222 protein-coding genes, 1 pseudogene and 1 riboswitch (2 of these 224 only partly in view) are annotated in these 226,699 nt (G+C 73.9%); of the genes and pseudogenes, 78 read left to right on the forward strand and 145 right to left on the reverse strand.

All coding sequences use genetic code 11. From position 1 onward, the window contains the following. On the reverse strand, positions 1–443 hold the 5' portion of the coding sequence (tyrS, locus tag O7607_RS01130) for a tyrosine--tRNA ligase (protein ID WP_262015738.1). Its footprint begins 841 nt before the window's first position; 443 of the gene's 1,284 nt are visible here — the first part of the coding sequence; the start codon lies at positions 441–443; its stop codon lies beyond the left edge, outside the window. Between the two features lie 107 nt (positions 444–550). On the opposite strand from tyrS, the gene O7607_RS01135 reads away from it, so the two are divergent. The 4 genes from O7607_RS01135 to O7607_RS01150 all read left to right on the forward strand — a co-directional run bounded on the left by O7607_RS01135 (position 551) and on the right by O7607_RS01150 (position 2,913). Further along, positions 551–934 carry a PaaI family thioesterase gene (locus O7607_RS01135; protein WP_262015739.1) on the forward strand — a complete coding sequence of 128 codons (384 nt, stop codon included), beginning with the start codon at positions 551–553 and terminating at the stop codon, positions 932–934. A gap of 71 nt (positions 935–1,005) precedes the next feature. After that, positions 1,006–2,232, forward strand: coding sequence for an NRAMP family divalent metal transporter (locus O7607_RS01140; protein ID WP_269700405.1), 1,227 nt, complete (start codon positions 1,006–1,008; stop codon positions 2,230–2,232). Next, entirely contained in the window at positions 2,229–2,609 is a 381-nt protein-coding gene (locus tag O7607_RS01145) for a hypothetical protein (RefSeq protein WP_269700406.1), read from the forward strand. Before O7607_RS01140 ends, O7607_RS01145 begins: the two co-directional genes overlap by 4 nt. Next, entirely contained in the window at positions 2,596–2,913 is a 318-nt protein-coding gene (locus O7607_RS01150) for a PRC-barrel domain containing protein (protein ID WP_269700408.1), read from the forward strand. The genes O7607_RS01145 and O7607_RS01150 overlap by 14 nt, the downstream gene beginning before the upstream one ends. A gap of 27 nt (positions 2,914–2,940) precedes the next feature. Here O7607_RS01150 and O7607_RS01155 read toward each other — a convergent pair whose 3' ends face one another. From O7607_RS01155 to O7607_RS01165, 3 genes are all read right to left on the reverse strand, one after another. Continuing rightward, entirely contained in the window at positions 2,941–4,296 is a 1,356-nt protein-coding gene (locus O7607_RS01155; RefSeq protein WP_269700410.1) for a hemolysin family protein, read from the reverse strand. A gap of 144 nt (positions 4,297–4,440) precedes the next feature. Then, positions 4,441–5,067 (reverse strand): hypothetical protein, encoded by a 627-nt coding sequence (locus tag O7607_RS01160; RefSeq protein ID WP_269700411.1) that lies wholly within the window; start codon positions 5,065–5,067, stop codon positions 4,441–4,443. A gap of 9 nt (positions 5,068–5,076) precedes the next feature. After that, positions 5,077–5,580, reverse strand: a complete 504-nt coding sequence (locus O7607_RS01165) for a GNAT family N-acetyltransferase (RefSeq protein ID WP_269700412.1) — start codon at positions 5,578–5,580, stop codon at positions 5,077–5,079. Between the two features lie 133 nt (positions 5,581–5,713). On the opposite strand from O7607_RS01165, the gene ppdK reads away from it, so the two are divergent. The 6 genes from ppdK (at position 5,714) to O7607_RS01195 (ending at position 13,405) form a co-directional block, all read left to right on the forward strand. Continuing rightward, positions 5,714–8,374, forward strand: coding sequence for a pyruvate, phosphate dikinase (ppdK, locus tag O7607_RS01170; RefSeq protein ID WP_269700414.1), 2,661 nt, complete (start codon positions 5,714–5,716; stop codon positions 8,372–8,374). Between the two features lie 12 nt (positions 8,375–8,386). Continuing rightward, a complete protein-coding gene (locus O7607_RS01175) occupies positions 8,387–8,842 on the forward strand; it encodes a hypothetical protein (RefSeq protein ID WP_269700416.1) in 456 nt (151 codons plus the stop codon). Between the two features lie 162 nt (positions 8,843–9,004). Further along, positions 9,005–10,015 carry a zinc-dependent alcohol dehydrogenase gene (locus O7607_RS01180; RefSeq protein WP_269700417.1) on the forward strand — a complete coding sequence of 337 codons (1,011 nt, stop codon included), beginning with the start codon at positions 9,005–9,007 and terminating at the stop codon, positions 10,013–10,015. Between the two features lie 65 nt (positions 10,016–10,080). Further along, complete coding sequence (gene pflB, locus O7607_RS01185) at positions 10,081–12,324, forward strand: formate C-acetyltransferase (protein WP_269700418.1); 2,244 nt, start codon at positions 10,081–10,083, stop codon at positions 12,322–12,324. Then, positions 12,321–13,103: a pyruvate formate-lyase-activating protein gene (pflA, locus tag O7607_RS01190; RefSeq protein ID WP_269700419.1), complete on the forward strand. Its 783-nt coding sequence runs from the start codon at positions 12,321–12,323 to the stop codon at positions 13,101–13,103. Before pflB ends, pflA begins: the two co-directional genes overlap by 4 nt. A 32-nt stretch (positions 13,104–13,135) precedes the next feature. Continuing rightward, the gene (locus O7607_RS01195; RefSeq protein WP_269700422.1) at positions 13,136–13,405 is read left to right on the forward strand and encodes a hypothetical protein; all 270 of its coding nucleotides are present in this window, start codon (positions 13,136–13,138) and stop codon (positions 13,403–13,405) included. Here O7607_RS01195 and O7607_RS01200 read toward each other — a convergent pair. Further along, a complete protein-coding gene (locus tag O7607_RS01200) occupies positions 13,402–13,872 on the reverse strand; it encodes a cyclic nucleotide-binding domain-containing protein (RefSeq protein WP_030502451.1) in 471 nt (156 codons plus the stop codon). The two genes, O7607_RS01195 and O7607_RS01200, sit on opposite strands and share 4 nt — an antisense overlap. A 159-nt stretch (positions 13,873–14,031) precedes the next feature. Between O7607_RS01200 and O7607_RS01205 the strand changes: the two genes are divergently transcribed. Together O7607_RS01205 and O7607_RS01210 are read left to right on the forward strand one after the other, a co-directional pair. Further along, positions 14,032–14,940 (forward strand): universal stress protein, encoded by a 909-nt coding sequence (locus O7607_RS01205; RefSeq protein ID WP_269700424.1) that lies wholly within the window; start codon positions 14,032–14,034, stop codon positions 14,938–14,940. A gap of 70 nt (positions 14,941–15,010) precedes the next feature. Continuing rightward, positions 15,011–15,895 (forward strand): universal stress protein, encoded by an 885-nt coding sequence (locus O7607_RS01210; RefSeq protein WP_269700426.1) that lies wholly within the window; start codon positions 15,011–15,013, stop codon positions 15,893–15,895. Between the two features lie 66 nt (positions 15,896–15,961). On the opposite strand, the gene O7607_RS01215 is transcribed toward O7607_RS01210, so the two are convergent. Further along, positions 15,962–16,588, reverse strand: a complete 627-nt coding sequence (locus O7607_RS01215; protein ID WP_269700428.1) for an FMN reductase — start codon at positions 16,586–16,588, stop codon at positions 15,962–15,964. After that, positions 16,585–17,685 carry an LLM class flavin-dependent oxidoreductase gene (locus O7607_RS01220; protein ID WP_269700429.1) on the reverse strand — a complete coding sequence of 367 codons (1,101 nt, stop codon included), beginning with the start codon at positions 17,683–17,685 and terminating at the stop codon, positions 16,585–16,587. The genes O7607_RS01215 and O7607_RS01220 overlap by 4 nt, the downstream gene beginning before the upstream one ends. A 138-nt stretch (positions 17,686–17,823) precedes the next feature. Between O7607_RS01220 and O7607_RS01225 the strand changes: the two genes are divergently transcribed. From O7607_RS01225 to O7607_RS01235, 3 genes are all read left to right on the forward strand, one after another. Continuing rightward, positions 17,824–18,462, forward strand: a complete 639-nt coding sequence (locus O7607_RS01225) for a DNA-3-methyladenine glycosylase (RefSeq protein WP_269700430.1) — start codon at positions 17,824–17,826, stop codon at positions 18,460–18,462. Between the two features lie 154 nt (positions 18,463–18,616). Then, positions 18,617–19,042, forward strand: coding sequence for a hypothetical protein (locus O7607_RS01230; protein ID WP_013285554.1), 426 nt, complete (start codon positions 18,617–18,619; stop codon positions 19,040–19,042). 64 nt (positions 19,043–19,106) lie between these two features. Beyond that, positions 19,107–19,460, forward strand: coding sequence for an MmcQ/YjbR family DNA-binding protein (locus O7607_RS01235; protein ID WP_269700433.1), 354 nt, complete (start codon positions 19,107–19,109; stop codon positions 19,458–19,460). 233 nt (positions 19,461–19,693) lie between these two features. Here O7607_RS01235 and argH read toward each other — a convergent pair whose 3' ends face one another. The 26 genes from argH to rpe form a co-directional block, all read right to left on the reverse strand. Continuing rightward, positions 19,694–21,157, reverse strand: a complete 1,464-nt coding sequence (gene argH / locus O7607_RS01240) for an argininosuccinate lyase (protein WP_030271078.1) — start codon at positions 21,155–21,157, stop codon at positions 19,694–19,696. A 14-nt stretch (positions 21,158–21,171) separates the two neighbouring features. Next, complete coding sequence (locus O7607_RS01245) at positions 21,172–22,377, reverse strand: argininosuccinate synthase (protein ID WP_269700434.1); 1,206 nt, start codon at positions 22,375–22,377, stop codon at positions 21,172–21,174. Beyond that, positions 22,374–22,886 carry an arginine repressor gene (locus tag O7607_RS01250; protein WP_269700435.1) on the reverse strand — a complete coding sequence of 171 codons (513 nt, stop codon included), beginning with the start codon at positions 22,884–22,886 and terminating at the stop codon, positions 22,374–22,376. The genes O7607_RS01245 and O7607_RS01250 overlap by 4 nt, the downstream gene beginning before the upstream one ends. After that, positions 22,883–23,809, reverse strand: a complete 927-nt coding sequence (argF, locus tag O7607_RS01255; RefSeq protein WP_269700436.1) for an ornithine carbamoyltransferase — start codon at positions 23,807–23,809, stop codon at positions 22,883–22,885. The genes O7607_RS01250 and argF overlap by 4 nt, the downstream gene beginning before the upstream one ends. Continuing rightward, a complete protein-coding gene (locus O7607_RS01260; protein WP_269700438.1) occupies positions 23,806–25,044 on the reverse strand; it encodes an acetylornithine transaminase in 1,239 nt (412 codons plus the stop codon). Before O7607_RS01260 ends, argF begins: the two co-directional genes overlap by 4 nt. Continuing rightward, positions 25,041–25,928 (reverse strand): acetylglutamate kinase, encoded by an 888-nt coding sequence (argB, locus tag O7607_RS01265; protein ID WP_269700440.1) that lies wholly within the window; start codon positions 25,926–25,928, stop codon positions 25,041–25,043. The genes O7607_RS01260 and argB overlap by 4 nt, the downstream gene beginning before the upstream one ends. Then, positions 25,925–27,097 (reverse strand): bifunctional glutamate N-acetyltransferase/amino-acid acetyltransferase ArgJ, encoded by a 1,173-nt coding sequence (argJ, locus tag O7607_RS01270; protein WP_269700442.1) that lies wholly within the window; start codon positions 27,095–27,097, stop codon positions 25,925–25,927. Before argJ ends, argB begins: the two co-directional genes overlap by 4 nt. After that, a complete protein-coding gene (gene argC, locus O7607_RS01275; RefSeq protein ID WP_269700444.1) occupies positions 27,094–28,095 on the reverse strand; it encodes an N-acetyl-gamma-glutamyl-phosphate reductase in 1,002 nt (333 codons plus the stop codon). The genes argJ and argC overlap by 4 nt, the downstream gene beginning before the upstream one ends. A 184-nt stretch (positions 28,096–28,279) precedes the next feature. Further along, positions 28,280–30,877 (reverse strand): phenylalanine--tRNA ligase subunit beta, encoded by a 2,598-nt coding sequence (locus tag O7607_RS01280; protein ID WP_269700446.1) that lies wholly within the window; start codon positions 30,875–30,877, stop codon positions 28,280–28,282. 26 nt (positions 30,878–30,903) lie between these two features. Further along, positions 30,904–31,965 carry a phenylalanine--tRNA ligase subunit alpha gene (gene pheS, locus O7607_RS01285; RefSeq protein ID WP_047892351.1) on the reverse strand — a complete coding sequence of 354 codons (1,062 nt, stop codon included), beginning with the start codon at positions 31,963–31,965 and terminating at the stop codon, positions 30,904–30,906. Positions 31,966–32,133: 168 nt separating this feature from the next. Next, positions 32,134–33,018, reverse strand: a complete 885-nt coding sequence (locus O7607_RS01290) for a TrmH family RNA methyltransferase (RefSeq protein WP_269700448.1) — start codon at positions 33,016–33,018, stop codon at positions 32,134–32,136. A gap of 32 nt (positions 33,019–33,050) precedes the next feature. Continuing rightward, a complete protein-coding gene (gene rplT / locus O7607_RS01295) occupies positions 33,051–33,443 on the reverse strand; it encodes a 50S ribosomal protein L20 (RefSeq protein WP_043324928.1) in 393 nt (130 codons plus the stop codon). Positions 33,444–33,475: 32 nt separating this feature from the next. Continuing rightward, complete coding sequence (rpmI, locus tag O7607_RS01300; RefSeq protein WP_026267805.1) at positions 33,476–33,670, reverse strand: 50S ribosomal protein L35; 195 nt, start codon at positions 33,668–33,670, stop codon at positions 33,476–33,478. A 19-nt stretch (positions 33,671–33,689) separates the two neighbouring features. Beyond that, entirely contained in the window at positions 33,690–34,337 is a 648-nt protein-coding gene (infC, locus tag O7607_RS01305; RefSeq protein ID WP_013285540.1) for a translation initiation factor IF-3, read from the reverse strand. Positions 34,338–34,662: 325 nt separating this feature from the next. Further along, positions 34,663–35,136, reverse strand: coding sequence for a PH domain-containing protein (locus O7607_RS01310; protein WP_269700450.1), 474 nt, complete (start codon positions 35,134–35,136; stop codon positions 34,663–34,665). Beyond that, positions 35,133–36,095, reverse strand: coding sequence for a DMT family transporter (locus O7607_RS01315; RefSeq protein ID WP_269700452.1), 963 nt, complete (start codon positions 36,093–36,095; stop codon positions 35,133–35,135). The genes O7607_RS01310 and O7607_RS01315 overlap by 4 nt, the downstream gene beginning before the upstream one ends. Continuing rightward, a complete protein-coding gene (gene hisG, locus O7607_RS01320; RefSeq protein WP_269700453.1) occupies positions 36,092–36,937 on the reverse strand; it encodes an ATP phosphoribosyltransferase in 846 nt (281 codons plus the stop codon). Before hisG ends, O7607_RS01315 begins: the two co-directional genes overlap by 4 nt. A gap of 43 nt (positions 36,938–36,980) precedes the next feature. Then, positions 36,981–37,244, reverse strand: a complete 264-nt coding sequence (locus O7607_RS01325) for a phosphoribosyl-ATP diphosphatase (protein ID WP_013285536.1) — start codon at positions 37,242–37,244, stop codon at positions 36,981–36,983. Between the two features lie 64 nt (positions 37,245–37,308). Then, on the reverse strand, positions 37,309–38,001 hold the full coding sequence (locus O7607_RS01330; RefSeq protein ID WP_269700454.1) for an alpha/beta fold hydrolase: 693 nt from the start codon (positions 37,999–38,001) through the stop codon (positions 37,309–37,311). 25 nt (positions 38,002–38,026) lie between these two features. After that, a complete protein-coding gene (gene ribH / locus O7607_RS01335) occupies positions 38,027–38,524 on the reverse strand; it encodes a 6,7-dimethyl-8-ribityllumazine synthase (RefSeq protein ID WP_269700455.1) in 498 nt (165 codons plus the stop codon). A gap of 4 nt (positions 38,525–38,528) precedes the next feature. Continuing rightward, entirely contained in the window at positions 38,529–39,794 is a 1,266-nt protein-coding gene (locus O7607_RS01340; protein ID WP_216933127.1) for a bifunctional 3,4-dihydroxy-2-butanone-4-phosphate synthase/GTP cyclohydrolase II, read from the reverse strand. Beyond that, positions 39,791–40,486: a nicotinamide riboside transporter PnuC gene (pnuC, locus tag O7607_RS01345; protein WP_269700456.1), complete on the reverse strand. Its 696-nt coding sequence runs from the start codon at positions 40,484–40,486 to the stop codon at positions 39,791–39,793. The genes O7607_RS01340 and pnuC overlap by 4 nt, the downstream gene beginning before the upstream one ends. Beyond that, positions 40,486–41,097 carry a riboflavin synthase gene (locus tag O7607_RS01350; RefSeq protein WP_269700458.1) on the reverse strand — a complete coding sequence of 204 codons (612 nt, stop codon included), beginning with the start codon at positions 41,095–41,097 and terminating at the stop codon, positions 40,486–40,488. The genes pnuC and O7607_RS01350 overlap by 1 nt, the downstream gene beginning before the upstream one ends. A gap of 1 nt (position 41,098) precedes the next feature. Further along, positions 41,099–42,160, reverse strand: a complete 1,062-nt coding sequence (ribD, locus tag O7607_RS01355) for a bifunctional diaminohydroxyphosphoribosylaminopyrimidine deaminase/5-amino-6-(5-phosphoribosylamino)uracil reductase RibD (RefSeq protein WP_269700460.1) — start codon at positions 42,158–42,160, stop codon at positions 41,099–41,101. A 166-nt stretch (positions 42,161–42,326) separates the two neighbouring features. Then, positions 42,327–42,499, reverse strand: a riboswitch (FMN riboswitch). 73 nt (positions 42,500–42,572) lie between these two features. Beyond that, entirely contained in the window at positions 42,573–43,529 is a 957-nt protein-coding gene (locus tag O7607_RS01360) for a response regulator (RefSeq protein ID WP_269700461.1), read from the reverse strand. A gap of 1 nt (position 43,530) precedes the next feature. Continuing rightward, complete coding sequence (rpe, locus tag O7607_RS01365; protein WP_174534484.1) at positions 43,531–44,211, reverse strand: ribulose-phosphate 3-epimerase; 681 nt, start codon at positions 44,209–44,211, stop codon at positions 43,531–43,533. Positions 44,212–44,472: 261 nt separating this feature from the next. On the opposite strand from rpe, the gene O7607_RS01370 reads away from it, so the two are divergent. Together O7607_RS01370 and O7607_RS01375 are read left to right on the forward strand one after the other, a co-directional pair. After that, complete coding sequence (locus O7607_RS01370; RefSeq protein ID WP_269700463.1) at positions 44,473–45,360, forward strand: septum formation family protein; 888 nt, start codon at positions 44,473–44,475, stop codon at positions 45,358–45,360. Between the two features lie 76 nt (positions 45,361–45,436). Beyond that, positions 45,437–46,327 (forward strand): septum formation family protein, encoded by an 891-nt coding sequence (locus O7607_RS01375; protein WP_269700465.1) that lies wholly within the window; start codon positions 45,437–45,439, stop codon positions 46,325–46,327. 43 nt (positions 46,328–46,370) lie between these two features. On the opposite strand, the gene O7607_RS01380 is transcribed toward O7607_RS01375, so the two are convergent. The 20 genes from O7607_RS01380 to pyrR all read right to left on the reverse strand — a co-directional run bounded on the left by O7607_RS01380 (position 46,371) and on the right by pyrR (position 70,857). After that, positions 46,371–48,119 carry a M28 family peptidase gene (locus O7607_RS01380; protein ID WP_269700466.1) on the reverse strand — a complete coding sequence of 583 codons (1,749 nt, stop codon included), beginning with the start codon at positions 48,117–48,119 and terminating at the stop codon, positions 46,371–46,373. Between the two features lie 234 nt (positions 48,120–48,353). After that, entirely contained in the window at positions 48,354–49,892 is a 1,539-nt protein-coding gene (locus O7607_RS01385) for an RsmB/NOP family class I SAM-dependent RNA methyltransferase (protein WP_269700467.1), read from the reverse strand. Beyond that, complete coding sequence (fmt, locus tag O7607_RS01390; RefSeq protein ID WP_269700468.1) at positions 49,889–50,815, reverse strand: methionyl-tRNA formyltransferase; 927 nt, start codon at positions 50,813–50,815, stop codon at positions 49,889–49,891. Before fmt ends, O7607_RS01385 begins: the two co-directional genes overlap by 4 nt. Positions 50,816–50,820: 5 nt before the next feature. Then, positions 50,821–51,381: a peptide deformylase gene (def, locus tag O7607_RS01395; protein ID WP_269700469.1), complete on the reverse strand. Its 561-nt coding sequence runs from the start codon at positions 51,379–51,381 to the stop codon at positions 50,821–50,823. A gap of 42 nt (positions 51,382–51,423) precedes the next feature. Beyond that, positions 51,424–52,686, reverse strand: coding sequence for a cytochrome P450 (locus tag O7607_RS01400; RefSeq protein ID WP_269700470.1), 1,263 nt, complete (start codon positions 52,684–52,686; stop codon positions 51,424–51,426). A 94-nt stretch (positions 52,687–52,780) separates the two neighbouring features. Next, positions 52,781–53,761: an AAA family ATPase gene (locus tag O7607_RS01405; protein WP_269700471.1), complete on the reverse strand. Its 981-nt coding sequence runs from the start codon at positions 53,759–53,761 to the stop codon at positions 52,781–52,783. Positions 53,762–53,987: 226 nt separating this feature from the next. Then, complete coding sequence (locus O7607_RS01410; protein WP_269700472.1) at positions 53,988–55,985, reverse strand: primosomal protein N'; 1,998 nt, start codon at positions 55,983–55,985, stop codon at positions 53,988–53,990. A gap of 59 nt (positions 55,986–56,044) precedes the next feature. Then, a complete protein-coding gene (gene metK, locus O7607_RS01415) occupies positions 56,045–57,235 on the reverse strand; it encodes a methionine adenosyltransferase (RefSeq protein WP_269700473.1) in 1,191 nt (396 codons plus the stop codon). A gap of 97 nt (positions 57,236–57,332) precedes the next feature. After that, a complete protein-coding gene (gene coaBC, locus O7607_RS01420) occupies positions 57,333–58,541 on the reverse strand; it encodes a bifunctional phosphopantothenoylcysteine decarboxylase/phosphopantothenate--cysteine ligase CoaBC (protein WP_269700474.1) in 1,209 nt (402 codons plus the stop codon). Positions 58,542–58,555: 14 nt separating this feature from the next. Further along, on the reverse strand, positions 58,556–58,822 hold the full coding sequence (gene rpoZ, locus O7607_RS01425) for a DNA-directed RNA polymerase subunit omega (protein ID WP_013285517.1): 267 nt from the start codon (positions 58,820–58,822) through the stop codon (positions 58,556–58,558). Between the two features lie 3 nt (positions 58,823–58,825). Further along, positions 58,826–59,377 carry a guanylate kinase gene (locus tag O7607_RS01430; protein ID WP_269700475.1) on the reverse strand — a complete coding sequence of 184 codons (552 nt, stop codon included), beginning with the start codon at positions 59,375–59,377 and terminating at the stop codon, positions 58,826–58,828. 25 nt (positions 59,378–59,402) lie between these two features. Further along, positions 59,403–59,720, reverse strand: coding sequence for an integration host factor, actinobacterial type (gene mihF / locus O7607_RS01435; protein WP_013285515.1), 318 nt, complete (start codon positions 59,718–59,720; stop codon positions 59,403–59,405). Positions 59,721–59,895: 175 nt separating this feature from the next. Beyond that, positions 59,896–60,735 carry an orotidine-5'-phosphate decarboxylase gene (gene pyrF, locus O7607_RS01440; RefSeq protein ID WP_269700476.1) on the reverse strand — a complete coding sequence of 280 codons (840 nt, stop codon included), beginning with the start codon at positions 60,733–60,735 and terminating at the stop codon, positions 59,896–59,898. An 87-nt stretch (positions 60,736–60,822) separates the two neighbouring features. Next, complete coding sequence (locus O7607_RS01445) at positions 60,823–62,097, reverse strand: adenosylmethionine--8-amino-7-oxononanoate transaminase (protein ID WP_269700477.1); 1,275 nt, start codon at positions 62,095–62,097, stop codon at positions 60,823–60,825. Positions 62,098–62,286: 189 nt separating this feature from the next. After that, positions 62,287–63,300: a quinone-dependent dihydroorotate dehydrogenase gene (locus tag O7607_RS01450; protein ID WP_269700478.1), complete on the reverse strand. Its 1,014-nt coding sequence runs from the start codon at positions 63,298–63,300 to the stop codon at positions 62,287–62,289. Between the two features lie 103 nt (positions 63,301–63,403). Continuing rightward, positions 63,404–66,796, reverse strand: a complete 3,393-nt coding sequence (carB, locus tag O7607_RS01455; RefSeq protein WP_269700479.1) for a carbamoyl-phosphate synthase large subunit — start codon at positions 66,794–66,796, stop codon at positions 63,404–63,406. Continuing rightward, positions 66,789–67,961, reverse strand: a complete 1,173-nt coding sequence (gene carA, locus O7607_RS01460; protein WP_269700480.1) for a glutamine-hydrolyzing carbamoyl-phosphate synthase small subunit — start codon at positions 67,959–67,961, stop codon at positions 66,789–66,791. The genes carB and carA overlap by 8 nt, the downstream gene beginning before the upstream one ends. Positions 67,962–68,075: 114 nt before the next feature. After that, complete coding sequence (locus O7607_RS01465; RefSeq protein WP_269700481.1) at positions 68,076–69,353, reverse strand: dihydroorotase; 1,278 nt, start codon at positions 69,351–69,353, stop codon at positions 68,076–68,078. Then, positions 69,350–70,276, reverse strand: coding sequence for an aspartate carbamoyltransferase catalytic subunit (locus O7607_RS01470; protein ID WP_120570510.1), 927 nt, complete (start codon positions 70,274–70,276; stop codon positions 69,350–69,352). The genes O7607_RS01465 and O7607_RS01470 overlap by 4 nt, the downstream gene beginning before the upstream one ends. Then, positions 70,273–70,857, reverse strand: a complete 585-nt coding sequence (pyrR, locus tag O7607_RS01475) for a bifunctional pyr operon transcriptional regulator/uracil phosphoribosyltransferase PyrR (protein WP_269700482.1) — start codon at positions 70,855–70,857, stop codon at positions 70,273–70,275. The genes O7607_RS01470 and pyrR overlap by 4 nt, the downstream gene beginning before the upstream one ends. Before the next feature lie 286 nt (positions 70,858–71,143). Here pyrR and bldD point away from each other — a divergent pair, with 286 nt between their 5' ends. Continuing rightward, positions 71,144–71,632, forward strand: coding sequence for a transcriptional regulator BldD (bldD, locus tag O7607_RS01480; protein WP_013285505.1), 489 nt, complete (start codon positions 71,144–71,146; stop codon positions 71,630–71,632). 61 nt (positions 71,633–71,693) lie between these two features. On the opposite strand, the gene nusB is transcribed toward bldD, so the two are convergent. The 4 genes from nusB to aroB all read right to left on the reverse strand — a co-directional run bounded on the left by nusB (position 71,694) and on the right by aroB (position 74,285). Continuing rightward, positions 71,694–72,104, reverse strand: a complete 411-nt coding sequence (gene nusB / locus O7607_RS01485) for a transcription antitermination factor NusB (protein ID WP_174361785.1) — start codon at positions 72,102–72,104, stop codon at positions 71,694–71,696. Between the two features lie 23 nt (positions 72,105–72,127). Next, complete coding sequence (efp, locus tag O7607_RS01490; RefSeq protein WP_013285503.1) at positions 72,128–72,685, reverse strand: elongation factor P; 558 nt, start codon at positions 72,683–72,685, stop codon at positions 72,128–72,130. A gap of 86 nt (positions 72,686–72,771) precedes the next feature. Continuing rightward, positions 72,772–73,212, reverse strand: coding sequence for a type II 3-dehydroquinate dehydratase (gene aroQ / locus O7607_RS01495; protein ID WP_269700483.1), 441 nt, complete (start codon positions 73,210–73,212; stop codon positions 72,772–72,774). After that, a complete protein-coding gene (gene aroB, locus O7607_RS01500) occupies positions 73,209–74,285 on the reverse strand; it encodes a 3-dehydroquinate synthase (RefSeq protein ID WP_269700485.1) in 1,077 nt (358 codons plus the stop codon). Before aroB ends, aroQ begins: the two co-directional genes overlap by 4 nt. A 92-nt stretch (positions 74,286–74,377) precedes the next feature. On the opposite strand from aroB, the gene O7607_RS01505 reads away from it, so the two are divergent. Together O7607_RS01505 and O7607_RS01510 are read left to right on the forward strand one after the other, a co-directional pair. Then, on the forward strand, positions 74,378–74,920 hold the full coding sequence (locus O7607_RS01505) for a DUF2243 domain-containing protein (RefSeq protein WP_269700487.1): 543 nt from the start codon (positions 74,378–74,380) through the stop codon (positions 74,918–74,920). Further along, positions 74,917–75,705 (forward strand): cytochrome c oxidase assembly protein, encoded by a 789-nt coding sequence (locus O7607_RS01510; protein WP_269700489.1) that lies wholly within the window; start codon positions 74,917–74,919, stop codon positions 75,703–75,705. Before O7607_RS01505 ends, O7607_RS01510 begins: the two co-directional genes overlap by 4 nt. 217 nt (positions 75,706–75,922) lie before the next feature. On the opposite strand, the gene O7607_RS01515 is transcribed toward O7607_RS01510, so the two are convergent. From O7607_RS01515 to O7607_RS01565, 11 genes are all read right to left on the reverse strand, one after another. Continuing rightward, entirely contained in the window at positions 75,923–76,432 is a 510-nt protein-coding gene (locus tag O7607_RS01515; RefSeq protein WP_269700491.1) for a shikimate kinase, read from the reverse strand. A 55-nt stretch (positions 76,433–76,487) separates the two neighbouring features. Then, positions 76,488–77,666 carry a chorismate synthase gene (gene aroC, locus O7607_RS01520; RefSeq protein ID WP_269700492.1) on the reverse strand — a complete coding sequence of 393 codons (1,179 nt, stop codon included), beginning with the start codon at positions 77,664–77,666 and terminating at the stop codon, positions 76,488–76,490. A 158-nt stretch (positions 77,667–77,824) separates the two neighbouring features. Continuing rightward, the gene (locus tag O7607_RS01525) at positions 77,825–78,637 is read right to left on the reverse strand and encodes a shikimate dehydrogenase (RefSeq protein ID WP_269700493.1); all 813 of its coding nucleotides are present in this window, start codon (positions 78,635–78,637) and stop codon (positions 77,825–77,827) included. After that, positions 78,637–79,836: an endolytic transglycosylase MltG gene (gene mltG, locus O7607_RS01530; RefSeq protein ID WP_269700494.1), complete on the reverse strand. Its 1,200-nt coding sequence runs from the start codon at positions 79,834–79,836 to the stop codon at positions 78,637–78,639. The genes O7607_RS01525 and mltG overlap by 1 nt, the downstream gene beginning before the upstream one ends. Further along, positions 79,833–80,294, reverse strand: coding sequence for a Holliday junction resolvase RuvX (ruvX, locus tag O7607_RS01535; RefSeq protein ID WP_269700495.1), 462 nt, complete (start codon positions 80,292–80,294; stop codon positions 79,833–79,835). The genes mltG and ruvX overlap by 4 nt, the downstream gene beginning before the upstream one ends. Positions 80,295–80,420: 126 nt before the next feature. After that, positions 80,421–83,102, reverse strand: a complete 2,682-nt coding sequence (gene alaS / locus O7607_RS01540; protein WP_269700496.1) for an alanine--tRNA ligase — start codon at positions 83,100–83,102, stop codon at positions 80,421–80,423. Continuing rightward, positions 83,099–83,404: a hypothetical protein gene (locus O7607_RS01545; RefSeq protein WP_013285491.1), complete on the reverse strand. Its 306-nt coding sequence runs from the start codon at positions 83,402–83,404 to the stop codon at positions 83,099–83,101. Before O7607_RS01545 ends, alaS begins: the two co-directional genes overlap by 4 nt. Before the next feature lie 32 nt (positions 83,405–83,436). After that, on the reverse strand, positions 83,437–83,898 hold the full coding sequence (locus O7607_RS01550) for a DUF948 domain-containing protein (protein WP_013285490.1): 462 nt from the start codon (positions 83,896–83,898) through the stop codon (positions 83,437–83,439). 145 nt (positions 83,899–84,043) lie between these two features. Next, positions 84,044–84,775 carry a hypothetical protein gene (locus tag O7607_RS01555; RefSeq protein WP_442929511.1) on the reverse strand — a complete coding sequence of 244 codons (732 nt, stop codon included), beginning with the start codon at positions 84,773–84,775 and terminating at the stop codon, positions 84,044–84,046. Positions 84,776–87,270: 2,495 nt separating this feature from the next. Beyond that, positions 87,271–88,764 (reverse strand): replication-associated recombination protein A, encoded by a 1,494-nt coding sequence (locus O7607_RS01560; protein ID WP_269700497.1) that lies wholly within the window; start codon positions 88,762–88,764, stop codon positions 87,271–87,273. Positions 88,765–88,838: 74 nt separating this feature from the next. Continuing rightward, positions 88,839–89,051 carry a hypothetical protein gene (locus O7607_RS01565; protein ID WP_013285485.1) on the reverse strand — a complete coding sequence of 71 codons (213 nt, stop codon included), beginning with the start codon at positions 89,049–89,051 and terminating at the stop codon, positions 88,839–88,841. Between the two features lie 132 nt (positions 89,052–89,183). On the opposite strand from O7607_RS01565, the gene O7607_RS01570 reads away from it, so the two are divergent. Next, positions 89,184–89,924, forward strand: coding sequence for a GNAT family N-acetyltransferase (locus O7607_RS01570; RefSeq protein ID WP_269700498.1), 741 nt, complete (start codon positions 89,184–89,186; stop codon positions 89,922–89,924). A 252-nt stretch (positions 89,925–90,176) separates the two neighbouring features. On the opposite strand, the gene O7607_RS01575 is transcribed toward O7607_RS01570, so the two are convergent. The 4 genes from O7607_RS01575 to aspS all read right to left on the reverse strand — a co-directional run bounded on the left by O7607_RS01575 (position 90,177) and on the right by aspS (position 94,913). Next, a complete protein-coding gene (locus O7607_RS01575) occupies positions 90,177–91,562 on the reverse strand; it encodes an MFS transporter (RefSeq protein WP_269700499.1) in 1,386 nt (461 codons plus the stop codon). Continuing rightward, on the reverse strand, positions 91,559–92,173 hold the full coding sequence (locus O7607_RS01580; protein ID WP_269700500.1) for a winged helix-turn-helix domain-containing protein: 615 nt from the start codon (positions 92,171–92,173) through the stop codon (positions 91,559–91,561). The genes O7607_RS01575 and O7607_RS01580 overlap by 4 nt, the downstream gene beginning before the upstream one ends. 61 nt (positions 92,174–92,234) lie before the next feature. Next, positions 92,235–93,044, reverse strand: coding sequence for an SDR family oxidoreductase (locus O7607_RS01585; protein WP_269700501.1), 810 nt, complete (start codon positions 93,042–93,044; stop codon positions 92,235–92,237). A 63-nt stretch (positions 93,045–93,107) separates the two neighbouring features. Continuing rightward, on the reverse strand, positions 93,108–94,913 hold the full coding sequence (gene aspS / locus O7607_RS01590; protein WP_269706866.1) for an aspartate--tRNA ligase: 1,806 nt from the start codon (positions 94,911–94,913) through the stop codon (positions 93,108–93,110). Positions 94,914–95,061: 148 nt separating this feature from the next. On the opposite strand from aspS, the gene O7607_RS01595 reads away from it, so the two are divergent. Next, the gene (locus O7607_RS01595) at positions 95,062–95,760 is read left to right on the forward strand and encodes a DUF998 domain-containing protein (protein WP_269700502.1); all 699 of its coding nucleotides are present in this window, start codon (positions 95,062–95,064) and stop codon (positions 95,758–95,760) included. A 59-nt stretch (positions 95,761–95,819) separates the two neighbouring features. On the opposite strand, the gene O7607_RS01600 is transcribed toward O7607_RS01595, so the two are convergent. Further along, positions 95,820–96,869 (reverse strand): S1 family peptidase, encoded by a 1,050-nt coding sequence (locus O7607_RS01600; protein ID WP_269700503.1) that lies wholly within the window; start codon positions 96,867–96,869, stop codon positions 95,820–95,822. Between the two features lie 213 nt (positions 96,870–97,082). Here O7607_RS01600 and O7607_RS01605 point away from each other — a divergent pair. Further along, a pseudogene (locus O7607_RS01605) lies at positions 97,083–97,226 on the forward strand (PaaI family thioesterase); the annotation flags it as partial. A 109-nt stretch (positions 97,227–97,335) separates the two neighbouring features. Here O7607_RS01605 and O7607_RS01610 read toward each other — a convergent pair. The 4 genes from O7607_RS01610 to O7607_RS01625 form a co-directional block, all read right to left on the reverse strand. Beyond that, positions 97,336–98,466, reverse strand: a complete 1,131-nt coding sequence (locus tag O7607_RS01610) for an IS110 family transposase (RefSeq protein ID WP_442929443.1) — start codon at positions 98,464–98,466, stop codon at positions 97,336–97,338. A gap of 306 nt (positions 98,467–98,772) precedes the next feature. Beyond that, entirely contained in the window at positions 98,773–99,708 is a 936-nt protein-coding gene (locus O7607_RS01615; protein ID WP_269700505.1) for an acyl-ACP desaturase, read from the reverse strand. A gap of 51 nt (positions 99,709–99,759) precedes the next feature. Next, complete coding sequence (gene hisS / locus O7607_RS01620; protein ID WP_269700507.1) at positions 99,760–101,100, reverse strand: histidine--tRNA ligase; 1,341 nt, start codon at positions 101,098–101,100, stop codon at positions 99,760–99,762. A gap of 40 nt (positions 101,101–101,140) precedes the next feature. After that, positions 101,141–101,860, reverse strand: a complete 720-nt coding sequence (locus O7607_RS01625; protein ID WP_269700510.1) for an MBL fold metallo-hydrolase — start codon at positions 101,858–101,860, stop codon at positions 101,141–101,143. 236 nt (positions 101,861–102,096) lie between these two features. Between O7607_RS01625 and O7607_RS01630 the strand changes: the two genes are divergently transcribed. Together O7607_RS01630 and O7607_RS01635 are read left to right on the forward strand one after the other, a co-directional pair. Further along, on the forward strand, positions 102,097–102,966 hold the full coding sequence (locus O7607_RS01630) for a peptidylprolyl isomerase (RefSeq protein WP_269700512.1): 870 nt from the start codon (positions 102,097–102,099) through the stop codon (positions 102,964–102,966). A gap of 91 nt (positions 102,967–103,057) precedes the next feature. Beyond that, positions 103,058–103,900 (forward strand): peptidylprolyl isomerase, encoded by an 843-nt coding sequence (locus O7607_RS01635; protein ID WP_269700514.1) that lies wholly within the window; start codon positions 103,058–103,060, stop codon positions 103,898–103,900. Positions 103,901–103,972: 72 nt separating this feature from the next. On the opposite strand, the gene O7607_RS01640 is transcribed toward O7607_RS01635, so the two are convergent. From O7607_RS01640 to ruvC, 8 genes are all read right to left on the reverse strand, one after another. Continuing rightward, a complete protein-coding gene (locus tag O7607_RS01640) occupies positions 103,973–106,420 on the reverse strand; it encodes a RelA/SpoT family protein (protein ID WP_269706867.1) in 2,448 nt (815 codons plus the stop codon). Positions 106,421–106,672: 252 nt separating this feature from the next. Next, a complete protein-coding gene (locus O7607_RS01645; RefSeq protein WP_120573853.1) occupies positions 106,673–107,239 on the reverse strand; it encodes an adenine phosphoribosyltransferase in 567 nt (188 codons plus the stop codon). A 97-nt stretch (positions 107,240–107,336) separates the two neighbouring features. Then, positions 107,337–108,524, reverse strand: a complete 1,188-nt coding sequence (gene secF, locus O7607_RS01650; RefSeq protein ID WP_269700516.1) for a protein translocase subunit SecF — start codon at positions 108,522–108,524, stop codon at positions 107,337–107,339. 1 nt (position 108,525) lies between these two features. Beyond that, entirely contained in the window at positions 108,526–110,421 is a 1,896-nt protein-coding gene (secD, locus tag O7607_RS01655) for a protein translocase subunit SecD (RefSeq protein WP_269700517.1), read from the reverse strand. 223 nt (positions 110,422–110,644) lie between these two features. Further along, the gene (gene yajC, locus O7607_RS01660; RefSeq protein WP_036345294.1) at positions 110,645–110,989 is read right to left on the reverse strand and encodes a preprotein translocase subunit YajC; all 345 of its coding nucleotides are present in this window, start codon (positions 110,987–110,989) and stop codon (positions 110,645–110,647) included. Positions 110,990–111,129: 140 nt separating this feature from the next. Further along, a complete protein-coding gene (ruvB, locus tag O7607_RS01665; protein WP_269700518.1) occupies positions 111,130–112,194 on the reverse strand; it encodes a Holliday junction branch migration DNA helicase RuvB in 1,065 nt (354 codons plus the stop codon). Then, entirely contained in the window at positions 112,191–112,793 is a 603-nt protein-coding gene (gene ruvA, locus O7607_RS01670; protein WP_269700519.1) for a Holliday junction branch migration protein RuvA, read from the reverse strand. The genes ruvB and ruvA overlap by 4 nt, the downstream gene beginning before the upstream one ends. Next, entirely contained in the window at positions 112,790–113,317 is a 528-nt protein-coding gene (gene ruvC / locus O7607_RS01675) for a crossover junction endodeoxyribonuclease RuvC (protein WP_269700520.1), read from the reverse strand. Before ruvC ends, ruvA begins: the two co-directional genes overlap by 4 nt. 184 nt (positions 113,318–113,501) lie before the next feature. On the opposite strand from ruvC, the gene O7607_RS01680 reads away from it, so the two are divergent. Together O7607_RS01680 and O7607_RS01685 are read left to right on the forward strand one after the other, a co-directional pair. Continuing rightward, positions 113,502–114,284: a 3-hydroxybutyrate dehydrogenase gene (locus tag O7607_RS01680; protein WP_269700521.1), complete on the forward strand. Its 783-nt coding sequence runs from the start codon at positions 113,502–113,504 to the stop codon at positions 114,282–114,284. A 14-nt stretch (positions 114,285–114,298) separates the two neighbouring features. Then, positions 114,299–116,218, forward strand: a complete 1,920-nt coding sequence (locus O7607_RS01685; protein ID WP_269706868.1) for a helix-turn-helix domain-containing protein — start codon at positions 114,299–114,301, stop codon at positions 116,216–116,218. A 33-nt stretch (positions 116,219–116,251) separates the two neighbouring features. Here the strand turns inward: O7607_RS01685 and O7607_RS01690 are convergent, their stop codons facing one another. From O7607_RS01690 to O7607_RS01700, 3 genes are all read right to left on the reverse strand, one after another. Next, a complete protein-coding gene (locus O7607_RS01690; RefSeq protein WP_269700522.1) occupies positions 116,252–116,860 on the reverse strand; it encodes a TetR/AcrR family transcriptional regulator in 609 nt (202 codons plus the stop codon). An 11-nt stretch (positions 116,861–116,871) separates the two neighbouring features. Next, positions 116,872–118,437: an MFS transporter gene (locus tag O7607_RS01695; protein WP_269700523.1), complete on the reverse strand. Its 1,566-nt coding sequence runs from the start codon at positions 118,435–118,437 to the stop codon at positions 116,872–116,874. Between the two features lie 119 nt (positions 118,438–118,556). Beyond that, a complete protein-coding gene (locus O7607_RS01700) occupies positions 118,557–119,618 on the reverse strand; it encodes an FAD-dependent monooxygenase (protein WP_269700524.1) in 1,062 nt (353 codons plus the stop codon). A gap of 54 nt (positions 119,619–119,672) precedes the next feature. Here O7607_RS01700 and O7607_RS01705 point away from each other — a divergent pair, with 54 nt between their 5' ends. Beyond that, entirely contained in the window at positions 119,673–120,239 is a 567-nt protein-coding gene (locus tag O7607_RS01705) for a TetR/AcrR family transcriptional regulator (RefSeq protein WP_269700525.1), read from the forward strand. Here the strand turns inward: O7607_RS01705 and O7607_RS01710 are convergent. The 5 genes from O7607_RS01710 to O7607_RS01730 form a co-directional block, all read right to left on the reverse strand. After that, the gene (locus O7607_RS01710) at positions 120,236–120,871 is read right to left on the reverse strand and encodes a transcriptional regulator (RefSeq protein WP_269700526.1); all 636 of its coding nucleotides are present in this window, start codon (positions 120,869–120,871) and stop codon (positions 120,236–120,238) included. The genes O7607_RS01705 and O7607_RS01710 overlap by 4 nt on opposite strands. 122 nt (positions 120,872–120,993) lie before the next feature. Beyond that, the gene (locus O7607_RS01715) at positions 120,994–122,316 is read right to left on the reverse strand and encodes a glycosyltransferase 87 family protein (protein WP_269700527.1); all 1,323 of its coding nucleotides are present in this window, start codon (positions 122,314–122,316) and stop codon (positions 120,994–120,996) included. Between the two features lie 84 nt (positions 122,317–122,400). After that, positions 122,401–123,477, reverse strand: coding sequence for an alcohol dehydrogenase catalytic domain-containing protein (locus O7607_RS01720; RefSeq protein ID WP_269700528.1), 1,077 nt, complete (start codon positions 123,475–123,477; stop codon positions 122,401–122,403). Beyond that, a complete protein-coding gene (locus O7607_RS01725; protein ID WP_269700529.1) occupies positions 123,474–124,916 on the reverse strand; it encodes an aldehyde dehydrogenase family protein in 1,443 nt (480 codons plus the stop codon). Before O7607_RS01725 ends, O7607_RS01720 begins: the two co-directional genes overlap by 4 nt. A gap of 45 nt (positions 124,917–124,961) precedes the next feature. Beyond that, a complete protein-coding gene (locus tag O7607_RS01730) occupies positions 124,962–125,615 on the reverse strand; it encodes a TetR/AcrR family transcriptional regulator (RefSeq protein WP_128138684.1) in 654 nt (217 codons plus the stop codon). Positions 125,616–125,702: 87 nt separating this feature from the next. On the opposite strand from O7607_RS01730, the gene O7607_RS01735 reads away from it, so the two are divergent. Next, positions 125,703–126,875, forward strand: coding sequence for an acyl-CoA dehydrogenase family protein (locus O7607_RS01735; protein ID WP_269700530.1), 1,173 nt, complete (start codon positions 125,703–125,705; stop codon positions 126,873–126,875). Between the two features lie 21 nt (positions 126,876–126,896). Here the strand turns inward: O7607_RS01735 and O7607_RS01740 are convergent, their stop codons facing one another. Further along, complete coding sequence (locus O7607_RS01740; RefSeq protein ID WP_269700531.1) at positions 126,897–127,934, reverse strand: aminotransferase class V-fold PLP-dependent enzyme; 1,038 nt, start codon at positions 127,932–127,934, stop codon at positions 126,897–126,899. Between the two features lie 1,145 nt (positions 127,935–129,079). Here O7607_RS01740 and O7607_RS30535 point away from each other — a divergent pair. Continuing rightward, complete coding sequence (locus O7607_RS30535; protein WP_442929512.1) at positions 129,080–130,030, forward strand: golvesin C-terminal-like domain-containing protein; 951 nt, start codon at positions 129,080–129,082, stop codon at positions 130,028–130,030. A gap of 24 nt (positions 130,031–130,054) precedes the next feature. Here O7607_RS30535 and dnaE read toward each other — a convergent pair whose 3' ends face one another. Next, positions 130,055–133,588 carry a DNA polymerase III subunit alpha gene (gene dnaE, locus O7607_RS01750; RefSeq protein WP_269700533.1) on the reverse strand — a complete coding sequence of 1,178 codons (3,534 nt, stop codon included), beginning with the start codon at positions 133,586–133,588 and terminating at the stop codon, positions 130,055–130,057. Between the two features lie 184 nt (positions 133,589–133,772). On the opposite strand from dnaE, the gene O7607_RS01755 reads away from it, so the two are divergent. The 4 genes from O7607_RS01755 (at position 133,773) to O7607_RS01770 (ending at position 136,285) form a co-directional block, all read left to right on the forward strand. Then, positions 133,773–134,114 carry a PadR family transcriptional regulator gene (locus tag O7607_RS01755; RefSeq protein WP_269700534.1) on the forward strand — a complete coding sequence of 114 codons (342 nt, stop codon included), beginning with the start codon at positions 133,773–133,775 and terminating at the stop codon, positions 134,112–134,114. After that, positions 134,111–135,055, forward strand: a complete 945-nt coding sequence (locus O7607_RS01760) for a permease prefix domain 1-containing protein (protein WP_269700535.1) — start codon at positions 134,111–134,113, stop codon at positions 135,053–135,055. The genes O7607_RS01755 and O7607_RS01760 overlap by 4 nt, the downstream gene beginning before the upstream one ends. Positions 135,056–135,198: 143 nt before the next feature. After that, positions 135,199–135,738 carry an RNA polymerase sigma factor gene (locus O7607_RS01765; RefSeq protein ID WP_269700536.1) on the forward strand — a complete coding sequence of 180 codons (540 nt, stop codon included), beginning with the start codon at positions 135,199–135,201 and terminating at the stop codon, positions 135,736–135,738. Continuing rightward, positions 135,731–136,285 carry a hypothetical protein gene (locus tag O7607_RS01770; RefSeq protein WP_269700537.1) on the forward strand — a complete coding sequence of 185 codons (555 nt, stop codon included), beginning with the start codon at positions 135,731–135,733 and terminating at the stop codon, positions 136,283–136,285. The genes O7607_RS01765 and O7607_RS01770 overlap by 8 nt, the downstream gene beginning before the upstream one ends. Positions 136,286–136,294: 9 nt before the next feature. Here O7607_RS01770 and O7607_RS01775 read toward each other — a convergent pair whose 3' ends face one another. Further along, complete coding sequence (locus tag O7607_RS01775) at positions 136,295–137,647, reverse strand: serine/threonine-protein kinase (RefSeq protein ID WP_269700538.1); 1,353 nt, start codon at positions 137,645–137,647, stop codon at positions 136,295–136,297. Between the two features lie 121 nt (positions 137,648–137,768). Here O7607_RS01775 and O7607_RS01780 point away from each other — a divergent pair, with 121 nt between their 5' ends. Further along, a complete protein-coding gene (locus O7607_RS01780; RefSeq protein ID WP_269700539.1) occupies positions 137,769–138,374 on the forward strand; it encodes a hypothetical protein in 606 nt (201 codons plus the stop codon). 46 nt (positions 138,375–138,420) lie between these two features. Here O7607_RS01780 and O7607_RS01785 read toward each other — a convergent pair whose 3' ends face one another. Beyond that, complete coding sequence (locus O7607_RS01785; RefSeq protein ID WP_269700540.1) at positions 138,421–138,981, reverse strand: GNAT family N-acetyltransferase; 561 nt, start codon at positions 138,979–138,981, stop codon at positions 138,421–138,423. Positions 138,982–139,068: 87 nt separating this feature from the next. Here O7607_RS01785 and O7607_RS01790 point away from each other — a divergent pair, with 87 nt between their 5' ends. The 4 genes from O7607_RS01790 (at position 139,069) to O7607_RS01805 (ending at position 143,061) form a co-directional block, all read left to right on the forward strand. After that, positions 139,069–140,358 (forward strand): sensor histidine kinase, encoded by a 1,290-nt coding sequence (locus O7607_RS01790; protein WP_269700541.1) that lies wholly within the window; start codon positions 139,069–139,071, stop codon positions 140,356–140,358. Then, positions 140,355–141,032 carry a response regulator gene (locus O7607_RS01795; protein WP_269700542.1) on the forward strand — a complete coding sequence of 226 codons (678 nt, stop codon included), beginning with the start codon at positions 140,355–140,357 and terminating at the stop codon, positions 141,030–141,032. The genes O7607_RS01790 and O7607_RS01795 overlap by 4 nt, the downstream gene beginning before the upstream one ends. 77 nt (positions 141,033–141,109) lie before the next feature. Beyond that, on the forward strand, positions 141,110–142,003 hold the full coding sequence (locus tag O7607_RS01800; protein ID WP_269700543.1) for an ABC transporter ATP-binding protein: 894 nt from the start codon (positions 141,110–141,112) through the stop codon (positions 142,001–142,003). Continuing rightward, positions 142,000–143,061 carry an ABC transporter permease gene (locus tag O7607_RS01805; RefSeq protein WP_269700544.1) on the forward strand — a complete coding sequence of 354 codons (1,062 nt, stop codon included), beginning with the start codon at positions 142,000–142,002 and terminating at the stop codon, positions 143,059–143,061. The genes O7607_RS01800 and O7607_RS01805 overlap by 4 nt, the downstream gene beginning before the upstream one ends. A 67-nt stretch (positions 143,062–143,128) precedes the next feature. Here the strand turns inward: O7607_RS01805 and O7607_RS01810 are convergent, their stop codons facing one another. From O7607_RS01810 to pgsA, 7 genes are all read right to left on the reverse strand, one after another. Next, positions 143,129–143,878 carry a YebC/PmpR family DNA-binding transcriptional regulator gene (locus O7607_RS01810; protein WP_043324998.1) on the reverse strand — a complete coding sequence of 250 codons (750 nt, stop codon included), beginning with the start codon at positions 143,876–143,878 and terminating at the stop codon, positions 143,129–143,131. Positions 143,879–144,108: 230 nt separating this feature from the next. Continuing rightward, positions 144,109–144,714 (reverse strand): pyridoxal 5'-phosphate synthase glutaminase subunit PdxT, encoded by a 606-nt coding sequence (gene pdxT, locus O7607_RS01815; RefSeq protein ID WP_269700545.1) that lies wholly within the window; start codon positions 144,712–144,714, stop codon positions 144,109–144,111. 7 nt (positions 144,715–144,721) lie between these two features. Continuing rightward, entirely contained in the window at positions 144,722–145,633 is a 912-nt protein-coding gene (gene pdxS / locus O7607_RS01820; RefSeq protein ID WP_269700546.1) for a pyridoxal 5'-phosphate synthase lyase subunit PdxS, read from the reverse strand. Positions 145,634–145,761: 128 nt separating this feature from the next. Continuing rightward, the gene (locus O7607_RS01825) at positions 145,762–146,265 is read right to left on the reverse strand and encodes a hypothetical protein (protein ID WP_135239369.1); all 504 of its coding nucleotides are present in this window, start codon (positions 146,263–146,265) and stop codon (positions 145,762–145,764) included. 83 nt (positions 146,266–146,348) lie between these two features. Next, positions 146,349–147,509, reverse strand: a complete 1,161-nt coding sequence (locus O7607_RS01830) for a glycosyltransferase family 4 protein (RefSeq protein ID WP_269700547.1) — start codon at positions 147,507–147,509, stop codon at positions 146,349–146,351. A gap of 12 nt (positions 147,510–147,521) precedes the next feature. Continuing rightward, entirely contained in the window at positions 147,522–148,454 is a 933-nt protein-coding gene (locus O7607_RS01835) for a phosphatidylinositol mannoside acyltransferase (protein ID WP_269700548.1), read from the reverse strand. Further along, on the reverse strand, positions 148,451–149,071 hold the full coding sequence (pgsA, locus tag O7607_RS01840; RefSeq protein ID WP_269700549.1) for a phosphatidylinositol phosphate synthase: 621 nt from the start codon (positions 149,069–149,071) through the stop codon (positions 148,451–148,453). The genes O7607_RS01835 and pgsA overlap by 4 nt, the downstream gene beginning before the upstream one ends. Positions 149,072–149,323: 252 nt before the next feature. On the opposite strand from pgsA, the gene O7607_RS01845 reads away from it, so the two are divergent. Next, positions 149,324–151,480 carry an elongation factor G-like protein EF-G2 gene (locus tag O7607_RS01845; RefSeq protein ID WP_269700550.1) on the forward strand — a complete coding sequence of 719 codons (2,157 nt, stop codon included), beginning with the start codon at positions 149,324–149,326 and terminating at the stop codon, positions 151,478–151,480. A gap of 579 nt (positions 151,481–152,059) precedes the next feature. Here O7607_RS01845 and O7607_RS01850 read toward each other — a convergent pair. From O7607_RS01850 to thrS, 4 genes are all read right to left on the reverse strand, one after another. Beyond that, entirely contained in the window at positions 152,060–153,118 is a 1,059-nt protein-coding gene (locus O7607_RS01850; protein WP_269700551.1) for an aldo/keto reductase, read from the reverse strand. A 206-nt stretch (positions 153,119–153,324) separates the two neighbouring features. Next, positions 153,325–153,948: a CG0192-related protein gene (locus tag O7607_RS01855; protein ID WP_269700552.1), complete on the reverse strand. Its 624-nt coding sequence runs from the start codon at positions 153,946–153,948 to the stop codon at positions 153,325–153,327. A 32-nt stretch (positions 153,949–153,980) separates the two neighbouring features. Further along, on the reverse strand, positions 153,981–154,541 hold the full coding sequence (locus tag O7607_RS01860) for an HIT family protein (protein ID WP_433495683.1): 561 nt from the start codon (positions 154,539–154,541) through the stop codon (positions 153,981–153,983). Positions 154,542–154,551: 10 nt separating this feature from the next. Beyond that, the gene (gene thrS, locus O7607_RS01865; RefSeq protein WP_269700553.1) at positions 154,552–156,573 is read right to left on the reverse strand and encodes a threonine--tRNA ligase; all 2,022 of its coding nucleotides are present in this window, start codon (positions 156,571–156,573) and stop codon (positions 154,552–154,554) included. A 204-nt stretch (positions 156,574–156,777) separates the two neighbouring features. On the opposite strand from thrS, the gene O7607_RS01870 reads away from it, so the two are divergent. After that, entirely contained in the window at positions 156,778–157,737 is a 960-nt protein-coding gene (locus tag O7607_RS01870; protein ID WP_269700554.1) for a DUF1775 domain-containing protein, read from the forward strand. A gap of 166 nt (positions 157,738–157,903) precedes the next feature. Here O7607_RS01870 and O7607_RS01875 read toward each other — a convergent pair whose 3' ends face one another. Then, the gene (locus tag O7607_RS01875) at positions 157,904–158,833 is read right to left on the reverse strand and encodes an ADP-ribosylglycohydrolase family protein (protein WP_269700555.1); all 930 of its coding nucleotides are present in this window, start codon (positions 158,831–158,833) and stop codon (positions 157,904–157,906) included. Positions 158,834–158,906: 73 nt separating this feature from the next. Between O7607_RS01875 and O7607_RS01880 the strand changes: the two genes are divergently transcribed. The 3 genes from O7607_RS01880 to O7607_RS01890 all read left to right on the forward strand — a co-directional run bounded on the left by O7607_RS01880 (position 158,907) and on the right by O7607_RS01890 (position 161,521). Continuing rightward, a complete protein-coding gene (locus O7607_RS01880) occupies positions 158,907–159,596 on the forward strand; it encodes a response regulator transcription factor (protein WP_013285422.1) in 690 nt (229 codons plus the stop codon). Between the two features lie 29 nt (positions 159,597–159,625). Continuing rightward, on the forward strand, positions 159,626–161,017 hold the full coding sequence (locus tag O7607_RS01885) for a HAMP domain-containing sensor histidine kinase (protein ID WP_269706871.1): 1,392 nt from the start codon (positions 159,626–159,628) through the stop codon (positions 161,015–161,017). Between the two features lie 228 nt (positions 161,018–161,245). Continuing rightward, positions 161,246–161,521, forward strand: coding sequence for a hypothetical protein (locus O7607_RS01890; RefSeq protein ID WP_269700556.1), 276 nt, complete (start codon positions 161,246–161,248; stop codon positions 161,519–161,521). Here the strand turns inward: O7607_RS01890 and O7607_RS01895 are convergent. Both O7607_RS01895 and O7607_RS01900 read right to left on the reverse strand, forming a co-directional pair. After that, positions 161,478–162,503 carry an adenosine deaminase gene (locus tag O7607_RS01895; RefSeq protein WP_269700557.1) on the reverse strand — a complete coding sequence of 342 codons (1,026 nt, stop codon included), beginning with the start codon at positions 162,501–162,503 and terminating at the stop codon, positions 161,478–161,480. The genes O7607_RS01890 and O7607_RS01895 overlap by 44 nt on opposite strands. Further along, positions 162,500–163,291, reverse strand: a complete 792-nt coding sequence (locus O7607_RS01900; protein ID WP_269700558.1) for a trans-aconitate 2-methyltransferase — start codon at positions 163,289–163,291, stop codon at positions 162,500–162,502. The genes O7607_RS01895 and O7607_RS01900 overlap by 4 nt, the downstream gene beginning before the upstream one ends. Before the next feature lie 84 nt (positions 163,292–163,375). Here O7607_RS01900 and O7607_RS01905 point away from each other — a divergent pair, with 84 nt between their 5' ends. Continuing rightward, entirely contained in the window at positions 163,376–164,359 is a 984-nt protein-coding gene (locus O7607_RS01905) for an aldo/keto reductase (RefSeq protein ID WP_269700559.1), read from the forward strand. 82 nt (positions 164,360–164,441) lie between these two features. Continuing rightward, positions 164,442–164,633, forward strand: coding sequence for a hypothetical protein (locus O7607_RS01910; protein ID WP_269700560.1), 192 nt, complete (start codon positions 164,442–164,444; stop codon positions 164,631–164,633). A gap of 81 nt (positions 164,634–164,714) precedes the next feature. On the opposite strand, the gene O7607_RS01915 is transcribed toward O7607_RS01910, so the two are convergent. The 7 genes from O7607_RS01915 to O7607_RS01945 all read right to left on the reverse strand — a co-directional run bounded on the left by O7607_RS01915 (position 164,715) and on the right by O7607_RS01945 (position 169,028). Further along, positions 164,715–164,918 (reverse strand): cold-shock protein, encoded by a 204-nt coding sequence (locus O7607_RS01915; protein ID WP_007075740.1) that lies wholly within the window; start codon positions 164,916–164,918, stop codon positions 164,715–164,717. Positions 164,919–165,207: 289 nt separating this feature from the next. After that, a complete protein-coding gene (locus O7607_RS01920) occupies positions 165,208–165,480 on the reverse strand; it encodes a DUF4235 domain-containing protein (RefSeq protein ID WP_013285416.1) in 273 nt (90 codons plus the stop codon). Continuing rightward, positions 165,477–165,818 (reverse strand): DUF3618 domain-containing protein, encoded by a 342-nt coding sequence (locus O7607_RS01925; protein WP_013285415.1) that lies wholly within the window; start codon positions 165,816–165,818, stop codon positions 165,477–165,479. Before O7607_RS01925 ends, O7607_RS01920 begins: the two co-directional genes overlap by 4 nt. Then, complete coding sequence (locus O7607_RS01930; protein WP_013474843.1) at positions 165,815–166,249, reverse strand: phage holin family protein; 435 nt, start codon at positions 166,247–166,249, stop codon at positions 165,815–165,817. Before O7607_RS01930 ends, O7607_RS01925 begins: the two co-directional genes overlap by 4 nt. Positions 166,250–166,505: 256 nt before the next feature. Continuing rightward, complete coding sequence (locus O7607_RS01935; RefSeq protein WP_269700561.1) at positions 166,506–167,705, reverse strand: mechanosensitive ion channel family protein; 1,200 nt, start codon at positions 167,703–167,705, stop codon at positions 166,506–166,508. Between the two features lie 77 nt (positions 167,706–167,782). After that, the gene (locus O7607_RS01940; RefSeq protein ID WP_269700562.1) at positions 167,783–168,604 is read right to left on the reverse strand and encodes a DUF1206 domain-containing protein; all 822 of its coding nucleotides are present in this window, start codon (positions 168,602–168,604) and stop codon (positions 167,783–167,785) included. A 64-nt stretch (positions 168,605–168,668) separates the two neighbouring features. Continuing rightward, positions 168,669–169,028, reverse strand: coding sequence for a hypothetical protein (locus O7607_RS01945; RefSeq protein ID WP_269700563.1), 360 nt, complete (start codon positions 169,026–169,028; stop codon positions 168,669–168,671). A gap of 98 nt (positions 169,029–169,126) precedes the next feature. Between O7607_RS01945 and O7607_RS01950 the strand changes: the two genes are divergently transcribed. Both O7607_RS01950 and O7607_RS01955 read left to right on the forward strand, forming a co-directional pair. Beyond that, positions 169,127–170,353 carry a cysteine desulfurase-like protein gene (locus O7607_RS01950; protein ID WP_269700565.1) on the forward strand — a complete coding sequence of 409 codons (1,227 nt, stop codon included), beginning with the start codon at positions 169,127–169,129 and terminating at the stop codon, positions 170,351–170,353. Next, positions 170,350–170,637 carry a GNAT family N-acetyltransferase gene (locus O7607_RS01955; RefSeq protein ID WP_269700566.1) on the forward strand — a complete coding sequence of 96 codons (288 nt, stop codon included), beginning with the start codon at positions 170,350–170,352 and terminating at the stop codon, positions 170,635–170,637. The genes O7607_RS01950 and O7607_RS01955 overlap by 4 nt, the downstream gene beginning before the upstream one ends. A 45-nt stretch (positions 170,638–170,682) precedes the next feature. On the opposite strand, the gene O7607_RS01960 is transcribed toward O7607_RS01955, so the two are convergent. Next, positions 170,683–172,182: a glycoside hydrolase family 3 protein gene (locus O7607_RS01960; RefSeq protein ID WP_269700568.1), complete on the reverse strand. Its 1,500-nt coding sequence runs from the start codon at positions 172,180–172,182 to the stop codon at positions 170,683–170,685. Positions 172,183–172,319: 137 nt separating this feature from the next. On the opposite strand from O7607_RS01960, the gene O7607_RS01965 reads away from it, so the two are divergent. From O7607_RS01965 to O7607_RS01980, 4 genes are all read left to right on the forward strand, one after another. Continuing rightward, a complete protein-coding gene (locus O7607_RS01965; protein WP_013285408.1) occupies positions 172,320–172,442 on the forward strand; it encodes a hypothetical protein in 123 nt (40 codons plus the stop codon). 67 nt (positions 172,443–172,509) lie between these two features. Next, positions 172,510–174,141 (forward strand): RecQ family ATP-dependent DNA helicase, encoded by a 1,632-nt coding sequence (locus O7607_RS01970; protein ID WP_269700570.1) that lies wholly within the window; start codon positions 172,510–172,512, stop codon positions 174,139–174,141. A gap of 63 nt (positions 174,142–174,204) precedes the next feature. Beyond that, on the forward strand, positions 174,205–174,708 hold the full coding sequence (locus O7607_RS01975) for a hypothetical protein (protein WP_269700572.1): 504 nt from the start codon (positions 174,205–174,207) through the stop codon (positions 174,706–174,708). A 124-nt stretch (positions 174,709–174,832) separates the two neighbouring features. Beyond that, entirely contained in the window at positions 174,833–175,876 is a 1,044-nt protein-coding gene (locus O7607_RS01980; protein ID WP_269700574.1) for a helix-turn-helix domain-containing protein, read from the forward strand. Between the two features lie 173 nt (positions 175,877–176,049). Here the strand turns inward: O7607_RS01980 and O7607_RS01985 are convergent, their stop codons facing one another. From O7607_RS01985 to O7607_RS02020, 8 genes are read right to left on the reverse strand one after another with little or no spacing between them, the layout of a single operon-like run. Next, entirely contained in the window at positions 176,050–177,039 is a 990-nt protein-coding gene (locus O7607_RS01985; RefSeq protein ID WP_269700576.1) for a DNA topoisomerase IB, read from the reverse strand. After that, on the reverse strand, positions 177,023–177,982 hold the full coding sequence (locus tag O7607_RS01990) for a glycosyltransferase family 9 protein (RefSeq protein ID WP_269700578.1): 960 nt from the start codon (positions 177,980–177,982) through the stop codon (positions 177,023–177,025). Before O7607_RS01990 ends, O7607_RS01985 begins: the two co-directional genes overlap by 17 nt. After that, on the reverse strand, positions 177,979–178,680 hold the full coding sequence (locus O7607_RS01995; protein WP_269700579.1) for an SDR family oxidoreductase: 702 nt from the start codon (positions 178,678–178,680) through the stop codon (positions 177,979–177,981). Before O7607_RS01995 ends, O7607_RS01990 begins: the two co-directional genes overlap by 4 nt. A gap of 55 nt (positions 178,681–178,735) precedes the next feature. Beyond that, positions 178,736–180,202 carry a PfkB family carbohydrate kinase gene (locus tag O7607_RS02000; protein WP_442929513.1) on the reverse strand — a complete coding sequence of 489 codons (1,467 nt, stop codon included), beginning with the start codon at positions 180,200–180,202 and terminating at the stop codon, positions 178,736–178,738. Positions 180,203–180,213: 11 nt separating this feature from the next. Continuing rightward, a complete protein-coding gene (locus O7607_RS02005; RefSeq protein WP_269700581.1) occupies positions 180,214–180,906 on the reverse strand; it encodes a D-sedoheptulose-7-phosphate isomerase in 693 nt (230 codons plus the stop codon). Further along, on the reverse strand, positions 180,906–182,123 hold the full coding sequence (locus O7607_RS02010) for a glycosyltransferase (protein WP_269700582.1): 1,218 nt from the start codon (positions 182,121–182,123) through the stop codon (positions 180,906–180,908). The genes O7607_RS02005 and O7607_RS02010 overlap by 1 nt, the downstream gene beginning before the upstream one ends. Next, positions 182,108–183,082: a glycosyltransferase gene (locus tag O7607_RS02015; RefSeq protein WP_269700584.1), complete on the reverse strand. Its 975-nt coding sequence runs from the start codon at positions 183,080–183,082 to the stop codon at positions 182,108–182,110. The genes O7607_RS02010 and O7607_RS02015 overlap by 16 nt, the downstream gene beginning before the upstream one ends. Further along, the gene (locus O7607_RS02020; protein ID WP_433495668.1) at positions 183,079–184,743 is read right to left on the reverse strand and encodes an HAD-IIIA family hydrolase; all 1,665 of its coding nucleotides are present in this window, start codon (positions 184,741–184,743) and stop codon (positions 183,079–183,081) included. The genes O7607_RS02015 and O7607_RS02020 overlap by 4 nt, the downstream gene beginning before the upstream one ends. Before the next feature lie 180 nt (positions 184,744–184,923). On the opposite strand from O7607_RS02020, the gene O7607_RS02025 reads away from it, so the two are divergent. Next, positions 184,924–185,370 carry an SRPBCC family protein gene (locus O7607_RS02025; protein WP_269700586.1) on the forward strand — a complete coding sequence of 149 codons (447 nt, stop codon included), beginning with the start codon at positions 184,924–184,926 and terminating at the stop codon, positions 185,368–185,370. A 90-nt stretch (positions 185,371–185,460) separates the two neighbouring features. Continuing rightward, positions 185,461–186,228 carry a polyprenol monophosphomannose synthase gene (locus tag O7607_RS02030; RefSeq protein ID WP_194801004.1) on the forward strand — a complete coding sequence of 256 codons (768 nt, stop codon included), beginning with the start codon at positions 185,461–185,463 and terminating at the stop codon, positions 186,226–186,228. Between the two features lie 386 nt (positions 186,229–186,614). Here O7607_RS02030 and O7607_RS02035 read toward each other — a convergent pair whose 3' ends face one another. After that, positions 186,615–188,207, reverse strand: coding sequence for a phytoene desaturase family protein (locus O7607_RS02035; protein ID WP_269700588.1), 1,593 nt, complete (start codon positions 188,205–188,207; stop codon positions 186,615–186,617). Positions 188,208–188,279: 72 nt separating this feature from the next. Between O7607_RS02035 and O7607_RS02040 the strand changes: the two genes are divergently transcribed. After that, entirely contained in the window at positions 188,280–189,713 is a 1,434-nt protein-coding gene (locus O7607_RS02040) for an aldehyde dehydrogenase family protein (RefSeq protein ID WP_269700589.1), read from the forward strand. A gap of 60 nt (positions 189,714–189,773) precedes the next feature. Here O7607_RS02040 and O7607_RS02045 read toward each other — a convergent pair whose 3' ends face one another. Then, entirely contained in the window at positions 189,774–190,178 is a 405-nt protein-coding gene (locus O7607_RS02045; RefSeq protein WP_194801001.1) for a ChaB family protein, read from the reverse strand. 138 nt (positions 190,179–190,316) lie between these two features. Here O7607_RS02045 and O7607_RS02050 point away from each other — a divergent pair, with 138 nt between their 5' ends. The 5 genes from O7607_RS02050 (at position 190,317) to O7607_RS02070 (ending at position 193,099) form a co-directional block, all read left to right on the forward strand. Continuing rightward, positions 190,317–191,363 (forward strand): YihY/virulence factor BrkB family protein, encoded by a 1,047-nt coding sequence (locus O7607_RS02050; protein WP_269700590.1) that lies wholly within the window; start codon positions 190,317–190,319, stop codon positions 191,361–191,363. A gap of 57 nt (positions 191,364–191,420) precedes the next feature. Beyond that, the gene (locus tag O7607_RS02055; protein ID WP_269700591.1) at positions 191,421–191,837 is read left to right on the forward strand and encodes a DUF2795 domain-containing protein; all 417 of its coding nucleotides are present in this window, start codon (positions 191,421–191,423) and stop codon (positions 191,835–191,837) included. A gap of 59 nt (positions 191,838–191,896) precedes the next feature. Further along, entirely contained in the window at positions 191,897–192,358 is a 462-nt protein-coding gene (locus O7607_RS02060) for an SRPBCC family protein (protein ID WP_013285389.1), read from the forward strand. Between the two features lie 102 nt (positions 192,359–192,460). Then, on the forward strand, positions 192,461–192,721 hold the full coding sequence (locus O7607_RS02065) for a hypothetical protein (protein ID WP_269700592.1): 261 nt from the start codon (positions 192,461–192,463) through the stop codon (positions 192,719–192,721). Positions 192,722–192,886: 165 nt separating this feature from the next. Then, positions 192,887–193,099 (forward strand): hypothetical protein, encoded by a 213-nt coding sequence (locus O7607_RS02070; RefSeq protein WP_018784964.1) that lies wholly within the window; start codon positions 192,887–192,889, stop codon positions 193,097–193,099. Position 193,100: 1 nt separating this feature from the next. On the opposite strand, the gene O7607_RS02075 is transcribed toward O7607_RS02070, so the two are convergent. Next, positions 193,101–193,547, reverse strand: a complete 447-nt coding sequence (locus O7607_RS02075; protein ID WP_269700594.1) for a hypothetical protein — start codon at positions 193,545–193,547, stop codon at positions 193,101–193,103. Between the two features lie 163 nt (positions 193,548–193,710). Between O7607_RS02075 and O7607_RS02080 the strand changes: the two genes are divergently transcribed. Then, on the forward strand, positions 193,711–194,070 hold the full coding sequence (locus tag O7607_RS02080) for a DUF6401 family natural product biosynthesis protein (RefSeq protein ID WP_269700596.1): 360 nt from the start codon (positions 193,711–193,713) through the stop codon (positions 194,068–194,070). A gap of 60 nt (positions 194,071–194,130) precedes the next feature. Here O7607_RS02080 and O7607_RS02085 read toward each other — a convergent pair whose 3' ends face one another. After that, complete coding sequence (locus tag O7607_RS02085; RefSeq protein ID WP_128138840.1) at positions 194,131–194,991, reverse strand: mechanosensitive ion channel family protein; 861 nt, start codon at positions 194,989–194,991, stop codon at positions 194,131–194,133. Between the two features lie 200 nt (positions 194,992–195,191). Between O7607_RS02085 and O7607_RS02090 the strand changes: the two genes are divergently transcribed. The 3 genes from O7607_RS02090 (at position 195,192) to O7607_RS02100 (ending at position 199,423) form a co-directional block, all read left to right on the forward strand. Next, a complete protein-coding gene (locus O7607_RS02090; protein WP_269700600.1) occupies positions 195,192–197,345 on the forward strand; it encodes a SpoIIE family protein phosphatase in 2,154 nt (717 codons plus the stop codon). Between the two features lie 9 nt (positions 197,346–197,354). Beyond that, positions 197,355–198,032 (forward strand): HAD family hydrolase, encoded by a 678-nt coding sequence (locus O7607_RS02095; RefSeq protein WP_269700603.1) that lies wholly within the window; start codon positions 197,355–197,357, stop codon positions 198,030–198,032. A gap of 101 nt (positions 198,033–198,133) precedes the next feature. Beyond that, complete coding sequence (locus tag O7607_RS02100; protein WP_269700605.1) at positions 198,134–199,423, forward strand: cation:proton antiporter; 1,290 nt, start codon at positions 198,134–198,136, stop codon at positions 199,421–199,423. A 53-nt stretch (positions 199,424–199,476) separates the two neighbouring features. Here O7607_RS02100 and O7607_RS02105 read toward each other — a convergent pair whose 3' ends face one another. After that, positions 199,477–200,415, reverse strand: a complete 939-nt coding sequence (locus tag O7607_RS02105; RefSeq protein ID WP_269706873.1) for an NAD(P)/FAD-dependent oxidoreductase — start codon at positions 200,413–200,415, stop codon at positions 199,477–199,479. A gap of 101 nt (positions 200,416–200,516) precedes the next feature. Here O7607_RS02105 and O7607_RS02110 point away from each other — a divergent pair, with 101 nt between their 5' ends. Further along, positions 200,517–200,741, forward strand: a complete 225-nt coding sequence (locus O7607_RS02110; protein ID WP_269700607.1) for a DUF3072 domain-containing protein — start codon at positions 200,517–200,519, stop codon at positions 200,739–200,741. Positions 200,742–200,743: 2 nt separating this feature from the next. On the opposite strand, the gene O7607_RS02115 is transcribed toward O7607_RS02110, so the two are convergent. Then, positions 200,744–201,244, reverse strand: coding sequence for a metallophosphoesterase family protein (locus O7607_RS02115; RefSeq protein WP_269700609.1), 501 nt, complete (start codon positions 201,242–201,244; stop codon positions 200,744–200,746). Positions 201,245–201,327: 83 nt separating this feature from the next. Continuing rightward, on the reverse strand, positions 201,328–203,172 hold the full coding sequence (locus tag O7607_RS02120) for a glycoside hydrolase family 15 protein (RefSeq protein WP_269700610.1): 1,845 nt from the start codon (positions 203,170–203,172) through the stop codon (positions 201,328–201,330). Between the two features lie 112 nt (positions 203,173–203,284). On the opposite strand from O7607_RS02120, the gene O7607_RS02125 reads away from it, so the two are divergent. After that, positions 203,285–203,872: a general stress protein gene (locus tag O7607_RS02125; RefSeq protein WP_269700612.1), complete on the forward strand. Its 588-nt coding sequence runs from the start codon at positions 203,285–203,287 to the stop codon at positions 203,870–203,872. Positions 203,873–203,925: 53 nt separating this feature from the next. Here the strand turns inward: O7607_RS02125 and O7607_RS02130 are convergent, their stop codons facing one another. After that, entirely contained in the window at positions 203,926–204,510 is a 585-nt protein-coding gene (locus tag O7607_RS02130; RefSeq protein WP_269700613.1) for a DUF1684 domain-containing protein, read from the reverse strand. Positions 204,511–204,624: 114 nt separating this feature from the next. On the opposite strand from O7607_RS02130, the gene O7607_RS02135 reads away from it, so the two are divergent. Further along, entirely contained in the window at positions 204,625–205,107 is a 483-nt protein-coding gene (locus O7607_RS02135) for a MarR family winged helix-turn-helix transcriptional regulator (protein WP_269700614.1), read from the forward strand. Positions 205,108–205,118: 11 nt separating this feature from the next. After that, a complete protein-coding gene (locus O7607_RS02140; protein ID WP_269700615.1) occupies positions 205,119–206,105 on the forward strand; it encodes a pirin family protein in 987 nt (328 codons plus the stop codon). A gap of 41 nt (positions 206,106–206,146) precedes the next feature. On the opposite strand, the gene O7607_RS02145 is transcribed toward O7607_RS02140, so the two are convergent. Further along, on the reverse strand, positions 206,147–206,275 hold the full coding sequence (locus O7607_RS02145) for a hypothetical protein (RefSeq protein ID WP_255292629.1): 129 nt from the start codon (positions 206,273–206,275) through the stop codon (positions 206,147–206,149). Between the two features lie 140 nt (positions 206,276–206,415). Between O7607_RS02145 and O7607_RS02150 the strand changes: the two genes are divergently transcribed. After that, positions 206,416–208,005 carry a phospholipase D family protein gene (locus tag O7607_RS02150; protein WP_269700617.1) on the forward strand — a complete coding sequence of 530 codons (1,590 nt, stop codon included), beginning with the start codon at positions 206,416–206,418 and terminating at the stop codon, positions 208,003–208,005. On the opposite strand, the gene O7607_RS02155 is transcribed toward O7607_RS02150, so the two are convergent. Beyond that, positions 207,954–208,691, reverse strand: a complete 738-nt coding sequence (locus tag O7607_RS02155; RefSeq protein ID WP_269700619.1) for a hypothetical protein — start codon at positions 208,689–208,691, stop codon at positions 207,954–207,956. The genes O7607_RS02150 and O7607_RS02155 overlap by 52 nt on opposite strands. A 333-nt stretch (positions 208,692–209,024) precedes the next feature. Here O7607_RS02155 and O7607_RS02160 point away from each other — a divergent pair, with 333 nt between their 5' ends. Together O7607_RS02160 and hrpB are read left to right on the forward strand one after the other, a co-directional pair. Continuing rightward, positions 209,025–209,846, forward strand: coding sequence for a SigB/SigF/SigG family RNA polymerase sigma factor (locus O7607_RS02160; RefSeq protein ID WP_269700621.1), 822 nt, complete (start codon positions 209,025–209,027; stop codon positions 209,844–209,846). Positions 209,847–209,975: 129 nt separating this feature from the next. Beyond that, positions 209,976–212,480: an ATP-dependent helicase HrpB gene (gene hrpB / locus O7607_RS02165; protein WP_269700623.1), complete on the forward strand. Its 2,505-nt coding sequence runs from the start codon at positions 209,976–209,978 to the stop codon at positions 212,478–212,480. A gap of 3 nt (positions 212,481–212,483) precedes the next feature. On the opposite strand, the gene O7607_RS02170 is transcribed toward hrpB, so the two are convergent. Then, the gene (locus tag O7607_RS02170; protein ID WP_269700625.1) at positions 212,484–213,209 is read right to left on the reverse strand and encodes a PP2C family protein-serine/threonine phosphatase; all 726 of its coding nucleotides are present in this window, start codon (positions 213,207–213,209) and stop codon (positions 212,484–212,486) included. 213 nt (positions 213,210–213,422) lie between these two features. On the opposite strand from O7607_RS02170, the gene O7607_RS02175 reads away from it, so the two are divergent. After that, positions 213,423–216,029, forward strand: a complete 2,607-nt coding sequence (locus O7607_RS02175) for a glycoside hydrolase family 9 protein (protein WP_269700627.1) — start codon at positions 213,423–213,425, stop codon at positions 216,027–216,029. A gap of 44 nt (positions 216,030–216,073) precedes the next feature. Beyond that, entirely contained in the window at positions 216,074–216,394 is a 321-nt protein-coding gene (locus O7607_RS02180; RefSeq protein WP_120570628.1) for a DMT family transporter, read from the forward strand. 12 nt (positions 216,395–216,406) lie between these two features. On the opposite strand, the gene O7607_RS02185 is transcribed toward O7607_RS02180, so the two are convergent. Continuing rightward, positions 216,407–216,937 (reverse strand): DinB family protein, encoded by a 531-nt coding sequence (locus tag O7607_RS02185; RefSeq protein WP_269700630.1) that lies wholly within the window; start codon positions 216,935–216,937, stop codon positions 216,407–216,409. A gap of 227 nt (positions 216,938–217,164) precedes the next feature. Here O7607_RS02185 and O7607_RS02190 point away from each other — a divergent pair, with 227 nt between their 5' ends. Beyond that, on the forward strand, positions 217,165–218,085 hold the full coding sequence (locus tag O7607_RS02190; protein ID WP_269700631.1) for a hypothetical protein: 921 nt from the start codon (positions 217,165–217,167) through the stop codon (positions 218,083–218,085). A 240-nt stretch (positions 218,086–218,325) separates the two neighbouring features. Here O7607_RS02190 and O7607_RS02195 read toward each other — a convergent pair whose 3' ends face one another. Further along, positions 218,326–218,853 carry a GNAT family N-acetyltransferase gene (locus O7607_RS02195; protein WP_231915570.1) on the reverse strand — a complete coding sequence of 176 codons (528 nt, stop codon included), beginning with the start codon at positions 218,851–218,853 and terminating at the stop codon, positions 218,326–218,328. Between the two features lie 196 nt (positions 218,854–219,049). Here O7607_RS02195 and O7607_RS02200 point away from each other — a divergent pair, with 196 nt between their 5' ends. Next, positions 219,050–220,369: an MFS transporter gene (locus O7607_RS02200; RefSeq protein WP_269700632.1), complete on the forward strand. Its 1,320-nt coding sequence runs from the start codon at positions 219,050–219,052 to the stop codon at positions 220,367–220,369. Positions 220,370–220,392: 23 nt separating this feature from the next. Then, positions 220,393–220,926, forward strand: coding sequence for a GNAT family N-acetyltransferase (locus O7607_RS02205; protein WP_269700633.1), 534 nt, complete (start codon positions 220,393–220,395; stop codon positions 220,924–220,926). Between the two features lies 1 nt (position 220,927). On the opposite strand, the gene O7607_RS02210 is transcribed toward O7607_RS02205, so the two are convergent. The 5 genes from O7607_RS02210 to O7607_RS02230 all read right to left on the reverse strand — a co-directional run bounded on the left by O7607_RS02210 (position 220,928) and on the right by O7607_RS02230 (position 225,542). Next, a complete protein-coding gene (locus O7607_RS02210; protein WP_135239305.1) occupies positions 220,928–221,185 on the reverse strand; it encodes a UBP-type zinc finger domain-containing protein in 258 nt (85 codons plus the stop codon). Next, a complete protein-coding gene (locus O7607_RS02215; RefSeq protein WP_269700634.1) occupies positions 221,182–222,762 on the reverse strand; it encodes a Na+/H+ antiporter in 1,581 nt (526 codons plus the stop codon). Before O7607_RS02215 ends, O7607_RS02210 begins: the two co-directional genes overlap by 4 nt. 37 nt (positions 222,763–222,799) lie before the next feature. After that, the gene (locus O7607_RS02220) at positions 222,800–223,765 is read right to left on the reverse strand and encodes a TIGR03885 family FMN-dependent LLM class oxidoreductase (protein ID WP_269700636.1); all 966 of its coding nucleotides are present in this window, start codon (positions 223,763–223,765) and stop codon (positions 222,800–222,802) included. Positions 223,766–223,853: 88 nt separating this feature from the next. Continuing rightward, entirely contained in the window at positions 223,854–225,266 is a 1,413-nt protein-coding gene (locus O7607_RS02225; RefSeq protein ID WP_269700638.1) for an NADP-dependent succinic semialdehyde dehydrogenase, read from the reverse strand. A 12-nt stretch (positions 225,267–225,278) separates the two neighbouring features. Beyond that, positions 225,279–225,542, reverse strand: a complete 264-nt coding sequence (locus tag O7607_RS02230) for a DUF6343 family protein (RefSeq protein WP_269700639.1) — start codon at positions 225,540–225,542, stop codon at positions 225,279–225,281. A gap of 163 nt (positions 225,543–225,705) precedes the next feature. Here O7607_RS02230 and O7607_RS02235 point away from each other — a divergent pair, with 163 nt between their 5' ends. Both O7607_RS02235 and O7607_RS02240 read left to right on the forward strand, forming a co-directional pair. Next, positions 225,706–226,299, forward strand: a complete 594-nt coding sequence (locus O7607_RS02235) for an antibiotic biosynthesis monooxygenase (RefSeq protein WP_269700641.1) — start codon at positions 225,706–225,708, stop codon at positions 226,297–226,299. Positions 226,300–226,398: 99 nt separating this feature from the next. Next, positions 226,399–226,699 carry the 5' end (the start) of a GDSL-type esterase/lipase family protein gene (locus O7607_RS02240; protein ID WP_269700643.1) on the forward strand. 554 nt of this gene lie beyond the right edge of the window, so only the first 301 of its 855 coding nucleotides appear in the window; its start codon is at positions 226,399–226,401; its stop codon lies off the right edge, out of view.

Consider the following 226,699-nt stretch of genomic DNA (forward strand, 5'->3'; position numbering starts at 1 on the left):
CCGACGTCCCGGAGGAACTCGACCACCGACATCTCGCCGGTCCAGTCCAGGTTGTTGACGAGTTGCGCCGCGTTCTCCCCGGTGTACGTGACGAACGGCGAGAGCTGCTCGCGGATGCGCTCGACCCAGCCGGCGATCACCTCGGGCGGGTTCAGCGTCCGCTCCGCGCTCTCCTTCGGGTCGCCGATCTGCCCGGTGGCGCCACCGACGAGCAGCAGCGGCCGGTGCCCGGCCTGCTGGAGCCGGCGGGCCATCACGACCTGCATCAGGTTGCCGATGTGCAGGCTCGGCGCGGTGGGGTCGAAGCCCACGTAGAAGGTGGTGCTCCCGCCGTCGAGCAGCTCGCGCAGTTCGTCGAGGCCGGTCGAGTCCTGGATCAGGCCCCGCCACAGCAGGTCGTCGGTCAGGGAGTCCCGCCCCTGCGGGAGGTTGCTGTCGGTCACGGTCACCGATTCTCCCCCATTGCCGGGCCCGGCCCGTACCGGGTTTGCCGAGGTGCGGCCGACTAGGCTGGCGGCGCCGTCGAACGCGAGGAGGAACCGCGGTGGACATGCCGAACCTGACCGGTGGCTTCGTGGCCCTGCTGGGTCTGACGTTCGACGAGGTCAGCGGGGACCGGGTGGTGATCCGGTGGAAGGTGCGCCCGGAGCTGCACCAGCCGTACGGGATCCAGCACGGCGGCGTCTACTGCTCGGTGGTGGAGACGGCGGCCAGCATCGGCGGCGCGCTCTGGCTGGGCGACAAGGGCAACGTGGTCGGGGTGTCGAACCAGACCGACTTCCTGCGTGCGGTGCGCGACGGCGAGCTGACCGCCGTCGGCACGCCGGTGCACCGGGGCCGCAGCCAGCAGTTGTGGCTCGTGGAGATCACCGACGCCGACAGCCGGCTGGTGGCCCGCGGCCAGGTGCGGCTGCAGAACCTCACCGCCTCCTGACGCATTCGCCCGAAACCGGGCACTGACGGCGATATCGTCGCCTCGGTGAGGACGTCCGCTCCCGGCCCGACGTGAGGAAGCTGTTCGCCGCCACGCTCGGCGTGCTGTCGGCCGTCGGCGGCTTCGTCGACATCGGTGACCTGGTGGCGGCCAGTCAGGCCGGCGCGCTGTTCGGCATGGCCCACACCTGGGTGCTGCTGGTCGGAGTGGTCGGCATCTGCGCGTACGCGGAAATGGCCGGCCGGATCGCGGCGGTGAGCGGACGGGCGGTGTTCGACCTGGTCCGGGAGCGGCTCGGGCCGCGGGTGGCGCTGCTCAACCTGGTCGCGTCGTGGCTGGTCACCGTCGTCACGCTCGCCGCGGAGCTGGGCGGGGTGGCGCTGGCGCTGCAACTGGCGACCCGGCTGAGCCACCTGTTCTGGGTGCCGCTCGCAGCGCTGGCGGTCTGGCTGGTGCTGTGGCGGCTGCGCTTCGAGCTGATGGAGCGGATCTTCGGCCTGGCCGGGCTGGCGCTGCTGGTGTTCGCGGTCGCGCTGGTGGCGCTGCCGACCGACTGGCCGGCACTCGGGCAGGGCGTGTGGCAGGTCAGCGCGTCCGGGCACGGCTGGCCGCTGTACTGGTTCGTGGCGGTGGCGCTGTTCGCCTCGACTGTGAGCCCGTACGAGGTGTTCTTCTTCTCCTCCGGCGGCGTGGAGGAGCGGTGGGGCGCGGCGGACCTGGCGCGGGCCCGCTCGAACGTGCTGATCGGCTTCCCGGTGGGCGGGTTTTTGGCGTTGTCGCTGGTCGCCGTGGCGACGGTGGCCTACCACCCGTCGGAGGCGTCGTTGAGCACGCTCGACGAGGTGGCGCGGCCGGTGGCGACGGCGCTCGGCGGCGCCGGCCTGGCCGCCGCGGTGCTCGCGTTCTTCGCGGTGACGTTCGGCGCGGCGCTGGAGACCGGGCTGTCGGCGGCGTACGCGGCGGCGCAGTACTTCGGGTGGCAGTGGGGCAAGCGGGTCCGCCCCCGGGAGGCGGCCCGGTTCCACAGCGTGCTGCTCGTCGGGCTGCTGCTCGGTGTGGTGATGCTGATGACGACGGTGGACCCGGTGCGGCTGACCGAGTACATGCTGGTGCTGAGCGCTGTGGTGCTGCCGCTGACGTACCTGCCGATCCTGGTGGTCGCCAACGACCGCGGGTATCTCGGCGACCGGGTCAACGGGCGGTGGATGAACCTGCTCGGCGCGGTGTTCCTGCTGCTCATCGTCGCGGCGTCGGTGGCGGCGATCCCACTGGCGATCATGACGGGGATGGGGCGATGAGGGTCCAGCTCGCCAAGCGGCTGCTCGACCGGCAGATCGTCGACGTGGACGGGCGGCTGGTCGGGCGGGTCGACGACATCGCGTTCGCCGTCGACGACGAGGGTTTCCCGTACGTCGACTGCCTGCTCACCGGGCAGGGCGCCCTCGGGGAGCGGATCGGCGGGCGGGTCGGGCGGCTGCTGGTGGCGGTGGCGGACCGGTTCACCGACGACCCGCCGGTGCCGCCGTTACGCGTACCGCTGTCCCAGGTGGCCCGCGTGGACAGCGCGGTGCGGCTGCGCTGCCCGGCTTCGGACCTGCCGCCGTCACCGGTGGAGGCGTGGCTGCGCCGGCACCTGATCGAGCGCATCCCGGGGTCCGGCCGTGCGAGCGGGTGAGCTGCTCGGCCGCACCGCGTACGACCTGCACGGGCGGAGGCTGGGCCGGGTGGTGGACGTGGTGGTGCGTGGCGGGTGGCCACCGGACCGGCTGCTGATCACCGACGTGATCGTCGCCGGGCACTGGTGGACCCGGGTGATCAGCCGGCTGATCGGCCCCGAGCTGCACCCGTCCGGGCCGTGGCTGCTGCGGGTGATCGCCCGGCTGGTCGGGCGGAGCACCCGTCAGCTGCCCGCCGACGCGGTGCAGCTGCTCCCGCCGGTGCCCGGTTTCCCGTTCGGCCCGCCGGCCGGAGGCCGCTGAACCGGGCACCGGGAGAACCGGCGCCGGTCAGCGGCGGGCGTCGTCGAGTTCCGGCGCGTCGGCCGGGTCGGCCGCGTCGCCTGTGGTGTCGTCGTCCGGGGAGCCGTCGTGGCGGCTGCGGCGGCGTACGTGCACCTCGGTGATGGCCCGCTGGTCGACGTCGGCCACGGACAGCTCCCAGCCGTCCACGGTGACCTGCTCCCCCGCCACCGTCGGGATGTGCCCGAGGCAGATCAGCACCAGCCCGGCGACGGTGGTGTAGTCGCCGGCCGGCCGGTTCGGCAGCTCCACGCCGAGGTCGGTCAGGTCGTGCACCGGGAACGTGCCGGGCAGCACCAGCGTGCCGTCGGCCTCGGTCCGCACGGCGCGCAGGTCCCGGTCGGTCTCGTCGTAGATCTCGCCGACGATCTCCTCCAGGATGTCCTCCAGCGTCACGATCCCGTCGACCGCGCCGCGCTCGTCGACCACGAGCGCGATGTGCTGGCGTTCGGCCTTGAACTGGCGCAGCGCGTCGACCACCGGCAGCGAGTCGGGCAGCAGCATCGGCGGGCGGGCGATCTCGTCGACCGGCCGGTCGTCGGAGACGCCGACCAGGTCCCGCAGGTGGATCACGCCCACCGCCTCGTCCAGGCCGCCGTGGCGGACCACCGGCGCCCGGGAGTGGCCGGTCGCCGCCAGGACGAGCCGGGCGGCCTCCGCGGTGGTGCCGCTGTCGAGCGTGAAGACCTGCAACCGGGGTACGAGCACCGCCCGCAACTGCCGGTCGGCGATCTCCACCGCGCCGGCGATGATCGTGCGCTGTTCCTTGGTGAAGCCGTGGTTGCCGGCCACGATGTCGCGCAGTTCGTCCGGGCCGATCTCGTCCGGCTCGGCCTTCGGGTCCAGACCGAACAGGCGTACCACCAGGTCGGTGGTGGCGCCCAGCAGCCAGACGGCGGGCCGGGTGATGCTGGACAGCACGTCCAGCGGGCGGGCCACCAGCAGCGCCCACCGCTCGGCCGACTGCATCGCGATCCGCTTCGGCGCCAGCTCACCGAAGACCAGCGTGACGAACGTGAGCACCAGCGTGACAGCGACGATGGCGACGGTCTCGGCGGCGTTGCCGAAGACGCTGAGCAGCGGCACGAGCGGCCGGGCCAGCGACACCGCGGCGGCGGCGGAGGCCAGGAACCCGGCGAGCGTGATGCCGATCTGGATCGTGGCCAGGAACCGGTTCGGATCCTTCGCGAGGCGGGCCAGGGTCCGTCCGCCGCGGCTGCTGCGCTCCAGCCGCTGCACCTGGCTGTCGCGCAGGGACACCAGTGCCATCTCGCTGCCGGCGAACGCCGCGTTGAGGATCACCAGCACACCGACCAGGGCAAGCTGGCTCCAGTAGCTCTGCACGACCGGTTATCTCCCTCGGCCCGATCCGGGTCGGCCGATGGCCGACTCGCCGGCCGGCAGATCCGGTCGGCGTGGCCCTCTGTTGCCCCGCGGGCCCGCCGCTGAATCATGACCGGCTCCGGCGTGGACCGGCGGGGCCGGGTCTCAGGCCGGTACGGGCAGGTCGAGCACGTACGCGCCGCCCTCGGAGCGGAACCCGAGCCGGTGGTAGTAGGGGGCGACCATGCCGGGCGGGCTGACCACCCGGCGGAAACCCCGGTCGGTGAACAGCCGGCTGCGCCGGTAGACGAACTCCCCGGGCGTGAAGTCGCGGAACGGCGGGGTCACGTAGTCCAGGTCGATCTGGGCCACCCCGCCCGGTTCGGCGTGCGAGAGCATCACGCCGACCACCTCGTCGGCGCGTACCACCAGGAAGGCCGAGCGGTCCGGGGCGGCCGGGTCCCAGTGGAAGCCGGGATTGAACCGGGCGATGTCGGCGGCGTGCACCCGCAGCGTGTGCGCCAGGAACGCGTCGCCGGTGCCCACCTCGACCACCTGGTAGGTCTGCTCGTCGTGCCGGGTCGCCAGCAGCTTGCGCAGGTACCAGACGTTGATCACGGCGAGCACCACGTTCAGCCCGACCATCGGCCAGACCTGCACCGCGGCGTTGTAGCCGATCAGGATGAGGCAGCCGACGAGGTTGAGCGCGCGCAGCCGCAGGATCCGGGTCTGCAGCAGGGACCAGACCAGCAGCGCGGAGCCGGCCCAGCCGACGAGTTCCAGCCAGTTCACCCGGGGAGACTAGCGGTCTGCCTGGTCAGACCCCTCGGCGGGCAGCTCCAGCACGTACTCCTCGACCTCGGTGCCGCGTGACGGGGCGTACCCGGAGTCCTCGCCGACCACGACGAAGCCGCACTTGCGCAGCACCGCGAGCGAGGCGGCGTTGTCCTTCGCGGCGCGGGCGTGCAGCGGCCGGTGCGGCACCTCGCGCAGCAGCGCGCGCAGCGCAGCGGTGGCGTGGCCGCGCCCCCAGTGCGCCGCGTCGATCCAGTAGCTGACCTCGGTCTGCTCGCCGACCGGGAACGCGGCGACCCGGCCGATCACCTGGCCGTCGACGGTGACGGCGCGGTTGACGATGCGCGCGTCGGCGCGGATGCGCGCCCAGTGCGCGTCGAACGCGGCCCGGTCGGACGGGTCCTTCGGGCCGAACGCGGCCATCCAGTTCGCCTGCGGGTCCTGCTCGTGGGCGAAGAAGGCGGGCAGGTCGTCGTCGCGCACCGGGCGGAGCAGCACCTCGTTGGTCACGGCCGGGACGATACGTGGCCCCACCGACACTCTCGGGACCTCCGGCCCGGTGTGTGTCCCGTCCGGCCCTGCCGCGCCGCCGCCCGCCCCGGTTACCAAGGAGGTGGAACGACGCAGTCGAGGAGGCCGGACCATGTCGAAGTACGTCTACGACTTCATCGAGGGTGACCGCAGCCGGGCCGACCTGCTCGGCGGCAAGGGCGCGAACCTCGCCGAGATGACCCGGCTCGGGTTGCCGGTGCCGCCCGGGTTCACCGTCACCACCGACGCGTGCCGGGCGTACCTGGCCACCGGCGCGCCGCCGGACGGCCTGTACGAGGAGATCAACGCGCACCTGCGGGAGGTGGAGGCGCGGCTGGACCGGTGGCTGGGCGACCCGAGTGACCCGCTGCTGCTGGCGGTGCGCTCCGGCGGGCGGTACTCGATGCCGGGGATGATGGAGACGATCCTCGACATCGGGCTCAACGACACCACGGTGGCCGGTCTGGCCGCACGCACCGGCGACGAGCGGTTCGCCTGGGACTCGTACCGGCGGCTGATCCAGATGTTCGGCCGGACCGTCCACGGCATCCCGGCCGACGAGTTCGAGCACGAGCTGGCCGCCCTGCGCGCCACCGCCGGGCCGGACGGGCCGGGCGCCGGGCAGCTGCGCGACCTGGTCGAGACGTACAAGAAGATCTTCGTCCGGCACGTCGGGCACGACTTCCCGCAGGCCCCGCACGAGCAGCTGTTCCTGGCCGTCCGCGCGGTGTTCGAGTCCTGGCACTCGGAGCGGGCCCGGATCTACCGGCGGCAGGAGCGCATCCCGGACGACCTGGGCACCGCCGTCAACGTGATGGCGATGGTGTTCGGCAACCTCGGCCCGGACTCCGGCACCGGGGTGGCGTTCACCCGCGACCCGGCCACCGGCGCCCCCGGCGTGTACGGCGACTACCTGACCGACGCGCAGGGCGAGGACGTGGTGGCGGGCATCCGCAACACGGTGCCGCTGACCGAGCTGGCCCGGCTGGACCCGGTCAGCTTCCACCGGCTGCGGGAGATCATGGCGACGCTGGAGCGGCACTACCGCGACCTGTGCGACGTCGAGTTCACCATCGAGCGCGGGAAGCTGTGGATGCTCCAGACCCGGGTCGGCAAGCGCACCGCGGCGGCGGCGTTCGTGATCGCCGCGCAGCTGGCCGAGGAGGGCCTGATCACCGCGGACGAGGCGCTGACCCGGGTCAGCGGGGCGCAGCTCGCCCAGCTGATGTTCCCGGCCTTCGACGCCGCCGGCGCGCCCGAGCCGCTCGCGGTCGGCGTCGGCGCGTCGCCCGGCGCCGCGGTCGGGCGGGTGGTGTTCGACTCGGCCGCCGCGGCGGCGGCCGACGGACCGGTGATCCTGGTCCGCCCGGAGACCAACCCGGACGACCTGCCCGGCATGATCGCCGCGACCGGGGTGCTCACCTCGCGCGGCGGGAAGACCTCGCACGCCGCGGTGGTGGCCCGGGGCATGGGCCGGACCTGCGTGTGCGGGGCCGAGGCGCTGGGCATCGACGTCGAGCGCGGCGAGTTCGCCGTGGGCGATCAGGTGGTCCGCGCCGGCGACCTGATCTCGATCGACGGCACCAGCGGGCGGATCTGGCTCGGCGAGGTGCCGGTGCAGCCGTCGCCGGTGGCCCGGTACCTGACCGGTGAGCTGCGGCCCGAGGCCGACCCGCTGGTCGCCGCCGTGCACCGGCTGCTCGGGCACGCCGACGCGGTGCGCACGCTCGGCGTCCACGCCAACGCGGACACGCCCGACGACGCCCGCCGGGCCCGTGAACTCGGCGCCGCCGGGATCGGGCTGTGCCGCACCGAGCACATGTTCCTCGGCGAGCGCCGGGAACTGGTCGAGCGGCTGATCCTCGCCGACGGCCCGGCCGAGGTGGGCGCGGTGCTGGACGAGCTGCTGCCGTTGCAGCGGGCCGACTTCCTCGGGCTGCTCACCGCGATGGACGGGCTGCCGGTCACCGTCCGGCTGCTCGACCCGCCGCTGCACGAGTTCCTGCCTCCGCTCGCCGAGCTGACCGCCCGGGTGGCGGGCGCGCAGGCGCGCGGCGAGGAACCGGGCCACGACGGCGTGCTGCTGGCCGCGGTGCGGCGGATGCACGAGACGAACCCGATGCTGGGGCTGCGGGGCGTACGGCTCGGCCTGGTGGTGCCGGGACTGTTCGCCATGCAGGTGCGGGCGCTGGCCGAGGCGGCCGCGCAGCGGATCCGGGCCGGCGCCGACCCGCGCCCGGAGATCATGGTGCCGCTCGTCGGGGACGTGCGGGAACTCGCCGCCGTGGCGGACGAGGCACGGCGGGTGCTGGCCGAGGTGCCCGACGCACCGGACATCCCGATCGGCACCATGATCGAAACGCCCCGGGCGGCGCTGACCGCCGGGGAGATCGCCGCCGAGGCGCGGTTCTTCTCCTTCGGCACCAACGACCTGACGCAGATGACCTGGGCGTTCTCCCGCGACGACGTGGAGGGGGCGTTCTTCTCCACGTACCTGGAACGGGGGATCTTCCCGGTCTCGCCGTTCGAGAGCATCGACGCCACCGGCGTGGGCCGGCTGGTCCGCCTCGCCGTCGCCGAGGGGCGGGCGGCCCGGCCGGACCTGACCGTCGGCGTCTGCGGTGAGCACGGCGGCGACCCGGACTCGATCGGGTTCTTCGCCGACGCCGGGCTCGACTACGTCTCCTGCTCGCCGTACCGGGTGCCGGTGGCGCGGCTGGCCGCCGGCCGCGCCGCCGTCGAGGCCCGTACCGAGAAGTCCGACTCCCGCTAGGAGGGCAGCGCCATGACCGCCATCTTCAACCCGACCGGACCGGCGCTCACGCCGCTCCCCCGGCCCGCGCCGCCGCAGGCCGCGACGCCCGCCCCCGCCCCGGCCGCGACGCCGGACGGGCCGGTCGGCCCGGTGCTGGAGCTGCCCGGGGACGCCGCGCTGGTGCCGGTGAACCGCGACGGCCGCCCGGTCGGCGTGTTCGTCGCGGCGGGCGGCCGGGTCCGCTACCGGCGCGTGGTCGAACCGGATCAGCTCGTCGCCGCCGCCACCGGGGCGTTCGCGGTCGCCGCGCTCACCGCCGCCGTGGCGCTGTGGTCGCGGCGCCGGCCGCCGTCGGTCGGCACCGTCACCATGGGCCCGGGCGGATGGGTCAGCCTGCGCGGAGTGCCGGCGCCGCGGCTGCGCCCGGACCACAGGCCCTGGTGGGCGCGCGTGCTGCGGGCCCGCCGCCTGGTCGTCGATCGCTGACCACCCCAGGGGTACGGCCGCCGGTACGTCACCGGCGGCCGTACCGCCGTTCCCGGCCGGGAAGGGGCCGTTGGTCCCGGGTCACCGCGGTCCTGCGCCCCTGCCCGGCAGCGCCCGGACCGACGACGCTGAGGGTGAGAACGAGACCGAGGGAGGCCCCCGATGCGCGCCAGTGTCGTCACCGCGTTCGACCGTCCGATGGAGATCACCGAGCGTCCCGTGCCGGAGGCCGGCCCGGGCGAGATCCTGGTCCGCATCGAAGCCAGCGGACTCTGCCACACCGACATCCACGCCGCCCGCGGCGAGTGGCCGGTCAAGCCTGCCCCGCCGTTCGTACCCGGTCACGAAGGCGTCGGCCTGGTCGAGCAGGTCGGCCCCGGCGTCACCGAACACGCCGTCGGCGACCGCGTCGCGCTGCCCTGGCTCGGCTGGGCCTGCGGCACCTGCTCGTACTGCGTGACCGGCTGGGAGACGCTGTGCGAGTCGCAGCGCAACACCGGCTACAGCATCGACGGCGCGCACGCCGAGTACGCGGTGGCCTCGGCCCGCTACGCGGTCCGCGTACCCGACGGCGTGGACCCCCTCGAAGCCGCGCCGCTGACCTGCGCGGGCGTCACCACGTACAAGGCCGTCAAGGTCGCCGGAGTACGGCCGGGCGAGCGGGTCGCGATCTTCGGCATCGGCGGCCTGGGCCACCTCGCGCAGCAGTACGCGCAGATCTTCGGCGCCGAGACTGTGGCGGTGGACGTGACCGCCGAGAAGCTGGACCTGGCCACCTCGCTGGGCGCGGCGCACACGGTCGACGCCGCCACCACCGACCCGGTCGAGCGGATCACCGCGCTGGGCGGCGTGGACGTGGCGATCGTGCTGGCCGCGAGCCCCCGGGTGATCGAGCAGGCCCACCTCTCGCTGCGCCGCGGCGGCCGGCTGGTGCTGGTGTCGCTGCCGGCCGACAACGCGATCACCCTGCCCGTCTTCGAGACGGTGCTCAAGGGCATCACGGTGCTCGGCTCGATCGTCGGCACCCGCGCCGACCTGGCCGAGGTCTTCGCGCTGCACGCCGCCGGCCGTACCCGGGTCGTCTACGAGACCCGCAAGCTGGACGACATCAACGACGCGGTGGACGACGTCCTCGCCGGCCGGGTCGCCGCCCGGCTCGTGCTCCAGCCCTGACCCCGCCCCCGGTCCCCGCAACCGGCGGGGACCGGGCCACCGCCGACGCCCGGAGAGGGACCGACATGACCGCCACCGAACCCCTGGCCCCCTGGCGCGGATTCCACGCCGGAGCGTGGCAGGAGACAGTCGACGTGGCCGACTTCGTCCGCCACAACCACGAGCCGTACACCGGGGACGCGTCGTTCCTCACCGGGCCGACGCCGCGCACGCTCGCGGTGTGGGACCGGCTGCGGGAGATGTTCCCGGAGGAGCGTCGGCGCGGCGTGTACGACGTCGACGCGGCCACGCCGTCGTCGATCACCTCGCACGCACCCGGGTACATCGACCGGGAGCGGGAACTGATCGTCGGGTTGCAGACCGACGCGCCGCTGCGGCGGGCGATCATGCCGGCCGGCGGGCTGCGGATGGTGGAGACGGCGCTGCGCGCGTACGGGCGTGAGCCGGACCCGCGCGTGCACAAGATCTTCACCCGGTACCGCCGCACGCACAACGACGCGGTCTTCGACGCGTACCCGGAGACCGTGCTCGCGGCGCGGCGGTCGCACGTCATCACCGGGCTGCCCGACGCGTACGGGCGCGGGCGGATCATCGGCGACTACCGCCGGGTGGCGCTGTACGGCGTGGACCGGCTGGTCGAGGAGCGCCGCGCGCTCAAGGCGGCGCTGGACGACCGGCGCAGCACCGACGACGTGATCCGCGACCGGGAGGAACTGGCCGAGCAGATCCGTGCGCTCGGTGAGCTGAAGGAGATGGCCGCCTCGTACGGCTTCGACACCTCCCGCCCGGCCGCCACCGGCGCGCAGGCGATCCAGTGGCTCTACTTCGCCTACCTGGCCGCCACGAAGGAGCAGAACGGCGCCGCGATGTCGCTGGGGCGCACCGCCGGGTTCGTCGACGCGTACCTGCGGCGGGACATCGCCGAGGGGCGGCTGGACGAGAGCGGCGCGCAGGAGCTGATCGACGATTTCGTGATCAAGCTGCGGATCATCCGCTTCCTGCGTACCCCCGAGTACGACCAGTTGTTCTCCGGCGACCCGACCTGGGTCACCGAGTCGCTCGGCGGGATGGGCGCGGACGGACGGCCGCTGGTCACCCGCACCACGTTCCGCTACCTCCAGACGCTCTACAACCTCGGCCCGGCGCCCGAGCCGAACCTGACGGTGCTGTGGTCGCCGCGGCTGCCGGAGGGGTTCAAGCGGTTCTGCGCCCAGGTGTCGCTGGACACCAGCGCCATCCAGTACGAGAACGACGAGCTGATCCGCCCGGCGTACGACGACGACACCGCGATCGCCTGCTGCGTGTCGGCCATGCGGGTCGGCCGGGACATGCAGTTCTTCGGCGCTCGGGCGAACCTGGCGAAGGCGCTGCTGTACGCGATCAACGGCGGCCGGGACGAGCTGACCGGCACGCAGGTCGCCCCGCCGGCCGCGCCGGTCGGCGGCGAGACGCTCGACTACGACGAGGTGCTGGCCGCGTACGACCGGACGCTGGACTGGCTCGCGGAGACGTACGTGGACGCGCTGAACGTGATCCACCACCAGCACGACAGGTACGCCTACGAGCGGCTGGAGATGGCGCTGCACGACCACCCGGTGCGCCGGTTCATGGCCACCGGCATCGCCGGCCTGTCGGTCGCCGTGGACAGCCTGTCGGCCATCCGGTACGGCCGGGTGAAGGTGCTGCGCGACGACACCGGCCTGGCCGTCGACTACGCGGTCGAGGGCGAGTTCCCGACGTACGGCAACGACGACGACCGGGCCGACGAGATCGCGGTGTGGCTGGTCGAGACGTTCGCGGAGAAGCTGCGCCGGCAGCGCACCTACCGCGACGCGGAGCTGACCATGTCGGTGCTCACCATCACCTCGAACGTGGTGTACGGCAAGCACACCGGCAACACGCCGGACGGCCGGCGCGCCGGTGAGCCGTTCGCGCCCGGGGCGAACCCGATGAACGGGCGCGACACGCACGGCCTGGTCGCCTCGGCGCTGTCGGTGGCGAAGCTGCCGTACGACGCGGCCCGCGACGGCATCTCGCTGACCGGCACCGTCACGCCGGACGGCCTGGGCCACACCCGCGACGAGCGGATCGCGAACCTGGCCGGGGTGCTCGACGGCTACGCCGACGCCGGCGGGTTCCACCTCAACGTCAACGTGCTGGACCGGGCCACATTGCTGGACGCGATGGCGCACCCGGAGCGGTACCCGCAGCTCACCGTCCGGGTCTCCGGTTACGCGGTGAACTTCGTCCGGCTCACGCCGGAGCAGCAGCGCGACGTGGTGTCGCGGACCTTCCACGGGTCGCTGTGACCGGCCGCCCGCCCGCGCCGCCGGAGGTGACTCCGGCGGCGCCGGGTGCCGTCACCGGCGCGGTGCACTCGTGGGACACCTCGGTCGGGGTGGACGGGCCGGGCACCCGGTTCGTCGTGTTCCTGGCGGGCTGCCCGCTGCGCTGCCGCTACTGCCACAGCCCCGACACCTGGTACGGCCGCAGCGGCCGGCGCCGCAGCGTGGACGAGATGGTCGCGCTCGCCGGCCGGTACCGCCGGTTCATCCAGGTGGCCGGCGGCGGTGTCACGGTGAGCGGCGGGGAGCCGCTGCTGCAACCGGCGTTCACCGGCGAGCTGCTGCGCCGCTTCCACGACCTCGGCCTGCACACCGCGCTGGACACCTCCGGCTTCCTCGGCGTCCGCGCCGACGACGCGCTGCTGGACGCCACCGACCTGGTGCTGCTCGACGTCAAGGCGGGCAACCCGCAGACGTACCGCCAGGTCACCGGCACCGGCCGGCTCGCGCCGACGTTGCGGTTCGCGCAACGGCTGGCCGACCGGGGTACGCCGATCTGGATCCGGTACGTGCTCGTGCCCGGCCTGACCGACGCGGTCGACGAGGTGGAGCGGGTGGCCGACGTGGCCGCCGGGTTGGCCACCGTGCAACGCGTCGAGGTGCTGCCGTTCCACCGGCTCGGCGCGCACAAGTACGCCGAGCTGGGGCTGACCTTCCCGCTGGCGGACACCGAGCCGCCGGATGCCGACCTGCTGGCCCGGGTACGCGGGCAGTTCGCCGCCCGCGGTCTCACCGTCACCTGACCGGTTCCCCGCTGCGCCACTAGGATCGGGGCATGTCTCGTCTACGCCCGATCGCCCGTGTCCGCCCGCTGGCCGTCACCGGGGCGCGGGCCGTCGGGGCGCAGGCCACCGGCGCGGGCGCGACAGGTGCACGAGCCCTGGGTGCGACGGCGATCGGCGCACTGGCCTTCGGCGCGTTCGCGCTCGGCGCCGTGGCGGTCGGGTCACTCGTGGTCGGCCGCCTGGCCGTGCGCCGCGCGGTGATCCGCGAGCTGCGCATCGGCCGGCTCGAGGTGGACGAGCTGGTCGTCCGCGACCGTTAGCTCGCCGCGGCGGTCGGATAGCCGTACAGGTCGAGCAGCCGGACCCGGGACGCCTGGAGCCGGTCCACCACCACGCTCATGAACCGGCTGGTGAGCTGACGGCCCAGCGTGTCGTCGGACTCCATCAGCCGGCGTACCCCGTCGGCGTCGAGTTCGACGGCGGTGCTGCGCTGGGTGGCGACCGCGCCGAACTGCCAGCGGTACGGCGGGAACAGCCAGGACCAGCCGAGCACCCCGCCCGGCCCGATCGTCTCGATGCCCACGTCACCGCGGCCCGGCACCGGGAAGTCCAGCGCCACCTGGCCGCCGCGGACGAGCCAGAACCGGTCGGCCGGCTGGCCGGCGCGGAACAGCCGGTGCCCGGGGTGCCAGACCACCGGGCGGGCGTAACCGGTGAGCCGGGGCAGCCACTCGTCGGGCAGCCCGGCCAGGAAGGGGTGGACGCGGAGCATCTCCAGCGGGGTCATCGCGCCTCCAGGGTCGACAGGAGGGGAGCACTGGCTTCCATTCCACCCCGCCACCGCCCCGGCCGGTAGGGGCCGATGGTCCCGGCCGTGCCGGGCGGATCGACTCTGCCCAGGTGGGAGCCGTCGGCGCAGGCTGAGGGGGAACCGAAGGAGGACGTGATGACCGACAGAACCGGTGCCCCCGTCGTGGTGGGCGTGGACGGCTCCCCGTCCGCGCTGGACGCGGTACGGCTGGCCGCACGCGAGGCGGTGCTGCGGCACCGGCCGCTGCGGGTGGTGAACGCGTTCCTGTGGCCGCTGGTCGGCACGCCGCTGGGCATGGTCGCCCCGGTGCTGCCCGACATCGAGCTGCGCCAGGAAGCCGAGAAGCTGGTCGAGGAGGCGGTGGACGAGGCCCGCAAGGTCGACGCGGAGCTGGCGGTGACCGGCGCTGTCGTCGACGGCGGGCCGGTGGCGGTCCTGTTGCGGGAGAGCCGCGACGCCGCGCTGCTCGTGCTGGGTCACCGGGGACTGGGCGGCTTCGCCGAACTGCTCGTCGGCTCCGCCGCGGTGCAGCTGTCCGCCCGCGCGGACTGCCCGGTGCTCGTCGCCCGGGGTGAGGCCCGCGCCGACGGCCCGGTCGTGGTCGGCGTGGACGGCTCCGCGCTGTCCGACGAGGCGGTCGGCTTCGCGTTCGCCGAGGCCGCGGCGCGCGGCGCCGAACTGGTCGTGGTGCACACCTGGCTGTACCCGCAGCCGGTGACCTACCGGGAGGCGTTCGGTGACGTCGTGCCGCTGGCGTACGACCCGCAGGAGCTGCGCGCCGACGAGCAGCGGGTGCTGGCCGAAGCCGTTGCCGGCTGGGCCGAGCGCTACCCGGAGGTCACGGTACGGCCGAAGCTGGTCGCCGCCGCCACCCCGTCCCGGGTGCTGGTCGAGGAGTCCGTCGGCGCACAGCTGACGGTGGTCGGCGCGCACGGGCGCGGTAGCCTCGGTGCGCTGCTGCTCGGCTCGGTCAGCCACGCCGTGCTGCACCACTGCCACAGCCCGCTGGCCGTCGTTCGGCGCCGGGGGAACCGCGCCCACTGAGCCGGTTCCCCGGCCCGGACCGGGCCGGCACCGCCACAATGGCCTGAGCCGACCGGAGGGAAAGCACCAGATGAACCGACCCGTCGTGGCGGGAGTGGACGGATCACCGTCCAGCCTGGCCGCCGCCGACCTGGCCGCCGCGACCGCCGTCGCCCGTTCCCGGCCGCTGCTGCTCGTGCACGGCTACCTGCACCCGCTCGGCTACGGCGTGCCGCTCAACCCGTACGACCTGGGGGTGCCGGCGCCCACCGCGGAGTCGGAGAAGATGCTGGAGTCGGTCGCCGCCGACCTGGCTGAGCGGCACCCGGGCCTGCGGGTGCAGGTGCGTCAGGTGGCCGGCGGTCCGGGCGCGACGATGGTCGAGGAGTCCCGCCGCGCGGAGCTGGTGGTGGTGGGCAGCCGGGGCGTGGGCGGCTTCGCCGGCCTGCTGCTCGGCTCGGTCAGCGGGCAGCTCGCGCAGCACGGGCACTGCCCGGTGCTGATCGTCCGGCCCGAGGAGCAGCCGATCCCGGTGGACGGCCCGGTACTGGTCGGCGTGGACGGCTCCGACCCGGCCGCGTACGCGATCGAGCTGGCCGCGGACGAGGCCGAGCGGCGCGACGCGGAGCTGGTGCTGATGCACGTCCGGTCGCCGGAGCGCGGCGCGGTGGCGCCGGAGGTCGCGGCGGAGGCGTCCACCGCCGAGCGGGCCGAGGCGGCGGGACTGCTGGTGGAGGCCGCGGACCGGGTCCGGGCCGCGCACCCGGGCCTGCGCGTGACGGAGCGGGCCGTGACCGCCGCCTCGCCGGAGACCGCGCTCGTGGAGGCCAGCGGCGAGGCGTCGCTCGTGGTGGTCGGCTCCCGGGGCCGGGGCGGCTTCGTCGGGCTGCTGCTCGGCTCGGTCAGCCAGGCGCTGGTGCAGCACGCCCACTGCCCGGTGCTCGTCGCCCACCGGCCCGAGCCGGCCGACGACTGACGCGCCACGCGGCTGGCAGGGTCCGCTCCGGTCCGGCGCGCCGATCCGCCCGGCGGCAGGACGGCGTCAGGACGGGTCGCGGCCGGCGAGCAGGTCGGCGAAGTCGGTGGTAAGCGCGAACGGGTCGGCCGGGCCGGTCGCGGGCGGGCGGCGGTCCACCTGCTCGGCCAGTTCGGCTCCGGCCCGGCGGATCCGGGACCGCAGCGCGCTGTCGCCGTCGTCGCCGGCCCAGTCCTCCGGCGCGGCGAACACCGCCGTGGGCAGCGTCGCCGCCCGCAGGTACGTGAACATCGGCCGGACCGCGTGCTCCAGCGCCAGCGAGTGCCGGGCGGTGCCACCGGTCGCCCCGAGCAGCACCGGCTTGCCGGCCAGCGCGTCCCGGTCGACCACGTCGAAGAACGACTTGAACAGCCCGTTGTACGACGCGTTGAAGATCGGCGTCACCGCGATCAGCCCGTCGGCGGCGGCCACCTCGTCGAGCGTGCGCCGCAGCGCGGCCGGCGGAAAGCCGGTGAGCAGGTGGTTCACCACGTCGTGGGCGTGCTCGCGCAGCTCCACCACGCGCAGCTCGACAGTGGCGCCGCGGCCGGCCAGCTCGTCGCGGGCGGCCGTGGCGAGCTGGTCGGCGAGCAGGCGGGTGGACGACGGCTGGGCGAGACCGGCCGAGACCACCGCCAGGGTACGGCTGGTCATCGCTGCTCCCCGTCGGCCGGCGCGGCGTCGCGGGCGGCCAGCAGGCCGGCGTGGGTGGGCGCCTCGGGCACGTGCGCCGGACGCAGCGAGTCGAACTCCTTGCGCAGCACCGGCACCACCTCCTCGCCCAGCAGGTCGAGCTGCTCCAGCACCGTCTTCAGCGGCAGGCCGGCGTGGTCGATCAGGAACAGCTGCCGCTGGTAGTCGCCGACGTACTCGCGGAAGCCCAGCGTGCGGTCGATGACCTGCTGCGGGCTGCCCACCGTCAGCGGCGTCTCGCGGGTGAACTCCTCCAGCGACGGGCCGTGCCCGTAGACCGGGGCGTTGTCGAAGTAGGGGCGGAACTCGCGTACCGCGTCCTGGGAGTTGCGGCGCATGAAGACCTGCCCGCCGAGGCCGACGATGGCCTGGTCGGGCGAGCCGTGGCCGTAGTGCGCGAACCGCTCCCGGTAGAGGCCGACCATCCGCTGGGTGTGCTCCTTGGGCCAGAAGATGTGGTTGGCGAAGAAGCCGTCGCCGTAGTACGCGGCCTGCTCGGCGATCTCCGGGCTGCGGATCGAGCCGTGCCAGACGAACGGCGGTACGCCGTCGAGCGGGCGCGGGGTCGAGGTGAACGACTGCAGGGGCGTCCGGAACCGGCCCTTCCAGTCGACCACGTCCTCGCGCCACAGCCGGCGCAGCAGGTCGTAGTTCTCGATCGCGAGGGGGATGCCGTTGCGGATGTCCTGCCCGAACCACGGGTACACCGGGCCGGTGTTGCCGCGCCCCATCATCAGGTCCACCCGGCCGTCGGCGAGATGCTGCAGCATCGCGTAGTCCTCGGCGATCTTCACCGGGTCGTTCGTGGTGATCAGCGTGGTCGCTGTCGACAGCAGCAGCCGTTCGGTGCGCGCGGCGATCCAGCCGAGCATGGTGGTCGGCGACGACGGCACGAACGGCGGGTTGTGGTGCTCGCCGGTGGCGAACACGTCCAGGCCGACCTCCTCGGCCTTGAGCGCGATGGCGGTCATGGCCTTGATCCGCTCACGCTCGGACGGCATCCGCCCGGTCGTGGGGTCGACGGTGACGTCACCGACGGTGAAGACTCCGAACTGCATGACCAGCTCCTCGCGTGGGGTCCGGACCGGTCGCCCGGGATCGCTCCTCACAACATATTTGACGAGTCAACTATTCCGGCCACCGCCCGCCCCGGCATGGCCCGGATCACGTGCCACCCACCGACTACCCTTGCCGCGATGACGTACCCCTGGCTCGAGGCACCGGCCGCGCAGGTCGCCGACACCGCGCGGACCCTGCTCGGGTGGACCGTGTCGGCCGGCGGCGTCACCGTCAGGCTCACCGAGGTCGAGGCGTACGCGGGCACCGGCGAGGACCCGGCGTCGCACGCCCACCGTGGGCCGACGCCACGCAACAAGGTCATGTTCGGGCCCGCCGGGCACGTGTACGTGTACTTCGTGTTCGGCATGCACTGGTGCGCGAACATCGTCTGCGGTCGCGACGGCGAGGCGGCGGCCGTGCTGCTGCGCGCCGGCGAGGTGGTCGACGGCGTCGAGATCGCCCGCGAGCGCCGGCCGCGCGCCGCCGACCGGGAACTGGCCCGGGGCCCGGCCCGGCTGGTCACCGCGCTCGGCATCGGGCGGGACGCCAACGGCACCTCGGCGATCGACGGCAGCGGCCCGCTGCTGCTGACGCCACCGGCAAGCCCGGTCGACCCGGCGCGGATCGTCGCCGGGCCACGCGTCGGGGTCGCCGCCGCGCACGACCTGCCGTGGCGGTTCTGGCTGGCGGACGAGCCGAGCGTGAGCGTCTACCGGCGGCACACCCCGCGCCGCCGGCCCGCCTCGGCCGCCTCGGCGCGCAACTCACCGGCCTGAACCGGCCGTTCCGGGCAACCCGGAACACCCCGCACCGCGTCTGTGGTGCATGACGCGCCGCCTTGTCACCACACCCTGAGGGCGCGACGTTGCGCACGAATGACTTTCAACAGGGTGTTGACAACAGGTCATTCTTGGGTGTGGGATGGACGGCATGGTCACCGTGGACAACGACCCGTTCACCGCTCCGGATGCTGCCCAGGCCCGGGCGCACCGCAACTACGCGGCGCTGCTGCGGATCGCCGAGCGGCACGCCGGCACGAACTCCCGTCGCCGGCGGTACGCCCACCCCGACGTGCCCGACGCCTACGAGGCGGCCACGCTGGTGATGGCGCTCGCCGGGGGCGCCGAGCTGGACGAGGGTGAGGAGCCCGTCGACCAGGCCGACCTGATGGCCGCGCTGACGCTGATCCCGCACGTACGCGCCGAGGTGGACGCGCTGGAGGCCGGGCTGCTGCAGGTGGCCCGGGGCCGGGGCATGACCTGGCAGGCGATCGCCTTCGGGCTGGGGCTGGGCAGCGCTCAGGCGGCCCGGCAGCGCTACGAGCGGCTCACCGTCCGCACCGGCACCGGCGACTGACCGGCGGCGCGCACTGTCACAGGGGCGGGCGAGACTGTGCCGCACGACGGCACGGGAGGACGCGATGACGCGCGAGGAGATGCTGGCCTACTGCCTGGCCAAGCCGGGAGCCTGGCTCGACCGGCCGTGGGAGGGCGACGAGGTGGTGAAGGTGGGCAGCCGGATCTTCGCGTTCCTCGGCTCGCCCGAGGGTGAGGCGCGGGTCGGGGTGAAGTGCGGAGCGTCCCGGGAGGTGGCCGACGAGTGGCTGCACCGGTTCCCGGCCGACGCGCGCCCCTCCCCCTACATCGGCCGGTCGGGCTGGAACACGCTGCGGCTCTCCGCCGGCATCCCGGACGACGAGCTGATCGAGGCGGTCGACGGGTCGTACGACGCGGTGGTGGCCAAGCTCCCGAAACGCGAGCGCCCCACCGGCTGATCGGAGAACGCGGACGGTGCGCCGTGCGCCCGAGTCCGAAGTCCGAGGCCGCGGCCCGAGGTCCCGCAAAGCAGGATCGGCGTTCCACAAAGCAGGACTTCCTGTAGATCTTGGAAGCTTTGCGCCCCTATGGGGGCCATTTCGTACCAAGATCTCAGCGCGGCGGGGCGCGGGGCGCGGGGCGCGGGCTGGTCCGGGACGGGGCTCGCCCTGCCCCGGACCAGCAGCGCAGGTCAGCGGGGGACGACCCGCTCGGCGGCCCACTCGCGCCAGCCGGTCAGCTTGTCCGCCGCGGCGGCGAGCTGGTCGGCCACCGGGCCGGGGCCGGTGGAGCCGGGCGTGATGCGGGCGGCCAGCGCCGAGCGCACCGACAGCACGTCGCGCACCGACGGGTCCAGGTGCTCGCTCACCGCGGCCAGGTCGGCGTCGGACACCTCGTCCAGCGCGCAGTCGCGGGCGGCGCAGAGCGCCACCAGCTTGCCGGTGATCTCGTGCGCGTCGCGGAACGGCACGTTGCGCCGCACCAGCCAGTCGGCGACCTCGGTGGCCAGCGAGAAGCCCGACGGCGCGCTGGCCACCAGGCGGTCCACCCGGACCGTCATCGTGGAGATCATCCCGGCCAGCGCGGGCAGCAGCAGTTCCAGCGTGTCGACCGCGTCGAAAGCCGGCTCCTTGTCCTCCTGCATGTCCCGGTCGTACGTCATGGGCAGGCCCTTGAGCATGGTGAGCACGCTCATCAGGCCGCCGACCAGCCGGCCGGACTTGCCCCGGGCAAGCTCGGCGATGTCCGCGTTCTTCTTCTGCGGCATGATCGACGAGCCGGTGGCGAAGGCGTCGTCCAGCTCGACCCAGCCGAACTCCTGCGACGTCCAGAGCACCACCTCCTCGCCGAGGCGGGACAGGTGCACGCCGATCATCGCGGTGACGAACAGGAACTCGGCCACGAAGTCGCGGTCCGCGACCGCGTCCATCGAGTTGGCGAACGAGGTGCGGAAACCCAGCTCCTTGGCGACCGCGACCGGGTCCAGCGGCAGCCCCGAGCCGGCCAGCGCACCAGCGCCGAGCGGGCTGATCGCGGTCCGCTCGTCCCAGTCGCGCATCCGCTCCAGGTCGCGCAGCAGCGGCTGCACGTGGGCCAGCAGCCAGTGCCCGAACGTCACCGGCTGGGCGTGCTGCAGGTGCGTCATGCCCGGCGCGGCGGTGTCCACGTGCCGCTCCGCCTGCTCGACGAGGGCCTCGGCCAGCTCGACCAGCCGGGCGGCCACGCCGCGGGCGTGGTCGCGCAGGTAGAGCCGCAGGTCGGTGGCGACCTGGTCGTTGCGGGACCGGCCGGCGCGCAGCTTGCCGCCGAGGCTGCCGAGCCGCTCCAGCAGGCCACGCTCCAGCGCGGTGTGCACGTCCTCGTCGTCCACGGTCGGGCGGAACGCGCCGGAGGCGCACGCCGCTTCCAGGTCGTCCAGCGCCGCGAGCATCCGGCCCAGTTCGTCCGGGTCGAGCAGGCCGGCGCCGGCGAGGACCCGGGCGTGCGCGCGGGAACCGGCGATGTCGTACGGGGCGAGACGCCAGTCGAACTGGACGCTCACCGACAGCCGCGCGAGCGCCTCGGCGGGACCGCCGGCGAACCGGCCACCCCAGAGGCTCGTCCGGTTGGCGGGGGCGCTGTTCTCGGTCAGGCTCTTGTCGTCCACCCCACCCATTGTGGTGCCCCCCATCAGGCCCCTCCCATCCGGGCGTCCCGTTGCGCGGCCATCATGCTGGGCAGTCCCCACAGTCGTACGAATCCCTTCGCCAGCGACTGGTCGAACGTGTCGCCGGTGTCGTAGGTGGCGAGACCGAAGTCGTAGAGGCTCGCCTCGGAGCGCCGGCCGGTGACCACCGCCCGGCCGCCGTGCAGCCGCAGCCGCACCTCGCCGCTGACGTGCCGCTGCGCGTCGTCGATGAACGCGTCCAGCGACCGCTTCAGCGGCGAGAACCAAAGCCCGTCGTAGACGAGTTCACCCCAGCGCTGGTCGACGCCGCGCTTGAACCGGGCGAGATCCCGCTCGACTGTGACCGCCTCCAGCTCCTGGTGGGCGGTGATCAGGGCGAGGGCGCCGGGTGCCTCGTACACCTCGCGGCTCTTGATGCCGACCAGCCGGTCCTCGACCATGTCGAGCCGGCCCACGCCGTGCGCCCCGGCGCGCCGGTTCAGCTCCCGGATCGCCTCGTAAGGCGTGACCGTCTCGCCGTCGATCGCGACCGGGACGCCGCCGTCGAACGTGATCACCACGTCGTCCGGGTCGCGTTCCGCCGCCGGGTCCTCGGTGTACGCGTAGAGGTCCTCGACCGGGGCGTTCCAGATGTCCTCCAGGAAGCCGGTCTCCACGGCCCGGCCCCACAGGTTCTGGTCGATCGAGTACGGCGACTTCGCCGACACGTCGATCGGCAGCCCCTTCTCCTGCGCGTACGCGATCGCCTTGTCCCGGGTCCAGGCGAAGTCCCGGGCCGGCGCGACGACCGTCAGGTCCGGCGCGAGCGCGGCCAGGCCGACCTCGAACCGGACCTGGTCGTTGCCCTTGCCGGTGCAGCCGTGCGACACGATCGTGCCGCCGTGGGCGCGCGCCGCCGCGACCAGGTGCTTGACGATCAGCGGCCGGGACAGCGCGGACACCAGCGGGTAGCGGTCCATGTAGAGGGCGTTGGCCCGGATCGCCGGCAGGCAGTAGTCGGCGGCGAACTCGTCGCGGGCGTCGAGCACCTCGGACTCGACGGCGCCGCAGTCGAGCGCGCGCTGCCGGATCACGGCCATGTCCTCGCCGCCCTGGCCGACGTCGACAGCTACCGCGATCACCTCCGCGCCGGTCCGCTCGGCCAGGTACGGGATGGCGACCGAGGTGTCCAGGCCCCCGGAGTACGCCAGCACGACCCGCTCGGTCACGAGGTGCCCCCTTCGGCTGTGTCGTCGCGGCGGGCCCAGGCGGCGAGCCGCTCACCCAGCGCGGCGCCGCCGTCGGACTCGCGGGCCACGACGAGGATGGTGTCGTCGCCGGCGATGGTGCCGACGATCTCGGTCAGACCGGCCCGGTCCAGCGCGCTGGCCAGGTACTGGGCGGCGCCCGGCGGCGTGCGCAGCACCGCGATGTTGCCACTGGAGTCGACGCCGTTCAGCAGCTCACGCAGCAGCCGGACCAGCCGGGCCGGTGCGCCCTCGGCGTCGCGCAGCGGCCGGTGCCCGTCCTCCGGGATCAGGTAGACGCCGCGCCCGTCGCCGCCCCGCGCGGTCACCGCTCCCAGTTCCTTCAGGTCCCGCGACAGCGTGGCCTGGGTGACCTGGATGCCGTCCCCGGCGAGCAGGTCGGCCAGCTCGGTCTGCGAGTGGATGGGGGTGTCGCGGATCAGCTCGACGATGCGGGCGTGCCGCGCGGCGCGGGTCAGCGGAGCGGTCATGCGGATTCCTCCAGGAGAAACGTCAGCAGCGCCTTCTGGGCGTGCAGCCGATTCTCCGCCTGGTCGAACACCGCGCTGTGCGGGCCGTCGAGCGCCTCGTCGGTGATCTCCTCGCCCCGGTGGGCGGGCAGGCAGTGCAGCACGATCACGTCGGCGTCGGCGTGGCCGAGCAGCGCGGCGTTGACCTGGTACGGCAGGAACGGGGTGATCCGGTCCAGCCCGTCGGACTCCTGCCCCATCGACGTCCAGGTGTCGGTGGCGACGACGTGCGCGCCGCGTACCGCCTTCGCCGGGTCGGTGAGCACCTGGACCGAGCCGCCGGTGGTGGCGGCGATCTTCTCGGCGCGGGCCACGATCTCCGGGTCCGGCTGAAAACCGGCCGGCCCGGCGATCCGCACGTGCATCCCGGCGGTCGCACCGGCCAGCAGGTACGAGTGGGCCATGTTGTTCGCCGCGTCGCCCACGTACGTGAGGATCCGCCCGGCGGTGCCGCCGAAGCGCTCCCGCACGGTGAGCAGGTCGGCCAGCAGCTGGCAGGGGTGGTACGTGTCGGTGAGCGCGTTGACGACCGGCACCGTGGCGTGCGCGGCGACCTCGGCGATCCGGTCGTCGCCGTGGGTGCGCAGGACGATCGCGGCGACGTAGCGGGACAGCACCCGGCCGGCGTCGGCGAGCGTCTCGCCCCGCCCGAAGTGGGTGACCTGGGTGTCCACCACGAGCGGGTGCCCGCCCAGTTCGGCGATGCCCACGTCGAACGAGATCCGGGTGCGCAGGCTCTGCTTGTCGAACAGCACCGCCACCGACTTCGGCCCGGCCAGCGGCTGGTGCCCGTACCGGTCGGCCTTCATCCGGGCGGCGAGGTCGAGCACGGCGGCCTGCTCGGCGGGCGTGAGGTCGTCGTCGCGCAGGAAGTGGCGGATCATGCGGGAGCCTCCGTCGGGGTCGTGGCGTCGGACGCGGCGACGGTCGCTGCGGCGTCGGTGGAAGGGGGCGGCGCGGCGGCGGACAGCGCGGCCGGCAGGGCGGCGAGGAACGCGTCGGCCTGGGCGGCGGTGAGGATCAGCGGCGGCGCGAGCCGGACCACGTCCGGCTGCACCGGGTTGACCAGGAAACCCGCCTCGCGCAGCGCGGCCGCGGCAGCACCGGAGACCGGCTGGTCGAGCACGACGCCCAGCAGCAGCCCGGCGCCGCGTACCTCGCGGACCAGCGGATGCCCGAGCGCCTCGACGCCGCGCCGCAGCCGCTCGCCGATCCGCTTGACGTGGTCGAGCAGGCCCTCGTGGGCGATCGTGGAGACGACGGCGAGCGCGGCGGCGCAGCTGACCGGGTTGCCGCCGAACGTGGTGCCGTGCGAGCCGGGGGTGAGCAGGTCGGCGGCCCGCCCGAAGGCCAGGCAGGCGCCCAGCGGCAGCCCGCCGCCGAGACCCTTGGCGAGGGTGATGACGTCCGGCTCGACGCCCTCGGCCTGGTGGGCGAACCAGTGGCCGGTCCGGCCGACGCCGGTCTGCACCTCGTCGAGCACCAGGAGCGCGCCGTGCGCGGCGGTGATCCGCCGGGCCGCGGCCAGGTAGCCGGGCGGCGGGACGACCACGCCGTTCTCGCCCTGGATCGGCTCGATGATCAGCATGGCGGTGTCGTCGGTGACCGCCTCGGCCAGCGCGTCGGCGTCGCCGAACGGCACGTGTGTGACGTCGCCGGGCAGCGGGCGGAACGGGTCGGCCTTCGCCGGCTGCCCCGTCAGCGCCAGCGCGCCCATGGTCCGGCCGTGGAAACCGCCGTGGGTGGCGACCACGTGCCGGCGGCCGGTGAGCCGGGACAGCTTGAACGCCGCCTCGTTGGCCTCCGCGCCGGAGTTGGCGAAGAACACCCGGCCCGGGCGGCCGGCCAGCGCGAGCAGCAGCTCGGCCAGCGCCACCGGTGGCTCGGCGACGAACAGGTTCGACACGTGCCCGAGCGTCGCGACCTGCTTGCTGACGGCGGCCACCACCGCCGGGTGGGCGTGGCCGAGCGCGTTGACGGCGATGCCGCCGAGCAGGTCGACGTACTCGCGGCCGGTCTCGTCGACCACGACGGCGCCGGAGCCGGAGACGAGCGCCAGCGGCGGCGTGCCGTAGTTGTCCATCATGGTGGCGTTCCACCGCTGCAGAAGCGTGCTCATGAGTCGATCACCATGGTTCCGAAGCCTTCCGACGTGAACACTTCCAGCAGCGTGGAGTGGGCGACCCGGCCGTCGACGACGTGCGCGGCGGGCACTCCCCCGCGCACCGCCCGCAGGCAGGCCTCCATCTTCGGGACCATGCCCGACTCCAGGGACGGCAGCAGCTTCGCCAGGTCGTCCGCAGTGATCTCGCTGATCAGGCTGGACGTGTCGGGCCAGTTCGCGTACAGGCCCGGCACGTCGGTCAGCACGACCAGTTTGCGGGCGTCCAGCGCCACCGCGAGCGCGGCGGCGGCGGTGTCCGCGTTGAGGTTGTGCAGCACCCCGTCGGCATCAGGCGCGACGGTCGAGATGACCGGGATCCGGCCGGCGGCGATCAGGTCGGTGACCGCCGAGACGTTCACCGACTCCACGTCGCCCACCTGGCCCACGTCGACCGCTTCCCCGTCCACGTACGCGGGGCGGCGCACCGCGGTGAACAGCCCGGCGTCCTCACCGGAGAGGCCGACCGCGTACGGGCCGTGCGCGTTGATCAGCCCGACCAGTTCCCGGCCGACCTGACCGACCAGGACCATCCGGACCACGTCCATCGCCTCCGGGGTGGTGACCCGCAGGCCGCCCCGGAACTCGCTGGCGATGCCCAGGCGGCCGAGCATGGCGGAGATCTGCGGACCGCCGCCGTGCACCACGACCGGCTTGAGGCCGGCGTAGCGCAGGAACACCATGTCGGCGGCGAAGGCGCGCTGGAGTTCGGGGTCGACCATGGCGTTGCCGCCGTACTTGACCACGACGGTGGCGCCGGAGAAACGGGCCAGCCAGGGCAGCGCCTCGATCAGCGTGGCGGCCTTGGCCTGGGCCCGGGTGAGGTCAGCACTCAAGTTCATGTGGAATAGGCCGAGTTCTCGTGGACGTACGCGTGGGACAGGTCGTTGGTCCAGATGGTGGCGGCGTCGGCGCCGGCGTGCAGGTCGATCCGGACCGTGACGCCGCGGCCGGTGAGGTCCACCTTGGCGCGGTCCTCGGCGGCGGCGCCGCCCCGGCACACCCAGATGCCGTTCACCGCGACGTCCACGGCGTCCGGCTCGAACACGGCGGCGGTGGTGCCGACCGCGGCGAGGATCCGGCCCCAGTTCGGGTCGTTGCCGAACAGCGCGGTCTTCACCAGGTTGTTGCGGGCCACCGTGCGGCCCACCTCGACCGCGTCGTCCTCGCTCGCCGCGCCGACCACCTCGATCGCGACCTCCTTGGTCGCGCCCTCGGCGTCGGCCAGGAGCTGCTGGGCCAGGTCGTGGCAGGCGGTGGTGACCGCGGCGGTCAGCTCGGCCTCGGTCGGCTCGATGCCGGAGGCGCCGCTGGACAGCAGCAGCACCGTGTCGTTCGTGGACATGCAGCCGTCGGAGTCGATCCGGTCGAACGTGATCCGGGTGGCGGCGCGTAGCGCGGCGTCCAGGGCGTCCGGCCCGGCCACCGCGTCGGTGGTGAGCACGCAGAGCATGGTGGCCATGGCCGGGGCGAGCATGCCCGCGCCCTTGGCCATGCCGCCGACGGTCCAGCCCGTACCCTGCGCCACTGTCGTCTTCGGCCGGGTGTCGGTGGTCATGATCGCCTCGGCTGCCGCCGGGCCGCCGTCGCGGGACAGGCCGCGCACCGCCTCGCGTACGCCGGGAAGAAGCTTGTCCATCGGCAGCCGCTCGCCGATCAGGCCGGTCGAGCAGACCGCCACCTCGCCGGCGCCGACGATCAGCCGCGCGTTCGCCGCGGTGATCGCGGCGGCGGTGTGCTCGGCGGTGGCGTGGGTGTCCTGGAAGCCGGCCGGGCCGGTGCAGGCGTTCGCGCCGCCGGAGTTGAGCACCACGGCGCGCACGACACCGCCGTGCACGACCTGCTGGCTCCAGAGCACCGGCGCGGCCTTGACCCGGTTGGCGGTGAAGACCCCCGCCACACCGGCGTCCGGGCCGTCGTTGATCACGAGGGCGACGTCGGCGGCGCCGGAGGACTTCAGTCCGGCCGCTACACCTGCGGCGCGGAACCCACGGGGGACGGTGACGCTCACGGGGCCACTCCAAACACGGACAGTCCGGTGGTCTCCGGGAGACCCACCATCAGGTTGGCGTTCTGCACGGCCTGACCGGCCGCGCCCTTGCCCAGGTTGTCGATCGCGCTGACCACGATCACCCGGCCCGAGTCGACGTCCACCGTCGCCTGGAGGTGGCAGGAGTTCGAGCCGGCGGTGGCGGCGGTGTGCGGCCAGGCATTCTCGGGCAGCACGTGCACGAACGGTTCGTCGGCGTACGCGGCGGTCAGCACCGCGCGCGGGTCGGCGTCGCCGGTGGGCACCGCGGTGACGGTGGCCAGGATGCCCCGGGGCATCGGCGCGAGCACCGGAGTGAAGGACAGGCCGGTCGCGCCGGTGGCCTGCTTGATCTCCGGCACGTGCTGGTGCGCGCCCACCTTGTAGGGGGTCAGGTCGCCCATCACCTCGCTGCCGAGCAGGTGGGCCTTGGCGGCCCGGCCCGCGCCGGAGGTGCCGGAGGCGGCGACCACCACCACGTCGTCGGGGCGTACCGCGCCGGCCGCGATCAGCGGGGCCAGCGCCAGCGTGGTCGCCACGGCGTAGCAGCCGGTGCTGGCGACCCGCGTCGCGGCGGCGATCCCGGCCCGCTGTCCGGGCAGCTCGGGCAGCCCGTAGGTCCAGGTACCGGCGTGCTCGCCGCCGTAGTAGCGGGACCAGGCGGCGGCGTCGCGCAGCCGGTGGTCCGCGCCGAGGTCGACCACCTTGACCGAATCGGGCAGCGTCGCGGCGAGCGCCGCGGACTGCCCGTGCGGCAGGGCCAGGAAGACCAGGTCCGCGTCGGCGAGGGTCGCCGGATCGGTCGCGGCGAACACCAGGTCGAGGCCCGCGAGGTGCGGGTGTACGGCGGCGACCGGTTGACCGGCCTGGCTGTGCGCGGTGGCGGCGATCAGCTCGAACTCGGGGTGACCGGCGAGCAGGCGCAGCAGTTCGCCTCCGGCGTACCCGCTCGCCCCGGCCACGGCAACCCGAATGCCCATACCCACCTCCGCATGACTATGCAGAGAAGGGTACCGGTCGGGGCAGCGCCGCCGCAAGGTCATACGGCGCGTTGCATAGCCATGAGATGGCGTTCACCCGCGGTTCGGGCGCCACTCGCGCGCGCCGGTGTTGTTAAAAGGGGCCCCCTCCTCTACCGGAGGCGTTAAGAGGGGGCCCCTCCTTTCACGCGCCGCGCAGGGTGGCGCCGAAACGCTCGGCGGCGACAGCGACCGCCGCGTCGCGCGCGGCCACCGCCTCCTCGCCCGCGAGGGTCCGGTCCGGGGCGCGGAACGTCAGCTTGTACGCCAGCGACTTGCGTCCCGCACCGAGCTGCTCGGAGGTGTAGACGTCGAACAGCCGGACGTCCTCCAGCAGCGCGCCGGCGCCCTCGACCAGTGCCGCCCGCACGTCGGCCGCCGGCACCGAGTCGTCCACCACCAGCGCCACGTCGATCAGGGCCGGCGGGAACGTGGAGATGGTCGGTCCGGTCGCCAGCGGCGCGGCGGGCAGCGCGTCCAGGTCCAGTTCCATGGCGCTGGTACGCCGGGGCAGCTCCAGCGCGGCCAGCACGGCCGGGTGCAGCTCGCCGGCGTGGCCGACGACCACGTCGTCCACCACCAGTTCGGCGCAGCGGCCCGGGTGCCAGGGCGCGCGCTCCCCGGCCCGTACCGTCACCCGGTCGGCGGGGATCCCGGCGGCGTCGAGCACCGCCCGGCCCGCCTCGATCGCGTCCGCCCAGCCGGCCGTGCGGCCCGCGCCCCACCAGCCGGCCGGTTCGATCTCACCGGTGAGCGCCACCGCGACGTGCCGCGGCTGAGCGGGCACCACCGCGTCGGCGGCGGCGAACTCCTCGTCGGTGGGCCGCCGGTCCACGCCCATGGCGGGCGGGGCGCCGGCGCCGGGACGCGGGTGGAAGACGGTGCCGATCTCGTAGATCGCCACGTCCCGCTGGCCCCGGCCGACGTTGCGCTTGACGATGCCGAGCAGCGGGCCGAGCAGCGTGGTGCGCAGCAGCGGCTCCTCCTCCGACAGCGGGTTCGCCAGCCGTACCGCGGGGCGGCGCGGGTCGTCGGCGGGCAGGCCGAGCTGGTCGACCAGTTCCGGCGCGACGAACGGCTGCGCCAGCACCTCGACGTAGCCGCGCTCGGCGAGGGAACGGGCGACGGCCCGGCGGCGCTGCTGCTGCCAGGTCAGGCCCCGGCCCGGCGGCGCGGTGGGCAGCACCGACGGCACCCGGTCGTAGCCGTCGAGGCGTACCACCTCCTCCACCAGGTCGGCCGGGTCGGTCAGGTCGGGCCGCCAGCTCGGCGGCGTCACGGTCAGCACCTCGCCACCCCCGGCGGCGGAACCGCCACCGGTGGTCGTGCCGACGCTGCCCGGGTCCTCGGCGAGCCGGTCGGCGCCGCGGGTGACGGTGCAGCCGACCTGCTCCAGCAGCTCCACCACCCGGTCCGGCGAGTAGGTCACGCCGACCCGGCGCGACGGCAGGTCCACCGGCAGCGTCACCGGCGTACGCGGCGCGACGTGGTCGATGTCGAGCACCTCGGCGCCCGCGGTGCCGCCGGCGAGGTCGGTGAGCAGCCGGACCGCCTTCTCCAGCGCGACGAGCGGCAGCGCCGGGTCCACGCCCCGTTCCCACCGCTTCGCGGCCTCGCTGAACAGCTTGTGCCGCCGCGCGGTACGGCCGACGGTGGCCGGATCCCAGTGCGCCGCCTCGAACAGCACGTTCGTGGTGGAGGAGAGCACCTCGCTGGTCTCGCCGCCCATCACCGCGGCGAGCGAGATCGGAACGCCGGCGTCCTCGCCTGCGAGGGCGTTGGGCAGCCCAGCGTCGCAGATGACCAGGTCCTCGGCGGACAGCGTGCGGTTCACCCCGTCCAGCGTGGTCAGCTTCTCCCCCGCCTCGGCGCGGCGCACCACGAGCGTCCCGGCGATCCGGTCCGCGTCGAAGGCGTGCATCGGCTGGCCGAGTTCGAGCATCAGGTAGTTGGTGATGTCGACGGCGAGCGAGATGCTGCGCACCCCGGCCACGGTGAGGCGCTGCCGCATCCAGCCGGGCGTCTCCACGGTCGGGTCGACGCCGCGCACCATCCGCGCCGCGAACCGGTCGCAGCCGACCGGGTCGCGGACCTCCACCGGGTACGCCGGCTCGGCGGTCGCGCCGGGCGCGGGCGCGTCGGCCGGGTCGCGGAACGGCACGCCGAGCGCGTGCGACAGCTCCCGGGCGATGCCGCGCACGCTCAACGCGTACCCGCGGTCCGGGGTGATCTCCATCTCGACCACGACGTCGTCCAGGCCGACGACGGGCCGGGCGTCGTCGCCGGGCTGGGCCTTGACGTCCTCGGGCAGCACGACGATGCCCGAGTGGTCGTCGCCGAGGCCCAGCTCCTGCGCGGAGCAGATCATGCCGTGGGAGTTGCGCCCGTACGTCTTGCGCGCGCCGATGGCGAACCCGCCGGGCAGCACCCCGCCGGGGAGGATCACCACGACCTTGTCGCCCACGGCGAAGTTGCGCGCCCCGCAGACGATCTCCTGCGGCTCGCCGGTGCCGTTCGCGGCGCCGACGTCCACCCGGCAGAAGCGGATCGGCTTCTTGAAGCCGGTCAGCTCCTCGATCTCCAGGACCTCGCCGACGACGAGCGGGCCGGTGACCGACTCGCGCAGGTCCACGACGGACTCGACCTCGATGCCGAGGTCGACCAGCGCCTGCTCCAGGTCACCGGTGGGCAGGTCGACCGGGAGGTCCACGTACTCCCGCAGCCAACTGACAGAGACTCGCATGACTGTTAAACCACCGTTCCCGTAGCTCAGGCGCCGAACGCGCGGGTGAACCGCACGTCGCCCTCGGCCATGTCCCGCATGTCACTGACGCCGTGCCGGACCATCACGGTCCGGTCGATGCCCATGCCGAACGCGAATCCGGAGTAGACCTCCGGGTCGATGCCGCAGGCGCGCAGCACCCGCGGGTTGACCATGCCGCAGCCGCCCCACTCGACCCACTGCGGACCGTCCCGGTGCTCCGGGAACCAGACGTCGAACTCCGCCGACGGCTCGGTGAACGGGAAGTAGTGCGGCCGCCAGCGCGTCTTCGCGCCCTCGCCGAACATGGCCCGGGCGAAGTGGTCGAGCGTGCCGCGCAGGTGCGCCATGGTGATGCCCTTGTCCACCACCAGACCCTCGACCTGGTGGAAGACCGGCGCGTGGGTGGCGTCCAGCTCGTCGGTGCGGTAGACCCGGCCCGGCACCACCACGTAGATCGGCGGCTTGCGGCTGAGCATGGTGCGCGCCTGCACCGGCGACGTGTGCGTGCGCAGCACCAGGCCACTGCCCTCAGGTGCGATGTGGAACGTGTCCATCAGACCGCGCGCCGGGTGGTCGGCCGGGATGTTCAGCGCGTCGAAGTTGGTCCACTCCAGCTCGACCTCGGGGCCCTCGGCCACCTCGTAGCCCATGCCGATGAACAGATCGCTGATCTGCTCCATCAGCACACTGAGCGGGTGGCGGGCGCCGCGCGGCCGGCGGTCGTACGGCAGGGTCACGTCGACCCGCTCCTCGACCAGCACCCGCGCGGCCCGTTCCCGGTCCAGGATCTCCTGCCGGGCGGCGTACGCGGACTCGATCGCCCGGCGGGCCTCGTTGACCCGCTTGCCGGCGTCGGCCTTCGCGGCCGGCGGCAGCGCGCCGATCTCCCGGCGGGCCAGCGACACCGGGGACCGGTCACCGAGGTGCGCGGGGCGCAGCGCGGTGAGCGCGTCCGGGTCGGCGGCCCCGGCGAACGCCTTCTCGGCGTCGGCCACGGCCCCGGCCAGGGCGTCCGGGTCGAGCAGGGCGACCTGCTTCGGGTCGTACGGATCGTTGCGGTAGCTCATGGTGAACGGGCACTCCCTCACGGCGGCGCCGACCCTCACGGGTGGCTAGGCGAGTCTACGGACGCGCGGCTTCGCCGCAGCCCGCCGGTGGGGAGTCGTGCAGGGGGAAGGGTCAGGCCCGCCGCCCGCCGACACCGGCGGGCTGGCTAAACGAACGCCGTGGCGCGTTCATGACGAGGCGGACTCCCCTGCTGTGTCGTGCGTGACCGTGGGCCGACGCAGTGCTCTCGCGGAAGAATACAGGCAGACCGCCGCCGCCGCAGCCAGATTGAGACTCTCCGCGCGCCCGTGCAGCGGCACCCGGACCCGGGCGTCGGCGGCGTCGGTCAGCTCCTCGGGCAGGCCGTGCGCCTCCGAGCCGAACAGCCACGCGGTGGGTGCGGCCAGCCGTCCGGCGTCGGCGAGGTCGTCCAGGTCGCTGTCGCCGTACCCGGTGGTGGCGAAGACGGTGAGGCCGGCGGCCCGCAGCGCCTCGACTGCGGCGAGCGGGTCGGCGGCGCGCACCACGTCGACGTGGAAGAGGCTGCCGGCGGAGGCCCGCACGCACTTGCCGTTGTAGGGGTCGACCGCCTCGCCCGCGAAGACCACGGCGCCCGCGCCCGCCGCGTCGGCGGTGCGCAGCACCGTACCGGCGTTGCCCGGGTCGCGGATCCCGGCGAGCACCGCGACCAGTCGCGGCCCGCGCGCCACGGCCTGCTCCAGGGGTACGTCGAGGTGGCGGCACACCGCCACCAGGCCCTGCGGGGCGACGGTCTCGGCCAGCGCGGCCAGCGCGTCGTCGGTCACCTCGGAGACCGGCACGTCGGCCCGGGCGGCGGCGGCCGCGAGGTCGGCGTACCTGTCGAGTGCCGCCGGGGTGCCGAACAGCTCGACCACGGTGCCGGTGCGGGCGAGCGCCTCCCGGACCGCCTGCGGCCCTTCGGCCAGGAACCGGCCGGCCTGGTCGCGGTCGCGACGGCGCTGCAGCCGCCGTGCGGCCACGATCCTCGGGGTACGCGGGGTGAACGGTCCGGGAACGGCGTCGAGGCGCCTCCCCTGCGAATGTGACTGCATGGGAGACGCCTCGATCTGCCGTACGGGGTGGGTCAGGCGGCCTGAGCCGCGGCGCCACCGGTGCCCTCGGCCGCCACGGCGGCGCGGGCCAGCTCGACGATCGCCGCGAACGAGGCGGCGTCGTTGACGGCCATGTCGGCCAGGATCTTCCGGTCGACCTCGATGCCGGCCAGGCGCAGGCCCTGGATCAGCCGGTTGTAGGTCAGGCCGTTGGCCCGGGCGCCGGCGTTGATCCGCTGGATCCAGAGCTGCCGGAAGTCGCCCTTGCGGTCGCGACGGTCCCGGTAGGAGTACTGCATCGAGTGCAGCACCTGCTCCTTGGCCTTGCGGTACAGCCGGGAGCGCTGACCGCGGTAGCCGCTCGCGGTCTCCAGCAGGGTACGACGCTTCTTCTGGGCGTTCACAGCCCGCTTGACGCGTGCCATCTCAACTCCTTCTTCGGTTCAGGTGGCTCGCGTCAGCGGCCGAGCAGCTTCTTGATGCGCTTGACGTCGGCCTTGGCCAGCTCGACGGTGCCGGTCAGCCGACGGGTCTGGGTGCTGGGCTTCTTCTCCAGGTTGTGGCGAAGGCCGGCCTGCTGGGCAACGATCTTGCCCTTGCCGGTCACCTTGACCCGCTTGCCCATACCCGTGTGGCTCTTCATCTTCGGCATTGGAACGTCTTCTCCCCTGTTACTGGCCGCTGGTCTCAGCGGTCGTGCCGGTCTCACCGGCTGCTGCGGTCTCGCCGGCCGCCGGGGTCTCGCCGGCCGGAGCGGCCGGTTCCTCCGCTGCCCGGTCACGCGGTCCACCGCGGGACGCCGTGGCGGCGACCGCGGAGGCCTTGACGGCCCGGTGCGGAGCGAGAACCATGATCATGTTTCGGCCGTCCTGCTTCGGCGCGGCCTCGACGTATCCCAGGTCCGTGATCTCGGACTCGAGCCGGCGCAGGAGCCGGTAACCCAGCTCCGGGCGGCTCTGCTCCCGACCGCGGAACATGATCGTCACCTTGACCTTGTCGCCGGCCTTGAGGAACCGCACCACGTGACCCTTCTTGGTCTCGTAGTCGTGCGGGTCGATCTTCGGCCGGAGCTTCATCTCCTTGATGACGGTCTGCTGCTGGTTACGCCGCGCTTCGCGCGCCTTCAGTGCGCTCTCGTACTTGAACTTGCCGAAGTCCATGAGCTTGCACACCGGCGGGCGCGCCATCGGCGCAACCTCGACCAGGTCCAGGTCGACGTCCGCGGCCAGCTGCAGGGCGCGCTCCAGCGGGACGATGCCCACCTGCTCACCCTCAGGACCGACCAGTCGGACCTCACGTGCCCGGATCTGCTCGTTCACGCGTGGTTCGACGCTGATGGGGCCTCCTCGAGTCGAGTCTCCTACGGTGCCGACTCCGTGGGCTCCCGGGTGGGAGCCGACCCGGAAAGCAGAAGGCCCCGGCGTATGCCAGGGCCCACTCGACCGGTCGGCACGATCACAGGATCGCGCATCCGGCGTCGGGACATGCCCGAAACCGGGGACCGGACCCGGCCACCGTGGCGGCGACTCGGGTGGGAGCGGGCGCTCCGCTTCACGACCGCCCGCGCGTCAGGGACGGGGGCAGTCTGGTCGACTCCGCAACACTACACCCTCGGCCCAGGCCCGCCCAAACCGGGCTCCCTGGTCAGCGGGGTGCCGACTGGCCGGCGGACAGCGCCGCCAGGTGCGCCTGGTGCAGGCGGCGCAGGGCGCGGACCGCCTCGACCGCGCTCTCCTTGTCGGCGGCCTGCAACGCGACCATCGGCAGCAGGTCGTCGTCGTGCAGCTCCAGGCTGGCCCACGGGGCGCCCCGGTCGAACCGGACCCCCCGGATCACCTCCCAGGGCAGCTCGTACGAGCTGATCACGTTGCGCACCCGGACGCCCTTGGCGTCGGCGATCACGCGCGGGCGGGTGAACAGCAGGAAGCCGAGCGCGCCGAAGACGCCCAGGCCGATCATGGCGAACTGGTCGCCGCGCTGGAACGTGCCGTAGCCGTTGCCGGTGGCGCCGGTCAGCGACGTCGCGACGAGGCTGAACACCACGACCAGCGTGACGGCCGACACCCAGCAGACGACCCGGATGCGGCGGGGTCGCACGGTCACCACGGAATCGCTCACCCGACCAGTCTGCCATCCGGTTCGCGCGCGCCTTCGGCCGCCACACGGTCCGGGCCGCGCCGGCCCAGCCCGGTGACCACCACGGCGAGCAGCGTGAGCAGGGCGCCGGCCAGCACCGGCAGCCGGACACCGGGCCCGCCGGGCAGGACCAGGTCCAGCAGCAGCGCGCCACCGAGCTGCCCGGCCACCAGCGCCAGGCCGGTGCGCAGCACCCCGGCGGCGCGTACCCCGACCAGCAGCGAGAGCACGATGCCGACGCCGAGCAGGCCGCCGACGTAGAGCCACCACTGGCCGGGCCAGCGGGGCTGGCTCGCGAGCGCGCCGGTCAGCGCCGCCACCGCGCCGATCACCACGGTGCTGACCGCGAAGTTGACGGCGAGCCCGGCGGCCGGGCCCACGGTGGCGGCGACGCGGCCGTTGAGCGCGGACTGCGTCGCCACCGCCAGCCCGCCCAGGACGCAGAGCAGCACCAGCCCGACCGCCAGGTCACCGACCGGGCGGCCGAGCTGCGCGAGCGCGACAGCGCCGACGCCGAGCACCGCACCGCCGACCCGGGGCACTGTGAGCGGCATCCGCCCGGTCGCGGCCAGCCCGGCCCGGTCCACCGCCAGGCCGCCGAGGCTGCCGCCGGCCACCTGGGCGATCGTGAACACCGCCACCCCGAGCACCGGCACCACCACCGGCGCGACCAGCACGATCACCGCGCCGCCCACCCCGCCCAGGTACGCCCACCAGGGCAGCCCGGAGCGGCGCAGCCCGGCCAGCCCGGCACGCATCGACGGCAGCGCCACGACTCCGGCCAGCACCAGCAGGCAGCCGCCGAGGTTGTTGACGACCGCGCCGAGGACCGGGGCGCCGGTCCGCTCCCCCATCTCGGCGTTGACCGCGCCCTGGGCGGCCGAGGCCACGCCACCGGCCACGACCACGGCGAGCGCGGCCGGAAGCGGCAGCGGCCTCACAGCCGGCAGGCGTGGATGTTGGTGACCAGGATCGCGCGGGCGCCGAGCTCGTACAGCTCGTCCATGATCCGGTGCACGTCGTCGCGGAGCACCATCGCCTGCACCGCGACCCAGCCCTCCCGGTGCAGCGGCGAGACGGTCGGCGACTCGATGCCGGGGGTCAGCGAGCTGGCCCGGTCCAGCAGGCCGGCCGGTACGTCGTAGGCGAGCATCACGTACCGGCGGGCGACGAGCACGCCGTGCAGGCGGCGCAGCAACTGCTCCTGCTGGGGGCCGCCGGGCGCGGCGGCGCGGCGGACCAGCACCGCCGAGGAGCGCAGCAGCGGCTCGCCGAAGACCACCAGGCCGGCCTGGCGCAGCGTCGCGCCGGTCTCCACCACGTCGGCGATCACATCGGCCACGCCGAGGCGGATGGCGTTCTCCACCGCGCCGTCCAGGCGGATCACGTCGGCCTTGACTCCCGTCTCGGCCAGGTGCCGCTCGACCAGACCGGGGTACGCGGTGGCGATCCGGTGCCCGCCGAGCTGCTGGACCGTGGCCACGTCGTCGGGCCGGGCGGCGAACCGGAACGTGGCCCGCGCGAAGTCGAGGTCGAGGATCTCCTCGGCCGGCGCGCCGGAGTCGATCAGCAGGTCGCGGCCGGTGATGCCGACGTCCAGGTCGCCGGAGCCGACGTAGGTGGCGATGTCCTTGGGGCGCAGGTAGAAGAACTCGATGTCGTTGGGCTCGTCCCGGCAGACCAGGTCCTTCGGGTCGGTGCGCTGGCGGTAGCCCGCCTCGCGCAGCATCCCGGCGGCCTTCTCGGCCAGGGCGCCCTTGTTGGGTACTGCGACACGCAGCATGGGAGTGCTCCTTCGTTCGATCGGATGATCAGCGGACGGGCACTCAGAGATGTCGGTAGACGTCCTTCAGTTCCAGGCCGGTGGCGAGCATCAGCACCTGCGCCTGGTAGAGCAGCTGGGAGATCTCCTCGGCGGCCCGCTCCGGGCCCTCGTGCTCGGCGGCCATCCACGACTCGGCCGCCTCCTCGACGACCTTCTTGCCGATGAAGTGCACGCCCTTGGCGAGCGCCTCGACGGTGCCCGAGCCCGGGGTGCCGGCGGCGGCCTTGGCCTGCAGCTCGGCGAACAACTCCTCGAACGTCTTCACGGAAGGCGATTCTTCCAGCCGCCCCGGGTGAGCACGCCCACCGGGTCCACCCGCGTCGTCCGGCTCACCCGGGCAGCGCGGCGAGGAAGTCCCGTACCGCGGTGGCGAGCCCGGCGGGGCGCGCGGCCGGCACCGCGTGACCGGCCTCGACTGTCACCAGGCGGGCGGCGGGGATCCGGGCCGCCATCCGCGCCAGCTCGTGCTGCGGCAGGTGGCTGGCGGGACCGCCGGCCACCACCAGAGTCGGCGCGGTGATCTCCGCCAACCCCTCCCACCAGGTGGGCGGCGGGGCGTTGAGTTCGGCGACGACCGCTTCGCGGGCGGCCCAGTCGTAGGGCAGCGGTCCGTCCGGCCGAGGGGGCAGCCGCAGGCCGAGCGGCACCGGCGGCGGAGGTTCGACGAGCACCAGCGCCGCCACCCGGTCCGGACACGCGCGGGCGAGCAGGTGGGCGGCCACCGCGCCGGAGGAGTGGCCCAGCACCGCGACCCGGGTCAGCGCCAGCGCGTCGAGCAGACCTCGCACGTCGTCGCGGACCAGCTCCAGCGAGTACGCCGAGGCCGGCCCGGTGGCGCCGTAGCCGCGCAGGTCGGGGGCGTACGTGCGGGTGGTCGAGCCGAGCGCCGCCGCGAGCGGGGCCCAGGTCTCCCCCGATCCGGCGCCGCCGTGCAGCGCCACGAGTGGACGGCCGTCGGCCCGGCCCCAGGCCCGGTACGCCATCCGCAGCCCCGGCAGGTCCGCGTACCCGATCTCCGTCATCGCGGCAGTCAACCACAGCGGTGGGTCAGGCGAAGCCGACCCGGTGGGCGGACTGGGCGTCGAGCGCGCGCACGGCAAGGGCGGCGTCCAGCGCGGCGACCGTCGCCGACCAGCCCTTGTCCTCGGCCGAGCCGGGCAGCCCGGCCCGGTCCCGGGCCTGCTCGATGGTGTCCACGGTGAGCACCCCGTGCGCCACCGGCTTGCCCTCGTCCAGCGCCACCCGGGTCAGCCCCTCGGTGACGGACTGGCACACGTAGTCGAAGTGCGCCGTCGCGCCGCGTACCACCACGCCGAGCGCGACGACCACGTCGAAGCGGCGTGCCATCGCCTGGGCCACCACCGGCAGCTCCACCGAGCCCGCCACCCGGGCCACCACGGCCCGCGCCCCGCACGCCTGCGCGGCGGCCACGGCCCGCTCGGTCATGTGGTCGGTCAGGTCGCCGTGCCACCGGGCGGCCACCACGCCGACAGTCATGCCGGCGGCGTCCACCGCGCTCACGCCCGGCTCACCGAAACCCGCCATCGCCCTACGCTCCGATCTCGTCACCGGCGACCGGGCGGCCCATCGGCGCCTCGGTCACCTCGTCCAGTCCGTCCAGCAGGTGACCCATCCGGTCCCGCTTGGTGCGCAGGTAGCGCACGTTCTCCGGGTTGGACCGCACGGGCAGCCCCTCCCGCCCGGTCACGGTGAGGCCGTATCCCTCCAGCCCGGCCCGTTTGGCCGGGTTGTTGGTCAGCAGCCGCATCGACCGCACGCCCAGGTCGTAGAGGATCTGCGCGCCGGTGCCGTAGTCGCGGGCGTCGGCCGGCAGGCCCAGGTCGAGGTTCGCGTCCACGGTGTCGCGGCCCTGGTCCTGGAGCTGGTACGCCTGGAGCTTGTGCAGCAGGCCGATGCCCCGGCCCTCGTGCCCGCGCACGTAGAGGACCACACCGCGTCCCTCCGCGGCGACCCGGGCCAGCGCGGCCTGCAACTGCGGCCCGCAGTCGCAGCGCAGCGAGCCGAACACGTCGCCGGTGAGGCACTCGGAGTGCACCCGCACCAGCACGTCCCGCCCGTCGCCCAGGTCGCCCATGACCAGCGCGACGTGCTCGGCCGGGTCGTGCTCGGCGCGGTAGCCGAGCGCCCGGAACACGCCGTACGGGGTGGGCATCCGCGCCTCGGCGGCCAGCTCGACCTGCTTCTCGGTACGCCGCCGGTAGGCGATCAGGTCCGCGATGGTGACCAGCGTCAGCCCGTGCTCGGCGCAGAACTTCTCCAGGTCCGGCAGGCGCATCATGGTGCCGTCGTCGTTCACCAGCTCGCAGAGCACGCCGGCCGGGCGCAGCCCGGCCAGCCGGGTCAGGTCCACCGCCGCCTCGGTGTGCCCGGGCCGGCGCAGCACCCCGCCGGCGCGGGCGCGCAGCGGCACCACGTGACCGGGCCGGGCCAGGTCGGTGGGGCCGGTGGCGGCGTCGGCGAGCAGCCGGATGGTGTGCGACCGGTCGGCGGCCGAGATGCCGGTGCTGACGCCCTCCCGGGCGTCCACCGTGACCGTGTACGCGGTGCCCCGCCGGTCCTGGTTCGTGTGGTGCATCGGCGGGAGGTCGAGCCGGTCGCACTCGTCCTCGGTCAGCGGCACGCAGATGTAGCCGGAGGTGTAGCGGACCATGAACGCGACCAGCTCCGGGGTGGCCAGCTCGGCCGCGAAGATCAGGTCGCCCTCGTTCTCGCGGTCCTCGTCGTCGACCACCACCACCGGACGCCCGGCGGCGATGTCCGCCACCGCCTGCTCGATCGAACCGAACGTGCTCATGCCACGGCCTCCGAGTACGTCGCCGGGATCGGGGCGGGCGCGGTCGCGACGGCCCGGGAGGTGCGCCACCAGCTGTACAGGCCGGCGGCGCAGAACGCGCCGTAGACCAGGTACATGGCGGCCGACGGGTAGAAGCCGCCGCGCAGCAGCAGCGGTACGCCGACCGCGTCGACGGCGATCCAGATCAGCCAGAACTCGACCCAGCCGCGGGCCATGCCGTAGGTGGCGAGCAGGCTGCCGACCAGGATCCAGGCGTCCGGCAGCGGCCCCCACGAGCCGAGCGCGGCGAGCACCGGGTACGCGGCGGCGGTGCCGACGACGGCGGCGACGAGCAGGCCGAGCCGCTCCGGCCAGGTGGCCCAGCGCGGCACCACGGCCGGCTGGTCCCCGCCACCGCCGCGCCGGTTGCGCGACCAGCGCCACCAGCCGTACACGCTGACGCTGAAGAAGAAGACCTGCCGGCCGGCCTGGCCGTAGAGGTCGTGCGCCTGCGGGGTGACGAAGACGCCGCCGAGGAACACGGTGAGCAGCAGCGCGTTGCCGATCATGCCGACCGGCCAGGCCCAGACCACCCGGCGCAGCCCGAGCAGCGCCGAGGCGAGCCCGAAGCCGTTGCCGACGATCTCCCGGACCAGCACCGGCGAACCGGCCACGTGCACCTGGGCGTCGAGCAGCCAGCCGAGCGGGCCCATCACCGCGCACCCCCCGCGCTCCGGTCGCCGAGCAGCCGCTCGACGTACTTGGCCAGCACGTCCACCTCGAGGTTGACCGGGTCACCGACCTGCTTGCTGCCGAGCACCGTCAGTTTGAGCGTGGTGGGGATCAGACCGACCGAGAACCAGTCGTCGCCGGCCTCGGCGACGGTCAGGGACACGCCGTCGACGGTGATCGAGCCCTTCTCCACCACGTACCGGGCCAGCCCGGCGGGCAGCCGGAACCGCACGGTCTCCCACTGCGCGGCCGGCTCCCGGACGACGATCTCGCCGACGCCGTCGACGTGACCCTGCACCAGATGCCCGCCGAGGCGGCTGTTGAGCGCGGCGGCCCGTTCCAGGTTGACCGGGTCGCCGGGGCGCAGCGCGCCCAGCGCGGTGCGGCGCAGCGTCTCGCCCATCACGTCGGCGGTGAAGACGCCGCCGTCGACGTCGACCACGGTGAGGCAGACGCCGTTGACCGCGATCGAGTCGCCGTGCCGGGCGTCCGAGGTGACGAGCGGGCCGCGGATGGCGACCAGCGCGGAGTCGTCCCCGGTCTCGGTGCTCCGGACGATCTCGCCCAGTTCCTCGACGATGCCGGTGAACATGTCAGGCCTCCCTCTTCCGGGGCAGCGCGGTGATCCGCAGGTCGGGACCGACCCGCGTAACGTCGGTGATCTCCAGGTCGATGGCGTCGGCGATGGTCGTCACGCCGGCGTCGCGCAGCGCGGTCGGGCCGGCGCCGAGCAGCTTCGGCGCGACGTACCCGACGATCTTGTCGACCAGGCCGGCGGCGAGGAACGCGCCGGCCAGCGTGGGCCCGCCCTCCAGCAGCGCGGCCCGCACACCCCGGTGGTGCAGCTCCGCGAGCAGCGCCGCCAGGTCGACCCGGCCGTCCGGGCCGGCGCCGACCTCCGCGGCGGTGGCCACCCAGGTGCGGGCGGCGCCGTCGCGGACCCGGGCGTCGGCCGGGGTACGCCCCGAGCTGTCCACCACCACCCGCAGCGGCTGCCGGATGGCGAGCGTGCCGTCGCGCAGGTTGCGCGCGGTGAGGCGGGGGTCGTCGGTGAGGACGGTGCCCACCCCGGCGAGCACCGCGTCGACGGTCCCGCGCAGCGCGTGCACGTCGATCCGGGCCGCCTCGGAGGTGATCCACATGCTGGTGCCGTCGGCGGCGGCGGAGCGCCCGTCGAGCGTGGCCGCGTACTTCCAGATCACGTACGGCCAGCCCCGGCGCATCGAGGTGAGCCAGGCCACGTTGCCGGCCTCGGCCTCCTGGCCGCGTACCCCCAGATCGACCTGGACCCCGGCGGCGCGCAGCGTGGCCGCGCCGCCGGAGGCGACCGGGTTGGGGTCGGGGACGGCGATCACCACGCGGGACACCCCGGCGGCGATGAGCGCGTGGCTGCAGGGGCCGGTGCGGCCGGTGTGGTCGCAGGGTTCGAGGGTGACCACAGCGGTGCCGCCGCGGGCGCGCGTGCCGGCCTGTGCCAGCGCGACGATCTCCGCGTGCGGGCCGCCGGCGTACGCGTGGAAGCCCTCGCCGACGACCTCGCCGTCGGCGCCGAGCAGCACGCAGCCGACCACCGGATTGGGGCTCGTGGCGCCGAGGCCGCGCGCGGCCAGTTCGATGGCACGACGCATCGCCTCGTCGACGGAGACGCTCGCCATGGCCGCCTGTCCTCCCGCTCGCCGGTCACGCGCGGGCGGTTCGGGAGCAGCGGCACGAAAGCCGCGGACACGCGGCGGCGGGAAACCCGGGGACGGCAGTGCCGACCCCGGGGAGCCCACGCGGCGGCTGAGGGTGCTCAGCGGCCGGCAGGGCCTCCCCCGTTCCGCGCGCTGTCTCCCATCCGGACTTTCTGGGGGCGGACGAGCCGCACCCCAACCGTCGGCCCCGGATTCTCACCAGGTCCACCGTCCGGCCGAAGCCGTCCGGGTCGCGGGCTTACCACGGTCGGACCGTGGATCACCGCCGGTTCGGAATTTCACCGAGCCCCGCCAGCGCGTGGTGGGTACACGGGAAGTCTTACACGTTCCGCCCGGCCGTGCGCCACAGAGGCGAGCTACCTCACAGGGCCGGTCAGGTGACGCCGCGACGGCGGTCCACCGCCACGTACGAGCCGGGCTGGCTCTTGGCCACTGTCTTCATCTCCGAGGCCACCGCGATCGCCTCCAGCGGGTCGGTGAACCGCTTGCCGGAATCGGACAGCGACACGCCGATGGAGAGCGTGACGAGCGCGGCGCGGCGAATGTTCCCGCGCCGGTCCTTCAGCTCGACGAAGCCGCGTTCCCGGTCGGTGGCGTCGTAGAGCGCGTCCGCGGCCTTCTCGAAGTCGACCACGGCCCGGCTGGTCAGCGGCCGGACCTGGTTGGGGGCGCAGACGATGACGAAGTCGTCGCCGCCGACGTGGCCGAGGAACGCCGGTGGCAGCCCGATCGACACCACCGCCCGGTGCAGGCTGCGGGCCAGGGCGGAGATGAACTCGTCGCCGCGCACGAAGCCGTACCGGTCGTTGACGCTCTTGAACCGGTCGATGTCGATGTAGCCGACGGCGTAGTCGACGCCGTTGCGCACCCGGTCGCTGATCTCCCGCCGGATCCGGCTGTTGCCGGGCAGGCCGGTCAGCGGCGAAACCTCCCGGAACTCCTTGTTGCGCCGCAGCGTGGAGTTGACCCGGGCCACCAGTTCCAGCGTGTCGAACGGCTTGACCAGGTAGTCGTCCGCGCCGACGCTGAGCCCGTTGACCTTGTCCTGGGTCATCCCCTTGGCGGTGAGCATGATCACTGGCAGGGCCGAGGTCATCGGGTCGGCGCGCAGCCGCCGGGTCAGTTCCAGCCCGTCGATGCGCGGCATCATCAGGTCGACCACGGCGAGGTCGGGCCGCTGCCGCTCGATGATCTCCAGCGCCTCCTGGCCGTCGGCGGCGTGCAGCACCTCGAAGCCGTGCAGGCGCAGGTTGAACTCGACGAAGCGGGCGATGTCCTCGTCGTCGTCGACGACGAGGATCACGTCGGGTCGCTCGCCGGCCGGGTCCATCTCAGGCCCCGGTCATCGCGCGTTCCGCCAGGCCCCGCAGGCGGCGCACCGCCTCCGCGGGATCGTCGGCGCCGTAGACGGCGGTGCCCGCGACGAACGCGTCGGCGCCGGCCGCGGCGGCCTGCTCGATGGTGTCCGCGGCGATGCCGCCGTCGACCTCGATGCGCAGCTCCAGGTGCCCGCTGTCGACGTGCCGGCGGGCCGCGCGCACCTTGTCCAGCAGTTGCGGCAGGAAACGCTGGCCGCCGAAGCCGGCCTTGATCGTCATGATCAGCAGCGTGTCGAAGCTCGGCAGCAACTCCAGGTACGGCTCGATCGGGGTGTCCCGGTCGATCGCCAGCCCCGCCTTCGCCCCGGCCGAGCGCAGGTCCTTCGCGAGCGCCACCGGGTCGTCGCACGCCTCGGCGTGGAACGTGACGTTGTACGCGCCCGCGTCGGCGTACCCGGGCGCCCAGCGGCGCGGATCTTCGATCATCAGGTGCACGTCGAAGGGGATCTCCGTGACGGCACGCAGGCTCTGCACCACCGGCAGCCCGATGGTCAGGTTGGGCACGAAGTGGTTGTCCATGACGTCCACGTGCAGCCAGTCGGCGGCGGGCTCCACGGCACGGACCTCGTCGGCGAGGCGGGCGAAATCGGCGGCCAGGATGCTGGGCGCGACGATCGGCGGCGGTACTGTCACCGGGCCAGTGTACGAACGCGGTGATCCGGAGGTAGCGGCACGGCTCCCGGAGCGACAGCTGGTGATCCTTCCGTGACCGATGGTGCATCATCGGGCCGTCCGGCGAGAAATTCGGCACGAATAGTCGCCGGTGACTGGCCGATCGATTGAAAGGTGACGAAACTCCTACAGGGACGGTCACGTATGCTGCACGCCCGGGCGCGGGGGACGCCGGTCGGGCCTATGACGACCGGCTGCCATCTCTCCCGGAAGGGGCGGACGATGCGACGGTGGCTCCACGTGCTCGCGCTGGCCGGCGCCGCGACGGTGGTGCTCGCGGGATGCGCACAGGCGCACCGGGCCGACGGCGACCTGATCGACGACTGGGCGGCACTGCCGGTGCCGCAACTGTTCGTCCCGGCGACCGAGGCGTGCCTGCCCCGGCTGAGCACCGTGGTGTCCGCCGCCACGTACGAGACGGTGAACTGCGCGGGCAGCCACCTGGCCGAGACCGTGCACGTCGGCCGGTTCACCGGGCCGGAGGCGCAGGGCGTACGCCCGGAACCGGGCTCACCGGCGCTGCGGACCGCGCGCGCCGAGTGCGACCAGCGGGCGCGGGAGATGATCGGCGGGGACTGGCACGCCGCCCGGCTCACGCTGAACATCGCGCTGCCGACGGTGACCGCCTGGACGTCCGGCGCCCGCTGGTTCCGGTGCGACCTGGCCGAGACCGACAGCATCGACAACACCCGCCCGGTCAACCGGGTCGGCAGCCTGCGGGGCGCGCTCGTCGGCGACAACCCGCTGGTGCACAGGTGCTTCGACCCGAAGCTGATCGGCCAGAACCTCAACTACATGGCCCCGGTGCTGTGCACCGAACCGCACCGGGCGGAGTTCGTCGGCGTCTACGAGGAACGCGACATGAGCTGGGCGGAGTTCACCCGCGGCGCGCCCACCACGCACCGGCGCTGCATGACGCTGATCGCCGCGTTCGCCGAGGTGCCGGACAACGCCGAGCTGCCGTACCGGGCCGGGTCCATCTTCTACCCGCCGTCGGAGCGGGAGTGGGAGGAGGGCGACCGGGGCGTGCGCTGTTTCCTGTGGAGCGACGACCGCAAGCTGAACCGCTCGGTGCGCGGAGCCGGGCCCGAGGGACTCCCGGTGACCTGAGCGACTGCCGTATGCTGCACCGCCGAGGCGTACCGGTCGGCCGGACGGCTCCGGACGACGGGGGAGGTCGGTCGGGATGCGGCGATGGTGGACGGCGGTCACCGTGGGCGCGGTGATGGCGCTGGCGCTCGGCGGCTGCGCCGCGCCGGCCGGGGTCGACAGGGACCTGACCGACGACTGGCCCGCGTTCGCCGCGCCCGTCGGTTTCGTGCCGCAGTCCGGCGCCTGCCATCCCACCGTCGCCGACGTCGGATACCTCAGCGGCTACCAGCCGGTCGACTGCGCCGCCCCGCACCGCACTGAGACGCTGCACGTGGGCACGATGACCGGGGCGGAGGCGGAGCGTTCCGCGCCGCCGCGCACCGGATCGGCCGGGATGCGCGCCGCGCACGCCGACTGCGGCCGGCAGGTCACCCGCGCCGTCGGCGCGGACTGGCGCTCCGGGCGGCTGCGGCTGGCGGTGGTCTTCCCGTCGACGCTGGCGTGGTCCGGCGGGGCCCGCTGGTACCGCTGCGACGTCGCCGAGGTGACCGATCTGGACGAGGGCGCCGTGGCCCAGCGCACCGGAAGCCTGCGCGGGGCGCTCAAGCCCGGCTCGAAGCTCGCGCTCGGCTGCTTCAACCCGAAGCTGCGCAAGGACGAGGTGGAGTCGATGCGGCCGGTGGCCTGCACCAGCAAGCACCACGCCGAGTTCGTCGGTGTCTACCAGGCGCCGGACATCAGCTACGCGGAGTTCGACCGCACGCCGCTGCGCACGCACAAGGCCTGCCGGGGCCTGATCGCCAAGTACGCCGGGCTGCCGAACGACGGCAACATGCAGTACCGGGCCGGGACCATCATCTACCACCCGTACGAGGAGCAGTGGCGCGACGGGGACCGGGGCGTGCAGTGCTTCCTGTGGGTCTCCGGGCGGACGCTGACCAAGTCGGTCAAGGGCGCGGGCGCCAAGGCGCTGCCGATCAACTGAGACCCGGGCGGGGCGGGCCGGCACCCACCCCGCCCGGGGCCGCTCAGCCGACCTGCAGCGTCACGTCGTCCACGACGAAGCTGGTCTGCAACGAGGAGTCCTCGACCCCGGTCCACTTCAGCGTGACCGTCTGACCGGCGTACGCGGCCAGGTTGAAGGTGCGCTGGGTGTAGCCGGTGGCCTTGTTCAGGTTCGAGTACGTGGCCAGCGTGGTCGAGCCGACCTGCACGGTGAGCTTGTCGTACGCGACCGAGCTGGTCGTCTCGGCCGTGTCGATGTGCAGCCAGAACGAGAACGTGTAGCTGCTGCACCCGGCCGGCAGCGTGACCGACTGGGACAGCGTGTCGGTCCGCGAGGAGCCGTACCCGTTCATCCACGCCTTGTACGACCCGGTGCGGGCCGCCTGGCTGGAGCTGTTGGTGATCACGCCGGAGCTGGCGGTCCACGGCGTGGTGCCGGACTCGAAGCTGCTGTTGCCGATGAGCTGCCCGCCGGTGCAGCCGCCGCTGCCGCCGGTCACGGTGATCGTGTAGCTGGCGGTGCGGGTGGCCGAACCGGTGCCGGTCACGGTGAGCGTGAACGTGCCGGTGGTGGCCGACGACGAGGCGCCGACCGTCATGGTGGACGAGCCGCCCGACGTGACCGACGACGGGCTGAAGCTCACCGAGACCCCGCTCGGGGCGCCGCTGGCGGACAACGAGACGGTCTGCGCGCTGCCGGCGGTGGTGGCGGTGCTGACCGTGGCGGTGGTGGAGCCACCCCGGGCGACGCTGCCGGAGGTGGGGCTCACCGAGACGGAGAAGTCGTTGGTGGGCGTGCCGCCGCCGACCGCGAGCGCCCAGATCGCGTACGCCACGCCGTCCGCGGCCCGGTTCAGGATGGTCGTGTTGATGTTGCTGGTGTTGTCGCAGGAGCGGTGGTAGCAGCCGTCGTACGCCGCGCCCGCGGTGCCGCCCCACTTGCTGGCCTGCGCCGAGGACTTGGTGTAGCTGGCGCCCGCCGCGTAGCCGGAGGTCTGGATGCCGGCGTTGGCGAACGAGTAGTCGTCGGAGCGGCCCTGCCCCTCGGTGTTCTCCTCCGGCGAGATGCCGAACGAGTCCCAGTACGCCTTCAGCGGCGCGGCGGTGGCCGAGGTGATCCGGTTGATGAAGTAGCCGCCGTTGGGCGAACCCACCATGTCGAAGTTGTAGTAGCCCTTGATGTAGCCGCGCTGGGTGGAGCTGAGCTGGTTGACGTAGTGCTTGGAGCCCTGCAGCCCCTGCTCCTCGCCGTTCCACCAGGCGAACCGGACCCGCTTGGTCATGGTCGGGTTCTGCGCGGCCAGTACCAGCGCGTTCTCCAGCAGCACCGACGAACCGGAGGCGTTGTCGTTGATGCCGGGGCCGGCGGCGACGCCGTCCAGGTGCGCGCCGAACATGACGACCTGGTCCGAGGGGCCCTGCGGCCACTCGGCGATCAGGTTGTTGCCCGGGTAGGTGCAGGTGGAGCAGTTCTGCTCGGTGACCGTGTAGCCGGCGGCCTGGAGCTTGCCCTTGACGTAGTTGACCGACGCCGTGTAGCCGGCCGAGCCGGAGCGCCGGTTGCCCCCGTTGCTGGTGGCGATGGAGTTGAACTGGCTGAGGTGGGCCTGGATGTTGCTGAGGGAGACGTCCGGCGCGGCGAGCGCGGCGACGGCCGGGGCGGGGGCGGAGGCCGGAGCGGGCGCGGCGGAGGCGGTGCCGGCCAGGCTCGCCGTCGTCAGGGTGGCGACGAGGGCGAGCGCGAGGCTCGTGGTCGGCGTTCTGCGTCTCATGGAGACTCCTCGTGGGGGTTCGGCGGGCGGGGTGCCGGGACCGGTGATCGGAACAGTTACATGTATCGATCGCACAGTCAACGGGCTGTCACATCCCACCGACCCCCTCCCCCCACCGGGATGCCGCACACGCTCCATCCCTCCCCATTTCGCCGCACGACGATCAAGGAGTTCGCGCCCGGGCACGACGGACCCGGAGGCACGAACTCCTCGATCGACTGCGGGAGGGGTGGGTCAGGTCCGGCGGAGAACCGCCAGAAACATGGCGTCGGTGCCGTGGCGGTGCGGCCACAGCTGCACCGTGGGCCCGTCACCCAGGCCCGGCATGCCCGCCGGCAGCAGCGGCCGCGCGTCGACGAAGTCGACGCCGAAACCGCACCGCCGGGCCGCCTCGGTCACCGTCACGTGCGTCTCCACCACGTGCGGCGAGCAGGTCACGTACGCGACCAGGCCACCCGGCCGGGCCGCCCGCAGCGCGGCGGTGAGCAGTTCGCGCTGCAACCGGGTCAGCGGCGGCAGGTCCGACGGCTGGCGGCGCCACCGCGCCTCCGGGCGGCGGCGCAGCGCGCCCAGCCCGGTGCACGGCGCGTCCACGAGCACCCGGTCGAAGTGCCCCTCCGGCAGCTTCGGGTCGCTGCCCACGCTGCGCCCGTCGGTGTGCAGCACCGTCACCGGCAGCCCACGGGTGGCCTGCTCCACCAGCCGCGCCCGGTGCTCGGCCACCTCGACCGCCGTCAGCCGTGCGCCACGGGTCGCGGCGAGCGCGCCGAGCAGGCCGGACTTGCCGCCCGGGCCGGCGCACAGGTCCAGCCACCGGCCGTCCGGGCCGTCCAGCGGGGCCGCCGCCAGCGCGTCCGCCACCAGCTGGGACCCCTCGTCCTGCACGTGCGCGCGGCCGTCGGCCACCGCCGCCAGCTCACCCGGCGCCCCGCCGGGCAGGTAGACCGCGTACGGCGAGAACGCGCCGGGCGCGCCGCCCACCTCGTCGGCCAGCGCCACCGGGTCGGCCAGGCCCGGCCGGGCGCACAGGTGCACCGGCGGGCGCTCGTTGTCCTCGATGAGCAGCCGGGTCGTCTCACCCATGTCGCCGCCGAGCGCCTCCGCGAACGACCGCGCGATCCACTGGGGATGGCTGTACGCCAGCGCGAGATGCCCGATCGGGTCGGTCTCCTCGGACGGGGCGAGCTTGGCCACCCAGGCGTCGGCGTCCCGGCTGGTGATCTCCCGCAGCACCGCGTTGGCGAACCCGGTGGCGCCCGGTCCCACCGACCGGACCAGGTCGACGGTGGACGACACCGCGGCGTGCGCGGGCACCCGGGTGTGCAGGATCTGGTACGCCCCGAGCCGCAGCGCGTCGCGCACCGGCGGGTCGATGCGCTGCACGTCCCGCCCGGCCGCGTCGGTGACGATCGCGTCGAGCGTGCCGGTGTGCCGCAGCGTGCCGTAGGTCAGCTCGGTGGCGAACGCGGCGTCCCGGCCGGTCAGCCCGGCCTCGCGCAGCATCGCCGGGAGCACCAGGTTGGCGTACGCGTCGTCGCGGTGCACCGCCGCGATCGCCTCGTACGCGACCTGCCGGGGCAGGTCGACGGCCGGACGGGCCGGACGCCCGCCCCGCCGGTCCCCGCCGAACCGGTCCCCGCCACGCCGGTCGCCGCGCTCACGGTCACCGCCGGACCGGTCGCCGGCACGCCGGTCCGCGGCGGGCCGGTCGGCGCGCTGCCGGGTACCGCGCTCACGGTCGCCGAACCGGTCCGGACGCGACGGCCCCGTCACGCGAACACCTCGCCGGCGGTGACCCGGGCGCCGCGCGCCCAGTCGCCGGCGGGCATGGCCTTCTTGCCGGCGGCGCGCACCTCGCCGAGGCGCACCGGCGTGGTGGCGGTGCCGACGAGCACGCCCGACTTCTCCACGTGCAGCTCCCCCGGCTTCAGCTCCGGGCCGTCGGCCACCGGTGTGACCGGGCCGAGCTTGACCCGGTCGTCGCGGAACGTGGTCCACGGGCCGGGCGCGGGCGTGCAGGCGCGGATGCGCCGGTCCACCGCGAACGCGGGGTCGCCCCAGCGGACCCGGGCGTCCTCCACCGTCAGCTTCGGGGCGAGCGAGACGCCGTCGGCGGGCTGCGGCACGGCGCGGGCGGTGCCGGCGCCGATCGCGTCCAGGACGGCGACCAGCAGCCCGGCGCCGGAGTGCGCGAGCCGTTCCAGCAGGTCACCGGAGGTGTCGGCGGGGCGGATCTCGTCGGTGACGGTGCCGTAGACCGGGCCGGTGTCCAGCCCCGCCTCCAGCTCGAAGACGCTGGCCCCGGTCAGCTCGTCGCCGTGCAGCACGGCGTGCTGCACCGGCGCGGCGCCACGCCAGGCGGGCAGCAGTGAGAAGTGCAGGTTGATCCAGCCGTGCCGGGGGATCTCGAGCGCCACCGGCGGCACCAGCGCCCCGTAGGCGACCACCGGTACGCAGTCCGGCGCCAGCTCGCGCAGCCGGTCGAGGAACTCCGGCTCGCGCGGGCGGGCCGGGGTGAGCACCTCGACGCCGTGCGCGTCGGCCCACGCGCCGACCGGTGAGCGGACCAGTCCCCGGCCACGACCGGCCGGGGCGTCGGGGCGGGTGACCACGGCGAGCAACTCGTGCCCGGAAGCGGCGATCGCGTCCAGGGCCGGTACGGCGACCGCCGGGGTGCCGGCGAAGACCAGGCGCATCCGGGTCACCGCCCCAGGCCGAACGGGTTGCCGGCGGCGTGCGGGCTCAGCTTGACGGTGGGCGGCGCGGCCTGGTCATACCACTCGGCCTGGCGGATCGCCTTCATGGCCTCCTTGCGGCCGGCCGGGTCGAGCCGGTCGACGAAGAGGACCCCGTCGAGGTGGTCGGTCTCGTGCTGCACGCAGCGGGCCATCAGGCCGGTGCCGACGATCTGCAGCGGGTCGCCGTAGCCGTTGAAGCCCTTGGCGATCACGTTCTGCCGGCGCTTGGTGTCGAAGTAGAGCCCGGGGATGGACAGGCAGCCCTCCGGGCCGTCCTGCTCCTCCTCGTCAGGGAACTCCAGCACCGGGTTGACCAGGTGGCCGAGGACGTCGTCGACGTCGAAGGTGAACACCCGCAGGCCCACCCCGAGCTGCGGCGCGGCCAGGCCGGCGCCGCTCTGCTCGCGCATCGTGTCGGTCAGGTCGGCGATCAGCTTGCGCAGCTCGACGTCGAAGTCGACGACCGGGTCGGCCGGCGTGCGCAGCACCGGATCGCCGAACAGACGGATGGGCTGGACGGTCACTCGGCGTGGCTCCTTGTCTGGGTCGAACGATGCGCGTCCAGTCTACGGAGTCGGCCCGGCCGCCCCGGGTCGCGTACCGGGAACGGTGACCGGGGCCGCCTCCCGCCCCACCCGCACCGGCAGCGTGGCGTGACCACGCAGGGTGAGCCGCACCCGCCGCTCGGGCCGGCCCGCGAGGGCCATCTCCGGCAGCCGGCGCAGCAGCAGCGGGAACGCCACCTGCGCCTCCAGCCGGGCCAGCGCCGCGCCGAGGCAGTAGTGCGGCCCGGCACCGAAGGACAGCGGCGCGATCTGCGCCCGCCACGGGTCGAAGCGGGCCGGATCCGGGTAGCGGCGCGGATCGCGGTTGGCCGCGCCAAGCAGCACGATGACCCAGCTCGCCGGCGGCAGGTCGACCTCGCCGTACCGGGCGGGCGCCGTGCTCATCCGCGAGGTGAGCTGCACCGGCGAGTCGTAGCGCAGCAGCTCGTCGACGTAGGCGGGGGCGAGGTCGGGCCGCTCGCGCAGCGCCGCCGCGGCGCCCGGATGCGCCAGCAGCGCCACCAGGCCGTTGCCGAGCAGATTCGTGGTGGTCTCGAAGCCGGCCACCAGCAGCACGATCAGGTTCGCCAGCAGCTCGTCGCCGGAGAGCCGGTCGCCGCCGTCGTGGGCCTGGACCAGCGCGGTGGTGAGGTCGTCGGCCGGCGCCCGGCGGCGGGCCGCCACCAGCTCGGTGAAGTAGGCGCGCAGCTCCGCCGCTCCCCGGTCGGCCACGGCGAGCTCGTCGGCGGTGATCTCCGGTTCGAGCGCGCCGGTCAGGTCGGCGGCCCAGCGCCGGAACAGCGGCCGGTCCGCCGACGGGACGCCGAGCAGCGCGCAGATCACCCCGACCGGAAGCGGGTACGCGAACGCGCCCATGAAGTCGACCGGCTCGTCGGCGGTGAGCATCGCGTCGACCAGCTCGTCGGCCTGCGCCCGCACCACGTCGCGCATGGCGGCGATCCGGCGCGGGGTGAACGCGCCCGCGGCCAGCCGTCGCATCCGGCTGTGGTCGGGCGGGTTGGTGCGCAGCATCGACCGGGAGATCGACAGCATCGCCGGGCTGTCCCGCCAGCCGGGCAGGAACTGGTCGCGCAGCGCGTCGTCCATCACCCCGAACTGGGCGTCGCGCAGGATCGCGTCGGCCTCCGCGTACCCGGTGACCACGTAGAAGACCGGCCCGGCCTGGACCACCGGGCCGTGCGCGCGCAGCCGCTCGTACGTCGGGTAGGGGTCGAGGCGCCCCTCGGGGGACATCAGCAGCGCGAGCGCGTCGGTGGGATCCACGATTCCGCCTCCCCAGGCATCGGAGGCCTTCATCATGCTCCCGCCCGCCGGATCGGGTGAACCCGTGACGGCGAGGTGGCGGTGTCCCCCGCGGTCAGGCGCCGGCGCCCGGCTCCCCGGCGAGCACCGGGCCGCTGCCGAGCAGCGCGTGCTCCGGCAGCGGCAGCGTGATGCCGTGCGCGTCCTCCCAGTCGTGGATCAGGCCCGGCCGGGCCTGCGCGGTGAAGAACTCGACGGCGCTGATCCCGCCGACCACCGGCTCCTCCACCTCGGCGACCAGCCGGGCCGCGACCATCGGCAGGCCGGCGCGCACGGCGGCGCTGAGCCGCCGGTGCCCGTCGACGACGAAGAAGTACTCGCCGGTGTAGCCGATGCTCAGCGGCTCCGGCTCCCCGTCGCCGCCGGCCGCCTCGGCCGCGACGTCGGAGTCCCAGAGACCGCGCAGCGTCGACACGTCCTCGGTGGGGTACACCCGGGCCGGGTCGAGCAGCAGCAGCGGCTGGCCGGCGCGCAGCACGTCGGCGCCGAGACGGCCCTCGTAGACGTCGATGACGTGCGCGATGACCTGCTCCGGGTTGGCCCGGGTGGTGTCGCAGACCAGGTCGTAGTTGCGCAGGCGGGCCTTGTCGACGCCGTACCGCACGATGAACCGGCCGCGCTCGCTCTCGCTGCGCTCGCGCAGCTTGGCCCGCGCCTCCTCCAGCGAGGTGTAGCTCTCGGCCGGGCCGGACGGGCGGGCCAGCACGCGCCGGGCCGCCTCGGTCGGCTCGGTGATCATGTGCACCTTGAGCGCGTCGGTGAAGAAGTGCCACGCCAGGCGGGAGTCCATGACCAGGGACTCGCCGGAGGCGGCGATGTCGCGCTGGAGCTGGTCGACGTAGCCGTCGACGGCCTGGTCCAGCTCGGCGTGCAGGTTGAGCTGGAGGGCGGTCATCTGCCGCTCCTGGGCCATCTGGCGGTAGAGGTCGCCGACGCTGACCCGGCGCAGCCCCAGCCGCTTGGCGATCTCGACCGAGACGGTGCTCTTGCCACTGCCGAGGTCACCGTTGAAGACGATCGACTGACGAACGGTCACGACTGGTCCACCCCTGCTCACCGGCTGACTGACGACATCGAGTGTCGGCCCGACGTGCTCTGGCACCCGCCGCGCCGCGTCCCGCGCGGGGAAAGCGCGCGGCTGGGCATGACGGGCGATGCTATCACCGTGCGCTACCCGATTGCCGGACCAGGTGTGCGGCAAACCCCAGCTCACGACCGTCCGCGAGGGCCCGCGTGCGCAGTGTCACGCCGATCGGGTCCGGTCAGAACAGGGTGAGCGGATCGACCTGCAGCCGCACCGGATCGGCCGCCTTGCGGGCGCTGCGCTGCCCGGCGGCGGAGTGCAGCGCCTCGGCCATCGCGGCGGCCCGGGACCGGGGCACGCGGACCAGCATCCGCTCCCGGCCCTCGTCCGCCGGCACCGGGCCGAGCACCTCGGCGTCATCGGGCAGCCGGGCGCCGGCGAGCAGGTCGGCCACCGCCTCGGCCGCGCCGGTGACGCTCGCCATCCGTACCGCGGGCGGGAAACCCAGCTCCCGCCGCTCGGCCAGCTCCCGGGCGGCGAACCAGGCGGAGTCCCAGCGCAGCAGCGCCTGCACCGGCGCGAGCGCGCCGTCGGCGACCACCACCACCCGGCCACCGGCCGGGCCGGGCCGGGCCAGCGCGGCGGCGGCCATCCAGCGCCGCAGCGCCTCCTCGCCGGCCCGCAGGTCGGCCCGGGTCAGCAGCGCCCACGAGTCGAGCAGCAGCACCGCGCCGTAGCCGCCGTCGGCGACCGGCTCGGCGCCCGGCGTGGCGATCACCAGTCCGGCACCGCCCGGCACCGTCGCCAGCACCTCCTCCCGCCCGGAGGTGCGCACCGGCACGCCGGGGAACGCCCGGCCCAGCTCCTCGGCGGTCCGCCGGGCGCCGGTCACCGAGGCGCGCAGCCGCCGCCCACCGCACTCCGGGCAGGCGTACGCGGCGGCCACCCGGCCGCACCAGCGGCAGGCGGGCGTGCCCTGCGCCGAGGGCAGCGCGAGCGGTCCGGCGCAGTGCGGGCAGCGGGCCGGGGCGCGGCAGTCCGCGCAGGCCACCGACGGCACGTAGCCCCGGCGCGGCACCTGCACCAGCACCGGCAGGTCCGCGCGCAGCGCGTCCCGGGCGGTGGTCCAGGCCAGGCTCGGCAGCCGCGCCGAGGCCGCGCCGGGATCGCGGGCCAGTTGCGGGTCGTCGCCGGTGGGCGCCATGGCCGGGGTACGCGCGCGCACCACCGCCCGGTCGGCCACCACCTCGCGCGCCCAGCCGGTCTCCACGAGCAACTGCGCCTCGGCGGTACGGGCGTACCCGCCGACCAGTGCGGCGACGTCGCCGAGCTGCGCCCGGGTGAGCAGCACGTCCCGGGCGTGCGGGTACGGCGCGCGAGGCTCGGCGTGCAGGTCGTCGCCGTCGTCCCAGATCGCCACCAGGCCGAGGCGGGCCACCGGGGCGAACATCGCCGCCCGGGTGCCGATCACCACGTCGGCGTCCCCCGTCCGGGCGGCGAGGAAGGCCCGGTAGCGGCGGGACGGGCCGTCGGCGGCGGTCAGCCGGACGTGCCGGCCCGCGCCGAGCACGGCGGTCACTGCCGCGTCGAGGCGGTCCAGGTCACGGGTGTCGGCCACCACGACCACGGCGCCCCGGCCGCCGGCCACGGTGGCGGCGACCGCGTCGGCGTACCGGTCGGCCCAGTCCTCCCCCGGCAGCGCGGACCAGACCGCGCGGGCGGGCCTGCCGTCGGTGAGCGCGCGCAGCAGCGCCGGCCCGGCCGGGTAGTCCCGCCAGCCGCGCGGGTCCACCTCCGCCGGGCCGCCCGGCCGGGCGTCGGCGGCCTCGGCCGGCAGGCCGTGGGGCGCGGTGCCGTCGGCGGTGGCGATGCTGCCGTCGGGCGTGGCCGAGGCGGTGGGTGGCGCGTCCGCGGCGGTGGCGGCCTTCTCGGCGCGGGCGTGCCGGGGCGGCACGGCGAGGCGGAGCACGTCGGCGAGGCTGCCGGCGTACCGGTCGGCGACCGCGCGGGCCAGCCGGGCCACCTCCGGGGAGAGCACCGGCACCGGGGAGACGACCTTCTCCAGGTACGCCAGCTTCGGGTGCTCGGACGACTCGGCGCGCTCCAGCAGCCAGCCGTCGACGAGTTGCCCGGCGAACCGCACCTTCACCCGTACCCCGGGCCGGGCGTCGGCGTCGAGCGCCTCCGGCACCAGGTAGTCGAACGGGCGGTCGAGGTGCGGCAGCGGCACGTCCACGCAGACGCGCGCGACCGGCGACCCCGGTGCGGGTCGCCGGTCGCGGCGCGTGGTGGCGGTCAGGCTCCCGCGGCCGACTTGAGGTCGGCGGCCCGGTCGGTGCCCTCCCAGGTCAGCTCCGGCAGCTCCCGGCCGAAGTGGCCGTACGCGGCGGTCTGCTGGTAGATCGGGCGGAGCAGGTTCAGGTCCCGGATGATGGCGGCCGGGCGCAGGTCGAACACCTCGGCCACGGCCTTCTCGATCGAGGCGACCGGCACGGTCTCGGTGCCGAACGTCTCGATGAACAGGCTCACTGGATGTGCCTTGCCGATCGCGTACGCCACCTGCGCCTCGCACCGCTCGGCCAGACCGGCGGCTACGACGTTCTTCGCCACCCACCGCATCGCGTACGCCGCCGACCGGTCGACCTTCGACGGGTCCTTGCCGGAGAACGCGCCGCCACCGTGCCGGGCGTACCCGCCGTAGGTGTCCACGATGATCTTCCGGCCGGTCAGACCGGCGTCACCCATCGGCCCACCGATCTCGAACCGGCCCGTCGGGTTCACCAGCAGCCGGTAGCCCTCGGTCTGAAGGCCGAGGCCCTCCAGCTCCGGCGCGATCACGTGGTCCCTGATGTCCGGGGTGAGCAGCGACTCCAGCGAGATGTCCGCCGCGTGCTGGCTGGACACGACCACGGTGTCGAGCCGGACCGGCCGCAGCCCGTCGTACTCGATGGTCACCTGCGTCTTGCCGTCCGGCCGCAGGTACGGGATCGTGCCGTCCTTGCGCACCGCGGCGAGCCGGCGCGAGAGCCGGTGCGCCAGCGCGATCGGCAGCGGCATCAGCTCGGGCGTCTCGGAGCAGGCGAAGCCGAACATCATGCCCTGATCGCCCGCGCCCTGGGCGTCCAGCGCGCTCTCCGACCCGCCGGTACGCAGCTCGAAGGCGTTGTCGACGCCCTGGGCGATGTCCGGCGACTGGGCACCGATGGACACGCTGACGCCGCAGGACGCGCCGTCGAAGCCCTTCTTCGACGAGTCGTACCCGATCCCGAGGATGGTCTCCCGGACGATCGTCGGAATGTCGGCGTACGCCTTGGTGGTCACCTCGCCGGCCACGTGCACCTGGCCAGTGGTGATCAACGTCTCCACCGCGACCCGGCTGTGCGGGTCCTGGGCGAGCAGCGCGTCGAGAATGCCGTCACTGATCTGGTCGGCGATCTTGTCCGGGTGGCCCTCCGTGACCGATTCGGACGTGAAGAGACGTGTCACGGCACTCCTAAGCATGTGAAGACTTTTAAAGGTCGCTCGGCGGCAGTTTAGTCACCGTCGTTCCGCCGTGACCCGATGAACGCGGGTCGACCAACCGTCAGGAACGTGACGGCAACCGCGGACAGACGAGGTCCCAGACGGCGTCGGCCAGGGCCTCCTTGGGCTGCTCGGACAGCCGGTGCACGGCGCCATCGGCCCCGATCACGGTGGCCGCGTTGGTGTCGGCGCCGAAGACCTTGTCCACGCCGACCTCGTTGATCACGATCATGTCGGCCCCCTTGCGGGCCAGTTTGGCCCGGCCGTTGGCCTCCGCGTCGTCGGTCTCGGCGGCGAAGATCACCAGCACCTGGCCGGGACGGCGGACGCGCCCCAGCTCGGCGGCGATGTCCGGGTTGGTGACCAGCTCGATGACCGGCGCGACGCCGTCGTCGGACTTCTTGATCTTCGTGGTGGCGTAGCCGGCCGGCCGGAAGTCGGCGGGCGCGGCGGCCATCACCACGGCGTCCGCGTCGGCGGCCGCCGTGAGCGTGGCGGCGCGCAGTTCCTCGGTGGTGCCCACCCGGACCAGATCCACCCCGGCCGGGTCGGGCAGCGCCACGTTCGCCGCGACGAGCGTGACCCGGGCGCCCCGGGCGACGGCGGCGCGGGCGAACGCGTACCCCTGCTTGCCGGAGGACCTGTTGCCCAGGAACCGGACCGGGTCCAGCGGCTCCCGGGTGCCCCCGGCGGTGACCACCACGTGCCGGCCCGCCAGGTCGGCCTCGGCCTCGGCACCGCGGGCCAGCGCCCGGCGGGCCACCGCGAAGATCTCCGCCGGGTCGGGCAGCCGGCCCTTGCCGGTGTCCCGCCCGGTGAGCCGGCCCACTGCGGGCTCGATCACGCGGACGCCCCGCGAGCGCAGCGTGGCCACGTTCGCGACGGTGGCCGGGTGCTCCCACATCTCGGTGTGCATGGCGGGCGCCAGCAGCACCGGGCAGCGTGCGGTCAGCAGCGTGTTGGTGAGCAGGTCGTCGGCGAGGCCGTGGGCGGCCTTGGCGAGCAGGTCGGCGGTGGCCGGTGCGACGACGACCAGGTCGGCGTGCTGCCCGAGCCGCACGTGCGGCACCTCGTGCACGTCGGACCAGACGTCGTCGGCGACCGGCTGACCGGACAGGGCCGCCCAGGTCGGCGCCCCGACGAAGCGGAGCGCCGAGGCGGTCGGCACCACCCGGACCCGGTGACCCGACTCGGTGAAGAGCCGGAGCAGCTCACACGCCTTGTAGGCGGCGATGCCGCCGCCGACCCCGAGGACGATCTCGGCGGGCATCGGCGCGGGCGCGGTTACGGCTGGTCGGTCGGCTCGGCGGTGAGCAGGCCCGCGTTGATCTCGCGCATGGCGATGGAGAGCGGCTTCTCCTGCGGGGTGGTCTCCACCAGCGGGCCGACGTACTCCAGGAGGCCCTCACCGAGCTGGCTATAGTAGGCGTTCACCTGACGGGCGCGCTTGGCGGCGAAGATGACCAGCGCGTACTTCGAGGTGGTCTTCTCGAGCAGCTCGTCGATCGGCGGGTTGGTGATGCCCTCGGGGTTGGTGGCGATGGATCCCACGAATTAAACCTCTGCGTCTCGTGCGCCGCCCGCGGGCGGTCGGGCCGGAGCCAGGAAGGACGAACCGAGCAATCCTACCAGCTCCGCCGCGGCGCGCTCGGTGTGGTCGTGTGCCACCGCGTGGGCGAAGACGGCCGCCACGTCCGGGTCGGCGCGGTACGCCGGCGGCGCGAGGAGCACCAGCCGGACGCCGGGCGCCGCCGCCCGTACCGCGAGCGCGCCGGCCAGGTCCAGCGGCAGCAGCACCGGCCGTCCCTCGGCGAGCCGCGTCCGCACCGGGGCGCGGGGCACCCCCCTGCGGTACGGCCCGATCCGGCACCACTCGAGCAGCTCCCCGGCGGCGATCAGCCGGTCGAAGCCGGGCGCGTCGAGGAAGACGCGGTCGACGCCGTCGCGCTCGTCCGGACGCGGTGGGCGGGTGGTGGCCACCACCGGCACCCAGACAGACGCAAGGCGCGCCCGGACCGCCTCGACGACACTGCTCCGGCCGGCCCCGGAGGGACCGGACAGAACAGTGAGCCGAGCCGCCGAGCGCGCCTCGTCATCCGTGCTCACCGCTTGTTTCTACACGGCGGGCCGTTCAGTTGGCGGCGAACTCTCCGAGCAGAGCCTTGCGCTGCTGCTCGCCGAGGCCGCGCAGGCGACGGCTGTCCGCGATCTTGAGCTTCTCCATGATCTGGGTGGCCCGGATCTTGCCGATGCCCGGCATCGCCTGGAGCACGGCCGAAACCTTCAGCTTGCCCACGACGTCGTCGGACTCGGCCCGCTCGAGGACGGTGGCGAGGGTGGTCTTGCCCTGCTTGAGCTGCTCCTTCAGCTCAGCGCGGGCCTTGCGGATCTCCGCGGCCTTCTCCAGCGCGGCAGCGCGCTGTTCGGGGGTCAGTGACGGGAGCGGCACCAGTTCTCCTCAGGTCCCTAGTACGGCGGGCGGAGCGCCCCACCGCATCTGTGAAACGTGGTGTCGCTGGCAACCAAAGGGGTCCGTGGTTCCCAGCGCGGGGAAAACTAGCGGTCAACGGAGATTTCGGCAACGTGGGCGCGCGATGATCAACGGAAAGTGACCGAGCCGTCAGTCAGTCCGCCGCGCCCAGGGCGGCCCGGCAGTCGGCCAGCACCCGCTCGGTGGCGGCCCGCAGGTCGGCCGGGTCGGGGCCCGCGCCGAGCACCTCCCGGGAGTACGACGGGAGCACCGACGGCAGCGCGGCGCCGAACACGGTACGCAACCCGGCGGGCGTTCCGCCCTGCGCGCCCAGCCCCGGCGCGAGCAGCGGACCGTTGACCGAGTCCAGATCGTGACCCGTCTCACCGACCGTCGCGCCGACCACCAGACCGAAGCTGCCGAGCGGCTCCGCACCCCGGTTGAGCTGGGAAATCTCGTCGATCACGGTCTGCGCGACGGTGCGCCCGTCGGCACCCACGGCGCGCTGCACGGAGGCACCCTCCGGGTTGGACGTGAGCGCCAGGACGAAGACCCCGCCGCCGTGCTCGGCGGCGGTGGAGAACATCGGGGCGAGCGAACCTACTCCCAGGTAGGGGCTCGCGGTGACCGCATCGACATACAGAGGGCTGGATGGATCGAGGTACGCCGACGCGTACGCGGCGACCGTCGAGCCGATGTCGCCACGCTTCACGTCAAGCAGAGTGAGCGCTCCCAAATCTCGCAACTGTCGGATAGTTGACTCAAGCACGCCGACACCCCGCGCGCCGAAGCGCTCGAAGAACGCCGACTGCGGCTTGACCACGGCGACCCGGTCACCGATGGCCTCCACCACCGTCGCGCAGAACCGCTCCAGGCCCGCCACGTCGTCGGACAGGCCCCAGGCGGTCAGCAACCCGGGGTGCGGGTCGATCCCCACGCAGAGCGGCCCTCGTTCCGCCACGGCCCGGTGCAGACGGGTGCCGAACGTCTCCATCGCGTCTCTCCCTCTTCCGGCGGCTCCGGGCCGCCTGGCGTGTCGGGCGACGGGAGCCCCGTCGCGCCCTGTCGAACCCGGCCGGGCTCAGTCGGCCTTCACCGCCGCGGCCACTCCGGCCGCGATCCGCGCCACGTCCGCGGCGTCGCAGACGTACGGCGGCATCGTGTAGACGAGATCCCGGAACGGGCGCAGCCACACCCCCTCGGCCGCCGCGGCGGCCGTCGCCCGGGGCAGATCCACCTCGTGGTCGAGCTGCACCACCCCGATGGCGCCGAGCACGCGGACGTCGGCCACGCCGGGGGCGTCCCGCAGCGGCTCCAGGCCGGCCCGCAGCCCCTCGGCGATGCCCGCCACGCGTCCCGCCCAGTCCCCGGCGCGCAGCAGGTCCAGGGAGGCGTTGGCGACGGCGCAGGCGAGCGGGTTGCCCATGAACGTCGGCCCGTGCGCCAGCACCCCGTCGGCGGAGATGGCCGCCGCCACCTCGGTCGTGCACAGCGCCGCCGCCAGCGTCAGGTAGCCGCCGGTGAGCGCCTTGCCGACGCACAGCACGTCCGGGGCGACACCGGCGTGCTCGGCGGCGAACATCCGGCCGGTCCGGCCGAAGCCGGTGGCGATCTCGTCGAAGACCAGCAGGATGCCGTGCCGCCGGGTCACCTCGCGCAGCACGCGCAGGTAGTGCGGGTGGTGGAACCGCATCCCGCCAGCCCCCTGGACCACCGGCTCGACGATCACCGCGGCCAGCTCGTCCGCGTGCCGTTCCACCGCCTCCACCAGCGCCGCCTCGTACGCCGGGTCCGGCGCCACGTCGAAGCCGGGCGGCGGCACCGGCGCGAACACCTGCCGGGGCAGCACGTCGCCCCAGAGGTGGTGCATGCCGCCCTCCGGGTCGCAGACGCTCATCGGGTGGAACGTGTCGCCGTGGTAGCCGCCCCGCCAGGTGCCCAGCCGGCGGCGCTGCGGGCGTCCCCGCGCCCGCTGGTACTGCAGGCACATCTTCACCGCGACCTCGACGCTGACCGAGCCGGAGTCGGCCAGGAAGACGTGTTCCAGGCCGTCCGGGGTCAGCTCGACGAGCGTGCGCGCCAGGCGTACCGCGGGCTCGTGGGTGAGCCCGCCGAACATCACGTGGCTCATCCGCCCGAGCTGGTCTGTCACCGCGGCGTCGAGCACCGGGTGCCGGTAGCCGTGGATCGCCGCCCACCACGACGACATGCCGTCGACCAGCTCCCGCCCGTCGGCGAGCCGCAGCCGCACCCCTTCGGCGCTGTCGACCACGTACGGCGCGCTGGCGGGCGGGACGGCGGCGTACGGGTGCCACACGTGCCGCCGGTCGGCTTCCAGAATCTCCTCAGGCGTCACGTCTCCTCCTCCTCCACCCCGCCCCCTCCCCGCCCTCCCCGCCTTCCCCGCCCTCCTCGCTGATCTTGCGGTTGCCGCCCCCGCCGCGCCCGCGATGAGGCGGTATGCCGGGGCCGGAAGTGCAAGATCGGCGGGGTGCAGGGGGGCGGGGGCGGGGGGCGGGGGTGCAGGGGGCGGGGTGGGTCGGGGTCAGGGTCGGGTGGTTCGGGTGATGGCTCGGGTCAGGGACGGGCCCCGGTAGATGAAGCCGGTGTAGAGCTGGAGCAGGGCGGCGCCGGCGTCGAACATGCGTGTCGCGTCGTCCGGGTCGAGGATGCCGCCCACGCCGATCACCGGTAGCCGCCCGCCGGTCTCGCGGTGTACGAAGGCGACCATCTCCCGGGCCCGGGCGGTCAGCGGCCGGCCGGACAGACCGCCGGCCTCGGCGGCCCGCGCCCGGTCGGCCGGGGCGAGTCCGTCGCGGGCGAGCGTGGTGTTCGTGGCGATGACCCCGGCCGCACCCCGGTCGAGGCACACCTCCAGCAGCTCGGCCACGGCCGGCTCGGTCAGGTCGGGGGCGATCTTCACCAGCACCGGCTTCTCCCCCACCAGCGCGGCGAGCAACGCGTCCAGGTGGGACCGGTCCTGAAGCGACCGCAGTCCGGGGGTGTTCGGTGAGGACACGTTCACCGCGAAGTAGTCGCCGTGCTCCTTGAGCGCCCGGTAGGACGCGAGGTAGTCCTCGACCGCCTCGTCCAGCGGGGTGACCTTGGACTTGCCGAGCGAGATGCCCAGCGGCACGCCGAGCGGGCGCGGCAGGGCGGCCAGCCGGTCCGCGAGCGCCGCCGCGCCCGCGTTGTTGAAGCCCATCCGGTTGATCACGGCTTCGCTGTCGCGCAGCCGGAACAGCCGGGGCCGGGGGTTGCCCGGCTGGGGGTGCGCGGTGACGGTCCCGACCTCGACGAAACCGAAGCCGAGTGCCGGCCAGGCGGGCAACGCGAGTCCGTTCTTGTCCATGCCGGCCGCCAGCCCGACCGGGTTGGGGAAGCGCACCCCGAACACCGTCCGCGGCGCCGCCCGGAAGTACGCCCGCCGCAGCGCCGCGAGGACCGCCGGCCGCCGCGACACCGCCGCGAGCCGTTCCAGCGTCCACTCGTGCGCGCCCTCGGCGTCCCCGCCCGCGAGCGAGAACAACCGGGGCCGCACCACCTTCTCGAAGATCACGCCCCGGCCCCCTGCCCGGCCGGCCCGTTGATCATGAGGTTGGCGGCGATGTGGATCTCGATATCCGCCGCCAACCTCATGATCGGCGCGTGGAGGCGCGCTGTCACTCGCCCGCCCGCAGGGCGGCGTGCAGGTCCTGCAGCGGACGGACCTTCAGGTCGCCGTTGATGCGGGCCTCGATGCCCATGACGGCCGCCGCCGCGCCCGGGACGGTGGTGATGCAGGGGATGTCCACGCTCACCGCCGCGCTGCGGATCTCGTACCCGTCGGACCGGGCGCTCGCCCCGGAGCCCTGCGGCGTGTTCACCACCAGCGCCACGTCGCCGCCGAGGATCAGCGAGACCGCGTCCGCGCCCTCCCCCGACTCGTAGTGCTTGCGGATCTGCTCGCAGGCGATGCCGTGCCGGCGCAGCACCTCGGCCGTACCGGTGGTGGCCACGATCTCGAAGCCCAGGTCGGCCAGGCGCTTGATCGGGAAGATCATGCCGCGCTTGTCCCGGTTGGCGACCGAGACGAAGATCTTCCCGGCGGTCGGCAGCGACCCGTACGCGGCCGCCTGCGACTTGGCGAACGCCTGCCCGAAGCCGGTGTCGATACCCATCACCTCGCCGGTGGACTTCATCTCCGGGCCGAGCAGCACGTCGATGCCCTTGCCGGACGGGGTGCGGAACCGCTTGAACGGCAGCACCGCCTCCTTGACCGCGATCGGCGCGTCGGCCGGCATGGTGCCGCCGTCGCCGGTCGGCGGCAGCATCCCCTCGGCCCGCAGCTGCGCGACGGTGGCGCCGAGCGCGATCCGGGCCGCCGCCTTCGCCAGCGGCACCGCCGTGGCCTTCGAGACGAACGGTACGGTCCGGGAGGCGCGCGGGTTGGCCTCCAGCACGTAGAGCATGTCGCCCTGCAGCGCGTACTGGACGTTGAGCAGGCCGCGCACACCGATGCCGCGGGCGATCTGCTCGGTGTAGTGCCGCACCTGGGCCAGGTGCGAGCCGGCCAGGGTGATCGGCGGCAGCGCGCACGACGAGTCGCCGGAGTGGATGCCGGCCTCCTCGATGTGCTCCATCACGCCGCCCAGGTAGACGTCGCCGTCGGCGTCCACGAGCGCGTCCACGTCGATCTCGATGGCGTCGTCCAGGAACCGGTCCACCAGCACCGGACGGTCCGGCGAGATGGCGGTGGCCCGGCCGATGTAGTCGCGCAGCGTGGCGTCGTCGTAGACGATCTCCATGCCGCGCCCGCCGAGCACGTACGACGGTCGGACCAGCACCGGGTACCCGATCTCGTCGGCGATCGCCTTCGCCTCGTCGTACGAGGTGGCCATGCCGTGCGCGGGCGCGCGCAGTCCGGCCCGGGCCAGCACCGCGCCGAACGCGCCGCGCTCCTCGGCCAGGTGGATCGACTCCGGGGAGGTGCCGACGATCGGCACCCCGGCGTTCTTGAGCCGCTGCGCCAGGCCGAGCGGGGTCTGGCCGCCCAGCTGCACGATCACCCCGATGACACCGGGTCCGTCGGCCTCCCGGCCGGAGGAGTCCTCCGCGTGCCAGACCTCCAGCACGTCCTCGAACGTCAGCGGCTCGAAGTAGAGCCGGTCGGCGGTGTCGTAGTCGGTGGAGACGGTCTCCGGGTTGCAGTTGACCATGACCGTCTCGTAACCGACGCCTTCGGCGCCGGAACCGGACGCAGAGGCTGTGCCGATCGGCGCGCTTCGCAGCGCTTGTACGGCGTGCACGCACGAGTAGTCGAACTCGATGCCCTGCCCGATCCGGTTCGGCCCGGAGCCCAGGATGAGCACCTTGGGCCGGGCCGAGGGCGCCACCTCGGTCTCCGAGTCGTAGGTCGAGTAGTGGTACGGCGTGGTCGCCTCGAACTCGGCCGCGCAGGTGTCCACCGTCTTGTAGACCGGGCGGACGCCGAGCCGGTGCCGCAGCGTGCGGACGCCGTCCTCGGCGGCCAGCTCGGGACGCAGCGCGGCGAGCTGCCGGTCGGACAGCCCGGCCCGCTTGGCCCGGCGCAGCAGACCGGCGTCGAGCACCGGCGCGTCCACGATCTCGGCGCGCAGCTCGACCAGCGCGGCGATCTGGTCCAGGAACCACGGGTCGATGCCGCCGGACGCCTCGGACACCTCGGCGATCGACGCGCCCAGGCGCAGCGCCCGCTCGACGGTGTAGAGCCGGCCGTCGTGCGGCGTGCGCAGCGCGGCGAGGGTGTTCTCCTTCGTGGCGCCGTCCGGGTCCGGAGTGGTCCAGAAACCCGATGCCTTGGTTTCCATCGAGCGCATCGCCTTGTTCAGCGCCTCGGTGAAGTTGCGGCCCAGGCTCATCGCCTCGCCCACCGACTTCATGGTGGTGGTCAGCTCCGGGTCGGCGCCGGGGAACTTCTCGAACGCGAACCGGGGGATCTTCACCACCACGTAGTCGAGCGTCGGCTCGAACGCCGCCGGCGTCTTGAGCGTGATGTCGTTCGGGATCTCGTCGAGCGTGTAGCCGATGGCCAGCTTCGCGGCGATCTTCGCGATCGGGAAGCCGGTGGCCTTCGACGCCAGCGCCGAGGAACGCGACACGCGCGGGTTCATCTCGATCACGACGATCCGGCCGTCGGCGGGGTTGACCGCGAACTGGATGTTGCAGCCGCCGGTGTCCACCCCGACCTCGCGCAGCACGGCGATGCCAAGGTCACGCAGCCGCTGGTACTCCCGGTCGGTGAGCGTCATCGACGGCGCGACGGTGACGCTGTCGCCGGTGTGCACGCCCATCGGGTCGACGTTCTCGATCGAGCAGACCACCACCACGTTGTCGTGGCGGTCGCGCATCAGTTCGAGCTCGTACTCCTTCCAGCCGAGCACGCTCTCCTCGATGAGCACCTCGTGCACCGGGCTGGCCGCCAGGCCCGCCCCGGCGATGCGCTCCAGGTCCTCGTCGGTGTGCGCCATGCCGGAACCGAGGCCGCCCATGGTGAACGACGGCCGGATGACCACCGGCAGGCCCAGGTCGGCGACCGTCTCGCGGACCTCGTCCATCGAGTGGCAGACCCGCGAGCGCGGCACCAGCGCGGACGGATCCTCCAGGCCCAGCCGTACGCCGGCCTTCGCGACGATCTCCTTGAACAGCTGCCGGTCCTCGCCCCGGTTGATCGCCTCGATGTTCGCGCCGATCAGCTCGACGCCGTACTTCTCCAGCACGCCCGCCTCGTGCAGGGCGACAGCGGTGTTCAGCGCGGTCTGCCCGCCGAGCGTCGGCAGCAGCGCGTCCGGGCGCTCCTTGGCGATGACCAGCTCGACGAACTCCGGGGTGATCGGCTCGACGTACGTGGCGTCGGCGAACTCCGGATCCGTCATGATCGTCGCCGGGTTGGAGTTGACCAGGCTGACCCGGATCCCCTCGCTGCGCAGCACCCGGCAGGCCTGGGTGCCGGAGTAGTCGAACTCGCAGGCCTGTCCGATCACGATCGGCCCGGAGCCGATCACCAGGACGTGCTTGAGGTCGGTCCGCTTAGGCATTGTCGCGCCCCTCAGTCTGCTTCCGGTCGGGGCCGCCGCCCTCGATCAGTTCGGCGAAACGGTCGAAGAGGTAGTCCGCGTCGTGCGGGCCGGCCGCCGCCTCGGGGTGGTACTGGACGGTGAAGGCGGGCACGTCCACGGCCCGCAGCCCCTCGACCACGTTGTCATTGAGGCAGACGTGGGACACCTGGACACCGCCGAACTCGGTCTGGATCACCTGATCCGGCACCACCGCGCCGTCCCCGGCGCCCGGCACCTGCACCGCGAAGCCGTGGTTGTGGCTCGTCACCTCGACCTTGCCGGTGGCCCGGTCGAGCACCGGCTGGTTGATGCCGCGGTGGCCGTACCCCAGCTTGTAGGTGCCGAAGCCGAGCGCCCGGCCGAGGATCTGGCTGCCGAAGCAGATGCCGAACAGCGGGATCCGCCGGGTCAGCACCTCCCGGGCCAGCGCCACCGGGCCGTCGGCGGTCGCCGGGTCGCCCGGGCCGGGCGAGAAGAAGACAGCGTCCGCGCCGGTGGCGAGGAGGTCCTCGATGGTCGACCCGGCGGGGAGCACGTGGGTGGTGACGCCGCGGGCGGCGAGCCGGCGGGGCACGTTGCGCTTGATGCCCAGGTCCACCGCGGCCACCGTGAACCGGTGCTCGCCCTGCGCCTCGACGACGTACGGCTTGGCGGTGGTCACCTCGTCGGACAGGTTCGCGCCGACCATCTGCGGCGAGCGGCGTACCCGCTCCAGCAGCGCGGCCGGGTCGTCCTCGACGCTGGAGATGCCGACCCGCATCGCGCCGCGCTCACGCAGGTGCCGGGTCAGCGCCCGGGTGTCCACGCCGCTGATGCCGACCACGCCCTCGGCGGCGAGCCGGTCCTCCAGGCCGCCGGTGGCCCGCCAGTTGGAGCTGATCCGGGCCGGGTCGCGCACCACGTACCCGGCCACCCAGATCCGGTCGGACTCGTCGTCGGAGCCGTTGACGCCGGTGTTGCCGATGTGCGGCGCGGTCTGCACCACCACCTGCCGGTGGTACGAGGGGTCGGTGAGCGTCTCCTGGTAGCCGGTCATGCCGGTGTTGAAGACCGCCTCGCCGAAGGTCTCCCCGACGCTGCCGTACGCCTCGCCGTGGAACGTGCGCCCGTCCTCGAGGACGAGAATTGCAGGCCGTCGCTTCACTGTGCCCGCCTTTCGTTCGCGACTGCGGGACTCCGCTCCGCTGCGTTCCTCGCGCTCACCGGGCCCGCCTTTCGTTCGCGACTGCGGGACTCCGCTCCGCTGCGTTCCTCGCGCTCACTTAACAGCCTTTCCGTCCAGGACCGTCGGCTCGCCGCGCAGGAAGGTCGCCACGATGCGACCCGGCAGCGTCATGCGGGCGTACGGGGCGTTGCGACTGCGACTGGCCAACTCCGCCGGTTCGATGACGCGACGGACGGCCGGGTCGACAAGGGTCAGGTTGGCCGGTACGCCGGGCGCCGGGTCGAGGCCGTGCCCGGTCAGTCCGGCGATCCGGGCCGGCGTGCGGGACATCCGCTCGGCGATCAGGTCCCAGCGGGGGCCGAACACGTCGAGCGCGATGGACAGAGCGGTCTCCAGGCCGAGCATGCCCGGCCGGGCGTACGCCCACTCGCACTCCTTGTCCTCCACGGCGTGCGGCGCGTGGTCGGTGGCGATGATGTCGATCACGCCCTCGGCCAGCGCATCCCGCAGCGCGGCGATGTCGGCGGCGGTGCGCAGCGGCGGGTTGACCTTGAAGACCGGGTCGTAGCTCTCCGCCTTGGCATCGGTCAGCAGCAGGTGGTGCGGCGTCACCTCGGCGGTGACCCGTACCCCGCGGGCCTTGGCCTGGCGCAGCACCTCGACGCTGCCGGCGGTGGAGACGTGGCAGACGTGCAGGCGGCTGCCCACGTGCTCGGCGAGCAGCACGTCCCGGGCGATGATCGCCTCCTCGGCGACGGCCGGCCAGCCGGTCAGGCCGAGGCGGGTGGACACCTCGCCCTCGTGCATCTGCGCGCCCTCGGTCAGCCGGGGCTCCTCGGCGTGCTGGGCGATCACGCCGTCGAACGCCTTGACGTACTCCAGCGCCCGGCGCATCAGCCGCGGGTCGGACACGCAGTGCCCGTCGTCGGAGAAGATCCGCACCCCGGCGGCCGAGTCGGCCATCGCGCCCAGTTCGGCCAGGCGCTCGCCGGCCAGCCCGACGGTGACCGCGCCGATCGGCTGCACGTCGACCAGGCCGGCCTCCCGGCCGAGCCGCCAGACCTGCTCGACCACGCCCGCGGTGTCCGCGACCGGCGAGGTGTTCGCCATCGCGCACACCGCCGTGTAGCCGCCGAGCGCCGCCGCCCGGGAACCGGACTCGACGGTCTCGGCGTCCTCCCGGCCGGGCTCGCGCAGGTGGGTGTGCAGGTCGACCAGGCCGGGCAGCGCGACCAGGCCGCTCCCGTCGATGACAGTGGCGTCGTCCGCGGCGAGCCCGCGGCCCGTCTCGGCCACCACGCCGTCGCGGATGAGCAGGTCCGTCGGCTCGCCGCCGACGATGCTGACGCTTCTGATGAGGTACGCGGTCACCGGTTGTTCCCTCCGAGCAGCAGGTAGAGCACGGCCATCCGCACGGAGACCCCGTTGGCGACCTGTTCGACGATGGTGGAGCGGGGCGAGTCGGCCACCTCGGGCGTGATCTCCATCCCCCGGTTCATCGGGCCGGGGTGCATGACGATCGCGTGCTCGGGCAGCCGGCGCATGCGCGGCCCGTCGAGCCCGTAGCGGCGGGCGTACTCGCGGGCCGACGGGAAGTAGGAGTCACCCATCCGCTCGCGCTGCACCCGCAGCATCATCACCACGTCCACATCTGGGAGAACGGCGTCGAGGTCGTAACAGACGTCGGTGCCGGGTGCCAGAGCGGCGGCGATGTCGACCGGGATGAGCGTGGGCGGGCCGACCAGTGTGACCTTCGCGCCGAGCGTGGACAGCAGCAGCACGTTCGAGCGGGCCACCCGGGAGTGCAGCACGTCGCCGACGATCGCCACGTGCAGGCCGTCGAGCCGGCCCAGCCGGGACCGCATCGTGTACGCGTCGAGCAGCGCCTGGGTGGGGTGCTCGTGGGTGCCGTCACCGGCGTTTACGACCGACCCGTCCACCCACTCGGCGAGCCGGTGCGGGGCACCGGAGGCGGGGTGCCGGACGACCACCGCGTCCGCGCCCATGGCCTGGAGCGTGAGCGCGGTGTCCTTCAGGCTCTCCCCCTTGGCCACGCTGGAGCCCTTGGCGGAGAAGTTGATCACGTCGGCGCTGAGCCGCTTGGCAGCCGCCTCGAACGAGATCCGGGTCCGGGTGGAGTCCTCGTAGAAGAGGTTGACCACGGTGCGCCCGCGCAGCGCGGGCAGCTTCTTGACCTCGCGCCCGGCCACCGTCGCCATCTCCGCGGCGGTGTCCAGGACCAGGGTGGCGGTGCCGGCGTCCAGATCGGCGCCGGAGAGCAGGTGCCGGATCATGCGGATGTACCCCCGTACAACTTGACCTCGTCCGTGCCGTCGGTCTCGGCGAGGGTGACCTTGACGTTCTCGGCCAGCGCGGTGGGGATGTTCTTGCCGACGTAGTCGGCGCGGATCGGCAGCTGGCGGTGGCCGCGGTCGACCAGGACCGCGAGCTGCACGGACGCCGGGCGGCCGACGTCGCTGAGCGCGTCCAGCGCGGCCCGCACGGTGCGGCCGGAGAACAGCACGTCGTCGACGAGGATCACCCGCTTGCCGTCGATACCGCCGGGCGGCAGGTCGGTCGGGCCGACCGCGCGGGTGGCGTGCCGGCGCAGGTCGTCGCGGTAGAGCGTGATGTCGAGCACGCCGACCGGGACGGTGACGTCCTCGAAGGTGCTGATCCGGGCCGCCAGGCGGTGCGCCAGCGGCACGCCCCGGGTGGGGATGCCCAGCAGCACGGTGTCGGCGGCGCCCTGGGTCTTCTCCAGGATCTGGTGAGCGATGCGGTCGACCACCCGCGACACGTCCGCTGCGGTGAGGATCACCTTCACCGAGGGTTGTCGCGGCGGCGACGAGTGGGCAGCCGGTGGGTAGGCCACGGCGGACCTCCTTCCCCGCCTCACGGGACGGGTCGTTAAAGGACGTCTGGTCTGCTCCGGCAGGCCCGCGCGGGGCCCGGACCGGGGCTTCACGCCACGTTACCAGCGGTCACCGGGCCACCCGCCGCGGGTCCTGACCTGCTGGTCAGCCCGGAGAAATGCGGACAAGCCACACGTGGGTGCCGGACCTCGTGGACGGCAACACTTGACCACTTGTCGCAATCCCCGTACCGTCACGCTCCGTAGCGATAGCTCGGAGAACCCGAACAGCACTGGGAGTGTCCGAATGCCCTCTGAATACGCCAAGTCGCTGGGCGCCCGCCTGCGCTCCATCCGCCAGCAGCAGGGCCTGTCCCTGCAGGGGGTGGAGGAGAAGTCGAACGGGCGGTGGAAGGCCGTGGTGGTCGGCTCGTACGAGCGCGGCGACCGCGCCGTCACCGTGTCCCGCCTGGCGGAGCTGGCCGACTTCTACCGCGTTCCCGTCTCGGAGCTGCTGCCCGACGGCAGCGGGGTGCGTCACGAGCCCACCAGCAAGATCGTGCTGGACCTGGAGCGGCTCTACGACGAGGCCTCCGAGGACCTCGCGTACGTGGCCCGCTACGCGCGCGCCATCCAGCAGCAGCGCGGCGACTACAACGGCCGGGTGCTCTCCATCCGCGCCGACGACCTGCGCGCTCTCGCGATCGTGTACGACGCCTCGCCGTCGGGCCTGATCGAGCGGCTGACCGAGCACGGCGTGCTGGTCGCCGACCCGCGGGCGTTCTTCGCGTCCTGACACCCCGTACGACAGAAAGGGCCCGTGCCTACCGGCACGGGCCCTTCGTCGTCGCGGCGCGTCAGCGCGTGGCGTACTCGGCGATCCGGCCGAGGATGCCGTTGAGGAAGCGGGGCGAGTCGTCGGTCGACATCTGCCGGGCCAGCTCCACGGCCTCGCTGATCGCCACCGCGTCGTCGATCTCATCGACGTAGAGCAGCTCGTACACGGCGATCCGGGCCAGGTTGCGGTCGACCACGGGCATCCGCTCCAGCGTCCACCCCTCGGCGTAGCTGGCGATCGTCTCGTCGATCCGGTCGAGGTGCGCCGCCACGCCCTCGACCAGCCCGACCGCGTAGCCGAGGTGGTCGGGGCGCGGCTGCTCGATCCGTTCCAGGTAACCGGCGAGCACCTCGACCGGCGGGCGGTCCCGCAGATCGGCCTCGAAGAGCACGTCCAGCGCCCGCTTGCGCGCCTTGCGGCGCGCCGGCATCTGCTGCTTGGGGCCCTCGGCCATCAGGCTCGGCCGAGGTAACGGCCGTCGCGGGTGTCGACCTTGATCTTCTCACCGGTGGTGATGAACAGCGGCACCTGCACTGTGGCGCCGGTCTCGACGGTGGCCGGCTTGTTGCCGCCGGTCGACCGGTCGCCCTGCAGGCCCGGCTCGGTGTAGGTGACCTCGAGCACGACCGAGGTCGGCAGCTCGATGTACAGCGGCACGCTCTCGTGGGTGGCGACTGTCGCCTCGGCCTCGGGGAGGAGGTAGTTGGCGGCCTCGCCGACGGTGCCGCCGGGGACGGTGATCTGGTCGAACGTCTCCAGATCCATGAAGACGTAGTCCTCGCCGTCGGCGTACAGGTACTGCATGGTGCGCTTGTCCACGGTCGCGGTCTCGACCTTGGTGCCCGCGTTGAAGGTCTTGTCGACCACCTTGCCGGACAGCACGTTCTTCAGCGTGGTGCGCACAAAGGCACCACCCTTACCGGGCTTGACGTGCTGGAACTCGACGACGGCCCACAGCTCGCCGTCCAGGTTGAGTACCAGGCCGTTCTTCAGGTCGTTGGTGGTGGCCATTTCCTGCCTTGATCATCAATTGGCGGACAGACCGTCCAAGTCTACTCGCTCTGTCGAATCGGACTCGCGCCGCGCGACGGACCGGCTCAGGCGCCCGCGGCGAGCCGGGCGGCCAGATGCTGCAGCGCCAGCCGGTAGCCGTCCACGCCCAGGCCGCAGATCACCCCGGTGGCCACCGCGGACACCACCGAGTGGTGCCGGAACTCCTCCCGGGCGTGGATGTTCGAGATGTGCACCTCGACCAGCGGGCCGCGCAGCATGGCGCAGGCGTCCCGCACCGCGATCGAGTAGTGCGACCAGGCGGCCGGGTTGAGCACCACCGCCGCCGCCTCGTCGGCCGCCTCGTGCAGCCAGGCGAGCATCTCGTGCTCGGCGTCGGTCTGCCGGACCACCACGTCCAGGCCCAGCTCCCGGCCGTGCCGCTCGCAGTCGGCCACGAGCTGGGCGTAGCTGGTCACCCCGTACACGTCGACCTGGCGGGTGCCGAGGCGGCCCAGGTTCGGCCCGTTGAGCACGTACACCCTCACGAGCTGATCTCCGCGTACGCGGCGGCGAGCAGGTCGTCCGACGGCGCCTCCAGGATCGCCGGGCGGGCGAGCCCGTCGAGCACCACGAACCGCAGCCGGCTGCCACGGGCCTTCTTGTCCACCCGCATCGCGGCCAGCAGTTCCGGCCAGGCGTCGGCCCGGTAGCCGGTGGGCAGGTCGAGCGCGGTCAGCACCCGGCGGTGCCGCTGCGCGTCGGCCGCGTCGAGGCGGCCGGCGAGCCGCGCGAGTGTGGCCGCGTACACCAGGCCCACCGACACGGCGTGGCCGTGCCGCCAGCGGTAGCCCTCCACCTTCTCGATCGCGTGGGCCAGGGTGTGCCCGTAGTTGAGCACCTCCCGTACCCCGGATTCGCGCAGGTCCCCGGCGACCACGTCGGCCTTCACGCGGACCGCGCGCTCGACGAGTTCCCGCAGCACCGGCCCGGCCGGGTCGAGCGCGGCGGCCGGGTCCCGCTCGACCAGGTCGAGGATGACCGGGTCGGCGATGAACCCGCACTTGACCACCTCGGCCATCCCGGCGGCCAGGTCGGCCGGGGGCAGGCTGTCCAGCGTCGCCAGGTCGGCCAGCACGCCGGCCGGCGGGTGGAACGCGCCGACCAGGTTCTTGCCGGCGGCGGTGTTGATGCCGGTCTTGCCGCCCACGGCGGCGTCGACCATGCCGAGCAGCGACGTGGCGACCGGCACCCAGCGCACGCCGCGCAGCCAGGTCGCGGCGACGAAGCCGGCCAGGTCGGTGACCGCGCCGCCGCCCACGCCGACCACCGCGTCGGTACGGGTGAACCCGGCGTCGCCGAGCCGGTCCCAGCAGGCCGCCGCCACGTCGACGTGTTTGCCCGCCTCGGCGTCCGGCACCTCGATCAGCAGCGGCGTCACGCCGCCCTCGCGGACCGCGTCGGCGAGCCGGTCGGCGAGCGCCTTGAGCGGCGGCGCGTGCAGGAAGGCCACCCGCTCGGCGCCCGGCAGCAGCACCGGCGGCGGGTCCAGCAGGTCACGTCCCACCAGCACGTCGTACGGCCGCTCGCCGCCGACCGGGATCCGGGTCACCTCGTCCATCGCGGGCAGCCTAGTCCAGCGCGCCGCCCTCGCGCGGCCGTTGTCCACTGGCTGGGTGTTTGCCCGGCCGCACCGCGGGTAGGGCGGCCGGAATGAGCGAGACGACGGCACAGGAGACCCGACAAGAGTCCGCGACGAGCATCCGGCTGCCCGCCACGATCCTCGGTGTCGGGCTGGGCGGCTTCGTCGACGGCATCGTCCTGCACCAGGTGCTCCAGTGGCACCACCTGCTCAGCAGCACCGGCAGTGACCGGGTCGGCATCCGCGAGTACCCGGTGGACACCGTGCCCGGGTTGCAGATGAACACGCTCTGGGACGGCCTGTTCCACGTGGTCACCTGGGTGGCGGTGCTGACCGGCCTGGCCCTGCTCTACTCCCGGGTGACCGGTTCCCGGGGCCGGCTGTGGCGCTCGCCGATGCTGTGGGGCTGGGCGCTGATCGGCTGGGGCCTGTTCAACCTGGTCGAGGGCGTCATCGACCACCACCTGCTCGGCATCCACCACGTGCGCAGCGGCCCGAACCAGCTCTGGTGGGACCTCGGCTTCCTCGCCCTCGGCGTGGTGCTGATCGCTGTCGGCTGGGCGATCCAGCGCCGGGCCAGGGGCGTCGACCTCTGCGCGCCGGAGCGCCGGTGACGCTCGCCCACGCCGGGCACGCCGACGGCGGCTTCCCGGCGACCGCGCTGGTCCCGGCGGCGCTGTTCTGGGCGTACCTGGCCGCCGCGCTGCGGCTGCGCGACCCGGGCGGGGCGGGCTGGCCGCACGCCCGGACGGCGAGCTTCGGGCTGGGCGCGCTGCTGCTGGCGGCGGGGCTGCTGTGGCCCGCCGGCGACTTCGTCGGGCACATGTGGCAGCACCTGCTGATCGGCATGCTCGCGCCGCTCGCGCTGGTGCTCGGCGCCCCGGTCACGCTGCTGCTGCGCACGCTGGACCGGCGTACCGGCCGGGCCCTGGTCCACCTGCTGCGGCATCCCGTCGCGCGGGTGTTCGGCCACCCGGTGACCGGCCTGCTGCTCACCGCGGGCGGGCTGTGGCTGCTCTACCTCACCCCGCTGTACCGGGCCACCCTGGACAACCCGGCCCTGCACACGCTGGTGAACCTGCACTTCCTGCTCAGCGGCTGCCTGTTCGCCTGGTCGATCGCCGGTCCCGATCCGGGGCCGCACCGCCCGCGCGTACCGGTGCGGCTCGTGGTGATCGGATTCGGGGTGGCCGCGCACGCCACCATCGCCCAGTTGCTCTACGCCGGGCTGTTCGTCGACGTGCCGGCCACCGCCGCCGAGCTGCGGGCCGGGGCCACGCTCATGTACTACCTGGGTGACCTGGCCGAGATCGCGCTGGCGCTCGCGCTGCTGGCCACCTGGCGACCGGAACCGGCCCGGCGCCGCCGCGCGGCCGGGACCGTCGCGGCCAACGCCTGACCGGCGCGCCTTCCCACCCCGGCCCATGGCGTTCCACCCACCGACGTCATGCGCGCCGACTGGAACGCCACGGGTGCCATAACGCTCCGGAGGCACCCACCGCGTTCCACCCACCCACGTCATCCACGCCGAGTGGAACGCCATGGGTGCCACAACGCCCGCGAGACACCCACCGCGTTCCACGGAGGGAGCCCGGAGCCGGCGGAGCGGGGCGGGCTCAGGGCTTGAGCAGGGCGGCGATCTCCGCGGCCAGATCCTCCGGCGTACGCCCGTCGGTGACCACCGTCGCGGTCGCCACCTCGGCGTAGAGCGGGCGGCGCTGATCCATCAGGTGCTTGAGCGTGGCGCGCGGGTTCAGCGCGAGCAGCGGACGGCCCGCGCCCAAGCCAACCCGCTTGACCGCGTCTGGCAGCTCCACCGACAGGTGCACGACGGTGTGGCCGATCAGCGCGGCCCGGTTCTCCTCGGCCAGGACCGCGCCGCCGCCGAGCGCGAGCACGCCCGCGTGCGACGCGAGCGCCGCCGCCACGGCGGCCCGTTCGAGGGTACGGAAGTGCTCCTCGCCCTCGTCCACGAAGATCTCCGGGATGGGCTTGCCGGCGAGGTTCTCGATGTCGGCGTCGGTGTCCCGGAAGTCGACGCCGAGCGCCTCGGCGAGCGCCGTACCGACAGTGGTCTTGCCGGACCCGGGCGCACCGACCAGCACGCAGACCGGCCGGGTGCTCATCGTTGCCACCTTTCGTTCGCGACTGCGGGACTCCGCTGCGCTGCCTTCCTCGCGCTCACCGAACCACCAGGCTGTCGAGGTAGCCCGTCAGGTTACGGCGCATCTCGGCGACCGAGTCGCCGCCGAACTTCTCCACCGCCGCCTCGGCCAGCACCAGCGCAACCATCGCCTCGGCCACCACCGCCGCGGCCGGGACCGCGCACACGTCGGAGCGCTGGTTGATCGCGGTGGCCGGCTCGCCTGTGGTCACGTCGATCGTGGCGAGAGCCCGGTTCAGCGAGGAGATCGGCTTCATGGCCGCCTTCACCCGCAGCGGCTCACCGGTGGTGATGCCGCCCTCCAGGCCACCGGCCCGGTCGGTGATCCGCCGCACGCCGGTGGCGGTGGGCACGATCTCGTCGTGCGCCTCCGAGCCACGCGAGCGGGCCTGCTGCCAGCCGTCGCCGATCTCCACACCCTTGATCGCCTGGATCGACATGAGTGCGGTCGCGAGGCGGGCGTCGAGCTTGCGGTCCCACTGGACGTGGCTGCCCAGGCCCGGCGGCACCCCGTACGCGAGCACCTCGACCACGCCGCCGAGCGTGTCGGCGGCCTTCTTCGCGGCGTCGACCTCGGCGACCATCCGGGCGCTGGCCTCGGCGTCGAGGCAGCGCAGCGGGTCGGCGTCGATGCGCGCGGCGTCCTCCGGTGTGGGCCGCAGGCCCGGCTTGACCGCCACCGGGCCCAGCTCGACCACGTGGGAGACGATCTCGACGCCGAGCGCCTGGCGGACGAGTGCCTTGGCGACGGTGCCCACCGCGACCCGGGCGGCGGTCTCCCGGGCGCTGGCACGCTCCAGGATCGGCCGGGCGTCGGTGTGCCCGTACTTCTGCATGCCGGCCAGGTCGGCGTGCCCCGGGCGGGGACGGGTCAGCGGCGCGTTGCGGGCCTGGTTCGCCAGTTCCTCCGGGTCGACCGGGTCGGCGGCCATCACGGTGCGCCACTTGGGCCACTCGGAGTTGCCGACCCGGATCGCCACCGGGCTGCCGAGCGTCACCCCGTGCCGGAGCCCGCCAATGATCTCGATCTCGTCCTGCTCGAACGACATCCGGGCACCCCGGCCGTAGCCGAGCCGGCGCCGGGCCAGCTCGCCGGAGATCTCCCCGGTGGTCACCTCAATGCCGGCGGGTACGCCCTCCAGCATCGCGACGAGGGCGGGTCCGTGCGATTCACCTGCAGTCAGCCAGCGCAACACGACGGTCAGTGTGTCACGCCCGGTGGTCACCGGCGTACGCCGCCCGCCGCATCCCGCCCACCGGACAGGCCACCTCCGCGTGCTGGTCTGCCGCCCGGCGGGTGAGGTGTTAACAGGGGGCCCTTCCTCTACCGGAGGCGTTAAGAAGGGGCCCTTCCTTACACCGGCAGCGCGGCGCGCATCGCGGCGCGCGGGGCGGCTACGCCGGTGAACTGCTCGAACTGGCCGTACGCCTGGGCCAGCAGCAGGTCCAGCCCGGAGACCACCCGGCATCCCGCGGCGAGCGCCGCCGCCGCGAGCGGCGTCGGCCACGGGTCGTAGACCACGTCGAAGAAGACCGACTCGGGCCGCCAGTCGAAGTTGTCGGCGAGCGGGTCGGCCACGCCCTTCGGCACCGTGGAGATCACCAGGTCGGCGCGGGCGTGCGTGGGCGCGCCGTCCCACTCGGCCCCGGCCAGCGGCACCCCGGCGGCCGCCGCGACCGGGCGCAGCTCGTCGACCGCCTCCGGGCGGCGGGCCACCACAGTCACCTCGGCCGCCCCGATCCGGGCCGCCGCCGCGATCGCGGCCCGGGCGGTGCCACCCGCGCCGAGCACGGTGACCACCGCCCCGGCCACGCAGCCGGCGCCGGTGAGCACCTCGACCATGCCGGTGACGTCGGTGTTGTCCGCGTACCAGGTGCCGTCGGGCCGGCGTACCAGCGTGTTGGCGGCGCCGACGGCGGCGGCGACCGGCGAGACCTCGTCGGCCAGCGCGAGCGCCGCCTCCTTGCCCGGCATGGTCACCGACAGCCCGGCCCATTCCGGGCCGAGGCCCGCGACCAGGCCGGGCAGCTCGTCGGCGCCGGCTTCGATCCGGGTGTACGACCAGCCGGTCAGCCCGGCCGCCGCGTAGCCGGCGGTGTGGATCACCGGGGAGAGCGAGTGGGCGATCGGCTTGCCGACCACCGCGGCGCGGCGGGGATCGGCCATCAGATGATCCCGGCCTCCTTGGCCTTCCGCTCGTTGCGCAGTTGCTCGTCGTAGGTCTCGGCGAACGCGGAACGGCCGTCCTTGCTGATCGCCACGAAGTAGAGCCACTTGCCCGGCGGCGGGGTCAGCGCGCCCTCCAGCGCCTCCTTGCCCGGGTTGTTGATCGGCGACGGGACCAGCCCGCGCAGCTTGCGGTTGTACGGGTTCTTCGGGTCGTCCAGTTCGGCGGCGGTCATGTCCTTGGACGCCTTGGTCTTCTGCCCGGTCAGCTCCAGGTAGTAGTTGACGGTGACGTCCATCTCCAGGCAGTTGCAGGGGAACTCGCCGTAGACCCGGTTGTAGGCCACCCGGGCGACCTTGCCCAGGTCGGCCTTGTTACCGGCTTCCGCCTGGGCCAGCGAGGCGACGATCAGCGCCTCGTACGGGGTGATGCCGCCGCGTTCCTTCTGCACCTTCTCGGCGTACTGCATGCCGGAGGTGACGGTGAGGAAGTTGTCCACCATCAGCTTGAGCACCGTCTCGGCGGTGGCCTTCGGCGGGATCTCGTAGGTGTCCGGGAACAGGAAGCCCTCGATCGACGGATTGACCTTCTTGCCGTCGGAACGCTTGAACCACCAGTCCGGTACGCCGAGCGCCTCCGGGTCCTTCGCCGCCGCCTCGAAGTCCTTGACCGGGATGTCGGTCTTCTCGGAGAGCCGCTTGTAGACCGTCTTCGCGGTGAGGCCCTCGGGGATGGTGATCCCGTTGACGATCTTGTTCTTGAGGTCCAGCAGGGCCACGACCGCCGCGTCACCGCTCATCTGCTTGCGCAGCTTGTACGTGCCGGGCTGGATGTTCTTGCTGCGCGAGTTCTCCTCTGCGGCCTCGATGAACGCCTTGGTGCTCTTCACCACGTCGGCGGCGACGAGCGCGTCGGCCATGTCGGCGATCAACGCGCCCTGCTTGATCTCGACGGTCACCTCGCCGGTGCCGGAGCCGTCGTAGTCGGGCGTGACGAAATAGTTCTGGACCCGGTCGAAGCCGTAGAAGGCACCGCCGCCGATGCCGCCGAGCAGGACCAGCGCGAGCGCGAGGGCGAGCAGGGTCTTGCCCCGGCCGCCGCCGGACTTGCCCTGGCGCCGGCGTACCGCGCCGCGCCGGTGCCGGCCCTTCTCCCCCCTGTCCTGCTCGTCGAAGCCCAGATCAAGGTCGTCGATCATTGCGTCCGCCTCCGCTGTGCGTCCAGCCAGCTCTGCAGAATCTCCACCGCGGCGGCCTGGTCGACCACCGCTCGTTGGCGCTTTCCCCGGACGCCCCGTTCGGCCAGCCTACGACTCGCGACGACGGTAGACATCCTCTCGTCCGTCAGCGTCACCGGAATCGGCCTCATTACATCGGCCAATCGGCTGGCATATGCTGATACGTTCGCCGCCGCGGGGCCGTGTTTTCCGGCGAGGTTGACCGGCAGCCCGACCACGATCCCCACCGCCTCGTGCTCGGCGGCGAGCCGGACCAGCTCGGCCATGTCGGCGGGGACCGCGTCCGGTTCGGCGGTCAGATCACGGGCCAGCGTCACCAGCGGCGTGGCGAGGATCCCGTGCGGGTCGCAGCGGGCCACCCCCACCCGGACCTGACCGACGTCGACACCCAGCCGGACGCCACGGGACAGCCCGGTCACGAGCGGACACCTCCCCGCCGGTACGGGCCAGGGCGGACCGGGTGGTCCGCCCTGGCGTCGATCGTTGCGCTCATGCCGAATCGCCGGGCATGCGCTCACGGCCCTCGCTCCGCTCGGTGCGTTCGCTCATGCCGCGTCGGCGACCGCCCGCTCGACGGTGACCAGCAGGTTCGGTGCCTCCGCCGCGGGCAGCCCGCCGCCCTGGGCCAGGTCGTCGCTTCCGCCACCCCGGCCGGAGAACGCCGCCTTGACCAGGTCCTTCGCGCTCAGGTTCCGTCCTCGGGCGGCCTGGTTGACCGCCACCACGAGGGACGCCTTGCCGTTGGCCCGGGCGGCCACCGCGACCACCGCCGGGCGGGCCGCGTCGATCCGGCCCCGGATCTCCTGGGCGAGGGTCCGCACGTCGTTCGCCGCCGCGCCCTCCGGCGCCTCGGTGCCGACGTACGCGACGCCGCGCACGTCCTTCGCCTGCGCGGCCAGGGCACCGGCCCCGCCGAGCACGAGCTGGGCACGCAGCTTCTCCAGTTCCTTCTCCGCGTCGCGCAGCTGGGTGACGGTCTGCTCCACCCGGTCGGCGACCTGCTCGCCGGGCACCCGGAACAGCTCGGCCAGCCGGGACACCAGCAGGTGCTCGCGGGCCAGGAAGCCGAACGCGTCCATGCCGACGAGCGCCTCGATCCGGCGGACACCGGAACCCACTGAGGCCTCGGAGAGGATCTTCACCAGGCCGAGCTGGGCGGAGCGGGCCACGTGGGTGCCGCCGCACAGCTCGCGGGCGTAGTCGCCGACCTCGACGACCCGGACCCGCTCGCCGTACTTCTCGCCGAACAGGGCCATCGCCCCGATCCGGCGGGCCTCCTCCTGGCTGGTGACGAACGCGTGCACCTCCAGGTCGGCCAGCAGCACCTCGTTCACCTGCTGCTCGACGTCGTGCAGCACGCTGGGCGCCACACCCGTCGGGGTGTTGAAGTCGAACCGCAGCCGGCCCGGCGCGTTCAGCGAACCGGCCTGGGTCGCGGACTCGCCGAGGAAGTTACGCATCGTCTGGTGCACCAGGTGCGTCGCGGTGTGCGAGCGGGAGATCGCCCGGCGGCGGGACACGTCGATCTCGGCGTACCCGGTCTCTCCGGAGCGGACCTCGCCACGCACCACCTTGGCCCGGTGCACGATCAGGCCGGGCACCGGCTGCTGCACGTCGAAGACCTCGACCTGGCCGCCGCCCACGGTGATGAGGCCCTGGTCGGGCTGCTGCCCACCGCCCTCGGCGTAGAACGGGGTGGTGTCGAGCACCAGCTCGATCGTGTCCCCCTCGACCGCCGCCGAGACCGCAGCGCCGCCGGACAGCAGCGCGCGGACCCGGGACTCGCGGCTCAACTCGGTGTAGCCGGTGAACTCGACCGGCCCGCCGCCGTCGAGCACCGACCGGTACGCCGACACGTCGGTGTGCCCGGTCTTGCGCGCCTGCGCGTCGGCCTTGGCCCGGCTGCGCTGGTCGGCCATCAGCCGGCGGAAGCCCTCCGCGTCGACCTGCAACCCCTGCTCGGCGGCGATCTCCAGGGTCAGGTCGATCGGGAATCCGTACGTGTCGTGCAGCTGGAACGCCTTGTCACCGGAGAGCGCCGCCTTGCCGGCCGACTTGGTCTCGGCGATGGCGGTGTCCAGGATCGTGGTGCCGGCGCGCAGCGTGGCGAGGAACGCGTCCTCCTCGGCGTACGCGTACTGGGAGATCCGGCCGAAGTCCTCGGCCAGCTCCGGGTACGACGGCGCCATGCAGTCGCGGGCCACCGGCAGCAGCTCCGGCAGCGCGCGATCGGAGTAGCCGAGCAGCCGCACCGCCCGGATCGCCCGGCGCATGATCCGCCGCAGCACGTAGCCCCGGCCCTCGTTCGACGGGGTCACGCCGTCGCCGATGAGCATCAGCGAGGTGCGCACGTGGTCGGCGATCACCCGCAGCCGTACGTCGTCCGGGTGCGACTCGTTCGCCGCGTGACCGGAGTGCACACCGTAGCGCTTGCCGGTCAGCTCGGCGGCCTTGTCGAGGATCGGCTTGACCTCGTCGATCTCGTAGAGGTTGTCCACGCCTTGCAGCAGCGAGGCCATCCGCTCCAGGCCCATGCCGGTGTCGATGTTCTTCGCCGGCAGGTCGCCGAGGATCGGGAAGTCCTCCTTGCCGACGCCCGGACCCCGCTCGAACTGCATGAAGACGAGGTTCCAGAACTCCAGGTAGCGGTCCTCGTCGACCTCCGGGCCGCCCTCGCGGCCGTAGGCCGGGCCGCGGTCGTAGTACAGCTCGGAGCACGGGCCGCACGGGCCGGGGATGCCCATCGACCAGAAGTTGTCGGCCTTGCCCCGGCGCACGATCCGCTCGGCCGGCACGCCGGTGGCACGCCAGATGTCGTACGCCTCGTCGTCGTCCAGGTAGACGGTCGCCCAGATCCGCTCCGGGTCCAGCCCGAAGCCGCCCGCCTCGACCGACTTCGTCGCCAGGTCCCAGGCGAGCGGGATCGCCCCGGACTTGAAGTAGTCACCGAAGGAGAAGTTGCCGTTCATCTGGAAGAACGTGCCGTGCCGGCTGGTCTTGCCGACCTCGTCGATGTCGGGCGTACGGATGCACTTCTGCACGCTCGTCGCCCGCGCGTACGGCGGGGTCTGCTGACCGAGGAAGTAGGGCACGAACTGCACCATGCCCGCGTTGATGAACAGCAGGTTCGGGTCGCTGATGGCGGGCAGCGGCGCGGACGGCACCACGGTGTGCCCGTTCGCCTCGAAGTGGGCGAGGAACCGCCGCTTGATCTCCGCCGTCTTCATCGCTGGTGGTCCTCCGGGAAAATCTCTCGATCACCGATGCGCGGGTCCTCCCGCAGCTCGGCGAACTGGTCGTCGTACACCTCGCCGCGGGCGAAGGCCTCGTGGATCTCCTGCTCACGCTCGGCCATGCCGACCCGGACGTCGTCCACGAACGCCCGGAGCGACTCGACCAGACCGCCGGCGGACTCGGACAGCCCGCTGGCGATGCCGGCCGGGGTGTACGCCTGCGCGGTCCGGGTGGCCTTGCGCACCACCAGGACGCCCACGGCCAGCCCGATGCCCAGCCAGAACAACCGCCTCATGCTCTCATCCTTCCCGCGTACGCCGGCCGGGGTCAGCGGTTGCCGCGCTTGGCGGCGCGACGCTGCTGCTTGATCGTGTCGCGCACCTCGCGCTCGGTCTCGGCGTGCCGGCGGGCGGAGGCGGCCCGGCGCACGCCGTACCCGAACGCGGCCACCTTGACCAGGGGGTTCGCGGCTGCGGCGGAGACCACCGTGGCCAGGTTCGCCACGTTCGCGGTGACGTTCTGCGCGTGGCTGGTCATGGTGTCCACCTTGGCGAGCTGCAGGTTCACCCCGTCCAGCGAGGTCTGCACCTGCTCCAGCGCCACATTGACGTTCTTCACCGTGGTGTTCACGTCGCCGAGCAGCGGCGCGGTGCGCTCGTTCACGTCGGTGATCATGCGGGTCGTCGCGTCCACGGTGTGCCGCAGCCGCAGGATCGGCACCGCCAGCACGAGCACCAGCATCAGGAACGCGCCGGCCGCGATCAGCGCAGCGATCTCTCCACCACTCACGCGAAAGTCCTCCTCAAGCAGTGTCCCGGAACCCGACGCCCCGGAACGCGCGACCGTACCTACCCATTCGCGCCACGCCGACCCGGTCACCGGGCACGGACGGGCGTGCCAGCCCCAGACCCTACCGTCCGTGATGAAAGTCGGCTCACGACGGTGAGGGGGTCGCCTCGCCCAACGGGTCGTCGGTCAGGGTCGGGTACGGATCCTCACCGGTGAGTGACGGATCGGTGGTCGGTGTCGGTCCGGTGCGCTCGTCGTCGATCGCGTTGCGCACCTTCACCGAAATCAACGAGCCGGTGCAGTCCGCCGCTGCGGGCGCGGCCGGCGCGGTCGGCGCGGGCGCCCCGTCCACCGGCGGAGGGGTGCAGGTGCGGTCGCGTACCCACAGATCGAGCGTGAGTTCGTCCCGTCGCCAGCAGGTGTAGCTACCGGGGACCTTCTCGTCCGGGCAGCGGTCGACCTTCCAGCGCTGCCACCCGTCCCCGGCCAGCGCCGTCTCGTAGACCTCGACGGTCTTCTCCCACCCCTGCTCCGACTCGACGGAACGTTCGCGCAGCCGGCAGTCCTGCAGGCACCAGCGGCTGCCGCTGACGTTGTCGACGGTGTTGCTCTGCGCCCAGGCGGGCACCTTGAGCTCGTCGAGGCTGTCGAAGACCGGGTCGCGGCTGAGCGTCCGCATGCCGAAGTAGAGCGGCACCGCCCCCAGCAGCACGAGGCTGACCAGAGCGAGGATGCCCAGCCGCAGCCGGGTGCGCTCGCGCATCTGCCGGCGCAGCTCGGACCGGGCACCGCGCAGGCCCCCGGCCTCCGCGCCGCTGTCGGCCGGTCCGGGACCGCCGGGCCGTGGCCCCGCGGGCTCCCCCGGGGGTACGACCACAGCCGCCCGGGCCGCCGCCGGAGCACCCGGTCCGGGCCGGTCCGCCTCCGGTCCGGGTGGTGTCGCCCGGCCGGCGGTCCGCTCGTCCGGCGCGACCGGGCGGGCCACACCGGCCGCCGCGCGGGCGGTCACCGGCGCGCCCGGCGGCACCGGACCGTCGCCTGCCGGTCCCCGGACGCCGGGCGCTACCGGCGGGCGAGGCCCGGCACCGGGCCGGGCCGTCTCGTCGGGGCGTGCCACGCGTCCGTCGCCACCGGGTCCGGCCGGGCCGCCACCGGGGCGGCCGGCGCCCGCCGGAATCCCGCCCGTGCGGTCGAGGTCGCCGCGCGGCCCCGGGCCGGCCGGACCACCGCCGGGAACGGGCGCGACACCGGGCCGGGCCGCGCCGCGGGCCGGACCGGGCGCCGGTTCGGACGGCTGGGACCGGGCCGGGGGCACGACCGGGCCGGTCTGGTCGGGGCGGACCGGCGGGCCCGGCGGTTCGGCACGCGCCGGCACGTCGGGGCCGGGCTGTCCGGGGCGCCGGGGCGGCGTACCCGGCTCGGAACGCGTCGGCGGGACGGCGACACCGGCCCGGCCCGCGGCGCCACCGGAGCGGCCGGGCGGCTCGTCGGACGGAGGACCGGCCGGGCGGCGGGTGACCGGCATGGCCGGATCGGTGTGCGGCGAGCGACCGGCCTGCCGCAACCAGTCGGCGGGCCGCTCGGGCCGTTGCGGCCGCGGCTCGGCGGCGTCGTCACGGGCGGCTCGGCGACCGGGCGTCTCGGCGGCGACGCCGGGACCCGGTTCGCCGGGCGCGGCCCGCCTGCCGCCGGCTACGTCGGCACTCCGGTCGCCGGGCGCACCACGACGGCCGGCCTGCGGGCCGGTCGCCGGCCCGCCGGACACGGGCGCACCGGGCAGGTCCGGCGCGTTTCCGCTGCGCGGTACGGCAGGGGCACCGTCCGGCGCGGCGCGACGGCCGGCGCCGGAGACCGGCCGGGTGCCGGGTGCCACGTCGTCGGGCCGCGCCCGGCGCGCTCCCCCGGGCATCGGCACCACGGCGCCGGTGTCGTCGGTACGGGCCCGGCGAGCGCCGCCGGACACCGGCTGGATGCCGGCGGTGTCGTCCGGCCGGGCTCGTCGGCCGCCGGGCTGCGGCGGGACCGTCGGGTCGACCGGGTGCGGGCCCTCGGGTCCGGCGGCTCCGTGCCGGCCGCGAGGCGTCGGCGGTACGCGGGTGTCACCGTCGACGGCCGGGCGGCCCGGGTCGACGGCGGCCCGGCCGGGCGACGGCGGGCCGGACGGGACGCGGGTGCCGGTGACGGGTGGCTGCTGACCGGTGGGGCCGTCCGTGCGGCGGCGGTACGGCGCGTCCGGCGGCCGGGGCGCCTCGGGCACGCCGGGCCAGGGGCCGTCGACGGGGCGGCGTGGAGCACCGGCTTCGGGGCCGCCCGGCCAGGGACCGTCGGCGCCCCGGTGCGGGGCACCGGTCTCGGGACCGCCGGGGCGTACCGGCGGCGCGGCCGGACCGGGCGCGCCGGGGCGACGCATGACCGGAGGGTGCGGACCGGGCCGGCCGCCGGGCGGCGTCTCCGGGGCGGGCCGGCCACGGCCGGCGGGCGTGTCCGCCACCGGCGGGCGGACCCCCGGCGGAACGTCAGCGGCCGGACGCCCGGGCGACGGGGGCATGCCCACGCCGGACCGGCCGGACGGCGGGGCGGTGTCCACGCCGGACCGTCCCGGTGGCGCAGGTGTGTCCACGCCCGGGCGACCGGGGCCCGGGGGCAGGTCGGCACCGGGGCGGCCGGCAACCGGTGGGCCGGGACGACCGGCAGCGGAGGGCGTCGCCGGGCCGGGACGGCCGGGCGCGGGCGGCAACGTCGGGTCGGTGCGGCCGCCCGGAGCGGGCGCGCCCGGATGAGCCCGGCCGGGCGCCTGCGGCGCGGCGGCCGGCGGTACGGGCCGAACGGGAGCCTGCGGCCCGGCGGCCGAGGGCGGCACGGACCGGCCCGGAGCCTGCGGCGCGGTGGGCGAAGGCGGCACGGGGCGGCCCGGAGCGTGCGGCGCGGCGGCCGACGGCGGCACGGGGCGGCCCGGGGCCTGCGGCGCGCCCGCTGCCGGAGTACCGGGCCGGCCGGTGGGCGGAGGCGGCGGTTGACCGGCCGGGGGGTGCTGCGGGCCCGGTGCCGGGTTCCGCGGATCCTGGCGACCGGCGGGTGGCGGCATGCCGGGGCCCGGACCCGGCGCGCCGGCCGGGCGGGGCGCCCGGGACGGGTCGGCACCCGGCCGGGACGGGCCGGCGTCGGAGCGCGGTGCCGGGAGGTCCCCGTCCGGTCCGAGTTCACCGCCCTGCTGCTTGGCGGTCCGCAGGTCGTCGATCCAGCCGAGGTCCTCGCCGCCGGCTGTCGGATCCGGCTCGGGCTCGGCCCGGCCGCGTCCCCACCGGCGGCCCTTGGCCCGCGGGTCGCGCCGCTCGTCGGGGCCGTCGGCCGGCCGCTCCGGACCACGCGCCATCACTCCTGACCCCCCTCGGCGGCGTCGCTGCCGCCCTCACTCGCCCCGCTGGCCTGATCTCCGCCCCCCACCCGGGCCCCGTTCGCGGTGGCCGGGGCGCCGGCCTCCGCCCGGGTCGCCGGAGCCGGCAGTCCGCGGACGATCCGGCGCAGCAGCGGCAGCCGGGTGGCCACCGCCCGCTCCGCGCCGTGTCCGCTGGGCTGGTAGTAGTCGGTGCCGACGAGGTCGTCCGGAGCGTACTGCTGGGTGACCACCCCCCGGTGGTCGTCGTGCGGGTAGCGGTAGCCGCGGCCGTGACCGAGGCCCCGCGCGCCGGAGTAGTGGGCGTCGCGCAAACCGCGTGGCACCGGGCCGCCGCGACCGGCGCGGACGTCGGCGACGGCGGCGCCGATCGCTGTGGTGGCCGAGTTCGACTTCGGCGCGGTGGCCAGGTGGATGACCGCCTGGGCCAGGTTGAGCTGCGCCTCGGGCAGGCCCACGTACTCGACCGCGTGGGCGGCGGCGGTGGCCACTGTCAGCGCGGTGGGATCGGCCATGCCGACGTCCTCGCTGGCGAAGATCACCAGCCGGCGGGCGATGAACCGGGCGTCCTCCCCGGCCACCAGCATCCGGGCCAGCCAGTGCAGTGCCGCGTCCACGTCCGAGCCGCGCATGCTCTTGATGAACGCGCTCGTCACGTCGTAGTGGGCGTCGCCGTCGCGGTCGTAGCGCACCGCCGCCACGTCGACCGCCTGCTCGGCCACGGCCAGGTCGATGCGGCCGGTGCCCAGCGCGGTCGCGGTGGCGGCTGCCGCCTCCAGCGCGGTGAGCGCCTTGCGCACGTCGCCACCGGCCAGGCGGACCAGGTGGTCCTCCGCCTCCTCGGCCAGCACCAGCGCGCCGCCGAGCCCGCGCTCGTCGGCCACCGCGCGGCGCAGCAGGCCGCGTACGTCGTCGTCGTCCAAGGCCTGGAGGGTGAGCAGCACGCAGCGCGACAGCAGGGGCGAGATGACCGAGAAGTACGGGTTCTCGGTGGTCGCCGCGAGCAGCGTGACCGTCCGGTCCTCGACGGCGGCGAGAAGCGAATCCTGCTGGGTCTTGCTGAACCGGTGCACCTCGTCGATGAACAGCACCGTCGGCGGGCCGCCGGACCGGCGTTGCCGCCGGGCGGTGTCGATCACCGCGCGGACGTCCTTGACGCCCGCGGTCAGCGCGGACATCGCGACGAACCGCCGGTCGGTGGCCCGGGCCACGAGGTGGGCGATGGTGGTCTTGCCGCTGCCGGGCGGACCCCAGAGGATCACCGACATCGGCGCCGCGCCCTCGACCAGCTGACGCAGCGGCGCTCCCGGTGCGAGCAGGTGCTCCTGCCCGACCAGCTCGTCGATGCCCGCCGGTCGCATCCGCACCGGCAGGGGCGAGTCCGCCCGAGCGTCGGTGAAGCCGTCGGCGCCGCCCGCGCCCGCGGGTGCGCCGGCCGGCTCGCCGAGGGTGAAGAGGGCGTCCGATTCCATCACGAGAACAGTACCGGGCCGGGCCGACGACGCCGGAATCGCGCCGCCGCCCCGACCCGGGTGGTCTTTTCCGGTCAGCCGCGACCCGGCCGCCGGCCCCGGTACCACCGGCCGCCACCGCCGCCGCGCGGGCCGGAGCCGACGCCGGCCAGGTAGAGCGAGAGCAGCAGGAAGCCGATGAGCATGAGGGTCGTGGTGCTGAACAGATCGGGCGCGCCGAGGTCGGTGTTCATGAAGTCGAGCAGCAGCGCGAAGCCGAACACGATGGCCGCGAGAATGGCGAGCATGTCGTTCCTCCGGTGGGGGTTCCCAGCAGGTCGGCGACGGATGTACCCAATCGGTCTGTTCGTCAATCTCCACCGTGGAACAGGCGGTGGTCCGGCCCTCGGTACCGGCCGGGATGCTCGTAGGCTGGCGGAATGATCACGGTCGACGAGGCACTGTCCGGGCGGTACGCGCTGCTCGAGGCGACCGGTGGTCACCCGTACGCCCGGCACGCGCTGCGGCACGACCAGGCCGTACGGGGGTGGCGGCGCGGCGGCGCGGTCGGGTGGCTGCTGCCGCCGGGTGAGTGGTCGGTCGGCGGGGCGGTCGGCGCCCCCGGCCCGGCACTCGACGTCTTCGCCGCCCAGCGCGCGGACGGCTCGCTGCGGCCGGGCCAGTCGATCAACCTGCCCCACGCCGATCCGGAGGAGGTGGCCGCGCGGCTGCCGGTGGCCCGGCTGGTCGAGTGGGACCTCCTCTGGACGAGCGGCCCGCCGCCGCGCCGGCCGGAGCAGGAGCGGGTGGTCCGGCTCACCGAGGCCGACCACCCCGCGCTGGCCGCGCTGATCGAGGAGGCGTTCCCGAGCACCACCTCCCGGCCGGGCGAACCGGGCATCGTCGACTGGTACGGCATCCGCGACGGTGACCGCCTGCTCGCCTGCGGCGCCGACCGCAGCCGCGGCGACATCGGCTTCCTGGCCGGGTTGACGGTCCTGCCCGGGCAGCGCGGCCGAGGGCTGGGCGCGGCGCTGACCGCCGGGATGACGGAGGCCCTGTTCGGCCGGTACGACACTGTGGCGCTGGGCGTCTACCCGGACAACGTGGGCGCGGTCCGGCTCTACCGCCGGCTCGGTTTCACCGCCACCGAACGCCGCACCTCGATCAAGCTGGCCTGACGGCGCCGGCCAGGGCTCCGACCGGACGGCCGGCACCCCGCCACCCGAGGCACGCCGCACGCGATCTTGGTACGGAACGGCCCCTTCCGGGGCGCCCGACGTAGCGGGCGCGTCGAACCGGTGATTGGAACGTCATGGGTGTCAAACGGGAGCCGAGACACCCATGCCGTTCCACCCGCGGCGGGAGCGGGCAACGCTCAGGTCGCCGGGCGACGTCGGCAACACCGCCGCCCGGGCAACGTCCCGCCGAACTCAGTTCCGGCCGGGTGACACCGGAACGACCACCGGCCCGGGCCCGCCCGTGGCGGCAGCCGCGCCCGTGTCGAGGGGCGGCTCGGACGCCAAACCGGCGTGGCCGGGGCCGCCGCCCGTCGCCTCCGGCTCCACGGTGACGTCCGGCGGGGTACGGCGGGCGGCGCGCCAGGCCGGCAGGTAGAGCGGCGCGGCCACGGCGAGCACCACCCCGCCGACGATCATGGCGACGCTGACGCTCGTGGCGTCGGCCAGCGCGGTGAGCGCGACCGCGCCGAGCGCGCCGGCCGGCTGGGCGGCCATCGAGTTCAGCGAGAGCACGCTGGTCCGGTACGGGCCGTCGACCTGCCGATGCAGCAGCCCCATGTGCAGCGGGTTCGACGCGCCGTGCACGGCGTAGCAGGCGAGGTACGCGATGAGGATGCCGACCGGGCCGGCCAGCAGGCCCATGCCGACCACAGTCACGCCCTGGAGGATCCGCATCAGCGCGGCGGCCGGTGCGGCGCCGAGGCGGCGCAGCAGGAACGGGGTGAGCGCGGCGCCGGCGGCGTTGGCGAGCCAGGCCGCCGTGCCGGCGGGGCCGAGCAGCGCCGCGGCGCGGGCCGGGTCGTCGAGCACCTCGGCGAGGCGTACCGGGAGCAGCGACTCGAAGGTGACCATGCCGAAGCCCCAGAACAGCTCGACGGCGACCAGGGCCGCCAGCACCCGGTTGCGGCGCAGCAGCCCGACGGCCTGCCCGACCATGCGGGGCGCGTCGATGACCGAGGCGCGCAGCGCGGCCGGGCCGGATGCCGGCCGCCGCTCCGCCATCAGCGCGAGCAGCGCCACGATGGAGACGGCCTGGAGCACGGCGGCGACGATCACCGGCAGGGCCAGTGCGCTGACCGGGCCGACCGGGCCGAGCGCGACCAGGCCGCCGCTGATCAGCGCGCCCGCACCGATCGCGACACCGATCACGGTGCCGGCCCAGCCGAGGCCGCGCTCGTACTCGGCCTTCGGGTCGGCGGCGAGCGTGGCGTCGACGTACCAGGACTCCAGCGGGCCGCTGTCGAGCGCCCGGTAGACACCCTGCAACGCCCAGACCAGGAAGAACATCCAGAACGAGTCGGCCACCGCCATCAGCGCCAGCGAGGCGAGGCAGACCACCCAGGCGGCCAGCAGCACCGGCTTGCGGCCGAGCGCGTCGGCGAACCCGCCGGTGGGCAGCTCCAGCGCCAGCACCACCAGGCCCTGCGCGGTGGCGACCAGGCCGATCTGGGACAGCGAGAGCCCGCGCTCCTGCATGAGCAGGATCATCACCGGCATGAGCAGGCCGCTGGGTAACCAGCGCAGGCCGTACAGCGTGAGGTAGCGGATCCGGATCTGGCGTACGGACAGCGCGGTCACGGCTTCTCCTCGGCGGGTGGCGGGGTGGACCGCGGGTAGGCCGCGTCCATCGGGAGGGCGGCGAGGTAGAGCTGGACGGTCTCGGCGTCGGGGTCGTCGGGGTCGGTGGCGTCGCGATGCCGCTCGAAGACCGCGAAGACCTCCTCCTGGATCGCCTTGAGGCGGTCGACCGGGATCCGCATGAAGAAGTCACCCATGCCGAACGCGTCACGCCAGGCCGGCGACCACTGGTGCCGCTGGGCGAACCAGCGTTCGGCGTGCTGGGCGAAGAAGCGGACGTAGTCCGCCTCGATCCATTCGATGGCTGCCCGCGCGTCGGGGTCGTCGTCGAAGTCGCTGGATTCCCAGTTGGTGACGTCGTGCGCGGCCCGCCAGTAGCGCTGGCGGCCGGTGCCCAGGTTCGGGTCCTCCACCACGAGGCCCACCTCGGCGAGTTGGCGCAGGTGGTAACTGGTCGCGCCGCTGTTGGTGCCGAGCGCCTCGGCGAGGGCGGTGGCGGTGGCCGGGCCGCCCACGCGCAGCGCCCCGACCAGCCGCATGCGCAGCGGTTGGGCCAGGGCACGAACCTGGCGGTGGTCGATGTGTACGGTGCGCTCGGTCTTCTCCTCCATGCGATGCACAATATCTGTGCACACTTACTGTGCACAAGCTCTTTGCAAAGGATCTGTGCGTCTAGCCGTACAGCTCGGTGATCCCCCGCAGGCGGGTCCGCAGCAGCCCGGCGGCCCGGGTGGAGTCCAGCACCACCTCGCCCGGCCGGTGCAGCCCAGCGGCGGCGATGGTGGTCGTCCGCAGCCCGCCCGCGTCCACCCCGTCGTGCCGGGCCACCAGCAGCCCCAGCTCGGCCCGGCTCACCGCGTCCGGCCCGGCCACGTTGAGCAGCCCGGCGTAGTCGCCCGGCACCAGCTCCAGCACCGCGGCGGCGAGGTCGGCGACGTGCACCGGGCAGCGCAGCTCGTCTCTGAACAGCGTCGCCCGCCCGGCCAGCGCGTCCCGGCAGAGCTGGATCTGCTTGCTGCCCTCCCCCACGATCAGCGAGGTGCGCACGAGCGCCGCGCCCGGATCGACCGCCCGCACTGCCGTCTCCGCTGCCGCCTTCGCCGCCCCATACGGGTGCAGCGGTGTGGGCACGTCCTCGTCCGCGTACGGCGCCGGACGGCCGGCGTGCAGCGCGTCGCTGGACAGGTGCACCAGCCGGGCACCCAGCTCGGCGGCGGCCACCGCGATGTGGGCCGCCCCGTCCGCGGTGACCGCCCAGTCGTCGTACCGGTAGGGGGTGGCGACGACGGCGTCGGGGCGTACCCGGGTCAGCAGCTCACGCACGGCCGCGCGGTCGGTCACGTCGAGCCGGTGCGGCGCGACGCCGGGCACCGCGACGGCGGTCGAGTGGTACGTGCCGGCGACCCGGTGCCCGGCGGCGACCGCCTGCCGGCACACCTCGGCGCCGAGGAACCCGCTGGCCCCCACCACGAGCAGTTCCATCAATCCCCCTGAAGATCGAAAGGCCCGCGTCATCATGACGCGGGCCTTTCGACGAGGCGAGGATCAGGTGGGGTCGGCCACCGGGGCGGCCGGGCCGGCGGTGCCGGCGTGCGCACCGGCCGGCGCCTTCGGCTTGGCGTCGATGCCGGCCTCGGCGCGCTGCTGCCCGGTGATCGGGGTGGGCGCGCCGGTCAGGGGGTCGAAGCCGCCCCGGGTCTTCGGGAACGCGATCACCTCGCGGATCGAGTCCGCGCCGGCCAGCAGCATGCAGACCCGGTCCCAGCCGAACGCGATGCCGCCGTGCGGCGGGGCGCCGTACTTGAACGCCTCCAGCAGGAAGCCGAACTTGTCCTGCGCCTCGTCGACGGTGATGCCGAGCAGGTCGAACACCCGCTGCTGCACGTCGCCGCGGTGGATACGGATCGAGCCGCCACCGATCTCGTTGCCGTTGCAGACGATGTCGTACGCGTAGGCCAGCGCCCGGTCCGGCGCGTCCTCGAACCGGTCCACCCACTCGGCGTTCGGCGAGGTGAACGGGTGGTGCACGGCCGTCCAGCCGCCCTCGTCCGTGCGCTCGAACATCGGCGCGTCGACCACCCAGCAGAACGCCCAGGCGCTCTCGTCGACCAGGTTCGACCGCTTGGCGATCTCGATCCGGGCCGCGCCGAGCAGCTCCTGCGCCTCGCGGATGTTCGTGCTCGCGGCGAAGAAGATCGCGTCGCCGGGCTTCGCGCCGACCGCGTCGGCCAGGCCGGACAGGTGCGCCTCGGACAGGTTCTTCGCCACCGGGCCGCGCGGCTCGCCGGTCTCGGCGTCCAGCACCACGTACGCCAGGCCGCGCGCGCCGCGCGCCTTGGCCCAGTCCTGCCATCCGTCCAGCTCCTTGCGGGTCTGGGACGCGCCACCGGGCATGACCACCGCGCCGACGTAGCCGCCCGCGTCGATCGCGCCGGCGAACACCCGGAACTCGGTGCCGCGCAGGTAGTCGGTCAGCTCGGTCAGCTCCACGCCATAGCGCAGGTCCGGCTTGTCCGAGCCGTACCGGGACATCGCGTCGTGCCAGGTGATGCGCGGGATCGGCCGGGCGATCTCGTAGCCGGCGAGGTCCTTCCACAGCGCCGAGACGATCGCCTCGCCGAGGTCGATCACGTCGTCCTCGGTGACGAACGACATCTCGATGTCGAGCTGGGTGAACTCCGGCTGCCGGTCGGCGCGGAAGTCCTCGTCGCGGTAGCAGCGGGCGATCTGGTAGTACCGCTCCATGCCGCCGACCATCAGCAGCTGCTTGAACAGCTGCGGCGACTGCGGCAGCGCGTACCAGCTGCCCGGCTGCAGCCGCACCGGCACCAGGAAGTCGCGGGCGCCCTCCGGGGTGGAGCGGGTCAGCGTCGGCGTCTCGATCTCCAGGAAGTCCCGCTCGTGCAGCACGCCGCGGGCGATCTGGTTGGCCCGCGAGCGCAACCGCATGGCCTTCGCCGGGCCGCCCCGGCGCAGGTCCAGGTAGCGGTACTTGAGCCGGATGTCGTCGCCGGCCTCGATCTGGTCGTCCACCGGCAGCGGCAGCGGCGCGGCCTCGGACAGCACCTCCAGTTCGGACGCGGTCACCTCGACCTCACCGGTCGGCAGGTCCGGGTTCTCGTTGCCCTCCGGGCGGCGGGTCACCTCGCCGGTGACCTTGACACAGAACTCGTTGCGCAGCGCGTGCGCGTCCTCCTCGCGGAAGACCACCTGCACGACACCGGAGGCGTCGCGCAGGTCGACGAAGATGACACCGCCGTGGTCGCGCCGGCGGGCCACCCACCCGGCGAGCGTCACCGTCGAGCCGGCGTCCGCGGCGCGCAGGCTTCCGGCATTGTGGGTACGGATCACGGCTGGCGTCTCCTCAATCTGGTCCACTCACTGCTCCCCCGCATTCTGTCAGGACGGGCGGGCCCGCTCCCGGGCACCCGTCGAGCCGGTCCGCCCCGGTGGCGGCGAAACGCCGTGCGGGCCGGGTCCGGCGGTCTACCGTGACCGGGTGCGTGCCGTACCGAGCTGGGCCGTGGCCACCGCGGCCGCCGCGCCCGCGCTGCTGGTGGCGGGCTGGACGGTGGCGGGCGCCCGCCAGGGCCCGGGGTACGACCCGGTGCGGGACACGATCAGCGAGCTGGCCGGCGAGGGTGCCACCGATCCGTGGCTGATGGCCGGCGCGCTGGTGCTGCTCGGCTGCTGCTACTGCGCCACCGCCGCCGCGCTGCACGCCGCCGGGCTGCCCAGCCGCTTCCTGCTCGCGGTCGGCGGGCTGGCCACCGTCGCGCTCATCGCGTTCCCCCGCCCGCAGGTGGGGGGCTCCCCGGCGCACGGCGTGGTGGCCACGGTGGCGGTGCTCGCGCTGTCGCTCTGGCCGGCCGGGACGGCGCTGCGCCTGCCCCGCAGGGTGCCGCGCGAGGTGGCCGCCTCCCCGGCGGGCCGGCCGCCGTGGGCGTTCCGCCGGCCGGTGGCGCTGGCCGTCACGGCCGTGTTGCTGGCGTTGTTCGGCTGGTCGGTGGCCGAGGTGACCGGCGGCTCCCGGACCGGGCTGGCCGAGCGGGTGGCAGCGCTCGCGGTGACGCTCTGGCCGCTGGCCGCGGTGCTGTCCGCCCGGCGGGCCCACCGGCACTGGACGGCCCGGCCGGCGGAGCCGCCGCGCCCGGACGGGCCGCCGGTCGGTCCGGGCCGCCTCGGGGCAGGCACCTGAGACGGGTACGCGGAACGGGCCGCCGGTCACCCGGCGGCCCGTTCGTGGGAGTGCGTGGATCAGAAGACGCTCACGCCGTAGCGGCTGAGGGCCTCGGTGACCGGCTGGAAGAAGGTGGTGCCACCGGTGCGGCAGTTGCCGCTACCGCCGGAGGTGAGGCCGAGCGCGGTGGTGCCGGCGAACAGCGAGCCGCCGCTGTCGCCCGGCTCGGCGCAGACGTTGGTGCGGATGAGGCCGGAGACGCTGCCCTCGGCGTAGTTCACGGTCGCGTTCAGCGCGGTGACGCTGCCGCTGCGCAGGCCGGTGGTGCTGCCGGAACGACGCACGGACTGGCCGACGTAGGCGTTGCCGGCCGAGGTGATGTCCTGGAAGCTGCCGTTGTACAGCGACACGTTGCCGGCCGCGTTGGCCGAGTTGTTGTGCCGGACGATGCCGTAGTCGTTGCCCGGGAAGCTGGTGCCGGTCCGGGTGCCGAGCAGGTTGGACTGCGCGGAGTTGCTGTACCAGCTCGACGAGATGTTGGTGCAGTGGCCCGCGGTGAGGAAGTAGTAGGTCGAGCCGCTACGGACGTTGAACCCGAGCGAGCAGCGGCCACCGCCGCCGGCGTAGATCGCCTGGCCGCCGGAGATCCGGGTGCTCAGCACGCCGGCCTCGGCCTCGATACGGATCGCGCCGTTGTGGCGGGCGGCGGCGGCCTTGACCCGCTCCAGCTTGGCGCCGGTGACGGTGCTGTCGACGGAGACGACAACCTGGTTCGTGGCCGGGTCGGTCCACCAGGCGGTGCCGGGGATCTTGGCGGAGCGCTCCAGCTCGCCGGTGGCGGCGTTGAGCTTGTCCGCGCCGCGGGCCACGATCTTCGGGATGGCGCCGGCGTCGCGCACCTGGCGGGCGGTCGCGGTGTCGGTCACCGTGACGATCATCTTGCCGCTGGCGTCGGCGTACGTGCCGGCCGCGCGGGCGCCGAGCTTCTCGACGAGGGTGGCGGCGGCGTCCGGCGAGAGGGCCGTGGGGGCGGCCTGCGCGGGTGCGCCGAGCAGCGAGCCGGTGACCAGGGTGCCGGCGACGGCGACTGCGGCGGCGCGGCGGAGCGTGGACCTCGTGGGTCGCATGTAACAACCTCCGGATGGGGGTGAACGGGCGCTGTCATGGGGGCGCGCCCGAGGGCAACCCGGGCGACCTGGGGAAACCGCCCGGGTGCCCAAAGTATTCACACATTTAAGATCGTAAGCAAGACATGGCTTTGCCCTAATTCGCACCCGCGCCCGATGTAACGCTCCAGCAACAACATCGACTCAAGGTGTCAGAGCCGGGGATCGACCCGCGTCGACACCGGCCTGCTGCGCTGCGAGGGCACGGTGCTGCAGCGGGGCCGCCGTACCGCCCTGGCCGAGGCCCGCCTCACGGACCCGGCCAACCGCCTGGCAGCCCACGCCACCTCGACCTGCCTGATCTTCCCCCTCCCCTAACCCTCTCCCCCGCCCCCCTGAGCTCGACGATCTTGCAGTTACGGCCCCCGCAGTGCCGGTTTCGCGGCATTCGCGGGGGCCGTAAGTGCAAGATCTGTGAAGGTGTTTGTCAAGCGTTGGTTTCGAGGGTGCGCCAGATTTGGCGGGCTATGTAGCGTTTGAGGCTGCGGGTGATTTCGGCTGGGGTGCGGCCTTCGGTGGTGCGGCGTTCGACGTAGTCCTTGGTGGGTTGGTGGCATCGTTGGCGGGTTTTCGCGATGGTGTGTAGGGCGGCGTTGAGGGTGCGGTCGCCGCCTCGGTTGAGGCGGTGGCGGATGGTGCGTCCGGAGCTGGCGGGGACGGGGCTGGCGCCGGCGAGTGAGGCGAAGGCGGCTTCGTTGCGGAACCGGCCGGGGTGTGACCAGGCGGTCAGTGCGATCGCGGCGGTGACGGGGCCGATCCCGGGTTGGTCGAGCAGGGTGGGGCAGAGCTTGTCGACCAGGGTGCGGATCTCGGCGAGGTTGGCTTTCAGGAGCTTCTCGAGGGTCAGGATCTGCTCGGCCAGGGCTGCCAGTTGAGTGCGGCGCAGTCGGTCAAGTCCGCTGCCGCTGCCGCTGCCGGTGCCGCTGCCGCTGCCGGTGCCGCTGCCGGTGCCGCTGCCGCTGCCGGTGCCGGTGCCGGTGGTGAGGGTGGTGGCGTGTTGGACCTGCCGCAGGGTGTTCAGTCCGCGCATCTGTGTGCGTAGATCGTCGTCGGCGGTGAGGATCAGCGATTTGAACAGGTTGATGGTGGCGGTGCGGGTGTCGCTGTAGTGGCGGCGGCAGACGTGCAGCAGGCGCAGGGCTTCCCGGTCGCCGTCGGCGCGGGGCGTGGCGACGTGGTCGGCGGCCAGCACCGCGCGAGCGGCGTGCACGGCGTCCAACGCGTCGGACTTGCCGCCTCGCCGACGGCGTCCGGCAGCGGGTTTGGGTGCTTCCAGGACGTCCTCACCCGCGGCGCGCAGGACACGCAGCAGGCCGACCCCGTGACACCGGGCGCCGTCCAGGGCCCAGGCCCGCCGGCCCGTTCCCAGCCCGGTCGTCTGCCGCCCGGCCCAGGCCAGCAGAACAGCGGCGCCGTCGGCGGTGGCCGGCACGGTGATCTCGGCCAGCACTGTCCCGACCGGGGTGGTCACCGCGGCGGTGTGCGTATCGGTATGGGTATCCACACCGATGACCGCGTCAACACGGCCGGCCAGACGATCTGCCAGGATGGAAGGCACGGACGGTTCTCCCTTGCACGGGACGACGTTCGGACGGCGTCGGCCCGGGAGACGATCACCCGGCGGCACATCTGTGATGAGTCACGCGACACCAATCGCGGACAGGCTTCTGATCAGGCCAGCAAGGTGGGCCGGGCCGACGCCGGCAACCCACGAGGACAGGTCGCGCTTCACGGCACACCCTTCTGCGGTGGCCAGATCTTGCATGAGTCACTCGTCGATCACCGACGTCGAACCCTACCGATACCAACCCCTCCCGGAACCGGCCCACCTATAGAAGCGTCGCGCGGGAGAGGGAGCGGTCTGTCAGGCCTTGGCGGCGGTGCGGGCGGCTCGGGCGGCGCGGCGCTCCTCGAAGCGGGACGCCTGGGTCTCCAGCGTGTCCAGGTGGGCGGCGATCTGGTCGCGGGCGGCCTCGCCGTCGGCGTTCAGGCCGGTCACGTCGAACAGGTTCCACTGGCGCAGCACCGGCATCACCACCTCGTCGCGGTGCTGGCGCAGGTCGTAGATGCCGGCCAGCGCGATCGCCACCGACTTGCGGGCGAAGCCCTCGATGCCAACGCCCGGCATCTGGAAGTTGGCGAGCACGTCGGCGACGGCCCGCATCGCCTGCGACGGCGCCAGCTCGAACGCCGCGCCGAGCAGGTTGCGGTAGAAGACCATGTGCAGGTTCTCGTCCGCGGCCACCCGGGCCAGCAGCGCCTCGCACGTCGGGTCGCCGGTGGCCCGGCCGGTGTTGCGGTGCGAGATGCGGGTGGCCAGTTCCTGGAACGACACGTACGCCAGCGAGTGCAGCATCTCCTGGTCGTGCACGTTCTGGTAGCCCGCCGACATGTGCACCATCCGGGCCCGCTCCAGCGCCACCGGGTCCACCGCCCGGGTCACCGTGAGATAGTCGCGGATCGCCGTGCCGTGCCGGCCCTCCTCGGCGGTCCACCGGTGCACCCAGGTGCCCCACGCGCCGTCGCGCCCGAACAGCGTGGCGATCTCGTGGTGGTACGAGGGCAGGTTGTCCTCGGTGAGCAGGTTGACGATCAGCGCGGTCCGCGCCACCTCGGGCAGCGTCGAGTCCTCCGGCGACCACGCCTCGCCGCCCAGCGGGCCGTCGAAGGTGCGGCCCTCGCTCCACGGCACGTACTCGTGCGGGAACCACTCCTTGGCCAGCGACAGATGGCGGTCGAGGTTCTTCTCGACCACCGGCTCGAGTTCGGTGAGCAGAGCGGTCTGGCTGAGCACGGTCACGACGTTCTCCCTACGGTGGCGTAACTTACGCCACCGTAGGTCGAAACGTCTTCAGACGCCAGTGCCGGCCGCGCCGACCAGCGGCTTCAGGTCCGCCCGGGGCGGCGTCCACTCGCCCGCCGCGGCCGGCACCTGCTCGCCGGAACGGATGTCCTTGACCTCGTCGCCGTCGGCGCCGGGGAACCAGACGTACGGGATGCCGCGCCGCTCGGCGTACCGGATCTGCTTGCCGAACTTGGCCGCCGACGGGGACACCTCGGTCGGCACGCCACGCGACCGCAGCGCCGCCGCGACCGCGTCGCTGGCCGCCCGGTCCTCCTCCGCGGTGACCGCCACCAGCACGCAGGTCGGCACCGAACGGGACACCGACAGCGCCTCGGCGCCGAACAGCAGGCCGAGCAGCCGGGTCACCCCGATCGAGATGCCCACCCCCGGGAACCGCATGGCGCCCGAGCTGGCCAGGTTGTCGTACCGGCCGCCGGAGCAGATCGAGCCGAACCGCTCGTAGCCGATCATCTGCGTCTCGTAGACCGTGCCCGTGTAGTAGTCCAGGCCCCGCGCGATGCGCAGGTCGGCCACGCAGAGGCCGGGCGCGTGCGCGGCGGCGGTCTCCACCACGGCGGTCAGTTCCGCGACGCCCTCGTCCAGCAGCGGGTCGCTCACCCCGAGGCCGCGCACCGCGTCGGCGAACGAGGCGTCCGGCGCGGAGATCTCGGCCAGCGCGAGCACGGCCTTGGCCTGCGCGTCGCTCGCCCCGGCGGTGCTCGCCAGCAGCTCCGTGACCCCGGCCGGGCCGATCTTGTCGAGCTTGTCGACGGCGCGCAGCGCCGCCTCCACGTCGGTCAGCCCGATGCCCCGGTAGAACCCCTCGCAGATCTTGCGGTTGTTGACCTGGATGCGCACCGGCGGGATCGGCAGCGATCGCAGCGCGTCGCCGATGACCAGCGGCATCTCGGCCTCGTAGTGCGCCGGCAGGGTGTCCCTGTCGACGATGTCGATGTCGGCCTGGAGGAACTCCCGGTAGCGGCCCTCCTGCGGGCGCTCACCGCGCCACACCTTCTGGATCTGGTAGCGGCGGAACGGGAACTGGAGCTTGCCGGCGTTCTCCAGCACGTAGCGGGCGAACGGCACGGTCAGGTCGAAGTGCAGGCCGAGCGCGTCGTCACCGGCCGCGCCGTCGGCGTCGGCCTGCAACCGGCGCAGCAGGTAGACCTCCTTTGCGGTATCCCCCTTCCGCAGCAACTGATCCAGCGGCTCCACCGAGCGGGTCTCCAGTGGCGCGAAGCCGTACAGCTCGAACGTGGTGCGGATGCGATCGAGAACGAACTGCTCGATCATCCGCTGTGCGGTGGTCCACTCCGGGAAGCCGGAGATGGGCGTGGGCTTGCTCATCACGAACTCCTTGAGAACCCGCGCGGGCGCGGGTGAGGGTCTAGAGGCCTCGGGTGGGCGCGGCCGGGCGCGCGCCGCCGGTGCCCGCCACCTCGAGGAGGTACGGGTTGGTCGCGCGCTCGCGGCCGATCGTGGTCCGGGGGCCGTGGCCGGGCAGGACGACGGTGTCGTCGGCCAGCGGGAGCACCTTGTCCCGCAGGCTGGACAGCATGCGGGGCATGCTGCCGCCCGGCAGGTCGGTGCGGCCGATCGAGCCGGCGAACAGCACGTCACCGGAGAGGCAGATCTGGTCCGCCTCCCAGGGCGAGCCGGCGCCGGGCAACCGGAACAGCACCGACCCGCCGGTATGGCCGGGAGCGTGGTCGACGGTGATCTCCAACCCGGCCAGCGACAGCGTCGCGCCGTCGGTCAGCTCGGCCACGTCGTCCGGCTCGGTGTACGGCAGCCGCCCGCCGAACAGCTGGGTCAGGTCCATCGAGAGCGCCTTGCTCGGGTCGGCCAGCAGCTCCCGGTCGTCCGGGTGGACGTAGGCGGGGATGCCGCGCGCGCCGCAGACCGGGGCGACGGAGAACGTGTGGTCGAGGTGGCCGTGGGTGAGCAGCACGGCGGCCGGGTGCAGGCGGTGCTCGGCGAGCACGGCGTCGAGCCGGTCGAGCACCCCGATGCCGGGGTCGACCACCACGCACTGCTCCCCCGGCCCGGTCGCCACCACGTAGCAGTTGGTGCCGAAGGCGTCCGCGGGAAAGCCGGCCACGAGCACGTCGCTCCCCTTTCCGTCCGGTCGTCGTCTGCCTGCAGCCTAGTCGTAGCGGCCAGGGAGTTCCGCCCGCCACCGCCCTCGTCCGCACCGGCCGGGCTGAGACGGCGGGACCTCGTACACCACATTCCCAGTCGCTACCCGTACACTCTGGCGGGCGTGTGGCGTGGCGCACCCCGATCGGAACGGCGGACGGCGCCCGACGCCGGCGGCGATCAGGCAGAGGAAGGGGAGCGCACGTGGCTTCCAGCAGGGACCGGCAGCGCAAACTGGCGCGCGCCAAGCTCGACCGGCAGCTCGCCCGGCGGGCGGCGGCCGCGAAGCGCCGCCGCCAGATCCGGGCCGGTGTGGGCGCCGCGGTGGTGCTCGTGCTGATCGTGGCCGGCTCCGCCTGGGCGCTCGGCGCGTTCGACTCCGAGCCGGAGAAGAAGGCCGCCGAGGACGTCTGCCTCTGGACCGCGGAGGACGGCGCCGTCAACACCAACCTCAAGGACGTCGGCGAGCCGCCCACCACGGGCCTGCCCACCTCGGGCACCCGTCCGATGACGATCACCACCAACCAGGGTGGGCCGATCACCGTGGAGCTGGACCAGACCGACGCGCCCTGCGGCGCGGCGAGCCTGAGCTACCTGGCCGGCCGGTCGTTCTTCGACAACACCACGTGCCACGAGATCACCACCGAGGGCGCGCTGCGCTGCGGCGACCCGACCGGCACCGGGCTCGGCGGCCCGACCTACTCGTTCTACGACGAGAACGTCCCGGCCGCGCCGGAGCCCAGCCCGTCGGCCTCGCCGGCGCCCGGGCAGCCGGCGACGTACCCGAAGGGCACGGTCGCCATGATCGGCAACCCGCCCGGCAGCAACAGCAGCCAGTTCCTGATCTTCTTCAAGGACGCCAGCCCGGCCAAGCCGGCCTACTCGGTGGTCGGCAAGGTCACCGGTGGGCTCGACGTGGTGGAGAAGATCGGTGCCCTGCCGACGGTGGACAATGGCAACGGCGCCAAGGTCAAGCCGAAGACGCAGGTGCTGGTTCAGAGCGTGACCGTCGGCGAGCCCGGCGCGGCGCCGGCCGGCAGTCCCGCGCCCTCGCCGAGCGCCAGCGCGGGCTGAGCACACACGCCACCGGCGGCGTGCCGCCGGTGCGATCCAGACGTGACCCGGCGCGCGCGCCGACCCCATACGCAGCAGGTGAGGAGTGACCGTGACGTCCACCAGAGACCGCCAGCGCGCGGCGGCGCGAGCCAAGCTCGAGCGGGAGATGGCGGAACGGGCCGGTCGGGCCCGCAAGCGCCGGCAGACCCAGGCGATCGTCGGGGCCGCGGCGGTGCTGGTGCTCGTCGTGGCCGGCACGGTGTGGCTCGTCGCCGCGCTCGGCGACGACGACGAGAAGCAGGGCGGCACCGCCGCCGGGGCCGACGCTGTGCAGTGCGCGTACACGGAGGTGCCCAAGGAGGGCCGTCCGGCGCAGATCAAGGACGTCGGCCTCCCGCCGGCCCAGCAGTCCGGCAAGGGCACCCAGACGATGACCATCGACACCAACCTGGGCCCGATCACCGCCAAGATCGACCGCACCAAGGTGCCGTGCACCGCCGGCAGCTTCACGCACCTGGCCGGCAAGGGCTTCTTCGACAACACCAAGTGCCACCGGCTGGTCACCGAGGGCATCAAGGTGCTCCAGTGCGGCGACCCGAGCGCCACCGGCAAGGGCTGGCGGGACACCGACGGCACCGGCGGTCCGTCGTACAACCTGGCCGAGGAGAACCTGCCCACCGACAAGCGCCCGCCGTACCCGGAGGGTGTCATCGCGATGGCCAACTCCGGCCAGCCGGGCAGCACCGGCAGCCAGTTCTTCATCGTGTACGGCGACTCGCCGCTCGACCCGAACTACACCGTGCTGGGCACCATCACCGGCGGCATGGACGTGGTGAAGCAGGTCGCCGCGGCCGGTGACGACGGCGCGTTCGCCAAGCAGGCCGGCGGTGGTCACCCGAAGAAGGAGATCACCATGACCAAGGTGACGATGAGCCCGGTCGAGGGCGGCTGACCGCACCCGCACGACGACGAAGCGCCCGCCGGCTGATCGCAGCCGGCGGGCGCTTTCGCGTGCGTGGGCGGCTCAGGCGCCCGAGGTGACCCGGTACGCGTCGAACACGCCGTCGACCTTGCGGACGGCGGCCAGCAGGTGGCCGAGGTGCTTCGGGTCGGCCATCTCGAAGCTGAACCGGCTGACCGCCACCCGGTCGCGGGTGGTGGTCACCGTCGCGGAGAGGATGTTCACCCGCTCCTCGGACAGCACCCTTGTCACGTCGGCGAGCAGCTTGTGCCGGTCCAGCGCCTCGACCTGGATGGCGACCAGGAACGTGGAGGCGGACGTGAGCTTCCAGCTCACCTCGACCACCCGCTCGGGCTGGGCGCGCAGGTCCTCGGCGTTGGCGCAGTCGTCGCGGTGCACGCTGACCCCGCCGGAGCGGGTGACGAACCCGAACACCGAGTCCGGCGGTACGGGCGTGCAGCAGCGGGCCAGTTTGATCCAGACGTCGCTGACGCCGCGGACCACGACGCCCGGGTCGGCGCTGCTCTGCCGGCTGCGCGGCGGCCGGGTGGCGACGGCGGTCTCGGCGATGTCCTCCGCCGCGCCCTCCTCGCCACCGTAGGACGCCATCAGCTTCTGCACCACCGACTGCGCGGAGACCTGGCTGTCGCCGACCGCCGCGTAGAGCGAGGCCACGTCGGCCAGGTGCAGGTCCCGGGCGATCGCCATCAGCGCGTCCGAGGTGAGCATCCGCTGCAACGGCATGCCCTGCTTGCGCATCGCCTTGACGATCGCATCCTTGCCGGCCTCGATCGCCTCCTCGCGCCGCTCCTTGTTGAAGTACTGGCGGATCTTGGTGCGGGCGCGCGGGCTCTTGACGAAGCCCAGCCAGTCCTGCGTGGGGCCGGCCGTGTCGGACTTCGACGTGAAGATCTCGATCACGTCGCCGTTTGAGAGCGTCGACTCGAGGGGCACCAGCTTGCCGTTGACCCGCGCGCCGATGCACTTGTGCCCGACCTCGGTGTGCACCGCGTACGCGAAGTCGACAGGCGTCGACCCGGTCGGCAGCGGGATGACGTCGCCCTTGGGGGTGAAGACGTACACCTCCTGGCTGGACAGGTCGAACCGCAGCGCGTCCAGGAACTCGCTCGGGTCCGCCGCCTCCCGCTGCCAGTCCAGCAGCTGCCGCAGCCAGGTCATCTCGTCGATGTGCGCCGGCGGGCCCACCACCGGGGTGCCCTTGTGCTCCTTGTACTTCCAGTGCGCGGCGATGCCGAACTCGGCGGTGCGGTGCATCGCGTACGTGCGGATCTGCATCTCCACCGGCTTGCCGGTGGGCCCGATGACAGTCGTGTGCAACGACTGGTACATGTTGAACTTGGGCATCGCGATGTAGTCCTTGAACCGGCCCGGCACCGGCTGCCAGTTGGCGTGGATGACCCCCAGCGCCGCGTAGCAGTCACGAACCGTGTCGACCAGGATCCGCACACCCACCAGGTCGTAGATGTCGTTGAAGTCGCGCCCCCGCACGATCATCTTCTGGTAGATCGAGTAGAGGTGCTTCGGCCGCCCGGTCGTCTCCGCCTTGATCTTGGCGGCCTTCAGGTCGGTGGACACCTTCTGGGTCACCTGGCGCAGCAGCGCCTCGCGCTGCGGCTGGTGCTCCCCGATCAGCCGGTTGATCTCCTCGAACCGCTTGGGGAACAGCGTGCCGAAGGCCAGATCCTCCAGCTCCCACTTGATCGTGTTCATACCGAGGCGGTGTGCCAGCGGCGCCAGGATCTCCAGCGTCTCCTTGGCCTTCTGCTCCTGCTTCGGACGCGGCAGGAAGGTCAGGGTCCGCATGTTGTGCAGCCGGTCGGCCAGCTTGATCACCAGGACCCGGGGGTCCTTCGCCATCGCCACGACCATCTTGCGGATGGTCTCGGCCTTGGCCGCGTCGCCGAGCTTGACCTTGTCGAGCTTGGTGACGCCGTCGACGAGCAGCGCGACCTCACCGCCGAAGTCGGCGCGCATCGCATCGAGCGTGTATTCGGTGTCCTCGATGGTGTCGTGCAGCAGCGCCGCGACCAGCGTGGTGGTGTCCATGCCCAGGTTCGCCAGAATGGTCGCCACCGCGAGGGGGTGCGTGATGTAGGGGTCGCCGGACTTGCGGTACTGCCCCGAGTGCCACCGCGCCGCAGTGTCGAAGGCGCGCTGCAGCAGCCGCGCGTCGGCCTTGGGGTGGTTCTCCCGGTGGGTCGCGATCAGCGGCTCCAGCACCTCGCTGACCTGCGAGGTCTGCCAGGGCGCGTTGAACCGGGCCAGCCGGGCGCGGACCCGCCGGCCGGTGGGCGCGTTGGACAGGGCGAAACCGCTGCCGGTCGTGGACTCGGTGGAACCCTCGGTCGGGAACGGCACCACGACCGCCCCGCCGTCGGCCGTCGCGTCGGGCGCGCCGCCGGTGGCGCCGGTCGCCCGGGCCGGCGGGTTGCCGCTGCACTCGGTCACCGAGCCGTCCGCGTCGCCTGTCGGGTGCACCGTGCCCTCCACCGGAGGGACGACATCGTGGGACACCGGCCTCCTCACCGCTCGCCGGGATGCGCCGGCCGTCCGGCCGACGTCTGGTTCAACCGGCCCGGGGGCCGGTCTTGTTCCACGCGGTCGCCGGGGCCGGGCCCCGGCGCCTTCGCCGCCCCGGACACACCTCGGCCGGGTCGGGCAAAGGGCAATGCTACCCGTACGCAGGGTACGCCACCGCTCCCCCGGACGGTCGGCGCCGACCGGCCCGACGGGCCGGCCCGGTCAAACGGTCAACAGGGCATGGACCGGTCGCTGGGCCAGCCGCTTACGGCCCTCGAGGAAGCCCAGCTCCAGCAGCACGGTGAACCCGGCCACCGTCCCACCGGCGCGTTCCACCAGGTCGAGCGTGGCCTCGGCGGTGCCGCCGGTGGCGAGCACGTCGTCGAGCACCAGCACCCGGTGGCCGGCGGTGAAGGCGTCCTGGTGCACCTCCAGCGTCGCCTCGCCGTACTCCAGCGCGTAGGACGCCGAGTGCGTGGCCCGGGGCAGCTTGCCGGCCTTGCGCACCGGCACCACGCCGACGCCGGTGGCGTACGCGACCGCCGCCGCCAGCACGAACCCGCGCGCCTCGATGCCGGCGACGGTGTCGAACGAGTCCCGCCCGTGGTACGCGATGATGCCGTCGATCACCGCCCGGAACGCCTCACCGTCGGCGAACAGGGGCATCAGGTCCTTGAACACGACACCCGGCTTGGGGAAGTCCGGCACGTCCAGCAGCCGGCTGGCTACGAGCTGGGCGACCTCCGGGCCGCTGTCTCCGCGTACCCCTGCGGTGTGGGTCTCCGTCACGGTGCGTCCCATGTCCTCTCGAAACGACGACGGCGTCCGTCATGCCGTGAGTCCAGCATGACGGACGCCGTCGGACCGATTCCGTCCGGCCCTACGGTCAGCGGCGCTTGCCGCCGGGCCGGTTGCCGCCGCCCCCGGCGGGACGCCCGCCGCGGGCGCCGCTGGGACGCTTGCCGGCCGGCCGGGCGCCCACCTTGGGTGCGGCGCCGGCCAGCGCGGCCGCCTCCGGGTCGATCGGCGCGTCGACGGCCGGTGCGGCGGTGCGCTGGCCCTTCGGCGTGATCTCGCCCTTGGCGATCGCGGCCCGGCGGGCGGCCACCCGCTTGTTGTGCGCGCTGATCCGCGGGTCCATGTTCTTCAGCAGCACCAGCAGCGGCGTGGCCAGCAGGATCGAGGTCAGGAACGCCACCGCCATACCGACGAACAGCACCAGGCCGAGGTCCTTCAGCGTGCCCGCCCCGAGCAGGCCGGCGCCGATGAAGAGCAGGCCGCCGACCGGCAGCAGCGCCACGACCGAGGTGTTCAGCGACCGCATGAGGCTCTGGTTGAGCGCCAGGTTGGACGCCTCGCCGTAGGTGAGGTTGTTGTTCGCGGTGATGCCGCGTGTGTTCTCCTGCACCTTGTCGAAGACCACCACCACGTCGTAGAGCGCGAAGCCCAGGATCGTGAGGAAGCCGATGATCGTCGACGGGGTGACCTCGAAACCGACGAGCGAGTAGATGCCGGCGGTGAGGATCAGGTTGGTCAGCAGCGAGATGATGGCGGCGACCGCCATCCGCCACTCGAAGCGCAGCACCAGGTAGATCGACACCACCGCGATGAAGATCACCAGACCGAGGAAGGCGCGCGAGGTGACCTGGCTGCCCCACGCCTCGGAGACCTGGCTGCCGCTGATCTGGTCGGCCTGGATGCCGAACTCCTGCGCCATCGCGGCCTTGGCCGCGTTGGCCTGCTCGGCGCTGAGCTGCCCGGTGCGCATCTCGTAGAACTCGCCGCTGGTGCTGCCGACCTTCTGCGCGCTGACCACCTCGACGCCGGGCGCCTCGTCGGCCAGCACCTCGTCGACGGTCTGCTCGGCCCGGTCCAGCGTGCCGACGCTGGCCGGCACCTGGAACGTGTTGCCGCCGGCGAACTCGATGCCGAGCTTGAAGCCGCTGATCGCGAAGCTGAGCACCGCGATCAGGACCAGGACACCCGCCACACCGAACCACAGGTTCCGGCGGCCGACGATGTTGAGATCCGCCTCGCCCCGGTAGAGCCGCGCGGCCAGACCGTTCTTAGCCATCTCAGGCCTCCTTGACACGCGGGTTGCGGGCGGTGCCCGGCTCGGTCGACCGGGCCGGCAGCGCCCGGCCCAGACCGCTGACCCGCGGCGACAGGAACGCCCGGGTACGGGCGAACATCGTCATGATCGGGTGGCGGAAGAGGAAAACGACGACCAGGTCGAGCACTGTGGCCAGGCCGAGCGCGAAGGCGAAGCCCTTCACCGCGCCGACCGACACGATGTAGAGCACCACCGCCGACATCAGCGTGATCGCGTTCGCCGAGATGATCGTCCGGCGAGCCCGGATCCAGGCGCGCGGCACCGCGCTCCGTGGACTCCGGCCCTCCCGGATCTCGTCCTTCAATCGTTCGAAGTAGATGACGAACGAGTCCGCCGCGACGCCCAGCGAGACGATCATGCCGGCGATGCCGGCGAGCGTGAGCGTGAAGCCGATCGACCGGCCGAGCACCACCAGCGCGCCGAACACCAGCAGCGCGGAGAGCACCAGGCTCAGGAAGATGACCGAGCCGAGCAGACGGTAGTAGAAGAACGAGTAGATGATGACCAGCAGCATGCCGATGCCGGCCGCCAGCAGACCCGCCTTGAGGTGGCTGTCGCCGAGCGTCGCGGTGACGTTCTGCTGCTCCTGCGGCTCGAAGGTCACCGGCAGCGCGCCGTAGCGCAGCTGGCTGGCGAGCGCGTTCGCGGCCTTGTTGTCGAAGCTGCCGGTGATCTGCGAGTCACCGGTCAGCACGCCCTGGATCTCCGGGGACGAGACGATCTCGTTGTCCAGCACCACGGCGACCCGGCACTTGCCGTCCTGGCCGAGCGCGGTCTGGTCGCAGGCCTGGCCCTCGTTGTTGAACGCCTCGCGGGTCAGCGCGGTCCACTTCTCCTGGCCCTTGCCGGTGAAGTTCAGGCTGACCACCCAGGAGCTGGTCTGGTCGAGCTGGGCGGAGGCGTTCTTGACGTCGGTGCCGAGCACCTTCGCGACGTCGAGCAGGTACTTCGCGCCGGACTCGCAGGCGACCGCCTTCTGCTTCTCGTCCTTGATCGAGGCGGCGGGCCGCGTGTCGAGCTGGGTGCAGGTGATGGTCGGGACGTTGAACTGCATCTCGACCGGCAGGACGGCGACCTCCTGCGGGGTGAGCGTCCCGAACGGCTTGAGCTTGTCGGCCAGCGACGGGTCGGTGGTCAGGTCCGCCGGGGCCTGGAGACCGGAGGCGGCGGCCCAGGCGGCCGCGCCGACCTTCTGCTCGACGGCCTTGCGCTGCTGCTCGATGCTCTGCGGCACCGGCTCGGCGCTGGCGCTCGGGCTCGGCGCGGCGGCGCTCGGCGAGGCCGAGGCGCTGGCGCTCGGCGTCGGGGCCATGCCGCCCTGCCCGCCGGCGCTCGGCGAGCCGCTCACCTTGGGGCTCGTGGTCGCCTGCGGCGACGCGCTGCCCGACGGGGTCGGGGTGGCGGCGCCGGACGGCGAGGCGCTCGGGGTCGGCGCGGGCGCGGCCGCGGCACCACTGCCGTCGGTGGCCTTGAGCACCTTGCGGAAGCGCAGCTCGGCGGCCTCACCGACGTCGGTGAGGTCGCGGTTCTGGCCGGGCAGGGAGATGACGATGTTGCGGTTGCCCTCGGTGACCACCTCGGCCTCGGCCACGCCGTAGGCGTTGACCCGGCTCTCGATGATCTGGCGGGCCTCCTCGAGGTTGTCGGCGGTCGGGGGCTTGCCGTCCACCGTGTTGGTGGCCTCGAGCGTCAGCCGGGTGCCGCCGACGAGGTCCAGGCCGAGCCGCGGCTCCAACCGGTCCTTCCAGCCACCGCTGGCGCCGCCCGAGAAGAACACCAAAAGATAGAGGACGACGAAGATGAGCCCGAGCACGGCGAGCTGCCGTCCGGGCCGCATCTGTCCCTGAGGTGGTGCCACGGCTGTCCTGTCTCCCTGTACGGTCGCGCCGCTTCCGCGGCGGCGACAACTGTCGGGCCGGGGGTGTCCGCCCGACTGCTCCGGCGGGTCGGCACCGGAGGACGGCACGCCGGCTGGTGCGCGGCGCGGGGGCGCCGCACGGCCCGGCCGGGTGCCGGCGCCGGGCGCCGACCCCAACTATCCACTTGTACCGATGATTCCGCTGCCCCGTCCGGGGCGGCAGTCACTCCTTGACCGGCTCGGCTTCCTCGGTGATCGTCTCGGCCGCCGGCGCCTCGGCGCGCTTGATCACGCGGGCCACGGCGGGGCGGGCGTACCGGGTCTGCACGCCCGGCGCGACCTCGAGCAGGACCGTCTCGTCCTCGACTGCGGTGACCGTGCCGTGCAGGCCGCCGATGGTGACCACCTCGTCGCCGGGGGCGAGGGCGGACTGCATCTGCTCGGCCTCGCGGCGGCGCTTCTGCTGCGGACGGATCATCATGAAGTACATGACGACGAAGAGCAGAGCGATCATGAGGATCGGCGTCAGACTGCCGGCTCCCCCGCCACTCGCTGCTGCGTAAAGCACGGTGTAGACCTTCCGGTTGGCCTCCGTCCCGGCGCCGGAGGGCGCCGCAGCGGAAGCGGATTCTCACGTCCTGTACAAACCGCGGCGAAGTCTAGTCCCTGCTCCTGAGAAGACCGAATGCGGCACAGATCACGAACGGATCACGGCTGGTCGGTCTGCACCGAGAACAGATCGGGCCCCGGAGGGGCATCCATCCCAAATGTACCATTCGGGGGCGTACGCCCCAGATGGCGCCAAGCGGCCTCGGTCGCCACCCGCCCGCGCGGCGTACGGGCCAGCAGCCCGGCCCGGACCAGGAACGGCTCGCAGACCTCCTCGACCGTGTCCGGCTGCTCCCCCACCGCCACGGCGAGGGTGGACAGGCCCACCGGACCGCCCCGGAACGAGTCGACCAGCGCGGTCAGCACCGCCCGGTCGAGCCGGTCCAGACCCAGCGCGTCCACGTCGTAGACGGTCAGCGCCGCCCGTGCGGTCTCCAGCGTGACCACGCCCTCGGCGCGCACCTCGGCGTAATCGCGCACCCGGCGCAGCAGCCGGTTGGCGATGCGCGGGGTGCCCCGGGACCGGCCGGCGATCTCCGCCGCCCCCTCGGGAGTGATCGGCACGCCGAGGATCCGGGCCGACCGGTGCAGCAGCACCTCCAGGTCGGCCGGGGCGTAGAAGTCGAGGTGCGCGACGAAGCCGAACCGGTCGCGCATCGGCCCCGTCAGCAGGCCGGACCGGGTGGTGGCGCCGACGAGCGTGAACGGCTCCACGTCGAGCGGGATGGCCGTGGCGCCCGGCCCCTTGCCCACCACCACGTCGACGCGGAAGTCCTCCATGGCGCTGTAGAGCAGTTCCTCGGCCGGCTTGGCGATCCGGTGGATCTCGTCGATGAACAGCACGTCGCCCTCGGCGAGGCTGGTCAGGATCGCGGCCAGGTCGCCGGAGCGCTCGATGGCCGGGCCGCTGGTCACCCGGATCCCGGTGCCCAGCTCGGCGGCGACGATGTTGGCCAGGGTCGTCTTACCGAGGCCAGGCGGCCCGGACAGCAGGATGTGGTCGGGCGGGGAGCCGCGCCGCATCGCGCCCTGCAACAGCAGGTCGAGTTGGTCCCGGACGCGGTGCTGGGCGATGAACTCGTCGAGCCGCTTCGGGCGGACGCTCGCCTCGGCGTCCCGCTCGGCGTCGTCGACGTACGCCGAAACCAGGTTCTCCCCGCTCATCGGGTCCGGCCCAGGAGGCGGATCGCCTGCTTGAGCAGGACCGGCACCGGCGGCGTCTCGCCGTCCACGGTCTCCGCGACCGCGGCCACCGCCTGCTCGGCCTGGGCCGCCGTCCAGCCCAGCCCGACGAGGGCCTGGCGGACCTGCTCCGGCCAGGCGCCCGCGGTCACCCCGGCCGCTCCGTCGGCGCCCACCGGCACCGGGCCGATCCGGTCGCGCAGCTCCAGCACCAGCCGCTCGGCGCCCTTCTTGCCGATGCCCGGCACCCGGGTCAGCGCCGCGGTGTCGGCGTTGGCGATGGCCTTGCGGACCGCGTCCGGCGTGTGCACGGCGAGCACCGCCTGGGCCAGCCGGGGACCGACCCCGCTGGCGGTCTGGAGCAGCTCGAACAGCTGCTTGGCGTCGTCGTCGGCGAAGCCGTAGAGGGTGAGCGAGTCCTCCCGGACCACCAGGCTGGTGGCCAGCCGCGCCGGCTGGCCCACGCGCAGCTCGGCGAGCGTGCCGGGGGCGCACTGCACGGCCAGGCCGATGCCGCCCACCTCCACCACCGCGTGATCCGGGCCGGTGGCGGTCACCGTGCCGCGTACGCTCGCGATCATCGCGTCCCTCCTCGTCGGGCCCGTTGCGCGGCCGCGGCCAGCTTGGACCGGGTGCCGCCGCGCCACACGTGACAGATGGCCAGCGCCAGGGCGTCGGCGGCGTCGGCCGGCTTCGGCGGCTCGGGCAGCCGCAGCAGCCGGGTGACCATCGCCGTCATCTGCGCCTTGTCGGCCTGGCCGAAGCCGGTCACCGCCGCCTTCACCTCGCTCGGCGTGTACGTCGTCACCGGCAGCCCGGCCCGGGCCCCGGCGAGCACCGCGACACCGCTGGCCTGCGCGGTGCCCATCACGGTGCGGACGTTGTGCTGGCTGAACACCCGCTCCACCGCGACCGCGTCCGGCCGGTGCTCGGCGACCAGGTCGGTGAGCGAGCGGTCCAGGTGCAGCAGGCGCAGCGGCAGCTCGTCGGCCGGGTCGGTGTAGACCACGTAGTAGGCCACGAGCGTGCACGGGCGGCCCGGCACGCCCTCGACCACGCCGACCCCGCACCGGGTCAGCCCCGGGTCGACGCCCAGCACGCGCACGCCGCCTCCTCCCCGAGCCGCCAGCAGTACGTGTGTTCGACACACCCTACTGGTGCCCGCCGACGCCGGGGCGGCCGGACACGCCGGGCCCCGGCGGTGACGCGGCGCACCACACAGACGGGCGGTGGAGTATGTGTCGCCACCCCATGTGCCAGGGGGCACCCGGCTCGTACGTTCATGCGCCATGACGGCAGAACCCGTGGCGGGCCCCCACGTCGTACACGTCGACCTGACCGGTCGCACCGCGCTGGTGACAGGTGGTGGCGGCGGCATCGGGCGGGCCTGCGCGCTGCGCCTGGCGGCGGCCGGCGCGACGGTGGTGGTGCTGGACCGCGACGTGGCGGCGGCCGAGGCGGTGGCCGGCGAGGCCGGCGGCCGGGCGGTGGGGATCGACCTGGCCGACCCGGCGGCGGTGGACCGGCTCGACGTCGAAGCCGACATCGTGGTCAACAACGCCGGGCTGCAACACGTCGCGCCGGTGCAGGACTTCCCGGTCGAGCGCTTCGAGTACATCCAGCGGGTGATGGTGGAGGCGCCGTTCCTGCTGATCCGCCGGGCGCTGCCCCGGATGTACGCGTCCGGCTGGGGCCGGATCGTGAACATCTCCTCGGTGCACGGGCTGCGCGCCTCGCCGTTCAAGTCGGCGTACGTCTCGGCGAAGCACGCACTGGAGGGCCTGTCCAAGGTGGTCGCGCTGGAGGGCGCCGCGCACGGCGTCACCGCCAACTGCATCAACCCCGCGTACGTGCGCACCGCGCTGGTGGAGAGCCAGATCGCCGACCAGGCGGCCACCCACGGCATCGGCGAGGACGAGGTGGTCGAGAAGATCATGCTGGCCCGGGCGGCGATCAAGCGGCTGATCGAGCCGGAGGAGGTGGCCGAACTGGTGGCGTACCTGTGCTCCCCGCCGGCCGCGTTCCTCACCGGCACCTCGATCGCCCTCGACGGGGGCTGGACGGCGAACTAGTGGCCCCGCGCACAATGTCGGTCATGTCGTCGCCGGTCGAGTTCCTGGAGCTGCTGGCGCGCGAGGCCGCCGCGGTCGAGTTCGAGGGCCCGCTGGTCGCCGCGCGCGCCGCCGGCCTGCCCGCCGAACGGCTCGCCGAGCTGGAACAGGCCAAGGTGGTGGCGCTGCGGGTCCGGGCGCTGCTGGCGCGGCGGCGTCGCCGGGAGACCGAGCTGTCCGGCCTGTACGACACCGCGAGCGACCTGGCCGGGCTGCGCGACCTGGACGACGTGCTGCGCGCGATCGTGCACCGGGCGCGGATCCTGCTCGGCACCGACGTGGCGTACATGACGCTCAACGACGACGAGCGTGGCGACACGTACATGCGGGTCACCGATGGCTCGATCTCGGCCCGGTTCCAGCGGCTGCGGCTGGAACTGGGCGACGGCCTGGGCGGCCTGGTGGCGCAGACCGGCACGCCGTACGTCACCTCGAACTACCAGGAGGACGAGCGGTTCCGGCACACCGGGGAGATCGACGGCGGGGTGGGCGAGGAGGGCCTGGTGGCCATCCTCGGCGTGCCGCTGCGGCTCGGCTCCAGCGTGATCGGCGTGCTGTACGCGGCGAACCGCTCGGCCCGGCCGTTCGCCCGCGAGGAGGTGTCGCTGCTGGTGTCGCTGGCGGCGCACGCGGCGGTGGCGATCGACACCGCGCGGCTGCTCGCCGAGACCCGGGCGGCGCTGGCGGAGCTGTCGGCGGCGAACAGCACCATCCGGGCGCACAGCAGTTCGGTGGAGCGCGCCGCCGCCGCGCACGACCGGATGACCGCGCTGGTGGTGCGCGGCGGAGGCATGGAGGACGTGGCGGCGGCGGTCACCGAGGTGCTCGGCGGGGCGCTGCTGGCGCTGGACGCCGAGGGCCGGCGGCTGGCCCGGGTCGGCGAGATCGAGGAGCCGGACCGGGCCGACATCGTGGAGGCGGTGGCCGCCTCCCGTACCGAGGGGCGCAGCGTGCGCCGGGGCCCGCTCTGGTACGCCGCGGTGGTGGCCGGCGCGGAGAACCTGGGCGCGCTGGTGCTGCGCCCGGACGACGAGCTGGTCGACGCCGACCAGCGCATCCTGGAGCGCGCCGCGCTGGTGACCGCGTTGCTGCTGCTGTTCCGCCGGACCGTGGCCGAGGCGGAGGGGCGGGTCCGCGGCGAGCTGCTGGACGACCTGATCGCCCGGCCGCTGCGCGACGCCGACGCGCTGCGCGCGCGGGCCCGCCGGATCGCTGTGGACCTGGACGCCCCGCACGTGCTGGTGGCGGTCGGCGACGACGCGTTCGCCGAGACCGGCTCGGCCCGGCAGCGGGTGCTGTCCTGGGCCACCACGTACGCCTCGACACGGGGTGGCCTGGCCGCGGCGCGCGACGGGCGGGTGGTGCTGATGCTGCCCGGCCGGGACGCGGGCGGCGCGGCCCGCTCGGTGGCCCGGGACCTGTCCCGGCTGACCGGCCGCCCGGTGACCGCCGGGGCGAGCGGGCCGTCGACCGGGCCGGCGTCGCTGGCCGTCACGTTCGCCGAGGCGGAGCGCTGCCTGTCCGCGCTGGGTGCGCTGGGCCGGGCCGGGCAGGGGGCGAGCACCGCCGAGCTGGGTTTCGTCGGGCTGCTGCTGGGCGCTGTCGGCGACGCCGGCGACCGGGACGTGGCCCGGTTCCTCGCCACCACTGTGGGGCCGGTGCTGGACTACGACGCCCGGCGGGGCACCGCGCTGGTGAAGACGCTGGAGGCGTACTTCGGGGTGGGCGGCAGCCTGGCCCGGGCCGCCGAGCAGCTGCACGTGCACGTCAACACGGTCACGCAGCGGCTGGAGCGGGTCGGTCACCTGCTGGGCGCGGACTGGCAGCGGCCGGAGCGGGCGCTGGAGGTGCAGCTCGCCCTGCGTCTGCACCGGCTGCGCACGCCCGCCCGCTGAACGGCCGGACCGCGCCGGGGCGGTCCGGCGCGGTCAGCGCACGCGCAGGCCGTCCAGGACCGTGTCCACGATCCGCTCGGGCAGCATCCGCTCGTCGCGCTCGGGGTGCCAGCGCAGCATCCGCTGGGTGAGCATCGGCGCGGTGAGCAGCGACATGGTCACCTCGACGTCGAGGTCGGCGCGCAGCTCGCCCCGGTCGATCCCGCGGTGCAGCACCTCGCGCATCGCCGCGCGCCGGGGCTCGATGATCGCCTCGTACGCCTGCCGGTGGGACGAGCTGCGGTTCACCTCGGGCACCAGGCAGGGCATGATCTTGCGGACCCGAGGGTCGGCGTGCTGGCCCACGGCGCCGACCAGCAGCACCAGGTCGTCGCGGACGGAGCGACCGGCGGTGCGGGGCGCGGGGCCCTTGAGCGTGCGCAACGCGTCCAGCAGCAGCGCGTCCTTGCCCGGCCAGCGGCGGTAGATGGTGGCCTTGCCGACGCCTGCGCGGTTGGCGATCGCCTCGATGGACAGCGACTCGACGGTGCTGCCCTCGGCCAGCAGGTCGAGGGTGGCGTCGATGATCGCCTCGTCCGCGCGGGTGCTCCGCGGTCGCCCGGGCGACCGCGGAGCATCCGCCGTGGAAGTCATGTCAGACATTGTCCACGAACCTACGCGGTACCGGCCAGCTCCCGGTCGGTGACCGGCGCCGCGTCGGGGGCGACGACCGGCCGCCCCGGCATCCAGCGCAGCACGATCACGATGCCGAGCGCGGCCACCACCGCGGAGGCGCCCGCCGCCCAGTGCATGGCCGAGACGAACGAGTCGTTCGCCGCGTCGATCAGTCGCGGCGCGTCGGGGCCGAGCCGGCCGGCGACGGCGTACGCCCCGGAGATCGACTCCCGGGCCGCGTCGCGTACCGGGGCGGGCAGGGCAGCCACCGCCGGGCCGACCTGGTCGCGGTAGACGCCGGAGAGCACCGAGCCGAGCACCGCCACGCCGAGCGCGCCGGCCACCTGCCGCACGGTGTTGCTCACCGCGGAACCGACACCGGCCTTCTCCCGGGGCAGCGACGACATGATCGACTCGGTGGCCGGGGGCATGATGTTCGCCATTCCGGCGCCCTGGAGGAAGCCCAGCGCCGAGAAGATCCAGATCGGGGTGTCCGCGTCGATGAAGACGAACGCGGCGAGCGCCACGGTGGTGAGCAGCAGCCCGGCGGCGGCGACCGCCCGGCCGCCGTAGCGGCGGACCATCGCGGCGCTGCGCGGCGCGAAGATGAGCTGGGCGGCGGCGAACGGCAGGAACAGCAGGCCGCTCTCCAGCGGGCTGTAGCCGCGGACGAGTTGGAGGTAGAACGCGCCGAAGAACATCACGCCCATGGCGGCGAAGAAGACCAGCCCGACCAGGGCCACCGGGGCGGCGAACCGGGGCACCCGGAACAGCCGTACGTCCAGCGACGGGTGGTCGCTGCGCAGCTCGTGGGCGACGAACCAGCCGAGCACCGCGAGGCCGCCGAGCACCGCGATCCACACCTGCGGGCGGTCGAAGCCGTGCTCGCCGCCGTCGATGATGCCGTAGGTGAGCGCGACCAGGCCGACCACCGACAGCAGCACGCCGAGCAGGTCGACCCGGCCGGGCTTCGGGTCGCGGGACTCGGGGACCAGGGCCGCGACCAGCACCACGCCGAGCACCACCACCGGCACGTTGATCAGGAAGACCGAGCCCCACCAGAAGTGCTCCAGCAGCGCGCCGCCGAGCACCGGGCCGATCGCCACCGCGAGGCCGACCGCGCCGGCCCAGACGCCGATCGCCTTGGCGCGCTCGCGCGGGTCGAAGACGTTGGAGATGATCGAGAGCGTCACCGGCATGATGGCCGCGCCGCCGACGCCCATCAGCGCGCGGGCCGCGATGAGCTGGCCCGGGTCCTGCGCGTACGCGGACAGCAGCGAGGACAGGCCGAACAGCGCCAGCCCGAGGATCAGGAAGCGGCGGCGGCCGAGCCGGTCACCGAGCACGCCGAAGGTGAACAGCAGCCCGGCGAAGACGAGCGTGTAGGAGTTGATCGCCCATTCCAGCTCGCCCTGGGTGGCGCCGAGGCCGTGCACCGGGTCGGCCAGGGTGCGCAGGGCGACGTTGAGGATGGTGTTGTCGAGGACGACCACGAGGAGGCTGATCACCAGCACCCCGAGGATCGCCCACCTCCTCGGGTGTCCGGTGTTCTCGTGTGGTTCCACGTCCGTGCTCCCCCCGGTTTCCCCGCGTCGGAATACGATACGGGTCAGACTCGTAACGGAGCCGAGCGTAGGTGAGCGGGTTTCGATACGGAACTGGTTCGTATCGAATGTGTCTCAGGTCACGCGGGCGGCCCGGCCGCCAGCGCCAGCCGCAGCACCGCGTCCCGCACCGGCAGCAGCCGCCGCGCGCCGGACAACCGCCCCGCCCACCGCGCGCCCGCCGCGATCCGCTGCGTGGGCCGCCGGCGGCGCCTGTCGTACGCCCGCAGCCCGGCGGGCAGGTCGTCGGCGTCGCGGACGCAGCCGGCGAGCGCGACCGCGTCGATGAGCGCCTGGCAGGCGCCCTGCCCGAGATCCGGGGTCATCGCGTGCGCGGCGTCGCCGAGCAGCACCGTCCGGCCGGACACGTACGACGGCAGCGGCGTCAGGTCGTGGATCTCGTGCCGCAGGATCCCCTCCGGGGTGAGCGCGTCGAGCACCCGCGGCACCGGCTGGTGCCAGTCGCCGAAGAGACGGCGCAGCTCGGCAGCGTCGTCGGGCGGCGCCGGGTGCCCCTCGGGCAGCCGCACCGCGGCGTACCAGTTGGTGCGGCCCGGCCCGGCCGGGGTCAGCCCGAACTTGCGCCCCCGACCCCAGGTCTCGCCACCCTCGGCCAGGTCCAGGTCGACCACACCGCGCCAGGCCACCGCGCCCGCGTAGCGCAGCGGGTACCGCCGGCCGTACATCGCCTCGCGCACCACGCTGTTGATCCCGTCCGCGCCCACCACCAGGTCGTACGCCTCGCGCAGCGGCGCCGGGTCGGCCACCGGGGCATCCAGGCGCAGCACCGGGCCGGGCAGCGCGCCGGCCAGGACGGCAAGCAGCACCGGCCGGGTGACCAGGTACACCGGCTCGCCGTGGCGGCGCTCCAGCCGGTCGACGTCGATGGTTGCGATCCGGCTGCCGTCCGGGCGCCGGATCGACCCGCCGCCCTGGCGGCTGCCCCGGCGGCGCACCTCGGCACCGACGCCGAGCGCGTCCAGGGCGCGCATCGCGGCGGGCCAGATGCCGAGCCCGGTGCCGCTGTCCGGCAACGCGGCGGACCGCTCCAGGACCGTCACCTCCCAGCCCGCCGCCCGCAGGCCGATGCCCGCCGCGAGCCCGCCGATCCCGCCCCCGACCACGACCGCGCGTCCGCCCATGGCGTCACCGTACTACAGGTGTAGTCACCCGCACTACGGCTGTAGTCTGCCCCGGTGACCGATCGCCGCACGCTCCTGCTCGACGCCGCCATCCGGGTGCTCGGCACCGGCGGGCCGCGACAGCTCACCCACCGGGCTGTGGACGCCGAGGCGGGCCTGCCCGAGGGTTCCGCCTCGAACCGGTTCCGCACCCGGGAGGCGCTGGTCACCGGCGTCTTCGACCGGCTCGTCGAGGTGGAGACGGCGGCCTGGCAACGGCTCGCCGCGGACCTGCCGGCGGGCGACGTCGCCGCGTTCGCCGCCGTCGTCGGCCGGCTGATCCGGGAGTTCACCGACCAGCAGCGGGTGGTCACGCTGGCCCGGTACGCGCTGTTCGTCGAAGCGGCCGTGCGACCCGACCTGCGCCCGGCGATCGAGGCCGCCCGGGCACGGCTGGCCGGCTGGGGGGAGCCACTGCTCGCCACGCTCGGCTCGACCGACCCGCCGGCCCACTTCCGGATGCTGCTGGCACTCGTCGACGGGCTGCTCAGCAACCAGCTCGCCGCCCCGGACGACGACGTCGACCCGGAGGCCGCCGTCGCCACGCTGCTGCACGGCTTCCGCGCCGGCCCGTCCGCCTAGCTCCCGCCGGCGCGGCGCCCGGCCGCGGCGCGGCAGGTGCGCAGCGCGTCGGACAGGGTCGTCAGGTGCCCGGCCGGTGGCATGATCCAGCCCGGTCCGGCGCTGAGCACCCCCACCGACGGGAACTCCCGCGCGAACCGGGCCATCCGGTACGCCCGGCCGGTCACCGGGGTCTGCGACCACACCACCACCGTGTGCGGCCGGCTGCGGCGCACGGCGCTGGCCAGCGCGGGCCAGGGCAGGGCGGCGCCCAGCAGCAGGCTGCCCAGGTTCGCCTCCCGCAGCGCGGCGGCGAGCGCGTGCAGGCCGAGACAGTGCAGTTCCTGTTCCGCCGCGGCGAGCAGGATGCCGCCGCCCGGCGACCTCCGTCCCGGCTCCCGCAGCAGGGCGTCCAGGCCGGACCGGATCCCCTCGGCGAAGGCGTGCTCCACCGCCACCTCGACGGCGCTGTGCCCGGGCAGCGCGGCCAGCATCGGCGCGCAGACCCGCTCCCACACCGCCGTCACGCCCCACCGGCCCGCGGCCTCGACGACAAGCGCGGCGACCCGGTTGCCGTCCAGGTCCTCCGCGGCGAGCGTGAGGTGCTTGCGGACGTCCTCGACGGCGTCGCCCGGCATCGCCTCGGCCACCACCAGAAGCACCTCCCGGGTAGACGGTCACTACCCGGGGTTCGGCCCGACGGCACGGTTTGGATGCGCTCGGGCCGGACCGGTCCGGCCCGGGTGCGATCCCGGCACCGGGCCGGTGGGCCGGATCACACCGGCTCGCGCTCCACCGGGACGGGCTCCGCCGCGGCCACGGGGCGGCGACGACGGCGCAGCGACAGCCACACCGCAGCGATCAGGCCCAGGGCGAGCACCGTCAGCAGGTACGCGTCGACCGCCGGCGTCTTCGCCGTCCCCTCCATGTGGGCTGCCTTCCAGATCAGCCCGCGCGGGACCGTCGCGCCGGTGCGGTCCCGGCCGGGCCACAGCAGGAACGGCAGCACGGCGGCCACCGCGAGGACGGCTGCGGGCACCCGGGCCGGGCCGCGGGCACGCCGCGCCAGATCGATCAGGACCAGCGCCGCCGGGCCGATCCAGAGCCAGTAGTGCGACCAGCTCACCGGGGAGACGGCGAGCGTGGTGAACCCGACCACCACCATGGCGGCCGCCTCCTCGCCCTGCCGGTGCAGCGCGACGGCGAGCGCCAGGCCGGCCATCCCGGCGAGAACCGCGGCCAGCATCCACGGCCGGCTGTTCAGTTCGTCGCTGCCGAGCAGGCGCGCCACGAGACCCTGGAGGGACTGGTTGGCGGCGTACCGGGGGCCGGAGGTCGCGAGCGGCCGGGACGAGTCGAACGCGCGACCGGCGATCCAGTAGTCGTACGAGCCGCCCGGCTGGATGATCGCGCCCAGCACGGTGAGCCCGGCGAACGTCGCCCCGGCCACCAGGGCGGCCCGGATCCGGCGGGTCAGCAGCAGGTAGACCACGAACAGGCCGGGAAGCAGCTTGACCGAGGTGGCGACGCCGATGCCGACACCCTTGAGCCGGCTCCGGTCCGGCCGCGCCAGGTCCGCCACCACCAGCAGAAGGACGAAGACGTTGATCTGGCCGAGGTAGAAGGTGCGGTGCAGCGGCTCGGTCCACACGAGCACGGCGAGTACCGCCGCGGCGAGGCCGAGCCGGCCCGGCGCGCCCCGGTATCCGAGCATCCGAGTGGTGAACCACAGCGTCGCGAGCATCGCCAGCAGGCCCGCCACGGTCCACACGTACAGGGCGGCCCGGTCGTCGAGCAGCGTCAGCGGCGTCAGGAACGGCAGCGTGATCGGCGGATAGGTGTAGGGCAGGTTCAGCGTGGTGTAGCCGAGCCGGTAGACCGGCTCGCCGTGCAGGAAGGACCGCGCACCACCGATGTACATCGACAGGTCGGTGCCGCGCAGCGGGTCGTGGTCCAGGAAGACGGCGTACGCGGCGAGGGACCCGGCCAACGCCAACAGACCGGGCAGGAGCAACCAGGACGGCAGGGTGACCGGCGGTGGCGCCGGCCGGTCGGCGGGGACCATGGTGGCGAGCGCACGCAGACGCGAGACGGCCATGAATCGGGGAGCGTAGCGTCGCTCCGCGTCACGTGGGGGGCGCTGCCGCCCGCCCGCACCACGGCCACCGCCGTGCCGGAGGGGTCACTCGGGGAACGTGACCACCCAGCGCGCGCCCTCGCCGCGAGCCAGCCGCTCCAGCGCCGCGGGCGCCTCGGTCAGCGGCACCGTGCCACTCACCAGCGGCGCCAGGTCCAGATCACCGGCGGCGAGCGCGGCGGCCAGCTCCGGCACCTCCCGGTCCGGGTCGGTCGAGCCGTACACCGAGGAGCGCAGCGTGCGCGCGGAGTGGAAGATGTCCAGCGCGGAGAGGCTGAGCATGTCGTCGCGGGCGCCCATGCCGACCACGGTGACCGCTCCCCCGCGCCGCGTCGCCCGCCAGGCGGCGCGGATGGTGGCGGACCGGCCGACGCACTCGAACGCGTGGTCCACACCGCGTCCCTCGGTGCGAACCCGGATCTCCTTGCCGAGCCGGTCGTCGGAACGGAGGAAGTCGGTGGCCCCGGCGGCGAGTGCCAGGTCCCGCTTGGCCTCCACCACGTCCACGGCGAGGATCGGCGACGCCCCCGCCCGCCGGGCGGCGGTCAGCACGGCCAGGCCCACCCCGCCGAGCCCGATCACCGCGACCGACTCACCGGCCGCGACCCGTGCGGTGTTGCGGACCGCGCCGACGCCGGTGAGCACCGCGCAGCCCAGCACCGCGGCCTGCTCCGGCGGCAGCCCGGCCGGCACCGGTACGGCGGCGTGCTGCGGCACCACCACCTCCTCGGCGAGCGCGCCGAGCCCGAGCGTGACCTGAAGGGGCTCACCGGCGGCCGTCTCGCCCCGGGGTGTGGACGGGTTGGGGTTGGCGGCGCAGAGCCACGGTTCGCCGTGCCGGCAGTGCCAGCAGTCCCGGCAGGCCGGCGCCCAGTTGAGCACCACGGGTGTGCCGACCGCGAGCGTCGTGCCGGGCCCGGCCTCGGCCACCACGCCGGTCGCCTCGTGCCCCAGCACCAGCGGGTACGCGGGCGCCAGCGTGCCGTCCACCATGGCCAGGTCGGAGTGGCAGATGCCGGCGGCGCGGATGCGTACCCGCAGCTCACCCGGGCCGGGCGCGGGCAGGCGTACGTCCTCGACCGCCGGTGTCTCGCCCCGGCCGCGCACCACGAGCGCCCTCATCGCTGGATCGCCTTCAGCTCGGTGAACTCCTCCACGCCGTACGCGCCGAGTTCCCGGCCGAGGCCGGACTGCTTGTAGCCGCCGAACGGGGCGAGCGGGTTGAACGCGCCGCCGTTGACGTCCACCTGGCCGGTACGCATCCGCCGGGCCACCGCCAGCGCCGCGTCGGAGTCGGCGGACCAGACCGCGCCGGCCAGCCCGTACCGGGAGTTGTTCGCGATGGCGACCGCCTCGTCGGTGTCGGCGAACGGGATCACCGCGAGCACCGGCCCGAACACCTCCTCCTGCGCCAGCGCGCTGTCCGGGTGGACGTCGGCGAAGACGGTGGGCGCCACGAAGTGGCCCCGCGACGGCAGTGGCGCGTCCGGGCCACCGGCGACGAGCCGGGCGCCGTCGGCGAGCGCGCGGTCCACGTGGTCGCGTACCCGCTGGGCCTGCGCGGCGGAGGCCAGCGGGCCGAGCCGGGTGGCCGGGTCGAAGGGGTCGCCGAGCCGGTAGCCGGCCACCGCCGCCGCGACCAGGTCCAGCGCCTCGTCGTAGCGGTCGCGGTGCACGAGCATCCGGGTCCAGGCGGTGCAGGTCTGCCCGGAGTTGAGCAGCGCGTTGCCGACGCCGACCTTGACCGCGGTGGGCAGGTCGGCGTCGGCCAGGACGACGTTCGCCGACTTGCCGCCGAGTTCCAGCGACACCCGGGCGATCCGCTCGGCGGCCAGGTGCGCGATGCGCCGGCCGGTGGCGGTGGAGCCGGTGAACGAGACCAGGTCGACGTCGGGGTGCGCGGCGAGCGCCTCGCCGACCACCGGGCCGGTGCCGGGCACGAGGTTCACCACGCCGGGTGGCAGGCCGGCCTCGGTGATCGCGTCGAACAGCAGGTACGCGGTGAGCGGGGTCAGCTCGCTGGGCTTGAGCACCACCGTGCACCCGGCGGCGAGCGCGGGCGCGACCTTGGCGACCACCTGGTGCAGCGGGTAGTTCCACGGGGTGATCGCCCCGACCACGCCGACCGGCTCCCGGACGACGAGGGAGTTGCCCACCGTCTGCTCGGCGGCCGGCCGGGCGGCCAGGTCGACCATGCTCCGCAGCACGGTCAGCGGCAGGCCGGTCTGGACGCGGGTGGCGAGCTTGAGCGGGGTGCCCAGCTCGGTCGCCACGGTGCGGGCGATCTCGTCGGCGCGGGCGGCGAGCGCGGTGTGCAGCCGGTCCAGGTGCGCGGCCCGCTCGGCGGGTGCGGTGTCGGCCCAGCCGGGGAAAGCGGCGCGGGCGGCGGCGACCGCGCGGTCCACGTCGGCCGGTGTGCCGGCGGGCACCTCGCCGGCGATGCCGCCGGTGGCCGGGTTCTCCACCGGGAGGGTGTCGCCCGAGGAGGGGTCGACCCAGTCACCGGCGATGTACAGGTGGCGGCGCGTCAGCAGGGCGGGAGGGGCGTCGGCGAGATCCATGGCGTCCTTCGGGGGTGGTGGAAACTAGCGGTGGGAGTTTCGACGCTACTCCGGACCGCCGACCCGTTCCAGCGGGGCGACGGTGGCCGCGTACTCGGCGGCGAGTCCGTGCAGCAGCGCGTCCAGGCCGAGCGCGAACGCGCCCTCGTCCACGCTGCGTTGATGGCCGGCGAGCCGGTGCGCCTGGTTGAGGTGCGGGTGCGCGGCGTACAGCGAGGGGTCCTCGACGAAGCCGCGGGCGAACGAGCCGAGCGCGGACCCGGCCACGAAGTAGCGCATCGCGGCGCCGATGTGGGTGGCGCGCGCGGGCGGCCAGCCGGCCCGGACCAGCGCGCCGTAGACCGCGTCGGCCATGGCGAGCGCGGCCGGACGGCGGCCCGGCCCCTGCGCCAGGTACGGCACGATGTTCGGGTGCGCGGCCAGCGCGGCCCGGTACGAACGGGCCCAGCGGCCGAGCGCGTCGAGCCACTCGTACTCGTCGAAGACACTGATGTCGACGGTTGCCGCGACGCCGTCGGCCACCGCGTCGAGGATCTCTTCCTTGGTGGCGAAGTGGTTGTAGAGCGAAGGGCCGCGGACGCCGAGCGCGGCGGCGAGCCGCCGGGTCGAGAGCGCGTCCAGCCCGTCGGCGTCGATCAGCGCCAGCGCGGTCTCGACGATCCGGTCGCGGGTGAGCAGGGCCTGTCGGGGTCGGGGCACCTGGTCATCATCCTCCTTTCGGCCCGGGGTCTGGACGCGGGAAAACTTCCAGCGCTAGTTTAGAGCCAGTCGACCTGAGGGGGCACCGTGGACTTCGCACTGTCCGACGAGGAACGCGCGATCCGGGACACCGTTCGCACGTTCGTCACCCGCGAGGTGATGCCGCTGGAGGCGGAGGTGCTGCGCCGCGAGCGCGCCCACCAGCCCGGCCTGGACCGCTCCGAGCTGCGCGAACTCCAGCTCAAGGCGAAGAAGTTCGGCTTCTGGGGGCTGGCCACGCCGGAGGAGTACGGCGGCATGGCCCTGCCGGCGGTCATGCAGTCGCTGATCTGGACCGAACTGGGCCGCAGCTTCGTGCCGTTCCGCTTCGGCGGCGAGGCCGACAACATCCTGTTCCACGCCACCGAGGAGCAGAAGCGCGAGTTCCTGATCCCCACCATCGAGGGGGAACGGATCTCCTGCTTCGCCATCACCGAGCCCGGCGCGGGCTCCGACGCAGCGAACATCAAGCTGCGCGCCCGCCGCGACGGCGACGACTGGATCCTCGACGGCGAGAAGACGTTCATCACCAACGGCAACGACGCCGACTTCGCCATCGTGGTCGCGGTGACCGACCCGGAGAAGGGCGCCCGCCGTGGCGGCGCGACCGCCTTCCTGGTGGACCGCGCGATGGGCTGGCGGTCGGAGTTCATCCAGACCATGGGCGAGGGCGGCCCGGCCTCCCTGATCTTCGACGGCGTACGGGTGCCGCACCGCAACATCCTCGGCGAGATCGGGCAGGGCTTCACGCTCGGCATGGAGTGGATCGGCAAGGGCCGCTACACCATCCCGTCGCACGCCATCGGCATCGCCGAACGAGTCCTCCAGATGGCGATCGACCACGCCAACACGAGGGAGACGTTCGGCGCGCCGATCGCCACCAACCAGGCCATCCAGTGGATGATCGCCGACTCGGAGACCGAGCTGGAGGCGGCGCGCTGGCTGATCCTGCGCTCGGCGTGGACCGTCGATGCGGGCCTCGACCCCCGGCACGCCTCCTCGATGGGCAAGCTCTACGGCGCCGGCATGGTCAACCGGGTGGTGGACCGGGCGCTGCAGATCCACGGCGGCATGGGCTACACCCGGGAGCTGCCGATCGAACGCTGGTACCGGCAGGTCCGGCTCTACCGGATCTTCGAGGGCACCGACGAGATGCAGCGGCTGATCATCTCCCGGGACCTGCTGCGCGGATACACGAAGATCGGCGGCCACCTGGCCTGATCGGTCACCCGGCCCGAGCCGTCAGCCGGTCAGCGCCTCGACCGCCCGGTCCACGTCCTCCTCGGTCGTGTACAGGTGGAACGAGGCGCGGACCCGGCCGGCCCGGACCGCGGCGCGCACCCCGGCGCGGGCCAGCCGCTCGTGCGCGTCCGGCACGTCGACGGAGACGATCGCGCTGTCGCCCGGCGGGCGGCCCAGCCCGGCCAGGAACCGGTTGGCCAGCCCCACGTCGTACGCGCGCACCGCCTCCGGATCGAGGTCGGCGAGCAGCTCCAGCGCCGGGGCGGCCCCGACGTAGCACAGCCAGGACGGGGAGATGTCGAACCGCCGGGCGTCGTCGGCCAGGCGCAGCGGCATGCCGTAGTAGGAGGCGTGCGGGTCCTGGCCGGCGTACCACCCGGCCGCGTCCGGGCGCATCCGCTCGCGCAGTTCCGGCGCCAAGTAGGCGAAGGCCGCGCCGCGCGGCGCCATCAGCCACTTGTACGCCCCCACCACCACCGCGTCCGCCCGGTCCGCGGCGAACGGCAGCCACCCGCACGCCTGCGTGGCGTCGACCACCACGAACGCGCCGTGCGCGCGGGCCGCCGCGACGATCTCGTCGTACGCGGTGACGGTGCCGTCGGCGGACTGCACCACGCTGAACGCCACCAGGTCGGTGTCGGCGTCGATCGCGTCGACCAGCCCCTCCAGCGGGACGGTGCGGACCCGCACCCCACGCTCCCGCTGGACCAGCCACGGAAACAGGTTCGAGGTGAACTCGACCTCGGGCACCACCACGGTGGCCCCCGCCGGCAGGCCGGCCGCGATCGGCGCGACGAGCTGCGACACGGCGGAGCCGATGCTCACGTCGGCGACGTCCACACCGGCCAGCCGGGCGAACGCGGCCCGGGACCGCCCGACCGACTCGTCCCACACCTCGAACGACACCCGCCCGGTCCGCCAGTCGGCGAGCACCCGCTGCACGGCGTCCCACACCGGCTCGGGCGGCAGCCCGTAGGTGGCGGTGTTCAACCAGCCCGGTTCCGGCTGCCACAACTTCCGCGCCTGCTCAAGCTCCATGCTCCCGACGCTAACCACCCCCACCCCAACCCCAACACCGCCAATCCCACCCCCGTGGCCCCCCACCCCCACCCCCACCCCCACCCCCACCCCCGCCGATCTTGCACTTTCAGCCCCGACAAAAGGTGCAAACTCACCAACCGCAGGGCCGAAACTGCAAGATCGCGCGACGGGGGCACCCGCCCTGTCGATCATGAAGTTGGCGCCGTCGGCGGTCCGATTTGTCGCCGCCAAGTTCATGATCGTCGCGCTGAGGGTGGGGGGAGGTGGGGCAGCGCTGCGGCGATCTCTGCGCGGATCCGGGGCAGGGGCCAGGTGGCCAGGTCAGGCAGGGAGTGGTGGCGGCGCAGCTGCCCGGCCGCGGCGCGCCGGGCAACACCACGACGGTACGGGGACAGTGCGCCCCGGTGGTCCCGCAGTCGTGAAGGAAGTCTTCAGCAAAGAGCCTGTCGATGCAAGGTATCGACATAGACGAACGTCACGCTATAGGGTGCGGCGAACCGGCGACGTGAGCCCAGTCGCCCCCCTGCAGTGGACGAGGAGTGCCTGTGACGATTCGGAGACCGTCGCGTCGGGTGAGCCTGCTCGGCGGCGCCATGATCCTCATGCTCGGTTTGACCGGCCAGCCGGCCCAGGCCGCGCCTGAGCACCGCGCGCAGCCTCTCGCCGCCGCCTTCGCGCAGGCCGCGGCCGATTCCGACGTGCCGCGCGACCTGCTCGCCGCACTCGGGTACGCCGAGACCCGCCTGAACGGCCACGGCGGCGCGCCCAGCGCCTCCGGCGGGTACGGAGTGATGCACCTGACCAGCAACCCGAAGGTGCGGACGCTCGACGAGGCCGCGCGCCGGACCCGGCTGGACCGCGCCGACCTGCGTACCCGGGACGCGGCGAACGTGGCCGGCGCGGCGGCGGTGCTGCGTTCCTACGCCGACGAGGCCGGGCTCAGCGCGGCGCAGCGCGACGACGTCAACCAGTGGTACGGCCCGATCGCCCGCTACGGCGGCGCGACCGACGCGGCCACCGCCCGGCTGTACGCCGACTCCGTGTACGACCTGCTCGCCCGGGGCTTCATCGCGACCACGGCCGGCGGCGAGGTCGGCGTGGACGGCCGTCCGGTCGCACCGCAGCGGGGCCGGTACGCCGACGTGGCGCCGCTGGGCACCGGCGACTTCGGCACCCTGAGCACCGACTACGGCCCGGCGGCCTGGGTGCCGGCCAACTCGTCCAACTACACGGTCTCCAGCCGCGAGTCGGCGTACCCGATCAACTACATCGTCATCCACACCATGCAGGGCAGCTACGCCGGCTCGATCAGCTGGTTCCAGAACGCCGCCGCCGGCACCAGCGCGCACTACCTGCTCCGCTCCTCCGACGGCGCGGTCACCCAGATGGTGCGGGACAAGGACATCGCCTGGCACGCCGGCAACTGGACCTACAACACCCAGTCGATCGGCATCGAGCACGAGGGGTACGTCGACAACGCCTCCTGGTACACCGACGCGATGTACCGGTCGTCGGCGGCGCTGACCCGGTACCTGTGCGACAAGTACGGCATCCCGAAGACCCGCACCAACATCATCGGGCACAACCAGGTGCCGGGCGCCACGCACACCGACCCGGGTTCGAACTGGAACTGGACCTACTACATGCAGCTCGTCACCGGCGGCACCACGCCCCCACCGACCGCCTGGTCGACGATCGTGGACAACACCACCGCCGGCCGGTTCACCGCGAGCGCCAACTGGGGCACCTCGACGTACTCGGGGCAGCGCTACGGCGCCGACTACCGGTACGCCAACCCGGTCGCGGCCAGCGACACCGCCTGGTACAAGGTGAACATCCCGGCGACCGCCACCTACCGGGTGGAGGTCTGGTATCCGGCCGTGGCCGGCTACAACACCTCCACGCCGTACATCGTGGCGACGACCAGCGGCAACCAGACGGTAGCGGTGAACCAGAGCGCCAACGGCGGTGCGTGGCGGTCGCTGGGCACCTTCACCCTGGCCGCCGGGGACGCCAACAAGGTCGGTGTCAGCAGGTGGTCCGGCAGCACCGGGTACGTGATCGCCGACGCCATCCGCGTCACCCGCGTCTGAGCGGCACGTCCCCGCTCGGCCCGGTCAGCTCACGTTGGCCGGGCCGAGCACGCTCTTGAGATCACCCATCAGCGCGGTGGTGGGCGCGACCCGGAACGGGCCGAGGCGCAGCGTGGTGACCTTGCCGCCGTTGAGCAGCTTGACGTGCACCTCGGTGTCGCCGGGGTGCAGCACGAGCGTCTCCTTGAGCCGTTCCACCAGGGGCGGCGTGCAGCGGTGCACCGGGATGGTCAGCGTGACCGGCTTGTTGGCCGGGTTGCTGGTGACGTCCGGCATGGACATGTCCATCGCCATGATGCGCGGGGTGTCGTCGCGCCGGTCGACCCGGCCCTTGACCACCACGATGGCGTCCTCGGCGATGTACTGCCCGATCACCTCGTACGTGTTCGGGAAGAACAGCGTCTCCACGCCACCGGCGAGGTCCTCCAGGGTGGCCGACGCCCAGGCCCGGCCCTGCTTGGTGACCCGGCGCTGCACACCGGAGAGGATGCCGGCCAGGGTGACCACCGCGCCGTCGGGCACGGTGCCCTCCTCGGACAGCGCGGCGATGGTGGTGTCGGCGGCCGCCCCGAGCACGTGTTCCAGGCCGAACAGCGGGTGGTCGGAGACGTACAGGCCGAGCATTTCGCGCTCGAACGCGAGCTTGTCGCGCTTGTCCCACTCCCCCTCGCCGATGACCGGCATGACTGTGGTGGTGCCGCCGGTCTCCGCCTCGCCGAAGCCGGCGCCGAACAGGTCGTACTGGCCGACCGCCTCCTTGCGCTTGACGTCGGCGTACGCGTCGATGGCGTCGGCGTGCACGGCGAGCAGGCCCTTGCGCGGGTGCTTGAGCGAGTCGAACGCCCCGGCCTTGATCAGCGATTCGATGGTCTTCTTGTTGCAGACCACGGCGTCGACCTTGGACAGGAAGTCGTAGAAGTCGGCGTAGTCGCCCTTCTCCTCGCGACACCGCATGATCGAGGCGACCACGTTCGCGCCGACGTTGCGCACGGCGCCGAGACCGAAGCGGATCTCCTTGCCGACCGGGGTGAACGGCCCGGCCGAGGTGTTCACGTCCGGCGGGAGCACCTGGATGCGCATGCGGCGGCACTCGGACAGGTACATGGCCATCTTGTCCTTGTCGTCACCGACGGAGGTGAGCAAGGCGGCCATGTACTCGGCCGGGTAGTGCGCCTTCAGGTACGCGGTCCAGTAGGAGACCAGACCGTACGCGGCGGAGTGGGCCTTGTTGAACGCGTAGCCGGCGAACGGGACCAGCACGTCCCACACGGCCTGGATGGCCTCGTCGGAGTAGCCGCGCTCGCGGCAGCCGTCCCGGAACGGGATGAACTCCTTGTCGAGGATCTCCTTCTTCTTCTTGCCCATCGCCCGGCGCAGCAGGTCGGCCTGGCCGAGCGTGTAGCCGGCGAGGATCTGGGCGGCGCGCTGCACCTGCTCCTGGTAGACGATCAGGCCGTAGGTGGGCGCGAGGATCTCGCGCAGCGGCTCCTCCAGCTCCGGGTGGATCGGGGTGATCTCCTGGAGGCCGTTCTTGCGCAGCGCGTAGTTGGTGTGCGAGTCCACGCCCATCGGGCCGGGCCGGTAGAGCGCCAGGACGGCGGAGATGTCCTCGAAGTTGTCCGGTTTCATCAGCCGCAGCAGCGAGCGCATCGGCCCGCCGTCGAGCTGGAACACGCCGAGCGTGTCACCGCGGGCCAGCAGCTCGTACGCCGCCTTGTCGTCCAGCGGCAGGCCGAGCAGGTCCAGCTCCCGGCCGTGGTTGAGCTGGATGTTCTTCACCGCGTCGTCGATGATCGTCAGGTTGCGCAGGCCGAGGAAGTCCATCTTCAGCAGCCCGAGCGACTCGCAGGTCGGGTAGTCGAACTGCGTGATGATGACGCCGTCGGAGTCGCGCCGCATCAACGGGATGTGCTCGATGATCGGCTCGGCGGACATGATGACGCCGGCGGCGTGCACACCGGTCTGCCGGATCAGGCCCTCGATGCCCTTGGCGGTCTCGATGACCTTCTTGACGTCCGGGTCGGACTCGTAGAGGCCGCGGATCTCGCCCGCCTCGGCGTAGCGGGGGTGCTTCGGGTCGAAGATGCCGGACAGCGGGATGTCCTTGCCCATCACCGCCGGGGGCATGGCCTTGGTGATCCGGTCGCCGACCGCGTACGGGTAGCCGAGCACCCGGGCCGAGTCCTTGATCGCGGCCTTCGCCTTGATCGTGCCGAACGTGGCGATCTGCGCGACCTTGTCCTCGCCCCACTTGTCGGTCACGTACTTGATGACCTCACCGCGCCGGCGCTCGTCGAAGTCGATGTCGACATCGGGCATGGAGACGCGCTCGGGGTTGAGGAACCGCTCGAAGATCAGGCCGTGCGGGATCGGGTCGAGGTCGGTGATGCCCAGCGCGTACGCCACCAGCGAGCCGGCCGCCGAGCCACGCCCCGGGCCGACCGCGATGCCCTGGCTCTTGGCCCACTGGATGAAGTCGGCGACCACGAGGAAGTACGACGGGAAGCCCATCTGGATGATGACGCCCAGCTCGTACTCGGCCTGGACGACGTGGCCCTCGGGGATGCCGTTGGGGAAGCGGCGCTTGAGCCCCGCGAACGTCTCCTTGCGGAACCAGGACTCCTCGGTCTCGCCCTCGGGGATCGGGAAGCGCGGCATCAGGTTGTGGAACGTGAACATGCCGGCCGGGTCGACCTTCTCGGCCACCAGCAGCGTGTTGCGGCAGCCCTGCTGCCACAGCTCGGAGGAGTCGACGGCGCGCATCTGGTCGGCGGACTTGACGAAGTAGCCGCCGCCCTCGAAGCGGAACCGGTTCGGGTCGGCCACGTTGCTGCCGGTCTGGACGCAGAGCAGCACGTCGTGCGCCTCGGCCTGCGCCTCGTGGGTGTAGTGCGAGTCGTTCGTGACCACCGGCGGGACGTCGAGCTTGCGGGCGATCTCGGTGAGCCCGTCGCGGACCCGGCGCTCGATGTCGAGGCCGTGATCCATGATCTCCAGGAAGTAGTTGTCCTTGCCGAAGATGTCCTGGTACGCGGCGGCGACCTTGAGCGCCTCGTCGAACTGGCCCAGCCGCAGCCGGGTCTGCACCGCGCCGGAGGGGCAGCCGGTGGTGGCCATGATGCCCTCGGCGTGCTCGGCGATCAGCTCCATGTCCATCCGGGGCCACTTGACGTAGTGGCCCTCCATGGAGGCGCGGGAGTTGAGCTTGAACAGGTTGTGCAGGCCGTCGCGGTTCTTCGCCCACATGGTCATGTGGGTGATCGCGCCGTTGCCGGAGACGTCGTCGCTCTTCTGCTCGGGGCGGCCCCACTTGACCCGGGCCTTGTGGAAGCGCGACTCCGGCGCGACGTACGCCTCGACGCCGAGGATGGGCTTGACCCCGGCGTCCATGGCCTGCTTGTAGAAGTCGTTCGCGCCGTGCATGTTGCCGTGGTCGGTGATCGCCACCGCCGGCATGCCGAGCCGCGCCGCCTCGGCGAAGAGGTCCTTGAGCCGGGCCGCCCCGTCGAGCATCGAGTACTCGGTGTGTACGTGCAGATGCGCGAACGAATCGCCCATGCGTGGCGCCCCCCGGGTTGTGGATCAAGCTGCGTCGGAGTCGACCGACCCACCCTACCGAGGTGATCGTGCGGGCTCCACCGTCCGCGCCGAGGGTGGTCCGGGTCTCTCCGACTGGCCGGTGTACGGCACGCGATGTTCTTGTCTATTGCAATGGTGTGTGACACACAGTATCGTGTTGGACATGGTCAGCGAAGAGGTCCTCCGGACCCACCTCCAGGAGCTACGACGCGGCACTGTCGTGGTGGCCAGCCTGGTCGCCCTGCGCCGCCCCGACTACGGATACGCCCTGCTGCAACGGCTGGCCGCGCACGGCTTCGCGGTCGACGCCAACACGCTCTACCCGCTGCTGCGCCGCCTGGAGGACCAGGGCCTGCTGACCAGCGAGTGGAACACCGAGGAGAGCCGGCCGCGCAAGTTCTACCGGACCAGCGACGACGGCGAAGCCGTCCTGAACCGCCTGCTCGACGACATGAGCGCAGTGCGGACGTCCGTCACCGAACTGATCGAAGGAGCGGAACGATGAGTTCCCTGACCGACCGTTACGTCGCCGCCACCATGCGGGCCGTGCCCGCGCAGCGCCGCCTGGAACTCGCCGAGGAACTGCGCGGCTCCATCGCCGACATGATCGACGACCGGACCTCGGGCGGGCAGGACCACGCCTCCGCCGAACGCGAGGTGCTCACCGAGCTGGGCCACCCGGAGAAGCTCGCGGCCCGCTACAGCGACCGCACCCTGCAACTCATCGGCCCGCGCTACTACCTGACCTGGTGGCGGCTGCTGCGGCTGCTGCTCACCTGGATCCCGGCGATCGTCGGCGTGCTCACCGGCGTCACGAAGGCGCTCGTCGACGGCGAGCCGGGCGCGGCGATCGGCGCGGCCGTCGTCTCCGCGATGCAGACCGCGGTGCAGATCGCGTTCTGGGTCACGCTGGTGTTCGCCGTGCTGGAACGCACCCGCACGCCGCTCGGGCTGCCCGAGTGGACCGTCGACCAGCTCCCCGAGGAGACCCGGGAGCGGCAGATCAGCCACTCCGACAGCATCGCCTCCGTGGTGTTCCTGCTCGCCACCATCGGCCTCCTGGTCGGCCAGCACTTCCAGCGCTGGACCACCGACGACGGCACCCGGCTGCCGGCGCTGGACCCGGCGCTCTGGAGCTTCTGGCTGCCGGCCCTGATCGTGGTGCTGCTGGCCACCGTCGGCCTGGAGATCGCCAAGTACCGCTCGGGCCGGTGGACCTGGCCGCTGGTGGCGGTCAACGCGGTGCTCAACGTGGCGTTCGCCGCCCCGGTGCTCTGGCTGCTGGCCACCGACCGGCTGCTCAACCCGGAGCTGGTCGAGCGGTTCGCCTGGCTGCGCGACGGCGGGACCGTCGAGTTCGCCCGGGTGGCGGGCGCGGTGGTCGTGCTGGTCGCGATCTGGGACGTGATCGACAGCGCGATCAAGGCCGGCCGCGCCACCCGCTGAAGCCGGGCCGATCCTCCGGCCGCCCTGGCACCCGTCGGTGCCGGGGCGGCCCGCCGTCGGCTGCCCGACTCAGCGGCGGCGGCACGGTCGCCCCGGGCATAGCCTGGTCTTTCCGCACCACCGGCGAGCACTGGACACCCCTGATGCCCCTCCCCGACGGCACGGACGAGCTGGCCCGCTCGGCCGCACGCGGCGACCGGCAGGCGCTCGACGCCCTGCTGGCCACCGTCCGGCCGGAGGTGCTGCGCCAGTGCGCCCGCCTGCTGCCGCACCGGCAGGACGCCGAGGAGGCATGCCAGGACACGCTGCTCGCGCTCGCCCACGGCATCGCCGGATTCGAGGGACGCTCGTCGTTCGACACCTGGCTGTACCGGATCACCGCCAACCGGGCCCGTTCCACCTACCGCGCGCTGCGGCGGCGGTGGCAGCGGGAAGCCGGCGCCGTCCCGCTGCCGGACCCGCCCGACCCCCGCCGGACCAGCGTGGTGGCCGGCACCCGGCTCGACCTGCTCGACGCGCTCGACGCGGTCCCGCCGCAGCTCGCCGAGACGGTCACCCTGCGTGACGTGCTCGGGATGAGCTACCGGGAGATCGCCGACCTGCTCGACGTGCCCGAGGGCACCGTGAAGTCCCGCGTCCACGAGGCCCGCCGGCAGCTGCGCCGGCGGATGTCCGATGCGTGAGCCACCCCGCCGCCGTGTCGCGACGCTCGCCACGCTCGCGCTGCTCGCCGGGATGCCCGCCTGCGCCGACCGCCCGGTCTCACCGCTGCCCGCGCGCCCGCCGGTGACCAGCGCCGCCGCGCCGTCCGCCACGGCGTCCCCGCTCGCCCCCACCCCCGCGCCCGCGGTCGGCGAGGTCACCACACCGCCGGACGCCGCGCCGCCGAGCCCGCCGACCCGGGTACGGCCACCGGCCGCGCCCCGGACCACGAGACCCACCCCGCCGGTACGCACCACGCCACCGGCCGCGTGTCTCGGGCCGGTCCGCTACGACCTGGTCCTCGCCGAGACCGAGCTGGCACTGCTGAAGTCCCTCTGCCTCGCCGCCGGCGGGGTGCTGCGGATCCAGGGGATCGGGCCGGGCGAGGTCACGGTGGACCGCGAGGACCTGGTCTCACGCAACTACGAGGCCGGTGTGGTGGACATCCGGTTCGTGCGTACCGGGACGGTGGTGGTCACCATTCCGCAGGACGGCCGCGCGTACCCGATCACGGTCGTGGTGGTCTGACCGCGCCGGCTATCCGGCCCGCACCCCGGCGAGCACACCGTCGACGAAGTCCGCGCCCGCGCCCGCCGGGGGGACGAGCTGGACGTAGAGCAGACCGGCTCGGCCGGTGGCCAGTCCGGCGGCCTCGACGATCACCGGGCGGCCGGTGGGACAGGTGAACGTGACGACAGTCCACTCGACGCCGCCCTGCCGGCTGCGGCGCGGCGGCGCCCCGGCACAGTCCGCGTGCGGCCGTTCGGTCAGGAAACCCGCCGGGCCGGTCCGGCGGGCGGTGGCGGCGGAGAGGCCGACGAAGGCCCCGGGCAGGGCCGGGTCGACCGCCCAGCTCCCCGGATCCGGGGAGATCACCAGCGCCGGTTCGAGGTCGCCGTCGTCGCCGTACTGGCCGGCCCAGCCGGTGCCCTCGGCCCGCCAGCCGGCCGGCAGGACCACTGTCAGCGGGCCGCTGCGGCCCACCGCGCCGGCCGGGCCGGGACGGGCCGCGTCCCCGGCGCCCGTGCCGCCGACGGCGAGCGTCACCGCGACCGCGGCGACCATCCGGCCCGGGCGCGGCGCCCGCCGCGTCCGCGCGAGCGCGGGCCCACCGTCCACCGCGCGCCGCAGCGCCTGCCGGAACGCGTCAGCGTCCGGGTAGCGGTCGGCCGGGCGTACGGCGGTGGCCGTCCGCAGCACCGCGCCCACACCGGCGGGCACGCCGGCCCGTAGCCGCGAGGCGGCCGGTTCTCCGTCGGCCGGGCCGGTACGGCCGAGCAGCCGCAGTCCCAGGCGGCCCAGTCCGAACACGTCGGCCCGGGTGTCGACCACCGCCAGCGGCTCGTTCTGCTCCGGCGCCATGTAGCCGGGCGTGCCGGCCCGCGCGGTGAGCCCGGAGGCGGAGGCGAGCGCCTTGGCCAGGCCCAGGTCGGCGATGAGCACCCGCTCACCGTCCGGCACGGAGTGGAACAGGACATTGCTCGGCGTCAGGTCGCGGTGCACCACCCGGTGCCGGTGCAGCACCGCCACGCCCGCCGCGATCTCGTCGAGCACCGCCACGGCCCGGCCCACGGGCAGCGGCCCGTGCGCCAGCCGGTCCCGGAGGCTGCCGCCGTCCGCCCAGGCCAGCACCGCGTACGGGCGTCCGTCCGGCAGCTCGCCGACGCCGTGCACCCGGACCAGCCGGTCGTCGTCCAGTCGCCGCAGCAGCCGGGCCTCGTCGAGGAAGCGTTCCCGCACCCGCAGGTCGTGGCTCCAGTTCTCGGCCAGCACCTTGACCGCGACCCGGTCGGCGAGCGCCGGATCGTACGCCAGCCAGACCGTGGCGAAGGACCCCGCGCCGAGCAGACGCTCCACCCGGAACGCCCCGATCCGCGTCGGCGTGGTCATCGGCATCACCTCCGCCGACCGCCGCCACGATCACCGTCACGTCGACGGTAGACGATCCCGAACCGAACCGGACCGGCCGGAGACCAACAGGACAGGAGAATCCGACCGAAGGAGAACCGCCATGAACCGAATCCCGTCCACAGTCCTCGCCGGGCTGCTGGCGCTGACCGCTGTCGTGCCGGTCACCGCCGGCGCGCCGGTCGCCGCCGCCCCCGCCCTCGCCGCCGCCGACGCCGCCCCCGCCCTCGCCGCCGCCGACGCCGCCCCCGTCCGGCCGGCCGTCGCGGAGAACGAGGTGCTCAGCGTCCACGGCGCCGGCCCGTTCCGGATCGGGGCCCGGCTGGACCGGCTCGTCGCGGCCGGGCTGATCGACTGGACCGCGCCGGGCTGTCCCGGAATCGTGCACGCCGGCGTCACCGGCTCCTGGGCCGGGGCGATCATGCTGACCTTCCGGGCCGGCCGGCTCGTCTCGGTGGGCACGGCGACCGCCCCGCCGCGCTCCCCGGCCGGCGGGGCGGTCGGGATGTCCTTCGCCGAGCTGGAGCGCATCTACGGGCCGCGCGGCCGCATGATCCGCAACGACGCGGGTGACGCCGAGGCGTACCTGGTCCGGTTCGGGTCGCGGGTCGAGCTGTTCAGCGACCACCCGATCCGGCCCGGGGTCGGCTTCTACGCGGCCGGTCCGGCGTCGTACGTCGAGCGGTCGTTCCGGCAGGGCTGCTGCTGAGGAGTGGCGGGCCCGGCCGTCACGCCGGGCCCGCGTCCGCCCTCGCTCAGGCCGCCACTCGCCACTCGCGGGCCAGCAGCGCGTAGACCACCTCGTCGGTCCACTCCCCCTTGACGAACTCGTTCTCCCGCAGGTGCGCCTCCCGGCGCATGCCCAGCCGCTCCAGCACCCGGGCCGAGGCGGTGTTGCGGGCGTCCAGCCGCCCGACGATCCGGTGCAGGCCCAGCCCCTCGAAGCCGACCCGCAGCAGTTCCCGGGCCGCCTCGGTGACGTACCCCCGGCCGGTGTGGTCCGGGTGCGCCACGTACCCGATCTCGCCCTGCCGGTGTTCCCCGCTGGTCCAGCTCAGCAGCACGTCCCCGAGGAACTCGCCGGTGTCCGCCGACGTCACGGCGAGGTTGAGCACGTCGCCGGGGGCACGCAGCGCGGTCCGCCGGACCAGCCGCTCGATCGCCGCCCGGGCGGCCGCGTCGTCGTACGGCTCGTGGTAGAGGTAGCGGGTCACCTCCGGGCGGCCCCGGTAGTCCCGGACCACGGCGAGGTCGTCGGCGGTGAAGGCGCGCAGCAGCAGGCGCTCGGTACGTAACGGCAGATCGGGCACGAACACCCCGGCAGGCTACGTCCCGGCTGTCGTCCGGCCCACCCGTTTACGCCCCGGGCACCGCACCGGCGGCAGCGGTGGCATGGTCGTACGGTGAGCACCGCAACCACCACCGCCTGGCGCCGGCCGGCTCCCACAGCCGCCCAGTTGCGTGCCGACCTCTGGATCGGGCTCGCGGTCACCGTGCTGGCCCTGTTCGAGCTGACCCTGGCGTACAGCACCGGGGCCTTCCTGCTCGGACCACCACCGAGCGTCGCCGAGCAGATCTGGTGGACCGTCGCGGTGACCGCCCCGCTGGCGGTACGGCGGCGCTGGCCCGCCACCGTCGCGGTGATCGTGGCCGTTGCCTTCGTCGCCGGGCAGGCCCGGGCGGTCCCGCTGGCGCAGCTCCCGTCGGGCGCGCTGTTCGCCGCCCTGTTCACGCTCGGCGCGTGGGGCGCCGACCGGCGGCTGGCCGGGCGGCTGCGGGCCGGCATCATCGTGGCGATGTTCGCCTGGCTCTGGCTGTCCCTCGCGTTGCGGGCCGACCAGATCTCCGCGGCCTCCTTCGCCGACGCCGCCGGCCCGGTGCCGCCGGTGCTCGCCGCGGTGGTGAACGGCGTGCTCTACAACGTGCTCTTCTTCGGGTTCGCCTACTACGCCGGGCAGACCGCCTGGGTGGCCGCGCGCCGCCGACACGAGCTACGCGAACAGGCCGAGCAACTGCGCCGCTCCCAGGCGGAGGCGCGCGAGCGCGCGGTGATGGGCGAGCGGGTCCGCATCGCCCGCGAACTGCACGACGTGGTGGCCCACCACGTGTCGGTGATGGGCGTGCAGGCCGCCGCGTGCCGGCGCGTGTTCGACCGCGACCGGGACAAGGCGCGGACCGCCCTGGCCGCGATCGAGGAGACGGCGCGTACCTCGGTCGACGAGCTGCGCCGGATGCTCGGCGTGCTGCGCGACCCGGACTCCGCGTCCGGCGTGGCCGCGGCCCCCGAGGACGTCGCCGGCATCGACCGGGTCGCCGCGCTCGTCGACCGGGCCCGGGAGACCGGGCTGCGGGCCGACCTCGGGGTGTACGGGGAACCGGTACCGTTGCCGCGCTCGGTGTCGCAGGCGGCGTACCGGATCGTGCAGGAGGCGGTGACGAACGTGGTCAAGCACGCCCACGCCACGACGCTGGACGTGCGGATCCGCTACCTGGCCCGGGACCTGGAGATCGACGTGAGCGACGACGGACAGGGCGGCGTGCCGGCCGCCGGGGCCGGGCTCGGCCTGGTCGGCATGCGGGAGCGGGTCGCCGCCCACGGCGGTGAGGTGGAAGCCGGGCCGCGTCCGGGCGGCGGGTTCCGGGTCCGGGCCCGCATGCCGCTGCCGGTCGAGGCCGCCGGGCGGGCGGCGTGAACGCGCCGGTACGGGTGCTGCTCGTCGACGACCAGCACCTGGTCCGGACCGGTTTCCGGGTGATCCTGGAGGTCGAGGACGACATCGAGGTGGTCGGCGAGGCCGCCGACGGGCAGCGCGCCGTGTCGATGGCGTCCGCGCTGCGGCCGGACGTGGTGCTGATGGACGTGGAGATGCCGGTGCTCGACGGGCTGGAGGCCACCCGCCGGATCACCGCCGACGCGACGCCGGGCGGCCCGGCCGTGCTGATCCTCACCACGTTCGACCGGGACGACTACCTGTTCGCCGCGTTGCGTGCCGGGGCGAGCGGTTTCCTGCTCAAGAACGGCACCCCGGAGGACCTGGTCGAGGCGGTCCGGGTGGTGGCCCGCGGTGAGGGGCTGATCGCGCCGGCGCTCACCCGGCGGGTGATCTCCACCTTCGCCCGGCCCGGCGCGGTGCCGCCAGACCCCCGGCACGACGCCGCGACGGCGGACCTGACCCCGCGCGAGCGGGAGGTGCTGGAGCTGGTCGCGCGCGGGGCCAGCAACGCCGAGATCGCGGACGTCCTGCGCGTCGGCGAGGCCACCGTGAAGACCCACGTCAGCCGCGTGCTGGCCAAGCTCGGGCTGCGCGACCGGGTGCAGGCGGTGGTGTTCGCGTACGAGCACGGGGTGGTCCGGCCCGGCGGCTGAGGTCCGTCGCGCGACGGACCTCATGATCGCTCCGTGGTGGGACGACGGGAGCGGGGACCGGCCGTAGCGTCGGGGTCATGACCAGCGTGCTCCGCCTCGACGGCGTCGACCGCAGCTTCGGCGGCCGTCAAGTGCTCAAAGACGTCTCCTTCGACGTGACCGCCGGGCGCATGACCGGATTCGTCGGCGGCAACGGCGCCGGCAAGACCACCACCATGCGGATCATCCTCGGCGTGCTCGCCCCGGACGCCGGGCAGGTGACGTGGCGCGGGCAGCCGCTCGGCCGCGAGGCCCGGGCCCGGTTCGGCTACATGCCCGAGGAGCGCGGCCTCTACCCGAAGATGACCCCCCGCGAGCAGGTGGTCCACCTCGGCCGCCTGTACGGGCTGGACGCTGCCGGGGCGCGGCGGCGCACCGACGCGCTGCTGGAGCGGGTCGGTCTCGGCGAGCGGGCCGACGACCTGCTGGAGACGCTGTCGCTGGGCAACCAGCAGCGCGCGCAGATCGCCGCGGCGCTGGTGCACGACCCGGAGGTGCTGATCCTGGACGAGCCGTTCTCCGGGCTCGACCCGCTCGCCGTCGACATGGTGGTGACTGTGCTGCGGGAACGGGCCGCCGCCGGAGCGCCGGTGCTGTTCTCCAGCCATCAGCTCGACGTGGTGGAGCGGCTCTGCGACGACCTGGTGCTCATCGCGGACGGCAGCATCCGGGCCGCGGGCCCGCGCGAGGAGCTGCGCGCCGCGTACACCCTGCCCCGGTTCTCGCTCGTGGTCGACGGCGACGCCGGCTGGCTGCGGGACCAGCCCGGCGTGCGGCTGGTCGACCTCGACGGCGCCCGCGCCGTGTTCGAGGTGGACCCGCCCACCGACGACCAGGCGGTGCTGCGCGCGGCGCTGGAGCGCGGCCCGGTGCGCGCGTTCGGCCCGGTCACCCCGTCCCTCGCCGAGATCTTCCGAGAGGTCAACCAGTGAACACGATCCAGGCCACCCGGCTGGTCGCGGCCCGCGAGATCAAGGTCAAGGTCCGCGACAAGACGTTCCTCTACAGCACGTTGATCTTCCTGCTGCTCGCCGTCGTCGCCACGGTGGTGCCGGCGATGCTGAGCAGCGGTCCGTCCACCGTGGCGGTGACCGCCGCCGGTGCCGAACCGCTGCGCGCGGCCGGGCTGGACGTCCTGGTGGTCGCCGACGACGGCGCCGCCGAGCAGGCGGTACGCGACGGCGACGCGGACGCCGCGGTGGTCGCCGGTCCGGTCGTGGTCGCCGACGAGCGGGCCCCGGACGACGTGGTCTCCGCGCTCAGCGCGGCCCCGCAGGTGAAGCTGCTGGACCCGGACGCGGTGGATCCGCTCGTCGCGTACCTGGTGCCGTTCGCCTTCGCGTTCGTCTTCTTCTTCCTGTCCCAGACGTTCGGGATGCAGATCGCGCAGAGCGTCACCGAGGAGAAGCAGACCCGGATCGTGGAGATCCTGGTCGCCGCCGTGCCGGCCCGGGCGCTGCTGGCCGGCAAGATCCTCGCCGCGGGCGCGCTGGCGCTCGGACAGATCACCCTGATCGCGGCCGCCACGCTGATCGGCATGCGCCTGACCGGCGGAGGTGACCTGCTGGGCCTGATCGCGCCGGCGATCGGCTGGTTCGTGCCGTACTTCCTGTGCGGCTTCCTGCTGCTGGCGGCGATGTGGGCGGCCGCGGGTGCGCTCGTGAACCGGCAGGAGGACATCGCCGGGGCGTCCACCCCGGTGCAACTCGCGGTGATGGCGCCGTTCTTCGCGGTGGTGTTCCTCAACGACAACGCCACCGCGATGCGGATCCTGTCGTACGTGCCGTTCTCGTCGCCCACAGCGATGCCGGTCCGGCTGTTCACCGGCGACGCGGCGCCGTGGGAGCCGTTCGTGTCGCTGGCGCTGCTGCTGCTCGCGGCGGCCGGGTTCCTGCTCGCCGGGGCGCGGATCTACGAGGGTTCGCTGCTGCGCACAAACGGCCGGACCTCGATGCGGGCGGCGTGGCGGCAGCGCGAGCCGATCGGCTGACCGCGATACGCCGAGCGCCGGCCACCCCGGGAGCGGGGGGGCCGGCGCTCGGCGTATCGGACCGGGGTCAGCCGACCGCGGCCATCACCTCGTCGGAGACGTCGAAGTTGGCGTAGACGTTCTGCACGTCGTCGCAGTCCTCCAGCACGTCGATCAGCTTGAAGATCTTGCGCGCGCCCTCCTCGTCCAGCGGCACGTTCACGCTGGGGATGAGGGAGGACTCGGCCGACTCGTACTCGATGCCGGCGTCCTGCAGGGCGGTGCGGACCGCGATCAGGTCACCCGGCTCGGACACCACCTCGTACGCCTCACCGAGGTCGTTGACCTCCTCGGCGCCCGCGTCGAGGACGGCCATCATCACGTCGTCCTCGGTGGTGCCGCCCTTGGGGACGATCACCACGCCCTTGCGGGAGAACATGTACGACACCGAGCCCGCGTCGGCCAGCGAGCCGCCGTTGCGGGTCAGCGCGGTACGCACCTCGGTGGCGGCACGGTTGCGGTTGTCGGTGAGGCACTCGATCAGCATCGCCACGCCGTTCGGGCCGTAACCCTCGTACATGATCGTCTGCCAGTCGGCGCCGCCGGCCTCCAGGCCGGAGCCGCGCTTGACCGCGCGGTCGATGTTGTCGTTCGGGACCGAGTTCTTCTTCGCCTTCTGGATGGCGTCGTAGAGAGTCGGGTTGCCGGCCGGGTCGCCGCCGCCGGTACGGGCCGCCACCTCGACGTTCTTGATCAGCTTGGCGAACATCTTGCCGCGCTTGGCGTCGATGACCGCCTTCTTGTGCTTGGTCGTCGCCCACTTTGAGTGGCCGGACATCTGTTACCTCCGTTGCTACCCGCCGTCTGCATCGACCGCACCGCACACGCCCCGCTCCCCCACCGGCGCACGTCGAGGTGCTGTGATCTTCGCTGGGAGCCGCGGCTGGCTGATGGCCCTGCCGAATCTCGGCAATCCTACCGGCGGCGGGCGGGTCACTGTCACGCGCCGCACGGCACCGGCCCGCCCCAGCCCGCCCGAACCGGCACAACCAGGGACGGACCGGATGCTCAGGAAGCGGCCCGGACCAGCTCCACGAAGTGGCGGTGCAGCCGCAGGTCGCCGGTCAGCTCCGGATGGAACGAGGTGGCCAGCAGGTTGCCCTGCCGCACCGCGACGATCCGGTCCGCGGCCGGGCCGTCGGTCACCCGGCCCAGCACCTCGACGTCCGGGCCGACGCGCTCGACCCAGGGCGCGCGGATGAACACGGCGTGGAACGGACCGCCGTCGACGCCGGTGAGCGCCACCGGCGCCTCGAACGAGTCGACCTGACGGCCGAACGCGTTGCGCCGCACCGTCATGTCGACGCCGGCGAAGCCGCGCTGGTCGGGGCGTCCGTCCAGCACCTCGGTGGCGAGCATGATCAGGCCGGCGCAGGAGCCGTAGACCGGCATGCCGGCGGCGATGCGCTTGTCGATCGGCTCGCGCATCTCGAAGATGTCCACCAGCTTGCTGATCGTGGTCGACTCGCCGCCGGGGACCACCAGGCCGTCGACCGCGTCCAGCTCGCCCGGCCGCCGCACCGGCCGGGCGTCGGCGCCCGCGCCGGTCAACGCCGCGACATGCTCGCGTACGTCGCCCTGAAGCGCGAGCACGCCGATCACGGGTACGGTCACGCCGCGCTCACCAGCCGCGCTCGGCCAGGCGGTGCGGCTGGGGGATCTCGTCGACGTTGATGCCGACCATCGCCTCGCCCAGGCCACGGGACACCTTCGCGAGCACGTCCGGGTCGTCGTGGAACGTGGTGGCCTTGACGATGGCGGCGGCCCGCTGCGCCGGGTTGCCAGACTTGAAGATGCCCGAGCCGACGAAGACGCCCTCGGCGCCGAGCTGCATCATCATGGCCGCGTCGGCGGGGGTCGCGATGCCGCCCGCGGTGAACAGCACGACCGGCAGCTTGCCCTGCTCGGCGACCTCCTTGACCAGCTCGTACGGGGCCTGCAGCTCCTTGGCCGCGACGTACAGCTCGTCGTCGGGCAGCGACTGGAGCCGGCGGATCTCCTGCCGGATCTTGCGCATGTGGGTGGTGGCGTTGGAGACGTCGCCGGTGCCCGCCTCGCCCTTCGAGCGGATCATCGCGGCGCCCTCGGTGATCCGGCGCAGCGCCTCGCCCAGGTTCGTCGCGCCGCACACGAACGGGACGGTGAACGCCCACTTGTCGATGTGGTTGGCGTAGTCGGCCGGGGTCAGCACCTCGGACTCGTCGACGTAGTCGACGCCGAGCGCCTGCAGGATCTGCGCCTCGACGAAGTGGCCGATACGGGCCTTGGCCATCACCGGGATCGAGACGGCGGAGATGATGCCGTCGATCATGTCCGGGTCGCTCATCCGGGACACGCCGCCCTGCGCGCGGATGTCGGCCGGTACGCGCTCCAGGGCCATCACGGCGACAGCGCCGGCGTCCTCGGCGATCTTCGCCTGCTCGGGGGTGACCACGTCCATGATCACACCGCCCTTGAGCATCTCGGCCATGCCGCGCTTGACGCGGGCGGTGCCGACGGCGGTGGCGGTGGTCGGGGCTGCGGATTCAGACACGGGACATCGCTCCTCGGCGTGCTGGGGAGGTGACTGCGCAGGAATGCTATGACCGGCGCGACGCCGTGCCGAGCGCCAATCGAACCCCCGGTGGCCTGCCGTGTGGCCCCCGTCACGCCCGGTGGCGATCAGCCGGTGGTCACGTCCGCGTGCGAGGCCAGCGTGGGGTCGTCGATGTCGAAGTAGCGGGGCCACTCCCGCCCGCGTCCCATCCGGAACAGCCGCACCACCGGACGCCCCCGCGCCGAGCGGGCGTCCCGGACCAGGTCGGTGTGCACCTGCCGGGCCAGCGCCAGCCGCCGGCTGGCCGCGATCACCGCCGCGCACGCCGCGTCGTCCGGGTCCAGCCGTACCGCGCGCAACTGCCGGGTCAGGTCGTTCTCGGCCGCCTCGCGCTCCTCCGGAGCGGCGTCCAGCGCGATCCGGGCGGCGGCGTACAGCTCCACGCCGTACCGCTGCTCGGCCAGGACCGCGGCGGCGGCCGCGCGGCGCAGCAGGTGCGCGTCCAGCGCGCGGGCCGCCGAGTCCGCGCGGACCTGCAGCCGCTGCACCCGGCCGGAGGTCCAGATCAGGTACGCCGAGAGCAGCCCGAGCACCGCGACCGCGCCCACCACCCACCACATGCCCGGCATCGTAGTGCTGCTCCTCATCCCGGCCGGCCGGCGCGGTGCACCGGTCGACGCGCTCGTCACAGCGGCCGCAGCGGCCACAGCGGTCAGCCCAGACCCGCCCACTCCTGGTCCATGACCCGGCCGTCGGTGGCCTCGATCGCGGCTGCGTATACCTCCAGAACGCGGCGGGCAACCACGGGCCAGTCGAAATTCGCCACCACCTGGTCGCCGCAGGCGGTCAGCCCGGCGCGGCGTCCGTCGTCGTCGAGCAGCCCGGACAGCGCGCCGGCCAGCGCGGCCGCGTCGCCGGTCGGGAACAGCAGGCCGGCCCGTCCGCCGTCGAGCACCCGGCGGAACGCGTCCAGGTCACTGGCGACCACTGTCGTGCCGGCGGCCAGCGCCTCGGTGAGGATCATCCCGAAGGACTCCCCTCCGGTGTTCGGTGCGACGTAGAGGTGCACGCTGCGCAGCATGCGTGCCTTGTCCGCCTCGGAGACCAGGCCGAGGAACGTGACCCGGTCGCGCAGGCCGGCCGGGAACCGCCCGTACAGCTCGTCGGCGTCACCCGGCCCGGCGACCAGCAGCCGCAGTCCCGGGCGGTGCGGCGCGAGCGCGACGAACGCGTCCCGCAGGATCGGGAAGCCCTTGCGCGGCTCGGTGAACCGGCCCAGGAACCCCAGCGTGCCGCCGGCGCCCGGGGCGCACTCCCCCGGCCAGCCCGGCAGCGGCGGCACCCCGGCGAACTTCGCCACCGCCACCCCGTTGGGGATCTCCACCGCGCCGCCGTCCATGTGCTCGACCTGCACCTTGCGGGCCAGCGCGCTGACCGCGATCCGGGCGGTGATCCGTTCCAGCACGATCTGCAGCGCGCCCTGCGCGGCCGACAGCACCCGGGAGCGAGTCATCGCGGTGTGGAACGTCGCCACCACCGGGCCGCGGGCGCAGAGCACCGCCAGCATCGACAGGCTCGGCGTGAGCGGCTCGTGCACGTGCAGCACGTCGAAGTCGCCCCGGGTGATCCAGCGCCGCACCCGGGCCGTGGAGACCGGGCCGAACGCGATCCGGGCCACCGACCCGTTGTACGGCAGCGGCACCGCCCGGCCGGCCGACACCACGTACGGCGGCAGCGCCGAGTCCTCGTCGGCGGGCGCCAGGACGCTCACCTCGTGGCCGAGCCCGAGCAGCGCCTCGGCCAGGTCCATGACGTGGTTCTGCACGCCGCCCGGCACGTCGAACGAGTACGGGCACACGATGCCGATACGCACTGCGCCCTCCCCCTAGACCGTCCCGGTGGTGGCCGGCGGCGCCGCCGACGTGGGCGTACCGTCCCGGCTCTGGTCCAGCCACATCCGCTGCAACATGTGCCAGTCTTGCGGATGCCGGGCGATGCCCGCCGCCAGACCGTCGGCAATCCGCTGCGTCACCGCGCGGACGCGGGCGTCCAGCGGGGCGCTGTCCGGGTCCGGCAGCGGCAGCGGGCCCTCGATCGAGGCGCAGGCCGCGTCCGGCTCGTACCACATCGAGGCCACGTAGAGCGGGGCTCCGGTGCGGATGGCCAGCATCGCCGGCCCGGCCGGCATCCGGGTCCGCCCGCCGAAGAAGTCGACCTCCACGCCCCGGGCGGACAGGTCCCGGTCGGCGAGCAGGGGCACCACGTAACCGGCGCGCAGCCGGTCCACCAGCACGTCGAAGGCGGGACGCGGGCCGCCGGTGTTGGGCAGGATCTCCATCCCCAGCCCTTCCCGGAACCCGACGAACCGCTCGTACACGCCGTCCGGGAGCCGCTCGGCCACCGTGGTCATCGGCCAGCCGGTGGCAGCCACCCAGGCGCCCGCCGCGTCCCAGTTCCCGGCGTGCGGCAGCGCCACCACGGCACCGCGCCCGGCCGCCACGTCGGCGGCGAGCAGTTCCTGCCCGTCGAGGCGGAACCCGGCGAGGATCTCGGCGCGACTCAGGCCCGGCAGCCGGAACGCCTCCATCCAGTACCGGGCGTACGAGCGCAGGCCCTCGCGCACCAGCGCGTCCAGATCCGCGTCGGGCAGTTCCGGGCCGACCACCCGGCGCAGGTTGGCGCGCAGTCGACGCGTACCCCCGCCGTCCTTGCGGTGGGCGCGGTCGGCGCCCGCCCGGAAGGCCGCGACCGCGACGGGCCGGGGCAGCGCCCGGACCAGGCGCCAGCCCGCGACGAAGCCCGCCTCGGTGAGGTTCACTCGGCGCCGACCCGCTGGGCCTGCCGGTAGACGTGGGCCATCCGCTGGCCCACCGTGAAGATCGAGACGGCGGCGAGCAGCCAGAGCGCGATCTCCAGCGCCGGACGGACGCCGACGCCGGTGAGCAGGCCGCCGACACCCACGATGAGCAGCCGCTCGGTGCGCTCGGCGATGCCCACGTTGCAGGTCATCCCCAGCCCTTCGGCGCGGGCCTTGACGTAGGAGACCAGGCCGCCCGCGGCCAGGCAGATCAGCGCCGCCGCCACGCCCGAGTAGTCGTGTTCGGTGGCCAGCCAGTACGCGACCGCGCCGAACACCGCGCTGTCGGCGACCCGGTCCATGCTCGAGTCGAGGAAAGCCCCGAACCGGGTGGACCCGCCGCTCATCCGCGCCATCGTGCCGTCGAGCAGGTCGGTGAGAGCGAAGACCGTGACGATCAGCGCACCGGCGACCAGGTGGCCGCGCGCGCCGAAGCCGAGCGCGCCGACGAGCACGCCGACGGTGCCGGTCACGGTGACCGCGTTGGGGGACACGCCGGCACGCAGCAGCGCGCGGGCGATCGGCTCCACGACGCGGGTCATGCCCGCGCGGGCCGTCACTTGGAAGATCTTCGCCATGGCGGTCCCACGATAACGGCCCGCAACCGCCGGGGACACAGCCGGGCGTACGACCCGCCCGACGGCCCTTGTGCGGGCACCCGCGCGGGTGTGAGATCGAGCCAGGAGGTGAGCCAGTTCACCGGATCACCGGTCCGCGTTCCCGTCCAGCAGGAAGTCACCGGAAGATATCGCCGCGGCGCCCGTCCCGGGTCCGCTCCCCCGTCGCCCGCGGCGGTCGCCACCACCACCGGTTGAGGGAGGTGCGCCGCGATGGCGCAGAAGAACGAGAAGGGTGTCACCGGCGGTGCGCCGGTGGTGACCGAGCCCGGCAGGGTCCGCAACGTGGTGCTCGTCGGGCACTCCGGCGCCGGCAAGACGACACTCGTCGAGGCGCTGCTGGCCGCCAGCGGCACGATCAGCCGGGCCGGCACCGTCACCGACGGCACCACCGTCTGCGACCACGACCCCGCCGCCGTACGCCAGCAGCGCTCGGTGAGCCTGGCCTGCGCTCCGCTGACGCACCGCGACGTCAAGGTCAACCTGCTGGACACCCCGGGGTACGGCGACTTCGTCGGCGAGCTGCGCGCCGGTCTGCGCGCCGCCGACGCGGCACTGTTCGTGGTCTCCGCCGTCGACGGCATGGACGCCGCCACCGCCGCCCTCTGGGAGGAGTGCGCCGCCGTCGACATGCCCCGGGCGGTGGCGGTCTCCCGGCTGGACCACCCGCGCGCCGACTTCGACGAGGCGGTGGCGCTGTGCCAGCGCGTCTTCGGCGACAACGTGCTCCCGCTCTACCTGCCCATGCTCGGCGACGACGGCGAGTCGGTGGCCGGCCTGATGGGCCTGATCACCCGCCGGGTGTACGACTACTCCGCCGGGCTGCCGGCCGAGGTACGCGAACCGGACCCGGAGCACCTGCCCGCCATCCAGGAGTCCCGCAACGAGCTGATCGAGGGGATCATCGCGGAGAGCGAGGACGAGACCCTGATGGACCGCTACCTCGGCGGCGAGGAGATCGACCCCGAGGTGCTCATCACCGACCTGGAGACGGCCGTCGCCCGCGGTCACTTCTACCCCGTGGTGCCGGTCTGCGCGGAAACCGGTGTCGGCCTGGACGCGCTGCTCGACGGCCTGGTCGCGGCGTTCCCGTCGCCGCTGGAGCACGACCTGCCCGCGGTGACCGGCGTGGACGGCTCGCCCCGCCCGCCGCTGACCTGCGACCCGGACGGCCCGCTCGTCGCCGAGGTGGTCAAGACGACAGTCGACCGCCACGTCGGGCGGGTCTCGCTGGTGCGAGTCTTCTCCGGCACGCTCCGCCCCGACCAGGTGATCCACGTGTCGGGCCACGGCATGGCCGAGCGTGGCCACCCGGACCACGACGCCGACGAGCGGGTCGGCCACGTCTACACCCCGCTGGGCGCGACGCTGCGCGAGGTGGCCGCCTGCGTCGCGGGCGACCTGTGCGCGATCACCAAGTCAGGCAGCGCGGAGACCGGCGACACCATCTCGGCCAAGGACGACCCGCTGCTGATCGCGCCCTGGGAGATGCCGGAGCCGCTGCTGCCGGTGGCGATCGTGGCGCGCAGCCGGGCCGACGAGGACGCGCTCGCCCGCAACCTGTCCCGGCTCGTCGCCGGTGACCCCACCCTGCGGCTGGAACGCAACGCGGAGACCCACCAGCTGGTGCTCTGGTGCATGGGCGAGGCGCACGCCGACGTGGTGCTCGACCGGCTGCGCGGCGGCGGCGTCGAGCTGGACACCGAGCCGGTCCGGGTGCCGCTGCGCGAGACGTTCGGCGCCGCCGCGCGCGGGCACGGCCGGCACGTCAAGCAGTCCGGCGGCCACGGCCAGTACGCGGTCTGCGACATCGAGGTGGAGCCGCTGCCCCGGGGCGCCGGCTTCGAGTTCGTCGACCGGGTGGTCGGCGGCGCGGTCCCGCACAACTACATCCCCTCCGTGGAGAAGGGCGTCCGGGCGCAGATGGAACGCGGCCTGGTCGCCGGCTACCCGGTGGTGGACCTGCGGGTCACGCTCGTGGACGGGAAGGCGCACAGCGTCGACTCCTCCGACGCGGCGTTCCAGACCGCCGGCGCGCTGGCGCTGCGTGACGCCGCCGAGAAGGGCCAGCCGACGCTGCTGGAGCCGGTTGACGAGATCACCGTCCGGGTGCCCGACTCGTCGGTCGGCGCGGTGATGGGCGACCTGTCCGGGCGGCGCGGCCGGGTGCTCGGCACCGAACCGGACCCGGATGCCGAGGGGCGCACTCTGGTCCGCGCCGAGGTGCCCGCGACCGAGTTGCTGCGGTACGCCGTCGAGCTGCGCTCGATGACGGCCGGCACCGGCACGTTCCGGCGCGAGTTCGCCCGCCACGAGCCCATGCCGGCCCACCTGGCCGACCAGGCCCGCAAGGAGTCCACCACCCGCTGACCCCCACCCTCCCCGCGCCCCTGCCGCTCCCCCGCCTCGCCCCCTCCCCGCCGTCCCGCCTCGGCCCCGCGATCTTGCACTTGCGGCCCCGCAAAGGGGACATTCCCGGCACCGGAAGGGCCGCGACTGCAAGATCGGCGCCAACGGGGGGCGGGGTTGGGTCGGGAACTGCAGATCTTGGTGGGAAGTGGCCCCTATAGGGGCGCTTTCGTACCAAGATCTGCTTCGTCTCGGGAGATGGGAGACGGATCTCGCCCAGCGGGAGTGGTACAGCGGGGAGCGAGTCCGGCAAGAGTGATCGGTTCAGCGGGCGGGCGCCTCGGCGAACGCGACCGACCCGGCGAGGGTGATCGGCTCAGCGAATGCGATCGGGTCGGCGAGCTTGATCGGCTCGGCGAACGCGACGGGCCCGGCGAGCGTGATCGGCGCAGCGAGCGTGATCGGCGCAGCGGGCGTGATCGGCGCAGCGGGCGTGATCGGCGCAGCGAGCGGGATCGGGTCGGCGAGCTTGATCGGGTCGGCGAGCGGGCGAGCGGCCGGCTGGCGGCGTGACCGGGGCGGGTGGCGCGGAGAGCGCGGTCAGGGGCGGACGGCGGGGATCGGGGGCATCGGCCAGTGAGGGCGGTCGGCGTCCCGGAGGGCGGCCGAACGTACCGCCGCCAGCTGCCGCTCCACCTCGGCGAAGTGGTCCGGCGCCAGCGGGCCCCAAGCCAGCGCGGCAGCGTTCTCCTCGACCTGCGCGACGGTACGGGCGCCGGGAATCGGCACGGCCCGGCCGCTGCGCGCCCAGATCCACCCGATCGCCCCCTGCGCGAGGGTACGACCGTCGGCGGTCAGCGCGTCGCGGACGGCGGCTACCCGGCGCAGCCATTCCGGGGCGGGCCGGCCGCTGCGGAACCACTCCAGCCAGGTCGGCCCGAGTCCGCGTACGTCGTCGCGGGGCAGCGTCGACTCCGGCGTGTACTTGCCGGTGAGCAGACCCATCCCGAGCGGTCCCCGGGCCAGGCTGGCCAGGTCGTGCTTGTCGCAGGCGTCGAGCATGGCCGGGGCGTCCCGGAGCACCGACAGCGCGTGCTGCACGGCGGCGGCACCGCGGGCGACCTGGGCGAACGCGCCGGCCCGGTCGGCCCGGTCGGTGCTCCAGCCGTACGCCCGGATCACGCCTGCGTCGACCAGCTCGTCGAGCGTGCCGACGAGCGCCTCGGCCCGGGGCAGCGGCAGGTCGCCGAGGTGCAGCTGGTAGAGGTCGATGTGGTCGGTGCCCAGCCGGCGCAGCGAGTCGACTACGGCCCGGCGCAGGTGGTACGGCGAGGCGTTCTCCCCGGTGGCCTGGCGGGTGTGCTCGTCGAACGTGTAGCCGAACTTCGTGGCGATGACCGCCTCGTCGCGCCGGCCGGCGAGCGCCCGCCCGAGCACCCGCTCGCCGTGGCCGGCGCCGTACGTGTCGGCGGTGTCGAACAGGGTGACGCCGAGGTCGAGCGCGCGGCGGATGGCCCGTACCGACTCGTCGTCGTCGACCCGGCCCCAGCCCAGCGGGCGCGCGCCCTCGGCCCACGGGCCGCCGATCGCCCAGCACCCCATCCCGAGGGCGCTCACCTCGATGCCGCTGCGCCCCAACTGTCGTGTGTCGACTGCCACCGCCGCATCCTGTCACCTTCCCCGCGCCCGCGGGCCGGTTCGTAGCCGACGAGTCCGTACGCGATCACGCCGCGTGACGCCCGGCGGCGAACAGTCGCGGTGAACGCGATATACCTGAGAGTCATGAATATGCCTCTGAGGTATATCGGTCCGAGGTCGTCCCTCCCGATCCGGCGCCGAGGAGGACGCCCCTGTCCGGCAGGCCGTCAGCGTGCGTAGGCCAGCAGCACCGGCTCGTCCTGGCCGGACCAGGTGCCGGTGAGCCCGCCCGCCGCCGGAACGTCGGCCGGGACCGGCTGCCGGACGACCGCCAGCTCGACCTCCCCCACCCGGACCACCGTCCCGCCGCCGTCAACCGGACCAGCCGAAACCGGACCGGTCGGCACCGGTCGGCCGGTCCGGCTGCCGGTCAGCGTCATGCTGGCCGGGCGCATCTCGCGCTTCCCGTCGACCTCGAAGTACTCCTCGGCCTGACCGGCGTCGGCGAGCACGGCGGCGGCCAGCAGCGGCGGGTACACCGGATCGCCGCAGGCGTCGTACGCCCAGCGGCGGCCGAGCACCGAGTGCTCGATGACGCCCACGAGGTGCTCGTCCGCCCCGGCCAGCGGCGCGCCCCGGTAGGTCAGCGGCACCTGGAGCACCGGGCCGTCACCGGCGCGCACCAGCAGCGTCTCCACGCCGACCTCGCCGGCCGGGTCGTCGAACCGGTACGCCGCGACGCGGGTGACCTCCGCGCCCGCCTCCCCGGCGAACCAGGACCGGCCGGGCAGCCAGGGTACGAGCAGCTCCAGTTTCGAGGGGCGCAGTTCCGCGCGGTGCAGGAGAGCCATGCGCGAGATCGTACTGTCGGAACGGGCCGCCGTCAGGCCGCCGCCCACGCCTTGGCGAGCAGCTCCCGGGTGTCGGCGAGCAGCTGCGGCAGCACCTTCGTCCGGCCGATCACCGGCATGAAGTTGGCGTCGCCGCCCCAGCGCGGCACCACGTGCTGGTGCAGGTGCGCGGCGATGCCCGCGCCCGCCACGCCGCCCTGGTTCATGCCCAGGTTGAAGCCGTGCGCGCTGGAGACGTGCCGGACCGCCCGCATGGCGGCCTTGGTGAACGCGGCCAGCTCGACCGTCTCCGGCTCGTCCAGCTCGGTGTAGTCGGCCACGTGCCGGTAGGGGCAGACCAGCAGGTGCCCGGGGTTGTACGGGTAGAGGTTGAGCACCGCGAAGACGTGCTCGCCCCGGGCCACCACCAGGCTCTCCTCGGCCGGCAGACCGGGGGCGCGGCAGAAGGGGCAGCCGGCCGGCTTCTCGTAGCCGCCCTCGGGCCGGTCCTCGCCGGAGATGTAGGTCATCCGGTGCGGCGTCCAGAGCCGGTCCAGCCCGTCCGCCAGACCGTTGTCGCCGCCGTACCCGGTGTCCCGCTCCGCCCCTGTCACACCGGCGATCCTACGATCCGGCCCGCTCGGCGGCAGGACCGGCGTTGGTACGCGACTCCACCACCTCGCGGACGTGCGCCACCGCCTCGTCGATCGGTACGCCGTTGCGCTGCGAGCCGTCCCGGTAGCGGAACGAGACGGTGCCGGCAGCCACGTCGTCGTCGCCGGCGATCACCATGAACGGGATCTTCTGCTGCTGCGCGTTGCGGATCTTCTTCTGCATCCGGTCGTCGCCCAGGTCCACCTCGGCCCGGACGCCGTGCCGGCGCAGCGTCGCGGCGAAGTCGACCAGGTAGTCGCCGTGCTCCTCGCGGATCGGGATGCCGACCACCTGCACCGGCGCCAGCCAGGCCGGGAACGCGCCCGCGTAGTGCTCGGTGAGCACGCCGATGAACCGCTCGATCGACCCGAACTTGGCGCAGTGGATCATCACCGGCTGCTGCCGGGTGCCGTCGGCCGCCTGGTACTCCAGCCCGAAGCCCTTCGGCTGGTTGAAGTCGTACTGGATGGTCGACATCTGCCACGTGCGGCCGATCGCGTCCTTGGCCTGCACGGAGATCTTCGGGCCGTAGAACGCCGCGCCGCCCGGGTCCGGCACCAGCTCCAGCCCGGTCTCCAGCGCGCACTGCTCCAGCACGGCGGTGGCGGTCGCCCAGTCCTCGTCGGACCCGACGAACTTGTCCGGCCGGGAGTCGTCGCGGGTCGACAGCTCCAGGTAGAAGTCGTCGATGCCGAAGTCGCGCAGCAGGCTCAGCACGAAGCCGAGCAGGTGCTTGATCTCGGCCGGCGCCTGCTCCTTGGTGCAGTAGGAGTGCGAGTCGTCCTGGGTGAAACCACGCACCCGGGTCAGGCCGTGGATCACGCCGGACTTCTCGTACCGGTAGACCGACCCGAACTCGAACAGCCGCAGCGGCAGCTGCCGGTAGGACCGCCCGCGCGACCGGTAGATCAGGTTGTGCATCGGGCAGTTCATGGCCTTGAGGTAGTAGTCGCTGCCCTCCATCTCCATCGGCGGGAACATCGTGTCCTTGTAGTAGGGCAGGTGTCCCGAGGTGTGGAAGAGACCTTCCTTGGAGATGTGCGGCGTGCCGACGTAGTCGAAGCTCTCCTCGATGTGGCGCGCCCGAACGTAGTCCTCCATCACCCGCTTGAGCACGCCACCCTTGGGGTGGAAGACCGGCAGGCCGGAGCCGATCTCGTCGGGGAAGCTGAACAGGTCGAGGTCCGCGCCGAGCTTGCGGTGGTCGCGGCGGGCGGCCTCCTCCAGGAGCTTCAGGTACGCCTTGAGCTCGTCGCGGGTCGGCCATGCCGTGCCGTACACGCGCTGCAGCTGCGGGTTCTTCTCCGACCCGCGCCAGTACGCGGCGGCCGAGCGCATCAGCTTGAACGCGCCGATCAGCCGGGTGTTCGGCAGGTGCGGGCCGCGGCACAGGTCCGACCAGCAGACCTTGTCCTCGTTCGCGGCGAGGTTGTCGTAGATGGTCAGCTCGCCGCCGCCCACCTCCATCACCTCGGAGGAGTCCAGCCCTTCCCCCTTGACCTCGATCAGCTCCAGCTTGAACGGCTCCGCGGCCAGCTCGGCGCGGGCCTCGTCCAGGTCGGCGAACCGGCGGCGGCGGAACCGCTGGCCGGACTTGACGATCTCCTGCATGCGCTTCTCGAGCTTGGCCAGGTCGTCCGGCTGGAACGGCTTGTCGACACCGAAGTCGTAGTAGAAGCCGTTGTCGATCGGCGGGCCGATGCCGAGCTTCGCCTCCGGGAAGACGTCCTGCACCGCCTGGGCCAGCACGTGGGCGGTGGAGTGGCGCAGCACGTTCAGCCCGTCCGGGCTGTCCAGGGCGACCGGCTCGACGGCGACGTCCTCGGCCGGGCGCCAGTCCAGGTCGCGCAGCTGGCCCTGCGGGTCGCGGACCACCACGATCGCCTTCGGCCCGGTCATCGGCAGGCCGGCCGCGGCCACCGCGTCGGCCGCCGTGGTCCCGGCGGCGACGACGACGGGGTCGGCCACGACGGGGGTACGGGGTGCGGACACGGTGACTCCTAGTCGTCGACGGTACGGAAGGGCCGCTGAACGGCCCCTGCGATGCTATCGGTCGCCCGGACCCGGACCGCCGCCGACGCCACCGCCCGTCCCCGGAGAGTTCCGTGCCGGGTTGAACCTTTTCGCCCCGCCGCCCGAACTACCAGGTGGGGCCGGAGCCGGAACCGGCCCCAGTCGAGAAGGATGGGGACGATCATGAGGATGACCCGTCAGGGCCAGTGGGCGGCAGCGCTGCTGGCGGCCGTACTCGCCGGGGCGGTGGGCTGGCCGGGCGCGGCGAACGCGGCCGGGGTGACCGTCACGACCTCGCCCGCACAGGTCCGCCAGGGCGACGCGATCGAACTCTCCGTGCTGGTGCCGGCCGACAAGCCCGGCACCCGGACGACCCGGATCGAGCTGACCATGCCCGCGGACGCCCCGATCGGCGAGGTGTACCCGCTGTCGGTGCCGGACTGGGCGCCCACCATCACCACCCGCACGCTCGACCAGCCGGTCCCCGGCATGCACGCGGCCGAACTGAACCAGGTGACCCACGCGGTGAGCTGGCTGCGGATGCCCGGCACCGGAACCGGGCCGGCCCGGCTGCCGCTGGGCATGGGACCGATGCCCGCCACCGACCGGCTCACGTTCACCGTGACCCAGACGTACGACGACGGCACCGTGGTCCGGTGGGCGGACCCGGCGGGTGGCGCGCACCCCGCGCCGACGCTCGCCCTGCTGCCGCCGCTGCCGGGCACCGTGACGCACGACGGCGCCCCCGCAGCGGGCGGCGCCGGGCACGGCGGTCACGGCGCGCCGGGCGCCCTCGGCGGGGTGCAGGGTGGCGCGCAGGGCGGCACGGCACCGGCGGCCGGGGCTGCCGACGACGGGCCGAGCGCCGACCTGCTGCTCGGCGGCGGCCTGCTCGCCGGGCTGGCCGGTGGCGCGGCGATCGGCTGGCTGCTCAGTCGCCGCCGGCGCGACACCATGACCCTCCCGGAAGACAGCAACGGCCCTTCCGACGCCACCGAGACCCCCGACGGCGCGACCCCCGAAACCACCGCGACCGGCAGCGCGACGCCCGAGACTGCGCCCCTCGCCGGCGCGGCCTCCGACAGCGCGACCCCCGAAGCCGGCGAGCCCGTCACCGCCGGCACCGCCCCCACGCGCCCCTGACCGCCACCCGCCCCGCCCCGCCCAACAAGCGGGAGCACCATCCACGATGCGAGACCGCAGTAGATCTTGGTACGAAACGGCCCCCAGGAGGGCCGTTTCGTACCAAGATCTCGGACTGCTGCGGCGGCGGAACGCGGGCAGGGGCACGGGTGGGGTGGGGGGTGGGTCAGGCGGTGGCGGTCAGCCAGCCGGGGAGTGGCTCGCGGGCGGCCAGCCAGCCCTCCGGCACCCCGCCCGGCGCGCCGACCCCGGTGTACGCGGCCACGATCCCGCCCACGATGGCGGCGGTGGTGTCCACGTCGCCGCCCGCCTCCACGCAGGCCCGGATCGCGGCGGGGTAGTCGTGCAGCAGCGTGGCGGCGACCCAGAGCGTGAACGGCACGGTGTCCTGCGCGGTGACCCGGGAGCCGTTGCCGAGCGCGTCGGCCACCTCCGCGGCGCTACGGCCGAGCAGCGCGGCGGCCCGGCGTACCCCTCGGTGCACCTCACCGGCCGGGTCGAGCGCCCCGGCGACGGCGGTGAGCAGCCGGGCCGGGTCGGGCCGGTCGCCGTCGAGGCGGGCGCGGGCGGCGAGCGAGGCGGCCACCGCGACCGCCACCGCCCCGGCGACCCCTTCCGGGTGCGCGTGTGTCACCTCGGCCGAGGCGCGGGCCTGCGCGGCGGCACGGCGGGTGGAGTCGGCGTGCCAGGCGCCGAGCGGCGCGACCCGCATCGCGGCGCCGTTGCCGCAGGAGCCCTGCCCGTCGAACGCGGACGCGGCGGCCACCGGCCACGGCGTGCCGGTGCGGATCAGCCGCAGGACCGTCACCGCGCCCGGCCCGTACCCCCGGTAGGGCTCGCAGCGCTGCGCGAACGCCAACGCCAGCCGGTCGGAGTCGATCCGCCCGGCGGCGGCCAGCTCGGCCACGACGGAGCAGGCCATCTCGGTGTCGTCGGTCCACTCCCACGGCGGCGCGGGCAGCCGACCGGCGGCGAGGTCGTCCGGGCGCCGGCCGGGGACGAAGAACTGGGAGCCGAGGGCGTCGCCCACCGACAGGCCGGCCAGCGCGTCGCGGGCGAGCGCGAGGCGGGTGTCGGGGAAGAGCGTGAACGTCATCGCCGTCCCAGCTTGCCCGCTTCGCCGGACCGCCGCAACGCGTCCGGCTTGCCACGCCGAGTACGGTGCTGACGTGGCAACCGTCCTGCTGGTCGAAGACGACCACGTCGTACGCGGCGCCATGCTGCGGTCGCTCACCGACCGGGGGCACGCGGTGCACGCCGTCGGCACCGCGCTCGACGCGCTGCGGCGGGTCGCCGCGGAGACACCGGATCTGGTGGTGCTCGATCTCGGCCTGCCCGACCTGGACGGCTCGGACGCGCTGCGCATGCTGCGCGGCATCACCGACGTGCCGATCATCATCGCCACCGCCCGCGACGACGAGCAGTCGGTGGTACGGCTGCTGCGCGCCGGCGCGGACGACTACATGGTCAAGCCGTTCACCGGAGCGCACCTGGACGCCCGGATCACCACGGTGCTGCGCCGGGCCGGCCGGGCCAGCCGTACCGTCGCGCCGGCCGTGCACACGGTCGGCGGCCTGCGGGTCGACGTGGGCGAGCGCAGCGCCGTGCTGGACGGGGAGGCGCTGGCCCTGACCCGCAAGGAATTCGACCTGCTGGCGTATCTCGCCGCGCGTCCCGGCCGGGTAGTGTCCCGGCGGGAACTCTTGGAGGAGGTATGGCGGCAGCCATCGGTCGGCGAGGACCAGACCATCGACGTTCACCTGTACTGGCTCCGCCGCAAAATGGGCGAGTCCGCGGCGAAGCCGCGCTACCTGCGCACCGTGCGGGGGGTCGGCTTCCGGCTGGTGGCGCCGGACTGAGGTTCAGCCTCGCCGGGCTCACCGCGGGGCTGTGCGGCCTGATCGCGCTCGCATTCCTCATCCCGCTCGGGCTCACACTCGGCGACCGGACCCGGGAGGCCGAGCTGGCCGACGCGGCCCGCCGGGCCGCGCTGGTGACCGGCGCGCTGGCGGTCAGCACGGACACCGCGACCGTCGAGCGGGCGGTGGCCGCCGCGGCCGGCGACGATCCGGCGCTGCGTCCGGTCGTGCACGGCATCGGGGCGGACGAGTCCGCCGGGCGCGCGAACCCGCAGATGCTCGCCGACGCCGCCGCGCAGCGGCAGTCGGTGGTGACCGACGTGGACGGCGGGGTGCTGCGGCTGGACCCGGTGGTGCTCGGTGACCGGGTCGCCGTGGTGGAGGTGTTCGTCCCCGACGAGGTGCTCGACTCCGGCGGCGGCGGGCGGTGGCTGCTGCTGCTCGCGATCGGCCTGGCGCTGGTCGGCGCGGCGGTGGCGGTGGTCGACCGGGTGGCGGCAAGGGCGGTGGACGCCACCGGCGACCTGGTCAAGGCGGCGCTCGCGGTGGGTGACGGCGAGCTGGGGGTACGGGTCGAGCCGACCGGCCCGCGTGAGCTGGCCGAGGCCGGGCACGCGTTCAACCGGATGACGGAACGGCTGGTGGCACTGCGTGCCGACGAGCACGAACTGGTCGCCGACCTGTCGCACCGGCTGCGGACGCCGCTGACCGCGCTGCGGCTGGACGCCGAGGCGCTGGAGTCCGACGACACGAGCATCGGCACGTTCAGCGAGGCGGAGCTGGACCGGCGGCGCGGCATCCGGCGGATCCGGCAGGCGATCGTCACGCTGGAGGGCGAGGTCGACCAGCTCATCAAGACGACCCGCAAGGCGGTCGCCCAGGAGTCGGCGCCGGCGTCGTGCGACGTGAGCGAGGTGGTCCGGGACCGGATGGTCTTCTGGTCGGCGCTGGCCGGGGACCAGAACCGGCCGCACCGGGTGGTCGGGGCGCAGTTGCGCATCCCGGCGCCGGTGCCCCGCGCCGAGCTGGCCGCCGCGTTGGACGCGGTGATCGGCAACGTGTTCCGGTACACCCCGCAGGGCACCGCGTTCGAGGTGGCGGTGAGCCGCCGGGACGGCTGGGTGGCGATCCGCATCGACGACGCCGGGCCGGGCATCGCCGACCCGGACCGGGCGCTGCGCCGGGGTGAGAGCGACAGGGGTTCCACCGGGCTCGGTCTGGACATCGCCAAGCGGGTGGCGTTGCAGGCGAACGGTTCGGTCAGCATCGACCGGGCCCGGCTCGGCGGGGCGAGCGTGGTGATGCTGCTGGCCGACCCGGACGCGGCGCCCCGGCAGGTGAACCGGTTCGGGCTGGTCGGGCGGATGGCCCGGGAGGCCCGCGAGCCGCGGACCGGGCGGCGCTGGCCGCGCCCGCGGTGACCCGTGACTGTGTACCGGCGCAAGTTCTCCTTAAAGGTGGTTTAACGCGGGCCGGAAAACCGGCGTGAACTGCCAGGATCGTTGACAGAACCCATCAGTTCCGTCGGCCGGGACGCCCCGTAAGACCTTCCGGCCGGCGGATCATGCGCGCGGCGGGAGTCCGGTCCCCCCACACCTCGCTCCCGTCGCGCGCGCTCTCCCGTCGATCCCGGGCGCGAGGTGACCGTCATGCCGCCGGCCGTCAGCCGTCTGCTCCGCTGGGCCGCCGTCATCGGCCTGGGCATTGCGCTCACGCTCGCACTCTGGCAGGACCCGGTGCTCGCGCACGGTCCCGTCCGGCCCGCGCCCGTCGCCTCCGGTTCCGCCGCCGCGCTCACCGCGCTGGCGCTGTCCGGGCTGATGCTGACCGCGCGGCGCCGGCCGCCCCGGGGATCACGGCGGCCGGCGCCCGTACGGCCGCTCAGCGCGCCGCGCTCCCCAGGTACGCGTCGATCTCGGCGGTGATCCGGGCCTGCTCGGCCGGCGCGAGGAACGCCGCGGCGACCGCGTCGCGGGCCAGCGCGGCCACCCCGTCCGGGCCGAGTCGCAGCAGCCGGGCGGCCACCGCGTACTCGTCGTTGAGCGTGGTGCCGAACATCGGCGGGTCGTCGGAGTTGATGCTGACCGGCACCCCGGCCTCGACCAGCCGGGGCAGCGGGTGCGCGTCCAGGCTCGGTACGGCCCGCGTGCGCACGTTCGACGTCGGGGAGATCTCCAGCGGGATCCGCCGCTCGGCGAGGTAGGTCAGCAGCGCCGGGTCCTGCGCGGCGGAGATGCCGTGGCCGATCCGCTCGGCGCCCAGCTCGCGCAGCGCGTCCCAGATCGTCTCCGGGCCGGTGGTCTCACCGGCGTGCGGCACCGACCGCAGCCCGGCCGCCCGCGCCTGGTCGAACCAGGGCTTGAACTGCGGGCGGGGCACGCCGATCTCGGGACCGCCGAGGCCGAAGCTGATCAGCCCGTCCGGTCGTTCGTCGAGCGCGATCCGCAGCGTCTGCTCGGCGGCGGGCAGGCCGGCCTCGCCGGGGATGTCGAAGCACCAGCGCAGCGCGATGCCGAAGTCGGCCTCGGCGCGCTTGCGGGCGTCCTCGATCGCCTCGCAGAACGCGGGCGCCGGGATGCCGCGGTTGACGTGCGAGTACGGCGTCACAGTCAGCTCCGCGTAGCGGACCTGCTGGCGGGCCAGTTCCCGGGCGACCTCGTGGGTGAGCAGCCAGACGTCGTCGGCGTCGCGGATCAGGTCCACCACGCTCAGGTAGACCTCGATGAAGTGGGCGAAGTCGCGGAACGCGAAGTAGTCGGCGAGCGCCTCCGGGTCGGCCGGGACGGGGCTGCGCCCCTCGTGCCGGGCGGCCAGCTCGGCGACGATCCGGGGTGAGGCCGAGCCGACGTGGTGCACGTGCAGCTCCACCTTGGGCAGTCCGGCGATGAAGGTGGGCAGGTCGGTCACGAGTTCTCCTCTGCGCGGGCGCCGGTACGGGCCACCATGAAGATCCGGCGGAACGGGAAGTACACCTGACCCTGCCGCACCGGGTACGCCTGCGCGAGCCGTACCCCCAGCTCGGCGCGGAAGTCGGCCCAGCCGGCGGCGTCCAGCGCGGCGCGCACCGGGCGCAGCGCGGTGCCCTCCATCCAGGCCAGCACCGGGTGGTCGGCGCCGGCGGCGGGCAGCAGATGCACGTACGTAGTCTCCCAGGCGTCGACCGCGCAGCCCGCGTCGGTCAGCAGCGTGGCGTAGCCGACGGGCTCGTCGACGGGCGCCTCGCGTAGCTTCGCGGCGAGCGCGTCCCGCCACCGGTCCTGCGCGGCCACGGAGCGCAGCAGCCGGTGCGAGGGCGCGTCGAAGTTGCCGGGCACCTGGAACGCCATCCAGGCACCGGCCGGCAGCTCCCCCGCCCAGCGGCGCAGCAGGTCGCGGTGTTCCGGCACCCACTGGAGCACGGCGTTGCCGACCAGCACGTCCACGTCCGGCTCGGGCCGCCAGCCGCGGACGTCGGCGACCGCGTACGCGACCGGACCGCCGTCGGCGCTCGCCCGGGCGATCATCTCCGGGGAGGAGTCCAGGCCGGTGACCCGGCTGCCGGGCCAGCGGCCGGCGAGCGTCGCGGTGAGGGTGCCGGGGCCGCAGCCGAGGTCGACGACGGCGCGCGGGTGCGCGGCGCCGACGCGGGCCAGCAGGTCGTGGAACGGCCGGGAACGCTCGTCGCCGTAGCGCAGGTAGGTGCGCGGATCCCACATGACAGCCTCCAAACCGTACGTACGTCTTGCTAGACCGTACGGCCCGGCGCGCGCGACGGCAAGCCGCTCACTAGGCTCGACCGGGTGGAACAGCGCAGCTTCGACCGGCTCGGCCGGCACGTCGGCATCATCGGACTCGGCGCGTGGCAGCTCGGCGCGGACTGGGGCGAGGTCAGCGAGGACGACGCGCTCGCCGTCCTGGCCGCCGCCGTCGACGCGGGCGTCACCTTCCTGGACACCGCCGACGTGTACGGCGACGGCCGCAGCGAGGCGCTGATCGGGCGGTTCCTGCGGTCCCGCCCCGGGCACGGGCTCACCGTGGCCACCAAGATGGGCCGCCGGGTGGAGCAGACGCCGGAGGCGTACACGCTCGACAACTTCCGGGCCTGGACCGACCGGTCCCGCGCCAACCTCGGCGTCGACACGCTGGACCTGGTGCAGCTGCACTGCCCGCCCACCGCCGTCTTCGCCGACGACCGGGTCTTCGACGCGCTGGACACGCTGGTGGCCGAGGGCCGCGTGGCCGGGTACGGCGTCAGCGTGGAGACCTGCGACCAGGCGCTCACCGCCATCGCCCGGCCCGGGGTGGCGAGCGTCCAGATCATCCTCAACGCGGTCCGGCACAAGCCGCTGGAGCGGGTGCTGCCGGCCGCCGCTGCCGCCGGGGTGGGGATCATCGCCCGGGTGCCGCTGGCCAGCGGCCTGCTCTCCGGGCGGTACGACGAGAACACCACGTTCCCGGCGAACGACCACCGCACGTTCAACCGCCACGGCGAGTCGTTCGACGTGGGCGAGACGTTCTCCGGCGTCGACTACGACAGCGGCCTGGCCGCCGTACGCCGGCTCGCGCCGCTGGTCGGCGACGACCGGACGATGGCGCAGTTCGCGCTGCGGTGGATCCTCGACCAGCCCGGCGTGACCGTGGTGATCCCCGGCGCCCGCTCCCCCGAGCAGGCGCGCCGCAACGCCGAGGCGGCCGGGCAGCCGGCACTGACTGAGGTGGAGCTGACCGCGGTGCGGGCCACCTACGACGAGCTGATCCGCCCGCAGGTGCACGACAGGTGGTGAGCCGGCCGGCCGGCGCGGCGTCGCCGGGCACCCGGGGCGGCGGGCATGCTGGAGCGGGACTGTCGTCGTCGGAGGGGGAACGATGAGGGGTTGGTTCCGGCTCACCCTGGGACTGGTCGCCGTGGTGCTCGGTGCGCTGTGGACGGTGCTGGGCCTCGGGTACGTCGAGGGCAGCGTGATGAGCGACCAGCGGGTCTGGGCGCTCGTCGGCCCGGTACTGGTCCTGATCGGACTGACCGGGCTGTGGTGGGGCATGCGGGCCCGGCGCCGCTGACGTCGCGGGCAAGGCGAAGCCCCGCCTCCCGTGCGGGATGCGGGGCTTCCGGCACCGGCCGGCGCGGCCGGTGCGGTCAGCTCAGATGGGGCGGACCTGCTCGGCCTGCGGACCCTTCTGACCCTGGGCGATCTCGAACTCCACCCGCTGGTTCTCCTCCAGCGTGCGGTAGCCGCTGGTCTGGATGGCCGAGAAGTGGACGAACACGTCAGCACCCCCGCCGTCGACGGTGATGAAGCCGAAGCCCTTGTCAGCGTTGAACCACTTCACGGTTCCCTGCGCCATGTGTATCTCCTTCTAAAACTGGCGGCCGAGCACGCCGTGCGGCCGATTGGCCGTTTTCGAGCAGCGGCGCCTGAGGCGGCCCCCAATGCAGGAGACTTCTCTCAACCCACGCGTCTCTCAACAGCGTGAGACAGCAAACCACGTACGCAAAAACTTCGCACAGCCTAACGGACGAAATTTCTCCGACATGTGATCTGAAGGTCTCGCGGAGGCCGCCGCGCGGCCCCGTCGCAGCCATGCGAAAGGCCCCTTTCCCGCACTCGGGAAAGGGGCCTTTCCGGCCTTTTCGTCAGTCCGGCCAGCGACCGGTCAGCCGGCGTACGCCCACCGCTCCGCCCCTGTCGACGGCGGCCCGCACCACCGAGAAGATGGCCCCCTGCAGGGCCGCGGCGGCGAGCACCTCGCCCCAGCGGCGGTCCTCGTCGGTGGCGCTCGGCGCCTCGCCGTCGCCCGCCGTCACCTTCCAGACCTGACGGAAGATCGCCCCGGCGACGGCACCGGCGGCCAGGCCGAGCAGCACCCCCACCGGCTTGTACGCCGCCTTGCCGACCCTTCCACTCACCTGCGCCTCCCTCTGACGATCACCAGCACCACCGCCGTCACCAGCGCGCCGGCCGCGATGGCCGCCCACGGCAACGGGTTGCGCCCGACCGCCTCACCCTTCTCGTACGCCTGCGCCCGGACCAGCCGGGCCCGCTCCGCCGCCCGCCCCCGCACCCTGGCCGCGGTCAGCGACGCCTGCTCCCGCATCCGCGCCTTCGCCGCCTCGGCGGAGTGCCGCACCAGCGCCTTCGGATCGGCCCTCGCCGCGAGCAGCTCCATCGTCTCACCGAGCTCCACCCGGGTCCGGCGGATCTCCTCCCGGAGCGCCGCCACGTCCCCGGTCCCGTTACCGGTCATGCCCGCCTCCCGTCCTTCACCGCGGCGGTGACCGTGTCCACGTCCGCCCGAACGCTGCGCACCGCCGCCTCGGGCACCGGCGGGACGGCACGGCTGACCTGCTTCTTGCCCACGAGCGCCAGGATCCCGGCGAGCAGGAACAGTGCCACCGCCACGATGAGGGCGGCCAGCCACGCCGGCATGACAAGCGCCAGTAGCAGGATCACCGTAGCGACCAGAGCGCCCGCGCCATAGAGCGCCATCACCCCGCCGCCGCCGAACAGACCAATCCCGATCCCGGCGTGCTTGCCCTTCTGGGTCAGCTCCGCCCGGGCCAGGGCCAGCTCGTCCCGCACCAGGCGGGTGACCTGCTCGGTGGCGCGCTGCACCAGTTCGGCGGTGGACGGCTCGCTCCCGGTCCGCGACGTGCTGCGACTCGCGACGTCAGCCATGCTGTCCTCCTTTCGTCATCACCGCGCTGTATGCCCGGAGTCGCCGCCCGTCAATCCTGCGCGGCGCGGCCGGTCCGCCCGGCCGCGCGCCGCCGGACCCCGGTGCCGCGAGCACCGGATCCGGGGCGTGCGCACCACGTCCCCCGCAACGGGCCGGGCAAACCCGTCCGGCCCGAAAGCCCCCGAAAGCTCCCCCTCCGCACGCGCGGAACCCCCGGCGCCGGAGGCGGCCGGGGGTTCCGATCGGGGTACGGGGTCAGCGACGCGCCTCGGCGTGCTCCTCCCGGCCGCCCACGAACACCTCGCTGCGGGCCTCGCCGTCGTCGCTGCCGCCGAAGACCCGCGCGTCGTCGGGCGCCTCGGTGTCCGACGCGCGGCGGACCGGGCGGCGCAGCGGCACCGCCTGCCAGGGCAGCGGGCCGGTGGTGTCGCCCACCTCGGCACGCAGCCGGGGCAGGGCGGTCGGGCGCTGGTCGCGTACCCAGGTCACCAGGTGCTCGCGGACCAGGCACCGCAGGTCCCACAGGCTGCCCGCGTCGGCGGCGCTGACCAGCGCGCGGACCTTGACCATGCCGCCGGTCGCGTCGGTCACCTGGAGCACGCAGACGCGCCCGTCCCACAGCTCGGTGCCCTCGCACAGGCGGCGCAGCTCCTCCCGCATCGCCTGCACCGGGACGGCCCAGTCCAGCTCGAACTCGGCGGTGCCGAGCACCGCCGCCTCGGTACGCGTCCAGTTCTGGAACGGCCGGCTGGTGAAGTAGGAGGTGGGCAGGATCAGCCGGCGGTCGTCCCAGATCTGCACCACCACGTAGCTGAGCGTCAGCTCCTCGATCCGGCCCCACTCCCCCTCGACCACCACCACGTCGTCCAGGCGTACCGCGTCGCTGAACGCGAGCTGGAGACCGGCGAAGACGTTGGCGAGCAGGCTCTGTGCGGCCAGCGCGGCGACCGCGGCGATCACACCGGCGGAGGTCAGCACACCGGCGCCGACGCCGCGTACGGCCGGGAACGTCATCAGCATGACGCCGACCGTGAGGATCACGATCACCGCGATGGTGAGCCGGCGCAGCAGCACCACCTGGGTACGTACCCGCCGGGCGTGCCTGTTGTTCGGCACGTCGACCCGGAACCGGGCCAGCGCGGTGTCCTCCGCCACCACCAGCAGCGAGGCCACCAGCCAGGCGGTGGCGGCGATCGTCGCCAGCACCAGCGTGTGCAGGACGAACTGCCGCCAGGGGCTGCCGATCGCGTACCCGGTGCTGAACCGGACCGCGAACTGCACCGCGGCCACGGTGAGCGCGACCTGGAACGCGCGGTGCGCGTGCTCGGTCAGCTCGGTCATCAGCAGCGAGCGGCGGCCGAGGCGGCGGGTGACCCGGTGCACCACCTGGGCCAGCACCAACGCGATCGCCGCCGCGGCGAGCGCGGCGGCGATGGTCACGACGTAACTCTGCACGTACTCTCTCTCCCTCCGACCGGGCGGGCATCGGGCAAAGGCCCAATGGTGCCCGGCGGCCCGGGTATCGACCAGGATCAGACCTTGCGGTACCGGGACTGGAAGAAGCAGTAGACACCGAACGCGGCGATGCCGAGCGCCATGAGCGCCAGCAGCCACGGCCCGTACGACTGGTCGCGCAGCGTCCGCAGGGCGGCGTCCAGGCCGCGCGCCTTCTCCGGGTCGTAGTTCACCGCGGCGATCACGACCAGCAGGCCGGCGATGGCGAACACGCCACCCCGGGCGGCGTACCCGGCCATGCCGAGGCGGCGGGTGAGCTGGCGGGTCTTGGGGCTCATCTCGCCGGTCTTGAGGTTGCGCTCGAACTTCTTCTTCAGGCCGTAGATCACCATGCCGACGCCGACCGCGGCGAGCACCACCCCGGCCAGTCCGACCAGCCACCGGCCGCCGTCGGAGGCCATCAGCTTCTCGGAGAGCTGCTGCTGCTGGTCGGAGGCGTTGGAGCTGGCGTCCTGGAAGACCTTGATCGCGGTCCAGCCCAGCCAGACGAACACGACGACCCGGACCGCCGAGGCGATCCGTTCGAACAGTCGTTCCTTGCCGGTCTTGGACACGTGGCCGGAGATCGCCTCGAAGGCCTGCCAGATCGCCATGGCGAACAGGCCGACCGCGACCGCGATCAGGAGGAACTTCCCGAGCGGCTGTTCACCGAGGGTGCGCAGCGCGCCGTTCTGGTTTCCCTCCTCGCCCGAGTTACCGAAGGCGATCTGCAGCGCCAGCCAGGCGAAGAGGAGGTGCACCACCCCGTATCCGATGAATCCGGCACGGGTCAACAGTTCGAGCCACCGGCTGTTTCGAGCCTGTGCGGCGGTGGCTCCGGCATTCCGGGTGAGAGACATGAGCCCTCAATCTCCCGGCGGGCGATTTTCCAAACGTCTCGCCCGCCGGGACGGCCGAAACGGATCAGCCGTTGAGGTCGCGGGCGACCCGCAGCACCACCTGCTGGTCGGTGACGCTGTCCAGGCTGACCTGGAAGCCGGCCACCTCGGTGGCCTGCTGGCCGACGGTGAGCGAGAGCTGTTCCCCGGCCACCTCGACGGTGACCTGGTCGCCCTCGGCGCCGACCAGCTTCGCCTCGACGCCGAGGATCCGGGCGCTGGCCTCGACGCCACGGTCGAAGGTGATCGTGCAGGCGTCCAGCCCGCAGTCGGTCTCGGCACCTTCGGAACTGCATCCGGCGAGCAGTGCCGCGCCGAGGGCGAGAGCGGCGAGCAGACCGGCGGTACGGCGGGCGGGGGCGGAGGTGGCGCGTCGCATCGTCACCCGCCCAAGGATAGGCGGCCCGTTCCACGCGCCCGTCGTAGGCGGATGGCGCAGGCCACGCCGGGCGGGGCCCACCCGGTGCGCGCTAGGGTGCCGGAATGGCTTTCGACGTCGCCCGGGTCCGGGCCGCCTACCCTGCCCTGAGCGAGGGATTCGCCCACTTCGACGGCGCCGGGGGCACCCAGACCGCCGCCACAGTCGTCGAGGCGGTGGCCGGGGCGATGCGCGCCGCGACGGGCAACCGCAGCACCGCCTTCCGGCCCGGCCGCCGGGCGCTGGATCTGGTCGCCGGCGCGCGGGCCGCGGTCGCCGACCTGCTCGGCGCGCAGCCGTCCGGCGTGGTGCTCGGGCCCAGCGCCACCGCGCTGACGTACACGCTGGCCCGGACGCTCGGCGCCGGCTGGCGTCCGGGCGACGAGGTGGTGGTGTCCCGGCTGGACCACGACGCGAACGTCCGCCCCTGGGTGCAGGCCGCGCAGGCGTCCGGCGCCACGGTGCGCTGGGCCGAGTTCGACCCGGCGACCGGTGAGCTGCCCGCCGGCCAGTACGCCGACCTGGTCGGCGAGCGCACCCGCCTGGTCGCGGTGACCGCCGGCAGCAACGCGATCGGCACCGTCCCGGACGTGGCGGCGATCGCCAAGACCGCGCACGCCGCCGGGGCGCTGGTGTGCGTGGACGGCGTGCACTCGGTGCCGCACGGCCCGACCGACCTGGCCTCGCTCGGCGCGGACTTCCTGGTGACCAGCGCGTACAAGTGGTCCGGTCCGCACCTGGCGGCGATGGTCGCCGACCCGGCGCGCTGGGCGGCGCTGCACCCGGCGAAGCTGGTCCCCTCCGCCGACGGCGTGCCGGACCGGTTCGAGTACGGCACGCCGAGCTTCCCGCTGCTGGCCGGCGTCACCGCCGCGGTGGACCACCTGGCCGGACTGGACCCGGAGGCGACCGGCGACCGCCGGGAGCGGGTACGCGCCGGACTGGCCGCCGCGCAGGCGCACGAGGAGGCGGTCTTCGACCGGCTGTTCGCCGGGCTGGCCGACCGTCCGTTCGTGACCGTGTACGGCTCACCCGCCCGGCGCTGCCCGACGGTGTCGTTCCGGGTGGCCGGACTGACCCCGGCGCGGACCGCGGCGGCGCTCGGCGAGGCGGGCCTGTGCCTGTCGAACGGCGACTACTACGCCTACGAGTACTTCCACGCCATGGGTCTGCGCGACAGCGGCGGCGCCGTGCGGGCCAGTGTCTACCACTACAACACCGTCGACGAGGTGGACCGGCTGCTGGCCGAACTGGACCGGCTGGCCGGGCCCGGAGGGAGAATGATCCGGTGAGTTTTCTGGTCGAGGAGAACGCCGCCAAGCGACGCTTCGAGATCCTGGTGGACGACGCGCTGGCCGGGTTCACCGCGTACACGCCGCGCGGCGAGACGCTGGTCTTCACGCACACCGAGGTCGACGACCGGTTCCAGGGTCAGGGCGTCGGTGCGGCGCTGGTCCGGGGCGCGCTGGACCAGGTCCGTGCCCGGGGCGGCCGGGTGGTGCCGCAGTGCCCGTTCGTGGCCTCGTTCATCGAGCGCCACCCGGAGTACGCCGACCTGGTGGCCGAGAAGCCGTGAGGCCCGGCCCGGCCGGGGGACCTCCCCACCCGGCCGGGCCGGGAGTCAGCGCACGCCGGTCAGCACCTCGGCGGCGGCCCGGGCCGCGGCGGCGGTGGCGCCGTGGGTGGCCAGGTGCACGGCGCCGGTGACCAGCTCGGGCACGCCCAGCTCGACCACCACCGCGTCGGGGCGTACGGCCAGCGCCCGGCGTACCGCGTCCCGCATCCAGTCGTGGCGGTGCAGGTCGCGCACCACGAGCACCAGCGGCCGACCGGCCGGTGTCGCGCCCGGGTCGGCCGGTACGGCGTCGGCGGCGTAGCGGGCGGTGGTGGTGCCGGGCGCCAGGTGGGTCAGGGGTGCGGCGATGCCCCACGGCGTCTCCTCGCCGATGGCGATGTTGCGCGGCGGCGCGAACTCCACCACGTGCGCCGGACCGGCCAGCGGCAGCAGCCCGGTGTCGCCGCTGACCCGTACCGCCCGGCGGGCGGCGGCGAGCCCGATCGGTGAGCCGTCGGCGGGCGGCGGGCCGGCGATCCGGCGGGCGCGGGCGGCGACGCTCCACGCGGCGAGCTGGCCGACCCGCTTCGCCGCCTCGGCGAGCCGTTCCTCGGGCAGTTCCCCGCTGATCACCGCCGCCACGATCGCGTCACGCAGCTCGCGGGCGTCGGCCTCGGTGGCCCGTTCCCCGCCGACGCAGATCGCGTCGGCGCCGGCCACGAGCGCGCGCACCGCGGCGCCGGTGAAGCCGTACCGGTCGGCCACCGCCCGCATCTCCACCGCGTCGGTGACCACCACGCCGCCGAAGCCCATCTCCTCGCGCAGCAGGCCGCCGAGCACGCGCGGGCTCAGCGTGGCGGGCAGTTCCGGGTCCAGTGCCGGCACCAGCAGGTGGCCGGTCATCACCGCCTGCGCCCCGGCGGCCACGGCGGCGCGGAACGGGGCCAGCTCGACCGCGTCGAGGCGGGCCCGGTCGCCGCCGATGCGGGGCAGGTCGTGGTGCGAGTCGACCCGGGTGTCGCCGTGCCCGGGGAAGTGCTTGGCGCAGGCGGCGACGCCGCCGGACTGCAGGCCGCGTACCCAGGCGGCGGTGTGCCGGGCGACCAGGTCCGGGTCGGCGCCGAACGCGCGTACCCCGATGACCGGGTTGGCCGGGTTGGAGTTGACGTCGGCGTCCGGGGCGTAGTCCAGCGTGACGCCGACGGCGGCGAGTTCGGCGCCGAGGTCGCGGGCGACCTCCTCGGTCAGCGCCGGGTCGTCGACCGCGCCGAGCGCGTAGTTGCCGGGACGGGAGCTGCCCCGGGCGGACTCGATCCGGGTGACGTCGCCGGCTTCCTCGTCGATCGCCACGATGACGTCCGGCCGTTCGGCCCGCAGGGTCGCGGTGAGGGTGGCGACCTGCTCGTGGTCGACGACGTTGCGGGCGAACAGGACGACCGAGCCGAGCCCTTCGCCGAGCCAGCGGCACACCCATGGCGGCGGTGTGGTGCCGACGAAGCCCGGTTGCAGGACGGCGGCGGCGAGCGCCGCCAGGTCTCCGGTCGATCCCACGGTCCGCTCGCTCACGCTGTCGTACCCCCGTCTCCCCCACGGCCCCGCCGGGGCCGGCGGGTGCTGCCATGGTCACACCGCGCCGCTAAATAGTCAACAATCCTTACTGTTAGCCGCTGGCGCCCCGCGACCACCCGTGGGAGAGTTCCCACATGTCCGCCCTGCCGCTCGCCGACGCCACCAGCGCCGCCGACATCCCCGGCGTACGCCTGCTCGGTCTGGTCGTCGGCGGCCTGTTCCTGCTGATCGCGATCCGGGCCATGTTCCGCCGCTGATCCCCGCCGGGCGGTGAGCGGCGGGGGCGGTTTCGCGCGGGATCACCGGGGGTAGCTGAGGCGCTTGATGAAACTGACCACGCACTCCTCCAGCCTGCGCCGGGCGGCACGGAACCTGTTCGGCTGGACCGCGCTGCGGCCCAACCAGCTCGCCGCCATGCGCGCCGTGATGAAGCGCCGGGACGCACTGGTGGTACTGCCCACCGGCGCCGGCAAGTCGGCGATCTACCAGATCCCGGCCAGCCTGATCCCCGGCCCGACGGTGGTGATCTCCCCGCTGCTGGCGTTGCAGCAGGACCAGATCGCCGCGCTCAACGAACGGCAGCGCCCGGAGCTGCGCGCGGTGCGGATCAGCTCGGACGAGAGCGCCGCCCAGCAGGCCGAGGCGATCGAGGACATCCGCGCCGGGCGCGCGGAGTTCCTGTTCATCACGCCGGAGGCGCTGAGCAACCCGGACCGCCTCGCCGAGGTCCGGGAGCTGAAGCCGGCACTGGTGGCGATCGACGAGGCGCACTGCATCTCGGCGTGGGGCCACGACTTCCGGCCGGACTACCTGGCGCTCGGTCACCTGATCGACGGCCTCGGCCGCCCGCCGGTGGTGGCGCTCACCGCGACCGCCTCCCCGCCGGTACGCGACGACATCATCGCCCGGCTGCGGCTGCGCGAGCCGGAGGTGGTGGTCTCCGGGCTGGACCGGCCCAACCTCTTCCTCGAGGTGGCTCACTGCCCGACCGACGACTACCGGTGGCGGCGGCTGATCGCGCTGCTGCGCGACGACGAGCGGCCCGGCATCATCTACGTGCCGACCCGCCGGGCGGCCGAGGAACTGGCCGAGCGGCTCACCGGCGCCGGATACCCGGCCGAGTTCTACCACGGTGGCATGCCCACCGCGGCCCGGCACGAGCTGCACGAGGCGTTCCTGGCCGACCGCGTGCCGATCATGGTGGCCACCTCGGCGTTCGGCATGGGCATCGACAAGCCGAACATCGCCTGGGTGGTGCACATGGCGCTGCCCGACTCGCCGGACAGCTACTTCCAGGAGATCGGCCGGGCCGGTCGGGACGGCTCGCCGGCCCGGGTGCTGCTGCTGTGGCGCTCCGAGGACGTCGGCCTGCAGCGCTACTTCAGCGGCGGACTGCCGGACGAGAAGGAACTGACCGAACTCGCCGCGGTGCTGCGCGGCAAGGCCCGCAACCGCAAGGAGCTGCGCGAGCTGACCGGTCTCGGTCCGCGCAAGCTGGGCCAGTACCTGTCCCTGCTGGAGCAGGTCGGCGCCGCCGAGCCGCGGGCCAGGCAGCGCATCGCGGCGCCCCGGTACGCGCCGCCGGCCGCCGAGTCCGGCCGCGCCGCGCTGGCCGAGGCGGAACGGCAGCAGACGGTGACCCGGTCGCGTACCGACATGATGCGCGCCTTCGCCGAGACCACGGGCTGCCGGGGCCAGGCCCTGCTGGCGTACTTCGGTGAGCAGATGAGCGAGGTCTGCGGGCACTGCGACAACTGCCACGCGGGCACCAGTGTGGCCGGTGACGGCGCGGTCGGGCCATTCCCGGTGCACAGCCAGGTACGCCACCCGGAGTGGGGCGCCGGCCTGGTGCTCAGTTACGAGGAGGACCGGATGACGGTGCTCTTCGACGAGGTGGGTTACAAGACGCTGTCCGTGCGCGTGGTGTCCGAACAGGGCCTGCTGGAGCTGGACTAGCCTGACCCGGGCGCCGCGGGGGCGCCCGTCGACAACGACGACCACGGCGAAAGGGGCCTGATCGTGATCGAGCAGCCGGCGTACACCCGGTTCGGCGTCTCCGACGAGGAGTGGGGACTGCTTGTGGGGTTGCCGCAGTCGGTGCTCACCGCGGCGGCCGCCGCCGAGTCCGACGGCACCCGCCGCACCATGGCCGAGAACGCCGCCGGGCTGGAGACCATCGCCGCCGGCCGTGAGTCGGCCAGCCCGCTGGTCGCCGCGGTGGCCGGTGAGGTCGTCGACCGGGTCGGCGACCCGGAGACCGGCGCGGAACTGCCGGTCATCACGCCGCCGGACCCGAAGGCGATGATCGACGACGTGCTGGCCCGGGCCGGGCAGGCGTCCGCGCTGCTCGCCGCGCGGGTGGACGAGGGGCAGGCCGGGGCGTACCGCCACTGGCTGGTGGACATCGCCGAGCAGGTGGTGGGCGCCGCCTCCACCGGCGGCATCCTCGGTCTGGGCGGCGACACGGTCACCGACTCCGAGCGCCGGTTCCGGGACCGGCTGGCCCAGGTGCTGAACGACTAGACGGGCTCCTAACAGAAGGCTCGCAGGTCCGTCAATGACGGACGTCACGCCCCACCGGTGTCGCTTTCGGGCCGCGTGGGGCGTCCTGCTTACAGCAGGAGTGACGAGCCACGGGGGGTCGTTGATGGACGGGAAGCTGCAACGTCAGGTCCTCGACACGGAGGTGCTGCCGCCACCGGAGCGCTTCGGCATGTGGCTGGACATGATGGCGAGCACGCCGACACCGCTGCGGGTGCACACCGCGCACGCCGACGACTTCGTCGCCCGGGCCGAGTTCATCGACCTGGGCCGGATGCAGCTCATCCGCTACCGCTACCCCTCGGTGGACTGCGTGCGCACCTCGAAACTGATCCAGCGCTCCGACCCCGACTACTACCTGCTCGCGCTGACCCTCAGCGGGAACAGCCAGGCCGACCAGGAGGGGCAGCGCGCCCGGTGCCGCCCCGGCGACCTCACCTTCTACGACTGCTCCCGCCCGCACGAGGTCAGTCACCACGCCGACGCCGCCGGGTCCGGGTACGCCCGGTCGATCGTCGCCCTGATGCCGTACGACGCGCTGCCGTTGCCGCCCCGCCGGCTCGCTCCCCTGTTCGCCGGCCGGATGTCCGGCTCCGAGGGTGTCGGCGGCCTGGTCGCCGACTTCCTCGTCCGGATCACGGCGAACCCCGAGCAGTACCACGCGGCCGACGCGGAGCGCCTCGGCGCCATCGGCCTGGACCTGGTCGCCACGCTGCTCGGCCGCAACCTCGTCTCCGAGGACGCGGTGCCCACCGAGGTCCGGCGGCGTGCCCTGCTGGCCCAGGTACGCGCGTACGTGCGCCAGCGCCTCGGCGACGCCACGCTGGACCCGGGCGCGATCGCCGACGCGCACCACATCTCGGTGCGCTCGCTGCACCGGCTCTTCGAGGACGAGGAGACCACGGTGGCCGCGTACATCCGGGACGAGCGACTGGCCCGGTGCCGTCGCGACCTCGCCGACCCGGCGCTGAGCGACCGCTCGATCCAGGTCATCGCCGCCCGCTGGGGTTTCCGGGACAAGGCGCACTTCAGCCGGGTCTTCCGGGCCGCGCAGGGTGAGACGCCGCAGACGTACCGGGCTCGTCACCTGGAATCGGCACGGATCGTCAACAGCACGGCATCCGCCGTCAACCTGTCCCGTACATACTGAAACCTGGGCCACCGCTCGCGGTGGCCCACGGATATCGGGGGGCCGGGCGTGGCGTCCGCGGCGGTCCCGGCCGCGGGCGGCCCCGCCCGGTAGGCGCCCCCGGGACCGCACCAGCGGCCGAGGTTTCCGGCCCCGTCGCGCTTCCCCCCAGGACCGACGGGGCCGGTCGGCGGTCAGCCGGCCTCCTCCTCCAGCAGCGCCAGCACCGACTTCTCCACCGCTTCGCGCGGCATCTCCGGCTGCACCGGCGCCAGCACCCCGTCGTGGTAGAGGTCGACCACGCGCGGGTCCACGTAGGAGGTCCGCGCCACCGTCGGGGTGTTGCCGAGCAGGTCGGCCACCGACCGCATCACCCCCGCCACGGCGCGCTTGCGGGCGGTCGCCGAGCGCTGCGGGCCGACGGTGGCCAGTTCGGCGGCGGCCAGCACCGTCGCGTGCCAGGTCCGGAAGTCCTTCGCGGTCATCTCGCCGCCGCTGGCGTCGCGCAGGTAGTCGTTCACCTCGTCGCTGCGCACGTCGCGCCAGGCCCGGCCGTCCCAGTAGCCGAACAGCCGCTCCTGGGCGCGCCGGCGGCGGCGCAGGTTGAGCAGTACCCGGCACAGCTCGGCGTCCTCGATCCGGTGGACCTGGTCGATGCCGCCCTTGGCCGGGAACTCGAACACCACGCAGCCGCCCCGGGAGCGGGCGTGCTCGGGGCGCAGGGTGGCCACCCCGAACGTCGGGTCGTCGCCGGTGGCGTACTGGTCGCTGCCGACCCGGAACGCGCCCATGTCGAGCAGCCGGGCGACGGTGGCGAGCACCCGTTCCCGGCGCAGGCCGCGCAGCGCCAGGTCCTGCGTGACCCGGTCGCGCAGCGCGGGCAGCCGGTGCGCCACCTCCAGCACGTGGTCGAACTTCGCCTCGTCGCGCTTGCGCCGCCAGCCCGGGTGGTAGAGGTACTGCTTGCGGCCCGCCGCGTCGATGCCGGTGGCCTGGATGTGGCCGTTCGGGTACGGCGAGATCCACACGTCCTGCCAGGCGGGCGGGATCACCAGCTCGCGCAGCCGGGCCAGTTCCTCGCCCTCGCGAACCGGTTCGCCGGCCGGGTCGAGGAACAGCCAGCCCTTGCCGCGCCGCCGGCGGGCGTACCCCGGCCGGCCCGGATCGCTACGCCGCAACCGCACCGGAGACCCGTTCCACGTCGGCCACCGCAGCCACCACCTCGTCGATCCCGACGGCACTCAGTGTCGGGTGGGTTCCTACCCCGCCCCACCCGGTCGAATCGCTGGTGACGGGGGTGGGCTCGATCGCACCCAGCGCCCGGTGCCGGGGCCGGTCCGGCGGCGGGCCCCAGTGCGCCGCCGGCACCGGGCCGAACAGCACCACCGACGGGGTGCCGTAGCCGGTGGCGAGGTGCGCCACGCCGGTGTCCCCGCTGACCACCAGCCGCGCGCACGCCACGAGCGCGGCCAGCTCGACCAGCCCGGTCCGGCCGGCCAACACCGCCTGCGGCGGCAGCCCGGCGTCGCGGGCGACCCGCTCGGCCAGCGCCCGCTCGTCCGGCGAGCCGGTCACCGCCACCCGGTGCCCCCGCGCGGTCAGCAACCGGGCCAGCCCGGCGAACCGGTCCGCCGGCCAGCGCTTCGCCGGGATCTTGCCGCCCGGGTGCAGCAGCGTCACCCCGGCCGGTACGCCGTCGACCGCCGGACGCCGCAGCGCCAGGTTCCCCGGGTCGGCGGGCAGCCCGTACGCGTGCAGCAGCCGGCACCAGCGGCGGACCTCGTGCTCGTCGTCGTCCCAGGACGGGCCGTCCGGGTGTCCGGCGCCCGGATTGCGGTGGGCGAGCAGCCGGCCGGGGCGGACGGCGGCCAGCGCCCGGTGCGACTGCGGCCCGCGGCCGTGCAGGTTGACCGCCACCTCCGGCGGCGGGCCGGTCCACGCGATCCGGTCCGGCCCGGTGGTGGGCAGCACCCGGTCGACCGCGCCGGTCAGCTCCGCCAGCGGCGCCAGCCAGGCCGGGGCGGCGAGCACCAGCTCCCGGCCCGGCAGGCCGGCGCGCAGCCCGCGCAGCGCCGGCACGGCGGTGGCCAGGTCGCCGACCCCGAGCGCCCGCAGCACCAGAATCACGGGTACGAGGACTCCTGCGCGGCGCAGACCACCATCTCGCGTACCGCGCACCCGGCCGGCTGGGACAGCGCGAACATGACCGCGGCAGCGGTGTCGGCCGGCTCGTTGAGCACCGCGTCCGGGCCGGGGCGGTACTGCGCGTCCCGCTCGTCGAAGAACGCGGTCCGCATGCCGCCCGGGATCAGCAGCGTCACGCCCACCGATCCGGCCAGCTCGGCGGCGAGTGCCCGGGTGAAGCCGACCACCCCGAACTTCGCCGCGCAGTACGCCGTCGCGTCGCTCACCGCCTTGACGCCGAGCGTCGAGGCGACGGTGACGATGTTGCCGCGGGACGCCTCCAGCCAGGGCAGCGCGGCCCGGATCACCGCGGCGGTGGCGAGCAGGTCGACGGTGACGATCCGCTCCCAGGTCTCCGCCGGGATGTCGGCCAGCTTGCCGGGAACGTCCGTCCCGGCGGCGGTGACCACGGCGTCCAGCCCGCCGGAGCGTTCCGCGAGATCACGGGTGCCGGCCTCGGCGGCGCGGGTGTCGGCCAGGTCGCACTCGACCCAGGGCACCCCGTCGGCGGGGCGCTGCCGGTCCAGCACCAGCGGGCGTCCACCGGCGCGGGCCACCGCGGCGACCACCGCCGCGCCGAGCCCGCTGGAGCCGCCGGTGACCAGGACGGTCGGCCCGGCTCCGGGCGCGCCGGCGCTCACGCCGCCACCGTCGGACCGGCGGGCGCGACCGCGCCGGGTCGGATGCGTCGCTCGTTCATCGTGCTCCCTTCGCCGTGGACCGGACCTGCGCGACCGCCTCGGCCGGGTCGACCGGCCAGCCGCCGCTGCCCCGCCCGGCCCGCGCCGCCGCGATCATGTCGGTGGTCGAGCGCCCGTCGAGGTACGGCACGACCACCGTGTGACCGCCCCAGCGGGCCAGGATGTCCGTCTCCGGCAGCGTCTCCGGCCCGCCGCCGCTGGCGTAGTCGCCGCCCTTGACCCAGATGTCGGGGCGCAGCCAGGACAGTGCCGCCTCCGGCGTCGCCTCGTCGAAAATCAGCACCGCGTCGACGCAGCCGAGCGCGGCGAGCAGCCGTCCCCGGTCGCCCTGCGGCACGACCGGGCGTTCCGGCCCCTTGAGCCCGGCGACGCTGGCGTCGGAGTTGAGGCAGACCACCAGGCAGTCGCCGAGTTGCCGGGCCGCCTGGAGCGTCGCCACGTGCCCGGCGTGCAGCAGGTCGAAGCAGCCGCCGGTGGCCACCACGGTGCCGCCGGCCGCGCGTACCCGGGCCACCACCTCACCGGCCGCCGCGGCGCCGATCCGGTCCCCGCCGCCGGTGACCACCGCCGGGGCCACCGCCCGCACCGGCGCGGGCAGCGCGGTGGCCACACCGCCCCCGGCCACGTACGCCGACGCCTCCGCGACCGCCTCCTGCACCGCCTCGGACACCAGCGCGCCCCGGGCCAGGGCGAGCGTCGCGGTGGACGCGAACCGGTCCCCCGCGCCGCAGGTGTCCCCCTCGGCGGGCGGCGCCGGCACCACCAGGGGCGTGGACCCGGCGTGGCTGAGCAGCGCGCCGTCCCCGCCGAGCGTCACCGCCACCGCGCGCGCCTGCCAGCGGCGGCGCAACGCGTGCGCGCTGCGGGACGCGACGGCCAGGCGGGAACCACCCGGCGGCGTCTTGGCCAGGTCGCGGGCCTCCGGCTCGTTCGGCGTGGCCAGGTGCACCCCCGGTACGGCCCCCGGCCCGCGCGGATGCGGATCCCAGACCACCGGCGCCCGGGTGGCGGTCAGCGCGGCGCGCAGCGCGGGATGCGCTGCCACGCCCCGGCCGTAGTCGCTGACGAGCACGGCGGACGCGTCGGCGATCAGCCGCAGCACCGCGTCGCTCGGCTGACCCGGCGCACCGGACGTCCCGCCCCGGTCGTGGCGCAGCAGCACCCGGCCGCGCGCCCGCAGCCGGATCTTCTCCGGGGTGGCGCCGGCCAGCGGAAGCGCGTACAACCGGACCCCGGCGGCGGCGAGCAGCGTGCCCAGCCGCGCCCCGCCCGCGTCGTCGGCGACGGCGGTGACCAGCGCGACGTCGGCGCCCTGCGCGGCGGCGAAGACGGCGGCCAGCCCGGCGCCACCGGGCCGGTCGACGGAGACGGTCTCGTCCAGCACCGGCACCGGGGAGTCCGGGCAGAGCCGGTTCACCAGACCCTCGACGTCGCGGTCCAGCAGCGTGTCACCGAGCACCACCACCGGGCCCCTCATGCCGCGCCTCCCCGCCCGGCCGGCGCCGTCGGGTCCGGCTCGCCGACGACGACCTCGACGCCGGCGCGTACCGGCCCGGCCGGCGTCTTCGCGGCGAGCGCGGCGGGCAGCGCCAGTTCGACGTACTCGCAGAGCACGTGCGAGGCCACCAGGTGCAGTTCCTGCACCACCTGCCCGTCCGGCGAGTCGATCGCCAGGTGCTCGTGGCAGAGGTCGGCGAGGGGGTTGGGTGCGGGTCCGGTGAAGGCCCAGCAGCGCATGCCGGTCTGGTGTGCGGCGTGGGCGGCGGTGAGGAGGTTGGGGCTGGTGCCGCTGGTGGACAGGAGCAGGAGGATGTCGTGGGGTCGGCCGTGGGCGCGGACCTGTCGGGCGAAGGTTTCGTCGTATCCGTAGTCGTTGGCGATGGCGGTGAGGGCGCTGGTTTCGGCGTGCAGGGCGATGGCGGACAGCGGTTGGCGGTCGTGGCGGAGTTTGCCGACGAGTTCGGCGGTGAGGTGCTGGGCTTCGGCGGCACTGCCGCCGTTGCCCGCCACCAGCAGCCGGCCACCGGCGGCCAGCCGCTGCGCCAGTTCCTCACCCCAGCGGGCCAGCATCTGTTCCGCCTCCCGCAGCGGCAGCAGCGCGGCGGCCAGCAGGCTCAGGTGGTCCTCCAGCACCGTCGCGCCGGCCGGCGGCGTCCCGGCCGTCATCAGGCGACCACCCGGGTCGGGCGGCGCACCGTGGCCACCTCGCCGTACAACTCGGTGAGGCGGTCCGCCGTGGTGGCCCAGGAGTAGCGGGTGCGGGCCCGCTCCAGCGCCGCGGTCGCGTACGCGAAGCGGCGGATCCGGTCACCGAGCAGGCCCCGGAGGGCCGCGCTGAGGGCCGCCGGTTCCCGGGGCGGCACCAGGTCGCCGGTGCGTCCGGCCACCACCGTGTCGATCAGCCCGCCGACAGCCGTCGCCACCACCGGTACTCCGCAGGCCATCGCCTCCAGCGGGGTGAGCCCGAACGGCTCGTACCAGGGCGCGGCCACGAGCACGTCGGCCGACCGGTACCAGCGGCCCATCTCCTCCCGGGGCACCGCGCCGACCAGCCGTACCCGGTCGGCGACACCGAGGGAGTGGGCCAGCGCGCGCAGGCGCAGCGCGTACGGGTCGGTCTCCAGCAGCCCGGCCGGCGGCCCGCCGACGACCACGCACTCGGCGTCGGGCACCTCGGCGACGGCCCGGATGACGTCCTGGAAGCCCTTGCGCTCGACCAGCCGGCCGACGGTGAGGATGCGGGCCCGGCCGCCGTCGCGGTCGGCGACCGGGCCGAGCGGGGAGAACGTCGTGAGGTTCACCCCCGACGGCACGACTGTCATCCGGGACCGGGGCACGCCCATCCGGACCAGTTCGGCCACCTCGTCCTGGCACTGGGCGACCACCCGGTCCACCGAGCGGCCCAGCTTCCGCTCGTGCTCGACCCGGCCCGGCGGGCTGGTGTCCTGCACGCCCTGGTGGCGGCGCTTGACGGTGCCGAGCGCGTGGTACGTCTGCACCACCGGCACCCCCGCGCGGCGGGCCGCGGCGAGACCCGCCAGCCCGCTCATCCAGAAGTGCGCGTGCACCACCTCGGGCTGCCAGTCGCCGGTGCGCCACCGATCGGCCAGCCACTGCCCGAACGACGGCATGTACGGCAGCAGGTCGTCCTTGGCCACCGGCTCGGCCGGCCCGGCCGGTACGTGCACCACCTCGTACCCGTCCGGGGTGCGGACGCTCACCGGCAGGTCCACCGCGTCGAGCCGGGTGTAGACGCGCACGTCGTGACCGGCGGCCGCGAGCGCGGCGGAGAGCTCCGCGACATGCGTGTTCTGGCCACCGGCGTCCTCCCCGCCGAGGACGGCGAGCGGGCTGGCATGCTCCGAGATCATCGCGATGCGCATACTTCCTCCTCCAGCAGCCGGTCCCAGTCGGCGAGGAATCGCTCCAGGCCGTAGCGGTCCCGGGCGGCGGCCCGGGCCACGGCGCCCGCCCGGCGGGCGGACTCCGGGTCGTCCAGCAGGCCACGGGCGGCGTCGACGAGCGTGTCGACGCGGGTGGACAGCGCGCCCGCGGCCGGTGGCACCGCCTCCACCGCTTCGGTGGTGGCCAGTGCCACCACGGGCATGCCCATGGTCATGGCCTCGATGAGGCTGAGGCCGAGTGAGGTCCAGCGGCACAGGTGCAGGTAGGCGCGCCGTTTGGCGAGTTCGGCGTGCATGGCGTGCTGGGGTACGTCGTCGTGGCTGGTCAGCCGGTTCTCGGGCAGGCCGAGGTGGGCGGCGAGACCGTCGACCTTCATCCCGTAGACGTCCAGCGGCGCCAGCGCGGCGAACCGGGCGAGCAGGTCGGTGCCGGTGACGCGCCAGCGGCGTACCGGCTCGTTGATGACCACGGCGAGGCGGTCGAGTTCGCCGGTCCACTCGACGGCGGGCGGTACGACGCCGTGGTCGACGACTGTGGTGCGGGTGGCGCCGTTGTCCCAGAACAGCTCGTTGAACGCGGTGACGTGGGTCAGCAGCAGGTCGTCGCGGTCGGCCATCGGGTGCCGGGTGTTCGGCACGTCGCCTTTCGGCGTGTTGTGCTCGACGTAGATCGCCGGCACGTCCCGGCCGGGCCGGCGGCCGAGCCACTCGGCGGCCAGGTCGAGTTCCTCCGGACGTTGCAGGATCACCAGGTCCACGTCGGTGTCGCGCAGCTCCTCGGGAGTGACCTCCACGGCGCTGTCCGGCCACGGGTAGGTGCGCGCCCGGCCCAGCCCGTACGGGCCCCGGTCCGGGGTCACCGGCACCAGGTAGCGGTGCTTGCCGTGCACGAAGGACGTCGTCCACGACCCGTGGACGTGCCACAGCAGGATGTTCATCCGGCCACCCCGTCCGCCACCGGCGCCGGTACGCCGAGCAGCCGCAACGCCTCCAGCACGCGCCCCGGCTCGACCGCCGACAGGCACGGGTGTCCGGGGACCGGGCAGACGGTGGCGCGGGTGTCCCGGCACGCCGCACCCGCGTCACCGAGGCGCACCGTCGGCACCCGGTACGGCCCCCACTGTCCGAACGGCACCGTGGGGGCGAACAGGCTCACCACCGGCACACCCAACGCGGCGGCGAGGTGCGCCGGGCCGGTGTTGCCCACCACCAGCGCGCCGGCTCCGGCGATCACCGCCGCCAGCTCGTCCAGCCCGGTCCGCCCGCCCAGGTCGACGCCGCCCGCCGCGGCGACCCGCGCGGTCAGGTCCCGCTCGTCCGGTCCGCCGGTGACCACGACCCGGTAGCCGGCCGCGCCGAGCACACGGACCACACGGGTGGCCAGTTCCTCCGGGCAGGCGCGGGTCTCCACCGACGATCCGGGGTGCAGGACCACGTAGCCGGGCTCGCCGGCGGCGGCCGCGGGCGGCGGAAGCCGGTCGGTGCGGATGCGCAGCGCCGGTTCGTCGTGGCCGGGCAGTGCGAAGCCGGCTGCGGCAGCGAGGGACAGGGCGCGTTCGGGTTCGGGTACGCCGGCGGGGACGCGGTGGCGTACGTCGAGGAGGCTGCCGGGGTAGTCGTCGCTGATGGCGCTGATCCGGGGTACGCCGGCCAGGCGCAGCAGCAGTGCCAGGGGCAGGGCGGACTGGTGGAAGGAGGTGAACACGACGGCCTCGTGGGCGCGTACGGCCGCGAGCCGGTCGGTCAGCGCGCGCACGGCGCCGGGGTCGACGGGTGGGGCGGGCGCGTCGATCCACGGCAGCGGCGCCTCGATGATCTCGTCCACGCCTGGTAGCAGCTCGGCGGCGGCCCGGCCGCGTGGCCCGCAGAGCAGCACCACGCGCTCCGCGCCGGCCGCCACCGCCCGGATGCCCGGCCCGGTGACCAGCACGTCGCCCGCCGCGTCGCTGCGGACCGCCAGCACCGTGCCCCGGCGCGACCCGCGTGCGGGCTGCGGCGCGGCCGTCAGGCGCATCCGGGCCAGCACGATGCCCACCGCGTCCGGCAGGTCGGCGGCGACCGTCGGCGCGGCGGCCACCTCGGCGGCCCGGGTCGCGGGCGTGGGCACCATGATCGCGGCGGCGCCGGCCGCCGCGGCGGCTGCCGTGTCCGCGCCGATGTCGCCGATCAGCACACACCGGGTCGGCGTGGTCCCGAGCGCGGCCGCCGCCTCGTGCACCAGGCCGGCAGCGGGCTTGCGGCAGGCGCACCCGTCGGCCTCCGCGTGCGGGCAGATCGCCCAGTGGTCGAAGGGCCCGAGCAGTTCCTCCACCCGGGCGTTGACCAGGCGCAGGTCGTGCGCGGTGAAGTAGCCCCGGGCCAGGCCGGACTGGTTCGTCACGACGGCGAGCCGCAGTCCGGCCGCCCGCAACCGGTCCAGCGCCTCCCGGGCACCCGGCACCGGCCGTACCTTCTCCGGGTCGCCGTTGTACGGCACGTCCTCCACCAGCGTGCCGTCGCGGTCCAGCAGAACCGCGTCGTACAGGCCGGACGGGAACCGGTCAGCACCCGGGTCAACCCGGGCTGACCTGCACTGATCCCGCTCCTGGTCCCGTCGCACGGGCGGCGGGTTCCCGAGGCCCCGAGGAGTAAACGTCGACGTCGGCGCCAGGCGTCCCCGCCGGTGCCGCACGACCGGTGCACGCCTGCCACGACCTGCCCGGTCCGGCGATACCCGCCGCCCCGGAGAAGCTAACCCGACCGCCGTTAGCGACCGCCCTCACCGGGGTACCGCTCGGTGATGGCGGTTGTGGAGAAGGTGATCGACGCGCCCCCGGAGCAGGTGTTCGAGGTGCTCGCGGACGGGTGGACGTACAGCGACTGGGTGGTGGGCACCGCGCACGTGCGGGACGTGGACGACACGTGGCCGCGCGTCGGCAGCCGGCTGCACCACCGGGCCGGGCCCTGGCCGTTCTCGCTGCAGGACAAGTCCACGGTGCTGGAGTGCCAGGCGCCGCAGCGGCTGGTGCTGCGCGCCGGGCTGTGGCCGGCCGGGGAGGCGATCGTGGCGTTCGTCCTGGAGCCGCTGGACGACGGCCGGACCCGGGTGACGCTCGGTGAGGACTTCGCCGCCGGGCCGTTGCGGTGGATCCGGACCAAGCTCAACGACCTGGTGCTGCATCTTCGTAACCGGGAGACGCTGGCCCGGCTGTCCGACATCGCGACGCGGCAGAAGCCGGAGCGGTGATCGATCGCCGGCGGGGCGTCTGTGCGCCCGCCGCGCGAGGGACTGGCTACCCTCTCAGGTGAACCTGTCGGCTGACCGAGGATGTCCGTGATGATCGAACCCGTGCAGTTACCCTCCCCGTGGGGGGATGCGCGCCTGACCGTCGTCGTTCCGACCTACAACGAGGCGGGCAACCTCCCGGTGCTGGTCGAGCGCCTCCTGGCGCTCCCGCTGCCGGGGCTGAAGGTGCTGGTCGCGGACGACAACTCCCCGGACGGTACCGGCGAGGTCGCCGACAAGCTGGCCATCGAGCACCCGGACCGGGTGATGGTGGTGCACCGCCCGGGCAAGGAGGGCCTCGGCCGGGCGTACGTGGACGGCATCGGCCGGGCGCTCGACGACGGCGCGGACTTCGTCGCGCAGATGGACGCCGACCTGTCGCACCCGCCGGAGGCCCTGCCCGGCATGCTCGGCGCGCTGCTGTCCACGCAGGCGTCGGTGGTCATCGGCTCGCGGTACGTGCCCGGCGGTGAGCTGGACGAGAACTGGCCGCTGTACCGGCGCGCGCTCAGCGGCTGGGCGAACCTGTACGTGCACACGCTGCTGCGGGTCCGCATCCGCGACCTGACGGCCGGCTTCAAGATCTGGCGGGCCGACGCGCTGCGCGCGATCGGGCTGGACCGGGTGCAGTCCAACGGCTACAGCTTCCAGGTGGAGATGCACTACCTCGCCACCAAGCTGGGCCACACGATCCTCGAGGTGCCGATCCGCTTCGAGGAGCGCCGCGACGGCGACTCGAAGATGACCACCGCCACGAAGATCGAGAGCGCGCTGATGCCGTTCAAGCTGCGCAGCCGGCACCGCAACCTGGACTCCTGACACCGCTCTGGCCTCCACCGCGCCCTCACGCTGCGTCATTGTCACCGCGCGTGAGGGCGCGGTCGCGCGGCGACTTCCCTCGCCGGCCCCTTTGCTCTGCAGCCATCGGCGCAGCACCGCTCTGAGCAGGGGCGCTTTCCCGGCGCACCGTTCGCCGAGCGCCCGCCTCGGACACGGTGCGTGACCGATGCGCATGCGGCTGCAGAGCAAAGGCGGCGGTGAGGTCATTCCGCCGGGGCGATTCCGGACACTCAGCGTGACGCCCCGGAACGGCCCTCGCAGGTGAAGTGCGGCGCAACGGTGAGCAGTCGCGCAGTCGGCGGTCGGCCGATGCCGCTGAGCGCCTCCTTCCGGCGGCGGTCCCGGCGGCGAGGTTGCGCGGTGGGTCAGCGGTAGACGGTGCGGTGAGCGGCGGCGATCGTGCGGGCGTACACCGCGCCGGTGACGGCCCGGTCGCGCGCCAGCGCCGCGCGCGCCGCGTTCGCCCCCGGCGCGCCGTGGACGCCGCCGCCCGGGTGGGCGGAGGCGCTGGCCAGGTAGAGCCGGTCCACCGGGGTGTCGGCCCGGCCCAGGCCGGGGATCGGCCGCAGGAACAACTGCTGGTACGCCGCGGCGGTGCCGCCGCCGAGCGCTCCCCCGACCAGGCTCGGCTCGGCGGCCTCCAGGTCGGCCGGGCCGGCCACGTGCCGCCCGACGATCGACGCCCGGAAACCGGGTGCCGCCGCCTCCAGCACCTCCTCCATCCGCTCCACGTGCCCCGCGACCTCCTCGGCCCGCCAGTCCCGGCGGAACGGCAGGTGGGTGTAGGACCAGAGCGACTCGGTGCCGGGGGGTGAGTGGCTCGGGTCGGCCACCGACATCTGCCCCACCAGCAGGAACGGATCCCGTGGCAGCTCGCCGCGGGCCAGCTGCGCCGCGTACGTGGTCAGGCCGTCCATGTCGGCGCCCAGGTGCACGGTGCCGGCGCCGGCCAGGTCGCGGTTCTTCCACGGCACCGGCGCGGACAGCGCCCAGTCGACCTTGAGCGTGGAGCCGTCCCACTTGAAGTGCGCCAGGTCCTCGACCATCCGGGGCGGCAGCGCCGCCGCGCCGACCAGGTCGAGGAAGAGCGCCGGAGCGGGTACGTCGGCGAGCACCGCCCGCCGGGCCCGCCAGTCGGTGCCGCCGGCGGTGCGCACGCCCATCGCCCGGCCCCGGGCGGTGAGCACCCGCTCGACCCGGGCGCCATACGTGATCCGCCCGCCCCGCTCGACCAGCCGCGCGACGAGCGCGTCGGTGATCCGCTGGGCGCCGCCGACCGGCACCGGCCAGCCCACCTGCTGGCCGAGCATGGCGAGCAGCCAGCCGTACACCCCGGAGCCGGCCTCCTCCGGGGACAGGTCGGTGTGCAGGGCGCAGCCGGCCAGCAGGACCGGACCGCCCTCGCCGGCGAACAGTTCCGCGCCGAGCTTGCGCACCGGCAGCACGAGACGGCGGGCGAGCCGGAGCGCGCCGCCGATCCGGAGCTGCCGCAGCAGGCCCAGCCCGCCGCGTACCGGCGGGAACGGGGTGGTGATGGTCTGCAGCATCGGCTCGGCCACCTGGAGCCAGTCGGCGTACGCGTGCCGCCAGCGCTCACCGTCGCCGGGCGCGAACGCCTCCAGCGAGGCGGCGGTGGTGTCCAGGTCGCGGTTGACCACTGCGGCCCGGCCGTCCGGCAGCAGGTGCGCCAGGACGTCCGGCGCGTGCGTCCAGGACAGGCCGTGCCGTTGCAGGCCAAGCCCGTCGAGCACCGGCGAGGCGTAGCCGAGCGGGTAGAAGGAGCTGTAGAGGTCGCTGAGGTAGCCGGGCGCTGTCACGTACGCGGAGCGGACCGCCCCGCCGGGCGCCTCGGTGGCCTCCAGGACCTCGACGTCCCAGCCGGCGTCCACCAGCAGGTTCGCGGCCACCAGCCCGTTGTGCCCGGCCCCGATGACGACGGCGTCTGCGGTGGAGGTCATCCGATCCGCCTACCCGGCCGGTCACCGGGCGAAACGCGTTTGCCCCGCCCAGGCCGGGGCAAGCAGGGCCGCATGTACACGGTTGCGCAGCTCATTGGTGGAGTGTGGGGCGCCGGCGGCGAGGGCGGCGAACTGGTCGTCCACGATCCGGCGGACGGGTCGCCGGTGACCCGGGCGCCCGTCGCCACGGCCGACGAGGTGGCCAAGGCGGTGGAGGCGGCCCGGGGCGTGGCGGCGGAATGGGCCGCGACCGCACCGGCGGAACGGGCCGCGGCGCTGCACCGGGCGGCGGACGCGGTCGAGGCGGCGGCCGATGAGCTGGCCGAGGCGACCACGGCGGAGATGGGCAAGCCGCTCGACGACGCGCGGGGCGGGGTGGCTGCGGGCATCGGCACGCTGCGACAGTACGCCGAGCTGGCCCCGGTACGGGGCGGCCGGACGCTGCACGGCGCGCACGACGCGCTGGACTTCATGGCCCCCGAGCCGCGCGGCGTGGTCGCCGCGATCACCCCGTGGAACGACCCGGTGGCGGTGTCCTGCGGCCTGCTCGGCGCGGCGCTGGTCACCGGCAACGTGGTGGTTCACAAGCCGAGCGAGCGGACCCCGGCGACCGGCTGGCTGCTGGCCCGCGCGCTGGACTCGGCGCTGCCGGCCGGGGTGCTGTCGCTGCTCACCGGCGGCGGCGAGGTGGGCGCCGCGCTGGCCGGTCAGGAGCTGGACGTGATCGCCCACGTCGGTTCCACTGCGACCGGCCGGGCGATCGCCGCCGCGGGCGCGCGGACGGGCGCGAAGGTGCTGCTGGAGAACGGCGGCAGCGACCCGCTCGTGGTGGACGCGGACGTCGACCCGATCTGGGCGGCCGAACAGGCGGCGCTGGGCTGCTTCGCCAACGCCGGTCAGATCTGCGTCGCGGTCGAGCGGATCTACGTGCACCGCGACGTCGCCGAGGGCTTCCTGGATGCGCTGGTGGCGCGCGCCGAGGCGCTCACAGTGGGCCCCGGCCGTGACCCGGGCACGCAGCTCGCGCCGCTGGTCGACCGGCGGCACCGGGACCACGTCCACGGTCAGGTCACCGCCGCGCTCGCCGACGGCGCCCGGGTACGCGCGGGCGGCGTGCTGCCGGACGGGCCCGGCGCGTTCTACCCGGCCACCGTGGTCGAGGGCTGCCGCCACGACATGGCGTTGGTCCGCGAGGAGACGTTCGGGCCGGTCGCGCCGGTGGTGGTGGTCGACTCGTTCAGCGAAGGGCTGCGCTGCGCCGCCGACTCCCCGTACGGCCTGGCCGCCACAGTGCTGACCGGCTCGATGAGCCACGCCCAGCGCGCCTGGCGGGAGCTGCCGGTCGGGACTGTGAAGATCAATTCGGTGTTCGGCGGGGCGCCGGGCGGTGCGGCCCAGCCGCGCCGGGGCAGCGGCCAGGGCTTCGGGTACGGCCCGGAACTGCTGGACGAGTTCAGCACCGTGAAGGCGGTGCACCTGGAGGCGCCGGGCGGCGGCCACTGGTGAGACGGCACGACACGAGCCCGGGACCGAGGCGGTCCCGGGCTCGACGCGTACCCCCAGGGGTCAGCGACCCCCGCGGGCCTTGCGGGTCGCGTTGTTGTTCGCCTTCTCGATGGCCTTGACCAGCTCCGGCTTGGTCATCCGGGACCGGCCGCGCACGTCCAGCTTCTTCGCCACCTCCATGAGGTGGTCCTTGGTGGCGTTGGCGTCCACCCCGCCGGCCGTCGGCGCGCGCCGGGCCGGGCCGCCGCCCGCGGCCTGCTTGTCGCTGGGCCCCTTGCGGCCCTTGGGCTCCCAGTGGTCGCCCACCTTCTCGAACTCGTGCTTGACCGCGGCGAAGGCGGTGCGGTGCGCCCGCTCCCCCTCGCCGTACGTCTCGACCGCCGAGTCGTGCGTCTTCTCCCAGGTCCGCTGCGCCTTCGCCGGGGAGCGCCGCAGCGTGCTGGGCAGTACCTCGCGCCCGGGCATCTCGTCCTCCTGGAGTCGGGATCGGCTGTCTGGTGTGGTTCCCTCCCGCCCGGCGGGCAAACCGGCACCCGGTTTGTCGATTTCCCCCCGGGGGTACCGCCCGCCCACGCCCGACGGCGGGGCCTGGAGGAGGCGGACATGACCGTGACGACACCGCAGACGGCCGGCACCCGGACGCGGTCCCGTTTCCCCCGCCGGATCCGTCAGCTCAACTGGCGCACCTGGCGCGGTGTGCTGGTGCGCAGCGGCAAGGGTTTCGTCACCGACAACTGTGCGGACTGGGCCGCGGCGCTCACCTACTACGGCGTGCTGGCCCTGTTCCCGTCCACGATCGTGGTGGTGGCGCTGGTCGGCCTGGTCTCCGACGGCCCGCGCACCGTCGACACGGTGATCGACCTGGCCCGGGAGATCGGCGCGGGCTCGGTGGTCGGCAACGACGCGTTCGTGGGTGTGGTGCGCAACGTGGTCGAGCAGCAGGGCTCGGCGAAGGTGCTGCTCAGCTTCGGTCTGCTCGGTGCGCTCTGGTCCGCGTCCGGGTTCATCGGCGCGTTCACCCGCGCCTCCAACGCGATCTACCGGGTGCGGGAGGGCCGGCCGTTCTACCGGCTGCGCCCGTTGCAGATCGGCATGGCTGCGGTGACGATCGTGCTGCTCGCCGTGGTGGCCACCGGGCTGATCGTCAGCGGCCCGGTCACCGACGCGGTCGGCGACCTGCTGCACGCCGGGGCGGTGGCCCGTACGACGTGGTCGGTGGCGAAGTGGCCGCTGCTCGCGGTGGTCGCCATGACGCTGCTGTCGCTGCTGTTCTGGATCGCGCCGAACGTGCGGCAGCCGCGGTTCCGCTGGCTCACCCCGGGCGGCGCGCTCGCGCTGGTGGCCTGGGTGCTCGCCTCCTTCGGCTTCGGCCTGTACGTGGCGAACTTCGGCTCGTACGACGTCACGTACGGCAGTCTCGGCGCGGTCATCGCGTTCCTGGTGTGGCTCTACCTGTCCAACTGCGCGTTGATGCTCGGCGTACAGGTGAACGCCGAGCTGCAACGCGGGCGGGCGATGCAGGCCGGGGTCGAGGAGCCGGACGACCCGGTGCTGCCGCCGCGCGCGCCGGCGGACGACGAGAAGGCCGAGAAGGCCGACGGCGAGAAGGCGACTGCGGAGAAGACGGCCGACCGGTTGCCGCCCGGATGACCGGCTTCCCCGGCCGGCGCCGGTTTACCGGCGGCCCCCCGGGGCATCTCCCAAGGCATGGAACGTGGCAGCAGCAAGCACTCGCCCAGGGTCGACGACCAGATGAGCAGCGAGGTCAGCGGTCTCGTCCAAGGCACCGGCACCGGCGGTTCGCGGGCCGAGGAGTTCCGGGTCCCGGAGCCGGCCGGCGAGGACCAGCCGGAGGCCACCACGGCGCCGGCCGGGGAGCTGCGCAGCGGCGCGCCGCAGGGCATGAGCTCCGAGGACGTCGAGGCGCGCAGCCGTCTGGGGCGGTTCATCACGATGACCGCCCTGCCCGGCGACCGGGAGGCGCTGCTTGCCAACGCGCGGGAGAACGAGGCGCCGACGGACATCGTCGCCGCCCTGGAGACCCTGCCCGACGGCGCCCGCTACCAGACGATCTCCGAGGTGTGGGCCGCACTCGGGCACAGGAACGAGACGACGCGCTGGTGAGCGGGCCGGCCCACGGCCCGTACGAGACATCCCACCGGCGGAACAGGAGGAACCCCGACATGAGTGGCGTTACCGAGCACGTGGACGTGGACGTCCCGATCCGGACCGCGTACGACCAGTGGACCCAGTTCGAGGAGTTCCCGCATTTCATGGACGGCGTGCAGGAGGTCCGGCAGCTCTCCGACACGATGACCCACTGGACCGTCGAGATCGCGGGCGTGAAGCGCGAGTTCGACGCCGAGATCACCGAGCAGCTGCCGGACGAGCGGGTGGCGTGGCGCTCCACCGGGGGCACCCAGCAGGCGGGCGTGGTGACCTTCCACCGCCTCGACGAGGGGCACACCCGGGTCACGCTGCAGATGGAGTTCGAGCCGCACGGCGTGGTCGAGCAGGCCGGCGACAAGCTGGGCGTGGTCGACCGGCGCGCCAAGGGCGACCTGGAGCGGTTCAAGCAGTTCATCGAGCGACGCGGTCAGGAGACCGGCGCCTGGCGCGGTGCTGTCGACCGCCCCACCCCCTGAGCCACCTCCCCCGTACCCGAGTCTCCGATGGCCGCCGGCGGTGCCGGCGGCCATCGTCGTGTCCGGCCGTTTGCGATCACCCGGTCCGGGTACCGCAGGGGAATGACCGACAACGACCGCCAGTGGCGCGACGAGGACCGTACTCCCCTGCACGAGCTGGACCAGGCCATCGCCCGGTCGGCCACGGACGGCCAGGGCGACGACGTCACCGCCAACGACGCGGGCGAGGAGGCCGCGTTCGGCCACGGCCCGGAGGCGGTGGACCGGGGCGCCGGCGCGGAGGCCGAGCGGCGTGAGATGACCGATGCGGACCGGGCGTACCGGCCGTCGACGATCGGGCGGACCGGCCCGGACAGCATGTGATCCACCGGCGGTCGCGGGTGCCCGTTGCGGTGCCCGCGGCCGCCGGATTCATGCTCGACCGAAACGACAAAAAGTGCGGTACGGACGGCCGGGAAAACGGACAGCCCATCTAGAATCGGCCGAACGGCTGACGGCACTCCCCCCGATGCGCGCAAGACTTTCGGGATGCAACAGGGCTCCGGTTTCCTCTCCAACCGTCAGCGCAAGCTCGCCTGGCTGGGCTTCCTGCTCGCCGCGATCCAGGCTCCGGTCTCCGCCCGGTTCACCGAGGACAGCTCCTGGCTGTTCAGCCTGGTGGTGGCGCTGATGGTCGCGACCGTGATCATCGCCGACGACGGCGCCCGTCGTCGCCCGGCCGAAGCACGCTCCTCCGACTGACTCAGCGTGTGCCGGGGCGCGCCTCGTGTCCCGGCACCCCCCGGCTGCGGCGTCGCTCCTTCATCTCCGCCTCGTAGAGGTGCCGCCGGCCCCCGACCAGCTCGTCGCGGGCCTGCCGGTCCAGCTCCCGGAAGAGGGCGTAGTAGCCGTCGTCGAAGTCCTCGACGATCTGGAACGTCCACCGTCCGGCGATGACGTTGCGGCCGAGCAGTTCCCTGTCGATCCGCTCGGCGAGCGCCGGGTGACCGGCGGAGCGGAACATCTGAACCGCGTCGTCGAGCATCAGGTCGGCGTGGCCGATGAGCTGGTGCAGCTCGTACAGGTGGCCGCGGGCCCGCTCGACGCACTCCAGGGCCTCGCTGAGCTTGCCCAGCGCCTCGACCGTGGCGTCACTCACTCCGTCCGGGCGCCGGTGTGCCCGGTCCGGTCCGTCGGGCCGCTGTCCCATCGTGTCCCTCCGTGACCCCGATCGTGTGGTCTGCGTACCGGACTTCTGCCCCCGCACGGGCGACTCAATCCCGGCGGACGAGGCGACGGCTCCCCCGGACGACCCGGGCATCCGCCGCTCGGCCGAGGCCGGCTCCCGGTGGGCGGCGATAGCCTCGGACACCATGCGCGTGCCGAACAACCGGGTCGCGACCCGCTCCGCGGCGGTGGCCGCGCGGTCGACCCTCACCACGCTGACCGCCGCCGTCGGCACCGCCGGCCTCGCCGCGGCCCACGCCAACCCCGGGCTGCTCGCCGAGGTCGACCAGCACGCCGCCGGGGTACGCGACAGCCTCGACGGCGACCGCCGCCCGCTGACGGTGGCGGCGCTCGCCGGGTACGCCGAGGGTCTGCGCGAGGCGGCGGCCGAGCACGGCTGGACGCCGCCGGCCGAGCCGGACTGGTCCGAGCCGGACTGGACGCTCACCCGCCTGCTCGCGGTGTGCCTGCTGGCCCGCGGGCTGGACCCGCGCCACCTGGCCTGACCCGGACACGGCTACGGGGCGCCCGCGATCGCCCCGCGGACACCCCGTCACCTGTTGCCGTCAGCCGCCCGGCCGACGGAACTGCTGCGTCTCGTCGCCCGCCTCGCCGGAGCGGTACGTGCCCGCGCCCGACATGGACGACTGCTGCGCCGCCGGCGTCGGTTGCCCGCCCCGGTCGGCCATCCGCCGCTCGTAGTCGCCACGGCCGGCCTGCTGCGCCTGCCGCTGCTCCCGGAACGCCCGGGACTCCTCGGCGGCCCGGTGCAGCCACCCGTCCCAGCGGTCCTGCATCGGCTTGACCAGACCACCACCGACACCGACGATCAGGATGCCGGCCACGGTGGCGAGGAACGCCACCAGCACCGGTGTGGTCACCGTGGTGGCGATGCCCACCTGGTTCAGCGCGGCGATCACGCCGAGCGCAAGGATGAAGATCGCCGTCACGTCGGCCAGCACCCGGCCGTACGAGAGCCCGCCGAGCGCACCCGAGACCAGGTCCCGGACGGCGTTGGCGATGGCGGCGGCGATCACCACGATCACGATCGCCACGAAGGCCCGCGGCAGCCAGGACACCACCCCGCGGATCAGGTCGCTGATCGCGTTCGGTCCCCACACCCCGAAGGCGAACTGCAGGGTGAACAACAGGACCGCGTAGTAGGCCAGTTTGGCCAGGATGTCGCTGGCGTCGTACTTGGTGCGTTCCAGGGCCCGTTTGACGCCGCCTCGTTCGACGGCGCGGTCGAACCCCACTCGTTCCAGTGCCGCGTCCACGATTTTGAGGACGGCTCGGGCGATGAGCCAACCCACGACGAGGATCGCGATGAACGCGATCGCCCGCGGTACGAAGAGCAGCACCGACCTCCAGAAGTCGGTCCAGGCCGCACTGATGTCGACCTGTCCGACCGCGAGGGTTTTCGGCATGATGTCCCTCCTGTCGCGTGAACTGCGCCGCCCGCATACCCGGTGACCTGGGCAGCACGCCGGGCCGGACCGGCCCAATTTCCCGACATGGGTGATCGAACTGGCCCTGACCTGCCCGAATGTCCCCGCCGCCGGGAGCCGGGACCCGCCGCGGACGCATGATCGGAACCACCCGGCCAGGCTCCGGTTAGGCTGCGGTCATGCCAGGCACCGTCGGTCGGGTTCCCACACCGTCCGCCCCCGCACCGGGAGCGCCCACCGATCCCGTCGTCGCCGGGCAGGCGGCCGGGACCGCCCACCCGTGGGCCGGTACGCCGCTGGGCGCCCCGCACACGTGGGACCCCGCGGTACGCGCCGTGGCGGACGTGGTGCTCGCCTCCCCGGTGCCGATGGCGCTGCTCCTCGGCGACGACCTGGTGGTCTTCTACAACGACGGGTACGCCGAGCTGATCGGCGACCGGCACCCGGAGGCGCTGGGCCGGCCGGCGGCCGAGGCGTTCGCCGAGGTGTGGCGCGACCCGGGCGCCGGCGAGGCGCTGGAACGGGTCTACCGGCACGGCGAGCCGTTCCTGCAGCGGGAGGCGGTGCTGCCGGCCGACCGGCACGGCCCGGCCGAGCCGGCCGTGTTCACCAGGGGCCACTGCCCGGTCCGTGACTCGGCCGGCCGCATCGCCGGCGTACTCACCGTCTCGGCGCAGACCACCCAGCTGACCCAGCAGTTGCAGAGCCTGAGCGACTTCGCGGCGGCGCTGGCCGGCACGCTCACGCTCGACGACGTGGCGCGGGTGGCGCTGCGCTACTGCCTGCACTCCTTCGACGCCGACCGGGTGTCCTTCGCGGTGGACGAGGGCAGCGCGTGGCGGCTGGTCCGCCGCATCCGCGGTGAGCTGCTCGACGAGGCCGACGAGCGGCTGCCCCCGCTGTGGCGCCGGATGTCCGCCGAGTCGGCCCTGCCGGCGGTGGTGAGCGCGCGCAGTGGCGTCGCCTCGTTCACCGCCGACGGGCAGCCGCTGCGCGGCGTCGCGGCGGACCGGCACGACGAGAAGATCCGCGCGCTCGCGGCGCTGCCGCTGCGCACGACTGTGGTCCGTGGCTCGCTCACCATCGGCTACCGGGAGCCGCGTCCCTGGTCCCCCGCGGAACGGGCGCTGCTGGCCGCGTCCGCGGAGCTGGTCGGTCAGGCCGCCGAGCGGGCCCGCCGCTTCGAGACCCAGCACGGCACCGCTCAGATGCTGCAGCGCAGCATGCTGCCGGAACGGCTGCCGGAGCTGCCCCGGCTGCGCATCGCCGCGCGCTACGACCCGGGCGTCGACGGCAACGCGGCCGGCGGCGACTTCTACGACGCGTTCCTGCTGCCCACCGGCGCGCTCGGTGTGGTGCTGGGCGACGTGGCCGGGCACGACGTGCAGGCCGCCGCCCGGATGGGCCAGGTACGCGCCGCGCTGCGCGCGCTCGCCCTGGTCGACCCCCGCCCGGACGCGGTGCTCGACGGGCTGGACCGGCTGGTCAGCAGCCTCGGCGTCGAGGGCGGCACCCAGGAGCTGTTCGTGACTGTGGTCTTCGGCGTGGTCGAGGCGGACCGCGAGCTGATCACGCTCGCCAGCGCCGGTCATCCCGCGCCGCTGATCCGGCGCGCGGGACCCGACGCGGCGGCCGCCGAGTTCGTCGACGTGCCGCCCGCTCCTCCGCTGGGCCTGGGCGGGCGGGCGCGTACCGCCACCGTGCCGTTCCGGCCCGGCGACACCCTGCTGCTCTACAGCGACGGCGTGGTGGAGCGACGCTGGCAGGACCTGGCCGCCGGGATGGCCGGGCTGGGCGCGGCGGTGACCGGGGCGGCCGGCGGTGACCCGCGCGCGCTGTGCGCGGTGGCGACCGCGTCGGTGCCGGGCGCCACCGAGGACGACGTGGCGGTACTCGCGGTGGAGTACGCGGTGCGCCCCAGCCGGTCGGCGAGCATGGAGGTGCCGGCCGAGCCGACCGCGCCGAGCCGGGTCCGGCACTGGATGACCGCGCAGCTCGGCGAGTGGAACGTGCCCGAGGCGGTGATCGGCGCGGCGGTGCTGTGCACGAGCGAGCTGACCACGAACGCGCTGCTGCACGCCGGCACCGCCGCCCGGGTCGAGGTCGACCTGTCCGCGGAGCGGCTGCTGGTATCGGTGGCCGACTCGGGCACCCGGGGTCAGGTCACCCGGGCGCAGACCGACACGCTCAGCAGCCGGGGCCGCGGGCTGGGCCTGATCGAGGAGCTGAGCGACGCCTGGGGCACCGATCCGACCGTACGCGGCTCGACGGTGTGGTTCGAGATCCTCATTCCGGCGGGTGAGCCGCGCGTCGGCGACGCTCCGGGCGGGTAGGAGCCGGGCATGGCCGACGACAAGCGACGCGGTGTCCTCTTCGATGTGGACGGCACCCTGGTCGACACGACGTACCTGCACACGGTGAGCTGGTGGGAGGCGCTGCGGCAGGCCGACCACCGGGTGCCGATGGCGCGGATCCACAGGTCCATCGGCATGGGCTCGGACAAGCTGCTCGACCACCTGCTGGGCGCGGAGCGGGACCGGGACGCCGACGGCCGGCTGCGCGACGCGCACGACGCGCTCTACGGCGAGTACTGGGAACGGCTCGCGCCACTGCCCGGGGCGCGGGAGCTGCTGCGGGCCTGCGCGGAGCGCGGGCTGCGGGTGGTGCTGGCGACCTCGGCGGCCGAGCACGAGGTCACCGCGTTGCGGGCGGCGCTGGACGCCGACGACGTGATCGACTCGGTCACCTCGTCGGCCGACGCGCAGGAGAGCAAGCCGGCGCCGGACATCCTGGTCGCCGCGCTGGAGCAGTCGGGGCTGGCCGCCGAGCGGGTGGTGTTCGTCGGCGACTCGGTGTGGGACGTCGCCGCCGCCGGCAAGCTGGACATCCCCTGCATCGGCCTGACCTGCGGCGGGACCGGCCGCGCGGAACTGGCCGGCGCGGGCGCGGTGGCGGTCTACGACGACCCGGCGGCGCTGCTGGACGCCCTGCCGGACAGCGCCATCGGCACGCTCGGCTGACCGGCCGGTCAACCCGCGGACCCGCGCACGCTTAACCGGGCCCGCTTCGGGGCACTTCCGGACTCCACCGCCCGGGCGCCGGGCGCCGGAAGGGTGGTGTCGTGGAACCGGTCGATGTCGCGTTCGCTCTGCTGGGCGTCGGTGCGCTGCTGGCCGGGGTGCTGCCCCGGGTCCTGGAGCGACGGCCGCTGTCGATGCCGATCGCGTTCCTCGGGCTCGGCATGCTGGTGTTCCTGCTGCCCACCGGTCTGCCCACACCGGACCCGCTGCGCTGGCCGGAACTGACCACCCACCTCACCGAGGTCGGCGTGATCGTCGCGCTGATGGGCGCCGGCCTGAAGATCGACCGTCCGCTGAGCTGGGCCCGCTGGTCGTCGACGTGGCGGCTGCTGGCGATCGCCATGCCGCTGTGCATCGCCGCGGTGGCACTGCTCGGCTGGTGGTGGGCCGGCCTGGTGCCGGCCGCGGCGTTGCTGCTCGGCGCGGCGCTCGCACCCACCGACCCGGTGCTCGCCTCCGACGTGCAGGTGGGCGAACCGACCGATGTGGAGGACTCCGAGGACGAGGTGCGCTTCGCGCTCACCTCCGAGGCGGGCCTGAACGACGGGCTCGCCTTCCCGTTCGTGTACGCGGCGATCGCGATCGCCACCACCGGGCTCGCGCCGTCCGGCTGGCTCGCCGAGTGGTTCGCGATCGACGTGCTCTACAAGCTCGCCGCCGGGGTGGGCGGCGGGCTGCTCGTCGGCTGGCTGCTCGGCAAGCTGTTCTTCCGCGCCCCGAGCAAGCTGCGGCTGGCCAAGCACTCCGAGGGCTTCCTCGCGCTGGCCGCGACGTTCCTCGCGTACGGGCTGGTCGAGGTGGCCGGCGGGTACGGCTTCCTGGCCGTGTTCGTGGCCGCCCGCGCGATCCGGGCCGCCGAGCGTACGCACGAGTTCCACTCCGTGCTGCACGACTTCGCCGAGCAGGTGGAGCGGCTGCTCACGGTGCTGTTGCTGCTGTTGTTCGGCGGCGCCGTGATCGGCGGGCTGCTCGCGCCGCTGACCTGGCCGGCGGCGTTGGCCGGGCTGGCCCTGGTGCTGGTGATCCGGCCGCTGGCCGGGTGGCTGTCGCTGCGCGGTGCGCCCGGCAAACCGGCCGAACACTGGGTCATCTCGCTGTTCGGCATCCGCGGCGTCGGCTCGTTCTACTACCTGGCGTACGCCACCAGCAAGACCGACTTTCCGCAGGCGGATCTGGTCTGGGCCACAGTCGGTCTCGTGGTGGTGGTGTCGGTGGTGGCGCACGGGATCGCCGCGACACCGGTCATGCAGTTGCTGGACCGGGAGGGCGAACGCACCGGCGAGGACACGCGGGCCGGGTCGGCGGCGCAACCGGTGGGCGCCACCGGCTGAGCGCGCCCCGGGTCGGCGGGCCCCGGATCGGCGGGCCCCGCGGTCGGCCCGGATCAGCCCAGCCGGGCGGCGAGCGCGCGGCCCAGGTCCCGGCCGGAGCGCCAGGCGGTCTGCACGCGCGGGCGCCCGAACGCGTCGCCGGCCAGGCCGATCCCGTCGTCGTCCAGGTGGAACGCCGCCTCCCCGGCGTGCGCGGCCGGGGTGGCGTACGTCCAGCGGTGCACGTGCGCCGACACCGCCGGCTCGGGCAGTCCGAGCAGGTCGCGGACCGCCTGCTCGATCGCCGGACGGGCGGCGGTGGGCTGGAGCAGGTGCCCGGCGGCGAACCCGGCGGTGGTGTGCGCGACCAGCACGGGCGCGCCGTCGCCGCGCCGGTCGCCGTCGTCGCAGACCAGGCTGAGCACGGGGTGGTCGTTGACGAACGCGCCCCGGAAGTCCGGCCAGCGGCGGGCCGGGAAGTGCAGCACCGCGCTCAGCGCCGGCGACCAGCGCTGCGCGGCCACGGCCCGGGTGGCAGCGGCCAGTGCCGGGTCCAGCAGCAGCGCGGCCTGCGGGCCGGGCATGGCGAGCACGACCGCCTCGGCCTCGGTCCCGTCCACCCGAGGGCCGGGCTCGACCACCATCACGAGCCGGTCGTGTGTCACCGGCAGGTCTCCCGCCAGGTGCTCGACGAGCGAGCGCAGTCCGCGCGGGGCGGCCCAGCGCATCGGGCCGGTGACCTGCTCGCGCCCGCCCGGCCCGTACGCGACGAGCGTGTCGGTCCACTCCCGCGCCAGCCCGGCGGCCCGCCACCGGTCCACCACGGCGGCGAAGTCCCTGTCGTCCACGGTGAAGTACGCGGCGCCCAGGTCGGCCGGGCGGCCGTCGAAGCGTTTGCTGGCCATCCGCCCGCCGGTGACCCGGGCCCGTTCGCGTATCCGTACCGGGACACCCGCCCGCGCCAGCTCGGTCGCGCACGCCACCCCGGCGATGCCCGCGCCGACCACCACCACGCCCGCCCGATCCGCCGTCACCAGGTGATCGTAGGCGGCGGCCGGCATGAACCCGCCGGGCTGGGGGTAGTGGAACACCTGTTCGAGGAGAGGTGATCAGCATGGCCGACCGCGCCAACACCAGCGCCAGGAACGTGAACCCGGACGCCGCCGTCAAGGACCCGGACGACTGGGTCACCGGTGACGAGCCGCCCACCGCCGCCCAGGAGTCGTACCTGCACACCCTGGCCCAGGAGGCGGGCGAGCCGGTGCCGGAGGGCCTGACCAAGGCCGAGGCGTCCCGGCGGATCGACGAGCTCCAGGCGGAGACCGGCCGGGGCCGCTGATGTCAGCGCGGGGGCAAACGGTGCAGCTCGACCCGGTCGAGCCGCCCCGCCGCCACCCGCGCGGTCAGGTAGGTGGCGTACGGCTGCGCCCGCCGGTCGGTGGGTGAGCCGGGGTTGAGCAGGCGCAGGCCGCCCGGGGCGACGCTGTCCCAGGGGATGTGCGAGTGCCCGAAGACGAGCAGGTCGCAGTCGCCGTACGCGGCGGCGCAGCGTTCCTCGCGGCGGGTCTTCGGGCCGGTCTCGTGCACCACGGCGACGCGCAGGCCGTCCAGCTCGACGCGGGCCACCTCGGGCAGCCGGGCGCGCAGCTCCGGCCCGTCGTTGTTGCCGTACACGGCGATCAGCCGGCGCGACCGCGCCTCCAGCGCGTCCAGCAGCGCCACGTCCACCCAGTCCCCGGCGTGCACCACCACGTCCGCGGCCTCGACGGCCCCCCACAGCGGCGCCGGAAGATCCCGCGCCCGCTTGGGCACATGCGTATCCGCCATGATCACGATTTCCACCCCGTCATCCTCCCCCACCCCCGCGCCCTCGGGGTCGATCAGGAGGTTGGCGGCACTCAGGGAGATCGACTACGCCGTCAACTTCATGATCGACGCGGAGAGGCGGGGGTGGGGGTGGGGGCCTCGGCGGGGGCCTCGGCGGGGGTGGCCTTGGCTCGGGCGGCGGCGTCGGTGATGCGGCCGGCAGCGATGATCAGGCCGATGTGCGAGTACGCCTGCGGGAAGTTGCCCATCTGCTCGCCGGTGTCCTGGTCGATCTGCTCGGCGTACAGGCCGAGGTCGTTGGTGCGGGCGGCGAGACGTTCGAACAGCCGCCGGGCCCGGTCCAGCTCCCCCGCCTCGGCCAGGCAGGCGACCAGCCAGAACGAGCAGATCACGAATCCGGCCGGGTCGCCGTCCCAGCGCCGCAGCAGCCCGTCGCGGGACAGCCGCCGCTCCAGCACGTCCATCGTGGCGCGCATCCGCGGATCGCTCGCCGGCAGGAAGCCGACCAGCGGCATGACCAGCACCGAGGCGTCCAGGGCGTCGGAGCCGAACGCCCCGGTGTACGCGCCGGCCCGCTCGTTCCAGCCGTGGGTGAGCACCGCGGCCCGTACCTCGTCGCGCGCGGCGGCCCAGCGCGCCACGTCGGCGGGCTCGCCGATGCGGGAACCGAACCGGACCGCCCGGTCCAGCGCGGTCCAGCACTCCACCTTCGACGACACGTAGTGGCGCTCCGGGCCGCGCCCCTCCCACATCCCCGCGTCGGGCCGGTGCCAGCCGCGCTCGGCCTGGTCGGCGAGTGTCCGCAGCAGGTCGCGGACCTCCGGCGACATCGGGTCGAGGTAGTACCGCATCACCCAGGCGGCGTCGAGCACCTCGCCCAGCACGTCGTTCTGCCGCTGCCGCCAGGCGTCGTTGCCGACGAGCACCGGCCGGCTGTGCTCGTACCCGGCCAGGTGGTCGAGGTCGTGCTCGGTCAGGTCCCGCTCCCCCTCGACGCCGTACATGACCGGCACCGGCTCGTCGCCGATCCGGCCCATCGCCCGGGCCACCCAGGTGAACTGCCGGTCCGCCTCGTCCGGGCAGGCGGCCCGCCACAGCGCCTGGAGCGTGAGGCTGAAGTCGCGCAGCCAGACGTAGCGGTAGTCGTAGTTGCGGTCGCCGCCGAGCCGCTCCGGCACCGAGGTGGTGGCCGCCGCGACGACCGCGCCGCTGGGCGCGTACGTCATGCCCTGCACCGCGAGCGCGCTGCGCCGCACCTCGTCGCGGTACTCACCCTGGTAGTCGTGCAGCGCCGACCAGGACCGCCAGGCGGCGACGGTCTCGGCCACCGCCTCGGCGGCGTCGGGCAGCGCCGGTGCGGCACCGGCGTACGTCGGGGCGTACCCGAGGGTGAAGCGGTGGGTGCTGCCGGCGCGGGCGGTGAACTCCCCGGTGGCGGCTCCCCCGGCGACGGTCAGCGGGACGTCGGCGCGCAGCTCGAGGCGGCAGGCGCCGGCGGTGGCGGCGATCACGCCGTCGCACTCGGTCAGGTAGGCGCCGACCCGGCCGTACTCGAACCGCGGCGCGTACTCGACGCGCATCGGCACCTCGCCGGTGAGCCCTTCGACCAGCCGGGCGAGCACCCGCGGCGAGCGCATCCCGATCTCGTGACCACGCGCGCCGGGCTCCAGGGCCAGGGCGTCGGTGACGGCCACCGTGCCGGTCGCGGTGCGGAAGACGGTACGCAGCACCAGCGCGTCGTCCAGGTAGGAGCGGGTGCTGGTGGCCGTGCCCTCGGGGCGGATGCTCCAGTGCCCGGCGTCGGAGTCGAGCAGCCGCCCGAACACCGACGGCGCGTCGAACCGGGGCGGGCACCACCAGGTGACCGCGCCCTCGCGGTCGACCAGGGCCGCGCTGCGCCCGTCGGCGAGGAAGCCGTGGTCGCTGATCCTTCGGGTCGGCACGGATGTGGCTACCCGGCCCGGGGCATCGGCATGCCTCGCCACATCGGTCCGGGCCGGTGCGTTACCGCTGCCCGGCGACGGGAACGCGGCGGGTTGACGAAGGAGGATGCTCATGACCAGACCCTCGACTCCGACCGCGGCCTGGCAACCCGGAATGCCGGGCAGCGACAACCTCCCGTCCGGCCCGGGCGGTCGCCCGACGCCGCCGAACGGGGACGGCCACGGCCCGCAGGCCGGGGCGCCGACCGTCACGATCGGCTCGTACCCGGACTATCCGTCCGCCCAGCGCGTCGTGGACTATCTGGCCGACAACCGGTTCCCGGTGGAACGTACCTCGATCGTCGGTACGGACCTCACGCTCGTGGAGACCGTGATGGGACGGCTCACCACGGGCCGGGCGGCCCTGCTCGGGGCCGGCACCGGCGCCTGGTTCGGCTTGTTCATCGGCTTGTTGTTCGGCATCTTCACGGCCGGCAACTGGCTGGCGGTGATCCTGGTCGGGCTGGTGATCGGCGCGATCTGGGGTGCGGTGTTCGGCGCTGTCGCGCACGCGATGAGCGGTGGTCAGCGTGACTTCACCTCGGCGAGTTCGCTACGGGCCGCCCAGTACGCGGTGACGGTGGACGCGGAGCTGGCCGGTCAGGCCCAGCAGCTGCTCAGCCGGATGCACCTGACACCGACCGGCGCCACCGCCCGCTGACCGGCGGTACGCGACATCGAGGGAGGGCCCCACCGGGGTCCTCCCTCGCCGCGTCAGTGGTACGCCCGCTCCCCGGCCCGCAGCGGCACGTCCACCCGGTTCTCCGGCGGGGCCAGCGGGCAGGCCCACCTGTCGTCGTAGGCGCAGCTGGGGTTGTAGAGGTAGTTGGCGTCCAGCCGGACCCGGTCGCCGGGCAGCACGGTCAGGCCGCGGCCGAACGTGCCCTTCACCGTGTCGGTGAGGTACCGGCCCCCGCCGTACGAGCCGTCGCCGCAGGTGCCGTCGCGCAGCGGCAGGAACAGCCCGCCCCCGTACGCCTCGATCCACCACAGCGTCAGCGGTCCCCACGGCGTCGCGGCGACCGCCACCCGCCGGTACGCGACCACGCCGTCCGGGCCACCGGTGTCGATGCGTAGCTCACCGGAGGCCGGGCGCAGCGGCGCCTCGACCACTGCCGACGGGTCGGGCGGGTACCAGCGCAGGCCGGTGAAGCCGGGCCGGTCGGCGGGCGGCACCGGGCTGCTGGGGTGGGTGCGGAACAGCTCGTCGCGGGCGGCCCGGAATCCGGCCAGGTCGAGGTCGGACAGGTAGAGCCGGGCCACCTGCTCCCGCCAGTCGAGCAGGTCGAGATCGTCCATCCCCCGACCCTAGCCGGGTCAGCCGTTCAGATTTTGAGGAGGCAGCCCGCCATCGCCGATTCGCGCACGGCAGGGCCTCTTGTTTAAATTTTAAATAGTGCTACTCTCGGAGCCATGACGGAGAGCCTGGACGCCGAGCGGATGGCCTGCTGGCGCGCGTACATCGAGTCGAGCCAGCGGCTGTTCACCCGGCTCGAGGACGACCTGCGCGCCGACAGCGACCTGAGCTTCGCCGACTACCACGTGCTGGTCCTGCTCTCCGAGGCACCCGGCCACCGGCTGCGCATGGGTGAGCTGGCCGACCGGCTGGTGTTCTCGCCGAGCCGGCTGACCTACCAGATCACCACGATGCGCAAGCGCGGCCTGGTGGCGAAAGAGGCCTGTCCGGCGGACCGGCGCGGCAGCGAGGCCGTGCTCACCGCCGCCGGCCTGCTCGCCCTGCGCGAGGCCGCGCCGCACCACCTGCGCTCCGTGCGCGCCCACCTGATCGACGACCTCGACGACGCCGAGGTCGCCTGCCTCACCCGGGTCTTCGAGCGGCTCGGCCGGCGCCTGCGCGCCGACCGCACCGCGTCGTCCACCCCGGCCGACAAGTAAGGAGCCCCGCGATGCCCGCGATCACCGTCGACGACGTCCTCGTCCTGCCCCGCCTGCCGCAGCTCGGCGAGGCCACCGAATACCGCTCGGTCCGCCGGGTCACCACCGCCCCCAGCGGGTACGAGGGCGAGGGCTTCCCGGTCCGCCGGGCCTTCGCCGGCGTGCCGATGACCGAGCTGGACCCGTTCATCCACCTCGACCAGATGGGCGAGGTCGACTACGCGCCGGGTGAGCCGAAGGGCACCTCCTGGCACCCGCACCGCGGCTTCGAGACGGTGACCTACATGATCGACGGGATCATGGACCACCAGGACTCGACCGGTGGCGGCGGCACCATCACCGACGGCGACACCCAGTGGATGACGGCCGGCAGCGGCCTGCTCCACATCGAGGCGCCGCCGGAGCACCTGGTGATGAGCGGCGGGCTGTTCCACGGCCTGCAGCTCTGGGTCAACCTGCCCAGCATCGCCAAGATGAGCGCGCCCCGCTACCAGGACATCCGCGGCCGGGAGTCGGCGCTGCTCACCACGCCCGACGGCGGCGGCCTGATCCGGGTCATCGCCGGTGAGGTCGCCGGGCACCAGGGTCCGGGCTCGACGCACACGCCGATCACCATCGCGCACGTCACGTTGCAGCCCGGCGCCGAGCTGAGCCTGCCGTGGCGGTCGGACTTCAACGCGCTGGTGTACGTGCTGGCCGGGCGCGGCACTGTCGGCACCGACCGGCGGCCGATCCACCTGGGCCAGCTCGCCGTGCACGGGCCCGGTGAGGCGCTGCGGATCACCGCCGACCGGACGCAGGACTCCAACGCCCCGGCGCTGGAGCTGTACCTGATGGGCGGCCAGCCGATCCGCGAGCCGGTGGCGCACTACGGCCCGTTCGTGATGAACACCCGCGCCGAGCTGATCCAGGCGGTCGAGGACTTCCAGGCCGGCCGGCTCGGGGTGATCCCGACCGGGCGGGTGCCGCACAGCGACGGCCAGGGCGACCGGCCCTGACCTGCTACGGGCGCCCCGGTTCGCCGGGGCGCCCGGGCGGTTCAGGAGACGGCGAAGATCCCGGCCACCCCGAGGATCACCATCAACAGGACCGCCACCAGCGCACCCCGCTCCCCCTCCACCGCCTGGTCGCGGTCGTCGGTCACGGTGTTCGTCGTCTCGGCGGGCATGTCGGTGCCTCCTCGGTTTCGCGGTCCAGGGGTCCGGCGCACCCCTGACGCGCGCACCGACGCCGACCTGCTGCTCGACGTGCGGGGCCCTGCCGGGGGTCCTACCGTGTGAGGACGTCGTCGACCTCGGGGGGTGGAACGTGACTCTGCGGGACTGGTTCCTCACCGCACAGGAACGCGCCAACCCGGGCTCTGAATTACCCGTCTGGGCCGATGGAAACCTCGCCGAGCCGCTGATTCACGGTGCCGCGTACTTCGACCGCCTGGTCAGCGAGGTGGAGTCGCTCACGGCGGGCGACCATCTGTTCTTCACCGACTGGCGGGGCGACCCGGACGAGCGGATGCGCCCGGACGGCCCCACCGTGGCGCAGTTGTTCGCGCAGGCCGCCCAGCGCGGGGTGATCGTCAAGGGCCTGATCTGGCGCTCGCACCTCGACACGCTCTCCTACAGCGAGGCGGAGAACCGCGACCTCAGCGAGGCGATCCGCGCGGCCGGCGGCGAGGTGCTGCTCGACCAGCGGGTCCGGCGCGGCGGCTCGCACCACCAGAAGCTGGTGGTGCTGCGCCGTCCGGGCGACCCGAGCCGGGACATCGCCTTCGCCGGGGGCATCGACCTGTGCCACAGCCGCCGCGACGACGCCGGCCACGCCGGTGACCCGCAGCCGGTCGGCATGTCCCCCCGGTACGGCCCCACGCCGCCCTGGCACGACGTGCAGCTCGCGGTGCGGGGGCCGGTGGTCGGCGCGCTCGACACCACGTTCCGGGAGCGGTGGACCGACCCGATGCCGCTGGACTCGGAAAACCCGATGGCCTACCTGCGGGACCGGCTGCGCGGCTCGGACCTGCGCCCCGACCCGCTGCCCGAGCAGCCCGCCGACCCGCCGCCGTGCGGGCCGCACCACGTGCAGGTGCTGCGCACCTACCCGGCGGTGCGGCCCCGCTACTCCTTCGCCCCGGACGGCGAGCGCACCGTGGCGCGCGGCTACACCAAGGCGGTACGCCGGGCCCGGCGGCTGATCTACCTGGAGGACCAGTACCTCTGGTCGACCGAGGTGGCGGAACTGTTCGCGCAGGCGCTGCACGAGCACCCGGACCTGCACCTGGTGGCGGTCGTGCCCCGGCATCCGGACGTGGACGGCCGGCTCGCGCTGCCACCGAACATGGTGGGCCGGGAGCAGGCGCTGTCGCTGTGCCACCGGGCCGCACCGGACCGGGTGCACGTTTTCGACGTGGAGAACCACGACGGCACGCCGGTCTACGTGCACGCCAAGGTGTGCGTGGTGGACGACGTGTGGGCCAGCGTGGGCAGCGACAACTTCAACCGCCGGTCCTGGACGCACGACAGCGAGCTGTCCTGCGCGGTGCTCGACGATACGCGCGACGAGCGGACGCCGGCCGACCCGGCCGGGCTGGGCGACGGTGCCCGGGTGTTCGCCCGCGACCTGCGGCTGCGGCTGTGGCGCGAGCACCTGGACCGCGATCCCGGCGGCGCGCAGGACGACGACCTGCTGGACCCGGCGGACGCGGTGGCGGCGATCACCGCGGCGGCGGAGGAACTGGACCGCTGGCACGCCGGCGGCCGGTCCGGTCCCCGTCCGCCGGGCCGGTTGCGCCCGCACCGCCCGGAGCGGTTGCCCTGGCGTACGCGGCTCTGGGCGCTGCCCGCGTACCGGCTGGTCTACGACCCGGACGGCAGGCCGCTGCGGGCCCGGCGCGCCGGCACCTGGTGAAGGTCGGCCGGCTCGTCCGGCACGTTCGGACGGGCCGGGTACGCGAACGACACGCGCGGCGAGTAGAAGCCCCAGCACACGTGCAGCGGGTTGGCCGGCCGCAACGCGTGGACCGGGTGCTCCGGGGCCGGGAACTCCACCGACTCGACCTCGAACGGTGACACCGGCTCGGCCACGTACGGGTAGTCGGTGACGATCAGCTCGCCGTCGCTGCCTGTGAGGTAACGGTGATGGCCCATGTGCGCCTCGGTGCCGGTGTGCCCGACCCGGGCGGTGACCCGGATCAGCAGCGTGCCGTCGGCGGCCCGGGTCTCGGCGGTGAGCTGATCGCCCCGCAGGTCGAGGCGGGTCTCCCCGGCGACGGCCGGTGCGCCCCGCGCGCTCGCGTACTGCCGGACCCGCTCGCTGGAGGAGATGTAGTGCGTCCACCAGCCGCCCGGGGTCTCGCCGTCGGGCGGATCCATGTCCGCCAGCGAGACACCCAGGTAGGTGAGCGAGTACGCGCCGAAGCCGGAGGTCTGCGTCTCGTCGTCGACCACGTACTGGTTGACGAACACCTGCCGCTGCGGGTGCGGCCGCAGCCCCGCGGGCAGGAGCGTCTCGACCGCACGCGGATCCGCCGGGAGCCAGCTGAACAGCAGCGTCCGGGCGTTGATGACGAGTTGCGGCGCGGCGGGATCCAGCACGGTGCCTCCGTTGACGTGTCGTTACGGACGGTACGGGCGGTCCCGTCGGCGGGACAACGACAGAAAGGCGACACTTCGGCCGCCTGTCGGATTCCACGTTGACCGGTCGGGGTACGACCGGGGCCGGCCGGTCACCGCCGCGCGCCACCCCGCCGAGCGCGTTATCCACCGGCTCACGCCTTTTGTAGCTGCTTACACCTTAAGTACATCGTACTTTCGGCTAGATTTCCGCAGCACGATCGGGCTATGGTGGCTTCCGAACGTACGACCGAAACCTAAACCAAAGCGTCACGTCTTTTTTCTTCCGTGGACGAGGTGCAGGGAGGACCACCCATGAGCGCTCCCACGATCAGCGCCCCGGCGACCGCGCCGGCCGGCTCCGCGAAGCTCGACCCCCGCTCGCTCACCGACAGCGCCGCCGACCTGCTCGACGCGATGGCCGCGCTGCCCGCCGACCACCCGTCGCGGCCCGCGCTGCGCGACCGCGCCATCGAGGCGTGGCTGCCGCTGGCGAACCACCTGGCCCACCGCTACAGCGGCCGAGGCGAGCCCAACGACGACCTGGCGCAGACCGCGGCGATCGGCCTGATCAAGGCGATCGACAAGTTCGACCCGTCGCGCGGCGTCGACTTCGCCGGCTACGCCATCCCCACCATCATCGGCGAGCTGAAGCGCCACTTCCGCGACCGCACCTGGGACATCCGGGTGCCGCGCCGCCTCCAGGAGCTGCGCCTGGCGATCTCCGACGCCAACAGCACGCTGCTCCAGACGCTCGGCCGTTCGCCGACGGTCGCCGACATCGCCACCCACCTCAAGCTCACCGAGGAAGAGGTGCTGGAGGGCCTGGAGGGCGCCCGCGCCTACAACGCGGTGTCGCTGTCCACCCCGACCGGCGACGGCGAGCGGGCCACCGAGCTGGGCGACATGCTCGGCGGCGAGGACGGCGAGTTCGAGCTGGCCGAGATGCGTGTCGCCCTCGGCCCGGCGCTCGCCACGCTCGACCAGCGCGAGCAGAAGATCCTCACGCTGCGCTTCTACGGCAACCTGACCCAGTCGCAGATCGCCGAGCAGATCGGCGTCTCGCAGATGCACGTGTCCCGGCTGCTGGCCCGGGCCCTGACCAAGCTGCGCGGTCAGCTCGACGGAACGTACTAGCAAGGGGCGGCGGCCGGGTCGGCGGACCCGGCGCGACGCCACCCGGCCCGGTCGGCGGTGCGCCGGCCGGGCCGTTCCGCGTCCGGGGGCAGCGCGAACCGGCCGGCGGCACGGTGCGAGAGTGGGTCGGTGCTCGCCGACCTCCCGCTCGACCTGCCGGTCCGCCCGGTCCTGCCGGCGCTCGTCGACGCGCTGCGCGAGCGCGGCGCCGCCGTCCTGGTGGCGCCGCCGGGCACCGGCAAGACCACCACCGCGCCGCTCGCGGTCGCCGACGCGGTCACCGGCCGCGTGGTGATCGCCCAGCCCCGGCGGGTGGCCGCCCGCGCCGCCGCGCACCGGATGGCCACCCTGCTCGGCGAGCGGGTCGGCGACCGGATCGGGTACGCGGTTCGCGGCGAGCGCCGGGTCGGCCCGCGTACCCGCGTCGAGGTGGTCACCACCGGCCTGCTGGTCCGCCGCCTGCACCACGACCCGGAGCTGCCCGGCGTGGACGCGGTAGTGCTCGACGAGTGTCACGAGCGGCACCTCGACGCCGACCTGGCGCTGGCGTTCAGCGTCGAGGCCCGCGCGACGCTGCGCCCGGACCTGTGGCTGCTGGCGATGTCGGCCACCCCGCGGACGGACCGGTTCGCCGCGCTGCTCGGCGCCGGTGACCCCGCCCCCGTGGTACGCGCCGAGGCCGCGCTGCATCCGGTCGAGCGGGTGTGGGCGCCACCGCCGCGACCGGTGACGCCGCCCGGCGCGGGCCGGGTCGACCCGGCGCTGCTCGACCACGTGGCCGCCACGGTCCGCCGGGCGCTGCGCGAACGCGACGGTGACGTGCTGGTCTTCCTGCCCGGCGCGGGCGAGATCGGCGCCGTCGCGCGCCGCCTGGCCGACCTGCGCGACATCGCGGTACTGCCCCTGCACGGCCGGCTGCCCGGGCCCGCCCAGGACGCGGCGCTCACCCCGGCCGCCGGACGGCGCGTGGTGCTGGCGACCCCGGTGGCGGAGAGCAGCCTGACCGTCCCCGGCGTCCGGGTGGTGGTGGACGCCGGACTGAGCCGGGTGCCCCGCACCGACCTGGCCCGAGGGCTGGGCGCGCTGGTCACGGTGCCGGTGTCGCGGGCCGGGGCCACCCAGCGCGCCGGCCGGGCCGGGCGGGAGGCGCCCGGCGCGGTCTACCGCTGCTGGTCCGAGGCGACGCACGAACGGCTCGCCCCGCAGCCCGAACCGGAGATCGCCACCGCCGACCTGACCGGGTTCGCGCTGGAGCTGGCGGCCTGGGGCACGCCGGACGGCACCGGGCTGGCGCTGCCCGACCCACCGCCACCGGCCGCGCTCACGGTGGCGCGGGAGACGCTGACCACGCTCGGCGCGGTGGACCACGACGGCCGGATCACCGCGCGGGGGCGGGCGGTAGCGGCGGCGGGCACGCATCCCCGGCTGGCGCGGGCGCTGCTGGACGGCGCACCCCGGGTCGGCGCCGAACGGGCCGCCCAGGTGGTGGCGATCCTCGGCGAGGACACGCTGGGCGGGACGGGGGACGACCTGCCCGCCCGCTGGCGGCGGCTGCGCGACGGCGCCGACCCGGCCGCCACCGCGCGCTGGCGCGCCGAGGTACGCCGCCTGCGCGCCGCCCTGCCCGCCGACGGCGCCGAGCGGGAGCGCCTGCCCGACGATCTGGCCGCGGGGCTGCTCGCCGGGCTCGCGTACCCGGAACGGCTGGCCCGGGCGCGGCGGCCGGGCGCGTCCGCGTACCTGATGGCCGGCGGCACCGCGGCGGAGCTGGCGCCCGGGTCGGGGCTGGCCGGGTCGGCGTGGCTGGCCGTCGCGGTGGCCGACCGCTCCCCCGGCGCGCCTGCCGCCCGGGTTCGGCTGGCCGCGCCGATCGACGAGGCGACCGCCCGGGAGGCCGGGGCCGCGCTGCTGGACACCGGGCGGGAGGTGGCCTGGTCCGGCGGGGACGTGGTGGCCCGCGAGGTGGTCCGGCTCGGCGCTGTCGAGCTGGTCGACCGGCCGCTGACCGCGCCGGAACCGGAGCTGGTCGCGGCGGCGCTGCTGGACGGGCTGCGGCAGGAAGGGACGGGACTGCTGCGGTGGACGCCCGAGGCGACCGCGCTGCGCCACCGGCTGGCGTTCTGCCGCCAGGCGCTCGGTGACGACTGGCCGGACGTTTCCGACGTGGCCCTGCTCGCCGAAGCGCCGGCCTGGCTCGGCCCGGAGCTGGCCCGCGCCCGGCGCCGGGCCGACCTGCACCGGGTGGACGTGACGGCGGCGCTGCGGCGGCTGCTGGACTGGCGGCAGGCGGCGCGGCTGGACGAGCTGGCCCCGGAGCGGGTCGAGGTGCCCAGCGGCTCGCGGATCCGGGTGGACTACGCCGACCCGGCCGCCCCGGTGCTGGCGGTCAAGCTGCAGGAGACGTTCGGCTGGCGGGACGTGCCGCGCATCGCCGGCGGGCGGGTGCCGGTGCTGCTGCACCTGCTCTCCCCCGCGGGACGGCCGGTGGCGGTCACCGCGGACCTGGCGTCGTTCTGGCGCACCGGCTATCCGCAGGTGCGCTCGGAGTTGCGCGGACGCTACCCGCGCCATCCCTGGCCGGAGGACCCGACCACGGCCGAGCCGACCCGGAGGGCTGCGCCGCGCCGGCGGTGAGGGCTACTCCTCGACGACGTCGGCGATCACGACGGTGATGTTGTCCGGGCCGCCGGCGCGCAACGCCAGGTCGATCAGCCGGGCCGCGCAGGCGTCGCGTTCCGGCTGCTCGCTGAGCACCTCGGTGAGCGTGTCGGCGCGGACCACGTTGGAGAGGCCGTCGCTGCACAGCAGCCAGCGGTCGCCGGCCCGGGGCACCATCGTGGCGTACGACGGCGACACCTCGTCGCCCTGCAACGCCTGGGTCACCACCGCCCGCCGGGGGTGGCTGCTGGCCTGCTCGGCGGTGATGACGCCCTGGTCGACGAGCATCTGCACGAACGTGTCGTCGCGGGTGACCTGCTTGAGCACGCCCTCGCGGTAGAGGTAGGCCCGGGAGTCGCCGACGTGCGCCAGCGCGAGGCAGCTGCCGGTGCGGGCGAACAGCAGCGCGGTGAGCGTGGTGCCCATGCCCTGGCGTTCCGGGTCCTCCTCGACGGCCCGGCGGATCTGCGCGGTGGCCACTTCGATCCCGCCCTGGAGCGCGGCGACGAGCGCGTGTTCCGGCGTCTCCACGTCCAGCGGGGCGATCGCGTCGATGGCGATGCGGCTGGCCAGGTCGCCGGCCGCCATGCCGCCCATGCCGTCGGCGACCGCGACCAGCCAGGCACCCGCGTGCTGCGCGTCCTGGTTACCGCTGCGGATCAGCCCACGGTCGCTCGCTCCGACGGAACGAAGCTTCAGGGTCATGGGTCGCAGCCTGCCAGGTCGAGGGCTCGGATGTCTCTAGGAGATCACTGACATCGTACGTGGCGCGCCGAACCGCACCGCGCGAGGGCGCGCGTGCCCCATCGGGCCGGATCGATTGACAGCGGCGGAACGCGGTGGAAACATCGGGCTGATATTGGGAGCGCTCCCAGTTCCCGGTCTCCCCCACCACCCCCGAGCACGGAAGGAACCTCCGTGACCCGATCCCGTCGTCGGCTCGCCGCACTCGCGGCCACCACGCTGGCGCTCACCGGCCTCACCGCCGGCCCGGCGAGCGCCGAGGTGCCGCCGGACGCCCCCGAACAACTTCGAAACGGCGACTTCAGCGCCGGCGTCTCCCCCTGGTTCTCCTACGGCACCGGCGACCTCGCGGTCGTCGACGGCCGCCTCTGCACCTCCGTCGCGGCGGGCACCGCCAACCCGTGGGACGCCGGCATCGGCCAGGACGCGGTGCCGCTGACCCAAGGCGCCGAGTACGAACTGTCCTTCGACGTCTCCGCGACCCCCGGCGCGCCCCTCAAGGCGGTGCTCCAGCTCGGCAGCGCCCCCTACACCACGTACGCCAGCGTCGACGCCACAGCCACCGGCACCGCGCAGCGCGTCACCACCACGTTCACCTCACCTGCCGACAACCCCACCGCCCAGCTGATCTTCCAGATCGGCGGCAGCGCCCAGGCGCAGACGTTCTGCCTGGACAACGTGTCGCTGCGCGGCGGGGAGCCGGCACCTCCGTACGAGCCGGACACCGGTCCCCGGGTCCGGGTCAACCAGGTCGGCTACCTGCCCGGCGGGCCGAAGCACGCCACAGTGGTCACCGAGGCCACCGACGCGCTGCCGTGGCAGCTGAAGTCGGCCGGCGGCACCGTGGTGGCCAGCGGCGAGACCACGCCGCGCGGCACCGACGCCGCCTCGGCGCAGAACGTGCAGACGGTCGACTTCTCCGCGTACCGCACGCCGGGCACCGGCTACACGCTGACCGTGGACGGCGAGACCAGCCACCCGTTCGACATCTCCGGCGCGCTCTACGACCGGCTGCGCTCCGACTCGCTGCAGTTCTTCTACGCCCAGCGCAGCGGCATCGAGATCGACGGCGACCTGATCGGCGAGGAGTACGCCCGCCCGGCCGGCCACCTCGGCGTCGCGCCCAACCAGGGTGACACCGACGTGCCGTGCAAGGCCGGCGTCTGCGACTACTCGCTGGACGTACGCGGCGGCTGGTACGACGCGGGCGACCACGGCAAGTACGTCGTCAACGGCGGCATCGCCACCTACCAACTCCTGAGCACGTTCGAGCGGACCAAGACCGCCGAGACCGCCGACGGCGGCGCCGCCCTGGGCGACTCCACGCTGCGGCTGCCCGAGCGCGGCAACGACGTGCCGGACGTGCTCGACGAGGCGCGCTGGGAGCTGGAGTTCCTGCTGCGTATGCAGGTGCCCGCGGGCAAGCCGCTGGCCGGGATGGTCCACCACAAGATCCACGACCGGAACTGGACCGGCCTGCCGCTGCAGCCCGAGGACGACCCGGAGCCGCGTGAGCTGCACGCGCCGTCCACCGCCGCCACGCTGAACCTGGCCGCCGTCGCCGCGCAGTGCCAGCGGCTGTACGCCCCGTACGACGCCGCGTTCGCCGCGCGCTGCGGCACCGCCGCGAAGACCGCGTACGCGGCGGCCAAGGCGAACCCGGCGATCTACGCGCCGGCCAGCGACAGCACCGGCGGCGGCGCGTACGACGACACCAACGTCAGCGACGAGTTCTACTGGGCCGCGGCCGAGCTGTGGCTGACCACCGGCGACAAGGCGTACCTGGCCGACGTCACCGGCTCGCCGCTGCACACCGCCGACGTGTTCGCCCCGAACGGCGCGTTCGGCTGGCAGAGCGTCGCCGCGCTGGGCCGCATGGACCTGGCCACCGTGCCGAACACGCTGCCGGCCGCGGAGAAGACCCGCATCCGCGAGTCGATCACCGCCGCCGCCGACAGCTACCTGGCCACGATCGCCGGCCAGGCGTACGGGCTGCCGTTCCCGGGCAGCGCCGACGCGTACGTCTGGGGCAGCAACAGCAACCTGGTGAACAACGCGATCGTGCTGGCCACCGCGTTCGACCTGAGCCGGGACGCGAAGTACCGGGACGGGGCCGTGCAGGCCGCCGACTACCTGTTCGGCCGCAACGCGCTGAACATGTCGTACGTGACCGGGTGGGGCGAGCAGCACGCCCGCAACCAGCACAGCCGGATCTTCGGCCACCAGCTGAACCCGGACCTGCCGCGCCCGCCGGCCGGTTCGCTCGCCGGTGGCCCGAACGCCGCGCTGCAGGACCCGTTCGCGGCGAGCCTGCTCGCCGGATGCGCGCCGATGTTCTGCTACGTCGACGACATCAACTCGTACGCGACCAACGAGGTGGCGATCAACTGGAACTCGGCGCTGGCCTGGCTCGCGTCGTTCCTGGCCGACCAGGGTGACGCGGGCGCGGTCCCGGCGCCGTCCTGTGCGGTCACCTACACCACGCACGGGAGCTGGCCGTCCGGCTTCACCACCCAGGTGACGGTGCGCAACACCGGCACCACGGCGGTGAACGGGTGGAGCCTGCGCTGGGCGTTCCTCGGCGACCAGAAGGTGGACCACGCGTGGTCGGCGCAGCTCGGCCAGAGCGGCGCCACCGTCATCGCGAAGAACATGTCCTGGAACGCGAAGCTGGCGCCGGGCGCGTCCACCACGTTCGGCTTCAACGGCACCGCCTCCCGATTCCCCAACCCGGATCCGGGGCTGGTCACCCTGAACGGCAAGGCCTGCACGGTCTCCTGACCGAGCTGACCGGGCGCCATCGCAGGACCGGGTACGGTCCTGCGATGGCGTACCTGTTCCTGCTCGGCGCGATCACCGCCGAGGTGATCGGCACCAGTCTGCTCAAGGCCACCGACGGCTTCACCCGGCTCTGGCCGACGCTCGGCCTCGCCGTGGCGTACCTGTCCGCGTTCGGGCTGCTCTCGCTGGCCGTGAAGGACATCCCGGTCGGCGTCGCGTACGCGGTCTGGTCCGGCCTCGGCACCGCCGCCATCATGGCGATCGGCGCGGCGTTCCTCGGTGAGCCGCTGAGCGTGACGAAGGTGGTCGGGGCGGGACTGGTCATCGCCGGGGTGGTGGTGCTCAACCTCGGCGGCGCCCACTGAGCCCGGCCCGGCTCAGGCCGGCAGCCCCGCCGCGCGCAGCAGCCGGAGCTGCCCGATCTCGGCCACGTTCTTCATCAGCTCGGCGTTCACCCACGCGGCCAGGTCCGCGACGGTGAACCCCGCGTCGGCGGGCCAGGGGTACGCGGACGGCCGGTCCAGGTCGTCAGCGGTCAGCCCGTCCAGCGCGTCCGTCCACTCCGCCCGCAGCCCTCGCAGCCAGGCGAGCGTGTCCGCGCCCGGCCCGGGCCAGCGGATGTCGTCGCGTTCCCGCGCCGGCCGCTGCCGCACGTGGTCGGCGGCGACCGACCACCACCAGCCGATGTGCCAGGTCAGCCACCCGATGGTGGGTGCCGGGACCGGGTTCGGCTCGGTGTCGGCCCAGTCGGGACGCCACCCGCCGCCCGGGCCGGGGCGCATAGTCCAGCACAGCGCGGCCGGCTCCCAGAGGAAGTCCGCCGGCTCCAGCCGGTCGAGGTGGTACTCGGCGAGCGCCCAGGTCAGGTCGAACTGCCGGCGCAGCAGGGCGGTCACGGAGGCGGGCACCGCGCGATCGTGGCACGGCAGACGCCCCCGGTCGACCGGTTAAGCGCCCTTCCCGAAGCGGCGTGTCGCCCCGGAACAGAAGAGTTGTCCCTCCAGCGTTATGCCCCTGAGTCATACTTATGACTGAGAGGCATAACGTTCAGAAGCTTGTCCTTCCCGAGGGCTGCCGGCCGCGCTCACCCGGCTTGCCGAAAACCCGGTGGACTCGTACAGGCACGTGCGCGACCGTGACCTTCGTGGGCGGCGACGCGGAACGTCGGGTGTGGGCGGCAATGCCGCCCGGCAGCCGCGATGCGTTGGCTGCGCTCCCGGCGGCGGACCTGCGAACGCTGCTTCTCGGCGTCGCCCGGGACCGCGCCGGGGCCGTCCGTCCGGCGCAGGTGCTGCGGCGCTGGAATGAGGACCGCTTCGTCCGGCCGTCCGCTGCCGACCCGCGTGTGCTGTCCCGCTTGGAGGGTCGGATCTGGGCGCTGTTGCCGCCGGATGCGGCAGGGGTGGAGTTGTCGCCGGTGGCGCCACTCGGCACCTGCGCCGCCGTCGCACCGGTCAGCCAGCACCGGATCGTCTCCACGATGCGCGGCACGGAGGTGGTCAGCGACCCGACGAACGCCTTGGCGGTGGAGGCAGCGGCGCGCCGCAGCCAGGCCGACGAGGTGCACCTGGCCGCGATGCACCGGGTGCTGCGGGCACAGGACTTCGGTCCTGACGCGTCCACCCACTTCCGGCTCTGCGCGCTGGTCTCCACCACACGGGACACCGGTTCGGGGCGCACCGAGGCCCGACTGCTTCTGCGGCATCTCACCTTCTGGCGCACCGTGCTGACCGAGCTGGCTCCGGCGGCCGCACCGCGGTTGCACGTCACGGCCCTGGACCCGATCGTCGGCGAACGGCTCCACGACACCGTCCGGCCCGCGTTCGGCGACAGCCTTGTTCCCCTGCACGACGAGCCGGAGCGAAAACGCGGTCGCGGCTACTACCGGGGCGCCGCGCTGCGCGTCTCGCTGCACGACGACAAGCGGGATGTCGGTGACGGCGGCTTCACCGACTGGACCGCCCGACTGCTCGGCGACGCCAAGGAGCGCTGCCTGATCTCCTGCCTGGCGACCGAACGCCTCGCCGACTTGACACCTTGGTCCGACGGACGCTGAACGGCGCGCTCACCGGAGCGCGGGGATTGATCCGCGGGGTGAGCGGCATCGCTTTGTCCAGGGCACCGCGACAGCCGACCCGCGCCTAGCGTCGACCTCATGGCCCCGGCCGGACCCCGCTGATGGGCCGGCCGGGCGCTCTACCTGGCCCGGAACGTGGGACTGGCTCGTACGCGACGGACGGGGTGGCGATCAACCGGAACGTGGCACTGCCCCGATGCCCGGTCGACGGTCAACCGCTCAGTCGGGTAGGCGTGCGGGGACGGGGCGGCGCATCGCGATCCGCTCGGCCGGGTCGAGGCCCAGCGCCGCCTCGGCGGCCAGCAGCTCGATCAGGCCGGGCGTCAACTCCGCGCCGCTCAGCTCGCGGAATCCGCACCGCACGTAGTAGGGCCCGTTCCACGGCACCGAGCGGAACGTGGTCAGCGTCAACGCCGGCAACCCCTGCGACGACGCCCACACCGCCACCCGGTCGAGCAGACGCCGCCCGATGCCACGGCGGGCGTACGCCGGATCGACGCTGAGCTGCTGCACGTGCGCCGCGCCGTCGACCAGATCGGCGAGCACGAACGCGATCGGCCGGTCGGCCGGGTCGGTCGCCACCCACAGCCGGCCGGCGCGCTGCCCGGCGGCCAGCGCCTCCACCGGCAGCGGCGGCATGTCGGCCACCAGGGTCATGCCGATCTCCCGGAACGGGGTGCCGGAAGCCACCTCGATCCGCTGCACCTCGGTCAGTTCCTCGGCCCTGGCGATCCTGCTGCGCTCCACGGCGCCGACCCTGGCAGAGCGGGGACTGGCAGGCGAGCGGATTTCCCGCACCGCGCTCGCTCCGGATGTTTCGGCGGTGACCGGCGGCGGCGACGCCCGGCGGGCTCGCGGTGTGACAGGCGTCGCCCCCCGCGGGGCTCCGGGCCAGCCGGAACAGTCCTAGCGTCGACCCCATGGCCCCCGCCGGACCCCGCTGATGGGACGCGTCTCGCCGCTCCCGCCGCCCGGGCCGCTACGCACCCTCGCGTACGCCACGCTGGTCAACACGGTCGGCGCGGGCCTGTGGCTGGCGGGCGGGGCGCTCTACCTGACCCGGGACGTGGGCCTCTCCGCCACCTCGGTGGGCGCCGGGCTCACCGTCGCCGGGCTGGTCGGGCTGAGCGCGAGCGTGCCGCTGGGCGCGCTGGCCGACAGGTGGGATCCGCGTACGCTCCGGGCCGTCCTCCAGGTGGGCCAGGCGGTCGCCGCGCTCGCGTACCTGCTGGTCGGCTCGTTCCCGGCGTTCCTGGCGGTGGCGGTGCCGGAGGCGCTGCTCGCGGCCGGCAACCTGGCGGTACGGGCGGCGCTCGTCGCGGCGGTGGGCGGCCCGGACGGCCGGGTGCACGCCTTCGCCACGCTGCGCGCGGTGGCGAACCTGGGCATCACCGTCGGTACCGCGCTGGCCGGAATCGCGCTCGCGGTGGACACGCACCGGGCGTACCAGGTGCTCGTGGTCGGCAACGCGGCCACCTACCTGCTCTCGGCGGCACTGCTGCTGCGCCTGCCGCCGCAGCCGGCCGCCGACGCGCGCCGGGCCACGGCGGCGAGGCCGGCACCCGACGCGGAGACGACGCCCGGAACGATGACGACCGGCGGCGGCACCCGACGCGGACCGGGCGCGCGGCGGCGCGGCGGACCGCTGCGGGACGGACGGTTCCTCGCGGTGAGCGGCGCGTCGGCGGTGCTGAGCACGCACGTGACGGTGCTCGTGCTCGTCGTGCCGCTGTGGACGGTGGACCGCGCCGGCGCGCCGCCGCCCGTGGTGTCGGCGGTGCTGCTCGCCAACACGGTCCTCACCGTGCTGCTCGCGGTCCGGCTGAGCCGGGGCGCGGAGCGGGCCGCGCCGGCCGCCCGGAAGCTGCGCCGGGCCGGGCTGGTGCTCGCCGCGGCGACACCCCTGTACGCCGTGACCGGCGTCCTGCCGGTGCTCCCGGCGGTCGTCCTGCTGCTCGTGGCCACGGCGGTGTGGACGGTGGGCGACCTGTGGCACGGCGCGGCCGGCGCGGGCCTCGCCTACGACCTGGCCCCACCCGGGGCGATCGGGGCCTACCAGGGCGCCGACGGCCTGCTCGCCGGGCTGGCCCAGGCGCTCGGCCGGGGCCTGCTCACGCTGCTGGTGCTCGGCGGCGGTCCGGCCGGCTGGCTGGTCCTCGGCGGGGTCTTCGCCTCCGCCGGGCTGGCCGCCCCGGCGCTGGCCCGCCGGGCGATCGCCAACCGGCCGGCGCCGGAGGCCCGGCCCGCCGGGGTGCCCGGGTGAGCGGCGTGTAGCAGCATGGCGGCATGACCGACCAGCAGAGCATCACGATCCGCCCGGGTGGGCCCGGCGACGCCCCGACGCTGCTCCGGCTTCTCGACAGCGCCACCGCCTGGCTGGCCGAACTCGGGCGTACCGACCAGTGGGGCACCGAGCCGGCGTCGATCGACCCGCGCCGCATCGCCCAGGCCGACGCGTGGGCGGCCGGGAACGGCCTGTACCTCGCGGAGATCGACGCGACGGTGGTGGGCGCGCTGGTGCTGGGCGCGGCGACCGAGTACGTGCCGCCGGCCACCGAACCGGAGCTGTACGTGAACCTGCTGGTCACCGACCGGGCGTACGCGGGGTACGGGATCGGGGCGCGGTTGCTGGCGTACGCGGCGGAACTGGCCCGCGACCGCGGCGTCGGCCTGCTGCGGGTCGACTGCTTCCGCAGCCCGGACCGGGCGCTCGTGCGGTTCTACGAGCGCTGCGGGTTCACCGCCACCGAGCCGTTCACGGTGGAGCGGCCGGGCCGCCCGACGTGGACCGGGCAGGTGCTGGAGCGCCGGGTCGGCTGAGTCAGCCGATCTCCTCGTCCACGAAGCACCAGCGCCACGACTCCCCCGGCTGCACCGACCGCATCACCGGGTGCCCGGTGGACTCGAAGTGCTTCGTGGCGTGCTGGTACGGCGACGAGTCGCAGCAGCCCACGTGTCCGCAGTCCAGGCAGGCGCGCAGGTGCACCCAGTCCGGGTTGCCGATCGCCACGCAGTCCGGGCACTCGGTCGTGGTGCCGGGCTCGGCGGTGCCCGCCTCGGCCAGGTGCTGGCAGCTCATTCGACGACCTCCTGTCGCAGCATGGACTCCTCCAGATCCAGATCACGGTAGGCGCGGGTGAGCACCTCCTCCGGGATCTGGCCGGAGTCGCGGGCGGCCCGGAACACCTCCCGCTCCGCGTCGATCATCTCCTGCCGCAGACGCGCGTACGCCTGGGAGGGGGTTTCCCGTTCGGTGCCGCCCAGTCGCTCCCAGGCCAGGTTGGCGCGGGAGGTGGTCAGCCCGCGCAGGCGTTCCACCACCGCCTCCGGCGCGCCCTCGGCCAGCTCGTCGAGGCGTTCCCGGGCGGCCCGGCTGGCCCGCTGCTGCACCCCGGCGGCCGACAGCGCGTCCTGCACCGGGTCGTCCGGCGGCAGCCGCAGCCGCCGCGCCAGCCAGGGCAGCGTGGCGCCCTGCCCGACAAGCGTCGCGACGATCACCGCGAAGGCCAGCCAGATGAGCAGCGCACGCGGGTACGGCGCGTCGTCGGCGAGGGTGAGCGGCAGGCCCAGCGCGGCAGCGAGCGTCACCACGCCCCGCATGCCGGCCCAGCCGATGACGACGGGGAACTGCACCGGCGGCACCGGGTCGCGCCGGCGGATCCGGGGCACGAGGCGGGCCAGGTAGGTGGCCGGGAACACCCAGACGAACCGGGACAGGAAGACGGCGGCCAGCACCCCGGCGGTGATCGCGGCCAGCGAGCCGATCGGCTCGTCGAGGTCGCGGACCACCTCCGGCAGTTGCAGGCCGACCAGCAGGAACACCAGTCCTTCGAGGAGGAACCGGATCAGCCGCCAGAACGCGGTCACCTGCAGCCGGGAGGCCGCCGACAGCAACAACGGCAACTTGTGCCCGATACCGAGGCCGGTCACCACCACAGCGACCACGCCGGAGGCGTGGATCTCCTCGGCGGCGAAGACCACGGCGAACGGCACGATCAACGACAGCGCGTTGTCCAGCACCGGGTCGGTGATGCGCTTGTGCAGGTAGCCGAAGACCACCACGCCCAGCAGACCGACCAGGATGCCGCCGCCGGCCGCGACGACCACCTCCCGGGCCACCGCGCCGACGCCGACGCCACCGGTGGTGGCGGTCGCGGCGACGATCGCCACCCGCAGCAGCACCAGCGCGGTGGCGTCGTTGACCAGGCTCTCGCCCTCCAGGATGGTGACGACCCGCCGGGGCAGGCCGACCCGCCGGGCCACCGCGGTGGCGGCGACCGCGTCCGGCGGCGCCACCACCGCGCCGAGCGCCAGGCAGATCGCGTACGGCAGTCCGGGCAGGAACCAGTGCACGACGGTGCCCACCACGAACGCGGTGAAGATGACCAGCCCGACGGCGAGCAGCAGGATCGGCCGCAGGTTGAGCCGGAACGCCGGCACCGACGTCTCCAACGCCGCCACGTAGAGCAGCGGCGGCAGGATGCCCACCAGCACCAGGTCCGGGTCCAGCCGCACGTGCGGGAAGAACGGCAGGAACGACAACGCGAGGCCGAGCACCACCAGCAGGATCGGCGCCAGCAGGCCGAGCCGGCGGGCCAGCGCCGCACCGAAGGTCGCGATGGCCAGGAAGACCACGACCTCGAACAGAGCATCCACGAACGACGAGCCTATGTGCCGCGGCGCCGATGTGTGATCAGGCGGCGGAGCGCAGCTTCGGCAGCACCTCGGCGCCGAACGTGTCGATGAAGGCGCGCTGCTCCTGCCCGACGTGGTGCAGCGCGATCTGGTCGAAGCCCAGCGCCACGTACTCCTCCAGCCAGCCGATGTGCCGTCCCAGGTCGGCGGAGACGTTCACCGTCTCGGCGACCTTCGACATCGGCACGTCGGCGCTCGCCACGTCGAAGTGCTCGGGGGTTTCCAGATCCCAGCAGACCGGCGGCGCGAACACGTTGCTGCGCCACTGCTCGTACGCGATCGCCTCGGCCTGGTCCTGCTCGGGCGCCCAGCTCACGTGCACCTGCAGGTGCAGCGGGCCGCGTCCGCCCGCGTCCCGATAGGCGTCGATCATCTGCCGCAGGTGCTCGACCGGCGCGTTGACGGTGATCAGTCCGTCCGCCCACTCGGCGCACCAGCGCGCGGTGGCGACGCTCACCGCGGCGCCGACCAGCGCGGGCGGCTCCTCCGGCCGGGTCCACAGCTTCGCCCGGTCCACTGTGACGAGGCCGTCGTGGCTGACCTCCTCGCCGGCGAGCAGCGCCCGGATCACGTCGACGCACTCGCGCAGGCGGGCGCTGCGGACGTCCTTGCGGGGCCAGACCTCGCCGGTGATGTGCTCGTTCGCGGCCTCACCGGTGCCCAGCGCGGCCCAGAATCGTCCCGGGTACATGGCGCCGAGCGTGCCGATGGCCTGCGCGATGATCGCCGGGTGGTAGCGCTGGCCGGGCGCGTTCACCACGCCGAAGGACAGGTTCGTGGCCTGGAGCGCGGCGCCGAGCCAGGACCAGGCGAACCCGGACTGGCCCTGCCGCTCGCTCCACGGCGAGAAGTGGTCGGAGCACATGGCCGCGTCGAAGCCCGCGCGCTCGGCGTGGATCACCGCCTCCAGCAGCCGGGCCGGGTGGATCTGCTCGTGGGATGCGTGGAAGCCGAACGCCGTCATGGTGGGCACTCCTACCCACCACGGGGGAGATGTAAGCAGGGGCCCCTTCTTGACGCCTCCGGTAGAGGAAGGGGCCCCTGTTAACACCTCACTCGGAGTGCGCCCCGGCGCCCGCGCCGGCCTGGCCCTCGCCGATCCACACGGTCTTGGTGTTGCAGAACTCGCGCATCCCGGCGGCGGACAGCTCGCGGCCGTACCCGGAGTTCTTCACACCGCCGAACGGCAGCTCCGGGTAGGACGTGGTCATGCCGTTGATGAAGACGTTGCCGGCGTCCAGGTCGACGGCGAAGCGCTCCTGCTCGGCCGGGTCGTTGGTCCAGGCGTTGGAGCCGAGGCCGAAGCTGGTGCCGTTGGCGACAGCGATCGCCTCGTCGTACGAGCCGACCCGGTAGAGCCCGGCGACAGGCCCGAACACCTCCTCGCTCCACATCCGCATCTCCGGGCGCAGGTCGGTGACCACCGTCGGCGGGTAGTACCAGCCGTCCCCGGCCGGCTTCTCGCCGCCGCAGAGCACCGTCGCGCCCTGGTCCACCGCGTCGGTGACCTGGGCGTGCACCTCGTCGCGGCCGCGTTCGCTGGCCAGCGGGCCGACGTCGGTGCCGTCGTCCATCGGGTCGCCGACGCGCAGCGCCGCCATCCGGGCGGCGAACTTCTCGGCGAACGCGTCGAAGACGTCGGTGTGCACGATGAACCGCTTCGCGGCGATGCAGGACTGCCCGTTGTTCTGGCAGCGGGCGGTGGTGGCGACCTCGGCGGCGGTGTCCAGGTCGGCCGAGGGCATCACCACGAACGGGTCGCTGCCGCCCAGTTCCAGCACCGTCTTCTTGATCTCCCGGCCGGCGATCTGGGCGATGGACCGACCGGCCGGCTCGCTGCCGGTGAGGGTCGCGGCGCGAACGCGGGGGTCGCTGAGGATCCGGTCGACCGCGTCGGAGCCGACCAGCAGCGTGGTGAACGCGCCCTCTCCGAAACCGGCCCGGCGGAACAGGTCCTCCAGGTAGAGCGCGGTCTGCGGCACGTTGGAGGCGTGCTTGAGCAGGCCGGTGTTGCCCGCCATCAGGGCCGGGGCGGCGAACCGCATCACCTGCCACAGCGGGAAGTTCCACGGCATCACCGCCAGCACCGGGCCGATCGGCTGGTAGCGCACGTACGCCCGCTTCGCCTTGACCGCGGCGGCGTCGGCCGGCTCGTCGGCGAGCATCCGGGGCGCGTTCTCGGCGTAGAAGCGGCAGGCGGTGGCGCACTTGGTGACCTCCGCCTTCGCGGCGGCGTACGTCTTGCCCATCTCGGTGGTCATCAGCCGGGCCGTCTCGTCGCGCTCGGCGTCGAGCAGGTCGGCGGCGGCGGTGAGCCAGCGGGCCCGCTGCGCGATGGTGGTGTCGCGCAACTGCCGGAAGGCGAGGTCGGCCCGCTCGATCGCGGCGTCGATCTGCTCGTCCGACATCGCCTCGTACGTCTTGAGCACCTGTCCGGTGGCGGGATTGGTGGTGGCGATGGGCATCTCGTACTCCTGTCACTCGAACAGCGAGTGCCGCACGCCCGGTTCCTCCCGGCGGCGCGCGGCGCGGCGGCGCTGGATCACGACCAGGTCGACCACCGCCACCACGGCGAGCAGCGCGCAGACGACACCCAGCCAGGCGATGCCGGCGGCGAACGCGAGCACCGCGAAGACGGTCATCACGACCAGACCGAACGTGGCGAGCGCGAGCCGCAGGTTCAGCGCGCTGTTCGCGTGGCCGACCGTGCCACGGGCGCGACGGGGCTGTGATCGGGTCATTCCTGGGGCCTACCCCGGCACGGGCGGGGATAACCGGTCGGCGCGGGAACGCCGGTGATCCGGGACACCCGGCGGGCGGTCGCCGGATGCGGCCGGCGGGCGGGTGCGTTACTTCGGGGTGCCGGTTCCGGCGGAGATCCCGCGGGCCGGTGGAGAGGATGGCATGACCACGACGCAGGCCGTACCCGTGACCGTCGCCGTGTCCCGGCGCGCCGACCCGGCGCGTACCGACGAGGTGGTGGCGTGGATGCGGGCCGGGACGGCGCTCGCGGAGAGCTTCCCCGGCTTCCTCGGCGCCGGTTTCGTCCGCAGCGCCCCCGGCTCGGGCGAGTGGCACGTGATGTACCGCTTCGCCGACGCGGACACGCTGCGCGGCTGGGAGGACTCGCCGCAGCGGCGCTGGTGGCTCAGCTCGGCGCAGGGCATCGTCGAGCACACCCGGGTGGAGCGGCGCACCGGCATCGAGGGCTGGTTCGACCCGCCGGTGGACCACGTGGTCGAGACGTTCGGCGAGCCGGAGCCGGCCGCGCCGCCGCGCTGGAAGCAGGCGGTCACGATCTGGCTGGCGTTCTTCCCGCTCAGCCTGGCCGCCACGCTGCTGACCACCCGGTTCCTCGCCGGCGTGCCGCTGGCCGGGCGGACGCTGCTGATGACGCTCGTGCTCACCCCGCTGATGACCTACCTGGTGCTGCCCCGGATCACCCGGTTGCTGCACCGGTGGCTGCACGGCCGGCCCGCGCCGACACGACAGATGTGAACGACGGTGGTCGATGCCCGATAGCCGACAGAACCGCCGCCGGAGCCCCGCCGGGGCATAGGGTCGACGCGCCCGTTGCCGCCGCCGGACGGGGGACCGATGAGACGCTGGATCACCGCACTGGCCTGCCTGGCGGCGCTCGTCGCGCTGGCCTGTGACGGCTCCGGCGACGCGTCGCCCCGGCCCTCCGGCACGCCGCGCCCCGGCGAGCCCGGGGTGCTGGTCGCGCTGGGCGACTCGGTCACCACCGGCTACGGCTCCTGCCTGGTGCTGGTGAGCTGCGAACGCCACTCCTGGTCGACCGGGGACGGCCTGCGGGTGAAGAGCCTCTACCGGCGGCTGCGCGCCGACGCGCCGGGGCTGCGGGCGTACAACCGGGCCGCGCCGGGAGCCCGCGCGG

Origin of the sequence: Micromonospora sp. WMMA1949 (assembly GCF_027460145.1) — a bacterium.
Classification (GTDB): domain Bacteria; phylum Actinomycetota; class Actinomycetes; order Mycobacteriales; family Micromonosporaceae; genus Micromonospora.

Excerpts from the sequence above, each read along its gene's own strand:
- O7607_RS01135 (WP_262015739.1), top strand. The coding sequence starts at position 551 with ATGCCGAACCTGACCGGTGGCTTCGTGGCCCTGCTGGGTCTGACGTTC.
- O7607_RS01145 (WP_269700406.1), top strand. The coding sequence starts at position 2,229 with ATGAGGGTCCAGCTCGCCAAGCGGCTGCTCGACCGGCAGATCGTCGAC.
- ppdK (WP_269700414.1), top strand. The coding sequence starts at position 5,714 with ATGTCGAAGTACGTCTACGACTTCATCGAGGGTGACCGCAGCCGGGCC.
- O7607_RS01175 (WP_269700416.1), top strand. The coding sequence starts at position 8,387 with ATGACCGCCATCTTCAACCCGACCGGACCGGCGCTCACGCCGCTCCCC.
- O7607_RS01180 (WP_269700417.1), top strand. The coding sequence starts at position 9,005 with ATGCGCGCCAGTGTCGTCACCGCGTTCGACCGTCCGATGGAGATCACC.
- pflB (WP_269700418.1), top strand. The coding sequence starts at position 10,081 with ATGACCGCCACCGAACCCCTGGCCCCCTGGCGCGGATTCCACGCCGGA.
- O7607_RS01195 (WP_269700422.1), top strand. The coding sequence starts at position 13,136 with ATGTCTCGTCTACGCCCGATCGCCCGTGTCCGCCCGCTGGCCGTCACC.
- O7607_RS01200 (WP_030502451.1), bottom strand. The coding sequence starts at position 13,872 with ATGACCCCGCTGGAGATGCTCCGCGTCCACCCCTTCCTGGCCGGGCTG.
- O7607_RS01205 (WP_269700424.1), top strand. The coding sequence starts at position 14,032 with ATGACCGACAGAACCGGTGCCCCCGTCGTGGTGGGCGTGGACGGCTCC.
- O7607_RS01210 (WP_269700426.1), top strand. The coding sequence starts at position 15,011 with ATGAACCGACCCGTCGTGGCGGGAGTGGACGGATCACCGTCCAGCCTG.
- O7607_RS01215 (WP_269700428.1), bottom strand. The coding sequence starts at position 16,588 with ATGACCAGCCGTACCCTGGCGGTGGTCTCGGCCGGTCTCGCCCAGCCG.
- O7607_RS01220 (WP_269700429.1), bottom strand. The coding sequence starts at position 17,685 with ATGCAGTTCGGAGTCTTCACCGTCGGTGACGTCACCGTCGACCCCACG.
- O7607_RS01225 (WP_269700430.1), top strand. The coding sequence starts at position 17,824 with ATGACGTACCCCTGGCTCGAGGCACCGGCCGCGCAGGTCGCCGACACC.
- O7607_RS01230 (WP_013285554.1), top strand. The coding sequence starts at position 18,617 with ATGGTCACCGTGGACAACGACCCGTTCACCGCTCCGGATGCTGCCCAG.
- O7607_RS01235 (WP_269700433.1), top strand. The coding sequence starts at position 19,107 with ATGACGCGCGAGGAGATGCTGGCCTACTGCCTGGCCAAGCCGGGAGCC.
- argH (WP_030271078.1), bottom strand. The coding sequence starts at position 21,157 with ATGGGTGGGGTGGACGACAAGAGCCTGACCGAGAACAGCGCCCCCGCC.
- O7607_RS01250 (WP_269700435.1), bottom strand. The coding sequence starts at position 22,886 with ATGACCGCTCCGCTGACCCGCGCCGCGCGGCACGCCCGCATCGTCGAG.
- argF (WP_269700436.1), bottom strand. The coding sequence starts at position 23,809 with ATGATCCGCCACTTCCTGCGCGACGACGACCTCACGCCCGCCGAGCAG.
- O7607_RS01260 (WP_269700438.1), bottom strand. The coding sequence starts at position 25,044 with ATGAGCACGCTTCTGCAGCGGTGGAACGCCACCATGATGGACAACTAC.
- argB (WP_269700440.1), bottom strand. The coding sequence starts at position 25,928 with ATGAACTTGAGTGCTGACCTCACCCGGGCCCAGGCCAAGGCCGCCACG.
- argC (WP_269700444.1), bottom strand. The coding sequence starts at position 28,095 with ATGGGCATTCGGGTTGCCGTGGCCGGGGCGAGCGGGTACGCCGGAGGC.
- O7607_RS01280 (WP_269700446.1), bottom strand. The coding sequence starts at position 30,877 with ATGCGAGTCTCTGTCAGTTGGCTGCGGGAGTACGTGGACCTCCCGGTC.
- pheS (WP_047892351.1), bottom strand. The coding sequence starts at position 31,965 with ATGAGCTACCGCAACGATCCGTACGACCCGAAGCAGGTCGCCCTGCTC.
- O7607_RS01290 (WP_269700448.1), bottom strand. The coding sequence starts at position 33,018 with ATGCAGTCACATTCGCAGGGGAGGCGCCTCGACGCCGTTCCCGGACCG.
- rplT (WP_043324928.1), bottom strand. The coding sequence starts at position 33,443 with ATGGCACGCGTCAAGCGGGCTGTGAACGCCCAGAAGAAGCGTCGTACC.
- rpmI (WP_026267805.1), bottom strand. The coding sequence starts at position 33,670 with ATGCCGAAGATGAAGAGCCACACGGGTATGGGCAAGCGGGTCAAGGTG.
- hisG (WP_269700453.1), bottom strand. The coding sequence starts at position 36,937 with ATGCTGCGTGTCGCAGTACCCAACAAGGGCGCCCTGGCCGAGAAGGCC.
- O7607_RS01330 (WP_269700454.1), bottom strand. The coding sequence starts at position 38,001 with ATGACGGAGATCGGGTACGCGGACCTGCCGGGGCTGCGGATGGCGTAC.
- ribH (WP_269700455.1), bottom strand. The coding sequence starts at position 38,524 with ATGGCGGGTTTCGGTGAGCCGGGCGTGAGCGCGGTGGACGCCGCCGGC.
- O7607_RS01340 (WP_216933127.1), bottom strand. The coding sequence starts at position 39,794 with ATGAGCACGTTCGGTTCGATCGAGCAGGCGGTGGCGGACATCGCCGCC.
- pnuC (WP_269700456.1), bottom strand. The coding sequence starts at position 40,486 with ATGGGCCCGCTCGGCTGGCTGCTCGACGCCCAGGTGCACGTGGCCGGT.
- O7607_RS01350 (WP_269700458.1), bottom strand. The coding sequence starts at position 41,097 with ATGTTCACCGGCATCGTCGAGGAACTGGGCGAGATCGTCCGGAGCACC.
- ribD (WP_269700460.1), bottom strand. The coding sequence starts at position 42,160 with ATGGCGAGCGTCTCCGTCGACGAGGCGATGCGTCGTGCCATCGAACTG.
- O7607_RS01360 (WP_269700461.1), bottom strand. The coding sequence starts at position 43,529 with ATGGACCCGGCCGGCGAGCGACCCGACGTGATCCTCGTCGTCGACGAC.
- O7607_RS01370 (WP_269700463.1), top strand. The coding sequence starts at position 44,473 with ATGCGACGGTGGCTCCACGTGCTCGCGCTGGCCGGCGCCGCGACGGTG.
- O7607_RS01375 (WP_269700465.1), top strand. The coding sequence starts at position 45,437 with ATGCGGCGATGGTGGACGGCGGTCACCGTGGGCGCGGTGATGGCGCTG.
- O7607_RS01380 (WP_269700466.1), bottom strand. The coding sequence starts at position 48,119 with ATGAGACGCAGAACGCCGACCACGAGCCTCGCGCTCGCCCTCGTCGCC.
- fmt (WP_269700468.1), bottom strand. The coding sequence starts at position 50,815 with ATGCGCCTGGTCTTCGCCGGCACCCCGGCGGTCGCCGTACCGGCCCTG.
- coaBC (WP_269700474.1), bottom strand. The coding sequence starts at position 58,541 with ATGCCCGCCGAGATCGTCCTCGGGGTCGGCGGCGGCATCGCCGCCTAC.
- pyrF (WP_269700476.1), bottom strand. The coding sequence starts at position 60,735 with ATGGAGACGTTCGGCACCCGTCTGCACCGGGCCGTGGCGGAACGAGGG.
- carB (WP_269700479.1), bottom strand. The coding sequence starts at position 66,796 with ATGCCTAAGCGGACCGACCTCAAGCACGTCCTGGTGATCGGCTCCGGG.
- O7607_RS01470 (WP_120570510.1), bottom strand. The coding sequence starts at position 70,276 with ATGATCCGGCACCTGCTCTCCGGCGCCGATCTGGACGCCGGCACCGCC.
- bldD (WP_013285505.1), top strand. The coding sequence starts at position 71,144 with ATGCCCTCTGAATACGCCAAGTCGCTGGGCGCCCGCCTGCGCTCCATC.
- nusB (WP_174361785.1), bottom strand. The coding sequence starts at position 72,104 with ATGCCGGCGCGCCGCAAGGCGCGCAAGCGGGCGCTGGACGTGCTCTTC.
- efp (WP_013285503.1), bottom strand. The coding sequence starts at position 72,685 with ATGGCCACCACCAACGACCTGAAGAACGGCCTGGTACTCAACCTGGAC.
- aroB (WP_269700485.1), bottom strand. The coding sequence starts at position 74,285 with ATGGACGAGGTGACCCGGATCCCGGTCGGCGGCGAGCGGCCGTACGAC.
- O7607_RS01505 (WP_269700487.1), top strand. The coding sequence starts at position 74,378 with ATGAGCGAGACGACGGCACAGGAGACCCGACAAGAGTCCGCGACGAGC.
- O7607_RS01515 (WP_269700491.1), bottom strand. The coding sequence starts at position 76,432 with ATGAGCACCCGGCCGGTCTGCGTGCTGGTCGGTGCGCCCGGGTCCGGC.
- O7607_RS01525 (WP_269700493.1), bottom strand. The coding sequence starts at position 78,637 with ATGGCCGATCCCCGCCGCGCCGCGGTGGTCGGCAAGCCGATCGCCCAC.
- mltG (WP_269700494.1), bottom strand. The coding sequence starts at position 79,836 with ATGATCGACGACCTTGATCTGGGCTTCGACGAGCAGGACAGGGGGGAG.
- alaS (WP_269700496.1), bottom strand. The coding sequence starts at position 83,102 with ATGAAGACGGCGGAGATCAAGCGGCGGTTCCTCGCCCACTTCGAGGCG.
- O7607_RS01545 (WP_013285491.1), bottom strand. The coding sequence starts at position 83,404 with ATGAGGCGGTTGTTCTGGCTGGGCATCGGGCTGGCCGTGGGCGTCCTG.
- O7607_RS01560 (WP_269700497.1), bottom strand. The coding sequence starts at position 88,764 with ATGGAATCGGACGCCCTCTTCACCCTCGGCGAGCCGGCCGGCGCACCC.
- O7607_RS01565 (WP_013285485.1), bottom strand. The coding sequence starts at position 89,051 with ATGCTCGCCATTCTCGCGGCCATCGTGTTCGGCTTCGCGCTGCTGCTC.
- O7607_RS01570 (WP_269700498.1), top strand. The coding sequence starts at position 89,184 with ATGATCACGGTCGACGAGGCACTGTCCGGGCGGTACGCGCTGCTCGAG.
- O7607_RS01580 (WP_269700500.1), bottom strand. The coding sequence starts at position 92,173 with ATGGAGGAGAAGACCGAGCGCACCGTACACATCGACCACCGCCAGGTT.
- O7607_RS01585 (WP_269700501.1), bottom strand. The coding sequence starts at position 93,044 with ATGGAACTGCTCGTGGTGGGGGCCAGCGGGTTCCTCGGCGCCGAGGTG.
- O7607_RS01600 (WP_269700503.1), bottom strand. The coding sequence starts at position 96,869 with ATGCGACCCACGAGGTCCACGCTCCGCCGCGCCGCCGCAGTCGCCGTC.
- hisS (WP_269700507.1), bottom strand. The coding sequence starts at position 101,100 with ATGAGCAAGCCCACGCCCATCTCCGGCTTCCCGGAGTGGACCACCGCA.
- secF (WP_269700516.1), bottom strand. The coding sequence starts at position 108,524 with ATGGCTAAGAACGGTCTGGCCGCGCGGCTCTACCGGGGCGAGGCGGAT.
- ruvB (WP_269700518.1), bottom strand. The coding sequence starts at position 112,194 with ATGAGCGGGGAGAACCTGGTTTCGGCGTACGTCGACGACGCCGAGCGG.
- ruvA (WP_269700519.1), bottom strand. The coding sequence starts at position 112,793 with ATGATCGCGAGCGTACGCGGCACGGTGACCGCCACCGGCCCGGATCAC.
- O7607_RS01680 (WP_269700521.1), top strand. The coding sequence starts at position 113,502 with ATGACGGCAGAACCCGTGGCGGGCCCCCACGTCGTACACGTCGACCTG.
- O7607_RS01685 (WP_269706868.1), top strand. The coding sequence starts at position 114,299 with ATGTCGGTCATGTCGTCGCCGGTCGAGTTCCTGGAGCTGCTGGCGCGC.
- O7607_RS01690 (WP_269700522.1), bottom strand. The coding sequence starts at position 116,860 with ATGTCTGACATGACTTCCACGGCGGATGCTCCGCGGTCGCCCGGGCGA.
- O7607_RS01700 (WP_269700524.1), bottom strand. The coding sequence starts at position 119,618 with ATGGGCGGACGCGCGGTCGTGGTCGGGGGCGGGATCGGCGGGCTCGCG.
- O7607_RS01715 (WP_269700527.1), bottom strand. The coding sequence starts at position 122,316 with ATGGCCGTCTCGCGTCTGCGTGCGCTCGCCACCATGGTCCCCGCCGAC.
- O7607_RS01720 (WP_269700528.1), bottom strand. The coding sequence starts at position 123,477 with ATGAGGGCGCTCGTGGTGCGCGGCCGGGGCGAGACACCGGCGGTCGAG.
- O7607_RS01725 (WP_269700529.1), bottom strand. The coding sequence starts at position 124,916 with ATGGATCTCGCCGACGCCCCTCCCGCCCTGCTGACGCGCCGCCACCTG.
- O7607_RS01740 (WP_269700531.1), bottom strand. The coding sequence starts at position 127,934 with ATGGAGCTTGAGCAGGCGCGGAAGTTGTGGCAGCCGGAACCGGGCTGG.
- dnaE (WP_269700533.1), bottom strand. The coding sequence starts at position 133,588 with ATGGGCGATTCGTTCGCGCATCTGCACGTACACACCGAGTACTCGATG.
- O7607_RS01755 (WP_269700534.1), top strand. The coding sequence starts at position 133,773 with ATGGTCAGCGAAGAGGTCCTCCGGACCCACCTCCAGGAGCTACGACGC.
- O7607_RS01760 (WP_269700535.1), top strand. The coding sequence starts at position 134,111 with ATGAGTTCCCTGACCGACCGTTACGTCGCCGCCACCATGCGGGCCGTG.
- O7607_RS01765 (WP_269700536.1), top strand. The coding sequence starts at position 135,199 with ATGCCCCTCCCCGACGGCACGGACGAGCTGGCCCGCTCGGCCGCACGC.
- O7607_RS01770 (WP_269700537.1), top strand. The coding sequence starts at position 135,731 with ATGCGTGAGCCACCCCGCCGCCGTGTCGCGACGCTCGCCACGCTCGCG.
- O7607_RS01775 (WP_269700538.1), bottom strand. The coding sequence starts at position 137,647 with ATGACCACGCCGACGCGGATCGGGGCGTTCCGGGTGGAGCGTCTGCTC.
- O7607_RS01780 (WP_269700539.1), top strand. The coding sequence starts at position 137,769 with ATGAACCGAATCCCGTCCACAGTCCTCGCCGGGCTGCTGGCGCTGACC.
- O7607_RS01800 (WP_269700543.1), top strand. The coding sequence starts at position 141,110 with ATGACCAGCGTGCTCCGCCTCGACGGCGTCGACCGCAGCTTCGGCGGC.
- O7607_RS01810 (WP_043324998.1), bottom strand. The coding sequence starts at position 143,878 with ATGTCCGGCCACTCAAAGTGGGCGACGACCAAGCACAAGAAGGCGGTC.
- O7607_RS01825 (WP_135239369.1), bottom strand. The coding sequence starts at position 146,265 with ATGCCGGGCATGTGGTGGGTGGTGGGCGCGGTCGCGGTGCTCGGGCTG.
- pgsA (WP_269700549.1), bottom strand. The coding sequence starts at position 149,071 with ATGGCGAAGATCTTCCAAGTGACGGCCCGCGCGGGCATGACCCGCGTC.
- O7607_RS01845 (WP_269700550.1), top strand. The coding sequence starts at position 149,324 with ATGGCGCAGAAGAACGAGAAGGGTGTCACCGGCGGTGCGCCGGTGGTG.
- O7607_RS01855 (WP_269700552.1), bottom strand. The coding sequence starts at position 153,948 with ATGGCTCTCCTGCACCGCGCGGAACTGCGCCCCTCGAAACTGGAGCTG.
- O7607_RS01870 (WP_269700554.1), top strand. The coding sequence starts at position 156,778 with ATGAGGATGACCCGTCAGGGCCAGTGGGCGGCAGCGCTGCTGGCGGCC.
- O7607_RS01875 (WP_269700555.1), bottom strand. The coding sequence starts at position 158,833 with ATGACGTTCACGCTCTTCCCCGACACCCGCCTCGCGCTCGCCCGCGAC.
- O7607_RS01890 (WP_269700556.1), top strand. The coding sequence starts at position 161,246 with ATGCCGCCGGCCGTCAGCCGTCTGCTCCGCTGGGCCGCCGTCATCGGC.
- O7607_RS01900 (WP_269700558.1), bottom strand. The coding sequence starts at position 163,291 with ATGTGGGATCCGCGCACCTACCTGCGCTACGGCGACGAGCGTTCCCGG.
- O7607_RS01910 (WP_269700560.1), top strand. The coding sequence starts at position 164,442 with ATGAGGGGTTGGTTCCGGCTCACCCTGGGACTGGTCGCCGTGGTGCTC.
- O7607_RS01915 (WP_007075740.1), bottom strand. The coding sequence starts at position 164,918 with ATGGCGCAGGGAACCGTGAAGTGGTTCAACGCTGACAAGGGCTTCGGC.
- O7607_RS01925 (WP_013285415.1), bottom strand. The coding sequence starts at position 165,818 with ATGACCGGTAACGGGACCGGGGACGTGGCGGCGCTCCGGGAGGAGATC.
- O7607_RS01930 (WP_013474843.1), bottom strand. The coding sequence starts at position 166,249 with ATGGCTGACGTCGCGAGTCGCAGCACGTCGCGGACCGGGAGCGAGCCG.
- O7607_RS01940 (WP_269700562.1), bottom strand. The coding sequence starts at position 168,604 with ATGTCTCTCACCCGGAATGCCGGAGCCACCGCCGCACAGGCTCGAAAC.
- O7607_RS01950 (WP_269700565.1), top strand. The coding sequence starts at position 169,127 with ATGGCTTTCGACGTCGCCCGGGTCCGGGCCGCCTACCCTGCCCTGAGC.
- O7607_RS01965 (WP_013285408.1), top strand. The coding sequence starts at position 172,320 with ATGTCCGCCCTGCCGCTCGCCGACGCCACCAGCGCCGCCGACATCCCC.
- O7607_RS01970 (WP_269700570.1), top strand. The coding sequence starts at position 172,510 with ATGAAACTGACCACGCACTCCTCCAGCCTGCGCCGGGCGGCACGGAAC.
- O7607_RS01980 (WP_269700574.1), top strand. The coding sequence starts at position 174,833 with ATGGACGGGAAGCTGCAACGTCAGGTCCTCGACACGGAGGTGCTGCCG.
- O7607_RS02005 (WP_269700581.1), bottom strand. The coding sequence starts at position 180,906 with ATGACGGCCGGGACGCCGCCGGCCGGCGCGACGGTGCTGGAGGACCAC.
- O7607_RS02010 (WP_269700582.1), bottom strand. The coding sequence starts at position 182,123 with ATGCGCATCGCGATGATCTCGGAGCATGCCAGCCCGCTCGCCGTCCTC.
- O7607_RS02015 (WP_269700584.1), bottom strand. The coding sequence starts at position 183,082 with ATGAACATCCTGCTGTGGCACGTCCACGGGTCGTGGACGACGTCCTTC.
- O7607_RS02025 (WP_269700586.1), top strand. The coding sequence starts at position 184,924 with ATGGCGGTTGTGGAGAAGGTGATCGACGCGCCCCCGGAGCAGGTGTTC.
- O7607_RS02030 (WP_194801004.1), top strand. The coding sequence starts at position 185,461 with ATGATCGAACCCGTGCAGTTACCCTCCCCGTGGGGGGATGCGCGCCTG.
- O7607_RS02035 (WP_269700588.1), bottom strand. The coding sequence starts at position 188,207 with ATGACCTCCACCGCAGACGCCGTCGTCATCGGGGCCGGGCACAACGGG.
- O7607_RS02040 (WP_269700589.1), top strand. The coding sequence starts at position 188,280 with ATGTACACGGTTGCGCAGCTCATTGGTGGAGTGTGGGGCGCCGGCGGC.
- O7607_RS02045 (WP_194801001.1), bottom strand. The coding sequence starts at position 190,178 with ATGCCCGGGCGCGAGGTACTGCCCAGCACGCTGCGGCGCTCCCCGGCG.
- O7607_RS02050 (WP_269700590.1), top strand. The coding sequence starts at position 190,317 with ATGACCGTGACGACACCGCAGACGGCCGGCACCCGGACGCGGTCCCGT.
- O7607_RS02055 (WP_269700591.1), top strand. The coding sequence starts at position 191,421 with ATGGAACGTGGCAGCAGCAAGCACTCGCCCAGGGTCGACGACCAGATG.
- O7607_RS02060 (WP_013285389.1), top strand. The coding sequence starts at position 191,897 with ATGAGTGGCGTTACCGAGCACGTGGACGTGGACGTCCCGATCCGGACC.
- O7607_RS02065 (WP_269700592.1), top strand. The coding sequence starts at position 192,461 with ATGACCGACAACGACCGCCAGTGGCGCGACGAGGACCGTACTCCCCTG.
- O7607_RS02070 (WP_018784964.1), top strand. The coding sequence starts at position 192,887 with ATGCAACAGGGCTCCGGTTTCCTCTCCAACCGTCAGCGCAAGCTCGCC.
- O7607_RS02075 (WP_269700594.1), bottom strand. The coding sequence starts at position 193,547 with ATGGGACAGCGGCCCGACGGACCGGACCGGGCACACCGGCGCCCGGAC.
- O7607_RS02080 (WP_269700596.1), top strand. The coding sequence starts at position 193,711 with ATGCGCGTGCCGAACAACCGGGTCGCGACCCGCTCCGCGGCGGTGGCC.
- O7607_RS02085 (WP_128138840.1), bottom strand. The coding sequence starts at position 194,991 with ATGCCGAAAACCCTCGCGGTCGGACAGGTCGACATCAGTGCGGCCTGG.
- O7607_RS02090 (WP_269700600.1), top strand. The coding sequence starts at position 195,192 with ATGCCAGGCACCGTCGGTCGGGTTCCCACACCGTCCGCCCCCGCACCG.
- O7607_RS02095 (WP_269700603.1), top strand. The coding sequence starts at position 197,355 with ATGGCCGACGACAAGCGACGCGGTGTCCTCTTCGATGTGGACGGCACC.
- O7607_RS02110 (WP_269700607.1), top strand. The coding sequence starts at position 200,517 with ATGGCCGACCGCGCCAACACCAGCGCCAGGAACGTGAACCCGGACGCC.
- O7607_RS02125 (WP_269700612.1), top strand. The coding sequence starts at position 203,285 with ATGACCAGACCCTCGACTCCGACCGCGGCCTGGCAACCCGGAATGCCG.
- O7607_RS02130 (WP_269700613.1), bottom strand. The coding sequence starts at position 204,510 with ATGGACGATCTCGACCTGCTCGACTGGCGGGAGCAGGTGGCCCGGCTC.
- O7607_RS02135 (WP_269700614.1), top strand. The coding sequence starts at position 204,625 with ATGACGGAGAGCCTGGACGCCGAGCGGATGGCCTGCTGGCGCGCGTAC.
- O7607_RS02140 (WP_269700615.1), top strand. The coding sequence starts at position 205,119 with ATGCCCGCGATCACCGTCGACGACGTCCTCGTCCTGCCCCGCCTGCCG.
- O7607_RS02145 (WP_255292629.1), bottom strand. The coding sequence starts at position 206,275 with ATGCCCGCCGAGACGACGAACACCGTGACCGACGACCGCGACCAGGCG.
- O7607_RS02160 (WP_269700621.1), top strand. The coding sequence starts at position 209,025 with ATGAGCGCTCCCACGATCAGCGCCCCGGCGACCGCGCCGGCCGGCTCC.
- O7607_RS02170 (WP_269700625.1), bottom strand. The coding sequence starts at position 213,209 with ATGACCCTGAAGCTTCGTTCCGTCGGAGCGAGCGACCGTGGGCTGATC.
- O7607_RS02180 (WP_120570628.1), top strand. The coding sequence starts at position 216,074 with ATGGCGTACCTGTTCCTGCTCGGCGCGATCACCGCCGAGGTGATCGGC.
- O7607_RS02200 (WP_269700632.1), top strand. The coding sequence starts at position 219,050 with ATGGGACGCGTCTCGCCGCTCCCGCCGCCCGGGCCGCTACGCACCCTC.
- O7607_RS02205 (WP_269700633.1), top strand. The coding sequence starts at position 220,393 with ATGACCGACCAGCAGAGCATCACGATCCGCCCGGGTGGGCCCGGCGAC.
- O7607_RS02210 (WP_135239305.1), bottom strand. The coding sequence starts at position 221,185 with ATGAGCTGCCAGCACCTGGCCGAGGCGGGCACCGCCGAGCCCGGCACC.
- O7607_RS02220 (WP_269700636.1), bottom strand. The coding sequence starts at position 223,765 with ATGACGGCGTTCGGCTTCCACGCATCCCACGAGCAGATCCACCCGGCC.
- O7607_RS02225 (WP_269700638.1), bottom strand. The coding sequence starts at position 225,266 with ATGCCCATCGCCACCACCAATCCCGCCACCGGACAGGTGCTCAAGACG.
- O7607_RS02230 (WP_269700639.1), bottom strand. The coding sequence starts at position 225,542 with ATGACCCGATCACAGCCCCGTCGCGCCCGTGGCACGGTCGGCCACGCG.
- O7607_RS02235 (WP_269700641.1), top strand. The coding sequence starts at position 225,706 with ATGACCACGACGCAGGCCGTACCCGTGACCGTCGCCGTGTCCCGGCGC.